General features: G+C 70.9%; 191 protein-coding genes, 4 tRNA genes and 1 pseudogene (2 of these 196 only partly in view). 125 read left to right on the top strand and 71 right to left on the bottom strand.

Annotated elements, in window-relative coordinates; genetic code table 11:
* The 3 genes from STRCI_RS14820 to STRCI_RS14810 form a co-directional block, all read right to left on the bottom strand.
* Positions 1-749 carry the 5' portion of an ABC transporter substrate-binding protein gene (locus tag STRCI_RS14820; RefSeq protein ID WP_269659407.1) on the bottom strand. The gene continues 583 nt to the left of window position 1, outside the view, so 749 of the gene's 1,332 nt are visible here — the first part of the coding sequence; the start codon lies at positions 747-749; its stop codon lies off the left edge, out of view.
* 68 nt (positions 750-817) lie between these two features.
* The gene (locus STRCI_RS14815; RefSeq protein ID WP_269659406.1) at positions 818-2,029 is read right to left on the bottom strand and encodes an ROK family transcriptional regulator; all 1,212 of its coding nucleotides are present in this window, start codon (positions 2,027-2,029) and stop codon (positions 818-820) included.
* Positions 2,030-2,257: 228 nt separating this feature from the next.
* Positions 2,258-3,346, bottom strand: coding sequence for a mechanosensitive ion channel family protein (locus STRCI_RS14810; protein ID WP_269659404.1), 1,089 nt, complete (start codon positions 3,344-3,346; stop codon positions 2,258-2,260).
* A 300-nt stretch (positions 3,347-3,646) separates the two neighbouring features.
* Between STRCI_RS14810 and STRCI_RS14805 the strand changes: the two genes are divergently transcribed.
* Entirely contained in the window at positions 3,647-4,183 is a 537-nt protein-coding gene (locus STRCI_RS14805; protein WP_015660341.1) for an HNH endonuclease, read from the top strand.
* Between the two features lie 72 nt (positions 4,184-4,255).
* On the opposite strand, the gene STRCI_RS14800 is transcribed toward STRCI_RS14805, so the two are convergent.
* Genes STRCI_RS14800 through STRCI_RS14780 form a run of 5 tightly spaced genes read right to left on the bottom strand, consistent with a single transcriptional unit; the run spans position 4,256 to position 8,394 of the window.
* Positions 4,256-4,765: a hypothetical protein gene (locus STRCI_RS14800; protein ID WP_269659403.1), complete on the bottom strand. Its 510-nt coding sequence runs from the start codon at positions 4,763-4,765 to the stop codon at positions 4,256-4,258.
* On the bottom strand, positions 4,762-6,105 hold the full coding sequence (locus STRCI_RS14795; protein ID WP_269659402.1) for a hypothetical protein: 1,344 nt from the start codon (positions 6,103-6,105) through the stop codon (positions 4,762-4,764). Before STRCI_RS14795 ends, STRCI_RS14800 begins: the two co-directional genes overlap by 4 nt.
* Positions 6,102-6,881: an ABC transporter ATP-binding protein gene (locus STRCI_RS14790; RefSeq protein WP_269659401.1), complete on the bottom strand. Its 780-nt coding sequence runs from the start codon at positions 6,879-6,881 to the stop codon at positions 6,102-6,104. Before STRCI_RS14790 ends, STRCI_RS14795 begins: the two co-directional genes overlap by 4 nt.
* Before the next feature lie 50 nt (positions 6,882-6,931).
* Complete coding sequence (locus tag STRCI_RS14785) at positions 6,932-7,780, bottom strand: zf-HC2 domain-containing protein (RefSeq protein ID WP_269659400.1); 849 nt, start codon at positions 7,778-7,780, stop codon at positions 6,932-6,934.
* The gene (locus STRCI_RS14780) at positions 7,777-8,394 is read right to left on the bottom strand and encodes an RNA polymerase sigma factor (RefSeq protein WP_269659399.1); all 618 of its coding nucleotides are present in this window, start codon (positions 8,392-8,394) and stop codon (positions 7,777-7,779) included. The genes STRCI_RS14785 and STRCI_RS14780 overlap by 4 nt, the downstream gene beginning before the upstream one ends.
* 287 nt (positions 8,395-8,681) lie before the next feature.
* Here STRCI_RS14780 and STRCI_RS14775 point away from each other — a divergent pair, with 287 nt between their 5' ends.
* From STRCI_RS14775 to STRCI_RS14765, 3 genes are all read left to right on the top strand, one after another.
* A complete protein-coding gene (locus STRCI_RS14775; protein WP_269659398.1) occupies positions 8,682-8,951 on the top strand; it encodes a hypothetical protein in 270 nt (89 codons plus the stop codon).
* Positions 8,952-11,060 carry a 4-alpha-glucanotransferase gene (gene malQ / locus STRCI_RS14770; protein WP_269659397.1) on the top strand — a complete coding sequence of 703 codons (2,109 nt, stop codon included), beginning with the start codon at positions 8,952-8,954 and terminating at the stop codon, positions 11,058-11,060.
* 82 nt (positions 11,061-11,142) lie between these two features.
* The gene (locus tag STRCI_RS14765) at positions 11,143-11,415 is read left to right on the top strand and encodes a hypothetical protein (RefSeq protein WP_269659396.1); all 273 of its coding nucleotides are present in this window, start codon (positions 11,143-11,145) and stop codon (positions 11,413-11,415) included.
* 165 nt (positions 11,416-11,580) lie between these two features.
* Here STRCI_RS14765 and STRCI_RS14760 read toward each other — a convergent pair whose 3' ends face one another.
* Positions 11,581-12,180 carry a TetR/AcrR family transcriptional regulator gene (locus tag STRCI_RS14760; protein WP_269659395.1) on the bottom strand — a complete coding sequence of 200 codons (600 nt, stop codon included), beginning with the start codon at positions 12,178-12,180 and terminating at the stop codon, positions 11,581-11,583.
* A gap of 130 nt (positions 12,181-12,310) precedes the next feature.
* Here STRCI_RS14760 and STRCI_RS14755 point away from each other — a divergent pair, with 130 nt between their 5' ends.
* Complete coding sequence (locus STRCI_RS14755; protein ID WP_269659394.1) at positions 12,311-13,837, top strand: FAD-dependent monooxygenase; 1,527 nt, start codon at positions 12,311-12,313, stop codon at positions 13,835-13,837.
* 34 nt (positions 13,838-13,871) lie between these two features.
* On the opposite strand, the gene STRCI_RS14750 is transcribed toward STRCI_RS14755, so the two are convergent.
* Complete coding sequence (locus STRCI_RS14750) at positions 13,872-14,378, bottom strand: MarR family winged helix-turn-helix transcriptional regulator (protein ID WP_269659393.1); 507 nt, start codon at positions 14,376-14,378, stop codon at positions 13,872-13,874.
* A 104-nt stretch (positions 14,379-14,482) separates the two neighbouring features.
* Between STRCI_RS14750 and STRCI_RS14745 the strand changes: the two genes are divergently transcribed.
* Entirely contained in the window at positions 14,483-15,430 is a 948-nt protein-coding gene (locus STRCI_RS14745) for an EamA family transporter (RefSeq protein ID WP_269659392.1), read from the top strand.
* Positions 15,431-15,530: 100 nt separating this feature from the next.
* On the opposite strand, the gene pepN (STRCI_RS14740) is transcribed toward STRCI_RS14745, so the two are convergent.
* Positions 15,531-18,107: an aminopeptidase N gene (pepN, locus tag STRCI_RS14740; RefSeq protein WP_269659391.1), complete on the bottom strand. Its 2,577-nt coding sequence runs from the start codon at positions 18,105-18,107 to the stop codon at positions 15,531-15,533.
* 158 nt (positions 18,108-18,265) lie between these two features.
* On the opposite strand from pepN (STRCI_RS14740), the gene STRCI_RS14735 reads away from it, so the two are divergent.
* Positions 18,266-18,739 carry a DUF1203 domain-containing protein gene (locus tag STRCI_RS14735; RefSeq protein ID WP_269659390.1) on the top strand — a complete coding sequence of 158 codons (474 nt, stop codon included), beginning with the start codon at positions 18,266-18,268 and terminating at the stop codon, positions 18,737-18,739.
* Here the strand turns inward: STRCI_RS14735 and STRCI_RS14730 are convergent.
* Both STRCI_RS14730 and STRCI_RS14725 read right to left on the bottom strand, forming a co-directional pair.
* Entirely contained in the window at positions 18,736-19,761 is a 1,026-nt protein-coding gene (locus STRCI_RS14730; RefSeq protein ID WP_269659389.1) for an aspartate-semialdehyde dehydrogenase, read from the bottom strand. The genes STRCI_RS14735 and STRCI_RS14730 overlap by 4 nt on opposite strands.
* Positions 19,762-19,868: 107 nt before the next feature.
* Positions 19,869-21,932: a TerD family protein gene (locus tag STRCI_RS14725; RefSeq protein ID WP_269659388.1), complete on the bottom strand. Its 2,064-nt coding sequence runs from the start codon at positions 21,930-21,932 to the stop codon at positions 19,869-19,871.
* 118 nt (positions 21,933-22,050) lie between these two features.
* Here STRCI_RS14725 and STRCI_RS14720 point away from each other — a divergent pair, with 118 nt between their 5' ends.
* Positions 22,051-22,596: a sigma-70 family RNA polymerase sigma factor gene (locus tag STRCI_RS14720; RefSeq protein ID WP_269659387.1), complete on the top strand. Its 546-nt coding sequence runs from the start codon at positions 22,051-22,053 to the stop codon at positions 22,594-22,596.
* Between the two features lies 1 nt (position 22,597).
* On the top strand, positions 22,598-23,347 hold the full coding sequence (locus tag STRCI_RS14715) for a hypothetical protein (protein WP_269659386.1): 750 nt from the start codon (positions 22,598-22,600) through the stop codon (positions 23,345-23,347).
* Positions 23,348-23,438: 91 nt separating this feature from the next.
* On the opposite strand, the gene STRCI_RS14710 is transcribed toward STRCI_RS14715, so the two are convergent.
* Both STRCI_RS14710 and STRCI_RS14705 read right to left on the bottom strand, forming a co-directional pair.
* The gene (locus STRCI_RS14710) at positions 23,439-26,729 is read right to left on the bottom strand and encodes a S8 family serine peptidase (RefSeq protein ID WP_269659385.1); all 3,291 of its coding nucleotides are present in this window, start codon (positions 26,727-26,729) and stop codon (positions 23,439-23,441) included.
* A 166-nt stretch (positions 26,730-26,895) separates the two neighbouring features.
* A complete protein-coding gene (locus tag STRCI_RS14705; protein ID WP_269659384.1) occupies positions 26,896-27,429 on the bottom strand; it encodes a CGNR zinc finger domain-containing protein in 534 nt (177 codons plus the stop codon).
* 109 nt (positions 27,430-27,538) lie between these two features.
* Between STRCI_RS14705 and STRCI_RS14700 the strand changes: the two genes are divergently transcribed.
* The 6 genes from STRCI_RS14700 (at position 27,539) to STRCI_RS14675 (ending at position 37,868) form a co-directional block, all read left to right on the top strand.
* Positions 27,539-27,982 carry a VOC family protein gene (locus STRCI_RS14700; RefSeq protein WP_269659383.1) on the top strand — a complete coding sequence of 148 codons (444 nt, stop codon included), beginning with the start codon at positions 27,539-27,541 and terminating at the stop codon, positions 27,980-27,982.
* A 2-nt stretch (positions 27,983-27,984) separates the two neighbouring features.
* Positions 27,985-28,863 (top strand): pyridoxamine 5'-phosphate oxidase family protein, encoded by an 879-nt coding sequence (locus tag STRCI_RS14695; RefSeq protein WP_269659382.1) that lies wholly within the window; start codon positions 27,985-27,987, stop codon positions 28,861-28,863.
* A gap of 248 nt (positions 28,864-29,111) precedes the next feature.
* Complete coding sequence (locus STRCI_RS14690; protein WP_269659381.1) at positions 29,112-30,890, top strand: TIGR03767 family metallophosphoesterase; 1,779 nt, start codon at positions 29,112-29,114, stop codon at positions 30,888-30,890.
* A gap of 107 nt (positions 30,891-30,997) precedes the next feature.
* Positions 30,998-32,140 carry a serine hydrolase domain-containing protein gene (locus tag STRCI_RS14685; RefSeq protein WP_269659380.1) on the top strand — a complete coding sequence of 381 codons (1,143 nt, stop codon included), beginning with the start codon at positions 30,998-31,000 and terminating at the stop codon, positions 32,138-32,140.
* 66 nt (positions 32,141-32,206) lie between these two features.
* Entirely contained in the window at positions 32,207-33,562 is a 1,356-nt protein-coding gene (locus tag STRCI_RS14680; RefSeq protein WP_269659379.1) for an alpha/beta hydrolase, read from the top strand.
* Positions 33,555-37,868 (top strand): ATP-binding protein, encoded by a 4,314-nt coding sequence (locus STRCI_RS14675; RefSeq protein WP_269659378.1) that lies wholly within the window; start codon positions 33,555-33,557, stop codon positions 37,866-37,868. Before STRCI_RS14680 ends, STRCI_RS14675 begins: the two co-directional genes overlap by 8 nt.
* Here STRCI_RS14675 and STRCI_RS14670 read toward each other — a convergent pair.
* Positions 37,753-38,790 (bottom strand): hypothetical protein, encoded by a 1,038-nt coding sequence (locus STRCI_RS14670; protein WP_269659377.1) that lies wholly within the window; start codon positions 38,788-38,790, stop codon positions 37,753-37,755. The genes STRCI_RS14675 and STRCI_RS14670 overlap by 116 nt on opposite strands.
* Positions 38,791-38,996: 206 nt before the next feature.
* The gene (gene pepN, locus STRCI_RS14665) at positions 38,997-41,573 is read right to left on the bottom strand and encodes an aminopeptidase N (RefSeq protein WP_269659376.1); all 2,577 of its coding nucleotides are present in this window, start codon (positions 41,571-41,573) and stop codon (positions 38,997-38,999) included.
* A 136-nt stretch (positions 41,574-41,709) separates the two neighbouring features.
* On the opposite strand from pepN (STRCI_RS14665), the gene STRCI_RS14660 reads away from it, so the two are divergent.
* Positions 41,710-42,372: a mycothiol-dependent nitroreductase Rv2466c family protein gene (locus tag STRCI_RS14660; protein WP_015660368.1), complete on the top strand. Its 663-nt coding sequence runs from the start codon at positions 41,710-41,712 to the stop codon at positions 42,370-42,372.
* Between the two features lie 19 nt (positions 42,373-42,391).
* Here the strand turns inward: STRCI_RS14660 and STRCI_RS14655 are convergent, their stop codons facing one another.
* Genes STRCI_RS14655 through STRCI_RS14615 form a run of 9 tightly spaced genes read right to left on the bottom strand, consistent with a single transcriptional unit; the run spans position 42,392 to position 52,016 of the window.
* The gene (locus tag STRCI_RS14655) at positions 42,392-43,459 is read right to left on the bottom strand and encodes a glycerophosphodiester phosphodiesterase family protein (RefSeq protein WP_269659375.1); all 1,068 of its coding nucleotides are present in this window, start codon (positions 43,457-43,459) and stop codon (positions 42,392-42,394) included.
* A gap of 36 nt (positions 43,460-43,495) precedes the next feature.
* Positions 43,496-44,920 carry an FGGY-family carbohydrate kinase gene (locus tag STRCI_RS14650; RefSeq protein ID WP_269659374.1) on the bottom strand — a complete coding sequence of 475 codons (1,425 nt, stop codon included), beginning with the start codon at positions 44,918-44,920 and terminating at the stop codon, positions 43,496-43,498.
* A gap of 38 nt (positions 44,921-44,958) precedes the next feature.
* Complete coding sequence (locus tag STRCI_RS14645; protein WP_269659373.1) at positions 44,959-45,996, bottom strand: 2-hydroxyacid dehydrogenase; 1,038 nt, start codon at positions 45,994-45,996, stop codon at positions 44,959-44,961.
* Positions 45,993-47,030 carry an ABC transporter ATP-binding protein gene (locus STRCI_RS14640; protein ID WP_269659372.1) on the bottom strand — a complete coding sequence of 346 codons (1,038 nt, stop codon included), beginning with the start codon at positions 47,028-47,030 and terminating at the stop codon, positions 45,993-45,995. The genes STRCI_RS14645 and STRCI_RS14640 overlap by 4 nt, the downstream gene beginning before the upstream one ends.
* Positions 47,008-47,829, bottom strand: coding sequence for a DeoR/GlpR family DNA-binding transcription regulator (locus STRCI_RS14635; protein WP_269659371.1), 822 nt, complete (start codon positions 47,827-47,829; stop codon positions 47,008-47,010). Before STRCI_RS14635 ends, STRCI_RS14640 begins: the two co-directional genes overlap by 23 nt.
* Entirely contained in the window at positions 47,826-48,902 is a 1,077-nt protein-coding gene (locus STRCI_RS14630) for an ABC transporter ATP-binding protein (protein WP_269659370.1), read from the bottom strand. The genes STRCI_RS14635 and STRCI_RS14630 overlap by 4 nt, the downstream gene beginning before the upstream one ends.
* Positions 48,899-49,723, bottom strand: coding sequence for a carbohydrate ABC transporter permease (locus STRCI_RS14625; protein WP_269659369.1), 825 nt, complete (start codon positions 49,721-49,723; stop codon positions 48,899-48,901). Before STRCI_RS14625 ends, STRCI_RS14630 begins: the two co-directional genes overlap by 4 nt.
* Positions 49,720-50,595, bottom strand: coding sequence for a carbohydrate ABC transporter permease (locus STRCI_RS14620; RefSeq protein WP_269659368.1), 876 nt, complete (start codon positions 50,593-50,595; stop codon positions 49,720-49,722). The genes STRCI_RS14625 and STRCI_RS14620 overlap by 4 nt, the downstream gene beginning before the upstream one ends.
* On the bottom strand, positions 50,595-52,016 hold the full coding sequence (locus STRCI_RS14615) for an ABC transporter substrate-binding protein (RefSeq protein ID WP_269659367.1): 1,422 nt from the start codon (positions 52,014-52,016) through the stop codon (positions 50,595-50,597). The genes STRCI_RS14620 and STRCI_RS14615 overlap by 1 nt, the downstream gene beginning before the upstream one ends.
* 158 nt (positions 52,017-52,174) lie before the next feature.
* Between STRCI_RS14615 and STRCI_RS14610 the strand changes: the two genes are divergently transcribed.
* The 3 genes from STRCI_RS14610 to STRCI_RS14600 are packed head-to-tail and all read left to right on the top strand — an operon-like array spanning position 52,175 to position 55,050.
* Positions 52,175-53,605: an FGGY-family carbohydrate kinase gene (locus STRCI_RS14610; protein WP_269659366.1), complete on the top strand. Its 1,431-nt coding sequence runs from the start codon at positions 52,175-52,177 to the stop codon at positions 53,603-53,605.
* A 47-nt stretch (positions 53,606-53,652) separates the two neighbouring features.
* Entirely contained in the window at positions 53,653-54,264 is a 612-nt protein-coding gene (locus STRCI_RS14605; RefSeq protein ID WP_269659365.1) for a histidine phosphatase family protein, read from the top strand.
* Positions 54,265-54,276: 12 nt separating this feature from the next.
* On the top strand, positions 54,277-55,050 hold the full coding sequence (locus tag STRCI_RS14600; protein ID WP_269659364.1) for an SAM-dependent methyltransferase: 774 nt from the start codon (positions 54,277-54,279) through the stop codon (positions 55,048-55,050).
* A gap of 212 nt (positions 55,051-55,262) precedes the next feature.
* Here STRCI_RS14600 and STRCI_RS14595 read toward each other — a convergent pair whose 3' ends face one another.
* Positions 55,263-56,645 (bottom strand): amino acid permease, encoded by a 1,383-nt coding sequence (locus tag STRCI_RS14595; protein WP_269659363.1) that lies wholly within the window; start codon positions 56,643-56,645, stop codon positions 55,263-55,265.
* Between the two features lie 363 nt (positions 56,646-57,008).
* Here STRCI_RS14595 and STRCI_RS14590 point away from each other — a divergent pair, with 363 nt between their 5' ends.
* A complete protein-coding gene (locus STRCI_RS14590) occupies positions 57,009-57,590 on the top strand; it encodes a biotin transporter BioY (RefSeq protein ID WP_269659362.1) in 582 nt (193 codons plus the stop codon).
* Positions 57,591-57,718: 128 nt separating this feature from the next.
* Here STRCI_RS14590 and STRCI_RS14585 read toward each other — a convergent pair whose 3' ends face one another.
* Entirely contained in the window at positions 57,719-58,444 is a 726-nt protein-coding gene (locus STRCI_RS14585) for an LPXTG cell wall anchor domain-containing protein (RefSeq protein WP_269659361.1), read from the bottom strand.
* A gap of 195 nt (positions 58,445-58,639) precedes the next feature.
* Here STRCI_RS14585 and STRCI_RS14580 point away from each other — a divergent pair, with 195 nt between their 5' ends.
* On the top strand, positions 58,640-60,742 hold the full coding sequence (locus STRCI_RS14580; RefSeq protein ID WP_336298798.1) for a serine/threonine protein kinase: 2,103 nt from the start codon (positions 58,640-58,642) through the stop codon (positions 60,740-60,742).
* 52 nt (positions 60,743-60,794) lie between these two features.
* Here STRCI_RS14580 and STRCI_RS14575 read toward each other — a convergent pair whose 3' ends face one another.
* Positions 60,795-62,252, bottom strand: coding sequence for an amino acid permease (locus tag STRCI_RS14575; RefSeq protein ID WP_269659360.1), 1,458 nt, complete (start codon positions 62,250-62,252; stop codon positions 60,795-60,797).
* Between the two features lie 216 nt (positions 62,253-62,468).
* On the opposite strand from STRCI_RS14575, the gene STRCI_RS14570 reads away from it, so the two are divergent.
* Both STRCI_RS14570 and STRCI_RS14565 read left to right on the top strand, forming a co-directional pair.
* Entirely contained in the window at positions 62,469-62,954 is a 486-nt protein-coding gene (locus STRCI_RS14570) for a ribose-5-phosphate isomerase (protein WP_269659359.1), read from the top strand.
* Between the two features lie 80 nt (positions 62,955-63,034).
* Positions 63,035-63,853: an Fpg/Nei family DNA glycosylase gene (locus STRCI_RS14565; RefSeq protein WP_269659358.1), complete on the top strand. Its 819-nt coding sequence runs from the start codon at positions 63,035-63,037 to the stop codon at positions 63,851-63,853.
* Positions 63,854-63,865: 12 nt separating this feature from the next.
* Here the strand turns inward: STRCI_RS14565 and STRCI_RS14560 are convergent, their stop codons facing one another.
* Positions 63,866-65,122 (bottom strand): GNAT family N-acetyltransferase, encoded by a 1,257-nt coding sequence (locus STRCI_RS14560; RefSeq protein WP_269659357.1) that lies wholly within the window; start codon positions 65,120-65,122, stop codon positions 63,866-63,868.
* 162 nt (positions 65,123-65,284) lie between these two features.
* Between STRCI_RS14560 and STRCI_RS14555 the strand changes: the two genes are divergently transcribed.
* Entirely contained in the window at positions 65,285-66,475 is a 1,191-nt protein-coding gene (locus STRCI_RS14555) for a PP2C family protein-serine/threonine phosphatase (RefSeq protein ID WP_269659356.1), read from the top strand.
* Positions 66,472-66,912 (top strand): HD domain-containing protein, encoded by a 441-nt coding sequence (locus STRCI_RS14550; protein WP_269659355.1) that lies wholly within the window; start codon positions 66,472-66,474, stop codon positions 66,910-66,912. The genes STRCI_RS14555 and STRCI_RS14550 overlap by 4 nt, the downstream gene beginning before the upstream one ends.
* Before the next feature lie 4 nt (positions 66,913-66,916).
* On the opposite strand, the gene STRCI_RS14545 is transcribed toward STRCI_RS14550, so the two are convergent.
* Positions 66,917-68,068, bottom strand: a complete 1,152-nt coding sequence (locus STRCI_RS14545) for an acyltransferase family protein (RefSeq protein WP_269659354.1) — start codon at positions 68,066-68,068, stop codon at positions 66,917-66,919.
* A 455-nt stretch (positions 68,069-68,523) separates the two neighbouring features.
* Between STRCI_RS14545 and STRCI_RS14540 the strand changes: the two genes are divergently transcribed.
* Positions 68,524-68,718 (top strand): hypothetical protein, encoded by a 195-nt coding sequence (locus STRCI_RS14540; RefSeq protein ID WP_150949237.1) that lies wholly within the window; start codon positions 68,524-68,526, stop codon positions 68,716-68,718.
* Positions 68,719-68,854: 136 nt separating this feature from the next.
* Positions 68,855-69,289 carry a DUF7144 family membrane protein gene (locus STRCI_RS14535; RefSeq protein WP_269659353.1) on the top strand — a complete coding sequence of 145 codons (435 nt, stop codon included), beginning with the start codon at positions 68,855-68,857 and terminating at the stop codon, positions 69,287-69,289.
* Positions 69,290-71,032: 1,743 nt separating this feature from the next.
* Here the strand turns inward: STRCI_RS14535 and STRCI_RS14530 are convergent.
* Positions 71,033-71,106, bottom strand: a tRNA-Gly gene (locus STRCI_RS14530).
* Positions 71,107-71,235: 129 nt separating this feature from the next.
* Between STRCI_RS14530 and STRCI_RS14525 the strand changes: the two genes are divergently transcribed.
* The 5 genes from STRCI_RS14525 (at position 71,236) to clpX (ending at position 76,014) form a co-directional block, all read left to right on the top strand.
* A tRNA-Pro gene (locus tag STRCI_RS14525) sits at positions 71,236-71,312 on the top strand.
* 170 nt (positions 71,313-71,482) lie between these two features.
* Complete coding sequence (gene tig / locus STRCI_RS14520; protein WP_269659352.1) at positions 71,483-72,871, top strand: trigger factor; 1,389 nt, start codon at positions 71,483-71,485, stop codon at positions 72,869-72,871.
* A 356-nt stretch (positions 72,872-73,227) separates the two neighbouring features.
* Positions 73,228-73,833: an ATP-dependent Clp protease proteolytic subunit gene (locus STRCI_RS14515; protein WP_051113679.1), complete on the top strand. Its 606-nt coding sequence runs from the start codon at positions 73,228-73,230 to the stop codon at positions 73,831-73,833.
* 50 nt (positions 73,834-73,883) lie between these two features.
* The gene (locus STRCI_RS14510; RefSeq protein ID WP_015660389.1) at positions 73,884-74,564 is read left to right on the top strand and encodes an ATP-dependent Clp protease proteolytic subunit; all 681 of its coding nucleotides are present in this window, start codon (positions 73,884-73,886) and stop codon (positions 74,562-74,564) included.
* A 160-nt stretch (positions 74,565-74,724) separates the two neighbouring features.
* Positions 74,725-76,014 (top strand): ATP-dependent Clp protease ATP-binding subunit ClpX, encoded by a 1,290-nt coding sequence (clpX, locus tag STRCI_RS14505; protein WP_269659351.1) that lies wholly within the window; start codon positions 74,725-74,727, stop codon positions 76,012-76,014.
* 74 nt (positions 76,015-76,088) lie between these two features.
* Here the strand turns inward: clpX and STRCI_RS14500 are convergent, their stop codons facing one another.
* Positions 76,089-77,009 (bottom strand): hypothetical protein, encoded by a 921-nt coding sequence (locus STRCI_RS14500; RefSeq protein WP_269659350.1) that lies wholly within the window; start codon positions 77,007-77,009, stop codon positions 76,089-76,091.
* A 136-nt stretch (positions 77,010-77,145) separates the two neighbouring features.
* Here STRCI_RS14500 and STRCI_RS14495 point away from each other — a divergent pair, with 136 nt between their 5' ends.
* The 11 genes from STRCI_RS14495 (at position 77,146) to STRCI_RS14445 (ending at position 92,497) form a co-directional block, all read left to right on the top strand.
* Positions 77,146-79,770: a valine--tRNA ligase gene (locus STRCI_RS14495; RefSeq protein WP_269659349.1), complete on the top strand. Its 2,625-nt coding sequence runs from the start codon at positions 77,146-77,148 to the stop codon at positions 79,768-79,770.
* A 128-nt stretch (positions 79,771-79,898) separates the two neighbouring features.
* Positions 79,899-81,383, top strand: coding sequence for a bifunctional tetrahydrofolate synthase/dihydrofolate synthase (folC, locus tag STRCI_RS14490; protein WP_269659348.1), 1,485 nt, complete (start codon positions 79,899-79,901; stop codon positions 81,381-81,383).
* A gap of 10 nt (positions 81,384-81,393) precedes the next feature.
* Positions 81,394-81,750, top strand: coding sequence for a DUF4233 domain-containing protein (locus tag STRCI_RS14485; protein WP_269659347.1), 357 nt, complete (start codon positions 81,394-81,396; stop codon positions 81,748-81,750).
* Between the two features lie 65 nt (positions 81,751-81,815).
* Positions 81,816-82,229 (top strand): nucleoside-diphosphate kinase, encoded by a 414-nt coding sequence (ndk, locus tag STRCI_RS14480; RefSeq protein ID WP_269659346.1) that lies wholly within the window; start codon positions 81,816-81,818, stop codon positions 82,227-82,229.
* 278 nt (positions 82,230-82,507) lie between these two features.
* Positions 82,508-83,527 carry a rod shape-determining protein gene (locus tag STRCI_RS14475; RefSeq protein WP_004931372.1) on the top strand — a complete coding sequence of 340 codons (1,020 nt, stop codon included), beginning with the start codon at positions 82,508-82,510 and terminating at the stop codon, positions 83,525-83,527.
* Between the two features lie 142 nt (positions 83,528-83,669).
* Complete coding sequence (gene mreC / locus STRCI_RS14470; protein ID WP_269659345.1) at positions 83,670-84,620, top strand: rod shape-determining protein MreC; 951 nt, start codon at positions 83,670-83,672, stop codon at positions 84,618-84,620.
* 13 nt (positions 84,621-84,633) lie between these two features.
* The gene (mreD, locus tag STRCI_RS14465) at positions 84,634-85,311 is read left to right on the top strand and encodes a rod shape-determining protein MreD (protein WP_269659344.1); all 678 of its coding nucleotides are present in this window, start codon (positions 84,634-84,636) and stop codon (positions 85,309-85,311) included.
* 116 nt (positions 85,312-85,427) lie between these two features.
* Positions 85,428-87,665, top strand: a complete 2,238-nt coding sequence (mrdA, locus tag STRCI_RS14460; RefSeq protein WP_269659343.1) for a penicillin-binding protein 2 — start codon at positions 85,428-85,430, stop codon at positions 87,663-87,665.
* Complete coding sequence (gene rodA, locus STRCI_RS14455; RefSeq protein ID WP_269659342.1) at positions 87,662-88,861, top strand: rod shape-determining protein RodA; 1,200 nt, start codon at positions 87,662-87,664, stop codon at positions 88,859-88,861. The genes mrdA and rodA overlap by 4 nt, the downstream gene beginning before the upstream one ends.
* A gap of 80 nt (positions 88,862-88,941) precedes the next feature.
* A complete protein-coding gene (locus STRCI_RS14450) occupies positions 88,942-90,444 on the top strand; it encodes a CYTH and CHAD domain-containing protein (RefSeq protein WP_269659341.1) in 1,503 nt (500 codons plus the stop codon).
* Positions 90,445-90,532: 88 nt separating this feature from the next.
* Positions 90,533-92,497, top strand: coding sequence for a TIGR03960 family B12-binding radical SAM protein (locus STRCI_RS14445; protein WP_269659340.1), 1,965 nt, complete (start codon positions 90,533-90,535; stop codon positions 92,495-92,497).
* A 60-nt stretch (positions 92,498-92,557) separates the two neighbouring features.
* On the opposite strand, the gene STRCI_RS14440 is transcribed toward STRCI_RS14445, so the two are convergent.
* Positions 92,558-93,781: a hypothetical protein gene (locus STRCI_RS14440; RefSeq protein ID WP_269659339.1), complete on the bottom strand. Its 1,224-nt coding sequence runs from the start codon at positions 93,779-93,781 to the stop codon at positions 92,558-92,560.
* 317 nt (positions 93,782-94,098) lie between these two features.
* On the opposite strand from STRCI_RS14440, the gene STRCI_RS14435 reads away from it, so the two are divergent.
* Positions 94,099-94,737, top strand: a complete 639-nt coding sequence (locus tag STRCI_RS14435; protein ID WP_336298797.1) for an SUMF1/EgtB/PvdO family nonheme iron enzyme — start codon at positions 94,099-94,101, stop codon at positions 94,735-94,737.
* Positions 94,738-95,521: 784 nt separating this feature from the next.
* Here the strand turns inward: STRCI_RS14435 and STRCI_RS14430 are convergent.
* On the bottom strand, positions 95,522-96,661 hold the full coding sequence (locus STRCI_RS14430; protein ID WP_269659338.1) for a glycosyltransferase: 1,140 nt from the start codon (positions 96,659-96,661) through the stop codon (positions 95,522-95,524).
* 138 nt (positions 96,662-96,799) lie between these two features.
* On the opposite strand from STRCI_RS14430, the gene STRCI_RS14425 reads away from it, so the two are divergent.
* On the top strand, positions 96,800-98,317 hold the full coding sequence (locus STRCI_RS14425; protein WP_269659337.1) for a glycosyltransferase family 39 protein: 1,518 nt from the start codon (positions 96,800-96,802) through the stop codon (positions 98,315-98,317).
* Positions 98,318-98,350: 33 nt separating this feature from the next.
* On the opposite strand, the gene STRCI_RS14420 is transcribed toward STRCI_RS14425, so the two are convergent.
* Positions 98,351-99,187 carry a hypothetical protein gene (locus STRCI_RS14420; protein WP_269659336.1) on the bottom strand — a complete coding sequence of 279 codons (837 nt, stop codon included), beginning with the start codon at positions 99,185-99,187 and terminating at the stop codon, positions 98,351-98,353.
* Positions 99,188-99,409: 222 nt separating this feature from the next.
* Here STRCI_RS14420 and STRCI_RS14415 point away from each other — a divergent pair, with 222 nt between their 5' ends.
* The 11 genes from STRCI_RS14415 (at position 99,410) to STRCI_RS14365 (ending at position 116,405) form a co-directional block, all read left to right on the top strand.
* On the top strand, positions 99,410-100,489 hold the full coding sequence (locus STRCI_RS14415) for a phage tail tape measure protein (RefSeq protein WP_269659335.1): 1,080 nt from the start codon (positions 99,410-99,412) through the stop codon (positions 100,487-100,489).
* Positions 100,490-100,537: 48 nt separating this feature from the next.
* Positions 100,538-101,299 carry a TIGR03936 family radical SAM-associated protein gene (locus tag STRCI_RS14410; protein WP_269659334.1) on the top strand — a complete coding sequence of 254 codons (762 nt, stop codon included), beginning with the start codon at positions 100,538-100,540 and terminating at the stop codon, positions 101,297-101,299.
* Between the two features lie 262 nt (positions 101,300-101,561).
* Positions 101,562-105,659 (top strand): Rne/Rng family ribonuclease, encoded by a 4,098-nt coding sequence (locus STRCI_RS14405; RefSeq protein ID WP_269659333.1) that lies wholly within the window; start codon positions 101,562-101,564, stop codon positions 105,657-105,659.
* A 236-nt stretch (positions 105,660-105,895) separates the two neighbouring features.
* Complete coding sequence (rplU, locus tag STRCI_RS14400; protein ID WP_041819941.1) at positions 105,896-106,216, top strand: 50S ribosomal protein L21; 321 nt, start codon at positions 105,896-105,898, stop codon at positions 106,214-106,216.
* A 14-nt stretch (positions 106,217-106,230) separates the two neighbouring features.
* A complete protein-coding gene (gene rpmA / locus STRCI_RS14395) occupies positions 106,231-106,485 on the top strand; it encodes a 50S ribosomal protein L27 (protein ID WP_004950923.1) in 255 nt (84 codons plus the stop codon).
* Positions 106,486-106,588: 103 nt separating this feature from the next.
* Complete coding sequence (gene obgE, locus STRCI_RS14390; protein ID WP_269659332.1) at positions 106,589-108,031, top strand: GTPase ObgE; 1,443 nt, start codon at positions 106,589-106,591, stop codon at positions 108,029-108,031.
* 262 nt (positions 108,032-108,293) lie between these two features.
* Positions 108,294-109,853: an alkaline phosphatase D family protein gene (locus STRCI_RS14385; RefSeq protein WP_269659331.1), complete on the top strand. Its 1,560-nt coding sequence runs from the start codon at positions 108,294-108,296 to the stop codon at positions 109,851-109,853.
* Between the two features lie 79 nt (positions 109,854-109,932).
* Positions 109,933-111,123, top strand: a complete 1,191-nt coding sequence (locus STRCI_RS14380) for a hypothetical protein (protein WP_269659330.1) — start codon at positions 109,933-109,935, stop codon at positions 111,121-111,123.
* 192 nt (positions 111,124-111,315) lie between these two features.
* A complete protein-coding gene (locus STRCI_RS14375) occupies positions 111,316-112,815 on the top strand; it encodes a bifunctional cytidylyltransferase/SDR family oxidoreductase (protein ID WP_269659329.1) in 1,500 nt (499 codons plus the stop codon).
* A gap of 127 nt (positions 112,816-112,942) precedes the next feature.
* Entirely contained in the window at positions 112,943-115,000 is a 2,058-nt protein-coding gene (locus STRCI_RS14370; protein WP_269659328.1) for a hypothetical protein, read from the top strand.
* A 196-nt stretch (positions 115,001-115,196) separates the two neighbouring features.
* Entirely contained in the window at positions 115,197-116,405 is a 1,209-nt protein-coding gene (locus tag STRCI_RS14365; protein ID WP_269659327.1) for a glycosyltransferase family 2 protein, read from the top strand.
* Here the strand turns inward: STRCI_RS14365 and STRCI_RS14360 are convergent.
* Positions 116,338-118,371 (bottom strand): hypothetical protein, encoded by a 2,034-nt coding sequence (locus tag STRCI_RS14360; protein ID WP_418953336.1) that lies wholly within the window; start codon positions 118,369-118,371, stop codon positions 116,338-116,340. The genes STRCI_RS14365 and STRCI_RS14360 overlap by 68 nt on opposite strands.
* 185 nt (positions 118,372-118,556) lie before the next feature.
* On the bottom strand, positions 118,557-119,954 hold the full coding sequence (locus STRCI_RS14355; protein WP_269659325.1) for a polysaccharide pyruvyl transferase family protein: 1,398 nt from the start codon (positions 119,952-119,954) through the stop codon (positions 118,557-118,559).
* Between the two features lie 184 nt (positions 119,955-120,138).
* Between STRCI_RS14355 and proB the strand changes: the two genes are divergently transcribed.
* The 5 genes from proB (at position 120,139) to STRCI_RS14330 (ending at position 125,104) form a co-directional block, all read left to right on the top strand.
* Positions 120,139-121,266, top strand: coding sequence for a glutamate 5-kinase (gene proB / locus STRCI_RS14350; RefSeq protein ID WP_269659324.1), 1,128 nt, complete (start codon positions 120,139-120,141; stop codon positions 121,264-121,266).
* 161 nt (positions 121,267-121,427) lie between these two features.
* Positions 121,428-121,904, top strand: coding sequence for a hypothetical protein (locus tag STRCI_RS14345; RefSeq protein ID WP_269659323.1), 477 nt, complete (start codon positions 121,428-121,430; stop codon positions 121,902-121,904).
* 109 nt (positions 121,905-122,013) lie between these two features.
* Positions 122,014-123,300 carry a glutamate-5-semialdehyde dehydrogenase gene (locus tag STRCI_RS14340; protein ID WP_269659322.1) on the top strand — a complete coding sequence of 429 codons (1,287 nt, stop codon included), beginning with the start codon at positions 122,014-122,016 and terminating at the stop codon, positions 123,298-123,300.
* Between the two features lie 68 nt (positions 123,301-123,368).
* Positions 123,369-123,932, top strand: coding sequence for an SCO2584 family spore wall biosynthesis protein (locus STRCI_RS14335; RefSeq protein WP_269659321.1), 564 nt, complete (start codon positions 123,369-123,371; stop codon positions 123,930-123,932).
* A gap of 101 nt (positions 123,933-124,033) precedes the next feature.
* Positions 124,034-125,104 carry an SCO2583 family membrane protein gene (locus tag STRCI_RS14330; protein ID WP_269659320.1) on the top strand — a complete coding sequence of 357 codons (1,071 nt, stop codon included), beginning with the start codon at positions 124,034-124,036 and terminating at the stop codon, positions 125,102-125,104.
* A 15-nt stretch (positions 125,105-125,119) separates the two neighbouring features.
* Here STRCI_RS14330 and STRCI_RS14325 read toward each other — a convergent pair whose 3' ends face one another.
* The gene (locus STRCI_RS14325) at positions 125,120-126,232 is read right to left on the bottom strand and encodes a M48 family metallopeptidase (protein ID WP_269664549.1); all 1,113 of its coding nucleotides are present in this window, start codon (positions 126,230-126,232) and stop codon (positions 125,120-125,122) included.
* Between the two features lie 110 nt (positions 126,233-126,342).
* Between STRCI_RS14325 and STRCI_RS14320 the strand changes: the two genes are divergently transcribed.
* The 9 genes from STRCI_RS14320 to STRCI_RS14280 all read left to right on the top strand — a co-directional run bounded on the left by STRCI_RS14320 (position 126,343) and on the right by STRCI_RS14280 (position 131,481).
* Positions 126,343-126,504 carry a hypothetical protein gene (locus STRCI_RS14320; protein WP_269659319.1) on the top strand — a complete coding sequence of 54 codons (162 nt, stop codon included), beginning with the start codon at positions 126,343-126,345 and terminating at the stop codon, positions 126,502-126,504.
* Positions 126,505-126,645: 141 nt separating this feature from the next.
* Positions 126,646-126,810, top strand: a complete 165-nt coding sequence (locus STRCI_RS14315; protein WP_269659318.1) for a hypothetical protein — start codon at positions 126,646-126,648, stop codon at positions 126,808-126,810.
* Positions 126,811-126,871: 61 nt separating this feature from the next.
* Complete coding sequence (gene nadD, locus STRCI_RS14310; RefSeq protein ID WP_269659317.1) at positions 126,872-127,510, top strand: nicotinate-nucleotide adenylyltransferase; 639 nt, start codon at positions 126,872-126,874, stop codon at positions 127,508-127,510.
* A 16-nt stretch (positions 127,511-127,526) separates the two neighbouring features.
* Positions 127,527-129,302, top strand: a complete 1,776-nt coding sequence (locus STRCI_RS14305) for an LCP family protein (RefSeq protein WP_269659316.1) — start codon at positions 127,527-127,529, stop codon at positions 129,300-129,302.
* Positions 129,303-129,387: 85 nt separating this feature from the next.
* Entirely contained in the window at positions 129,388-129,834 is a 447-nt protein-coding gene (gene rsfS / locus STRCI_RS14300; RefSeq protein ID WP_269659315.1) for a ribosome silencing factor, read from the top strand.
* Entirely contained in the window at positions 129,831-130,502 is a 672-nt protein-coding gene (locus tag STRCI_RS14295) for a histidine phosphatase family protein (protein WP_269659314.1), read from the top strand. Before rsfS ends, STRCI_RS14295 begins: the two co-directional genes overlap by 4 nt.
* 118 nt (positions 130,503-130,620) lie before the next feature.
* Positions 130,621-130,693 (top strand) — tRNA-Ala (locus tag STRCI_RS14290).
* 355 nt (positions 130,694-131,048) lie between these two features.
* A complete protein-coding gene (locus STRCI_RS14285) occupies positions 131,049-131,282 on the top strand; it encodes a hypothetical protein (protein WP_015660434.1) in 234 nt (77 codons plus the stop codon).
* A gap of 126 nt (positions 131,283-131,408) precedes the next feature.
* Positions 131,409-131,481 (top strand) — tRNA-Ala (locus STRCI_RS14280).
* A 59-nt stretch (positions 131,482-131,540) separates the two neighbouring features.
* Here the strand turns inward: STRCI_RS14280 and STRCI_RS14275 are convergent.
* Both STRCI_RS14275 and STRCI_RS14270 read right to left on the bottom strand, forming a co-directional pair.
* On the bottom strand, positions 131,541-133,151 hold the full coding sequence (locus STRCI_RS14275; protein ID WP_269659313.1) for an NADH-quinone oxidoreductase subunit NuoF family protein: 1,611 nt from the start codon (positions 133,149-133,151) through the stop codon (positions 131,541-131,543).
* The gene (locus tag STRCI_RS14270; RefSeq protein ID WP_269659312.1) at positions 133,148-134,440 is read right to left on the bottom strand and encodes a ferric reductase-like transmembrane domain-containing protein; all 1,293 of its coding nucleotides are present in this window, start codon (positions 134,438-134,440) and stop codon (positions 133,148-133,150) included. The genes STRCI_RS14275 and STRCI_RS14270 overlap by 4 nt, the downstream gene beginning before the upstream one ends.
* A 445-nt stretch (positions 134,441-134,885) precedes the next feature.
* On the opposite strand from STRCI_RS14270, the gene leuS reads away from it, so the two are divergent.
* From leuS to STRCI_RS14225, 9 genes are all read left to right on the top strand, one after another.
* A complete protein-coding gene (leuS, locus tag STRCI_RS14265) occupies positions 134,886-137,762 on the top strand; it encodes a leucine--tRNA ligase (RefSeq protein WP_269659311.1) in 2,877 nt (958 codons plus the stop codon).
* 132 nt (positions 137,763-137,894) lie between these two features.
* Positions 137,895-138,668 (top strand): hypothetical protein, encoded by a 774-nt coding sequence (locus STRCI_RS14260; RefSeq protein ID WP_269659310.1) that lies wholly within the window; start codon positions 137,895-137,897, stop codon positions 138,666-138,668.
* A gap of 71 nt (positions 138,669-138,739) precedes the next feature.
* Positions 138,740-139,585 carry a DegV family protein gene (locus STRCI_RS14255; RefSeq protein WP_269659309.1) on the top strand — a complete coding sequence of 282 codons (846 nt, stop codon included), beginning with the start codon at positions 138,740-138,742 and terminating at the stop codon, positions 139,583-139,585.
* 131 nt (positions 139,586-139,716) lie between these two features.
* The gene (locus STRCI_RS14250; RefSeq protein WP_269659308.1) at positions 139,717-140,700 is read left to right on the top strand and encodes a ComEA family DNA-binding protein; all 984 of its coding nucleotides are present in this window, start codon (positions 139,717-139,719) and stop codon (positions 140,698-140,700) included.
* A gap of 41 nt (positions 140,701-140,741) precedes the next feature.
* The gene (locus STRCI_RS14245) at positions 140,742-143,210 is read left to right on the top strand and encodes a ComEC/Rec2 family competence protein (protein WP_269659307.1); all 2,469 of its coding nucleotides are present in this window, start codon (positions 140,742-140,744) and stop codon (positions 143,208-143,210) included.
* Positions 143,211-143,214: 4 nt separating this feature from the next.
* Complete coding sequence (locus tag STRCI_RS14240) at positions 143,215-144,042, top strand: arylamine N-acetyltransferase family protein (protein WP_269659306.1); 828 nt, start codon at positions 143,215-143,217, stop codon at positions 144,040-144,042.
* A gap of 37 nt (positions 144,043-144,079) precedes the next feature.
* Positions 144,080-144,325, top strand: coding sequence for a hypothetical protein (locus STRCI_RS14235; RefSeq protein ID WP_269659305.1), 246 nt, complete (start codon positions 144,080-144,082; stop codon positions 144,323-144,325).
* Positions 144,326-144,366: 41 nt separating this feature from the next.
* Positions 144,367-145,353, top strand: a complete 987-nt coding sequence (gene holA, locus STRCI_RS14230; RefSeq protein WP_269659304.1) for a DNA polymerase III subunit delta — start codon at positions 144,367-144,369, stop codon at positions 145,351-145,353.
* Between the two features lie 237 nt (positions 145,354-145,590).
* Positions 145,591-145,986 (top strand): nuclear transport factor 2 family protein, encoded by a 396-nt coding sequence (locus tag STRCI_RS14225; RefSeq protein ID WP_269659303.1) that lies wholly within the window; start codon positions 145,591-145,593, stop codon positions 145,984-145,986.
* Positions 145,987-146,201: 215 nt separating this feature from the next.
* Here the strand turns inward: STRCI_RS14225 and rpsT are convergent, their stop codons facing one another.
* Entirely contained in the window at positions 146,202-146,468 is a 267-nt protein-coding gene (gene rpsT, locus STRCI_RS14220; protein ID WP_015660447.1) for a 30S ribosomal protein S20, read from the bottom strand.
* 241 nt (positions 146,469-146,709) lie between these two features.
* On the opposite strand from rpsT, the gene lepA reads away from it, so the two are divergent.
* Both lepA and STRCI_RS14210 read left to right on the top strand, forming a co-directional pair.
* Positions 146,710-148,578 (top strand): translation elongation factor 4, encoded by a 1,869-nt coding sequence (lepA, locus tag STRCI_RS14215; RefSeq protein ID WP_269659302.1) that lies wholly within the window; start codon positions 146,710-146,712, stop codon positions 148,576-148,578.
* Between the two features lie 250 nt (positions 148,579-148,828).
* Positions 148,829-150,703, top strand: a complete 1,875-nt coding sequence (locus STRCI_RS14210) for an AMP-dependent synthetase/ligase (protein ID WP_269659301.1) — start codon at positions 148,829-148,831, stop codon at positions 150,701-150,703.
* A gap of 76 nt (positions 150,704-150,779) precedes the next feature.
* Here the strand turns inward: STRCI_RS14210 and STRCI_RS14205 are convergent, their stop codons facing one another.
* Together STRCI_RS14205 and STRCI_RS14200 are read right to left on the bottom strand one after the other, a co-directional pair.
* The gene (locus STRCI_RS14205) at positions 150,780-151,262 is read right to left on the bottom strand and encodes a response regulator (RefSeq protein WP_269659300.1); all 483 of its coding nucleotides are present in this window, start codon (positions 151,260-151,262) and stop codon (positions 150,780-150,782) included.
* On the bottom strand, positions 151,259-155,236 hold the full coding sequence (locus STRCI_RS14200; protein ID WP_269664548.1) for a HAMP domain-containing protein: 3,978 nt from the start codon (positions 155,234-155,236) through the stop codon (positions 151,259-151,261). The genes STRCI_RS14205 and STRCI_RS14200 overlap by 4 nt, the downstream gene beginning before the upstream one ends.
* Before the next feature lie 180 nt (positions 155,237-155,416).
* Here STRCI_RS14200 and STRCI_RS14195 point away from each other — a divergent pair, with 180 nt between their 5' ends.
* Positions 155,417-157,360, top strand: a complete 1,944-nt coding sequence (locus STRCI_RS14195) for an ATP-binding SpoIIE family protein phosphatase (protein ID WP_269659299.1) — start codon at positions 155,417-155,419, stop codon at positions 157,358-157,360.
* Positions 157,361-157,387: 27 nt separating this feature from the next.
* A complete protein-coding gene (gene hemW / locus STRCI_RS14190; RefSeq protein WP_269659298.1) occupies positions 157,388-158,620 on the top strand; it encodes a radical SAM family heme chaperone HemW in 1,233 nt (410 codons plus the stop codon).
* 8 nt (positions 158,621-158,628) lie between these two features.
* Here the strand turns inward: hemW and STRCI_RS14185 are convergent, their stop codons facing one another.
* Both STRCI_RS14185 and STRCI_RS14180 read right to left on the bottom strand, forming a co-directional pair.
* Positions 158,629-159,441, bottom strand: a complete 813-nt coding sequence (locus STRCI_RS14185; protein WP_269659297.1) for a DUF3097 domain-containing protein — start codon at positions 159,439-159,441, stop codon at positions 158,629-158,631.
* Positions 159,442-159,475: 34 nt separating this feature from the next.
* Positions 159,476-160,201, bottom strand: a complete 726-nt coding sequence (locus STRCI_RS14180) for an MBL fold metallo-hydrolase (protein WP_269659296.1) — start codon at positions 160,199-160,201, stop codon at positions 159,476-159,478.
* Positions 160,202-160,349: 148 nt separating this feature from the next.
* Between STRCI_RS14180 and hrcA the strand changes: the two genes are divergently transcribed.
* The 5 genes from hrcA (at position 160,350) to STRCI_RS14155 (ending at position 164,924) form a co-directional block, all read left to right on the top strand.
* A complete protein-coding gene (hrcA, locus tag STRCI_RS14175) occupies positions 160,350-161,366 on the top strand; it encodes a heat-inducible transcriptional repressor HrcA (protein WP_015660456.1) in 1,017 nt (338 codons plus the stop codon).
* A complete protein-coding gene (gene dnaJ / locus STRCI_RS14170; protein WP_269659295.1) occupies positions 161,367-162,503 on the top strand; it encodes a molecular chaperone DnaJ in 1,137 nt (378 codons plus the stop codon).
* A gap of 190 nt (positions 162,504-162,693) precedes the next feature.
* Positions 162,694-163,779: a nitronate monooxygenase gene (locus STRCI_RS14165; protein WP_269659294.1), complete on the top strand. Its 1,086-nt coding sequence runs from the start codon at positions 162,694-162,696 to the stop codon at positions 163,777-163,779.
* Positions 163,776-164,516, top strand: coding sequence for a 16S rRNA (uracil(1498)-N(3))-methyltransferase (locus STRCI_RS14160; protein ID WP_269659293.1), 741 nt, complete (start codon positions 163,776-163,778; stop codon positions 164,514-164,516). Before STRCI_RS14165 ends, STRCI_RS14160 begins: the two co-directional genes overlap by 4 nt.
* 15 nt (positions 164,517-164,531) lie before the next feature.
* Positions 164,532-164,924: a VOC family protein gene (locus STRCI_RS14155; RefSeq protein ID WP_269659292.1), complete on the top strand. Its 393-nt coding sequence runs from the start codon at positions 164,532-164,534 to the stop codon at positions 164,922-164,924.
* Here the strand turns inward: STRCI_RS14155 and STRCI_RS14150 are convergent.
* Positions 164,921-166,543, bottom strand: a complete 1,623-nt coding sequence (locus tag STRCI_RS14150; protein WP_269659291.1) for a hypothetical protein — start codon at positions 166,541-166,543, stop codon at positions 164,921-164,923. The two genes, STRCI_RS14155 and STRCI_RS14150, sit on opposite strands and share 4 nt — an antisense overlap.
* Before the next feature lie 111 nt (positions 166,544-166,654).
* Here STRCI_RS14150 and STRCI_RS14145 point away from each other — a divergent pair, with 111 nt between their 5' ends.
* The 5 genes from STRCI_RS14145 (at position 166,655) to STRCI_RS14125 (ending at position 172,822) form a co-directional block, all read left to right on the top strand.
* Positions 166,655-167,200, top strand: coding sequence for a hypothetical protein (locus STRCI_RS14145; protein ID WP_269659290.1), 546 nt, complete (start codon positions 166,655-166,657; stop codon positions 167,198-167,200).
* Between the two features lie 54 nt (positions 167,201-167,254).
* Positions 167,255-170,446 carry a S41 family peptidase gene (locus STRCI_RS14140; protein ID WP_269659289.1) on the top strand — a complete coding sequence of 1,064 codons (3,192 nt, stop codon included), beginning with the start codon at positions 167,255-167,257 and terminating at the stop codon, positions 170,444-170,446.
* A gap of 100 nt (positions 170,447-170,546) precedes the next feature.
* Entirely contained in the window at positions 170,547-170,900 is a 354-nt protein-coding gene (locus STRCI_RS14135) for a histidine triad nucleotide-binding protein (RefSeq protein WP_269659288.1), read from the top strand.
* Between the two features lie 6 nt (positions 170,901-170,906).
* Positions 170,907-171,812: a ribonuclease Z gene (locus STRCI_RS14130; protein WP_269659287.1), complete on the top strand. Its 906-nt coding sequence runs from the start codon at positions 170,907-170,909 to the stop codon at positions 171,810-171,812.
* A gap of 20 nt (positions 171,813-171,832) precedes the next feature.
* On the top strand, positions 171,833-172,822 hold the full coding sequence (locus STRCI_RS14125; RefSeq protein ID WP_269659286.1) for an adenosine deaminase: 990 nt from the start codon (positions 171,833-171,835) through the stop codon (positions 172,820-172,822).
* A gap of 86 nt (positions 172,823-172,908) precedes the next feature.
* Here STRCI_RS14125 and STRCI_RS14120 read toward each other — a convergent pair whose 3' ends face one another.
* Positions 172,909-174,093, bottom strand: a complete 1,185-nt coding sequence (locus tag STRCI_RS14120; protein WP_269659285.1) for an MFS transporter — start codon at positions 174,091-174,093, stop codon at positions 172,909-172,911.
* A 305-nt stretch (positions 174,094-174,398) separates the two neighbouring features.
* Here STRCI_RS14120 and STRCI_RS14115 point away from each other — a divergent pair, with 305 nt between their 5' ends.
* From STRCI_RS14115 to STRCI_RS14075, 9 genes are all read left to right on the top strand, one after another.
* Positions 174,399-175,322, top strand: a complete 924-nt coding sequence (locus tag STRCI_RS14115) for a 5-dehydro-4-deoxyglucarate dehydratase (protein WP_269659284.1) — start codon at positions 174,399-174,401, stop codon at positions 175,320-175,322.
* The gene (locus STRCI_RS14110; RefSeq protein WP_269659283.1) at positions 175,319-176,608 is read left to right on the top strand and encodes a glucarate dehydratase family protein; all 1,290 of its coding nucleotides are present in this window, start codon (positions 175,319-175,321) and stop codon (positions 176,606-176,608) included. Before STRCI_RS14115 ends, STRCI_RS14110 begins: the two co-directional genes overlap by 4 nt.
* Before the next feature lie 138 nt (positions 176,609-176,746).
* Positions 176,747-177,892: a carbohydrate kinase family protein gene (locus tag STRCI_RS14105; RefSeq protein ID WP_269659282.1), complete on the top strand. Its 1,146-nt coding sequence runs from the start codon at positions 176,747-176,749 to the stop codon at positions 177,890-177,892.
* A 379-nt stretch (positions 177,893-178,271) separates the two neighbouring features.
* Positions 178,272-179,330, top strand: coding sequence for a PhoH family protein (locus STRCI_RS14100; RefSeq protein WP_015660472.1), 1,059 nt, complete (start codon positions 178,272-178,274; stop codon positions 179,328-179,330).
* A 13-nt stretch (positions 179,331-179,343) separates the two neighbouring features.
* Positions 179,344-179,841 (top strand): rRNA maturation RNase YbeY, encoded by a 498-nt coding sequence (gene ybeY / locus STRCI_RS14095; RefSeq protein ID WP_015660473.1) that lies wholly within the window; start codon positions 179,344-179,346, stop codon positions 179,839-179,841.
* Positions 179,838-181,136, top strand: coding sequence for a hemolysin family protein (locus tag STRCI_RS14090; protein ID WP_269659281.1), 1,299 nt, complete (start codon positions 179,838-179,840; stop codon positions 181,134-181,136). Before ybeY ends, STRCI_RS14090 begins: the two co-directional genes overlap by 4 nt.
* Positions 181,133-181,492 carry an MmcQ/YjbR family DNA-binding protein gene (locus STRCI_RS14085; RefSeq protein WP_269659280.1) on the top strand — a complete coding sequence of 120 codons (360 nt, stop codon included), beginning with the start codon at positions 181,133-181,135 and terminating at the stop codon, positions 181,490-181,492. The genes STRCI_RS14090 and STRCI_RS14085 overlap by 4 nt, the downstream gene beginning before the upstream one ends.
* 23 nt (positions 181,493-181,515) lie before the next feature.
* The gene (locus tag STRCI_RS14080; RefSeq protein ID WP_269659279.1) at positions 181,516-181,869 is read left to right on the top strand and encodes a cytidine/deoxycytidylate deaminase family protein; all 354 of its coding nucleotides are present in this window, start codon (positions 181,516-181,518) and stop codon (positions 181,867-181,869) included.
* A 155-nt stretch (positions 181,870-182,024) separates the two neighbouring features.
* A complete protein-coding gene (locus STRCI_RS14075; RefSeq protein WP_269659278.1) occupies positions 182,025-182,501 on the top strand; it encodes a hypothetical protein in 477 nt (158 codons plus the stop codon).
* Positions 182,502-182,532: 31 nt separating this feature from the next.
* Here the strand turns inward: STRCI_RS14075 and STRCI_RS14070 are convergent, their stop codons facing one another.
* A complete protein-coding gene (locus STRCI_RS14070) occupies positions 182,533-182,871 on the bottom strand; it encodes a P-II family nitrogen regulator (RefSeq protein WP_269659277.1) in 339 nt (112 codons plus the stop codon).
* Positions 182,868-184,169 carry an ammonium transporter gene (locus tag STRCI_RS14065; protein ID WP_269659276.1) on the bottom strand — a complete coding sequence of 434 codons (1,302 nt, stop codon included), beginning with the start codon at positions 184,167-184,169 and terminating at the stop codon, positions 182,868-182,870. The genes STRCI_RS14070 and STRCI_RS14065 overlap by 4 nt, the downstream gene beginning before the upstream one ends.
* Before the next feature lie 149 nt (positions 184,170-184,318).
* Between STRCI_RS14065 and era the strand changes: the two genes are divergently transcribed.
* A complete protein-coding gene (gene era, locus STRCI_RS14060; RefSeq protein ID WP_269659275.1) occupies positions 184,319-185,272 on the top strand; it encodes a GTPase Era in 954 nt (317 codons plus the stop codon).
* A gap of 217 nt (positions 185,273-185,489) precedes the next feature.
* On the opposite strand, the gene STRCI_RS14055 is transcribed toward era, so the two are convergent.
* The 4 genes from STRCI_RS14055 to STRCI_RS14040 are packed head-to-tail and all read right to left on the bottom strand — an operon-like array spanning position 185,490 to position 189,451.
* On the bottom strand, positions 185,490-186,731 hold the full coding sequence (locus tag STRCI_RS14055; protein ID WP_269659274.1) for an MFS transporter: 1,242 nt from the start codon (positions 186,729-186,731) through the stop codon (positions 185,490-185,492).
* Entirely contained in the window at positions 186,728-188,044 is a 1,317-nt protein-coding gene (locus tag STRCI_RS14050) for a GH1 family beta-glucosidase (RefSeq protein ID WP_269659273.1), read from the bottom strand. The genes STRCI_RS14055 and STRCI_RS14050 overlap by 4 nt, the downstream gene beginning before the upstream one ends.
* Positions 188,045-188,090: 46 nt before the next feature.
* Positions 188,091-188,357 (bottom strand): protealysin inhibitor emfourin, encoded by a 267-nt coding sequence (locus STRCI_RS14045; RefSeq protein WP_269659272.1) that lies wholly within the window; start codon positions 188,355-188,357, stop codon positions 188,091-188,093.
* Between the two features lie 20 nt (positions 188,358-188,377).
* On the bottom strand, positions 188,378-189,451 hold the full coding sequence (locus tag STRCI_RS14040) for a M4 family metallopeptidase (protein ID WP_269659271.1): 1,074 nt from the start codon (positions 189,449-189,451) through the stop codon (positions 188,378-188,380).
* 320 nt (positions 189,452-189,771) lie between these two features.
* Here STRCI_RS14040 and leuA point away from each other — a divergent pair, with 320 nt between their 5' ends.
* The 6 genes from leuA (at position 189,772) to STRCI_RS14010 (ending at position 197,829) form a co-directional block, all read left to right on the top strand.
* Positions 189,772-191,493: a 2-isopropylmalate synthase gene (gene leuA, locus STRCI_RS14035; protein ID WP_269659270.1), complete on the top strand. Its 1,722-nt coding sequence runs from the start codon at positions 189,772-189,774 to the stop codon at positions 191,491-191,493.
* Between the two features lie 241 nt (positions 191,494-191,734).
* On the top strand, positions 191,735-192,430 hold the full coding sequence (locus STRCI_RS14030) for a TerB family tellurite resistance protein (RefSeq protein ID WP_269659269.1): 696 nt from the start codon (positions 191,735-191,737) through the stop codon (positions 192,428-192,430).
* Positions 192,431-192,580: 150 nt separating this feature from the next.
* Entirely contained in the window at positions 192,581-194,671 is a 2,091-nt protein-coding gene (locus STRCI_RS14025; RefSeq protein WP_269659268.1) for an MMPL family transporter, read from the top strand.
* A gap of 102 nt (positions 194,672-194,773) precedes the next feature.
* Positions 194,774-195,943 (top strand): sensor histidine kinase, encoded by a 1,170-nt coding sequence (locus tag STRCI_RS14020; RefSeq protein WP_269664547.1) that lies wholly within the window; start codon positions 194,774-194,776, stop codon positions 195,941-195,943.
* Entirely contained in the window at positions 195,940-196,602 is a 663-nt protein-coding gene (locus STRCI_RS14015) for a response regulator transcription factor (RefSeq protein WP_269659267.1), read from the top strand. Before STRCI_RS14020 ends, STRCI_RS14015 begins: the two co-directional genes overlap by 4 nt.
* Before the next feature lie 39 nt (positions 196,603-196,641).
* A complete protein-coding gene (locus tag STRCI_RS14010; protein WP_269659266.1) occupies positions 196,642-197,829 on the top strand; it encodes a sialidase family protein in 1,188 nt (395 codons plus the stop codon).
* A 28-nt stretch (positions 197,830-197,857) separates the two neighbouring features.
* Here STRCI_RS14010 and STRCI_RS14005 read toward each other — a convergent pair whose 3' ends face one another.
* From STRCI_RS14005 to STRCI_RS13975, 7 genes and pseudogenes are all read right to left on the bottom strand, one after another.
* On the bottom strand, positions 197,858-199,345 hold the full coding sequence (locus STRCI_RS14005) for an FG-GAP and VCBS repeat-containing protein (protein WP_269659265.1): 1,488 nt from the start codon (positions 199,343-199,345) through the stop codon (positions 197,858-197,860).
* A gap of 114 nt (positions 199,346-199,459) precedes the next feature.
* Positions 199,460-200,386, bottom strand: coding sequence for a dihydrodipicolinate synthase family protein (locus STRCI_RS14000; RefSeq protein ID WP_269659264.1), 927 nt, complete (start codon positions 200,384-200,386; stop codon positions 199,460-199,462).
* Positions 200,383-201,396: an oligopeptide/dipeptide ABC transporter ATP-binding protein gene (locus tag STRCI_RS13995; protein ID WP_269659263.1), complete on the bottom strand. Its 1,014-nt coding sequence runs from the start codon at positions 201,394-201,396 to the stop codon at positions 200,383-200,385. Before STRCI_RS13995 ends, STRCI_RS14000 begins: the two co-directional genes overlap by 4 nt.
* 65 nt (positions 201,397-201,461) lie before the next feature.
* Positions 201,462-201,599: pseudogene (locus STRCI_RS13990) on the bottom strand (peptide ABC transporter ATP-binding protein); the annotation flags it as partial.
* Entirely contained in the window at positions 201,596-203,569 is a 1,974-nt protein-coding gene (locus STRCI_RS13985; RefSeq protein ID WP_269659262.1) for a dipeptide/oligopeptide/nickel ABC transporter permease/ATP-binding protein, read from the bottom strand. The gene STRCI_RS13985 and the pseudogene STRCI_RS13990, both read right to left, overlap by 4 nt.
* Positions 203,566-204,528 (bottom strand): ABC transporter permease, encoded by a 963-nt coding sequence (locus STRCI_RS13980; protein WP_269659261.1) that lies wholly within the window; start codon positions 204,526-204,528, stop codon positions 203,566-203,568. The genes STRCI_RS13985 and STRCI_RS13980 overlap by 4 nt, the downstream gene beginning before the upstream one ends.
* Positions 204,529-204,532: 4 nt before the next feature.
* Positions 204,533-206,164, bottom strand: coding sequence for an ABC transporter substrate-binding protein (locus STRCI_RS13975; RefSeq protein ID WP_269659260.1), 1,632 nt, complete (start codon positions 206,162-206,164; stop codon positions 204,533-204,535).
* 253 nt (positions 206,165-206,417) lie between these two features.
* On the opposite strand from STRCI_RS13975, the gene STRCI_RS13970 reads away from it, so the two are divergent.
* The gene (locus STRCI_RS13970; RefSeq protein WP_269659259.1) at positions 206,418-207,119 is read left to right on the top strand and encodes a FadR/GntR family transcriptional regulator; all 702 of its coding nucleotides are present in this window, start codon (positions 206,418-206,420) and stop codon (positions 207,117-207,119) included.
* 47 nt (positions 207,120-207,166) lie between these two features.
* Here STRCI_RS13970 and STRCI_RS13965 read toward each other — a convergent pair whose 3' ends face one another.
* Both STRCI_RS13965 and STRCI_RS13960 read right to left on the bottom strand, forming a co-directional pair.
* Positions 207,167-208,081 (bottom strand): hypothetical protein, encoded by a 915-nt coding sequence (locus STRCI_RS13965; protein WP_269659258.1) that lies wholly within the window; start codon positions 208,079-208,081, stop codon positions 207,167-207,169.
* Positions 208,074-208,622, bottom strand: a complete 549-nt coding sequence (locus STRCI_RS13960; RefSeq protein WP_269659257.1) for a SigE family RNA polymerase sigma factor — start codon at positions 208,620-208,622, stop codon at positions 208,074-208,076. The genes STRCI_RS13965 and STRCI_RS13960 overlap by 8 nt, the downstream gene beginning before the upstream one ends.
* A gap of 81 nt (positions 208,623-208,703) precedes the next feature.
* Here STRCI_RS13960 and STRCI_RS13955 point away from each other — a divergent pair, with 81 nt between their 5' ends.
* Complete coding sequence (locus STRCI_RS13955) at positions 208,704-209,141, top strand: protein-tyrosine phosphatase family protein (RefSeq protein ID WP_269659256.1); 438 nt, start codon at positions 208,704-208,706, stop codon at positions 209,139-209,141.
* On the opposite strand, the gene bla is transcribed toward STRCI_RS13955, so the two are convergent.
* Positions 209,134-210,012 (bottom strand): class A beta-lactamase, encoded by an 879-nt coding sequence (gene bla, locus STRCI_RS13950; protein WP_269659255.1) that lies wholly within the window; start codon positions 210,010-210,012, stop codon positions 209,134-209,136. The genes STRCI_RS13955 and bla overlap by 8 nt on opposite strands.
* Positions 210,013-210,147: 135 nt before the next feature.
* On the opposite strand from bla, the gene STRCI_RS13945 reads away from it, so the two are divergent.
* On the top strand, positions 210,148-211,299 hold the full coding sequence (locus tag STRCI_RS13945; RefSeq protein WP_269659254.1) for an abortive phage infection protein: 1,152 nt from the start codon (positions 210,148-210,150) through the stop codon (positions 211,297-211,299).
* Here STRCI_RS13945 and STRCI_RS13940 read toward each other — a convergent pair.
* Both STRCI_RS13940 and STRCI_RS13935 read right to left on the bottom strand, forming a co-directional pair.
* Entirely contained in the window at positions 211,287-212,768 is a 1,482-nt protein-coding gene (locus STRCI_RS13940; protein WP_269659253.1) for an alpha/beta hydrolase, read from the bottom strand. The two genes, STRCI_RS13945 and STRCI_RS13940, sit on opposite strands and share 13 nt — an antisense overlap.
* A gap of 154 nt (positions 212,769-212,922) precedes the next feature.
* Entirely contained in the window at positions 212,923-213,456 is a 534-nt protein-coding gene (locus tag STRCI_RS13935; protein WP_269659252.1) for a GNAT family N-acetyltransferase, read from the bottom strand.
* 251 nt (positions 213,457-213,707) lie between these two features.
* Here STRCI_RS13935 and STRCI_RS13930 point away from each other — a divergent pair, with 251 nt between their 5' ends.
* From STRCI_RS13930 to STRCI_RS13885, 10 genes are all read left to right on the top strand, one after another.
* On the top strand, positions 213,708-214,499 hold the full coding sequence (locus tag STRCI_RS13930; protein ID WP_269659251.1) for an SCO2525 family SAM-dependent methyltransferase: 792 nt from the start codon (positions 213,708-213,710) through the stop codon (positions 214,497-214,499).
* 59 nt (positions 214,500-214,558) lie between these two features.
* Positions 214,559-216,409: an SCO2524 family protein gene (locus STRCI_RS13925; protein WP_269659249.1), complete on the top strand. Its 1,851-nt coding sequence runs from the start codon at positions 214,559-214,561 to the stop codon at positions 216,407-216,409.
* Between the two features lie 4 nt (positions 216,410-216,413).
* Positions 216,414-217,331, top strand: a complete 918-nt coding sequence (locus tag STRCI_RS13920) for an SCO2523 family variant P-loop protein (RefSeq protein ID WP_269659248.1) — start codon at positions 216,414-216,416, stop codon at positions 217,329-217,331.
* Positions 217,328-218,308: an SCO2522 family protein gene (locus tag STRCI_RS13915; protein WP_269659247.1), complete on the top strand. Its 981-nt coding sequence runs from the start codon at positions 217,328-217,330 to the stop codon at positions 218,306-218,308. The genes STRCI_RS13920 and STRCI_RS13915 overlap by 4 nt, the downstream gene beginning before the upstream one ends.
* A 1-nt stretch (position 218,309) precedes the next feature.
* Positions 218,310-219,278, top strand: a complete 969-nt coding sequence (locus tag STRCI_RS13910) for an SCO2521 family protein (protein WP_269659246.1) — start codon at positions 218,310-218,312, stop codon at positions 219,276-219,278.
* A 130-nt stretch (positions 219,279-219,408) separates the two neighbouring features.
* Positions 219,409-220,296, top strand: coding sequence for a DUF6879 family protein (locus STRCI_RS13905; protein ID WP_269659245.1), 888 nt, complete (start codon positions 219,409-219,411; stop codon positions 220,294-220,296).
* A gap of 117 nt (positions 220,297-220,413) precedes the next feature.
* Entirely contained in the window at positions 220,414-220,617 is a 204-nt protein-coding gene (locus tag STRCI_RS13900; RefSeq protein ID WP_269659244.1) for a hypothetical protein, read from the top strand.
* A gap of 159 nt (positions 220,618-220,776) precedes the next feature.
* Complete coding sequence (locus STRCI_RS13895; RefSeq protein WP_269659242.1) at positions 220,777-221,274, top strand: DUF1266 domain-containing protein; 498 nt, start codon at positions 220,777-220,779, stop codon at positions 221,272-221,274.
* Between the two features lie 132 nt (positions 221,275-221,406).
* Positions 221,407-222,153: a DNA repair protein RecO gene (recO, locus tag STRCI_RS13890; RefSeq protein ID WP_269659241.1), complete on the top strand. Its 747-nt coding sequence runs from the start codon at positions 221,407-221,409 to the stop codon at positions 222,151-222,153.
* 16 nt (positions 222,154-222,169) lie between these two features.
* Complete coding sequence (locus STRCI_RS13885; protein WP_269659240.1) at positions 222,170-223,003, top strand: isoprenyl transferase; 834 nt, start codon at positions 222,170-222,172, stop codon at positions 223,001-223,003.
* Positions 223,004-223,045: 42 nt separating this feature from the next.
* Here STRCI_RS13885 and STRCI_RS13880 read toward each other — a convergent pair whose 3' ends face one another.
* From STRCI_RS13880 to STRCI_RS13865, 4 genes are read right to left on the bottom strand one after another with little or no spacing between them, the layout of a single operon-like run.
* Entirely contained in the window at positions 223,046-223,456 is a 411-nt protein-coding gene (locus tag STRCI_RS13880; protein WP_269659239.1) for a Fur family transcriptional regulator, read from the bottom strand.
* Positions 223,457-223,514: 58 nt separating this feature from the next.
* Complete coding sequence (locus STRCI_RS13875; RefSeq protein ID WP_269659238.1) at positions 223,515-224,417, bottom strand: metal ABC transporter permease; 903 nt, start codon at positions 224,415-224,417, stop codon at positions 223,515-223,517.
* Positions 224,417-225,184, bottom strand: coding sequence for a metal ABC transporter ATP-binding protein (locus STRCI_RS13870; protein ID WP_269659237.1), 768 nt, complete (start codon positions 225,182-225,184; stop codon positions 224,417-224,419). Before STRCI_RS13870 ends, STRCI_RS13875 begins: the two co-directional genes overlap by 1 nt.
* A 17-nt stretch (positions 225,185-225,201) precedes the next feature.
* Positions 225,202-226,152 carry a metal ABC transporter substrate-binding protein gene (locus STRCI_RS13865; RefSeq protein WP_269659236.1) on the bottom strand — a complete coding sequence of 317 codons (951 nt, stop codon included), beginning with the start codon at positions 226,150-226,152 and terminating at the stop codon, positions 225,202-225,204.
* Between the two features lie 131 nt (positions 226,153-226,283).
* On the opposite strand from STRCI_RS13865, the gene STRCI_RS13860 reads away from it, so the two are divergent.
* The 3 genes from STRCI_RS13860 (at position 226,284) to STRCI_RS13850 (ending at position 229,397) form a co-directional block, all read left to right on the top strand.
* Positions 226,284-227,666, top strand: coding sequence for a glycine--tRNA ligase (locus tag STRCI_RS13860; protein WP_269659235.1), 1,383 nt, complete (start codon positions 226,284-226,286; stop codon positions 227,664-227,666).
* A 138-nt stretch (positions 227,667-227,804) separates the two neighbouring features.
* Positions 227,805-228,719, top strand: a complete 915-nt coding sequence (locus STRCI_RS13855; protein ID WP_269659234.1) for a DUF4394 domain-containing protein — start codon at positions 227,805-227,807, stop codon at positions 228,717-228,719.
* A gap of 66 nt (positions 228,720-228,785) precedes the next feature.
* Positions 228,786-229,397, top strand: coding sequence for a LysE family translocator (locus tag STRCI_RS13850; RefSeq protein ID WP_269659233.1), 612 nt, complete (start codon positions 228,786-228,788; stop codon positions 229,395-229,397).
* Here the strand turns inward: STRCI_RS13850 and STRCI_RS13845 are convergent.
* Positions 229,394-230,686, bottom strand: partial view of an EamA family transporter gene (locus STRCI_RS13845; RefSeq protein ID WP_269659232.1) — the 3' portion only. The gene runs 243 nt beyond the window's last position; the window shows 1,293 of its 1,536 coding nt (coding positions 244-1,536); its start codon lies off the right edge, out of view — the gene reads right to left on this strand; its stop codon occupies positions 229,394-229,396. The two genes, STRCI_RS13850 and STRCI_RS13845, sit on opposite strands and share 4 nt — an antisense overlap.

Here is a 230,686-nt window from a genome sequence, read left to right as displayed (position 1 = left end):
TCGACGAGCTTCTTCTGATACGTGAACATCTCGGTGAAGGCCGGGTCGTTCGCGATGTTCGACTTGCCGTCGGTGTCGAAGTAGGCGTGGTCCCACTGGGACATGTAGTGCGAGACGACCGACTCGTAGCCGTGGTAGGTCGGCATGAACCCGAGCCGCTCGTAGGAGCCGCCCTTGGCCTTGGTGAGCTTCTTCGCCACCTCCGCGAACTCCGACCAGGTCTTCGGCGGCGCCTTGATCCCGGCCTCCTCGAAGGCGTCCTTGTTGTAGTAGAGGCCGTAGGCGTCGCCGAGCAGCGGCAGGGCGCAGCGGGTGCCCTCGAACTGGGTGTAGTCGAGCATCGGCTTCGGGATCATCGCGTCCAGGTCGAGCTTCGACTTCTCGATGAACGGCTTCAGGTCGAGGAAGGCGCCCGAGGAGCAGAACTTGCCGACGTTGGAGGTGGTGAACGACGACACCACGTCGGGCCCGTTCGAACCGCCCGCGCGCAGCGCCTGGTTGAGCTTGTCGTCGTTGATGTTGCCGACGACCTTGACCTTGATGTTGGGGTGCGCCTTCTCGAACCGGTCGACGTTCTCCTGAACGGCCTTGACCTCCGCGGGCGCGCTCCAGCCGTGCCAGAAGGTCAGCGTGGTCTCGGCGTCGGGGTCGTCGCTCGCGCCGGAACTGGAGGATCCGGTGCAGGCGGTGGCGAGGAGGGCGAAGGATGCGGTGAGGGCGTAAGCCGCATTTCGGGCGAAGGATGCCATGACGAGGTCTCCCTTTGAAGGGGAATCGGGGAAATCAGGGGGCTGTTGCTACAGAGACTTCCGCTGCGTCAGCGCGAGGTGTCGAAGACCTCGTCGCGGGTTGTCGCCAGCGCGCTCTCCAACGCGCCGCGCAGCACGGGGTGTTCGGTGACGTCGCCCATCACCAGCCGGGGCCGGGACGCGGCGAGTTCCGCGAGTTCGGCCTGGACCAGGGCCAGCAGCCGTTCGCCGCCCGAGGTGAGAGCGGATCCGCTGAGGACGACGAGTTCGGGGTCGAGCACGGAGACGAGCGAGGCGAGACCGGTGGCCAGACCGGTCGCGTAGATGGCGAGGAGCTGCCGCTCGGGCCCGGCGCCGCTGTCCGCGGCCCGCGCCAGCAGCGCGGCGGCGACCTCGGTGTACGGCCCCTCGGGCAGGTCGCCGATCCCCAGCTCCCGGGCGAGCCGCGGAATCACCTGGGCGCCGGCCAGCTCCTGGTAGCCGCCGCTGTTGGTGCGGGTCACCTGGCGGACCAGGGGCGCGCCCGGCACCGGCAGGAAGCCGACCTCACCAGCGCCGCCGGTGAAGCCGCGGTGCAGCCGGCCGCCGAGGACCAGGGCGGCGCCGAGTCCGCCCTCGTTCCACAGCAGTACGAAGTCCCCGTGGCCGCGGGCCGCGCCGAGCCGCTGTTCGGCCACGGCGACGAGATTGACGTCGTTCTCGTACTCCACCGGCATCGGCAGCGCGGCGGCGAGGTCGTCGAGCAGGCTCGGGGAGTGCCAGCCGGGCAGGTGGGCGGCGTAGCGCAGCCGGCCGGTGCTCGGGTCGAAGGCGCCGGGGGTGCCGATGACCAGGCGGCGGATGTCGTCGCGGGTGAGCCCGGCCGCCTTCACGGCGCCGTCGAGGGCCTCGGTGACCTGCTGGACGACGGGTCCGGCGGGCCGCCGTGCCGGGGTCGGTAGCTCGAACCGGCCGACGGTGCGGCCGGTGATGTCGGCGACCGCGGCGAGGACGCGCTCGGGGGTGACGTCGAGCCCCGCCGCGTGTCCGGCGGCCGGGTTGACCGCGTAGAGCTGGGCGTTCGGGCCGGGTCGGCCCTCGGTGGTGCCGGTGGCCAGGACGAGCCCCGCGGCTTCGAGGCGGGCAAGCAGCTGGGAGGCGGTGGGCTTGGACAGGCCGGTGAGCTTGCCGATCCTGGTCCGGGACAGCGGCCCGTGCTCCAGCAGCAGATCCAGTGCGGCGCGGTCGTTCATGGCGCGCAGGACGCGCGGGGTACCCGGTGTACCGGCGGTTCCTGCCATCGGATCTGCACCTGCCTTTCGGGGTGAAGCTTCTCACGCCGCCTCGGGCGCCGGGGGCGCCGTGAGTGGGTGAGGTGGCACTGTTAGGAAACTTTCCTATCGTTTGACGAGGAAGGTAGGCCCACGGGCGGAGGGCGTCAAGACCCTCGGCATCGGTGGGGTACGGCGAAGCCCCGCCGGAGAGGTCCGGCGGGGCTTCGCGCGACGACAGGCCCTATCGCCTCGCGGCTACTTCGTCACGCTCGGCGGCGCGAGCGGCGTCGCCGCCTGGGCCTGCGGCGAGGAGGTGTTGGCGTAGGCCGACGGCGCCGCCATGCCCGCGGTCGGGTCGGCCGGGGCCGCGTCCTCCACGGGCAGCGGACCGCCGACCATCTGGATGCCGGCCGCGTCGAAGGCCCGCTTGATCCGCCAGCGCAGCTCGCGCTCCACGGTCAGCGCCTTGCCCGGCATGGTCTTCGCCGAGACCCGGACCACCATGGACTCCAGCAGCACGCTGTCCAGGCCGAGGGTCTCGATCGGGCCCCACAGGAGCTCGTTCCACGGCTCCTCCTTGCTCATCCGCTCGGCGACGTCGGCGATGACGCTCTTCACCCGGTCCAGGTCCTCGCTCGGGCGGACCGTCACATCGACCCCGGCCGTGGACCAGCCCTGGGAGAGGTTGCCGATCCGCTTGACCTCGCCGTTGCGGACGTACCAGATCTCGCCGTTGTCGCCGCGCAGCTTCGTCACCCGCAGGCCCACCTCGATCACCTCGCCGGAGGCGACCCCCGCGTCGATCGAGTCGCCGACGCCGTACTGGTCCTCCAGGATCATGAAGACGCCGGAGAGGAAGTCGGTGACGAGGTTGCGGGCGCCGAAGCCGATCGCCACGCCCGCGACACCGGCAGAGGCCAGCAGCGGGGCGAGATTGATCTCGAACGTGCCCAGGATCATCAGGGCCGCGGTGCCCATGATCAGGAAGCTGGCCACCGAGCGCAGTACCGAGCCGATCGCCTGCGAGCGCTGGCGCCGCCGCTCCACATTGACCAGCAGCCCGCCGATCGCCGTGCCGTCCACCGCCGAGACCGTGCGGTTCATCCGGTCTATGAGCTTGGTGATCGCCCGCCGCACCACCACTCTCAGTACCGCCGCGATCACCAGGATCAGCAGGACCCGAAGGCTGATGGCGAGCCAGGTCGACCAGTTCTCCTCGACCCAGCTCGCGGCGTGGGTCGCGCTCTCCTGGGCTTCCTGGAGCGACGGGACCGCCGGTGTCGTCTGTGAAGGAGACGGGGACGGAGTGGAGCCGGCGGCCAGCAGGACGGCGGACAAGGACACGACGGGTACCTCCAGGTATGGCGTCTGCCTCCCGGTACGGCGGTCAAGGTCGTCAAGGTCATCAAGGTCACGGAAAGGTCACCGAGGGGGCAGACCCACCACACTAACGGTGCATCGTGTGTGGATCGTTGCAATGTTCGGGGGAGAGACCGTACTCACCTGGGGATGAAGAAAGGTGTGGTCGAAAACACTCTCAGCCCGTTACCTGGACATGGTGGCGCATTCGCCAGGCCTGAGGGGAGACTGACTACAGATCGTCCCGGCGCGAGCCACGCGCCGCCGACGCCCAAGGAGGCATCCGTGCCGCATGTCCTGGTCCTCAACGCGTCGTACGAGCCACTCGGCGTCGTACCGCTTCGCCGCGCGCTCGTCCTCGTCCTCGAAAACAAGGCCGTATGCCTTGAGGAGTCCGGCGCCTTCATGCACAGCGCAACCGTCACAGTCCCCGCACCAAGCGTGGTCCGGCTCAAGCGATTCGTCCGGGTTCCCTATCGGGGGCCCGTTCCTCTTACCCGGCGGGCGCTGTTCGCGCGGGACGGGGGCCGGTGCATGTACTGCGGTGGCGTCGCAACCAGCGTCGACCACGTCATCCCGCGCAGCCGCGGGGGCAAGCACGTCTGGGACAACGTGGTGGCGTCCTGCCGCCGCTGCAACCACGTGAAGGCCGACCGTCATCTGTTCGAGATCGGCTGGCGGCTGCGGCACAAACCGGCTCCGCCGTCCGGTCTGGCCTGGCGAATCATTGGGACCGGGCATAGGGATCCGCGCTGGTTGCCGTATTTGCAACCGTATGGCGCGGATGATGCTTTGGCCCGGATCGATGGCATTTCTGCCTGATGAATCCGGGCCTTTGTGTGTGTTCGGCTGCGGGTGCGTGGGGGCTGGTCGCGCAGTTCCCCGCGCCCCTAACTACGGAGTTTTGCGCGGCCCCCTTATTACGTAAGCGGTGCCTCCCGCCACGAACAATGCTGCCGCCGTTGTCCAGCCTGAGATCCCCAGGTACATCGCTATGACGTATCCGAACAACGGCAGCCAGCTCAGGCGTGCCCCCAGTACCACCGCCGCCCCTGCCGTCAGGCCCGTGGCGCCCAGGAGGTTGCGGATCATGGTGGGTGGGTCGACGGGCTGGGCCAGGGTGAGCAGGGCTGTCGCCAGGGCGGTGAGCGTCAGCAGGTGGAGCAGACGGGGGCGCCACCAGGGGCGGGCCGCTGTGCGGTCGAGTTCGTCGGAGGGGGTGCGGAGGCTGGTGCCGATTGCCGCTGCGGCGAGCAGCGGGGCAAGGGCCGCCGGCGGGAACGGACGGTCCGGGTCCGGGCCCTGGGCTGACCACAGGGCCAGGGCCGTGGTGGCGGCCAGGGCGGCGACCGCGGCCGGGAGGGCGCGGGAGCGGGCGTAGAGGGTGAGGCCGGCGGTCGTCACAGTGTCGGCACTCCCTTCGGGTCGCAGCGGTCGGTCGTCGCGAAGTACTCCGACAGCCAGGTGCGGCGCTCCTCGTCGTCCATCGCCAGCAGCTTGGCGCGGGCCTGCTGCCTGGCCTTGAGCTCGGCGCGGTCGGCGGCGCTGCCCTTGGCGTCGAGTTCGTCGAAGTGCTCCTCGGCCGGGCTGGGTGCGAGGTAGTGCTCCACGGCCCGGTCGGTTCGGTCGACGACGGGATCCGTACGGTCGCACCAGGCCCGGCCGATCAGCATCATCCCGGCCTCCCACGCGTACTGCTCGGGGTCGGTGAGCTCCCCGCGCACGACGGACGAGCCGAACGGGGTGAGCATCGGCAACTGGACCTCGTCCGGGCGGGACCGGCCGGGCCGGTCCTCGAACCGCACGGGCAGGTTCTGTACGCCCTCAAGGCGTGCCGTCAGACCCGACAGGGCCTGGGTGAGCTGCGGCAGGAGGTTCTTGTGGCGGGCGTTGACGCAGATCTGCGGGGCGGTGGAGGTGTCGCAGACCTGGCGCCCGGCGTCCGGGTCGGCGCGGTGCAGGCCGTCGCCGGTCTGCACCAGCAGCACGCCGGCGGCGGTCGCGACGGCCAGCGGCAGTACGGCCGTGGCGCGGCGGCGGGCGGCCAGCGCGAGGACCGCGGCCGCGGCGAGACCGATCGTCCAGCCGGCCGCCGCCAGGGGCTGCCACCACACCGGCTCGTCCCCGTGAGAGGTGTCGGCGATCGGGGAGAGGTGACCGAGGGCGTCCGGCGCGCCGTAGGCCAGGAAGCTGAAGGTGAGGTACGCGGCCGCCGCCAGCAGCAGTGGTGTCGGACGCCAGGGCAGCACCCGGCCCACCACCTGCCCCGCGAGCGCCGCGCCGCCCATGACGACCGTGTCCACGAGCGGCACGAGCAGGTACGGGCCGTCACCCGTGGCGCAGTACCAGGTCGCCACCAGCGCGGACCCGGCCGCGACGAGGTGTCCCACGGCCACCCAGACGGCGACCGGGAGGGCCGCGGCGAGGAAGCGGGCGAGCGAGCCGCGTACGGATGTCTCCAGCAGGTCGCCGGTACGGCGCCGGCGTTCCCGGCCGCCCTGCCAACAGCCCGCGGCGAGCGCGAGGGGGATGCCCAGCAGGGTCGCCGCGGCGTGCACCTGGTCCCGGGTCTCCGTCCAGCCGCCCTGCCAGCGCTCCGCCGGTTCGGCGAGGGCGACGAGCAGGGTGAGGAGTACGGCGGCACCGGCGAGCGGGGCGAAGCCGCGAACGAAGTCGGGGCGCAGGGGGTGGGTGGGCCGGTACGGCTTCTCGGTCCGCTCCGGCCGTTGGGTCAGGAGGGTCATCGGGCCGTCGCCTCCGCCAGGGGGGAGGACTCGCGGTGGGCGCGCAGGGCCGCGGTGTAGCCGCGCTCGATGGGGCTGTCGCCGACGCCGTCCGCCGTGGCGCCGAGGGCGCTCAGGGAGTCGGGGGTGCCGCGGTAGGCGAGGCGGCCCTCGGCGATGAGGGTGACCTCGGTGCAGGCCGCGGTCACGTCCTCGACCAAGTGCGTGGAGACCAGGACGGTGGCCGAGGCGCCCAGTTCGCGCAGCAGCTCGCGGAACTCCACGCGCTGCTCCGGATCCAGACCCGCGGTCGGCTCGTCCAGCAGCAGCACGCTTGGGTCGTTGACGATGGCCTGGGCGATGCCGACGCGGCGGATCATGCCGCCGGACAGCGTCCTGATCCTCGTGTCGATCCGGTCGGCGAGCCCGACCCGGGCGACCGCGCGCTCGACGGCGGCCGGGGCGTCGGCGGCGGGCATCTCCTTCAGCCAGGCCATGTAGGCCACGAACTCGCGCACGGTGAAGCCCGGGTAGTAGCCGAACTCCTGCGGCAGATAGCCCAGTCGGCGGCGGACTGCGGCCCGCCTGCCGGGGTCGCCGAGGTCCGCGCCGAGCATCTCCACCCGGCCGCCGGTCGGGGCGGCGACGGTGGCGAGCACCCGGATCAGTGAGGTCTTGCCCGCGCCGTTCGGACCGAGCAGGCCGTGCACACCGGGTCCGAAGTCGAGGTCTAGCGAGTCGAGGGCAACGGTTCTGCGGTGCCGGACACGCAGACCGGCCACCTGGATCGTGGTCAAGAGGGCTCCTGGGAAAGGGAGTTGTGGGTGTCGGTGCGGTACGACGCGCGTCAGCGCGGTTCGAGGCGGTCGTACGCGGTGCGGCGGGCGGCCAGCAGAGCGGCGCACAGGGCCGCTGCCGCCGCCCAGCCGCTCTGGGTGGCGGGGCCGCCGACGTAGGCGGAGAGCTGGTCCGCCAGGTGCCGGGAGACCGCGCCGTCGGGGGCCGCGAGCGCCGGTGCGAGGACGGCGCACAGCCAGCCGCCGCCGGTCACGGCCGTCGCCGTGCGCAGCCCGAGCCAGCCGCCGAGGGCCAGCGCGGCCAGCGTCAGCGCCAGTCCGGGCAGCAGCCAGGCGGCGGCACCCGGGGCGCCGGAGGACGGCAGCAGCAGACCGGCGAGGGTCAGCAGCGGCAGGCTCACCGCCAGCACGACCGCCGAGCGGGTCAGCACCAGCCGCAGTCCGGCGGACGGTGTGGACGCGGCCAGTTCATGCAGCGGATCGGCGTGTCTGCCGTAGGACAGGGCGACCCCGGCGACCGGTACGACCGGCGCGACGGCCAGCAGCAGGGGGCGGGCGCCCGCGAAGCCGGCACCGTACGCCAGCGCCACCGCCCCGAGCGCCACGAGCAGGACGGCGGGCAGCCAGGCACCGCGCACGGCGGGGGCGGCGGCCCAGAGGAGGCGGGGGGTGCGAACGCGGACAGGCTTCGGTGCCGTGACCGGCGCTGCCCCCAGCACCGCCTCTCTCACCTCCGCCAGTGCCGGGCCCGCCCCCGTCGCGCGCACCGCCCGGGACACGCGGACCGCGCAAGCCGTGCAGGACTCCAGGTGCTTCTCCAGGGAGCAGGCGTCGGAGTCCGGGAGCGTGCCCTCCGTGTAGCGGGCGATCAGGGTGTCGGGCGCGTGCCGGCCGGTCATGCCGGGCCTCCCATCGGGGACGGGGCCAACTGGACGAGTGCCGCCCGGAGTTCCGCTCGGGCGCGCATCGCCCGGGACTTGACGGTGCCCTCGGGGATGCCCAGCAGCCGGGCGGTCTCACGGGTCGTCAGTCCGTCCACCACCGTGGCGCGCAGCACCTCCCGCAGCTCCGGCGAGATCCGGTCCAGAGCGGTGCCGACATCGCCGTACTCGAGACCCGCCAGCACCCTCTCCTCCGCGGAGGGCGCGGACGCGGCCGGTGTGTACCCGGCCCGTGTCTCGTCGATCGGCGTGGTCGGCAGCCGCTCTGCCCGTTCCTGTGCCCGCCGCGCGTCGACGAGCCGACGGGCCGCGATGGTCCACAGCCAGCCGCCCGCCTCCTCACCGCGGTGCGCCCGGGCCGATCGCCACACGGTGACGAAGGTGTCCTGGAGCACCTCGCGCACCACCTCGGGGTCCGCGCAGCGCCGGGTCAGCCGGGCGTGCAGCCAGCCCGCGTGCCGGTCGTACAGCGTGGCCATCGCCGCCGCGTCCCCGGCCGCGACGGCGGCCAGGAGAGCGGCGTCTCCCTGGTCCTTCTCCCGATGGCCCCCCACGGGGCGGAACAGTCTCACACCCCCTCTATCGACCACCCGGACGGCTCCGGTTCACCACCGGTGCACCGGCGGTCGAGCCGCGCTCACGGCCCGGTGCGGCGGGCGTCGACGGGAGTGGCCGCGGCGGCGGGATTGCCCCAGTCTTGAGGTGTCACGGCGGAGCGGAATGTGACGACCGGCACCTTCTCCGCCCGGGTACGTCTGCCGTCGCGCCCGCTGGGTAGGGCTGCGGTATCCCGCAAGGGCCTGGCCGGCGCGATCCGCAGGACAGGCCGTAGGCCGCCGTACTCGACAAGGAGGCCCCCGTGGCCGCATCGGCACACCTTCTGCTCACCGCCCTGTCCAAACCCGAGGCGCTCACCGAGCCCGAACCGCACGTGTGCGTCTTCAGCGCGGAGAGCGCCTGCGCCGAGCCCCCACTGACCAGCGAGCCGCCGCTGCCCGCCGCCGAACCGCTGACCAGCGAGCCACCGCTGCACGAGGCGCTGCCCCTGACCAGCGAGCCGCCGCTCGCCGCTGCCCCGCCGCTGACCGGTGAGGTCTTCTCCTTCGGCCCGGACGACGCGAGGCCGTAGATGGCAGCGCGGCGGTCGGCCGAATCCCCGTCCGAGGGCGTTCCCTCCGAAGACGTACCCTCCGAGGATCTGTCGCGGCTCGCCGAACTGCACGGCGTCGCCACCTCCTACCGGCCCTCACCGGACCGCACGGTCCGCGCCTCGGTCACCGCGCTCACCTCGGCGCTGGCCGCGCTCGACATCGACGTGACCACCCCCGAAGCGGTACGGCGTGCGCTCGCCGCGCGCGAACGCGAGGTGCGGGAGCGGCTGCTGCCGCCGACGGTGGTGTGCTGGAACGGGTCGGAATCCGCTGTCCTGACCGGGCTTCCGCCCGGCACCCGGCTGCGGGTGGAGACCGAGCAGGGGGAGACCCGGGCCGCCGCCGACCGGCTGCCGCCCGGCGTCCACCGGCTCACCGCCACCGCGCCCGACGGCCGCACCGCCACCGCCCGGCTCGTCGTCGCCCCGGCCCGGCTGCCCGCCCCCGCCGGACGCTCCCACGGACTCCTCGTCCAGCTGTACTCCCTGCTCTCCCGGCGCTCCTGGGGCATGGGCGACCTCGGTGACCTCGCGGAGCTGGCCGGCTGGGCCGGACGGACGCTCGGCACCGGATTCGTGCAGGTCAACCCGCTGCACGCGGCCGTACCCGGGGCGCCCACCGACCCCTCCCCCTACCGGCCCTCCTCGCGCCGCTTCCCCGATCCGGTGCATCTGCGGGTCGAGGACATCCCGGAGTACGCCCGTGTCGAGGACCGCGAGCGGGCGCGGGCGCTGCTGGAACGGGCCCGGCTGCTGCGGGAGTCGGTGCTGGAGAAGGGCGCGCTGATCGACCGCGACGCGGTGTGGGAGCTGAAGCGGGAGGCGCTGGAGCTGGTGCGCGAGGTCCCGCTCGGGCCCGGACGGCGCGCGGCCTACGCCGACTTCCTCGCCGCCGAGGGACAGGCCCTGGAGGACCACGCCACCTGGTGCGCGCTGGCCGAGACGCACGGGACCGACTGGCGGCGCTGGCCGGAGCCGCTGCGTGATCCGCGGTCGGCGGAAACCGCCCGTGCGCGCGGCGAGTCGATGGACCGGGTCGACTTCCACTCCCTGCTCGCCTGGCTCACCGACGCCCAGCTCACCGCCGCCCAGCGGGTCGCGCGGGAGGCGGGGATGGCCGTCGGGATCGTGCACGACCTCGCGGTCGGGGTGCATCCCGACGGCGCCGACGCCTGGGCGCAGCAGGAGTACTTCGCCGCCGGGATGTCGGTCGGCGCGCCCCCGGACGCCTTCAACGCGCGAGGCCAGGACTGGGGGCTGCCGCCCTGGCGCCCGGACCGGCTCGCGGAGTCCGGCTACACCCCGTACCGGCGCCTGCTGAAGGCGCTGTTCCGGTATGCCGGGGCGCTGCGGATCGACCATGTGATGGGGCTGTTCCGGCTGTGGTGGGTACCGCAGGGGCAGCCGCCGACGGACGGGACGTACGTCCGCTACGACGCCGAGGCGATGCTCGCGATCCTGGTGCTGGAGGCCTCCCGGGCCGGGGCGCTGGTGATCGGCGAGGATCTGGGGACGGTGGAGCCGGGCGTGCGCGAGGCGCTGCGCGCCCGGGGCGTGCTCGGCACCTCGGTGCTGTGGTTCGAGCGGGACTGGGAGGGTGACGGGCGTCCGCTGCCGCCGGAACAGTGGCGGTCGGACTGCCTGGCCACGGCCACCACCCACGACCTGCCCTCCACGGCGGCCCGGCTGACCGGTGAGCATGTCGAACTGCGGCACCGGCTGGGCCTGTTGACCCGCTCGCTGGCGGAGGAACGGGCGGAGGCCGCGGCCGACACGGGGGAGTGGCTGGCGGTGCTGTCCCGGCTGGGGCTGCTGCACGGCACCGGCGGGGGGCACGGCACCTCTCAGGAGGAGGCCGAGATCCAGGCCGTCCACCGCTTCCTGCTGCGCACCCCGGCCCGCATGGTGGGCATCTGGCTCCCGGACACGGTCGGCGACCGCCGGCCGCAGAACCTGCCCGGCACCTGGGACCAGTTCCCGAACTGGCGGCTGCCCGTCGCGGACGCGGAGGGCAAGCCGGTGACCCTGGAGGAACTGGCGGCCTCCCCCAGACTGCACGCGCTGCTGGAGCTGATGCGCCCGACCTGAGACCACCCCCGCGCGCCCCCGGGAACGCTCATACGCACCCCCGGCCGAGCGGGCTCAACCGGCATTCGATACTTTGGGCACCGTGGACAAGAAGAACGCCCTGCGCGCCGGCGCCCTGGCTGCCGGTACGACGCTGATGATGCTGCTCATGTCGTCCCCCGCGAGCGCGCTGAACCGCGACGACGGTGACGACCCCGGCTCAGGCCTGAGCGTCATCGAGACGCTGGGACTGTACGTCGTGGCCCCGCTCGTCCTGTTCGCGGTCATCACGGGCCTCGTCATGGTCCTGGACCGCTCGGCGGAGGACCACCGCGTCAGGGCCAGGCCGAAGGCGAAGGCACCGGCGAAGGCCTGACCTCTCCCGACCTCTTCGAGGGCGCCGTCCCCACGGCACGTACGCGCAGACCGCCGTACGCAGCCGGGGGCGGCGCCTTTTCCATGTCCGGCGCCTCTGCCTTCTCCGGCGCTCCGTTCCTCTCCGGCGCTCCCTCCTCCTCCGGCTCCGGAGCCCGGTCCTCCGTCACGGGTTCGGTGCCGTCAGGTACCGCTGGACCGTCGGCGCCAGCCATGCCACCACCTCCTCGACGGGGAGCGCCACCGCGGGCGGGAGCCGGAGGACGTAGCGGGTGAGGGCGAGGCCCAGCAGCTGCGTCGCGACCAGGGCCGCCCTGGCGGGGCTCTGTTCCGGGTCCGGGCAGACCTGGCGGGCCACGGGCAGCAGCTGCTCCCCGAAGATGCTCTGCATCCGCTCGGCCCCGGCCTGGTTGGTGACGCCGACCCGGAGCAGGGCCGTGAGGACCTCGTTCTCCTCCCACATGTGCAGGAAGTGGAGGACCAGCGCCTCGCCCATCTCCGGCCGCGGCAGTCTGATCAGATCCGGCAGTTTCAGGTCGACCGAGACGGCCGCCGCGAAGAGGCCCTCCTTGTTGCCGTAGTAGCGCATCACCATCGACGGATCGATGGCCGCGTCCTTGGCGATGGCCCTGATGGTGGCCCGTTCGTAGCCGTCCGCGGCGAAGCGTTCGCGGGCCGCGGCGAGGATCGCGAGACGGGTGGTCTCGGACCTCCGGCGCCCGCCCGCCCCGCTCTCGGTCGCGGTGGAGCGTTCATTTCCAGTCATGCCAACAAGCGTAGGCCAACACGCGTAGGCCAACAAGTGTTGACTCGCGACGAGAGGGCTCGTATCGTCGTCAACGAGTGTTGGCCAACAAGCGTTGGCAAATCGGAGGCGTTGGCTCTAGGAGGCCACCATGAACGGCACCGGCACCGGTCTCGGCACCGACCCGAAGCCCATCCCCCACCCGGGCGCCGCAGACCCCACCCGCTCCGTGATCGTCGTCGGCTGCGGCCCCACCGGTCTGCTGATGGCAGGTGACCTCGCCGCCGCCGGAGTCCCGGTGACCCTGGTCGAGAAGCGCCCGCACAAGATCAGCAACCTCTCCCGCGCGATCGTCGTGCACGCCCGCACCCTCGAACTCCTCGACGCCCGCGCGCTCTCCGACGAGGCGGAGTCCCTCGGCCGCCGCCTGGACCGGATGAACCTCTTCGCCAGGCTCACCGTCACCTTCGACGCCCTCCCCTCCCGCTTCAACCACCTCCTGGTCCTCCCGCAGTACGAGATGGAGCGGATCCTGGAGCGGCGCGCGGTCGAGGCCGGGGTCCGCTTCCGCTACGAGACCGAGGTGACCGGCGTCGCCCAGGACGACGCCGGCGTCACTGTGGAGACGCGCGGACCCGGCGGGACGACCGAGGCGCTGCGGGCGGCGTACCTGGTCGGCACCGACGGAATGCGCAGCACCGTCCGCACCGCGATCGGCCTGCCCTTCCCCGGCCGTTCCGTGATCCGCGCCGTCCTGCTCGCCGACGTCCGGCTCGCCCGGCCGCCCAAGGAGGTGCTCTCCGTGCACTCCCGCGGCGACGCCTTCGTGTTCTTCGCGTCCTTCGGTGACGGCTACTACCGGATCGTCGCCTGGAACCGCCGCCGGGACACCCTCGAGAGCGAGCCGCTGCACCTGGAGGAGGTCAGGGAGACCGTCCGGGCGGCCGCCGGGCACGACTTCGGGATGCATGACGCCCGGTGGCTGTCGCGCTTCCACAGCGACGAGCGCCAGGCACCGTCCTACCGCGTGGGCCGGGTCTTCCTGGCCGGTGACGCGGCCCATGTGCACACCCCGGCCGGCGGCCAGGGCATGAACATCGGCATGCAGGACGCGGCCAACCTGAGCTGGAAGCTGGCCGCGGTCGTCCAGGGCCGCGCGGCCGACGCGCTGCTGGACACCTACCAGGCCGAGCGGCACCCGGTCGGCACCGAGGCGATGCGCAGCAGCGGCGCCATCGTCCGCCTCGCCATGGCCAAGCACCCCTGGACCCAGGGCCTGCGGGCCGTCCTCACGACCACCCTCAACGCCATCACCCCGATCCGCCGCAAGCTGGCCCTCCAGATCACCGGCCTCGGCGTCCGCTACGCCGCCCCCGAGGGCGCCCACGGCCTCACCGGCACCCGGGCCGCCGACGTGGAGCTGGAGGGCGGCCGGCTCTACGAGGCCCTGCGCGGCGGCCGGTTCGTCCTGATCACCGCGGAGGACTGCGCGGACAAGACGGGCCTGGAGGACCGGCTGGCGGTGGAGCGCCGCACGGGCCACGACGGCGACAGCCGGACGACGGTCCTGGTGCGCCCCGACGGCTACGTGGCCTGGGCGGCGGACGCCCCCGACCTCCGGGCGATCGAGGCGGCGGTGGAGGCGCATCTGGGGGAGCGGGTCGGCCTCGCGCCCTAGGGCAGGTCCCGGGCGGCGCCCCGCTCCGGTGCGCCTAGCGCGCTCCGGACAGCAACTCCCTCAACAGGTCGGCCAGTTGGCCGGCCTGTTCGGCGTCCAGCACGGACAGCGCCTCCGCCTGCACGGCGAGCCCCGCGCCGACCGCCTCGTCCACCAGCCGCAGCCCCTCGTCCGTCAGGCTCACCTGAAGTCCCCGCCGGTCGTGCGGATCGGGCGACCGGCGCAGCAGCCCGGCCCGCTCCAGCTTGTCCAGGCGCCCGGTCATCCCCCCGGTGGTCAGCATCAGCGTCGCCGAGAGCTGCCGGGGCGAGAGGGTGTACGGCTCGTCCGAGCGCCGCAGGGTGGCCAGTACGTCGAACTCGCCCCGGGAGATCCCGAAGCGGCCGTAGACCTTCTCCTGGCGGTCGCCCACGGTGCGCGCGAGGCGGTTGATCCGCCCGAAGACCGCCATCGCGGCCGTGTCCAGGTCGGGCCGCACGATCGCCCATTGGTCGACGATCGCGTCGACGGCGTCCTTGCGCGGCTCAGGGCTTGCGTTCATGGGCCGAGTATCCGGGCTGGAAGGGTCGGCCGCAAGAAAGTGGCTTGACGGAAAGTAGCTTAGGAGTAAGCTACTTTCTATCGACCTATTGAAGGGTGCGTCCCATGGCCACCAGCCGCCCCGCGCTCATCGCCCTCACCGCCCTGGCACCCGTCTCCTGGGGCACCACCTACTACGTGACCACCGAGTTCCTGCCGCCGGACCGCCCCCTGTTCACCGGGCTGATGCGCGCCCTGCCCGCCGGACTGCTGCTGCTCGCGCTCGCCCGGGTGCTGCCGCGCGGCGCCTGGTGGGGGAAGGCGGCGGCGCTCGGCGCGCTCAGCATCGGCGCCTTCTTCCCGCTGCTGTTCCTGGCCGCGTACCGGCTGCCGGGCGGTCTGGCCGCGGTCGTCGGCTCCATCGGGCCGCTTTTCGTCGTCGGCCTCTCGGCGCTGCTGCTCGCCCAGCGGCCGACGGCGCGGGCGCTGGTCACCGGGGCGGCGGCCGCGTTCGGGGTCAGCCTCGTCGTCCTGCGGGCGGTCGGCGCGCTGGACACGCTCGGCGTGCTGGCGGCCCTCGCCTCCACCGCGTCGATGTCCACCGGAACCGTGCTGGCCAAGAAGTGGGGCCGCCCCGAGGGCGCCGGGCCGACCGCGCTGGCCGGGTGGCAGCTCACCGTCGGCGGGCTGCTCATCGCGCCGGTCGCCTTCCTGGTCGAGGGCGCGCCGCCCGCGCTGGACGCCCGCGCGCTCGGCGGCTATGCCTACCTCGCCCTGGCCGGCACGGCGGTCGCGTACTGGCTCTGGTTCCGCGGCATCGGCCGCCTCACCGCGACCCAGGTCACCTTCCTGATCCCGCTCTCCCCGCTCACCGCCGCGGTCGTCGGCTGGGCCGCGCTGGGCCAGTCGCTGACGCCGGTGCAGGTGGCGGGCATGGTGCTGGCGCTGGGGGCCACGGTGGCCGGGCAACTGGTCCCGGCCGGCCGGGGCGGCCCCGTCCGATCCTTCAGGTTCCCCGAAAAGACCGCTCGAAGAGATTCGATGGACCTGACAGGTTCCGCGCCGCGACGGTAGATCCGACCGCGATCACCGGGCCGGGTACTGGAGGCGCTCCGAGCGGTCTCGGAGCGCCTCCGCGGGTCCCTGTGCCGGTCCCTGTGTCAGTCCCTGTCGGCTACTCGGCCGCTGCCGCGTCCGCCGCCTGGGCCTTCAGGGCGCGCTCCACGCCCGACCTGGACTCGGAGACCAGGCGGTGCAGGGCCGCGCTCGGGGCGGCCTCGGTGAGCCAGCTGTCCGTGCGGGCCAGGGTCTCCTCGGAGACCTGGATCGTCGGGTACAGGCCGACCGCGATCTGCTGGGCGATCTCGTGGGAACGGGCGTCCCAGATGCCCTTCAGGCTCTCGAAGTACTTGTCCGTGTACGGCGCCAGCAGCTCCCGCTGGTCGGTCTGGACGAAGCCCCCGATCACCGCCTCCTGCACCGCGTTGGGCAGCTTGTCGGACTCGATGACCGAGGCCCAGGCCTCCGCCTTCGCCTCGGCGGTCGGACGGGAGGCACGGGCCGTGGCCGCGTGCCGCTCACCCGCCGCCGTCCTGTCCCGCTCGTACTCGCCCGCGATCTCCGCCTCGTCGAAGCGCCCCACCGCCGCGAGCCGCTGCACGAACGCCCAGCGCAGCTCGGTGTCGACGACCAGGCCCTCGATCGACTGCGTGCCGTCCAGCAGCCCCTCCAGGAGGTCCAGCTGCTCCGGCGTCCGGGCCGTCGCCGCGAAGGCACGCGCCCACGCCAGCTGGTGGTCCCCGCCGGCCGGAGCGGAGCGCAGGTGGGCCAGCGTGGCGTCGGTCCAGCGGGCCAGCAGTGTCTCCCGGGCGGCCGGGTCGGCGTACAGCTCGATGGCCAGCTTCACCTGACGGTGCAGCGACTGCACCACGCCGATGTCGGACTCCTTGCCGATGCCGGAGAGGATCAGCGAGAGGTAGTCCCGGGTGGCCAGTTCGGCGTCCCGCGTCATGTCCCACGCCGACGCCCAGCTCAGCGCGCGCGGCAGCGAGGACTCGAAGTCGCCCAGGTGCTCGGTGACGTAGGCCAGCGACTCCTCGTCGAGGCGGACCTTGGCGTACGACAGATCGTCGTCGTTCAGCAGCACCACCGCCGGACGGCGCTTGCCGACCAGCTGCGGTACGGCCGTCAGCTCGCCGTCCACGTCCAGCTCGACGCGCTCGTCGCGCACCAGCTTGCCGCTCTCCTCGTCCCGCTCGTACAGGCCGACCGCGATGCGGTGCGGACGCAGCGTGGGCTCGCCCTTGGCGCCCGCCGGCAGCGCCGGGGCCTCCTGGCGGATCGCGAAGGAGGTGATGACCCCGTCCGCGTCCGTCTCGATCTCGGGGCGCAGGACGTTGATGCCGGCCGTCTCCAGCCACGCCTTCGACCAGGTCTTCAGGTCACGGCCGGAGGTCTCCTCCAGCGCGCCGAGCAGGTCGGACAGGCGGGTGTTGCCGAACGCGTGGCTCTTGAAGTACGCCTGCACGCCCGCGAAGAACTCGTCCATGCCGACGTAGGCGACGAGCTGCTTCAGGACGGAGGCGCCCTTGGCGTAGGTGATGCCGTCGAAGTTGACCAGGACGTCGTCCAGGTCCCGGATCTCGGCCATGATCGGGTGCGTGGAGGGCAGCTGGTCCTGGCGGTACGCCCACGTCTTCATGGAGTTGGCGAACGTTGTCCACGCGTGCGGCCAGCGGCTCTCGGGCGCGTAGGCCTGGCAGGCGATGGAGGTGTAGGTGGCGAACGACTCGTTCAGCCACAGGTCGTTCCACCACTCCATGGTGACCAGGTCGCCGAACCACATGTGGGCCAGCTCGTGCAGGATCGTCTCGGCGCGCATCTCGTACGCCGCGTCCGTCACCTTGGACCGGAAGACGTACTGGTCGCGGATGGTCACCGCGCCCGCGTTCTCCATCGCGCCCGCGTTGAACTCCGGCACGAAGAGCTGGTCGTACTTCTTGAACGGATAGGCGTAGTCGAACTTCTCCTGGAACCAGTCGAAGCCCTGCCGGGTGACCTCGAAGATCGCGTCCGAGTCGAGGAACTCGGCGAGCGAGGGACGGCAGTAGATACCGAGCGGGACCGACTGGCCGTCCTTCTCGTACACGCTGTGCACGGAGTGGTACGGGCCGACGATGAGCGCGGTGATGTACGTCGAGATGCGCGGCGTCGGCTCGAAGGACCAGACATTGTCCTTGGGCTCCGGGGTCGGCGAGTTGGAAATGACCGTCCAGCCCTCGGGGGCCTTCACGGTGAACTGGAAGGTCGCCTTCAGATCGGGCTGCTCGAAGGACGCGAAGACGCGGCGGGCGTCCGGGACCTCGAACTGGGTGTACAGATACGCCTGCTGGTCGACGGGGTCGACGAACCGGTGCAGTCCCTCACCGGTGTTGGTGTACGCGCAGTCCGCGACGACCCGCAGGACGTTGCGGCCGGCCGCTAGCCCCGGCAGGGCGATCCGGGAGTCCTTGAAGGAGGCCTCCGGGTCGAGCGGCTCGCCGTTGAGGGTCACCTCGTGCACGGCCGGAGCCACCAGGTCGATGAAGGACTCGGCGCCGTTCTCCAGGACGTCGAAGCGCACCGTGGTCACGGACCGGTAGGTGCCGCCGTCCTGCGCGCCGGAGAGGTCGAGATCGATCTCGTACGAGTCAACGGTCAGCAGCTTCGCCCGCTGCTGCGCCTCTTCGCGAGTCAGGTTTGTGCCAGGCACGCGGTCATCTCCTCGTTATGTGTGGGTTCGGTCATCCTTCCACGTGACTGTGAGGACGGCGACGAGGGTTTTCCCGATGGATCACCGATCGGCGCCGCCGGAGCGCCAGGTCCGAATCCCGCCGTTCATCCGGCCCCGCACGCGCCAGCCTGGAACACATGACGACGACGTACACCGCACGGCCCATCGACCGGTCCGCCCTCGAGGAACTGCGCACCACCGACGACGCGGGCCGCCCGCTGTCCCCCTTCACCGACGACGAGGGCGGCGCCCCGCTCCGCTGCTGCCTGCGACGGAGCGCCCCGGGCGAGCGGATCGCCCTGGTCTCGTACGCGCCGTTGCGGCGCTGGGCGGCGGAGAGCGGAGTGGATCCGGGGGCCTACGACGAGCAGGGGCCCGTCTTCATCCACGCGCAGGAGTGCGCGGGGCCGCGGTCGGACGGTTTGCCCTTCGCCGACGCCCACCGCACGCTGCGCCGCTACTCGGCCGACGGCCGCATCCTCGGCGGCACGCTGGTCGACGCCCCCGACGACATCGCCCTCCACAACGCGTTCGACGACCCGGCCGTGGCGCTCGTCCACGTCCGGGCCGTCGAGTACGGCTGTTTCCTCTACGAGGTCGGAAGGGACTAGCCCTGCCGCTCCTTGAGTTCGGTCGCCACCAGTTCCGCGATCTGCACCGCGTTCAGAGCCGCGCCCTTGCGGAGGTTGTCGTTGGAGATGAACAGGGCGAGGCCGTTGTCGACGGTCTCGTCGGTGCGGACGCGGCCCACGTACGAGGCGTCCTTGCCGGCCGCCTGGAGCGGGGTCGGGATCTCGGAGAGGACGACACCCGGCGCCCCGGCGAGCAGCTCGGTCGCGCGCTCCGGGCTGATCGGGCGCTCGAACCGGGCGTTGACCTGGAGGGAGTGGCCGGAGAAGACCGGGACCCGGACACAGGTGCCGGAGACCTTCAGCTCCGGGATCTCCAGGATCTTGCGGGACTCGTTGCGGAGCTTCTGCTCCTCGTCGGTCTCGTTCAGACCGTCCTCGACGAGGTTGCCGGCGAAGGGCAGCACATTGAAGGCGATCGGGCGCTTGTAGACCTGCGGCTCGGGGAAGTCGACCGCCTCGCCGTCGTGCGTCAGCTTGTCCGCGTCGGCGACGACCTTCAGGACCTGCCCGTGCAGCTCCGCCACGCCCGCGACGCCCGAGCCGGACACCGCCTGGTAGGTGGTGGCCACCAGCGCCGTCAGGCCCGCCTCCGCGTCCAGCACCTTCAGCACCGGCATCGCGGCCATCGTGGTGCAGTTCGGGTTGGCGATGATCCCCTTGGGGCGGTCCGCGACGGCGTGCGGGTTCACCTCGGAGACGACCAGCGGCACCTCGGGGTCCCGGCGCCAGGCCGAGGAGTTGTCGATCACCACGGCGCCCTGCGCGGCGACCTTCTCGGCCAGCGCCCTCGAGGTCGAGCCGCCGGCTGAGAACAGCACGATGTCCAGGCCCGTGTAGTCCGCCGTGGCCGCGTCCTCCACCGTGACGCCGTCCAGGACCGTCCCCGCCGAGCGGGCCGAGGCGAACAGGCGCAGCTCCGTGACCGGGAAGTTCCGGTCCTTGAGGATCTTGCGCATGACCGTGCCGACCTGACCGGTGGCTCCGACGATTCCGACCCTCACGGGGACTCCTTCGCTGTGGCGATTGCGTGGCCTGGACGTTTCCATGATGCGTCCCCTCCAGGCCGTTGTGTCCAATCGTTTGCCCGAGGGATGGGACGCCATTCCTGTCAGTCGCGCAGTTCGATCACCCAGCCGCCCATCGAGCGGACCTGCAGGATCGAGCTCGGGATCCGGTACGGGCCGGAAGAACCGGTGATTTTCCGCTGGGGGAACAGGTTTTCGTCCAGTTCGAAGACGTGGGTGAGCCCGCTCGATCCGGCGACCATCATTTCGGCCTCGGGCCCGGTGTGACGTACGACTCCGTATCCCTCGCCCTGGTTCCGCCGGCCGAGCCCGGTCGCCGCGCTGAGCGGCTCCGGCTCCAGCCGCCATTTCGTGCTGTCGGTGGCGTAGACGGCCACGAAGCAGGAACCGCCGGGGTCGACGAAGACGGGACCGAGACCGGGCTGCCGGCGGCCGAGGGTGTCGACGATGATCACCGGCCTGCCGAACGGGTGGTTCAGGGCGTGCGCGACCAGCCTCTCCTCCTTGCCGGACGAAGTCCGCCGCACGGTCATCAGCGTGGGCGGCCCCGGGTACCGCAGGACCGTGGTGCCCTTGCCCTCGGCCGGGCCGGTGATCAGTGGCGCCTCGTCCTCGGGCAGCAGACGCAGCGACCAGGTGCCCGTGTGCTTGACCCGAATCTTCCGCTCGGTCTGCCCCATGCTGAAGACCAGGGCCGTGCCGCGGGTGCCGTGGTTGTAGGTGCTGAGCCACTCGTCCTCGTCGCCGTACTCGTTGACGAGCCACACCCCGATGTCGAAGCCGCGCCCGGCGCCCGGGAAGTCGAACAGGAGCAGCGAGGGGCGTCCGGGCCGCGGGTTGACCAGCGTGATCGTCCTCTCGCCCTGGCCCTCGTACCTGTTCTCCCCGCGCACCCTGGGCGGCTCCTCGACGCGCAGGGGGCTGGCGCTCAGTTCCCAGTCGCCGTCGCTGCGCTCCACGGTGAACAGGAGCGGACCCTCGGGTATGCGCACGGTCTTCTTGACCCGGCCCATGCCGCTGTGCAGCTGCTGGGCGTCGTTGAGGTTGCGGGTGTCGCCCTGGTGGCGCTTGACCCGCAGCCAGGCGTCGCCGCGCTCGCCCCAGATCTTCAGCTCGGCCGCCGGGCCGGTGTAGGCGAGGACGTCGTCGCCGTGGCCCTTGACCTTCTTCTGGCCGAGCGGGCGGGCCGCCGACAGGGGCAGCACGGTGATCGTCCAGTCGCCGAAGCAGTCGACCTCCAGCGGTATCGGGCCGCCCTCCGGCGGCGGCAGGACCAGGCCGCGGCCCTTGAAGTCGTCCTCGATGGAGCGGAGGATGTCGTCGCCGCCGGGGCTCTTGACATGGCAGGTGGCGCCCTTGACCTTGGCCTCCACGATGACCGGCCCCGAGTTCGGCGGGAACGGCACATCGATGGTGATGTCCTCCTTGTACTGGCCGGTGCGGACGTACGGGGCGAACTCGAAGTCGTGGGTCCGGTCCGTCAGTGTCACCGTGGCCGGCGCTGCCTGTGGCGACGACGTCTTCGCCACCCCGGTGTTCAGCACCGGGGCAGGGGCAGGGGCAGGGGCCGGAGCAGGGGCAGGGGCCGGAGCAGGGGCAGGGGCCACCGGCGGCACCGGTTCCTCCGCCACCATGATCCCGAAGTCCGTCGCCAGCCCCGCCAGCCCCGAGTCGTACCCCTGCCCCACCGCACGGAACTTCCACTCGCCGTTGCGCCGGTAGAACTCACCGAGCACGAAGGCCGTCTCGGCGGCCGCGTCCGTCACCTCGTAGTGCGCGACGATCGCGCCGTCCGCCGCCACCGTCTGCGCCGCGAGCCCCGGCACCTGCCCGAAGGTCCCGTCGTCGCAGGAGGCGGCGATCAGTACCCGCTGGACCGCCGGTTCCATCCGGGGCAGATCCAGCTCCAGCCACTCCGCGAACCGCTCACCGGCGTCCCCGGTGCCGATGTGCCGCACCGCGCCCGAGGGATGCCAGGGCTGGCCGTGGAAGACGAGGTCGGCGTCGCCGCGCACCTTGCCCGCCGCGTCCAGCAGCAGCGCCGACACCTCCACGGCGGGCGTCCCCGGCACCTTCCGGCGGACTACGGCAACCCGCAAGGGACCTGCGGGGACAGGGGTGTTGGCCCCTTTGGTGATGTGCGTCATGGGGCACATGCTGACAGTGGAGAAGGTGTGAAGGAAAGATCGAATAGAAGATTCCGGAAGTCGGGCCGAACGTTTCCGCCCCGACCGGCGTCATAGGAGAAACGCGGCGAGGGGAGGGGTGGCTGTGCTGCGCAGAATGACCCGTCGCGGTCAGGGGGACGGCGTACCGGAGGCACCGGACGACCCTCTGGACGCGACTCAGGAGCGCAGGGTGCGAGCGGTGCTCGCGCTCGGCGGGGTGCCGCAGGCGGACCTGTTGGACGGGGTGCAGCAGGTCCGCCTGCGCCTGCTGGAGCGGGCGGCGAGCGGCCGGGAGGCGCCGCGGGACGTGTCCGCGTGGGCGGCGGTGGTCGCCTCCAACCTCGCCATGGACTGGCACCGGGCCAAGCGCCGCCAGGAGCGGCTCGGCGAACGCCTCGCCGCCCTGCGCCAGTCGGAGCACCCCTCCGGCGAGGACAGCAGCGTGCTCTCCCTCGCCGTGGCCCAGGGCCTGGACGAACTGCCCGACGCCCAGCGCCAGGTGGTGGTCCTGCGCTTCTTCGCCGACCTGCCCGTGCGGGACATCGCCGAGCAACTCGCCATCCCCGAGGGCACGGTCAAGAGCAGGCTGCACACGGCGGTACGGATTCTGCGCACCCGCCTGCACGAGGACGAGGTGGTGTGACGTGACCGCCGAACACAGTGGCATCGACGCGTTGATGGCCGCGATCACCGACGAACCCCTGCCCGAGGGGGCGGACGACGCCGTCCGCGCCGAGCACCGCTCGGCCACCGCGGACCTCGCCGTCCTGCGGGAGCAACTGGACATCATCGGCCGGGCGCTGGCCGAACCCGGCGCACCGGCTCCGGCCCCGCGACCGGCCCCGGCACCCCGTCCGGTACGACAGGTCAGACGCCGGATGTTCCGGGTCGCCCTCGGCTCGCTCGCCGTGGCCGCGGCCGGGAGCGTGGTGGTGGGCCTGGGCTGGCTGGTCTCGGTGTCCGGCACCGGCGCCGGCGACGACTCGGGCGCGTCGGCGGCCGACGCCGCGAAGTCGCAGGCGTCGGAGGAGGCCCAGGCCGACCTCGCCCTCGGCAGCCCCGGGTACCTCGCCTGCGCGAGCCTGGTCGCGGAGGGGGACGTCACCTCCGTGGAGACGGCCGGTGCGGGCACCGGAGAGGTGCGCGTGGAAGTGCGGGTGACGCGGGTGCACAAGCCCGAGAAGCCCGGGTCCGTGGCGGACGAGCCCCTCGTCTACGTCATCGACGAGGACACCGTGCCCGGCCTGCGCACGGGCGACCAGGTCCTGTTCGGTGTCTCCGGGCAGGACACCCGGCCCGACATGTGGGTGGTCGGCGCCAAGGAGGTCGCCATGGAACGGGAGTGGATCACCCGCTCGCTGGCCGAGTCCCGCTCCATGGCCTGCGAACGGTAGACCCACGCGGAAGAAGCAGCAGAAGAAGCAGCTGAAGAAAGGGCGGGCGCCCGTGAGGACGCCCGCCCGCTCTGCCGTATCGACCGAATCGTTACGGCGTGACCTTCTCGATCTTCACGCTGCCCGAGCCCGCGACCGTGCCGCGCGCGTTCAGCAGCTGGACCTGGCCGAAGAACTCACGGCCCTCCGGCGCGGCGGCCGCGGCGGTGACGCTCGCGGCGACCGTGGCGGAGTCGCCCGTGCCGAGCTTGACCGCCGTCGACTCGTCGACGGTGACCGAGCCGAGCGCGGCGGAGAAGAACACGTCCAGGTAGTCGTAGGCGGTGGAGCCGGAGGGCACCGAGTAGCCCACGACCTCGATCGTGTAGGTGCCGGCAGCGGGCTTGGCGATCGAGACCGCCTCCTCCGAGTCACCGTCGGCGGCCTGCGCGACCTGGTTGCCGGCCTGGTCGTAGACCGTCAGGTCCAGGTCGGCGGCGTTGTCCGAGACACTGCCGATGGCGACGTCCAGGGACGAGGCGCCCTCGGGCACCGCGACCGTGGTGGTCTGCGTCTCGTGGTCGGCGATGGTCCGCCGGGCCGTCTTGGAGGAGCCGAGCGGGCCGCCGGCCAGCTTGCCGTCCAGGGCGGCGAACTTGTTCGTCACCTTCCAGGAGGCCTCGACCGGGGTGCCGACCTTGGCCTCGGGCACGGTCACGGTCTCCGGGTCGAAGGCCGCGCCGAGGACGGTGACGTCCAGCTTGAACGGGTTGTCGAGCACCGGCGAGGTACGCCGCGACTCGACCTCGATCTCCCAGACGCCGGGCTGCGGGTCGGCGTACGAGCGCACGTCCGGGCGGCAGCCGTTGCCGTCGAGGTAGTTGTTGTAGCAGTTCGGCGTGGACGTGGTGTCCGACGGAACGCCGTAGGGGTGGATGGCGATGAAGCGGGTCTGGCTCTTGTCCTTCAGACCGCCGATCGCGACCTCCAGCGACTTGGCGCCCTCGGGCACGGTCACGAAGTAGTGCTTGGTGCTGTTGCGCTGCACCGTGCCGGACGCCGAGTAGGTGTACTTCAGCGGCGCGGCGACCACGACCGTCGACATGACCTGCTTGTCGATGCCCTCGGTGCGCGGGTCGTCGACCTCCAGGATCGCGCTCTTCAGCCCGGCGGACTTCGGCGCGGCCTGCACCTTGACGGTGACCGGCTGGTTCAGCGGCAGGTTCACCTCGTCGGAGCCGACGATGCGGAAGGTGTCACCGGCGTTGTTCTCGAAGTGCAGCTCGTGCCGGATCGCGCGGTCGGCGCCCGACGTACGGGTCAGGGTGATCTCGTACGTCTTCTTCTGGCCGGCCTTCAGACCGCCCTCGCGGTCGTACAGACCGGTGCCGAAGCCGGGGGTCTTCAGGAACTGGTCGATCGCGGTGTCGACCGGCGCCTTGACCGAGTAGGTGTGCGCGGTGGCGCCGTCCTTGATCGAGTCCCAGGCGTCCGGGATGTTGATCAGGCCCGCGCCTTCCTCGTACGCCTGGACCCCGCTGATGTGGTCGGCGGTCGAGGTGAGCGCGGTGCGCAGGGTCGCCGGGGTGAGGGCGATGCCCTTCTGCTTGGCGGCGCTCAGCAGCAGCGCGGCGGAGCCGGCGGCCTGCGGGGAGGCCATCGAGGTGCCCTGGAGCATGCCGTAGCCGGCCGGCAGGGAGTAGCCCGCCTCGGCGACCGGGGCGCCCGGCAGCCAGGTCTGGATGGTGTTGACGGAGGCACCCGGTGCCACGAGCGTCGGGGTGAACCCGCCGTCCTCGCGCGGGCCGCGGGAGGAGAACGGCATCATCGCGTACCGCTTCTCGACCTGGGAGCCGTAGTTGGCGGCCCAGGTCTCCCGGGACACGGATGCGCCGACCGAGATGACCTTCTCGGCCAGGGCCGGGTCGCCGATGGTGTTGGCGCCGGGTCCTGAGTTGCCCGCGGAGATCACCAGCTGGACGCCGTAGGTGTCGATCAGGCGGGTGTAGAGCTCGGCGCGCGCGTTGTTGCCGTCGTTCAGCGCCGGCAGACCGCCGATGGACATGTTGACGATGTCGACGCCACGGTTGACGACGAGGTCGATCATGCCCTCGGTCAGCGCGACGTTGGTGCAGCCGCCGGTCCAGGTGCAGGCGCGCGAGGAGACGACCTTCGCGCCGGGCGCGGCGCCGTTCATCTCGCCGCCGAACAGGCCGTTGGCGGAGGTGATGCCGGCCACGTGCGTGCCGTGCTCGGACTCGATGACGCCGATGTTGACGAAGTCGCGCTTCTGGCCGACCCAGTCACCGCCGAAGGGGTCCATCGGGACGTCCTTGCGGATCTCCACGACGAACGGCTGCCGCTCGGCGACGTCGGTGTCCGGGTTGTCGGTGCCGAACCAGCCGATCTGGAAGCCGTCCTTGTACGGCTTCATCGGGGTGTCGTCACCGAAGTCGAAGTTGTTGTTCAGGTCGACCCGGACCGTGCCGGCCGCGGCGTCGTAGAGCACGCCCCAGACGTCGGTGGTGTCGCCGTCCCGGTTGGCGTCGCCCTTGGCGTCGCCGCCCGCGGTGACGGACTCGCGGAACAGGTTGACCTGGTACGACCCGGCGGGTGCCGTCCAGGTGCGGCCGCCGAAGGTGAAGCTGGGCCCGGAGACGTTGGTCGTCATCGGGCGCCAGGTGGCGTCGCTGTCGAGGATCGGGTCGGTCGCGGTGACCCAGTCGACGATCTTGCGCTCGCCGGTGGTGGTCTTCTGGAGCGCGGGGTGGGAGAGGTCCACGCCGGAGTCCAGGACACCGATGGTGATGCCGCGGCCGTCCGCCTTCGGGTGGTCGTCGACGAAGTCGACGGCGCCCGTCTCGAAGGAGGGGTTGTACGGGTTCTCGGCCGGGGTCTTCTTGCCGGGGGCCGGGTAGGCGGCCGCGGTCGACGCCGACTTCTTGGTGTCGACGGCCGGGTCCTCCAGCGGGATCTCCTCGCGCAGGTCGATGCCGTGCACCGAGGAGAGCTTCGCGGCGGCGGCGATGGCCGCGTCGGCCTTGCCGGTGGGGACCGTGGCCCGGACGTAGCCGAGCTTGTCGTAGGTGCGGCCCACGGAGCCGCCCTTGACCGCGTCCAGTTCCCCGGCGACCTGCTCGGTCTTTCCGGGGGCGGTGGCGATCATCATCGTGACGTTCTTGTCGCCGGCCGCCTTGGCGTCGGCGAGCAGGTCCGCGTCGTCCGAACCGAGCTTGTCGTGCGCGGACTTGACGGCGGGGTCGGCCGCGGCCGGGGCGTCCTCGGCGAAGGCCATGGGTATCGGCCCCGCGGCGGAGAGCGCGGCCACGAGCCCCGCGGCCACGGCGATCCGGGCCGCGCGTCTGGTGCCCGATATGGGTTCGCGCTGGGGGGTGTGGGTCATCGGCATCCCTTGTAGGTAAAGGAACGAGCGTGAAGCGATCGCTCAGCTTTACCCAAGGCAAGGATGTTTGGGGAGAGTTGACCCAATCGAGATTCAGGGATGGGGAAAACCCGCTATCCCTTTCCGGGCGTGATCACCGGTAAAGGTGCAAGTCGCCCGAGGGGTGTCAGTCCTCCTTGGTCCGGGCGTAATGCCGGGAGGCCTTGGCGCGGTTGCCGCAGGTCGCCATGGAGTGCCAGCGGCGGGTGCCGTTGCGCGAGGTGTCGAGGAAGTACAGGACGCAGGCCTCGTGGGCGCAGGCGCGGATCCGGTCCGGCGCGTCGGCGAGCAGCCGGAGGTAGTCGCGGGCGGCGAGCCAGGCCGGGCCCCAGGCGGGGGAGTGGAACTCGGGCAGTTCGCCGGGTCCGTCCGCGGTGAGCGTGGCCCGGATACGGCCGTGCGTGAGGACCGCGTCGACGAGCGGCGCCGCGTCCCGCGGTGACCCGTCGACGGCGGCCTTGATCGCGTCGCGGGCCTGGACCAGGTGGCGCAGGGTCGTGGCGTCGGCGGAGAAGGTGCCGTCCAGGCCGTTCGAGGCGAGCCAGATCGCGAGCCCCTCGGTGTCCGTCAGCAGGTCCTGAAGGGTCCCGTCCCGCATCCACCGTGTGTTCAGCAGGTCCAGTGCGAGCGGCTCGCCGAGGTGCGGGCGGGGGTCGGACATGGGGGGCTCCCTTCGTGCTAACCGGTCAAGAGTAGGTGACTGGTTGACACCCTTTGAATCTAACCACTAATCTCACTTACACAGGTTAGAACCAGTGGAGGGAAAACCCATGACCCTGCGCACCGGCCACCTCGGCCTGAACGTCACCGATCTCGACCGCTCCCTCGCCTTCTACCGGGACGTCCTCGGCTTCGCCCTGCTCGCCGAGGGCAAGGAGGAGGACCGGCGATACGCGTTCCTGGGGGACGGCGACACCCTCGTCCTCACGCTCTGGCAGCAGGCGGCGGCGCCCTACGACGAGAGCCGGGCCGGCCTGCACCACCTCGCCTTCCAGGCGGACTCCGTCGAGCGGGTCCGCGCCTATGAGACGGCCCTGCGCGAGTACGGCGTGGAGTTCGCCTACGACGGCGTCGTGGCCCATGCCGAAGGCGCCGGGTCCGGCGGCATCTTCTTCTTCGACCCCGACGGCACCCGGCTGGAGATCTCGGTGCCGAGCGGCGCGGAGGGCGCTCCGGCGCCCCATGAGTCGGCGCCCACCTGCGGGTTCTTCTAGCCATGGGTGTCTACCACGAGGGCTCGCTCGCCGTGCAGGACCGGCTCGGCGTGCGGGACCTCGCCGCCCATGTCGGCCGGTCCGTCGGGGAGGGCATCAAGCCGGTGGCCGCCGCCTTCCTCGAACTCCAGCCGCTGCTGGTGATCGGCGCCGCCGACCCGGCGACGGGCGGGGTGTGGGCGGCGCCGCTGGCGGGGGAGCCGGGGTTCGTGCGGGCCACCGGACCCCGGCAGATCTCCGTCGCGGGAGGGGGCTCCCCGGCCGCCCCTCTCGCGGCGGCGCTCGCCACCGGGGGCACCCCGGTCGGCACCATCGCCCTCGACCCGCGCACCCGGCGCCGGATGCGGCTGAACGGCCACGCCCGGCCCACCCCGAACGGGCTCGCCATCGAGGCGGACCGCGTCTTCGCCAACTGCCCGAAGTACCTCCAGCGCAGACAGACGTACGAGATCCTGTCCGACCGGGCTCCGGGCGAGCCCCGCCGGAGCGGCGAGCTGACCGAGGGACAGGCCGCCTTCGTCGCCGCGGCGGACACCTTCTTCCTGGCCAGCGTCCACGCGGGCGGTGCCGACGCCAGCCATCGCGGCGGCAACCCCGGCTTCGTGCGCGTCGACTCACCGCGCGAACTGAGCTGGCGCGACTACCCGGGCAACGCCATGTTCCTCAGCCTCGGCAACCTCGCCGCCGACCCGCGCGCCGGACTGCTCTTCCTGGACTGGACCTCGGGCACGGCCCTGCACCTCACCGGCGAGGCCCGGGTCGAGTTCGCACCCGAACGCCGAGTCCGGTTCACCCTGTTCGAGGCGATCGAGATTCCGGCCGCCGTACCCCTGCGCTGGTCCCCGCCGGAGTACTCGCCCGCGAACCCGGAGCACCCCTGAAATCCCCCCGAGTACCCGCCGGATACCCGCGAAGATGAACACGGAGTAACCGCGCCCCGGCCGTCCGAGGAGCGGCTGGGGGCGCGCAGGGTAGCCCAAGATCCACGTACGGTGATCGGCGCTGCGCGTTGCCGCCTCGTTCACGCGCAGGTCATTCCCGGTGCCAACGATCCAGAGCGAGCGGGTTGTTCGCGACAGCGACGCCCGCGACCACTGCCGACGCGTCACGCACTCGGGGAGACCGCGCCATGTCGCGCATACGCTCTGTCGCCAGCTCCGCGCTGGGCGTCCACCGCCGTACCGTCCTCGCCGCCGCCGGTGCGGTGTCCCTCTCCGCCGGTGTCGGCTACGCCCTGCGGCCCACCGACAGCCAGGCCGCCACCACGACCACCGGCACCCCGGCGGCCGCCGCCTCCGGGGAGGCGCCCGTCGCCTCTTCGCGCCGGGCGCCCTTCCTGCCGCTGCGCCCCTACACCCGCGGCACCACCCTCGCGGGCGTCTCCGCGCCCCGGGGCACCTCCGGCTTCCGCCGGCTCGGCGACGGGCCCGGCTGGCGCCGCACGGTGCGCGGCGAGCTGGCCGCGCCCAAGTCGGGCCGCGCGGACCGCCGTACGACGCTCGCCGCGTTCGTCCAGCTCACCGACCTGCACATCATCGACGCCCAGCACCCGATGCGCCTGGAGTACCTGCGCTCCACCGACGTGCACGCCTGGCGCCCGCACGAGGCGCTCACCGTGCACGGCGCCGTCTCGCTGATCGAGCGGGTCAACGCGCTGCGGGGCGCCCCCGTCACCGGCGCCCCGCTCCAGTTCGCCATGACCACCGGCGACAACACCGACAACAACGCCCGCACCGAGCTGGAGTGGTTCCTCACCGTCATGAGCGGCGGCCGGATCACCCCCGACTCCGGTGACCCGCGGCACTACGAGGGCGTCCTCAACAGCGGTCTGAAGCAGTACTGGCAGCCCGACTCGGCCGTCCGCGACCACGACAAGCAGCTCGGCTTCCCCTACCTGGAGGGCTTCCTCGCGGCGGCCGTGCGGGAGCTGAACAGCCCCGGCCTGACCATCCCCTGGTACTCCACCGTCGGCAACCACGACTCCCTGCCGCTCGGCTGCTACGCCTCGCACGGCGACACCTACCTCACCGACTACGCCGTGGGCGGCAAGAAGCTGATGAGCCTGCCCGCGGCCGAGGCCAAGAAGCTCCAGGACGCCCTGAAGAAGGCCAAGGACCCCCAGGGCGCCCTGCTCCGCGAGGTGCTCAAGGCCCACGCCCGCGACATGCGCTCGGTCACCGCCGACGAGCGGCGTGCCCCGTACACCCCGACCGAGTACCTCAAGGCCCACCTCGACCCGGCCCACCGGGGCGTCGGCCCGGTCGGACACGGCTACTCCTCGGCGAACCTCGACGCGGGCACCCAGTACTACAGCTTCCGCATCGCCGACGACGTCATCGGCATCAGCATGGACACCACCGACGCGGGCGGCCACTACGAAGGGTCCATCGGCAGCGCCCAGTTGCGCTGGCTGGACAAGACGCTGCGGGACAACAAGGACTCGTACGCCATCGTCTTCAGCCACCACACCAGCGAGACGATGGACAACACGCGCCCCGACCCGGCCCGGCCGACCGAGCGACGCCACAACGGCCAGGAGGTCCTCGCCCTCCTCGGCAGCCACCCCAACGTCCTGGCCTGGGTGAACGGCCACATCCACCGCAACGCCATCACCCCGCACTCGGCGCCCGACGGCCGCTCCTTCTGGGAGATCTCCACCGCCTCGCACGTCGACTACCCCCAGCTCGCCCGGGTCATCGAGCTGGTGGACAACAAGGACGGCACGATCTCCCTGTTCACCACCTGCGTGGAGGCCGCCGCCCCGCACCGCACCGACTTCACCGACCTCTCCCAGACCGGCCTCGCCGCCCTCTACCGCGAGCTGTCCTTCAACGCCCCCGGCGCCCGGACCGACCTCGCCGGATCCCTCGCGGACCGCAACACCGAACTGGTGCTGAAGAAGGGCTGAAAGTCACTCAACCGGGCTACATTGCTCAACCATCCCGAATCGCCACAGGTCTGCCTTCCCGACCGGCCCGACGCATTCGAGGCGTCGGGCCCTTGAAGGGGGAAGACATGACCACGCGAGTACGAGTTCGGACGATGCTGGTCGCTGCCACGGCCGTAGCGCTCTCGGCGGCTCTGGTGGGCCCGGCGATGGCGCAGTCCGGTGGCCACTCCGCCACCCGCGACGCGATGAAGGCGGCCGTCAAGGACGGCGTACCCGGAGTGACAGCCACCGCGCGGACGAACAGCCACACCTGGTCCGCGACGGAGGGCGTCGGCAACCTCAGGACGGGCAAGAAGCGATCGACGGAAGACCGTTACCGCGTAGGCAGCATCACCAAGACCTTCGTAGCGACCGTGCTGCTCCAACTGGAGGCGGAGGGACGGCTGTCCCTGGACGACAAGGTCGACAAGTGGCTGCCGGGCACGGTGGAGGGCAACGGCCACGACGGCCGCGAGATCACCCTGCGCCAACTCCTCAACCACACCAGCGGGATCTTCAACGTCACCGAGGACAAGTCGTTCGGAGAGGCGTACTTCACCAAGGACGGCTTCTTCCAGAACCGCTACGACACGAAGACGCCCGAGGAACTGATCGCGCTGGCCATGACCAACAAGCCGCACTTCGAGCCCGGTACGGACTGGCACTACTCCAACACCAACTACCTGCTCGCGGGCCTGGTGATCGAGAAGGCCACGGGCAACGCGTACGGCGATGAAATCCGAGCCCGCATCCTCACCCCGCTCAACATGCGCGCGACGTCGGTCCCCGGTACCCGGTTCACCCTCCCGCAGCCCAGCAGCCGCGGCTACTCGAAGCTGGCCGAGTCGACGACGGGCCCCACGTACGACGTAACCGAGCTGAACCCGAGCCTGGCCGGCGCGGCAGGCGAAATGGTCGCCAGTTCCTCCGACTTGAACCGCTTCTACAGCGCGCTGCTGAAGGGCCGGCTGCTCCCCGCCGAGCAGCTCAAGGAGATGAAGACCACGGTCAAGGTCGACGAGATCCCGAACGCGGGCTACGGCCTGGGCCTGATCGAACGCAAACTCACCTGCGGCACCACCGTCTGGGGTCACGGCGGCGGCATCCACGGCTCCACCTCGGAGGCGGTCACCACGGCGGACGGCCGCCACTCCCTGTCCTTCAACTTCAACGGTGACTGGGCGGGGGACAGCGACGCGGTGCTGGAGGCGGAGTTCTGCGGCGAGTAGGGCCCCGACCCGCCCCGCTGGCTATCCTGCTGCTCATGTGAAGCGCGACTTCCGGGGGAGCACGCGGTGGCGATTTCACCGGCGGCAGGACACCGCGACGCGGTGGTGGTACTGCCCGGGATCATGGGCAGCGAACTGATCGAGAGCGCGACCGGACGGGTCCTGTGGGGCGTCTCGGATCCGCGCTGGTACGGCAGCGCGTGGACGACGGGCGACGCGCTCGCCAAGCTGCACGTCACCGAGGACGAGCGTGCGGGCCGCACGGGCCGGATCCGGGCGACCCGCATGCTGCGCTTCCCCGCCTTCGCCCCGGTACTGCGCGGCTTCGAGCCGTACCGCGAACTGCTCCGGGGCGTGCGGAACAACGCGGCCCACCCGGACGCGGTCCTGGAATTCGCCTACGACTGGCGGCTCTCCGTCGCCCACGCGGCGGCGGAGCTGGCCAAGGCCGCCGAGGCCCACTTACAGGCATGGCGAGCCCATCCGCAGGGCAGTCGGGACGCCCGACTCACGCTGGTCGCCCATTCCATGGGCGGGCTGGTCGCGCATTACTTCGTGACGGAACTCGGGGGTGCGGGTGAACTGCGGACGCTGATCACGCTGGGCACGCCCTTCTACGGTTCGGTCCAGGCGGCCGGCCTGCTCGCCACGGGACGGGGAACGCCCCTGCCGCTGCCCCGCCGCCGACTGCGGGCGCTGGCCTGTACCCTCCCGGGGCTCCATGAGCTGCTCCCCGGCTACCGGTGCGTCAAGGAACGCTGCTGCGCGTACAGCCAGTTGACCGCCGTCGACGTCGAATCCCTCGGTGGGGACCTGGAGTTGGCCCAGCGGTCGCTCGACCGGCAGGAGCGGCTGCGTGCGGCGGCCCCACTGCCGCAGTTGCGCGCGGTGGTCGGCGTCGGTCAGCGCACCCCGCAGAGCCTGACGCTGGCGGGCGGTACGGCGCACGTCCAGGAGTACGTCCCGGACGGCGGCACCTGCGCCGACCGGCGCGGCGACGGCACGGTCTACCGGGACGCCGCCACCCTGCCCGGCAGCCCGGCCTTCTACCTCCCGCAGAACCACGGATCCATCGCCCGCAGCGAGGAGGCCATCGCCTACGCCTGCTCGGTCCTCACCGAGCGCCCGCTCGGCCCACCACTGGGCGCCACGGAACTCGGCCTGTACGTACCGGACATGGTGGAGGTGGGCCGTCCCTGCCCCATTGAGGTCGACCTCGTGGACAACCCGGCGGCGGTGGTCTGCAAGGTCTTCGACCTCGCCGCGAACCTGGAGATCGCCCGCCCGTGGCTGACCCCGCACGACGGCAGCCTGTACGCCGAGGTACCCCTGCCCGGACCAGGCCTCTACCGGATCGAGGCCAAGTCCGGCGGATTCTCGGCGGTGAGCCAACTGGTGTTGGCGGTAGCCCCCGATGAGTGACTTCAGCTTCGTACCGGTCCCGATCGGGAGATACCGGCAGCAGACGTTCCCCGCCCTGGACGCCGACGACCAGGCGGCCCGGGTCGCCGAGCTGGTCGAGGAGATCGGCGGACAGGAGGAGCACTGGGGACCGGGACCGCGCGACTACTCCTCGGTGGGCGGTCGCCTGAGAGCCTGGGCGCACCCGCCCGCCCCGCGCAGCTCGATGCTCTACTGGGCCGGTCACGGCCAGGCCCTCGGCCCCAAGGCATGGCTTGCCGTCGAGGACACCCCCGACCCGATGACGGTGAACGCGCTCAACCCCGCGTCCTTCGCCGAGTACGTGATCGAGGAATGGCGGCACCGCTCCCTGGACGAGGAGGCATGGGCACTCGTCGTCATCGAGGCGTGCGGAGCCAAACGGTTCGTCGAGATCCTGCTCTCCCGGCTCTACGACGAGGGCGGCCTGGACCGGCTCGCGGTCATCGGGGTCGGCGGCTACGGCGCCGGATACCTCGGCAAGTTCCGTCAAGTCCTGTCGGACGCGCTCTCCGGGTACAGCGACAACGACGAGGCGATCCAGCTGCGCGACCTGGTGGGCCGGGTCCAGGACCGGCTGGGCGACTCCGGCATGGTCGCGGACCTCGGCCTCTACCAGGCCCCGCCCCTGCCCCGGCGCCGCCTGACCGGCCCGGTGACGGCACCACTCGACGTCTACGCCGAACTCCGCGACTTCGTGGCCACCCTCACCCCCGACGAACGCGGCCACTTCCTCCCCAAGGCCCAAGGCGCCGAACAGGGCGAACTGGCCTGGTACTTCATGGGCCGCCGCGAGGAGGGCGCCCGAATCGCCGAGTGGCTGCACACCGCGACCCGGGGCATGCTGGTCGTCACCGGCGAGGCGGGCTCGGGCAAGTCCGCGCTTCTCGGAAACGTCGTGGTCCAGGCCAACCCGGAGCTGAGCGCACTGCTGGCACGGGCCGGAATGACGGACGGTCCGGGTATGGAGACCCTGCCCCCACCGCACGTGTTCGACGCGGTCCTGCACTTGACGGGCGCGACGACAACAGACGTCGTACGGCAGCTCGCAGCGGACGACTCGGTCGAGGACGCGGACCAGTTGGTGGCGTTGCTGTCGGAGCGCGAGACGCCCTTCACGGTCCTGGTCGACGCCTTGGACGAGGCCCAGGACCCTTTGGTCGTCGCCCGCGGCACCCTAGCCCGCATCGCCGAGATCGACGGAGTCCGCGTCCTGATCGGCACCCGCGGCTCCACGAAGGAGGGCCCGGACTCCCCGGCGGGCGAGGACACGGACATCCTGGACGCGCTGGGCAGCCCGCCGGAACGGGTCACCGTGGAGCGGGACAGCGCCGCGGCGGACGAGTACGTACGGCGGCGGTTGCTGGCCGGGTTTCCGGAGATCGACATGGCGGAACTGGACGCGGTGCGGCGGGAGATCGAAGCACGTGAGCGGCACTTCCTGTACGCCAGGCTGGCGGTCCATGAACTGATGGCCCGGCCCGAACTGCTCCGGTCCGCGAACCGGGAGCAGCGCGGGGAGTTGCTGGCTCACGACTACCGCGCACTGTTCGCGGCGGCGGTGAGTCGACTCGGCGACCGCGATCCGGCCTACGCGCCGCTGCTGGAGGCCCTCGCCCTGGGCCAGGGCCGCGGACTGCCGCGTACCGACGGGGTCTGGCAGATCGCCGCCCGCACCCTGGACAGCGCGGCCATCGACGAAGCGGCCGTCGACGCCCTGCTGGCGGACGCGGCGCCGTACATCATGCTCGACGCCGAACACGGCCAGAGCGTGTACCGACTGGCACACCGCACCTTCCAGGAGCACTACTTCGCGGCACGGGCGGGCGAACTCCCGGACCGCCACCGCCTGATCGCCCGAGGGCTGTGCGAATCCGCCGAGGCGGCGATGCCTTCCCCGCCCCACCCCTACCTCGTCCACCACCTTCCTGGACATGTCGCGGCCGCGGACGACTGGCAGCTGCTGGTGTCCAGACCGCGCCTGCTGGACTGCCTCGCCCCGGGCGCGGTCGCGGTCGAGGCGGCGCGACCACGTCCGGGACGGGCGCCGCTGCCGGACGCGGTCTCGGCGATCCGTGCGGCGCATCACCGTCTCTCGGCGGCGGCTCCGGGCGAGCGCGGCGCTCTGCGGGCGGTGGCCGAGGCACAGTTCCGCGGGGTGTTGCCGGATCCGGCAGGCTGGTGGTCGCGGGGTGCGTCATGGGCGCCGGTATGGGCCGATTTCAGTCGGCTGCGCAGTCCTACGACCAGTGTGTTCGCGCTGGAGTGCGAGAAAGTGACGGCGCTTGCCGCGCTGCGTTGGGGTGATGGCCGTACGGTGGTGGCCCTCGCGGAGGAGGCTGTTTGGTCCCGCATCCACTTCTGGGATCCCGTGTCCCAGTCCATGGTTGGCGCGCCTTTGACCTGCTCCGGCGTGATGGCCACGGTGCTGGCGGCCGTACCTTTCGACCAGGAGCGGGACCACCTGGCCGTCGGTGGTTTCGGGGGTGTGGAGATCTGGGATCCGCGCGAACGGAGCCAGACCGAGGCCTTCCGTAACAAGAGCATGACCGCCGTGGGACACCTCGCGGGTATGCGGACCAGCGACGGGCGCGTCTTGGTCGCCTATGCCGCAAGCGTCGGATCGGGTGAGATTCGAGTGAGGGACCTCAAGGCGCGTCGTGACAAGGCGTTCGACGTCGGCAACGCCATCGGTGCCATGGTCGGCCTGCACGGGAACGGCGGTTCACCGCGACTTGTGGTCGCTGCCCAGTCTCGCTCGTTCCCCCTCTCATCCCGCCCTCGCGCGGGTCGGGTTCCGGTGCGGATCCTTGTCGCCCCGGCAGACGGCGCGGGGATGGCAGCGATCCCCGCGACGCGGGATCAGGTGGTGCTGGCGCCTTCGTCCATGGGGCGCAGACCACTGAGCCTGTGGGACGGGAGGAGCGGCTACTCGACGGAATTGCCGGTCATGGTGGATCTCGCCTTTCAAGGCGCCTTCACTGTGGTGGAGGGCCCTGGCGGTGAGCTCCTGCTGATCTCGATCACGGGTGAAGATGAGAAGGTCACTGTGTTCGAGATGCCCCGACCAGCAGTGCCGGACCGTGCCGATGCGTCCCCGCACCGCCGCTCCGCGAGCGTCTGTGCCATCCAGGTGCCCGGTCACGGTGACGCGTTCGCCGTCTGCTCCGCCGAGGACGAATTCACCTTCCGTGATGCGGCGACCGGCGATCTCATCGACCGGCCGGAGAAGGTGATGTCCGGGGTGACAGGGCCGCCCGGAGGACCGCTGTTGTTCAGATCTCAGGAGTGGACAGTCTGGACGCAGAGGGACGGACGCAGATCAGTGCCCGAACTGAGCAACTACCTCTACGGTGCTGCGCCGTTCCTGAGCTCGGACGGTCGTCTCCTGATAGCCCACGCGGAGAGACTGGACGACGGCTGGGGGATCGTGTGCTCCGAGGCCCCGCGCACTGGAGGCGGATGGAAGCAGGACTGCCGCGTCGATGGTAAGCGCCTGCGCAGCCCCAGTGGCATCAGGGTCCTGCGGATGCGGGGCGGTGGAGCCCTCATCCTCGCGTATGTGCAGGAGCACACCATCGTGTTCGATCACGACCACCCGCAGCACATCTGGGAACTCTCCGGTGTGACCACCACGTTCCCCAAGGGCGCCGCGCTTGTGTACCTGCCTGAACCGGCGCTTGCTGTGTGCGACTACCGCAAGGTCTTCCTGTGGGACCTCGCAAGCCGCACTCGGCTCGCCGTGATGGCGGAGGGCAACACCCTCATCGCGGACATGGCCGCCGTTCATGTGGGCGCCGGTCCGGGCAGGGTGGTGCTGGCCGTGGCGCACGTGGACGGCTCGCTGCGACTGTGGGATCCCCACCGGCCGGACCGGCCGATCGCCGTACTCGCCCTCGACATGGCCGCCAGTGCCATCGCCTCCGCCGGCAGCAAGATCTGTCTGGTCAACGAGGAGGGCGCGCTCTGCATCGACGTCGGCGGCCTCGCAGGCGCGGAACTCACCCGTCCCCCCCACGCCCCGTCCGCCCCGCACACCGTTCCTGCCGACGGCTGTACGGCCGCCCCGGACCCGGAAGAGCTGGTGGAGCCGTCTCCGCACGGGGAGGGGCCGCCAGTAGCGCACCCCCGGCGGCCCCTCCCCTCCCCTCCCGATGCCACCCCACCCCCAACTACCGGGGCAGCACCACGACATACGCCGCCGGATCCCGGTCCGTCGACGCCATCAGGGCCGTGCGGACCACCGCCGCCTGCTGTTCCAGGGACTCGCGGAGCTTCTTCGGGGTGATGTACACGACCGTGATGCCGAGCCGCTCCAGGTGCTCGCGCTTGCGGGCGTACTCCGACCACAGGGCGTCCTCGTCCTGTCGAGGGGCCCGCGTGTCCAGTTCCACCGCCACCGCGTGCTCCGGCCAGTACGCGTCCAGGCCCCCCAGATGCGGCCCGCCCGGCAGGCGCAGGTCGAGGTTCCAGACCGGGTCGGGGAGGCCGTACTCGCGGACCATCGTGTACAGACGGTCCTCCGCGATGGCGCGTCCCTCGGCCAGCAGGGAGTCCACGGCGTCCACCACATGCGGCCGGCCCAGCAGCTTCGCCTGGTTCAACTCCCGTACCACCGCCGCCGGTTCACAGTGCCCACCGCGCACCGCCTCGGTCAGCAGCCGGCGCACCGCGCCCGCGTCGGAGAGTTCGGCCACCGCGTCGGCCAGCGCCCGCGGCACGGGGGCGACCGGGAGTCCCGTGACCTCCTCCGCCGGCGGCATCGAGGGCGTCCGGACGATGCGGGCGCAGCCCGTCGAGCGGAGTCGGCGCAGGCGGGGGACCAGGACGTCGATGGTGTCCAGGGCGGTCAGGGGCGGGGTCGCCGCGAAACCGTGGAGCGTCAGCGCCGCCAGGCCGGTGATCACCGCCTCCGTGTACACCGGGCGGTGCGGCTCCCCGGACCCCGGCTGCGGCGGCACCCCGGCGGTCCGCTCCCGCGCCGCGTACAGCAGCACCGCGTTCAGCCGCTCCTCGCTGGTCGGGGGGCCGGGGTGGAGCAGGTAGACGCCCGGGAGGAGCTGCTGCCAGGGGCCGCCGGCCCGGCACTGCTCGTTCGTCTCGGCGGCCGGGACGCCGTGCGCCCGCAGCTGCGCGGCCGTCAGGACCCGGCGGCGGACGTCGGTGAGCTGGTGGAGGGGGCGGGGGGAGAGCGGGGTGTTGTGGTTCATGACCCGGGGATTCCCGCGTCCGATCCGGCCCTTAACCCCTGTTACACGCCCGTCGACAAATCTGGACAAGCTCGCCCTAAAGGACGGGTGTTCGGATGCCGAGTAGGCACCGAAAACCCCTGGTCCAAACGGGTGGGACCAGGGGTTACGGCTGCTATTGCCTGAATTCCGTAACGGTCACGGAGGCGGAAAGCGTTGGCCAGAGATCAGGCGTCCGCCGCCGCGTCGCACGCCTGTCCCCGCAACGCCCGTGCCAAGTCGTCCCGCGCCTCCAGCACCAGCCGGCGCAGCGCCGGAGCCGCCCCCTCGTGCGCGGAGAGCCAGGCGTCCGTGGCGTCCAGCGTCTCCTGGGACTCCTGGAGGGAGGGGAACAGGCCCTGCACCACGACCATGCCGATCTGGATCGACCGCTCGGCCCACACCCGCTCGATCGCCGCGAAGTACTTCTGGGTGTACGGCGCAGTCAGCTCCCGCTGCGACGCCCGCGCGAAGCCCGCGATGGTCGCCTCCACCAGCGCGTTGGACAGCTCCTCCGACTCCACCACCTGCGCCCACGCCTGCGCCTTGACCGCGGCCTGCGGACGGGCGGCGAGACAGCGCACCTGATGCCGCTTGCCCGACGCGGTGTCGTCCCGGGCGAGTTCGGCGGCCAGCTCCTTGTCGCCGACGACGTCTTGCGCCGCGAGCGCGTCCAGGAACGCCCAGCGCAGCTCCTGGTCGACCTCCAGACCCGACAGCGGCATCGTGCCGTCCAGCAGCGCCGTCAGCATCTCGAACGCCGCCGGTACATCGGCCACCCGCGCGAAGAACCGCGCCCAGGCCAGCTGGTGCTCGCTGCCGGGCTCGGCGCCGTGCAGCTCCATCACCGCGCCCTGGCACAGCCGCCGCCCGGCCTCCTCCCGCCGCTCGGGCGCGCTGTAGTGCACGGCCGCCGACTCCGCCCAGGCGTGCAGCTGCTGGAGCACACCGATGTCGGACTCCCGCGCCGCGAACTTCAGCACCAGGTCGATGAACTCCCGCGCGGGCAGCAGCGCGTCCCGCGTCATGTTCCACAGCGCCGACCAGCACAGCGCGCGGGCCAGCGGGTCGGTCATGTCGCCCAGGCCCCGGCGCAGCGCGGCCAGCGAGGTCTCGTCGAAGCGGGTCTTGCAGTACGTCAGATCGTCGTCGTTGACCAGCACCAGCTCCGGCGCCTCGGCCCCGGCCAGCTCCGCCACGACCGTACGCGGACCGTCGACGTCCACCTCCACGCGCGCGTACCGCTCCAGCGCGTCGCCGGTACGGCGGTACAGGCCCACCGCGATCCGGTGCGGCCGCAGCTCCGGATGCGACTCGGCCGCCTCCTGCACCACCGCCAGCTCCGAGACCCGGCCCGCCGGGTCCAGCAGCACCTGCGGGGTGAGGGAGTTGACCCCGGCCGTCTGGAGCCAGGACCGGGACCAGGCGGCCATGTCCCGGCCGCTGGTCTCACCAAGCACCGAGAGCAGGTCGCCGAGGCGGGTGTTGCCGTAGGCGTGCCGCTTGAAGTAGCGCCGGGCACCCTCCAGGAACGCCTCCTGGCCGACGTACGCCACCAACTGCTTCAGCACGGACGCGCCCTTGGCGTACGTGATGCCGTCGAAGTTCAGCTTCGCGTCCTGGAGGTCACGGATGTCGGCCGTGACCGGGTGCGTGGAGGGCAGCTGGTCGGCGCGGTAGGCCCACGCCTTGCGACGGTTGGCGAAGGTGATCCAGCCGTCGGTGAAACGGGTCGCGCCCACCGTGGCGAAGGAGCCCATGAAGTCCGCGAAGGACTCCTTCAGCCACAGGTCGTCCCACCACTCCATGGTGACCAGGTCGCCGAACCACATGTGTGCCATCTCGTGCAGGATGACGTTGGCCCGCGCCTCGTACGAGGCCCGCGTCACCTTCCCGCGGAAGATGTACTCCTCGCGGAAGGTCACCAGGCCCGGGTTCTCCATCGCGCCCAGGTTGTACTCGGGCACGAAGGCCTGGTCGTACTTCCCGAACGGATACGGGTAGTCGAAGTGGTCGTGGAAGAAGTCCAGGCCCTGCTTGGTGACCAGGAAGACGTCGTCCGCGTCGAAGTGCGGCGCGAGCCCCTTGCGGCACATGGCGCCGAGGGGGATCTCCAGCGTCGTACCGTCGTCAAAGGTCCGCGTGTAGGAGTCCGTGACGTAGTGGTACGGGCCCGCCACCACGCAGGTGATGTACGTCGAGATCGGCTTGGTCTCCGCGAACCGCCACACCCCGTCGGCGAGCCGGCCCACGCCGTTGCTCCACACCGTCCAGCCCTCGGGCGCCCGCACCTCGAAGCGGAACGGCGCCTTGAGATCAGGCTGCTCGAAGCAGGCGTGGACCCGGCGGGAGTCGGCCGGCTCGTACTGGGTGTACAGGTACACCTCGCCGTCCTCGGGGTCGACGAAGCGGTGCATGCCCTCGCCGGTGCGGGAGTAGGCGCACCGCGCGTCGACGATCAGCTCGTTGTCGGCGGCCAGGTCCTCCAGGGCGATCCGGGAGCCGTCGAAGACCTCGCTCGGGTCGAGGTCCCGGCCGTTGAGGGAGACCGCCGTGACCCCCGGCGCGATCAGATCGGCGAAGGTCGTGGCGCCCGGCTCGGCGCAGCGGAAGCGGATGGTGGTGACCGAGCGGAAGGTGCGCGGCCCGTCCGACGGCTCGTCGCCGACCGCGGAGCGCAGGTCGAGCGAGACGTCGTACCCGTCGACGGACAGCAGCGCGGCCCGCTCCCGGGCCTCGTCGCGGGACAGATTCTCACCGGGCACGGGGGTCACTCCCTCACAGGGTGTTCAGCATGCGGACGGACCAGATCTTCCCATGGGCGCACCGGCGGGAGCAGCCGGGAATGGGGAGGTGGTGGTGGGTGTTGCGGCAGTCAAAGACCGCTGCCTTAGGAGAGCCATGTCCGAGACCGCGACGACGTCCGCGAAGACCCCCGTCGACTTCTGGTTCGATCCGCTGTGCCCCTGGGCCTGGATGACCTCCCGCTGGGTGCTGGAAGTGGAGAAGGTCCGCGACATCGAGGTCCGCTGGCACATCATGAGCCTGGCCGTGCTGAACGAGCCGAAGATCGACGAGCTGCCCGAGGAGTACCGCGAGCTGCTGGAGACCAAGGCATGGCAGCCGATCCGGGTGGTGACGGCGGCCTGGCAGAAGCACGGCTCCGACATCCTCGGCCCGCTGTACACGGCGCTCGGCACCCGCATCCACAACGAGGGCCAGGGCCCGAGCCGGGACGCCGTCGTCGGCGCCCTGGCCGATGTCGGCCTGCCCGCCGACCTGATCGAGTACTTCGACCAGAAGGACTTCGAGTTCGACGCAGAGCTGCGCGCCTCCCACAAGGAGGGCATAGACAAGGTCGGCCAGGACGTCGGCACCCCGGTGATCGCGGTCCCCGGCGACGACGGCGAGCAGATCGCCTTCTTCGGCCCGGTCGTCACCCCGGCCCCGAAGGGCGAGGAGGCCGCCCGCCTCTGGGACGGCACCCTCGCCGTGGCCTCGGTCCCCGGCTTCTACGAGATCAAGCGCACCCGCACCAAGGGCCCCGACTTCAGCAACCTGTAGCCGACCTGTAAAGCGACCTCTACACCGCGATCCGGGCCAGATGGGCCAGATCGGGGAAGTCCGTCACCACCGCGTCCACACCTAGCCGGTAGTGCAGCGCGTACTCCGCGAACGCGTCACCGAAGTCGGTGCCCGTCGTGCCGCGCCGCAGTCCCGCCGGCAGGTACTGGTTCTCGGCGCGGAAGGTGTACGGACCGACCTTGAGCCCGGCGGCATGGGCGTCCCCCAGCAGTGCCGAGGGGGCGCCCGTGTCCGGCGCCACGACCGACGCCTTGTCCGGCCCGATCCAGTCCGCGTACTCGGCGATCCCGGCGAGCCCCGCGGGCGTCATCATGTCCCGGTACGTCGTCGGGTCCCCGGCCGAGACCAGGTCGTACGGCCCGCCCGTGGTGCCCAGCGCCTGCCACAGCGGCACGCCCGGACCCGTCATGCGCTTCAGGCTCGTCGGCTCGAAGGACTGCACGACGCATTCGCGCGGGCCGAGGCGGTTACGGCGAATCGCGGCGGCCAGCCTCGGTTCCAGGGGCAGGCCGATCGAGCGGAAGTAGGTCGGGTGCTTGGTCTCCGGGAAGACGGCGACCGTCCGGCCGTGGGCGCGGGAGAGCCGTCTCGCCAGGTCCACCACCTCCTGGAAGGTGAGGATCTCCTCGCGTCCGTCGAAGACGGTGTTGCGGTTGCGGATCTGCGGCAGCCGTTCCACCGCCCGCAGGGTCTTCAGCTCGGCGAGGGTGAAGTCCTCCGTGAACCAGCCGGTCACCGACCTCCCGTCCACCGTCTTCGTCGTGCGGCGGTCCGCGAACTCCGGGTGCGCGGCCACGTCCGTGGTTCCCGAGATCTCGTTCTCGTGCCGGACCACCAGGACGTGGTCCTTCGTCGGCACGAGGTCGGGTTCGATCCAGTCGGCGCCGGTCTGGACGGCGTAGGCGTAGGAGGCGGCCGTGTGCTCCGGCCGCCAGCCCGCCGCACCCCGGTGTCCGATGACCAACGGCCCACCTCGGGCGGCGGCTTCGGCGGGTACGGCAGCGGCTGCCACCGGAGTCACCGCGGCGGCGAGCAGCAGGGACCGGCGTCTCATGTGCGCTGGCATTCCAACTCCCTTTCTTTCTACGGCACTTCGGACACCTCAGTCCCTTACCCGCTCCCGCGCCGCAGCCAGCCGCGCCAAGTGCTCCGCGTACCCCCGCTCGTAGTACGCGGCCCGCCCCGCGTCCGGCTCCACCACGGCCGTCGGCCGGGTCCACTCCCGTGCGTCCAGCGCGACCCCGTGCCGCTCCGCCGCCGCGAGCACCGCGCCCCGGGCGCCCACCTCGCCCTCGACCACCCGGAGCGGCCGGCCGAGGACGTCCGCGAGCAACTGCGTCCAGGCGGGGCTGCGGGTGCCGCCCCCGCACACCGCGAGCGTGCCGGTCAGCCCCGCCGCCTCCAGACAGTGCCGGGCCGCGTAGCCGATGCCCTCGCAGGTGGCGCGGACCAGGTCGGCGGGGGTCGACTCCAGGCAGACACCGGTGAGTTCGGCGCGCAGCCGCGGCTCCACGAAGGGCGCCCGCTCCCCGGACGGCGCGAAGTACGGCAGCACCCGCACCCCGTGCGCGCCCGGCGGGGTCCCGGCCAGCAGCGTGTCGACCTCCTCATGGGTGACCCCGGTCGTCGACAGCACCCAGTCCAGGGCGGCCGTGCCGACCATCGCGGGCATGGCGCGCAGCCAGTGCCCCGGCCGGTCGGTGCAGATGTACAGGCCCGCCGGCTCCCCGGCCAGATCCACCTCGGCCGTCCCCACCAGCGCCGCCAGACAGGTGCCGACGATCAGCAGCCCGTCCCCGTCGGCGGTGACCCCCGCGCCGAGCGCGCAGGCCGGCAGGTCGTAGGGCCCGTTCGCGATCCGCGTCCCCGCGGGCAGCCCCTCGCCGAGGGTCACCGCGGTCGCCGCCGGATCGCTCACCGGCGCCAGCAGCCCCCGCCGGTGGGTCAGCCCCAGCAGCTCCACCACCCGGTTGTCGTACGTCCGCGACACCGGGTCGAGGAACGGCATCGAGGCGTCCGACACCTCCGTCGTCACCGGCGCCCCCGTCAGCCGGTGGAACACCATGTCCTTGCAGTACAGCGCGGTCGCCGCGGCGTCCAGGGACTTCGGCTCGTGGCTGTCCAGCCAGGCCAGCAGCGGTCCCGGACAGCCCGGGAACATGGCACCGCCGGTGCGCCGGAACACGGCCTCGAAGGTGCCGTCCGCGAGCCACTGGTCGACGAGTTCGTTCGCCCGGCCGTCCATCCAGGACGCCGCGGGCCGCACCGGGCGCCCCTCGGCGTCCACCAGCCACACCCCGTCGCCCTGTCCGGTGAGCCCGGCCAGCTCCACCGGCTCCGGCACCCGCGCGGTGATCTCGCTGAGGACGGCGACGACCGCCCCGTACACCTCCGCCATGTCCTGCTCGACCACCCCGCCGTGCGGGGTGAGCGTCAACGGCCGGGACGCGACGCCGAGTTCCCGTCCGGTGCCGTCGAACGCGGCGGCCTTCACCAGGGACGTGCCCACATCGATGCCGATGTACATGCCGGCCTCCAAAGGTTCCTCGGGCTCCTCGGGCATCCTCAGGTCAGACAGTGCGCCAGCGGCTCCCGGCGCGCCCAGCGGCCCACCTCCGCCGCCGCGATGGTCGCCGCCTTCTCCGCCACCGCGCGGCTCGCCCCGCCGAGATGCGGGGTCAGCACCACCCGGTCGGCGAGCGCGCGCAGGCGGGAGCCGGGCGGCAGCGGCTCCGTTACGAAGGTGTCGAGCGCCGCCGCCGACAGGTGTCCGCGCTCCAGCGCCGCGCACAGCGCGTCCTCGTCGAGCAGCGGGCCGCGTGCCGCGTTCACCACGACCGCGCCGGGCGGCAGCAGCGCCAGCTCCCGGGCGCCGATCAGGCCGCGGGTCTCGGCGGTGAGCCGGGCGTGCAGGGTGATCACCCGGGAGCGGCGCAGGAGTTCGTCCAGGGAGCCGAGCCGCAGTCCGTGGATCTCGCCGTGCACATAGGGGTCGTGGACCATCACCCGGGCCCCGAAGGCGCACAGCACCCGGGCGACCCGGCTGCCGACCGCGCCGTAGCCGACGAGCCCGACGGGCAGGTCCTCCAGCTCCAGACCACTGTGCTCGTACGTGTAGTAGGCGGCGCCCGCCCAGCTGCCCCGGCGGGCCAGCGGTTCATGGGACTGCGGGATACGGCGCAGGGCGGCCAGCAGCAGGCCGACGGTGAACTCGGCGGTGGCGGCGGCGTTCCGGCCGGGCGCGTAACAGACTCGCACGTCATGGGACTTGGCCGCGTCCAGGTTCACATTGACCGGGCCGCCCCGGCAGACGACGACAAGGCGCAGCGCGGGGCAGGCGGCCAGGACGCGTGCGGTGACCGGGCCCATCTGGGTGACCAGCACCTCGCGGTCGTCGGCGAGCGCCTCGATCAGCGCGTCCTCGGCATCGCTGGCCTCCGCCACCTCGGCCACCGGCCCGAACGGCTCCAGCGGCCAGCCGAGCGTCAACTCCCTAACATCAGCGGCCGTTTCATGCCGTATGGCATCGGTGATCAGCCGGGGCAGGACGAAGTGGTCCCCGGCGGCCACGACCCGCACACGCTTGTCGGAGGTGGAGTTCATCGCAGGGCGTCTCCCGTCCTGGCGTCGAAGACATGGATGCGAGCGGTGTCCGCGCGCACATGGACCCGTTCGCCATGGGCGAGGCGCGCTTCGGGGCCGGTGAGGACGACGAGGGGCTGGTCGACGCCGTCCAGGGCGACCGTGGCGATCCCCGCCTCCAGCAGCGGCTCGTGGGCGACGACCCGGGCGGGCAGACCGTCCTGGCCGGAGAGTTCCAGGTCCTCGGGGCGGATGCCGACGGTCACCTCGTGGCCGGGCGGGACCCGCACGCGCAGCGGGCCGCTCAGGGAGCCGGGGAGCAGGTTGATCGCGGGTTCGCCGACGAAGTCCGCGACGAAGCGGTTGGCGGGACTGTCGTAGATCTCGTACGGGGTGCCGAGCTGCTGGATCACGCCGTCCCGCATCACGGCGATCCGGTCGGCGAGCGAGAGGGCCTCCTCCTGGTCGTGCGTGACCAGGATCGTCGTATGGCCCAAGTCCCTTTGGATGCGCTTGAGTTCACGGCGGGTGGTGTCGCGCTGGGCCGCGTCCAGATGGGACAGCGGTTCGTCGAGGAGGAGGACGTCCGGCTCCCGGATCAGCGCCCTCGCCAGCGCGACCCGCTGCTTATGGCCGCTGGACAGACCCGCCGGACGGGCGTCCAGCAGCCCGGTGAGACCGACGCGCTCGGCGATCTCGGCGACCTTGGTGGCGACATCCTTGCGGCGGCCCCGGGCGCGCAGTCCGAAGGCGAGGTTCTCCGCGACGGTCAGCGGCGGATAGAGCGCGTAGTTCTCGAAGGCGACCCCGATGTTGCGCCGCTGGGCGGGCAGTTCGAGCACCGAGGCGCCGCCCACCAGGATGTCCCCGCCGGTCACCGGCTCCAGACCGGCGATCATCCGCAGCGTCGTGGACTTGCCGCACCCGGACGGCCCGAGCAGCCCCAGCAACTCCCCGGAGCGCAGCGCGACATCGATCCCGCGCACCGCCTCCACCGGGGGCCGCCCCCGCGAACGGTAGGTCTTGCGCAGCTCACGAAGGACCAGCTCGGTCATCGCCGCCACCGCCCCTCATGACGCAGACCTCGTAGGGCACCTTGTGCTCGTCCAGGTCCCGCAGCGCCTCGGCCGGTGCCCCGTCGTCGATCAGGAGCAGATCGAAGCGGGACAGCGGCACCACCCGGTGCAGGGCGGTCCGGCCGAGCTTGGTGTGGTCGATCAGCAGCACGTTCCGGGCCGCCGCGTCGAGCATCGCCCGCTTCACCGACACGATGTGCTGCTCCTGGTGGTAGGCGTAGCCGCGGTGCACGGCCGACGTCGACGCGAAGCAGACGTCCACCCGGAGCTGCTCCACCGCCTCGACGCAGGACACCCCGAGGAAGGAGGAGTGCAGCGGGTCGTAGTCGCCGCCGAGCGCCATCAGATGGATGCCGCGCTGGTCGGCCAGGAGGTTGATCGCCTCCAGGAAGTTGGTGACCACGGTCAGCGGGCTGACCTCGCCGAGCCGCAGCCGGCGCGCTATCTCCAGGGTGGAGGTGGAGTCGTCCAGCATGATCGCCATCCCGGGCTCGATCAGCTTCACCGCCCGGTCGGCGACGGCGGCCTTCTCCGCGCGCATGCTCTTCAGCCGGTACTGCACGTTCGACTCGAACACCCCGGACGGCTGCGCGGTCACCCCGCCGCGGAACTTCCGTACGATGCCCTGCCGTTCGAGTTCGTCCAGGTCCCGGTGGATGGTCATCAGGCTCACCCCGAACCGCTCGGCGAGCTCCGCCGCGGTCGCCGAGCCGTCCGCCAGGACCCGCTCCGCCATGGCGGCCTGACGGGCCGCTGGCCCCTGAGTTGCGTTGGTCATGGCACGATCCTTCGTCCTGGGCGCTCCGGCCGGTCGGCCTCGAACAGCAGCAGGTTCTCAGGCCGGACGGTGACCCGTACCGGATCGTCGGGACGCAGTCCCGCGGCGTCCGCGCGCGGGGCCACCAGGGAGAGGTGCTGCTCGCCGATCCGGACCGTGACCTCGACGGTACGGCCGATCGGCTCGGTGACGTAGACCGTGCCGGTGAGTTCGTGACCGGGGCCGCCGCCCAGGGTGAGGTCCCGGGGCCGGACACCGACCAGGACCTCGGTACCGGCCTTGGCCCGTACGGGCAGTTCGACCTCGCCGTCGGCGGACCGGAAGCCGTCCTCGGTGACCGTGCCCGGCAGCAGATTGATCCGGGGCCGCCCGAACGCCCGCGCCACCTCCGTGTCGTGCGGCCGGTACCAGATCTCCTCCCGGGTCCCCGTCTGCACGATCCGCCCGCCCCGGATCACCCCGATCCGGTCGCCCAGCGCCAGCGCCTCCACCGAGTCATGGGTGACGTACAGCGTGGTCGTCCGCCGCACCGCCCCGATCGCCTTCAGCTCGGCCCGCATCCGCTGGCGCAGCTTGGCGTCCAGATGAGACAGGGGCTCGTCGAGGAGGAAGGCGCGGGCGGGCCTCACCAGCACCCGGCCGAGCGCGACGCGCTGGCGCTGACCGTTGGACAACTGGCCGACCGGCCGCTCCAGCAGCCCGCTGATCCCGAGCAGTTCGGCGACCGAGCCGATCGTCTCCCGGGCCTCGGCGGCGGGCAGCCGGTGGCGGGGCGAGCGCAGCGGCGAGGCGAGGTTGTCGTACACGGAGCGGTGCGGGTAGAGGGCGTAGCTCTCGAAGCACATGGCCACGCCCCGGTCGTAGGGCTCGACGTCCCGCATGTCCCGCCCCGCGATCTCGACGGTCCCGGCATCCGGCGGCTCCAGACCGGCGACGGTCTTCAGCGTGGTCGTCTTGCCCGCGCCGGACGGCCCGAGCAGACAGAAGAACTCCCCTTCCCGTACGTCGAGTTCGAGCCCGTCCAGGGCAGTGACCCGGCCGTACGCCTTACGGATCCCCGTCAACACGATCACGACTTCACCGCCCCGAAGGACAGCCCGCGCACCAGATACCGCTGGATCAGCAGCGCCAGCAGCAGCGGCGGTACGACGGAGACCAGCGCCGCCGCGGCCGTCAGGTTGTACTTGGGACGGTCGCCGCCGAGGAAGGACAGCGCGCCCACGGTCACCGTCTGGGCCTCGCTGGAGGTGAGGATCAGCGGGAAGACGAAGTTGTTCCAGGCGAAGATGAACGCCAGCAGCGACACCGCCGCGATGCCCGGCTTCACCAGCGGCAGCGCCACCTTGAAGAAGGCCTGCTTACGGGTGTAGCCGTCGAGCAGCGCGGCCTGCTCCAGCTCCGGGGTGAGATCCGCGAAGTACGAGCGCATGATCCACACGATCAGCGGCAGGGTGACCAGCTGCAGCACCCACACCATGCCGACGTAGGTGTCGAACAGGCCCAGCTCCTGGTACAGCACGAACAGCGGGATGATCACGGTGAGTTCGGGCGCGAACCGGAACGACAGCAGCGTGAACATCAGGTTGTCCGAGCCCTTGAACCGCCAGCGCGCCGAGGCGTACGCGGCCGGCAGCCCGACCACGAGGGAGAGCGCGACCGCGCCCACCGACACCACCAGGCTGTTGACGAAGAACCGTACGAAGGGGATGCCCTCGCTGTCGCCGAGCACCGTGCGGTAGCCGTCGAGGGTGGGGGAGAAGGAGAAGTAGGTGCTGAAGAGCTGCTCGGTGGGTTTCAGCGAGAGGATCAGCATCCAGGCGATCGGGAAGAGCGCGAAGACGAAGTAGAGAATGAGCGCCGCGTCGGCGAGCCACCCCAGCAGCCGTTTCCTCATCGGACCTCCGCGGCCTTGCGCTGGATCCGCCCCAGATGCCGTACGAGCACCATCGCGGCGAGGTAGACCACGGCCCACAGCACGATCGTGTAGCTGATCCCGAAGGAGTAGCGCTGGAAGCGGATCGCCTCCAGGTACGCCCGGATCTGGAGCACCACGGTCGAGTCGCCGGGGCCGCCCTCGGTCAGGGCATAGATGATGTCGAACACCTTCAGCGAGTCCATGAACCGGAAGATCACCGCGACCAGCACATACGGCCACAGCATCGGCAGCGTCAGCCGTCGGAAGGTGTACCACCAGCTCGCCCCGTCGACGGCCGCCGCCTCGAACGGGGAGGTGGGCAGGGACCGCAGTCCGGCGAGGGCGAGGATGGCGACGAACGGCGTGTAGACCCAGACGTCGACGGCGATCGACGACAGCAGGGCACCGGTCGGGGTGTCCGTCCACTGCACCCCGCCCAGGCCGAAGGGCTCCAGCAGATGGTTGATGACCCCCACGGACGGCTGGAGCATCAGCTTCCAGATGATCGCCGCGATCACCGGCGCGATCATCAGCGGCAGGATCAGGATCTTCTCCAGCACCCGCCCGACCAGCGAGGACCGATGCAACAGCAGCGCCACGGCGACCCCGAGCACGGTCTCCACGGCGGCCGCCCCGACCGCGTACAGCACGGTCACCCATGCCGAGTTCCAGAACGCCTCCTGGGTGAACACGGTCTCGTAGTTCTCCCACCGCACCATGTCCGGCTGCGGTTTGCTCGCCGAGAAGTCGAACAGTGTGTAGTAGAGGCCGAGTCCGAAGGGGTAGAGGATCCCGCAGGTCAGCAGCAGCGCGGGGACGATCAGGAGGTACGGGCGCAGGGCGAGCCGCATCATCCGACCTTGTCGGCGAGACCGTCCGCCAGCTCGTCCAGGACCGACTCGGCACCGGCGCCGCCGTAGATCTCCTGGAGGGCCGAGGCCCAGCTGGTGGTGGCGTCGAAGAACTGCGCCTGCGGAGTGAACTGGATCTTCGTCTGGTCGACGACCGTCTCGAAGGTCTCGATGAAGCCGGGCAGGCCCTTCATCTTGTCCTTGTAGGCGCCGTCCTCGGCGATGGACCTGCGCACCGGGTCGATGTGGTTGTGCGTGATCGCACCCTTGCGTAAGTGCTCCTTGCCGGTCGCCCACTGCAGGAACAGCCAACTGGCGCTCTTGCGCCTGCTCTTGGCGTTCATGCCGAGCGACCAGATCCACATGTTGGTGGCGAGCGACCCGTCCGGACCCTTCGGCCCCGGATGGAAGGCGATCCTCCCGGAGGCGGGACTGGCCCCCTCGACCGCCTGGAAGTAGGCGGCCGTGTCCGCGTCGAACAGCATCCCGGCCTTCCTCGCCCCGAGATCGCTGGAGCACTGGTACCAGGTGTACGACGTCCAGGACGGCGGCCCGCCCCGCCTGACCATGTCGGCCCAGTCCTCCGTGAAGGCCACGGCCTCGGGGGTGTTCATGGCGGGTGTGAGCTTCTCACCGCTGACCGTGAAGTCCCGCAGACCGTTCCGGGCGTACATCGTCATGAACCCGGGGTGGATGGTCGCCCAGCTCCGCGAGCCGCGTACGGCGATCCCGTACATGCCATCGAAGCCCGCGCCCGGCGCCTTCCGCTTGATCGTGCCGGCGATCTCGCGCAGCTCGTCGAAGGTCTCGGCGGGCCTGAGGCCGAGCCGCTCGAACACGTCCTGGTTGTAGGCGACCACGTTCGTCTCCCAGCCCCACGGCAGCGCGTACTGCCCGCCCCGGCCGAGCGGGGCACCGGCCCTCAGCGACCACTGGTCGGCCTGGAGCAGATTGGGGAAGAAGTCGTCCTGGTCCCATTCGCCTCCGGTGGCCGAGGAGTTGGCCATCCAGGGCCCGAGGTCCTCCAGCCACCCCGGCGGCCCGTACTGCCACACCATGTAGGCGCCGAGCATGAAGACGTCGTAGGAGGCGCGCCCGCTGGACAGGTCGACGGTGAGCTTGTCGAAGTAGTTGTCCTCGGGGAAGACGTCGTACTCGACCTTGATCCCGGTCTGTTCGGTGAACGACTTCAGGTCGGCGATCAGGGCCTCGGTGTACGGGTGCTTGTTGAGCAGCGCCTTGACCGTCGTGCCCTTCTCCCGCCGCCAGTCGAAGGAGCCGGTGACATCGTCGGCGGCCGAGCCGTCCCCCTGCTTGTCGTCCCCGCCGAACCCGGCACCGCAGGCCGGCAGCAGCGGGGCCGCGGCGAGGGCGGCGCCCAGGGCGAGAAAGCGGCGGCGGTCGTGCGCGTGCGTGTCCATCCGTGACCTCCACGTGGGGTTGGTGCCCGGTTAACACGGCGAGTCGACTCGCTAACAGAGGGTGGAACGGCGGAAGTTGGGCGTCAATCCCTCGCGCACGCGAAAATATCGGTGCAGAGTGAGAAGTTCACGTGACGGGACGTTCCCCGGGAGGTTCGATGACGGCTTGGCTCGGGATCGACCTCGGCACGCAGAGCGTCCGGGTGCTGCTGGTCGAGGCCGACGGGACCGTCCTCGGCTCCGGCTCCGCCCCGCTCGGCGGGCGCCGGGACGGGGTGCGGCACGAGCAGGACCCCGGGCGGTGGTGGGACGGCGTGTGCGCGGCGGCCGGTGCCGCGCTCCAGGGCCGGGCACGGACCCGGATCGGCGGGCTCGCGGTGTGCGGCACCTCCGGCACGGTGCTCCTGACGGACGGCGCCGGCCGCCCGATGAGCCCCGCGCTGATGTACGACGACGCCCGCGCGGCCGAGGAGGCGGCCCGGGCACGGGCGGTGGGCCTGGCGGTGCAGGACACCTGGGCACTGCCGAAGGCCCTGTGGCTCCTGCGTGCATACGGCCCCGGCCGGATCACCCACCAGCCGGACGTCATCGTCTCCCTGCTCACCGGTGAACCGCCCCCGGCGGACTCCAGCCACGCCCTGAAGACCGGCTACGACCTGGAACGGGACAGCTGGCCCACGCGGTTCCCGCCGGACCTGCCCGAGAGTGCGCTGCCCGAAGTCGTCCGCCCCGGCACCCGGCTCGGCGAGGTCTCCCCGACCGCCGCCGAGGCCACCGGCATCCCGGCCGGCACCCCCGTCGTCGCCGGGATGACCGACGGCTGCGCGGCCCAGATCGCCTCCGGCGCCCTGCGCCCCGGCTCCTGGAACTCGGTGCTCGGCACCACCCTGGTCCTCAAGGGCGCCTCCCCGACCCCGGTCCGCGACCCCACCGGCGTGGTCTACAACCACCGTGCGCCGGACGGTGGTTGGCTTCCCGGCGGCGCCTCCGGCGTGGGCGCGGGCATCCTCACGGCGGCGTTCCCGGCCGCGGACCCGGCGGCGATGGACGCACGGGCGGCGGCGCACGAACCCTCCGGGGCGATCAGCTACCCGTTGGTGTCACCGGGAGAGCGATTCCCTTTCCTGGCCCCGTCGGCAACCTCGCTGCTCCTGGGGGAGCCGGAGAACGACGCCGACCTGTGGGCGGCTCTCCTCCAGGGCGTCGCCTTCACGGAACGGCTCTGCCTGGACTACCTGCACCACTTGGGCGCCCCGCTGGACGGCCCCCTCACGTTCACGGGCGGCGCCGCCCGCAGTCGCTACTGGAACCAACTCCGCACGGACATCCTGGGCCGCGCGGCCCACGTCCCGAGGGAACCGGAGCCGGCGTTGGGGATGGCGGCGCTGGCGGCGTACGGGACGGGAGGGGTGGCGGGTTCGTTGGCGGATGTGGCGGAGGGGATGGTGCGCGCGGGGGTGGTGACGACCCCTCGCCCGGATCGGACGGCGAGGTTCATGGAGCCGTACGCCAGGCTGGTGGACGAGCTGGAGGCAAGGGGATGGCTGCCGGAGCCGGCGGCAACACACGCACGCGAGCGTCTCGGGTAGGGCGGCACGACAAGCCCCCACGCGCCCGCACCCGAAATACTGCCCCCATGACCGCCACCCTCCTCCTCACCCGCCACGGCCAGACAATCTGGCACGCCGAAAACCGCTACGCGGGAATCACCGACGTCCCCCTGACAGAGACCGGCCACGTCCAAGCACAGTCCCTGGCCCACTGGATCTACACCCACCCCGTGGACGCCATCTGGACCTCTCCCCTCTCCCGAGCGGTGGCCACCGCCCAGCCCGCCTGCACGGCACTCGCCCTCACCCCCCACCAGGACCACGACCTCCGAGAGTGCGACTTCGGCGTAGTGGAAGGAAGAACGCTCGCCGAGTTCGAGGCGGAGAACCCGGCCGCGGCACAGGCATTCCGGGAAGACCCCGTGTCAAACCCCTTCCCCGGCGCCGAGGACCCGCGCTCCGCGGCACACCGAGGCGCCATCGCCCTACGCCGTATCGCCATCGCCCACCAGGGCGAACGAGTCCTCGTCGTAGCCCACAACACCCTGCTCCGCCTGGTCCTGTGCACGCTGCTGAAGATCCCCGCACAGAACTACCGCCGAGTCCTCCCGCGCCTGCGCAACACGGCGATCACCGAAGTCCGGATGAACTCCGAAGGAGCCGCCGCACTGATGTCCCTGAACGTGCCCTGCGAGTAGCACCATGGGCGCATGACGGAGATCGACACCTCGGTACCCCACTCGGCCCGCATCTGGAACTACTGGCTCGGCGGCAAGGACAACTACCCGGTGGACGAGGCTGCCGGTGACGCCTACACCGCCGTCTTCCCCGGCATCGTCACCATCGCCCGCGGCAGCCGTGCCTTCCTCGGCCGCACCATCCGGTACCTGGTGCGGGAGGCGGGCGTCCGCCAGTTCCTGGACGTCGGCACCGGCCTGCCCACCGTCGACAACACCCATGAGGTGGCACAGCGCCTCGCACCGGAGGCGAGGATCGTCTACGTCGACAACGACCCCTTGGTCCTCACCCACGCCCGCGCCCTGCTCACCTCCACACCCGAGGGAGTGACGTCGTACGAGAACCTGAGCCTGTACGAGCCCGAGCGGATCATCGAGGCGGCCGCCCGCACCCTGGACCTCACCCGGCCCACGGCCCTGATCCTCAGCGGCATCCTCGGCCATGTGCCCGACCACGCCGAGGCCTGCGCCCTGGTCCACCGTCTGCTCGCGGGCCTGCCCTCGGGGAGTCACCTCTCCGTCAACGACGGTTCCCGGGGCACCGATCCCGCCTACGAGGAGGCGCAGGACGCCTACAACGAGTCCGGTGCCGTCCCGTACTTCCTGCGTCCCGTGGCGGAGATCGAGGCGTACTTCGAGGGCCTGGAGCTGGTCGACCCGGGAGTCGTCTCGGTACCGCTGTGGCGCCCGTACGAACCGACCCTGGCCCCGATCGGGCAGCACGGCGGCCTGGCCCGTAAGCCGTAACCCGTCAAGAACCCATAACCCATCAGGAACCAGGAAACCCCCGCGAGTCACGTCCTCGCGGGGGCTGCCGTCATTCCGCCTGCCGGCGTGAAGGGTGAGAAGACGATCACGAGGCAGGGCTGCCACCTTATTGCAACCTATATGCAACAACAAGAAGTCAGCGAAAAGCCCCCGTGCGGGTCGCACGGGGGCTTCGCGGCGCGGTGAGGGCGTCAGCCCTGCGCGGCGCGCGCCCGCTGCCAGGCGTACCCCACAACCGCCAGGAACAGCGTCATCCCGCCGGTCGAGTAGAGCTGCACCCGGGTGTCCGGCTCCCGCGCCATCAGCACGAAGATCGCGACCATTCCCGCCAGCGCGACCCACGTCAGCACCGGGAACGCCCACATGCGCACCGTCAGCTTCTCGGGGGCCTCGCGGTCCAGGCGGGCGCGCAGGCGGAGTTGGGAGACCGCGATGAAGATCCAGACGACGAGGATGACCGCGCCGATCATGTTCAGCAGCCAGGGGAAGACGTCGTCCGGACGCCAGTAGCTGAGCAGCACGCAGACGAAGCCGAACACCGAGGAGGCGAGGACGGCGATCCGCGGGACGCCGGAGGTCACCCGGCCCAGCGCCTTCGGGCCCTGGCCGCGCTGGACCAGGGAGTAGGCGATGCGCGAGGAGCCGTAGATGTTGGCGTTCATCGCGGACAGCAGGGCCACCAGCACGACCACGTTCATCAGCTGGCCGGCGCCGGGGATGCCGAGTTCGTCGAGGGCCGCGACGTACGGGCCCTTCTCGGCGACCTCCTTGGAGTCCCAGGGGACCAGGGTGACGATGACCGCCATCGAGCCGATGTAGAACAGCGCGATCCGCCACATCGCGGTACGGACCGCGCTCGCCACGCCCTTGACCGGGTTCTCCGACTCGGCGGCGGCGATGGTCACCGTCTCCATGCCGCCGTACGCGAAGACCGAGGCGAGCAGGCCGATGATCAGGCCCTCACCACCGTTGGGCAGGAAGTCGGTCAGGTTGGCGGTGCCGGGGGAGTCGGTGCCCGGCAGGACGCCGAAGATGGCCAGTCCGCCCAGCACCAGGAAGAGGCTGATCGCGCCGACCTTAAGGGCTGCGAACCAGAACTCGAACTCGCCGAAGTTCTTCACGGCGGCGAGGTTCGCGCCGCAGAACACCACCATGAACAGCGCCACCCACGCCCACTCCGGCGTGCCGGGCAGCCAGCCGGTGACGATCTTCGCGGCGCCGATGCCCTCCAGGCCGACCGCCGTGCAGAGCAGGACCCAGAAGGACCAGCCCGCGGTGAACCCGGCCCAGGGCCCGATCGCCCGCTCGGCGTGCGCCGAGAAGGAGCCGGAGGAGGGATAGGCGGCCGACATCTCGCCGAGCATCCGCATCACCAGCATCACGAGGAGGCCGGATATGGCGTAGGCGACGACGATCGAGGGCCCGGCGGCGGCGATACCGGCGCCGGAGCCCACGAACAGACCGGCGCCGATGACACCACCGAGGGCGATCATCGACAGATGGCGCTGCTTGAGGCCGTGGGAGAGGGTGACACCGTCCTGCTGCGGCGGCGTCTCGACTGTGGTGCTGGGCATGGGCGCGGCTCGTCCAATGCGTGAGATGGGCAAAAACCCCGTCAGTCTGTGGGCCGTGTCCGCTCAGACGCAGAGGCTGCCCAGTATCCGGACAGGTACGGCACAGAGCGTACGGGACCCCTCACGGCCGCCCGATGGGCGAGCGTTGGCGGAAACCTACAGAGCCTCCGACGCCCCCTTCGTGACCTGCGCGTCCTCACCTCAGTGACCGGCATCACGCCACAGCGCGCATAACCCCTCCCCTTTGTACGGAGCCCACCAATCCCGCGTTCCGCCCTTTGTCGACCACTGACGGTGATCGTCTCGCCGCCGCTGGGATAGCGTCGCCCTGTCCCCACCTCCCCCCGTCTCCGCGGAGTCCCCATGAGCACCGCCGCTGTCGCCACCCCCGTCCGCACCGGACAGGTCCTCGCCGACCTGCTCCCCGCCTCCCGTGTCCGGGACCTGGCGCTGGTGGTCGGCGGTGCCGCGCTCACCGGGCTGGCCGCTCAGCTCTCCGTGCCGGTGCCGGGCTCTCCGGTCCCGGTGACCGGCCAGACCTTCGCCGCGCTGCTCGTCGGCACCACCCTCGGCGCGAGCCGCGGTGTCGCGGCGCTCGCCCTGTACGCGCTGGCGGGCCTCGCCGGTGTCCCGTGGTTCGCGAACGGCAGCCACGGCCTCAGCGTCTCTTTCGGCTACATCCTCGGCATGCTCCTCGCCTCCGCCGCCGTCGGCGCCCTGGCCCGCCGCGGCGCCGACCGCTCGATGCTGCGCACGGCCGGCACGATGCTGCTCGGCGAGGCGATCATCTACGCGATCGGCGTCCCGTACCTGGCCCTGGCGGCCGGTATGTCGGCCTCCGCCGCCATCGCGGCCGGCCTGACGCCGTTCCTCGTCGGCGACGCCGTCAAGGCGGCCCTGGCGATGGGTCTGCTGCCCACCGCCTGGAAGCTGCTCAAGAAGTGACGCTCCGGAAGAGGCTCGCCGGGTCGACCTGAGACCTCAGCCCGGCGAGCCTCTTCCGTGTCTCCGCGTCGTACGGCCGGATGACCTGACAGGTGCCGTCAGGTCATCCGGCCGATGGACTTTCGGTCTCAGCTCTCCTGCCGCACCGGCCGCCGGAACTGCGACCACCACAGTCCGGCCGCGCCCGCCGCGATCAGAGCCGCCCCGGCCGCGCCCAGCGGCAGGACGTCGCGTTCGGCACCGGTCTTGGGCAGTTCGTCACCGCCGGGCGCCACCGGCTGGTTGTCGGTGCCCAGCAGCAGCGGGGTGGCGGGGGCGTTCGGCGAGGGGTTCGTCGTGCCGAACGGCACCGGGCCCTGCTGCCAGTACGTCTTGTCACCCGACGCGGTCTGGACGGGCAGGCAGATCTTGCCCGTCTTGCTCAGGTCGTACGTCGCATCGACGTCGTACGACTTCGAGTCACCGGCCGCGAGATTGTCCACCGCACAGGCGAATCCGCTGTTCGAACCTTCCGGGAGATCGCCTTCGGCAATCTTTGAACAGCCCTGAACGTTATTGACCGTCAGGCCGTCGAATCCGACGACCAAAAGCCTGATCTCTCCGCTCTCCTCGGTCCCTTCGTTTTTCACCGTCGCGGTGATCGCCGTTTCCTGCGACGCGTTGTCGACCGAGATCTTCTCGGGCAGAGTCGTGGTCAGTTCCACGCCCGCCGGTGCCTCGTCGACGGCCTTTCCCCCCTTGCTGCTCTGAGGTCCCTCGTCATCCGCGGCGGCGGTGAACGGAAGGATCATCACTGCCGAAAAAGATGCTGCAACCAGCGATCCCGCGATGGTCGTCCTACGACGAGAACTCATGTTCGTCCCCCTTGGCTGCGCCTGAATTCGCAGTACTTGAAGAGGTACCACAAGATTTCTCCGCACTATGCTGGTGTGGCGCGAAGTGTGACCATCGTGTTTCAAACGGACAGGCGCAGTAGGGTTTTGAGGGGGTGCAGCGGATTGCCGGGGAATACGGGAAACACGAGGAGCGGCGGAGTTCCAGGGCTCCTGGTGACCGGACGCTATCGACTGGTCGAGAGTATCGGCCAGGGCGGAATGGGGCGGGTGTGGCGAGCGGCCGACGAAATACTCGACCGCCCGGTGGCGATCAAGGAAATGCGGATAGACGGTCTCGACGCCGAGGACACCCGCACCCGCCGTGAACGCACCCTGCGCGAGGCCCGCGCCACCGCCCGCATCGACCACCCCAACGTGGTGCGCGTGTACGACGTGGTGGACGAGGGCGAACGGCTCTGGATCGTCATGGAGTTGGTGGCCGGCCGCTCCCTGGAACGCCTCATCGTGGAGGACGGGCCGCTGAGCCCCTCGGAGGCCGCGCGCATCGGGCTGGGCCTGGTGGCGGCGCTGCGCCAGGTGCACGAACGGGGCGTGCTGCACCGGGACATCAAGCCCGGCAACGTCCTGGTGGAGACGGGCGCGAGGCGCGTGGTCCTCACGGACTTCGGCATCGCGGCGATCCAGGACGCCAAGGCCCTGACCATGGTGGGCATGCTGGTCGGCTCCCCCGACTACATGGCCCCCGAGCGCATCTCCGGCCGCCCCCAGGGGCCGCCGTCGGACATCTGGTCCCTGGGCGCCACGCTGTGCGCGGCCCTGGGCGGCCGGTCCCCGTTCTCCCGCGACACCACGCTGGCGACCTTGCACGCGGTCCTGTACGAGGAGCCGGAACTCCCGCCCGGTACCGGCCCGTTGACCGCCGTCCTGGCCGCCCTGCTGGAGAAGGAGCCGGACACCCGCCCGAGCCTCACGGACCTGGAGGACGCCCTCCACCCCATCGCCTTCCCCGCACCCACACCCACTGTGACGGTGGGTACTCCGGGGGAGCCCCAGGGGGACACCGGGCAGCCGGAGACGGCGGCACCGGCGCCCTCCGTCGGCCCGGAGTGGCCGGAGGCGGCCGCCCCGGAAGGGACCGGGGAGCCGCAGACGGCGGCCTCGGTCGGGACGACGGAGCCGGACCCGGCGGAGCCACCGCGGTCCGAACAGCCCACCCCCGGACCCGACCCCAGGGACCTCGCTCCCCCCGAGCCCGCCGACACCCCACCCACCGAGGCACCCCGGGCGGAACCTCCCGAAGACCCCCGTCCCACCCGCGACTTCGGGCGCCGCGCGATTCCTCGTACCCCCAACGCCTCCACCGAGGCCGCCTCCGAGGCGCGGTCCGAGGTCCGTTCCGAGGTCGGTTCCGAGACGCCCGCCCCTCATCCCCGGGCCGGCGCCTCCTCCACCACGGGCGTCTCCCTCATCCGCACGGAGACGGGCACGGAGACGGACACGGAGACCCGGGCGCGGGCGGCGTCCGAGACCAAACCGGCAGCCGTACAGAACGCCGAGGCCGAGACGGAGCACCGCCCGGCACCCACCCGAGCGGCCACTCCCACGCCCGTTCCCACGCCCACCCCCAGCGCCACCCCCGACGCCCACCCCACGTCCCCGGGCGAACTCCCCGGCCCCGCGGTCCCCACCCCCCGTCCCGCGCGCCGCCACCGTCCCGGAGTTCTCGCCGCCGTCGGCCTGGTCACCGTCGGAGCGGTCGTGGCCGTCGTGCTGGTGCTGAACTCGGGCTCGCCGGACGACGACAAGGCGGGCGGCTCGACGCCCTCGTCCGCGTCCTCGGCCGCCCAGAACTCCCCGTCGCCCACTGTGGAGGGCACCTCCCGCCCGCAGTCCCTGCCGCCGGGAGCGCGCACCGAGGCCGGGGGGTTCGCCTGGGTCACCCCCGAGGGCTGGCGGCGGGACGTGAAGACCGGCGCGGAGGTGCACTACACCTCGCCCGACGGTAAGCAGGAGCTGGTCGCCAAGTCCTCCCTCGCCCGCGGCGACCTGATGGAGACCTGGGAGACCTCGGAGCAGAACGCCCACCAGGGGCAGGCGTACCGGAAGATCCGGCTGGAGGAGACGACGTTCCGCGGCTATCCGGCGGTCGAGTGGGAGTACACCTTCACGCTCAAGGGCGTCCCCTGGCACGCCCGGCTGCTGGGCTTCAATGAGAAGGGGAAGTCGTACCAGATCAACACCTGGTACCAGCCGGACATCGAGACCGAGGCGCTGCGGACGTACGAAGAGGTGAAGGACAGCTTCACCATCCTGTAGACACGGGAAAGGGGGCCCCGAGGGACCCCCTTCCGCGCTATGGCCGCAGAGCTCAGCCGACGTTGACCTCGTCCGCGTCGAGCTCGCTCTCGACCCGGACCTTCACGGCCGGGGCGCCCGTCCGGCCGCCCTTGCCCTTCACCTTGTCCTTGATGAAGGCGATGGCCAGGACGACCGCCGCGACCAGCAGCGACAGCAGCACCGTCTTACGGCCGTCGTGCTCGGTGTCGGTCAGCATGTAGCCGAGCACGAACACGATCAGTGCGGCCGCGGCCCAGGTCAGGTACGGGTACAGCCACATCCGCACGACCAGCTTCTCGGGCGACTCCCGCTCGATGATCTTCCGCATGCGCAGCTGCGAGAAGCAGATCACCAGCCACACGAAGAGCGCGACGGCGCCGGAGGAGTTGACCAGGAAGAGGAAGACGGAGTCCGGGAACTTGTAGTTGAAGAACACCGCGACGAAGCCGAACACGACCGACGCCATGATCGCGACGACCGGCACACCCCGGCCCGTGGTCTTCGCGAACGCCTTGGGCGCGTCCCCGCGCTGGCCGAGCGAGAAGGCCATCCGGGAGGCGGTGTACAGACCGGAGTTCAGACAGGACAGCACCGAGGTCAGCACGATGAAGTTCATGATCTGACCGGCGTGCGCGATTCCGAGGGAGTCCAGCGCGGCGACGTAGGAGCCGTCCTCGGCGATCGCCTTGGAGTCCCAGGGCAGCAGGGTGACGACCACGAAGATCGAGCCCAGGTAGAAGACGCCGATACGCCAGATGATGCTGTTGGTCGACTTGGTGACGGCCCGCTGCGGGTCCTCGGACTCACCGGCGGCCAGCGTGGCGATCTCGCTGCCCATGAAGGAGAAGACGACGAGCAGCACACCGGTGAGGATCGCGCCCGGTCCGTTGGGCAGGAACCCGCTGTGCTCGGTGAGGTTGGCCAGACCCGCCTGCTCGGCGTCGACGCCCGGCAGCAGACCGAAGACGGCGAGCCCGCCGACCACGATGAAGGCGCCGATGGCGACGACCTTGATACCGGCGAACCAGAACTCGAACTCGCCGTAGGAGCCGACGGAGACCAGGTTGGTGGCGGTCAGCACGACCATCACGATGAGCGCCCAGGCCCATTGCGGGACGGCCGGGATCCAGCCCTCCAGGATCACCGCGCCGGCGGTCGCCTCGACCGCGAGCACGACCACCCAGAAGAACCAGTACAGCCAGCCGATGGAGAACCCGGCCCAGCTGCCGAGCGCGCGGTCCGCGTGGGCGGAGAAGGAGCCGGACGTGGGGTTCGCGGCGGACATCTCGCCGAGCATCCGCATCACCAGCACCACGAGCGTGCCGACGAGCGCGTACGACAGGAGGATGCCGGGGCCGGCGGTGGCGATGCCGGAGGAGGACCCGACGAAGAGTCCGGCGCCGATGACACCGCCGATGGCGATCATCGACAGATGGCGGTTCTTGAGCCCTGCCTGCAGGCCGTTACCGGGGTCGCCGGTGGAGGTCATAGGGGGGATTCCTTTGTGCCGGGTGAGCAGTTTCCCGTACGAGCGGAGTACGGGGGCCGAACAAGTTGGTCCAGTGAATCGGAGGCAAAGGAATCTGAGAACCTTTGAATCCGGATCGTTACTTGAGGTTTCCCTGAGGTTCTGCGGTATCGCTCACATTTTTCGAAGCCAACCCCCGGGGCGGCTGCCCGGGAACGTCCGTGTCACACTCATCGCATGCGCGTGTATCTCGGCTCCGACCATGCGGGCTTCGAACTCAAGAACCACCTCGTCGAGTGGCTCAAGGCGGCGGGCCATGACCCCGTCGACTGCGGCCCGCACATCTACGACGCCCAGGACGACTACCCCCCCTTCTGCCTCCGCGCCGCCGAGCGCACGGCCGCGGACCCCGACGCCCTCGGCATCGTGATCGGCGGGTCCGGCAACGGCGAGCAGATCGCGGCGAACAAGGTCAAGGGCGTGCGTGCGGCCCTCGCCTGGAGCGAGGAGACCGCGGCCCTGGGCCGGCAGCACAACAACGCCAACGTGGTGGCGGTGGGCGGCCGGATGCACACGCAGGACGAGGCCACGAAGTTCATCGAGACCTTCCTGGCCACCCCGTTCTCGGGCGACGAGCGTCACATCCGCCGCATCGACATGCTGGCGGACTACGAGACGACCGGCGACCTCCCCCCGATCCCCCCGCACCACCCGCAGCAGTAGGGACAAGGCGCGGACCGTACGCCGGCCCCCCCCCGGGCGGGGGCCGGCGTACGGATGGAACACGGACCGAAGGAGCCACCGTGCCCGAGGGGCACACGATTCACCGGCTGGCCCAGGACTACGCCGCCGCCTTCGCCGGCACGGCCCCCCGGGTCACCAGCCCCCAGGGCAAGTTCTCCGACGCCGCCGCCCTCCTCACCGGCGCGACCCTCACCACCACCGAGGCCCACGGCAAGCACCTGTTCCTCGGCTTCACCGAGTCCTGGATCCACATCCACCTCGGCCTCTTCGGCAAGGTCGGCTTCGGCCCCACCCCGGCGCCCCCGCCCACCGACACGGTCCGCCTGCGCCTCACCAACAGCACGGGCTACGTCGATCTCCGTGGCCCGACCACCTGCGCGCTGATCACCCCGGCCGAGAAGCGGTCCATACACGACCGCCTCGGCCCGGACCCGCTGCGGGAGGACGCGGACCCCAAGGGCGCGTACCGCCGGATCTCCCGCAGCCGCACCACGATCGCCGCCCTGCTGATGGACCAGAAGATCATCGCGGGCGTGGGCAACGTCTACCGCGCCGAGGTCCTCTTCCGCCACGGCATCGACCCCTACCGCGCGGGCAAGGACATCACGCCCACGCAGTGGGACGCGCTCTGGACCGATCTCGTGGACCTCATGCGCGAGGGCGTCCGCAACAACCGCATCGACACCGTCCGCCCGGAACACACCCCGGAGGCTATGGGCCGCCCGCCCCGCGTGGACGACCACGGCGGCGAGGTCTACGTGTACCGCAGGGCCCACCTGCCCTGCCACCTCTGTGGCGGCGAGATCCGCACCGCCGATCTCGCCGCCCGCAATCTCTTCTGGTGCCCGAACTGCCAGAAGCCCTCGGGCAGTTCCTGAATCAGGCCGTTGTTAGAACCCGTGCGGCATCCAGGGCGCCACCACTGACCCGAACCCCACCGAGGCCTCGGCCAGCGCACCCTGGCGCACCTCGCGCACCCGCCCCGCCGCCCCGAGCGACGCCAGGCTCACCGCCCCGAGATACGCCGACCCCAACTCCCGTACGGTCAGGGAGAGATCCGCGGCGTCCGTGGTCCGCTCGCAGGACGCCCCCTTGGCGTCCCCCGACAGCCGCCAACGCCCGCTGTTCCAGGGGCAGAAGGCATCCTCGACGTCCAGCACCACATCCACCGGCGTCTGGTACGTCCGCGCCTGAAGCGCCGCCCCCACATCGACGAGCCGCACATACAGCCCGTCCCGGAACCGCGGCCGGCACCGCCGGATGTCGGAGACCTGGTACTGCCAGGCCTCGTCCATCGGCCGCCCGTACACCCGCAGCGTCGTGGTGAGGTCGATGTCGAACAGGAACCGCCACAACGCGGCCTGCGCGGTGGCGTCCACCGCGGCCAGCTCCCGCAGCTGCACGACGCCGTTGTGCCCGCTGACCTCCCACTCCGGCTTGACGGCGTACCGCGCGTACCCCACGGTCTCCCCGTCCCGCTCGGCGAGGACGCACTGGAGCGGCGACGCCCCGTCCCGCCCGTCCTCCGGATCGAGCACCCCGACCCGTTCCCACCCCGGCCGGACCCGGGCGAGCATCCCCGGCCGAACCGGCACCAGCGCCGCGTACACGGACTCGCACGCGTCGACGACGTCCGCGGGCTCCGCGTACCGCAGCCGTACGTCATCCGTCCCGTCCGGCACCGACAGGCGCACCCGGCTCGTATCGATCTCCGCGGCGAGCTGGAAGGACCCCACGCCGTACCCGAACCGGCCGTAGATCGCAGGCTCGGACGCCGTCAGCACCGCCAGCGGCTCGCCCCAGGACCGCACATCGTCCAGTTGCCTGCGCATCATCGACGTGAGGATGCCGCGCCGCCGGTGGGTGGCGGCGACCCCGACCATCGTCACGCCCGCCGCGGCCACCGAGGCCCCGCCCGGCACGGTCACCCCGAACCGGAACGCCCCCGCCGAGCCCACGCACAGATCACCGTCCCAGGCGGCGAAGGAGCGGTCGAACTGGGTGAGTCCCCGGTACAGTTCACGTTCCTCGGCGGGCTCCGGCAGCCCGCCGAAGGCGCGCAGCAGAACGTCGTAATAGGTGTCCCAGTGCTCGGGCAGCAGCTCCCGCAGCTCGATCGCGGAACCGGTCGTGAGTTGTGTCCCCATGGACCATGCCTACCAGGGCAATGCGGGACGAGCCAGGGAATTTCCGCCGGGTGGCCGCGCGATGGCTTCTCGTGAAGTTCACTGTGAAGTTGAGCCTCGGACGGGGGACAAGTGGGACCTCCCGTGCCAAGCGGCTGGTCCGATGGATAGGGTCCCGAACTAATGGCAGCAGGACGAGAGCGGCGAGCGGCCGCCGACACCTTCGCGGCCCGGTTGCGAATGCAGTGGCACCGGGTCCGCGTCGGCCTGCGCAGAAGCGCCGTGGACTACTTCCGCGGCGACGGCTCGGACTGGATCGCGCTGGCGGGACTGCTGCTCACCGTCCCGCTGATCGCGGCCACCACCCTGGCCAACTCGGTGTGGTGCTCACCCTCCGCGCTGGTCCTGCCGATCGTGGCCGGTGGACTGCTGCTGCGCCCGGCCAGCCTGCTCGGCCTGTACGCGGCCGCCGCCACCGCGCTCATCGTGGAGTCGGTCCAGCTCGGCCCGTACACCGAGGGCGCCGCCCGGGTCACGCCCGGCGTGGTCCTGGTGGTCGCGGCCTGCGGTTTCGTCGGACTGCTGATCGCGCAGTTCCGCAGCCGGGTCGGCGTACCCTGGCGGCGCGGCGGCACCATGCTCTTCGACCTGCGTGAACGCATCCGGGTGCAGAGCAAGCTGCCGCAGCTGCCGAACGGCTGGCACCGCGAGATGGCGCTGCGCCCGGCGGGCGGCCAGTCGTTCTCCGGTGACTTCGTTGTCGCGGCCCGCACGAACAGCGGCCGCACCCTGGAGGTCGTCCTGACGGACGTCTCCGGCAAGGGCATGGACGCGGGCTCCCGGGCCCTGCTGCTGTCGGGCGCCTTCGGCGGACTGCTGGGCAGCCTGCCCCCGCACGCCTTCCTCCCCGCCGCCAACGGCTACCTCCTGCGCCAGGACTGGGACGAGGGCTTCGCCACTTCGATCCACCTCGTCCTGGACCTGGACTCCGGCGACTACGAGCTCTACTCCGCGGGCCACCCGCCGGGCCTCCAGCTCAGCGCGGGCAGCGGACGCTGGGAGGAGAAGGCCGCCGAGGGCCCGCTGCTGGGTGTGTACGACGGCGCCCAGTTCGACCCGGTGAAGGGCTCCCTGCGCCCCGGCGACGTCCTGATGCTCTTCACGGACGGTCTGGTGGAGACCTCGGACCGGGACATCGTCGAGGGCATCGACCGCCTCACCGGCGAGGCCGACCGCTATGTCGCCGGCGGCTTCCACGGCGCCGCGTGGCACCTCATCGAGGCGGTGGCCAAGGACGTCAACGACGACCGCGCCCTGCTGCTGATCTGCCGCGAGGGCCCCACGGTCACGGCACAGGCGGGCGTCCACGGATGACGCTCACCCTGTCCGAGGTCGAGTCCCTCGCCCGCGCGGCCCACGAGGGCCAGACGGACAAGGCCGGCCGCCCCTACGCCGAGCACCTCGAGGCGGTCGCCGACGGGGTCCGCGCCCGCGGCGGCGACGAGCACCAGATCGCCGCGGCCTGGCTGCACGACGCCGTCGAGGACGAGGCCGTGACCGAGGACTGGCTGCGCGAGGCCGCCCTGAGCGACCGCACCAGGAACATCGTCCTGGCCCTCACCAAGCGGCCGGGGGAGCCGCCGGCGGACTACGCCGGCCGCATCCTGGCGACACCGGGCGCCCGCCTGGTGAAGGAGGCGGACCTGGCGCACAACGCGAACCCGGCGCGGCTGGCGGTGCTGGACGAGGCGACGCGCACCCGGCTGACCGAGAAGTACGCGAGGATGCGCGCACTTCTCGGTCTGGAGTGACCGGTCAGGCGTCGACCTTCTGGCGTTCGCGCCGCTGTGACTGCTCGCGCTCCCGGGCCAGCTTCGCCGCGTCCTTCTTGAACGCCCACTTCATCTCGGGCTCCATCACGCACCGGAACACCCGCCGCACCGGCGAGGTGCACAGCAGGGTCACCCCCGCCGCCGCGACCACGGTGACGAAGATCTCCCCGAACAGCCCGTGCAGCCACGCGTGCTCGTACCAGCCCTGGTAGTCCCCGGCCTTCACCACGAACCCGTGCAGCAGATAGCCGTACAGCGTGCCCGCGCCGAGCGCGGTGAACCACATGTGCCGCCGCGGCACCCAGGCGAAGAAGCACGCGGTGAGGACCAGCGAGCAGCCGAACAGCGCGAGCACCATGACGGGCCCGGTCCACCACGGCGCGCCCAGCTCCTGCGCGGAGTCCCGGTGGTAGAACCAGCCCGTGTTCATGCGCGGTACGGACCACCAGCCGACGGCCAGCGCCAGCGCGAACACCGGCACGGACAGGATCCGCACCGAGCGGCGGCGCACCCACTGGAAGTGCTCGGCCTTCATGTTCAGGCCCAGCACGAAGAACGGCAGGAACTGGAGCACCCGCTGGAGGTCCAGGTCGTCGCCGATCTCGGGGGTGACGGACGCCAGCATGGCGATGCCGAGCGCGACCGGCAGGGGCCACCGGATCAGCTTCCACACGGGCGTGGTCAGCCGCCAGACGAACAGCGCGACCAGGAACCAGGTGAGGTACCAGGGATCCAGCAGGCTGACCGTCATGTCCGGATCGTCGTCGATGACCCGCTTGAAGAGCGGATAGGCGGTCTCGAAGACGATGTACGGCACGGCCACGCCGGTGATCAGCCGCTGCAGCCGGTCGGGGCGCATGTCGAAGCTGCGCGAGAAGTAGCCGGAGATGATGATGAACGCCGGCATGTGGAAGGCGTACACGACCGTGTACAGGCCCTCCAGGATGCGGCTCTCGCCCTTCAGGGGCTCCCAGGCGTGGCCGACGGCCACCAGGACGATCGCCAGGAACTTGGCGTTGTCGAAGAATGCGTCGCGCTGCGTGCCGCCGGGCGCGGTCGGTCTGTGCTGTGTCTGGAGCGGTGCTCCGTGGTGGCCGTGCTGTGTCGTGGGGGAGGACGAGGCAGCGTGCAACATCTGAGGCACCCTAGCGGCGGCTGTGCGTATTAGTAAAACGTGCGACGCCATTGCTGCCTATTCAAGGTGAACTGGCTTTCGGGTCAACCGAGATGTGTCCACCTTGTACCACTTAATCCATGCTAAATGGTACATAACGCTACGTGTGGGCCGGAGTTGGAGACACCTCGGCAGCTCCTGTGACGACAATTCGAAATGCCTGCGAACGCGTTGCGTGGACATGGAAACGATCACGCTGTATTCCTCGTACGAGTGCCTATTCGAATTACCGTGCGGGGCGCATGCGATGGCCGCCCGCGCGGCGCGGATCCGCCCGCGCCGACCGGAGTTGTGACCACCGTTGCCCCACCCGCCGCATACGGCGGGCCTGTTGGTGGCACGATGGTTCTGGCGGGGGTGCGCGGGGATGGCGCCCCCGGGCCGGGAGAGCGGACCGACCGAGGGTGTGATCAGTTGTGGCCATTTCGCTGTCAGTGGTGCTGCTGTTGGCGATCATCTTGGTGGTGTTGATCCGTGGCGGCTCCCTCAAGGCCGGCCCCGCCGTCGTCGCCGTCCTCTTCGGCTTCTTCCTGGCCTCCACGGGCATGGCCGACGACATCCAGCGCTTCCTCGACTCGATAGCCGAGACGATCAACTCGATCCAGTTCTGAAACCCGCGGATCTCTGCCGAGCCCGCTGCCGTCCGACGGGTTGCAGTCGCGGTGCCGAACGATCGCGGAGATCCTGACAGTGGAGCGTGGCCGGCGTTGCGCGCCGGTGACCGTGCTGTACAGGAAGGTGGCGGCCATGGCGACGATGCCGAGCGAGACACGGCGGGGGTACGGGGGGCCGGGCACCAGCGAAGGTCAGCTCAGCGGCGCGTCCCTGTTCGCCGGGGCCGTGCTGATGCTCAGCGGGCCGCTCAGCATTCTCATGGGGGCGTCCGGCATCGCGGACGACACCCTGTTCGACGCGTCCCGGTACGCCTATCGGTTCGACCTGACAGCTTGGGGCTGGATTCACATCGTGGTCGGAGTGGCACTCGTCATCGCCGGCATAGGGATCGTGGCCAACAAGAGCTGGGCACGCGGGGCCGGTGTGGCGGCGGCAGGGGTCGGCCTGATCACTCAGTTCATGTTCGTTCCGTACTACCCGCTGTGGGCCATCCCCATGATGACGCTCGACCTCTTGATCATCTTTGCCCTGGCGAGGTTCCACGTCGGAGCCGACGGCGATCAGTGAAACAAAACGATCAGGGCCAGGCCGGAGGATTGATCCTCTGACCTGGCCCTGATTCGTATGGAGCGGGCGACGGGAATCGAACCCGCGTAGCCAGTTTGGAAGATCGCGTATGTGGATGCGGCCTGAGCTGGCTCGATGCTGACCTGGGCGTTCTTGGACCACTTGCCGGTGTTCCCTGTCGTTCGCCGTGGGTTGCTGCTCGATCGGGCACGCAGGGGGCACGTGTGACCTTCCTCGCGTAGGTGGCTCTCCAGTGCCCTCATCGGTCGGTCAGTCTTGGGACCGCCAAAGCGATCTTGGGATGTGGGGCCCACGTTGCTGCAGCTGTGGCCGCACGGGCTTGAAGGCCCAACGGCGAAGCCTGTTCGGTAGCACGGCTCGCACAAGGAAGATCACGAACCCGCCGAGTCCCAGACCGGCCGGAATGACCATCAACTTCTCAAGCCACCCAATCTCGGCACTCATGGCGTATCCGCCGATAATGCCGCTGACGAGAGTGAGTGCCCCGCAGCCCATCGAGCACAGCGCATACCAGACACGAGAGCGAAGCATGGGCGGAGCCTTCCACATGCATGCACTGCTTGGCACAAGGTCGGCGTAGCGACTTTGGCCGGGAGCTGCTTTGGCGCGAGTGATCATGGTCCCGTAAGCTTCCGGCGCGTCGGGCAGTCTCTCCTCGCCCGCATGCACGCAGCGCGCCGCCTGGCGCGGCCAGCCGGGCGAAGACAGAGGCAGGCCGCGCCGTCGAGGCGGCGCGCGCCCGCGCCGTGCGCGGGCCTTGATTGAGTAGGGAAAGTTTGACCGCACTGCTCGCTTGTGTCTCTGCGAGTACCGATCGCACTACCTCGTGTGCCGTCTTACCTGCTGCTTTGCGCATGTCCCGCATTGGCATATTCGTCTCTTGTCGCTTTGCTTGTCTCAGGTGAGACGGCTGGGCGACATGGAGTCATGTCCAGTCGGCGGAATCGGACCCGTAAGGCCGCGCAGAGACCTGTACGCCAGCAACACGTGCAGCCCACTGGCAGGGTCCATCCATCCACTCCTGAGGATGCGCGTGCAAAGGCTGTGCAGCAGCTATTGGGGCCAGGGGCCGAACGCGCGCGCCTCGCCGCCGAGTTGGAGCGTCTGGACGCCGTGCTGCGGCCGCTCATTCTCGAGGCGGTCGAGGCTGGCGTTCCGTATCGCCGTATCGCCGAGCTGACGAGCATCTCGCGGGCGACCGTGGCTCGTTGGGGCAAAGAGGCGACGGTCGGTAGTCCATGAGACGTCGGGGGCCGTGCCCGAGGGAAGCGGACACGGCCCGACCGATTCGAAGGAGTCAATGCCATGTCGAATCGATCCGTGACCATTCTGTCTGATCGACCAAGCGCCACGTCTGTTCGGCTGAGCCGTGGTTGTCCGGCCTGCGGTGCGGTGGCCTGCGTCGATCCTGAGCAGTGCCTGTACTGGCTGGCCTCTCGTCCGTGGGCGGAGTGCACCGAGTGCAGGGGAAGTGGTGGGAAGGCTGAGGTCAGCCTGTCTCCACTCTGTGATTGGTGCTACGGCTCCGGACTGGAGGAATACGCCACTGTTCCGATCGATATCGGTGATCGGGCCACGGGGCAACACGCGGCTGCGGTGGGTGCCCTCCGGGAGCTGCTCACGCGAAAGGGGCACGCGGGAGACACGGCAGGCTGAACACGGCCCCCGGAAACGATCAGGACCAGGCGGAGGAATCATCCTCTAACCTGGCCCTGATTCGTATGGAGCGGGCGACGGGAATCGAACCCGCGTAGCTAGTTTGGAAGACTAGGGCTCTACCATTGAGCTACGCCCGCACAGGACGCGCCGCAGGTCAGGTGACCGCGGCACGGAAGCATCGTAGCGGGTCGGCCCCCCTTGGCGCACACCCCGTAAATGCGGCAACCCCATGGCCTGCGGGCATGTACCCTACGTGTCGCACCAGACGGGGTGTGGCGCAGCTTGGTAGCGCGTCCGCTTTGGGAGCGGAAGGCCGTGGGTTCAAATCCCGCCACCCCGACCACCTGCCCGATCATCCACAGTGATCGCCTTTGGGTCGTTCGGCGCCTGCGGTTACTATGCAAGCTGCGCGCCCGTGTGTCTCTCACTCCCTGAAGTCCTCCGGGCGGCGAATCCGCCGGACCAGTCTGGCTCCGGCAGAAACCAAGAAGTCAGCCACAAGGAGACCGAACCGTGAAGAGCGCCGTGGAGACCCTGAACCCGACCCGGGTTCGGCTCACTGTCGAGGTGCCCTTCGAGGAGCTCAAGGACAGCCTCGACGCGGCGTACAAGAAGATCAACCAGCAGGTCACGGTGAAGGGCTTCCGCAAGGGCAAGATTCCCGCCCGGGTCATCGACCAGCGGTTCGGCCGTGGCGCCGTGCTGGAGGAGGCGGTCAACGACGCGCTTCCGAAGTTCTACACGGAGGCGGTCAACGAGGCCGAGCTCAACGTCCTGGGCCAGCCCGAGGTCGACATCACCGAGCTGAAGGACGGCGAGACGCTGAACTTCACCGCCGAGGTCGACATCCGCCCGGCCATCGAGATCCCGGACTACTCCGGCATCGAGGTCGAGGTCGACGCCATCGAGGTCACCGACGAGGACATCGAGAAGTCGGTCGAGCAGCTCCGTGAGCGCTTCGCCTCGACGTCCCCCGTCGAGCGCGCCGCCGAGGACGGCGACGTCGTCACCATCGACCTGGAGGCCAAGGTCGAGGGCGAGGTGCTGGAGGACGGCATCGCCAGCGGCGTGTCGTACACCATCGGCTCCGGCGAGCTGCTGGACGGCATCGACGACGCCGTGAAGGGCGTGGAGGCCGGTGGCGAGGCCACCTTCACCTCCGAGCTCAAGGGCGGCTCCGCGGCCGGCAAGGAGGCCGAGGTCACCGTCAAGGTCACCCAGGTCGCCGCGCGCGAACTGCCCGAGCTGGACGACGACTTCGCGCAGCTCGCCTCGGAGTTCGACACCCTGGAGGAGCTGAAGGCGGACAGCCTCAAGCGCCTCACCAACATGAAGCAGTACGACCAGGCCACGCAGGCCCAGGAGCGCGTCCTGGAGAAGCTGCTGGAGCTCGTCGAGGTGCCCGTCCCCGAGAAGCTGCTCGAGGACGAGATCAACACCCGCAAGCACAACCTGGAGCACCACCAGCTCGGCCAGATGGGCCTCGACCTCGCGAAGTACCTGGAGATCCAGGGCAAGACCGAGGAAGAGTTCGACGCCGAGACCAAGGAAGCCGCGGTCAAGGGCATCAAGACCCAGTTCGTCCTCGACGAGCTGGTCAAGCAGGAGAAGCTCAACGTCAACCAGGAGGAGCTCACCGAGCACCTCATGCGGCGCGCGGCCTCCTCCGGCATGTCCCCCGACCAGTTCGCCCAGGCGGTCGTCGAGGGCGGCCAGGTTCCGCTCCTGGTCGGCGAGGTCGCCCGCGGCAAGGCCCTGGCCGTCGTGGTCGAGAAGGCCACGGTCAAGGACACCAACGGCGAGGTCATCGACCTGGACGACGAGGACGAGGTCGAGACGGCCGCCGAGGTCGCCGCCGAGGCCACGGAGGCCGACGCCACCGAGGACAAGCCCGAGGCCTGAGCCGACGGCGCCATGTAGCTCGTAGGAGGGCCCTGGGGACGTGTTCCCCGGGGCCCTTTCGGTTCTGCGGCGAGTGAACGTAGCCCTTAGGGGCGCGGGGCTGTATCGATTTGCGGCTCCGCCGCGCGGGCGCGACAAGCCCCCACCGGCCCGCAGCCGCCCGCATACCAAATGTCACCACTGCGCTACGCCCCCGGCGAACAGCACCCGCTCCGGGATTCCCCGAAGGGACCAGCGCGTTAGGGTCCATGAATAAGAGGGCAGGGGAGTCCCCGAATCGGCTCCAGCCCCGCTAGGGAAACGTGAGACGGCCCGGCGCCGTCGTAAGACGAGCAGGTGGATACGTGACGAATCTGATGCCCTCCGCCGCCGGCGAGCCTTCCATCGGTGGTGGCCTCGGTGACCAGGTCTACAACCGGCTGCTCAACGAGCGGATCATCTTCCTCGGCCAGCCGGTCGACGACGACATCGCGAACAAGATCACCGCTCAGCTGCTGCTCCTCGCCGCTGACCCGGACAAGGACATCTACCTCTACATCAACAGCCCCGGCGGCTCGATCACGGCCGGCATGGCGATCTACGACACCATGCAGTACATCAAGAACGATGTCGTGACCATCGCCATGGGCCTCGCCGCCTCGATGGGCCAGTTCCTGCTCAGCGCGGGTACCCCGGGCAAGCGCTTCGCGCTCCCGAATGCCGAGATCCTGATCCACCAGCCCTCGGCCGGCCTGGCCGGTTCCGCGTCGGACATCAAGATCCACGCCGAGCGGCTGCTGCACACCAAGAAGCGCATGGCGGAGCTCACGTCTCAGCACACCGGACAGTCGTTCGAGCAGATCACTCGCGACTCCGACCGCGACCGCTGGTTCGACGCCGACGAGGCCAAGGAGTACGGCCTCATCGACGACGTCATCACCACGGCCGCCAACATGCCGGGCGGCGGCGGCACCGGGGCCTGAGGCCCCAGCACAGCCCTCAGCCGACCGCCTCAGCCCCTAGGAGACATACAGTGAACGACTTCCCCGGCAGCGGCCTCTACGACCGCACGCGCGCTGAATACACGGGTCCGACCGCCGAGTCCCGTTACGTCATCCCGCGTTTCGTGGAGCGCACCTCGCAGGGCATCCGCGAGTACGACCCGTACGCGAAGCTCTTCGAGGAGCGGGTGATCTTCCTCGGCGTCCAGATCGACGACGCCTCCGCCAACGACGTCATGGCGCAGCTGCTGTGCCTGGAGTCGATGGACCCCGACCGGGACATCTCGGTCTACATCAACAGCCCGGGCGGCTCCTTCACGGCGCTGACGGCCATCTACGACACGATGCAGTTCGTGAAGCCGGACATTCAGACGGTCTGCATGGGCCAGGCGGCCTCCGCCGCCGCGATCCTGCTGGCCGCCGGTACGCCCGGCAAGCGCATGGCGCTGCCGAACGCCCGGGTCCTGATCCACCAGCCGTACAGCGAGACGGGCCGGGGCCAGGTCTCGGACCTCGAAATCGCCGCGAACGAAATTCTCCGGATGCGTGCGCAGCTGGAGGAGATGCTGGCCAAGCACTCCACCACGCCGATCGAGAAGATCCGCGAGGACATCGAGCGCGACAAGATCCTCACGGCCGAGGAAGCCCTCTCGTACGGCCTGATCGACCAGATCATCTCCACCCGGAAGATGAACAACGAGGCCGTGCGCTGACCCGGAGGCTGTATCGTCGGGCGCTCCTTGGCGCGGTGCACGACAAAGTGAACCGTGCCAAGGGGGGCCCGAACGAGGCCCCCGGCAAGGTACCGTCGGAATAAGGCAGCACCAGGAGCCGCTGGACCTAGGCGTCTCCCAGGCGAAGGGGAAGCACACCGTGGCACGCATCGGTGACGGCGGCGATCTGCTCAAGTGCTCGTTCTGCGGCAAGAGCCAGAAGCAGGTCAAGAAGCTCATCGCAGGGCCCGGTGTGTACATCTGCGACGAGTGCATCGATCTCTGCAACGAGATCATCGAGGAAGAGCTCGCGGAGACCAGCGAGGTGCGCTGGGAGGAGCTCCCGAAGCCCCGCGAGATCTACGAGTTCCTCGAGGGCTACGTGGTCGGCCAGGAGGCCGCCAAGAAAGCCCTGTCGGTCGCGGTGTACAACCACTACAAGCGCGTCCAGGCCGGTGAGAACGGCGGGGCCAACGGCCGTGACGACGCGATCGAGTTGGCGAAGTCCAACATCCTCCTGCTCGGCCCCACGGGCTCCGGCAAGACCCTCCTGGCCCAGACCCTGGCCCGGATGCTCAACGTCCCCTTCGCGATCGCGGACGCGACCGCGCTGACGGAGGCGGGCTATGTGGGCGAGGATGTGGAGAACATCCTGCTCAAGCTGATCCAGGCGGCGGACTACGACGTCAAGAAGGCCGAGACCGGGATCATCTACATCGATGAGATCGACAAGGTCGCGCGGAAGAGTGAAAACCCGTCGATCACCCGGGACGTGTCCGGCGAGGGCGTCCAGCAGGCGCTGCTGAAGATCCTCGAAGGCACGACTGCCTCGGTCCCCCCGCAGGGCGGCCGCAAGCACCCCCACCAGGAGTTCATCCAGATCGACACGACGAACGTGCTGTTCATCGTGGGCGGTGCCTTCGCCGGTCTGGAGAAGATCATCGAGTCCCGGGCCGGCGCGAAGGGCATCGGCTTCGGCGCGACGATCCGCTCCAAGCGCGAGCTGGAGGCCAAGGACCAGTTCGCGGACGTCATGCCCGAGGACCTGGTCAAGTTCGGCATGATCCCCGAGTTCATCGGCCGCCTGCCCGTGATCACCTCGGTCCACAACCTCGACCGTGAGGCCCTGCTCCAGATCCTCGTCGAGCCCCGCAACGCCCTCGTGAAGCAGTACCAGCGCCTCTTCGAACTCGACGGCGTGGAACTGGACTTCGAGCGCGAGGCCCTGGAAGCCATCGCCGACCAGGCCATCCTCCGCCAGACCGGCGCCCGCGGCCTGCGCGCCATCATGGAAGAGGTGTTGATGTCCGTGATGTACGAGGTCCCGTCCCGCAACGACGTGGCCCGGGTCGTCATCACCGCGGACGTCGTCCACTCCAACGTCAACCCGACCCTGATCCCGCGGGACGCGCGGAACGGCCGGGGGCCGGGGGAGCAGAAGACGGCGTAGCCCTCGCTGACACGGGAAGGGGCCCCGGCCAACCGGCCGGGGCCCCTTCGTCGTTGCGCACGAGCGACCAGGCGTCAGAGCTTGACGCGGACTTCCTTGCGGAACTTGGCGGTGAGCGCGGCAGCCTCCGCCGGGTCGGCGTCCTTGCCGGCCGCGATGTCGGCGATCTCCATCGGCATCACGAAGCCGAGGGTGCTGTAGTCGCCCCAGATGCAGTACGTCATCTTCATCTCGGACGGCTCACCCGAACCGGCCGTGGCGTCGTCGTTCTTCACCGTGGCCTGCTGGCACTTCAGGACGGTGCCGTCGAACCCCTCGGGGGTGTACGCCTTCGGCTCGCCCTCGATGGTGACGCCGTCCTTCTCCGCGTCCTTCTTCATGTACGCGAAGAGGCCGTCGACCGCCTTCTCGGGGTCCTCGATCTCGCCGTAGACACCGCCGAACGACAGCAGCTTGCCCGCCAGCGGGTTGTCGTCCTGCGCGCCGGCCTCGTAGTTCGCGTTGACGTCCTTGGGGTTGTTCACACCCCACTTCTCGGCGTCCTTGAGGTCCTCCTCGGTCATGGCGCCGTCCGAGCTGTCGTCGTCGCTCAGCTTGTACTCGGTGAGCACCGTGGCGGGCGTCGTCAGCTTGTGCGGACCGTCGTCCCCGGCGGACGAGCTACCGCCACCCGAGCCGAGCACGAAGTACGCGCCCACGGCGATCGCCGCCACGACCGCCACCGCGCCCAGGATGATCCCCGTCTTCTTCTTGCCGCCGCCCGGGGCCGGGGGCATCGGGGCGCCGCCGTACGGCTGCTGGCCGTACGGGGGCTGCTGCGGCGGAACGCCGCCCTGCTGGGGGTAGCCGTAGCCCGGCTGGGGCTGGGCCGGCTGCTGGGGGTAGCCGTAGCCGGGCTGGGGGGCCTGCGGCTGTTGGCCGTACGGGCCCGGCTGGCCGTACGGTCCGGGCTGCTGGGGCTGCCCGCCGTACGGGCCCGGCTGGTTGTAGCTCATTACTGGGTTCCCCTCCAGATGCTTATGTGGTCCACACATCCTGGACCAGACAGGGGGCGCGCGTTGCATCGGGGGGCGCACCGTTACAGAACAAAGGCGTTTCGGGACAGCCCCGCGACACCCCTAAACTGAGCCCGTGACCGAGAACGCTCAGCAGCAGCCACCAGCGCCCAACACCGAACTGCCGACCCAGTACGCGCCGGCCGATGTAGAGGGGCCGCTGTACGAGCGCTGGGTAGAGCGCGGTTACTTCGAGGCCGACGAGAAGAGCGACAAGGCCCCGTACACCATTGTCATTCCGCCGCCCAACGTCACCGGCAGCCTGCACCTCGGGCACGCCTTCGAGCACACCCTCATCGATGCCCTCACGCGGCGTAAGCGCATGCAGGGGTACGAGACGCTCTGGCAGCCCGGCATGGACCACGCCGGCATCGCCACGCAGAACGTCGTCGAGCGGGAGCTGGGCAAGGAGGGCAAGTCCCGGCACGACCTCGGCCGGGAGGCGTTCGTCGAGCGCGTCTGGCAGTGGAAGGGCGAGTCCGGCGGGCAGATCTCCGGTCAGATGCGGCGCCTCGGTGACGGCGTCGCCTGGTCGCGCGAGCGCTTCACCATGGACGAGGGGCTCTCCCAGGCCGTCCAGACCATCTTCAAGCGGCTCTACGACGACGAGCTGATCTACCGCGCCGAGCGCATCATCAACTGGTGCCCGCGCTGTCTGACGGCCATCTCCGACATCGAGGTCGAGTACCAGGACGACGACGGCGAGCTCGTCTCCATGAAGTACGGCGAGGGGGACGACACCATCGTCGTCGCCACCACCCGTGCCGAGACCATGCTCGGTGACACGGCCGTCGCCGTTCATCCCGAGGACGAGCGGTACAAGCACCTGGTCGGCAAGCTCATCCGCCTGCCGCTGACGGACCGTTCCATCCCGGTCGTCGCCGACGAGCACGTCGACCCCGAGTTCGGAACCGGTGCCGTCAAGGTCACCCCGGCGCACGACCCGAACGACTTCGAGATCGGCCAGCGGCACGACCTGCCGGCCATCGCGATCATGGACGAGCACGCCGTCATCACCGCCCACGGCCCCTTCCAGGGCCTGGACCGGCTCGAAGCGCGGTCGGCGATCGTCGCGGCCCTGCGCGCCGAGGGGCGGATCGTCGCCGAGAAGCGGCCCTACGTCCACTCCGTCGGCCACTGCTCGCGCTGCAAGACCACCATCGAGCCGCGCCTGTCCATGCAGTGGTGGGTCAAGGTCGGCCCGCTGGCCAAGGCCGCCGGTGACGCCGTCCGCGACGGCCGCGTCAAGATCCACCCGCAGGAGATGGAGAAGCGGTACTTCGACTGGGTCGACAACCTCCACGACTGGTGCATCTCACGGCAGTTGTGGTGGGGACACCGGATTCCGGTCTGGTACGGCCCGAACGGCGAGGTCGTCTGCGTCGGACCCGACGACGAGGCCCCGACCGGTGAGGGCTGGCACCAGGACACCGACGTCCTCGACACCTGGTTCTCCTCCGGCCTGTGGCCCTTCTCCACCCTCGGCTGGCCCGAACAGACCGAGTCGCTCGCGAAGTTCTACCCGAACTCCGTCCTGGTCACCGGCTACGACATCCTCTTCTTCTGGGTCGCCCGGATGATGATGTTCGGCCTCTACGCGATGGACGGCACCCCGCCGTTCCACACCATCGCTCTGCACGGCATGGTCCGTGACCAGTTCGGCAAGAAGATGTCGAAGTCCTTCGGTAACGCGGTCAACCCGCTGGACTGGATGGACAAGTACGGCAGCGACGCGCTGAGGTTCACCCTCGCCCGTGGCGCCAACCCCGGTGTCGACGTCCCGATCGGCGAGGACTGGGTCCAGGGTTCCCGCAACTTCGCCAACAAGATCTGGAACGCCACCCGCTTCGCGCTGATGAACGGCGCGACGGTCGAGGGCGAACTCCCGGACGCCGCGCGCATGTCGGCGACCGACCGCTGGATCCTGTCCCGCCTGAACTCCGTCGTCGCCGAAGTGGACGCGCTCTACGAGGACTTCCAGTTCGCGAAGCTCTCCGATGCGCTGTTCCACTTCGCCTGGGACGAGGTCTTCGACTGGTACGTCGAGCTGTCCAAGACCACCTTCCAGGCGGGCGGCGAGCCGGCCGAGGTCTCCCAGCGGGTCCTCGGTGAGGTCCTCGACGTCACCCTGAAGATGCTGCACCCGGTCGTCCCGTTCGTCACGGAGACCCTCTGGACCACCCTCACGGGCGGCGAGTCGCTCGTCATCGCCGAGTGGCCCAAGGACAGTGGCTTCCGGGACGAGGCGGCCGAGCGGGAGATCGAGAGCCTCCAGTCCGTCATCACCGAGGTCCGCCGCTTCCGCGCCGACCAGGGCCTCCAGCCCGGCCAGCGGGTCCCGGCCCGCCTCAGCCTGGACGGCACGGCCCTGGCGCCGCACGAGGCCGCCATCCGCCAGCTGCTGCGCCTCCAACCCGAGGGCGACGCCTTCACGGCCACGGCGACCCTCCCGGTCGCGGGCGCCGAGGTCGCCCTCGACCTCTCCGGCACCATCGACGTCGCCGCGGAGCGCAAGCGCCTCGCGAAGGACCTCGCCGCCGCGGAGAAGGAGAAGGCCCAGGCCACGGCCAAGCTCGGCAACGAGGCGTTCCTGGCGAAGGCCCCGGACAACGTCGTGGACAAGATCCGCGGCCGCCTGACGAAGGCGGACGAGGACATCGCCCGAATCCAGGCCCAGCTGGACAGGCTGCCTCAGCAGTAGCCGACCCAGGGGCGCGGTGCCGCATTGAATATGCGGCTCCGCGCCTGGCGCGACAGGCCACAGACTCCCCGCGCCCGCCGGACAAGACCGGCCACCCCCCTCAATGGGCACCGCCTTAGACTGACCCCGTGAGTGAAAGCGACCCCTTCGACGAGATCATCGCGGAAGAGACCGACCGCGACCCCGATCTCGCGGTCATCGAGGCCGGCAGCCGTACCCTCCGCACCCAGGGCGGAGCCCCGAGCGCGGACGTACCCACCCGCCCCGAGGACCCCGAGGTCGACAAGGCCCTGCGCGAAGTCGAAGCGGAGCTCGCCACTCGCTGGGGCGAGACCAAGCTGGAGCCGTCGGTCAGCCGTATCGCCGCGCTGATGGACGTGCTGGGCGAGCCGCAGCGCTCGTACCCCTCGATCCACATCACCGGGACGAACGGCAAGACCACCACGGCCCGCATGATCGAGGCCCTGCTCGGCGCCTTCGAGCTGCGGACCGGCCGCTACACCTCCCCGCACGTCCAGTCCGTCACCGAGCGGATCAGTCTGGACGGCGCCGCGATCTCCGCCGAGCGGTTCATCGAGACGTACCAGGACATCAAGCCGTACGTGGAGATGGTCGACGCGGCACAGGAGTACCGGCTGTCCTTCTTCGAGGTGCTGACCGGCATGGCCTACGCCGCCTTCGCCGACGCGCCCGTCGACGTGGCCGTCGTCGAGGTCGGCATGGGCGGCTCCTGGGACGCCACCAACGTCATCGACGGCGACGTCGCCGTCGTCACCCCCATCGACCTGGACCACACCGACCGGCTCGGGGAGACACCCGCCGAGATCGCCGTCGAGAAGGCCGGCATCGTCAAGCAGGACGCGACCGTCATCCTGGCCCAGCAGCCGGTCGACGCGGCGCAGGTGCTGCTGAAGAAGGCCGTGGAGGTCGACGCGACCGTCGCCCGCGAGGGCCTGGAGTTCGGGGTGGTGTCCCGGCAGGTCGCCGTGGGCGGGCAGCTGGCCACCCTGCGCGGCCTCGGCGGCGAGTACCCGGAGGTCTATCTCCCGCTGCACGGCGCCCACCAGGCGCACAACGCCGCCGTGGCGCTGGCCGCCGTGGAGGCGTTCTTCGGCGTCGGTGCCGTGCGCGCCGAGCCGCTCGACATCGACACCGTCCGCAAGGCCTTCGCGGCCGTCTCCTCGCCGGGCCGCATGGAGGTCGTACGCCGGTCGCCCACCGTCGTGCTGGACGCCGCGCACAACCCGGCGGGCGCCCGGGTGACCGCCGAGGCGGTCGGCGAGGCCTTCGACTTCAGCCGGCTGATCGGCGTGGTCGGGGCCAGCGGCGACAAGAACGTGCGCGGGCTGCTGGAGGCGTTCGAGCCGATCTTCGCCGAGGTCGTGATCACCCAGAACTCCAGCCATCGCGCGATGGACGTCGACGAGTTGGCCGCGATCGCCGTGGAGGTGTTCGGCGAGGAGCGGGTGCAGGTCGAGCCGCGGCTGCCGGACGCCCTGGAGGCCGCGATCACGCTGGCCGAGGAGGAGGGCGAGTTCACCGGCGGCGGGGTGCTCGTCACGGGTTCCGTCATCACGGTCGGCGAGGCACGACTGCTGCTCGGGAAGGGCTGAGGTTTCAAGCATGCGTACGCTCTGCGCGTCGACCCTGATCGGCGAGTTCTTCGTGATCGGCTTCGCCGGTCTGGTCGCCATGAAGGATCCGGATCTGTCCATGGGGACGGTGTGGACGGTCAGCGGGATCGCGATGTTCCTGTGCCTGCTGCTGTGCGGTCTTGTCACCCGGCCCGGTGGCATCGCCCTCGGCTGGGCGCTCCAGGCCGTGCTGATCGCCTCCGGCTTCGTCATCCCGACGATGTTCGTGCTCGGCGCGGCCTTCGCGGCCCTGTGGTGGGCGTCCGTGCACTACGGCCGGCAGATCGACGAGGCCAAGGCGAGATTCGCCGCGCAGGCCGAGGCCTCTACACCTGACGCTGCGTAACAGGCGCCCGGACACGCCGGGTAACCTCGTCCTCCCGCACACCTTGACGCACTAAGGAGCCCGTCGTGACTCAGCGCACCCTCGTCCTGCTCAAGCCCGACGCCGTCCGTCGTGGCCTGACCGGCGAGATCATCAGCCGCATCGAGCGCAAGGCGGGCTGGGCGATCACCGCGCTGGAACTGCGCACGCTGGACCAGGAGACGCTGGAGCAGCACTACGGCGAGCACAAGGGCAAGCCCTTCTACGAGCCGCTGGTGGAGTTCATGTCCTCCGGCCCGGTCGTCGCGCTGATCGTCGAGGGCGAGCGGGTCATCGAGGGGGTGCGCGCGCTCGCCGGTCCGACCGACCCGATCGCCGCCGCGCCCGGTTCGATCCGCGGTGACTTCGGTGTGATCGTCCGGGAGAACCTCATCCACGCCTCCGACTCCGAGGAGTCCGCGGCGCGCGAGGTGAAGATCTTCTTCCCCGGTCGCGCCTGATTCTCGGGGCAGCCGGAAGCAGCAGATCAGAGAGCCCGGGGGCAACGCCCCCGGACTTTCTGGCATATGCGGGGCGTATGGGGGAACGAGAGTCCCCGAACGCTCGTCTCCAGGAGCGAACCCGCACATGATCTGCTGACAATGGCGGAGGACCCTCACGCCGTGTTCGCGAAGGCGCGTCTACGATGGAAGCCTTCACGTCACAGCACCCACTTCGCCGACCTGAAATGCCCTCAAAAGCGCCCAGGAAGGCCAGACGAATCCTGATGGGGAACTCAATGTCGTTCATCGGCCGTGACATGGCTGTCGACCTCGGGACCGCCAACACGCTGGTGTACGTCAGGGGTCGCGGGATCGTACTCAACGAGCCGTCCGTCGTCGCGATCAACACCAACACCGGTGGCATCCTCGCGGTCGGCGCCGAAGCGAAGAAGATGATCGGGCGCACGCCCGGCAACATCGTTGCCGTACGTCCGCTGAAGGACGGCGTGATCGCCGACTTCGAGATCACCGAGCGGATGCTCCGCTACTTCATCCTGAAGATCCACAAGCGGCGGTATCTGGCTCGTCCGCGGGTCGTCGTCTGTGTGCCCTCGGGCATCACGGGCGTCGAGCGCCGCGCCGTCATCGAGGCGTCGTCCCAGGCCGGCGCCCGTCAGGTGCACATCATCGAGGAGCCCATGGCCGCGGCCATCGGCTCCGGCCTGCCGGTCCACGAGGCCACGGGCAACATGGTGGTGGACATCGGCGGCGGCACCACGGAGGTCGCGGTCATCTCCCTCGGCGGCATCGTCACCGCCCAGTCCATCCGGGTCGCGGGCGACGAACTGGACAACGCGATCATCCAGCACATCAAGAAGGAGTACTCGCTCCTGCTGGGTGAGCGCACGGCCGAGCAGATCAAGATCACGATCGGTTCGGCGTACGACCTCGATGCTGACGAACACACCGAAATCCGCGGCCGGGACCTCGTCTCCGGGCTGCCCAAGACCGTCGTCATCTCCGCCGCCGAAGTACGCAAGGCGATCGAGGAGCCCGTCAACGCCATTGTCGACGCGGTCAAGACGACCCTCGACAAGTGTCCGCCCGAGCTGTCCGGCGACATCATGGACCGCGGCATCGTGCTGACCGGCGGCGGCGCCCTGCTGCGCGGCCTCGACGAGCGGCTGCGCCGGGAGACCGGTATGCCGATCCATATCGCCGAGGACCCGCTGGACAGCGTGGCGCTCGGCTCCGGCAAGTGCGTCGAGGAGTTCGAGGCGCTCCAGCAGGTTCTGGACGCCCAGCCCCGCAGATGAAGTAACTCTTCGATTCCGCCGTACGAGATGATCTCCTCTCGTACGGCGGATCGTTGATATAGAGGCATAAGCTCCCAAAGCAGCCCCTCGGTTCTCCCTGGGGCTTGAAGAATTCCTATGAGGAAGGGCACGGCCGCCGCACGTGAGGGACACACGAGAGAGCCGGCTGCTCCTGGTGCTGCTGATCGCCATCGCGTTCGCGCTGATCACGGTGGACATCCGCGGCGGGGAGGACTCCCCGGTCGACGGTGCCCGCCAGGCGGCGGCCACCGTGTTCGGCCCGATCGAGGACGGCGTCTCGGCCGCGGTCGACCCCGTCGGCAACGCGGTCTCCGCGATCCGTGACTCCGGCGAACGCCATGACCGGATTGCCGAGCTGGAGAAGGAGAACGCCGCCCTCAAGGCGAAGCTCGGCAGCGACGACCGCAACCGCAGCAGACTCAAGCAGCTCGACAAGATGCTGAAGGTCGCGGGTGAGGGCCAGTACGGCATCAAGGGCGCGGAGGTCATCGCGATAGGAGCGGCCCAGGGCTTCTCCTGGACCATCACCATCGACGCCGGTGCCAACGACGGGCTGAAGCGGGACATGACCGTCCTCAACGGCGACGGCCTGGTCGGGCGGGTCACCACCGTCGGACCCAACACCGCGACCGTGCTGCTCGCCAGCGACCCCGACTTCACCGTCGGCACCCGCATGGAGGGCAACGACGAGCTCGGCTTCGCCTCCGGCCAGGGCGACGGCCCGCTGCGCGTCGAACTCCTCAACGGCAAGGCGCAGATCAAGAAGGGCGACCGTCTGGTCACCTTCGGCTCGCAGGCCGACAAGCCCTTCGTGCCCGGCGTCCCGGTCGGCGTGGTGAGCCGCGTCGACCCCTCCGGCGGCGACCTCACCCGCACCCTCTACGTCACGCCCTACGTCAGCTTCACCAAGCTCGACATCGTCGGCGTCGTCGTCGAGGCCCCGAAGAAGGACCCACGCGACACGGTGCTCCCCGCCAAGCCCAAGCCGACCCCCACCCCGACCGTGACGGTGACCGTCACCCCGTCCGGCCAGGCGCCCGTCGATGGCCAGTACTCGCAAGAAGAGCAGTAGGAGCTGAAGCCCCATGCGCGTCAACCGGATCCTGCTCTCCTCCTCGCTCGTCGTCGTCGCCCTGGTGCTCCAGGTCAGCGTCCTGGCCCGGCTGCACCTCCCGGGCGCCGTCCCCGACCTGCTCCTGCTGACCGTCCTGGGCCTCGCCATGGTCTACGGCCATGTCGGCGGCGCCCTCATCGGCTTCGGCGCGGGCCTGCTCGCCGACCTCGCCCCACCCGCCGACCACGCCGCCGGCCGCTACGCCCTGGTGCTCTGCGTCATCGGCTACCTCGCCGGCCTCATCAAGCCGGAGAACGGCCAGCTGAAGTCGGCCACCGGACCCATGGTCGTGGTGGTCGCCGCGGCCCTCGGCTCCACCCTGCTCTACGCCGGGGTCGGCGCCCTCGTCGGCGACACCGCCGCCCGCCATGTCGGCCTCACTGGCCTGCTGTTCACGGCCGCGCTCTACGACCTGCTGCTCGCGCCGTTCGTGGTCCCGGGGATCATGGCGCTGGCCCGGCGCGCGGACAACGACCCGCTGGCCGAGACCAACTCCGCAGGGAAGACCGACATCTCCACCGGCTGGCTCTCCGGCGGCACCGGACTGCGCATCGGCAGCCAGCGCGGCGGCCTGGGCGGCCTGAAGGTGAAGGCGGCGCGTGCGCGTACGACCCGCGCCGGACGCATCAAGGGGGTCAAGCGGCTGTGAGAGCGGACGAGTTCACTCGAACGGGTTCGCGGGGGCGGAACGTCGGCTCACAGGTCGGCCGTTCATCATTCGTACGCGCACACACACCGGCGCACTGAGAGGGGGCGGCAGCCGCAGTGACCAACATCCCCGAGACCGGGCGGACCCCACGGGTCCAGATCCGACTCGTCGTGATCCAGATCCTCGTCCTGTCCCTCCTCGGCACCCTCGGCGGCCGGTTGTGGTACCTCCAGATCCGGGAGGGCGCCGAGTACGCCAAGGAAGCCTCCGGCAACCACGTCCAGCAGGTCGTCGACCCGGCCGTGCGCGGCTCGATCCTGGACGCCCGCGGAGTGCCGCTGGCCGACAACGAGACGCGGCTGGTCGTCTCCGCCTCCCGCACCGACCTGCTGAAGATGAAGGACGACGGCAAGGCCGTCCTCACCAAGCTGGCCGGGGTCCTCGGCATGAAGCCCAAGGAGGTGCTGGAGAAGGTCCGGCTCTGTGACGCCGAGACCCCGCAGCCCTGCTGGAACGGCTCGCCGTACCAGCCGATCCCCATCACCGACGAGGCCACCGCCAAGCAGGCCCTCCAGATCCGCGAGCGCGCCGAGGACTTCCCCGGCATCACCGCCGAACCCCAGGCCGTCCGGCGGTACGCGGGACCCGGCGGCTCCAACACGGCCCAGGTCCTCGGCTATCTCTCCCCGGTCACCGACGAGGAGATCACCCAGGCCCAGGACACCGAGTCCCCCTACCTCCGCTCCGACCAGGTCGGCCGCTCCGGACTCGAGCGCCGGTACGACAAGGAGCTGCGCGGCAAAGCAGGCGTCACCCGCTACGAGGTGGACAACCTCGGCCGGGTCATCGGCCAGGCCGAGGCGGACGCCGCCCAGCCCGGCTCCAACCTCGTCACCAGCATCGACGCCCGCGTCCAGCGGGTCGCCGAGTACGAGCTGAACGAGGCGATGAAGGAAGCCCGCAGGCAGTGGGACCGCAACACCCAGGAGCGGTACAAGGCCGACGCGGGCGCGGTCGTGGTGATGGAGGCCAAGACCGGCCGGGTCGTCGCCATGGCCTCCAACCCGAACTACGACCCGAACGCCTGGGTGGGGGGCATCTCCGCCAAGGACTACAGGAAGCTCACCGGCAAGTCCTCCAACTACCCGCTGCTGAACCGCGCCATACAGGGTCAGGCGGCGCCCGGCTCGATCTTCAAGGTGGTCTCCACGGCCGCCGCGGTCGAGGCCGGCTACGACTTCGATGGCCGCTACAACTGCTCCAGCTCGTACTCCGTCGGCGGCCAGGTCTTCAAGAACTTCGAGTCCCAGAACCACGGCCCGATCGACCTCGGCCGCGCCCTTGAGGTCTCCTGTGACACCGTCTACTACTCCCTCGCGCACAACGAGTGGAAGAAGGACGGCGGCATCAACCCCAAGGGCAAGCCGAAGGACTACTTCTACAAGGCCGCCCACCAGTTCGGCCTCGGCGCGGAGACCGGCATCGACCTGCCCAACGAGGTCACCGGCCGGGTCCCCGACCGCCAGTGGAAGCAGTCCTACTGGAAGGCCAACAAGGACGCCTGGTGCAAGACCGGCAAGAAGGACGGCGACTACGTCGAGAAGATTGCCTACGAGAACTGCCTCGAAGGCAACAAGATGCGCGCCGGTGACGAGATCAACTACTCCATCGGCCAGGGCGACACCCTGGTGACCCCGATCCAGATGGCCACCATCTACGCGGCCATCTCCAACGGCGGCACCCTGTACGACCCCACGGTCGGCAAGGCGATCGTCAGCGCCGACGGCAAGCAGGTCTCGGAGATCAAGCCCGAGTCGCACGGCAAGCTGCCGGTCAGCAAGCAGACGCTGGCCCAGATGGACGACGCCCTGGCCGGCGTCGCCACCCGCGGTACCGCCGCCTGGCGGTTCGGCGGCTGGCCCCAGGACGAGATCCCGATGCACGCCAAGACCGGTACCGCCGAGGTCTACGGCAAGCAGACGACGTCCTGGTTCGCCACGTACACCAAGGACTACGCGGTCGTCATGACGATCTCCCAGGGTGGTACGGGCTCCGGCGCCTCCGGCCCCGCCGTCCGCAACATCTATGACGCGCTGTACGGCATCTCCGACGACGGCGTCATCAACAAGAAGAACGCGCTGCTGCCGACCCCGCAGAAGAAGCTGCCGAAGATCCAGGCGGACGGGTCGATCCTCTCCCCGAAGGTCACCAAGGACCCGGCGAAGGAACAGCGGGCCAGCCAGGAGGGCGCGCCCGAGCAGGACGGTGGGCAGCAGGCGGCGACCGTGGGCAATCCGACCACGGAGAACCGTGAGACACGCCGCCGCCGTCGGCGGGCGAGGAGGCGGACGTGACCGGCGCCAACAGCTTCCAGGTCTCGGGATACGGGCCGGAGCGGGCGGGCTGGACCCGGCTGCTCGCCCGTGACTCGCTGGCCCGCCGGCTGGACTGGCCGATACTGCTGGCGGCGCTCGCGCTGTCGCTGGTCGGCTCGGTCCTGGTGTTCTCGGCGACCCGGAACCGCACCGAGATCAACCAGGGGGACCAGTACTACTTCCTGCTCCGGCACCTCCTGAACACCGGCATCGGCTTCGCGCTGATGATCGGCACCGTCTGGCTCGGCCACCGCACCCTGCGCACCGCCGTGCCGATCCTGTACGGCGCCTCGGTCTTCCTGATCCTGCTGGTGCTCACCCCGCTCGGCTCGACGGTCAACGGCGCGCACTCCTGGATCGTGCTCGGCGGCGGATTCTCGCTTCAGCCCTCGGAGTTCGTGAAGGTCACGATCATCCTCGGCATGGCGATGCTGCTGGCGGCGAGAGTGGACGCCGGCGACAAGCCCTATCCCGACCATCGCACGGTCCTCCAGGCGCTGGGCCTGGCCGCGGTACCGATGCTGATCGTGCTGCTGATGCCCGACCTCGGCTCGGTCATGGTGATGGTGATCATCGTGCTGGGCGTGCTGCTGGCCTCCGGCGCCTCCAACCGCTGGGTGTTCGGGCTGCTGGCGGCGGGCGCGACGGGCGCGATCGCCGTGTGGCAGCTGCACATCCTGGACGACTACCAGATCGCCCGCTTCGCCGCCTTCGCCAACCCCAGCCTCGACCCGGCGGGCGTCGGCTACAACACCAATCAGGCGCGGATCGCGATCGGTTCGGGCGGGCTGACCGGATCGGGGCTGTTCAACGGCTCACAGACCACCGGCCAGTTCGTGCCCGAGCAGCAGACCGACTTCGTGTTCACGGTGGCGGGGGAGGAGCTGGGCTTCGTCGGCGGCGGGCTCATCATCGTCCTGCTCGGCATCCTGCTGTGGCGGGCCTGCCGGATCGCCCGCGAGACGACCGAGCTGTACGGCACGATCGTCGCGGCCGGAATCGTGGCCTGGTTCGCCTTCCAGTCCTTCGAGAACATCGGGATGACGCTCGGCATCATGCCGGTCACCGGCCTGCCACTGCCCTTCGTCTCCTACGGCGGCTCGTCGATGTTCTCGGTGTGGGTGGCGGTCGGACTGCTCCAGTCGATCAGAGTGCAACGCCCCATGTCGGCCTAGCCGCCGGGCACTCAGTGTTTCCTCGCGGTTTGACTCCAGTAGGCCTGTTGTACCGCCATGACATTCATTAGATTCGGGTCATGGCGGACACGAAGCGTGAGATCGAGCGGAAGTACGAGTCCGACGAGAGCGGTCTGCCGGACCTGACCGGCGTCGCCGGGGTCGCGGCCGTCATCGACAAGGGCGTAGCCCACCTGGACGCCACCTACTACGACACCGAGGACGGGCGCCTGGCTGCCTCCTCGATCACCCTGCGACGCCGCACCGGCGGATCCGACGCGGGCTGGCACCTGAAATTCCCCGTGGCCGAGGGGGTCCGGGACGAGATCCAGGCCCCACTGTCCGACACCCTGCCCCCCGACCTGGCGGGCCTGGTCCGCTCCCGGATCCGCACCAGCGAGCCGGTGCCCGTGGTGCGACTGCGCTCCGACCGCGATGTCCGCCACCTCGTCGACGCGGACGGCCGGCTCCTGGCCGAGGTCGCCGTGGACGCCGTACAGGCCCAGCGGCTCGCCGGAGGGGATGGCAGCGCCCAGTGGACCGAGATCGAGGTGGAGCTGGCGGACGGCGGCGACCCGGCCGTCCTGGACAAGGTGGAGAAGCGGTTGCGCAAGGCAGGCGTACGGCCGTCGAAGTCGGCGTCGAAGCTCGCGCGCGCCCTGGCCGAGACCGCCCCGCCCACACCCGTGCCCCCGCCCGTGGAGGACCCCGTGACCGCCGGCGACCATGTGCTGGCCTATGTCCGTGCCCAGCGGGACGCGATCGTCGAACTCGACCCCGCCGTCCGCCAGGACGCCGAGGACTCCGTCCACAGCATGCGCGTCGCCACCCGCCGGATGCGCAGCACCTTCAAGTCCTTCGGCAAGGTCCTGGACCGCGAGGTCACCGACCCGATCTCCGACGAGCTGAAGTGGCTGGCCGGCCAGCTGGGCGTGGACCGGGACCGCGAGGTGCTGCACGCCCGGCTGTCGGCGGCCCTCGACGAGGTGCCCCGCGACCTGGTCTCCGGACCGGTCGGCGAGCGGCTCGACACCTGGGCGGGGGACCGGCCGGGCGGGGCGAGCGCCCGGCTGATCGGGGTCCTCGACTCCCGGCGCTACCTCGCCCTGCTCGACACCCTGGACGGCGTGCTCGTCGATCCACCGCTGCTGAAGGCCGCCGGGAAGGATCCCGGCGAGGTGCTCCCCAAGGCCGTGCGCAAGGGCTTCGAGAAGGTCTCCGCGCTTGTCGAGCAGGCGCTCGAGCTGGCGCCCGGCACCGACCGCGACATCGCCATCCACGAGGCCCGCAAGAAGACCAAGCGCACCCGCTACGCGGCGGAGGCCGCCGTCCCGGCCCTCGACAAGCCGGCCAAGGGCCTGGTCAAGTCGATGAAGGCGCTGCAGAACCTGCTCGGCGAGCACCAGGACAGCGTCATGGCCCGCCACACCCTGCGCGAGCTGTCCGCGGTTGCTCACGCGGCAGGTGAGAGCGCCTTTACCTACGGGCTGCTGTACGGGCGGGAGGAGCAGCGCGCGGCGGCCGTGGAGGCCGAGCTGCCCGGCTTCTGGGACGTCGCCAAGGACGCTACGGACGTCCTCTGAGCCGTCGGGCGTACGGAGGGTGTCCGCGAGCGCGTTAGGCTGGATGGTCACCCCTGTCCGTTCAGTCCAGCTCATGAAGGTACGCGAGATGCCTGCCGAAGTCGCTGCGTCGGTGTTCCCGCAGCTCGAAGCCCTGCTCCCGCACGTGCAGAAGCCGATCCAGTACGTGGGCGGAGAGCTCAACTCCACGGTCAAGCCGTGGGAGAGCTGCGATGTCCGCTGGGCGCTCATGTACCCCGACGCCTACGAGGTCGGGCTGCCCAACCAGGGCGTCATGATCCTCTACGAGGTCCTCAACGAGCAGGAGGGCGTCCTCGCCGAGCGCACCTACAGCGTGTGGCCGGACCTGGAAGCCCTCATGCGGGAGCACGGCGTCCCGCAGTTCACCGTGGACAGCCACCGCCCGGTGCGCGACTTCGACGTGTTCGGCCTGAGCTTCTCCACCGAGCTCGGCTACACCAACATGCTGGCGGCGCTGGACCTCGCGGGCATCCCGCTGGAGTCCAGGGACCGTGGCCTCGACGACCCGATCGTGCTGGCCGGCGGCCATGCGGCCTTCAACCCCGAGCCGATCGCGGACTTCATCGACGCGGCGATCATCGGCGACGGCGAGCAGGCCGTGCTGGACATGACCAGGATCATCAAGGAGTGGAAGGCCGAGGGCCGCCCCGGCGGCCGTGAAGAGGTCCTGTTCCGCCTGGCGAAGACGGGCGGGGTGTACATCCCGGCCTTCTACGATGTCGAGTACCTGCCGGACGGCCGCATCGCCCGAGTGGTCCCCAACAAGTCGGGTGTCCCGTGGCGGGTGTCGAAGCACACCGTGATGGACCTCGACGAGTGGCCCTACCCCAAGCAGCCCCTCGTCCCCCTGGCCGAGACCGTCCACGAGCGCATGTCCGTCGAGATCTTCCGAGGCTGCACCCGGGGCTGCCGCTTCTGCCAGGCGGGCATGATCACCCGCCCGGTGCGCGAGCGCTCGATCACCGGCATCGGCGAGATGGTCGAAAAGGGCCTGAAGGCGACGGGCTTCGAGGAGGTGGGCCTGCTGTCGTTGTCGTCGGCGGACCACTCCGAGATCGGCGACGTGGCCAAGGGCCTGGCGGACCGGTACGAGGAGGACAAGATCGGCCTGTCCCTCCCCTCCACCCGCGTGGACGCCTTCAACATCGACCTGGCCAACGAGCTGACCCGCAACGGCCGCCGCTCCGGCCTGACCTTCGCCCCCGAGGGCGGCTCGGAGCGCATCCGCAAGGTCATCAACAAGATGGTCTCGGAAGACGACCTGATCCGCACCGTCTCCACCGCCTACGGCAACGGCTGGCGCCAGGTGAAGCTGTACTTCATGTGCGGCCTGCCGACCGAGACCGACGACGACGTCCTCCAGATCGCCGACATGGCGACGAAGGTCATCGCAAAGGGCCGCGAGGTCTCGAAGTCGAACGACATCCGCTGCACGGTCTCGATCGGCGGCTTCGTCCCCAAGCCCCACACCCCCTTCCAGTGGGCCCCGCAGCTCTCCGCCGAGGAGACGGACGCCCGCCTGGAGAAGCTCCGCGACAAGATCCGCGGGGACAAGAAGTACGGCCGCTCGATCGGCTTCCGCTACCACGACGGCAAGCCGGGCATCGTGGAGGGCCTGCTCTCCCGTGGCGACCGTCGCATCGGCGCCGTAATCCGCGCGGTCTACGACGACGGCGGCCGCTTCGACGGCTGGCGCGAGCACTTCTCCTACGACCGCTGGATGGCCTGCGCCGGCAAGACGCTGCCCGCGTTCGGCGTCGACGTCGACTGGTACACCACCCGCGAGCGCTCCTACGAGGAAGTCCTCCCCTGGGACCACCTGGACTCCGGCCTCGACAAGGACTGGCTCTGGGAGGACTGGCAGGACGCCCTCGACGAGACGGAGGTCGAGGACTGCCGCTGGACACCTTGCTTCGACTGCGGCGTCTGCCCGCAGATGGACACGTCCATCCAAATCGGGCCGACCGGCAAGAAGCTGCTGCCCCTTGCGGTCAAGAACGCGGCGCCTGCTCCTGGCGGGCACTCGCACTGAGAGGGCGAGGTGTCCGCCGTACTGGTGCCGTGAGCCCCGGGGTGCCCGTGGGTTCCGGCGTCAGGCCCCGCTGGTCTTCTCCGCCCTCTGGCGGCCGTCTGCGGCCAGGAGGGCGATCACCGCGAGCACCGCGAGGAGGACCAGGACCAGGAGCAGGACAGTGAGGACCGTGGGGTGGTTCCACAGGGCGAACAGCAGGGCGACGAGCAGCAGGGCGCCGATCGTCAGCCACTTGCGATGGGCCTCGGTCCAGGTGCCCACGCGGCCGGTGTCGATGCCGTGGCCGCCCCACCAGCCGGCCGCTGAGTCGGCGCCGCGCTCGGCGGTGGAGCGGGTGGCGCGGGCGAGTCGGCCCGGACCGATGAAGTAGGCGCCGAGGGCGATGACGACGCCGAGCACGATCGCTGTGCGCAGTGCGACCCGCAGAAAATGCAGGAGGTGGTCGAAGACGGCGGCCGCGGCCGCCTCTGACTGCACCTGCGGCGGAAGGTGGTCCAGGTAGTAGCGGCGGGCGATGACGAGGCCGATGGCCACGACCAGGCAGGCGAAGGCGGCGCCCAGGGCGGTTTTCGCCAGTGCGCGGCGGCGGCGACGGGCCAGGAGCACCCCGCCCGCGGCGAGCACCACGGTGAGGACGGGCAGCCAGTTCCCGAGCACGTCCAGGGCGTGCGCGGCGTTCTGCACCTTCTCCAGCTTGTCGGACTGGAAAAGAACCATCTGCTTGTCGACGTCCGGGATGTTCTCCGCTGGCTCCAGCCCCGCGTCCACGAGCTCCTGTTTGACCTGGTCCACGGCGGTGCCGACGTCGAGGGTGACCGTGCCCTCCGAGACGTCGACCGCTCCGCGGCCCTCGCCGGTCAGTACGTGCACCACCGCCGTGTGGGCGGCCTCGTTGGCGGTGACCCACACCCTCTCGAACCGGTCGCTCTCGACGAAACGGGTCGCCAGTTTGTCCGCGGTCGCGTTCACGGCGTCGTCCAGCTGTGGGGCGAGCCCCTGCACCGCCTTGGCCGCGCGCGGCGGCAGGCCCTGCGACTGCAGCCATGCCGCGATCTCCGCGGTGACCTCCTTGCCGTCGACCCGTACGTCCACCGCCTGGACGATGCGACGGTGCGCGGCCTCCTCGATCGCCGGGTCGGAGGCGAGCGGCTTCATCGTGGCGACGTAGCGGTCAGTGTCGAGAGCGATGTCGTGCACCCACACCGTGAGAACGCTGACCGGCACCAGGATGCAGGCGAGGACGATCAGCACCGCCGACGCCACGCTCCGGAGCACTCTTGTCATCCGTCCTCCAGTGTCGCGATGCCGTTTGCCGTCCGTAGGGGTCCTTGTCCATTTCCGTCGATGCGCGGGCGCACGGCATCCCCGGGTGCGCCATTCGGAGTCCCGGAGCGGGGCACGCCAACGTGTCGGTACGGGATGCGGCCGGGTGGGCGCCGGATCATGGGCGCACCGGTGCGTCCCACCCTGTTGGGGGGTTCCATGTCAGACAAGGCGTCAGAGAGCGGGTGCTGCACGCCGCCCCGGGCCGGTGCCGCGCGAAACGTGACCGTGCGTACGCCGCCACCTGCGTACCTGTCGGCGGCGTACGCACGGACGGCATGGCCCACCTCCCCGGCGGCACCTTCCTGATGGGGGCCGACGATGAGTGGGTGGTGCCGGGTGACGGGGAGGGACCCGTTCACCGCGTACGGCTCGACGCGTTCCTGATCGACCGTCGAGCCGTCTCCACCGCGGAATTCCGGGCCTTCGTCGAGGCCACCGCGCATGTGACGGACGCCGAGCGGTACGGCTGGTCATTCGTGTTCGCCGGACTTCTGCCGGACGACTTCCCCGAGACCCGCGGCGTCGCCGAGGCACCGTGGTGGCGGCAGGTCCACGGAGCGTGCTGGCGTCGTCCGGAAGGGCCCGGATCCGATGTGGCCGACCTTGCCGAGCACCCTGTCGTCCACGTCTCGCGGAACGACGCCGTGGCCTATGCGGCCTGGGCGGGCAAGCGGCTGCCGACCGAGGCGGAGTGGGAGTACGCCGCGCGGGGCGGCCTCGAACAGCGGGTGTTCCCGTGGGGAGACGAGCTGGAACCGGGCGGGGAGCACCGGATGAACGTTTGGGAGGGATCGGTCAGCCGGCCCATGCCGCCGTACAGCAACTGCGTCTGCGCGGTCATGAGTTCGGGGCGCCCGGCGATGTCCGCGTTGAACCGCTCGGCCGTCCTGTCGTCCAGCGGCAGGACGTTGTAGCGGGCGGCCTCGATCAGCCAGAGCCGCTGCAGCTCGTGGAGCTTCTCCGGCATTTCCGCGGCGAGGTCGTGGGTCTGGCTGGGGTCGGTGGACTCGTCGTAGAGCTTCCACACGTCGTCGTCGAAGGGCACGGTCTCGCCGCCCACGATCCACGGGGTGCGGTGCTTGGTGACCGCGGCCCAGCCCTTGCGGTAGATGCCGCGGTTGCCGAACATCTCGAAGTACTGCTGTTCGTGGCGCTCGGGGGCGTCGGCGGCCTCGAAGCTGTAGCGCATCGAGACACCCTCCATCGGTGACTGCTGCACGCCGTTGACCGAGGTGGGTTCGGGGATGCCCGCGGCTTCGAGGAGGGTCGGCGCCACGTCGATGAGGTGGCAGAACTGGGTACGGGGTCCTTGGCGTCGGACGTGAGGGCCTCAATGCGGTGCACGTCCGGGATCGGGAGGATCTGGCGGTGGACGTCGGCCATGAGTGTCACCTTTCCTCTGAGGCAGACCCCGCCGCACCCCACATCCCCCTGTATCCAGATTGCGGCTGAGGACGGCGCCGCGCATCACCGGCACAAGGGACACCGCGGTACCGGCGACGGCTCTCCCGGGCGCCGGGTCGGCACGCGAAGCCGCAAGCCGGTGCACGTACCCGTCGGTGCCGGAACTACGGCCCCCGGCCGAGAACGCCGCTGCAAACTCGACATCACATCACAAGCTTCGACCGCACTGCCGGCCACTGCGGGGCACCCGCATCCAGATCGGCCCGACCGGCAAGAAGCTGTTGTCTCTGACGGTCAAGGGCGTGGCAGGTGGCTGAGGGTTGGTTGCGGGGGGAGGGTCGTCCGGGACAGTTCGGTCTGGGCGAACTCGTGGTTGGCGGTGATGCGGGGGCGGTGTTCCTCCGGGAGTTTTCCGTTGGTGAGGAGCTTTTCGCAGGCTTCCAGGGACTCGCGGTAGGCGCCCGTCCAGTAGGCCGCCACCGCCAGCTCGTCCAGGGCTTTCCAGTCGTACCAGGCGTGTTCGACGAAGAGGATGTCGTCGGGGGGCGGGAGTTCCGCCGCGCGGCGGGCGAAGAGGTAGGCGAGGGGCCAGCGTTCGCCCTGGGTTCGGCAGAGGTGGGCGAGTTCGCCCAGGGGTTCGGCTCGGGTGGGGCGGAACTCGTGGGCCTCCAGGTAGCGGGAGATGATCTCCGGCGTGCGGCGTTTGAGGGTCTGGGCCAGGCGGGCCGCGTAGAGGCGGGAGCAGAAGGCCTCCTCGACGAAGCCCGCCATGGCTGCTCGGCGGTCGTAGGCTGCGAGAGCCTTCGCCGGTTCGTCGGCGTCGCGCCAGCTCTGCGCCAGGTAGAAGGCGTAGCGGGTGTTGTTCGGTTCCTTGGCCAGGCCGTCTTTGAGGATCGCGGCGTCGCGTAGGTACTTCGTGCGCGGGCTGCCCTGGGAGCGGCCGCCGCCACCCATGATCATCATGCGGACGCCGTCCAGGGCGGACCGGCTGAACTCCGTGTCGCACTCCAGGTATTCGTGCAGCACACCCTCGTACCGCCAGGGCAGGCGGGTGGAGACCAGTGCCGGGCGCCAGTGGACCACGGGGCCGTGGCGCACTTCGATGTCGTAGCAGTCGTGGGTCAGGTCCGGGCGGGTGAAGCCGGGGGCGGTCTCCAGGACGTCGTCGGCGTCGATGAAGAACAGGTGGCTCGCCCGGGTGGTCCGGGCTCGTTCGATCGCCTCCGTACGGCTTGCTCCGAAGCCGCGCCACGGGCTCTCGTACAGGGTTCCGGGCAGGTCGGCGAGGGTCTCGCGGACGATGTCCTGGGTGCCGTCGGTCGAGCCGGTGTCCAGGATCACCCAGGAGTCGACGAGAGGCCGTACGGATTCGAGGCAGCGGCGGATCACATGCGCCTCGTCCTTGACGATCATATTGAGGCAGACCGTTTTCATGGCTTTTTCTTTTCTCCGGAGAAAAGGACCGGTCGGTGAATTTATCGAGCCGTGGGGGCGGACACAAGCAGCCATTGGTGGTTCGGCCGGTATAAGTGAGGAGTTCCTGTCGCCTGTCGCCGGACCGGAGAATTTCTTATGGTAATCACCGCGCAGCTTCCGCCGCCTCGCGAAGAATTCCAGGACTCCGCCGAGGAGCGGTCCGCCCGGGGCCGGGTGGCGCTCTGGGCGGCGCCCCTCCTCCTCGCCCTGCTGGTCGGCGGCTTCGGGCTGACCGGCCCGCTGCTGGGCCGCGACGAACTCGTCACCTGGGACATGGTCGGCCGGGACACCGACCGGATCCTGGCCACCCTGCGCAACGTCGACGCCGTACACGGCACCTATTACCTGCTGATGCACGGATGGGTCGAGCTGTTCGGGGATTCCGTCCTTTCCCTGCGGCTGCCGTCCCTATTCGCGGTGGCCGCCACGGCGTCGGTCGTGGCGCTGCTCGGAGACCGGCTCTTCGGATATCGGGCCGGAATTCTCGCCGGTCTGCTGTTCGGGCTCGTTCCGGCGGTGAGCCGTTACGGCCATGAGGCCCGCTCCTACGCCCTGGTGCTGCTCGCCGCCTCGCTCGCCACTCTCCTCCTGCTCCGGGCATTGGACCGGCCGCGCGGCCTCTGGCGCTGGGCCGCCTACGTCCTCGCGCTGGCCTGCACCGGAGCCCTCCATTTGATCGCGCTGTCCGTCGTGCTCGCCCACGCCGCGCTGCTTGTGACCCGTGCGCGGCAGGACCGCTCCCTGTGGTGGAGGTCGGGCCTCGCCCTGGCCGCGGCCGCCGCCTGCGTCACCCCGCTCGCCCTGCTCGGCAGGTCCCAGGCCGGACGCCAGCTGTACTGGGTGGCGGCGCCGGACGGCTGGGCGCTGCTCTCCCTCCCGCAGGAGCTGTTCGCCTCCGCGGTGGGCGCCGGAGCCCTGGCGGCCCTCGCCCTGACGGCCCGTTCGGAACGCAGGGCGCCGCTGCTGATGTGCGGCACCTGGGCGCTGGTGCCCCCGGCCCTGGTGTGGGCCTTCTCCCACGGCGAGGTGTCGTACTTCCGTGGTGTGTACGTCCTGTTCACGCTCCCGGCCTGGGCGCTGCTCGCCGGGGCGGGGCTCGGCGCGGCCCGGCGCTCCTGGAAGGCGGTCGCCGCGGGGGTCGCGGCGCTGGCCCTGCTGACGCTTCCGGACCATCGGCAGATGCGGCAGCCGTTCGAGCACAACGCCCCGGTGCTCCTCGACTACGCGGCCGCGGCCGAGGTGATCGAGCGGGGCCACCGGCCCGGGGACGCCGTCGTCTACGACCGCTTCGACACCTGGCAGCTCGACGGTGGGGTGGCGTACTACCTGCCGCGTGACCTGCGGCTGCGGGATGTGTTCCTGACGCGGACCCCGGCCGAGATCGATGACCTCTACGCGGTCCAGTGCGCCGTACCGGACCGCTGTCTGAGGGAGGACGAGCGGCGCGTCTGGCTGCTGACGGAGGGTACCGACTTCCCCTTCAACGCGATCGATCCGGAGCAGGCGGGCGCCCTGCAGCGCGGGTACACGGTGAAGGCGAGCACGCCGGTGACCGGGATGACGGTGAGCCTGCTGGAGCGCACGAACGCCGCAGGGGGTGTCCGGCAGCCCTGACGCTCTGCCGGACACCCCCTTGCGGGCGGGACGCTACGGGGCGACCCCGCCGTTCACAGCGCCGGGCGTGGGCTGCAGGTTCACCTGCACCCAGGGGTTGTTGGCGCAGTTCAGAGTGCGGTTACTGGTGACCACCTGGCAGGTGGTCTGCCAGATGACTCCCGTGGTGGTGATGACATCGATCCTCAGATCGCCCTCCACCTGCATGCCCTGCGCGTGCTGGGCGATGGAGATCCCGCATGCGTTCTGCGGGTAGTTGGGGTGCGTGCTGAGGTCGGTCCACCGGTAAGGGCCAGGTACCGCCGTCGTGAGGTCCCGGATGCCGGCGTAGGCCCTGGCGGGGCCGCCCATGACCGGCGGGGTCAGCGCCGCCCGGAGCTCGAAGTTGTTGCTGTCCTGGCTGGCGTCGATCTCGGTGCAGGGGCCGGGAGCGCCGGTCGCACCCGTGGCACCCGTGGCCCCCGTCGCCCCGGTGGCGCCGTCCTGGCCGGGACGACCGTTGGATCCGGTCGCGCCCGTGGCGCCCGTGGCACCCTTCTGGCCGGTCGCACCAGTGGCGCCCGTCGCACCCTTCTGACCGGTGGCGCCCGTGGCGCCCTTCGGACCGGTCGCACCCGTGGCGCCGCGGCACTTGTCCTTGCCGCCGTACATCTCCCCGGCCGCTCTCGGCTTGTGGGGCTTGCTGGGCTTGCAGTCCTTGCCCGTGTACGGCGACGCGGTCGGACGCTCGGACACGGCCTGGGCGGCCGCCGCGGACGGGGTGACCACCCCGGCGGCGATGACCAGGGCGAGCGAGGTCAGGACCCCGGCGCGTTGGAACCTCGCCCGGGCCAACGGCCCCAGCAGCGAAGGAGTGTGTCGAGGACTCATAGGCATGCTCCTTGGCACGAAAGGGTCCGGGGGAGTCCCGGACCACAGTGCGAGAGTGACGTGATCGCCCATGACAGCCGCTGTGCGCGCGGGGGACGCGCCGTCAAATAGGTAAAACGGTCTAGCGGACAAGGAAGACGCACCGAGCGCCCTGGTGAACCTGTGACGGCATCGCAACCCCCGCGACGCATCCGGACCGGTGGACCGTGCGTCTTGGCCGGTATGGAACCGCAGAAACCACTGCCCGAGCCCCGCCGGCCCGAAGGGTGCCTGGTCACCGCCATCCGCATTCCCGTGCGGATCTTCGTGCTGGTGCTGGTCCTGCCGGTGCGGATGGTGTGGGACGCGCTCGTCGTGTCGTGGCGGTTCCTGACCGACACCGTGTTCCGTCCGGTCGGCCGGGCCCTGCTGTGGGTCGGGCGGGCGCTGTTCGTCTGGCCCTTCGTGGGGCTCTGGCGCTATCTGCTGGTGCCGCTCGGCCGGGGGCTCGCCTGGCTCGGGAACGTGCTCGTCGTCGTACCGCTCGGGTGGCTGTACCGGTATGTGCTCACACCGGTCGGGCACGGCTTCGCCTGGGTCGGGCGGGGGATCGTGGCCGGTCTGGCGTGGGTGTACGCGCATCTGCTGACGCCGATCGGACATGCCTGCATGTGGGTGCTACGGGGGATCGGCCTCGGGCTCGGCGCCCTCGCGGCCGGGGTGTTCGGGGCCGTCGCCTGGCTCGTGCGGTATCTGCTCGTCGTGCCCGCGCTGTGGGTGTACCAGTGGGTGCTCACGCCCATCGGGCATGCCCTCATATGGGTCGTCCGGGGCATCGGCATCGGGCTGTACTGGATCACCCGGGCGCTGTTCGTGCTGCCCGCGCTCGCGGTGTGGCGGTGGGTGCTGGTGCCCGTCGGACGGGCGCTGGCCGTCGTGGGGCGGGAGATCTGGGACGCGGTCGTGGCGGCCTGGCGGGGCGCCGGGCGGATCTCGCTCGCCGTCGGGCGGTTCTTCGGGACCCTCTTCCGGTGGATCTTCGTGGAGCCGCTGCGCTGGGTGTACCGGACCGTCCTCACACCGGTCGGGCATGTCGTCCGGGACGCGGTGCTGCGGCCCTGCGCCGAGGCCGCGCGCAGTGTGGGCCGCGCCTCCCGGCAGGCCCTTGCCGCGGCCCGTGAGTCCGTACGACAGGCCCGCGCCGACTTCCGGCGGATGCTGTTCGGCGAGCCCCGGCAACCGGAGGCGGTGGCCCGGCGGGAACCTCGGGGCGCCGAGACACGTACTCTTGGTAGCAGTACGACCGCTCTCACGAAGGACTGAACGACACTGGGCAAGCGACAGCCCGAAGGCCCGCCGCCCGCTCCCGCGGTGCAGCGCATCCGACTGCGCTACACCAAGCGCGGCCGCCTCCGGTTCACCAGCCACCGTGACTTCCAGCGCGCCTTCGAGCGTGCGCTGCGCCGTGCCGAGGTGCCCATGGCGTACTCGGCGGGGTTCACGCCGCATCCGAAGGTGTCGTACGCCAATGCCGCACCCACCGGCACGGGCAGTGAGGCGGAGTATCTGGAGATCGCGCTCACCGCGGCGCGGGATCCGGAGCAGCTGAAGGTGCTGCTCGACGAGTCGCTGCCCCCCGGGCTCGATGTCGTCGACGCGGTCGAGGCCCGCACCTCCGGGCTCGCCGACCGGCTGACGGCTTCCGAGTGGGAGCTGCGTCTTGACGGTGTGGAGCCGGCCGAGGCCGAGCGGGCCGTGGCCGCGTTCAACGCCGCCGGGACCGTCGAGGTCCAGCGCATGACCAAGAACGGCATCCGCACCTTCGACGCCCGCCAGGCGGTCGTAGATCTTGAAACGCACAGTTCGACGGCTGATAGGCCGACCGACCAGCCCTGTGCGATACTGCGGCTGGTTGTTCGGCACGTGACGCCTGCCGTTCGACCCGACGACGTCCTGTCCGGTCTCCGCGCCGTGGCCGACCTGGCGCCGCCGGTCCCCGCAGCGGTGACCAGGCTGGCGCAGGGGCTGTTCGATGAAGAGACCGGCACGGTGACCGACCCGCTCGTGCCCGACCGCGAGGCGGCGACGGCCCCCACGGCCGGATCCGCTGCCGCCGCGAAGGCACCGGCGTAAGGAAGGTCCCGCGAAGGGACGGACGTCGTAGCGCCGCCCTCGTACTCGGGAGCCACCTGGGTCGGGCAGCGCACCGACCAGAAGACTTTCGCCAGGCCGTACGCATTCGGCATACGGAACCGGCGAGACAGGACACAGAGAGCTCCCGTGCGGCGCCCGCGCCCCGGACGGCGGCAGTCGCGCACGACGCGAGCCGCGGACGTCACCGGCACACCGCCGGACCAGGCGCGGCGCCCGGGAGCCTGACGGGAGAAACGCCCGCATGCTCGAGCCGACCGAACCCACCGAGGGTTCCGAACTCAACACCCCCAGCGACACCCTGCCGCCGCGTCGTCGGCGCCGTGCCGCGTCCCGGCCGGCGGGTCCGCCGACCGGCGCCGCCGCAGACTCTGCAAACTCCGTGACCGAGGCCGCGCCGGCCATACCGGACGCCGAGGCCGAGGTCGAGGAGACCGAGGTCGCTGTGACTCCGGAGGCCGACGAGGTCGAAGAGGCCGCCGAGGTCGCTGAGACCGAAGAGGCCGCCCCTGTCGCCGTAGCCGATGAGGCTCCCGCCGGTCGTTCGCGGCGCCGTGTGGTCCGTAGGGCGTCCGCGCCCGCCGGGGCGCCCGCGTCCGCGGAGGCCGCCGAGACCATCGTTCCGGGGACCAGCTCCGCGGAGGAGCAGGCGCCCGCCACCGAGGTCGTCGAGGCCGCCTCCACCGCCGCTGCCGTGGAGGACGCCGCCCCGCGTCGCACCCGCCGCCGCGCCACCCGCAAGGTCACCGCGCCCGCCGCCGCTCCCGAGGCGGCGGAGACCGTCGTCGAGGCCGTGCCGGTCGCGCCCGCCGAGGAGATCGCCGCGCCGGTCGAGGAGACCGCCGCGGCCGCCGAGGACGCCGCACCGAAGGGACGTACGCGCCGCCGTGCGACCCGGAAGGTGTCCGCGCCCGTCGAGGCGTCGGTCGAGGAGGCGCAGGCCGAAGAGGCCGCCCCCGCCGAGAGCGCCGCGGTCGTCGAGGCCCCGGCCGCCGACATCCCCACCGCCGAAGGCACCCCCGCCGAAGACATCCCGGCCGCGTCCGAGGATGCCGCCCCCCGTCGTACCCGTCGGCGTGCCACGCGTCGTGTGTCCGCGCCCGCCGGGGCGCCCGAGACCGTGGAGGCGCCCATGACCGCCGCCGATGAGAGCGCCGCCAAGGCCGAGACCGAGGCCGAGACCGAGGCCGAGACCGAGGCCGAGACCGCGCAGACCGCCGCCGAGGCTCCCGCCGAAGAGGCCGCCCCCCGCCGTCGGCGCCGGGTCGCCCGCGCGGCCGCCACCGGGTTCTCCGAGCCCGCGCGCACCGCCGAGGAGGAGGCCGAGGAGGAGTCGGCGCCGCGTCGTCCGGCGCGGCCCGCCGTGGCCGTGTTCCAGCCGCCCGTCTTCACCGAGCCCATGTTCCAGACCCCGGAGCGCGCCGCCGCCGCAGCCGCCGCCGAGGCGTCGGACGTGTCCGGTGACGCCGAGGAGACCGCGGCGTTCCCGGAGGAGGAGCAGGCCGGGGGCCGTCGCCGGCGCCGCCGCCGGGGTGCCGCCGCCACGGAGGAGACCGAGGCCCGTACCGAGGCCCGTAGCGAGGCCCGCGCCGAGGCGCCCGCCGTCGAGGACGAGGCGGAGGACGCCGAGGAGTCCGCCGAGGACGGTGTCGAGGGCGAGGAGACCGAGGAGACCGGGGCGCGCCGTCGTCGCCGCCGGGGCGGCCGTCGCCGTCGTCGTGGTGAGGCCGCGGACGCCGAGTCCGAGGGTGACACCGAGGGCGACGAGGTCGCCGCTCAGGCCGCGCAGGACGCCGAGGACACCGCCGAGCAGGAGGAAGAGGACGCCGACGAGGCGGACCGGGACGAGGAGTCCGGGGGTTCCAGCTCCAGCAGCCGGCGCCGCCGTCGCCGTCGCCGCCGGGCCGGGGACAGCTCCGGTGACGCCGAGCCGTCCGCCGACGACCCGGAGCGCACGGTCGTCAAGGTACGCGAGCCGCGCGCCAAGGCCGAGCCGTCCGACGAGGTGCAGTCCATCAAGGGCTCGACCCGGCTCGAAGCGAAGAAGCAGCGCCGCCGGGAAGGCCGTGAGCAGGGCCGCCGTCGCGTCCCGATCATCACCGAGGCCGAGTTCCTGGCCCGCCGTGAGGCCGTCGAGCGCGTGATGGTCGTCCGCCAGCACGGCGACCGTACGCAGATCGGTGTCCTTGAGGACAACGTGCTCGTGGAGCACTACGTCAACAAGGAGCAGTCGACCTCGTACGTCGGCAACGTCTACCTCGGCAAGGTGCAGAACGTCCTGCCCTCGATGGAGGCCGCCTTCATCGACATCGGCAAGGGCCGCAACGCCGTGCTCTACGCCGGTGAGGTCAACTTCGAGGCGCTCGGCATGGCCAACGGGCCGCGCCGGATCGAGTCCGCCCTGAAGTCCGGCCAGTCGGTCCTGGTGCAGGTCACCAAGGACCCGATCGGGCACAAGGGCGCGCGTCTGACCAGCCAGGTCTCCCTGCCCGGCCGGTACCTGGTCTACGTGCCCGAGGGCTCGATGACCGGTATCAGCCGCAAGCTGCCCGACACCGAGCGGGCGCGGCTGAAGACCATCCTCAAGAAGATCGTCCCCGAGGACGCGGGCGTCATCGTGCGCACCGCCGCCGAGGGCGCGAGCGAGGACGAGCTGCGCCGCGATGTCGAGCGGCTCCAGGCGCAGTGGGAGGACATCCAGAAGAAGTCCAAGAGCGGCAACGCGCCCACGCTGCTCTACGGCGAGCCGGACATGACGGTCCGGGTCGTCCGGGACATCTTCAACGAGGACTTCTCCAACGTCGTCGTCAGCGGTGACGACGCCTGGTCGACGATCCACGGGTACGTCTCGCACGTCGCCCCTGATCTCGCCGAGCGGCTGTCGAAGTGGACCTCCGAGGTCGACGTCTTCGCCACCTACCGGATCGACGAGCAGCTCGCCAAGGCGCTGGACCGCAAGGTCTGGCTGCCCAGCGGCGGTTCGCTGGTGATCGACCGGACCGAGGCGATGGTCGTCGTCGACGTCAACACCGGCAAGTTCACCGGCCAGGGTGGCAACCTGGAGGAGACGGTCACCAGGAACAACCTGGAGGCGGCCGAGGAGATCGTGCGTCAGCTGCGGCTGCGCGACCTCGGCGGCATCATCGTGATCGACTTCATCGACATGGTGCTGGAGTCCAACCGGGATCTGGTGCTGCGGCGACTGCTGGAGTGTCTGGGCCGGGACCGTACGAAGCACCAGGTCGCCGAGGTGACCTCGCTGGGGCTCGTGCAGATGACCCGCAAGCGGGTCGGCCAGGGGCTGCTGGAGTCGTTCTCCGAGACCTGCGTCCACTGCAACGGCCGCGGTGTCATCGTGCACATGGAGCAGCCGACCGCCGCCGGGGGCGGCGGCAAGCGCAAGAAGCGCGGGCGTGGCGGTGACGGGCACGAGCACGAGGCCGCGGTGACCGCCGTGGAGACCGCGGAGCCGGTCGAGCCGGAGACGGAGACCGTGGCCGAGGTGGCGGCCGAGGTCGCCGAGCCGGCCGCGCTGCCCGCGCCCGAGTTCGCGCCGGACGAGGAACTGTTCAGCAGCGTCGCCGAGGCGGAGGCCGCGGTCGCCCGCGGTGGCCGCACCCGGCGCCGGGCCGGCCGTCGGGCGTCCGCCCCGGCCGGTGCGCCGAAGGCGGAGGCGCCCAGGGCCGAGGCTCCGAAGGCGGAGGCGCCGGTCGCTCAGGAGGTGACCGCCGAGCCGGAGGCCGAGGCGCAGGCCGAGACCGCCGTCGTGGCGGCCGAGGTCGTCGAGACCCCCGCAGCCCCCGCCGAGGAGGCCGCGCCGAAGGGCCGTACGCGTCGGCGCGCGACCCGCAAGGCGACCGCGCCCGCCGGTTCGCCCGCGGGGGCGGAGGCCGCCGTGGTGACCGTCAGCAGCGAGGCGGCGGCCGAGCCGGTGGCCGAGGCGGCCCCCGCGCCCGAGCCCGTCGCCGAGGCGCCCGCCGAGAGCGCCGCCCCGGCCCGTCCGCGTCGCCGTGCCGTGCGCAAGGCCACCGCGCCGACCGCGTCCGAGGAGACGGCCGTCATGGTCGTCCCCGCGACGGAGGCTCCCGCTGAGGAGGCCCCGGCCGCGGAGGAGGAGCCCGCCCCGGCCAAGAAGGCGGCGGCTCGCAAGACGGCGAAGAAGGCGACGGCCAAGAAGGCCGCCACCAAGAAGACCGCGGCCAAGAAGACGGCCGCAAAGAAGACGACGGCCAAGAAGGCGGCCAAGACCGCCACGGCCGCCAAGAAGTCGACGTCGAAGAAGACCGCGGCGGCGGCGCAGCAGACGCTGCCCTCCGTCTCGGCCTCCACCGACGAGGGCTGACGCGACACCGGGTGTGCGGTCGGTCGACGTGACCGGCCGCACACCCTCGGGGCCCGGCCCGGTTTGACCCGTTCGGCCGCCGCCCCGTAACCTTGACCGTCGGCATGTCCACTGACGTGCCACATCCCCGTAAACCTCTTCCTCCCGGGCGCGCGAGTGGCCGGGAGAGGCTGTCCGTGATGTGCGGGCGGCTGGACTGCGGGGGTGCCGTTCCCGAGCGAGAGAGTGAGATCCGCGTGTACGCCATCGTGCGCAGCGGTGGTCGCCAGCACAAGGTTGCTGTCGGCGACATCGTTGAGGTTGACAAGATTTCCACTGCCAAGGTTGGCGACACGGTCGAGCTCTCGACCCTGCTCGTTGTCGACGGCGACTCCGTGACCAGCGACCCGTGGGTGCTGGCCGGCATCAAGGTCCAGGCCGAGGTCGTGGACCACCACAAGGGCGTCAAGATCGACATCCTTCGCTACAAGAACAAGACCGGCTACCGCCGTCGTCAGGGCCACCGCCAGCAGTACACGGCGATCAAGGTCACTGAGATCCCCGCGGCTGCGAAGTAAGGGACTGAGGAGAGATGGCACACAAGAAGGGCGCATCGTCCACCCGTAACGGTCGTGACTCCAACGCTCAGCGCCTCGGCGTGAAGCGCTTCGGCGGTCAGGTCGTCAGCGCGGGTGAGATCCTGGTCCGCCAGCGCGGCACCCACTTCCACCCCGGCGCGGGCGTCGGCCGTGGCGGCGACGACACGCTGTTCGCGCTGAACGCCGGTGCGGTGCAGTTCGGCACCCACCGTGGCCGCAAGGTCGTGAACATCGTTCCGGTCGCCTGATCGGAAGCTTTCGCGAGGCGGACCTCACTTCCCGGTCGGGAAGGCGGGTCCGCCTTTCGCGTGTTGACATAGGTAAAACCCGTACTTTCTGGAGGCACACACCATGACCACCTTCGTGGACCGCGTCGAACTGCATGTCGCCGCGGGTAACGGAGGCCACGGCTGTGCCTCCGTCCACCGTGAGAAGTTCAAGCCGCTCGGCGGGCCCGACGGCGGAAACGGCGGACGCGGCGGCGATGTCATCCTCACCGTCGACCAGTCCGTGACCACGCTGCTCGACTACCACCACTCCCCGCACCGCAAGGCCACCAACGGCAAGCCCGGCGAGGGCGGCAACCGCTCCGGCAAGGACGGCCAGGACCTGGTGCTGCCGGTGCCGGACGGCACCGTGGTGCTGGACGGGGCGGGCAATGTCCTCGCCGACCTGGTCGGGCACGGCACCTCGTACATCGCCGCCCAGGGCGGCCGGGGCGGCCTCGGCAACGCGGCCCTCGCCTCCGCCCGCCGCAAGGCGCCCGGCTTCGCCCTGCTCGGCGAGCCCGGGGACCTCCAGGACATCGTCCTGGAGCTGAAGACGGTCGCCGATGTGGCGCTGGTGGGCTACCCGAGCGCGGGCAAGTCCTCGCTGATCTCGGTGCTGAGCGCCGCGAAGCCGAAGATCGCCGACTACCCCTTCACCACGCTGGTGCCCAACCTCGGTGTGGTGACCGCCGGTTCGACCGTGTACACCATCGCCGACGTGCCGGGACTCATCCCGGGCGCCAGCCAGGGCCGGGGCCTCGGCCTCGAGTTCCTGCGGCATGTGGAGCGGTGCAGCGTGCTGGTGCACGTGCTGGACACGGCGACCCTGGAGTCCGACCGCGACCCGGTCTCCGACCTCGACATCATCGAGGCGGAGCTGCGGGAGTACGGCGGCCTCGGCAACCGGCCGCGGATCGTCGTCCTGAACAAGATCGACGTACCGGACGGCAAGGACCTCGCCGAGATGGTGCGGCCGGATCTGGAGGAGCGGGGCTACCGGGTCTTCGAGGTGTCGGCGGTCGCCCATCTCGGGCTGAAGGAACTCTCCTTCGCGCTCGCCGACCTGGTCGGCCGGGCGCGCGCCGCCAAGCCGAAGGAGGAGGCGACGCGGATCGTCATCCGGCCCAAGGCCGTGGACGACGCGGGCTTCACCGTGGTGCGCGAGGACGACGGGCTGTTCCGGGTGCGCGGCGAGAAGCCGGAGCGCTGGGTGCGGCAGACCGACTTCAACAACGACGAGGCCGTCGGCTATCTCGCCGACCGGCTCAACCGCCTCGGTGTCGAGGAGGCGCTGATGAAGGCGGGCGCCCGCGCGGGTGACGGTGTCGCCATCGGGCCCGAGGACAACGCCGTCGTCTTCGACTGGGAGCCGACCGTCATGGCCGGTGCCGAGATGCTCGGCCGGCGCGGTGAGGACCACCGGCTGGAGGAGCCGCGCCCCGCGGCCCAGCGCCGCAGGGACAAGCAGGCCGAACGGGACGAGTTCCAGCGGGAGTTCGACGACTTCGACCCCTTCGAGGGCTAATCCCGGGGAAGGCAGGGGCGTACGGCGGGGCAGTCACCCGCCGGTTCCCCGCAGTGAGGCCCGTCTGATCGTTCGTCAGTGAGGCGGATTCCAGGACCCGTTGTGGCCGGAACACGTTCGTCGTGGTGTTCCCGTGCCGCAACGGGTCTTCTGTTGTCTGTTTAGTTGTCATGCACGCGAGCCCTGGGGTTCAGCGGGCGGACCGACCGGAGCGTGAGCTTCGAATGAGTCCAAGGGGCCCGCGACGCAAGGGAGTTCGCCGATGACCGCAGCGACCGCAGCAGGATTACCCGACCGCCGCCGCTTCCTGACCGCCTCCGCCGCGGTGCTCGGCGCCGCCGCCTCCGCCCAGCTGTGGCTGCCCGCCACCGCCCACGCCGCCGAAACCCCGCTGCCCGAGGGCGTGTTCAGTCTCGGGGTGGCCTCCGGCGACCCGCTCCCCGACGGCATCGTGCTGTGGACCCGGCTCGCCCCGGACCCGCTGAACGGCGGCGGTATGCCGGACGCGGTCGTGCCGGTGCGGTGGGAGCTCGCGGAGGACGAGCGGTTCCGCAAGGTCGTGCGCAGAGGCACCGCCCAGGCCCGGCCCGAGTACGGGCACAGCGTTCACGTGGATGTACGGGGGCTGCGTCCCGGCCGCCGCTACTGGTACCGCTTCCGCGCCGGCGGCCGTATCTCACCGGTGGGCCGCACCCGTACCGCGCCCCACCCCTTCAGCTCCGGCGGCGATCTGCGCCTCGCCCTCGCCTCCTGCCAGAACTGGCAGCACGGCTACTTCACGCCGTACGCCGACATGCTGGACCAGGACCCCGACGTCGTGCTGTTCGTCGGTGACTACATCTACGAGTCGGTGCCCTCGGCGACGGCGCTGCGCAGGCACGAGGGGACGGGGGAGCCGTACACCCTGGCGCAGTACCGCAACCGGTACGCGCAGTACCGCAGCGACCCCGATCTCGCGGCGATGCACGCGGGCGCGCCCTTCGTGGTGACCTTCGACGACCACGAGGTCGACAACGACTTCGCCGGGGAGATCCCGCAGGACCCGGCCAAGCAGCCGCACGAGGCGTTCGTGGCCCGGCTCACCGCCGCCTACCAGGCGTACTACGAGCACATGCCGGTGCGGGCCACGGCCGTCCCCGACGGGCCGCACATCCGGATGCACCGCCGGCTGGAGTTCGGCCGGCTGGCCCGGCTCAATGTGCTCGACACCCGGCAGTACCGCAGCGACCAGGCCACCAGCCAGGCCGGGGCCATGGACCCCGCGCTCACCATGCTCGGCGCCGAGCAGAAGCAGTGGCTGCTGGACGGGCTGCACGGCTCCCCGGCCCGCTGGAACCTGATCGCCTCGCAGATCATGATGGCCGAGACCGATCTGCTGGTCGGCGAGGGCAAGCAGTGGTTCTACGACGCCTGGGACGGCTACCAGGCCGAGCGGAACCAGTTCCTGGGCGAGTTCAGGAACGTCCGCAACCCCGTGGTGCTCACCGGGGACCGGCATCTGACGATGATCAGCGATCTGAAGGAGGACTTCGCGAACCCGGAGTCCGCCGTCGTCGGCGCCGAGTTCGTCGGCACCTCCATCTCCAGCAACGGCGACCAGGACCAGGAGGCGTTCCGCCGGGAGTGGGACCCGCGCCGGGCGGACAACCCGCACTGGAAGCTGCTCGACGCGCACCGCGGCTACCACCTCTTCGACATCCGCCGGGACGGCATCGACGCGCAGGTCAGGGTAGTGGACACGGTCCGCCGGCCGACCTCGGTGCCGAGCACGCTGGCCCGGCTGCGGGTGGAGGCGGGGCGACCGGGCGTCGAGGTGGTCTGACCCGACGAGTGTGGCGCTCGTCACTGTCTTATACGGCTCTTAGCCAACCCTCAGGAACCGGTCCTACCGTCACCTGACTATGGAGACGGACTGTACGAGAGATGAAGTCCCGGCCAACGGTGGCGTCGCTCCGCTGCCGGCCGGGACGCGGCTGCTGCACATCGGCCCGCACAAGACCGGGACCACCTCGATCCAGGGCGCCCTGTTCGCGGCCAAGGAGGCGATGGCCGGGCTCGGCGTCGACTTCCCCGGCACCAGCAGGCATCCCATGTCGGCCGCCCTCGCGGTCTGCGCCCGCCCCGGGATGATGGGCAACGCCAAGCCCACCGACCGGCACTGGGAGACGCTGGTGGAGCAGGTCGCCGCCACCGGCCGGCGCACCTCGGTGATCAGCAGCGAGTTCTTCGCCGACGCCCCCGACGACGAGACGATCGCCAGGATCGTCGAGGATCTCGGCGGCGACCGGGTGCATGTCCTGGTCACCCTGCGCCCGCTGGCCAGGATCATGCCCTCGCAGTGGCAGCAGTACGTGCAGAACGGTCTGCGCATGGGCTACGAGAGCTGGCTGCAGCACATGCTGCGCAAGCCGCCGTACGAGAAGCCCAACCCCAGCTTCTGGCGGCGGCACCGGCATGACCGGCTGGTCGAGCGGTGGGTGCGGGTGGCCGGGGCCGAGCGGGTCACCGTCGTGGTGGTCGACGACGCGGACCGCGGTGGCCTGATGCGCACCTTCGAGGCGCTGCTGGGGCTCCCGGAGAATCTGCTCCAGGAGGTTCCGGACACCGCGAACCGGTCACTCACCCTCGCCGAGACCGAAATGCTGCGGAATCTTAATGTGGAATTCCGCGGGAATGAGCTGCCGGACGAGCTCTATTCGCAGCTCGTCCGATATGGCGCCGTGATGCATATGAAGAACGCGTGCGCCCCGGGTCCCGACGATGTGAAGATCTGCACCCCGCAGTGGGCCGTGGAGGCGGCCGCCGGGATCGGCGCCGAGATGGCCGGGCGGATCGGCGCGATGGGGGTGCGGGTGCTCGGCGACCCGGCCCTGCTGTCCGCCGTGCCGAAGCCCGCCGACCGCACCGCCGCCGAGCCGCGGATGTCCCCCGAGGTGGCCGCACAGGCGCTGTACGGGGCGCTTGCCGCGGCCGCCGCCGCACCGGTGGGCAACGCCGCGCCGGTCCAGGCGCGGACGGTTCACCAGACGTCGTCCAAGGAACTGGTGAAGGTGCTCGGGCACCGCTGCCTGAAGAAGCTGCGCCGGCGCTGAACCGTGTGCGGTTACTCACAGCTACGCCGGGCAATTCCCCCGGGAACCCCGAAGGCATTTGGACCGTCACCAGGAGTGCAAGGTGAATGACAGGTTGCGCGCACATATGCGGTGGAGGACGCTCACCTTGCACTGCGGTAACCCGAAGTGGGACCATTTCCGAGTTCCCAGTCGCCACAAGGTAGGTCACCTGTGTCCCAGCACATAGCCAAGCCCCGTACCACCGCAGTGATCCTGGCCGGCGGTACCGGTCAGCGTGTGGGTCTCTCGATCCCCAAGCAGCTGCTGAAGATCGCCGGCAAGGCAGTCATCGAGCACACCCTGACCACCTTCGAGAAGGCCGAGTCGATCGACGACGTCATCGTGCTGATGGCGCCGGGCTACGTGCCCGACATCGAGAAGATCGTGGCCAAGGCCGGGTTCAAGAAGGTCTCCAAGATCATCGAGGGTGGCGCCACCCGCAACGAGACCACCGAGCGGGCCATCGAGGCGCTCGGCGAGGGCCTCGCGGAGGGTGAGGACCGCAACGTCCTCTTCCACGACGCCGTGCGCCCGCTGCTGTCACAGCGTGTGATCGACGACTGTGTCGTGGCGCTGGAGCGCTACCAGGCCGTCGACGTCGCCATCCCGTCCGCGGACACCATCATCGTGACCCGCACCCACGGTGAGGACGGCGAGTTCATCACCGAGATCCCGGACCGCTCCCGGCTGCGCCGCGGCCAGACGCCGCAGGCCTTCAAGCTGTCCACGATCAAGCGGGCCTACGAGGTCGCCGCGGGCGACCCGAACTTCCAGGCCACCGACGACTGCTCGGTCGTGCTGAAGTACCTGCCGGACGTGCCGATCCACGTGGTCGCGGGCGACGAGTACAACATGAAGGTCACCCAGCCGGTCGATGTCTTCATCGCCGACAAGCTGTTCCAGCTGGCCTCCACCGCCGCCCCGGAGCAGGTCTCCGAGGAGGCCTACCGCGAGCTGCTGACCGGCAAGACCGTCGTCGTCTTCGGCGGCTCCTACGGCATCGGCAAGGACATCGCCGAGCTCGCCGAGTCCTACGGCTCCAAGGTGTACGCGCTGGGCCGCTCCACCACCGGCACCCATGTGGAGAACCCGGAGGAGGTCGACGACGCGCTGTCCAAGGCCTACGCCGAGACGGGCCGGATCGACTACGTCGTCAACACCGCCGGTGTGCTGCGCATCGGCAAGCTGGCCGAGACCGACAACGCCACCATCGAGGAGGCGCTGAAGGTCAACTACCTCGCGCCGGTGCAGATCGCCCGCTCCTCGTACAAGTACCTCGCCGAGACCAACGGCCAGCTGCTGCTCTACACCTCCAGCAGCTACACCCGCGGCCGCGCCGAGTACAGCCTGTACTCCTCCACCAAGGCCGCCATGGTCAACCTCACCCAGGCGCTGTCCGACGAGTGGGCCGGTGACGGCATCCGGGTGAACTGCATCAACCCCGAGCGCACCGCGACCCCCATGCGCACCAAGGCCTTCGGCCAGGAGCCCGCGGGCAGCCTGCTCTCCTCCGAGGCGGTCGCCCGCACCTCGCTCGACGTGCTGCTTTCCGAGCTGACGGGCCATGTCATCGACGTCCGCCAGCAGGACCCGACGGCCGCCGCGGGCCAGGCCTCCGGCTTCGAGGCCGCGCTGGCCAGCGTGCTCGACCGCCAGGACGGCGTGGCATAATCAACAGTTAATAAGCCTTACGGAATTCAGGCCTCTGCGTTTCTTCTTTCACGAAGAATTCACAGGGGCCTGAGTCCTTCAACCTTCGTTCCTCAGACCGGCAACCCCTCCCAGAGCAGGTTTATCCGTGATCTCCACCGCTATACGCGTCGCCCGGGTGGGCAGCGCGGCCGAGCTGGCCGCGGCGGTCCTCGTGATGCTGGGCTTCCCCTGCCTCATGGTGGCCGCGCTCGTCCCGAGCGTCCCCGCCTTCGCGGCCGCGGCCGCAGTGACGTACCTGGCGGACCACTATCTGCACCGCAAGGGCAGCTACCTGGTCAACCGCCTCAGCAAGGTGCGCGCCGGGCTGTCGATCCGCTTCCTGATCAGGCAGCTGCTGCTGGTCCTGCTGCTGGCCCGGCTGGACCTCTCGGACAACCTGGTCTTCTACGCCGCCGTCGCCGGCTTCATCGCCTTCTACGGTCTCCAGGCCCCGCACGGCGCCCTGGTCACCCTGATCCGCAACCGCCGCCGGATGCCGGTCGCCACCCGCAACATCGACCTGGCCTCGCGCATCCGGATCCCGGACGCCCCGCCGCAGGGGCTGCTGAACCGCTCCGCCGAGAAGATGCTCCACCTGGACCTGGCCGCCGTCATCGGCGTGCTGGTCTCCGCCTCCCTGGACGAGCCGCTCGCCGGGTTCATCGGCATCGGCGTCACGCTGCTCCTGGGCACCCTGTACGTCCTCGCCCTGGTGCCGTACGTCCGCGGCGCCAAGATCCCGCCGAACGCGGACACCGTGCTGGCCGCCGTCGACACCTGGCTGGCCGAGTACCGCCCCGAGACGGTGCTGTACTTCTCCGGCTCCAAGGACTCCGCGTACCAGGTGAACATGTGGCTGGAGACGATGGAGCAGCTCGACTCCAGGCCGCTGATCATCCTGCGTGAGCGGGTCATCCTGAACAACCTCGCCCCGACCACGGTTCCCGTCATCTGCGTGCCCGGAGGGGTGCACCTGATGAACCTGGAGCTGAGCACCGTGCGCGTCGCGCTGTACGCGGCGAACGTCGGCAAGAACATCCACCTGCTGCGCGTCCCCACCATGAAGCACGTCTTCATCGGCCACGGCGACAGCGACAAGCTGGCCAGCGTCAACCCGTTCAGCAAGGTCTACGACGAGGTGTGGACCGCGGGCCGCGCGGGCCGCGACCGGTACGCCATAGCGGACGTCGGTGTCCGCGACGACGACATCGCCGAGGTGGGCCGCCCGCAGCTGGCGCCCATCCAGACCTGGCAGGGCGTGCCCGAGGACCGGATGCCCACCGTGCTGTACGCCCCCACCTGGGAGGGCTGGGACGGCAACCCGGGCAACACCTCGATCGTGCTGGCCGGCGAGAACATCGTGACGCGCCTGGTCAAGGCCGATCCGCCGGTCCGCGTCCTGTACAAGCCGCACCCGTTCACCGGCACCGTCAGCGCCGAGGCCAAGGCCGCCCACGCGCGGATCACCGCGCTGGTGGAGAAGGCCGGCGCGGCGCGCGCCACCGACGCCCGCTTCCCGGGCGACGGTGCCGCGCAGAGCGCCGCCAAGGCGGAGCTGGCCCGGATCGAGGCCCGCCTCGCGGAGCTGTCCGGCAACGGCAAGGACCGCGGCGACGAGGCCGAGGCCACCCGTGACGGCGTGGTGGACGTGGCCCGGCACGAGGAGGCCGCCCGGCTGCGCGCCGAGTGGAACGACGCCTACTGGCGCTCCTTCGGCGCCCACGAGCACCGCGTCATCACCGGCGCCGAGCCGCGTCTGTACGACTGCTTCAACGTCTCCGACGCGATGGTCTCCGACATCTCCAGCGTGGTCTCCGACTTCATCGCGAGCGGTAAGCCGTACGCGGTGACGGACTCCGGGGAGCTGGGCGAGGAGGAGTTCAAGCGGCAGAACACCGCGGTGCGCGCCGCGGTGATCCTCTCCAACAGCGCGGCCGAGCTGGGCGGGCTGCTGGACGCGGTCCGCGACCCGTCGGCCGACCCGCTGGCCGAGGAGCGCGGCGAGCTGAAGCGGTACCTGCTCGGCCCCGACGAGCCCACCTCCATCGAGCAGTTCAACACCGCGGTCGCGAACCTCGCCCTGAAGGCGGAGACCCGCAACCTGGGCCAGGAGGCCCGGATCGCGGCGACGGAGTCCACGGAGTCGGCGGAACTGACCGGCTGAACACCCCTTCTGAGCACCCCCGTTCGGCCCCCGAGGAGTTCAACTCCCCGGGGGCCGAAGGCTTTTCACACCTCCTGCGGACCGTGACCTGAGTCACAAAACGATCGCCTCAAGGCAACCGCCCCCCGAGCTGAACCGTCTTCTAGGTAGCGAAAAGGAGATACGGGAGAAAACCTTCCGTTTACTAGGGGGAAACGTGACCGTGACGCAGCCTGATGTGAGCGTCGTCATCGGGGCGTACGAAGCGATGCCGTACCTGGTCGACTGCCTGGCGTCCGTGGAGGCGCAGACCCTGGACCCGGCGCGGATCGAGGTCATCGCGGTGGACGACGGCTCGACCGACGGCACGGGGGAGTGCCTGGAGGAATTCGCGGCCCGCGTCCCCATGGCGGTGACGGTGATCCGGCAGGAGAACTCCGGCGGTCCGAGCGGCCCGCGCAATGTCGGCCTCGGCAAGGCCGCCGGGCGCTACGTCTTCTTCCTCGACGCCGACGACCGGCTGGGCGCCGAGGCCCTGGAGCGGATGGTCGCCATGGCCGACCGCAACGGCACCGACGTGGTCCTCGGCCGGGTCGAGGGCATCAACCGCAACCCGCCGAAGTCGATGTGGGGCAAGACGCTGGAGCGCACCGATGTGTACTCCTCCAACATCAAGTTCACGCTGAGCGCGCAGAAGCTGTTCCGCCGCGAGCTGCTGACCCGGCACCACATGCGCTTCGACGAGTCCCTGTGGACCGGCGAGGACGCGCTGTTCACGATGGAGGCCTATCTGCGGGCCAACGGCGTTTCCGTGCTCGCCGACTACACCTGCTACTACCTGGTGGGCCGCGAGGACGGCAAGCATGTGACCAAGAGCGGGGGCTACACCAAGCGCTTCGACTCCGCGCGCGCCCTGATGAACCTGATCGCCGAGATGGTCCCGCCCGGCCCCAAGCGCGATGTGCTGATGGTCCGGCCATTCACCGTCACGCTGCTGCCGCAGTTCGGCCCGAGGTACCTCAAGGACAACGACAAGATCCGGCGCCACAAGGTCGAGCTGGCGGCACCGCTGCTGGCCGCGCACTGGAGCGAGGGCGTGGCGCACCGGCTGAAGGTCGAGGAGCGGCTGCGGATGCACCTGGTCGCCGGGCAGCAGCCCGAACGGCTGCTGGAGGTCCTGAAGTTCGGCAAGGCCAAGAAGCAGCCGGCGGCCCTGCTGGAGAAGAAGGGCCGCCGGGTGTACCTGGCGTATCCGTACTTCCGGGACGCCGAGGCCCGGATACCGGATTCGGTCTATCTCGCCGAGCCCCGGGAGGCCCGGGGTATTCCCGGCTATCGCGAGGGCGGCACCGACTACTTCATGCGCCGGGCTCTGCGGAAGCTGCGGAGGACGCTGCGGCCGGCCCCGGCTCCGGCGAGTCGCTGAGGCGCTGCTCCGGGATCAGCCGAGCCCGCCGCTCCTGCGCGGTCCAGCACAGCTGCTGTACGGCCGTATTGAAGCGCTCCTGGGCGGCCGGCTCGTCCGGACCCAGCAGATGCCGCTTCAACTCGGCCCGCGCCCGGGCCAGTTCGTCCTTCTCCGGATCCCGCACCGAAGCCAGCAGCTCGGGCACCCCGGCCGCGTCCGGCGCCAGCACGGTCGCCGCCCGCACGGTCGGGAAGGTCTTGCGGAAGACGTCCTCGGCGAGACCGCTGGTGTTGGCCACGGCGTACGGCTTCCCGCTCGCCATGAAGTCGCTGACCACGCTGGAGACATCACTGACCAGCAGATCCGACCGGTTGAAGCAGGAGAACAGCGTCGGCCGCACGCCGATGACGATCTGGTGCTCCCACTCGGGCAGCGAAGCCCAGTAGGCGTCCTCCCAGGCGGCCGTCGCCTCGGCCACCGCCCGCGCCCGCCCCGGCTCGGGCGTCGACTGCGCCAGCATCCGCTCGGTCTGGTCGGCGGCGGCCCGGAAGCCGGTCGAGGTCAGCCGGTCCAACTCCACGGTCCGCCGGGCCAGTTCACCGTCATCGGCGGGCCGCGCCCCGGACCGCTCCCGGTTCGCGGCCCGGATCAGCTCCCGGATCCGCAGATCGGCCGCCCCGGCCCGCGGATCCACCGACCCGGTCAGCGGATGCGGCTTGTACAGCAGCCGCACCTTCGGATCGGCCAGCAGCGCCCGTACGACGTTCTCCCCGGCCTCGATCACCGAGGTGTTCCCCGGGTTGCCGTCCCAGCCCTCCCAGGTCGGCGCGTACAGCGCGGTCGTGTATGCCCCGGCCGGGGGGCCCGAGTACGGCTGTACGGCGTCCAGTTGGGGGCGGCCGATCTCCACGACGTCCTTGTCCTCGACGCCGACCTCGGCCTGCGCGTACCGCTCGCGCGCCGCGGGACCGGCCACCCACACCTCGTCGTAGGCCTTCGCGTACGGGTTGCAGGAGGACAGTTTGTCGCTCTCCCCGTGGTTGACGAAGGTGTGCAGCAGCGTGGGGATGCGCAGCACCTGGGAGGTCTTGCCGGAGTTCGAGGGGTGGATGAGGACCCGCAGCGTGGACTGCTCAAGACGCATCAGCGTGGAGACCTTCGGCAGGCACAGCACGGGGACATCGGTCGCCGCGAGCTTCTGCACCATGAACCGCTCGCGCAGCACGATCAGCGGCCGCCCCTCCAGCCGGGCCAGCGGCTCCAGCCACATGTTCGCCTGGTACGCCGAGGAGGTGCCGCCGGAGAAGTACAGGCCGACCGTCGGGCGGTACTCCGCCAGCCAGCGGTCCAGCCACTCCAGGGCCTCCCGCTCGCCCGCCGGACGGCGGCCCGGCAGCAGCCGGAGCAGCAGGTCGCACAGGCCCAGCACGGCGAGGCCGAGGGAGAGAGCGAGACCGAGGGCGGCCCAGCGGCGGTCGGCGGTGGCGGCGGTGGCCAGCAGACCGGCCGTCGCGGGCAGGCCGTAGGCGAGCAGCCGGTCTCCGGGGCGGCGCAGCAGCAGCAGCGGGGCCGCGGACAGCCGTAGCGCGGAGGCGTCGATGTTCCGGGTCAGCACCGGCAGGGTGCGGGTGCGGCGGACCAGGACCGAGGCCGCCTGGATCGCGCAGTGCAGCGCGTAGCAGGCGAGCAGGGCGCCGACCAGCGGGGTGTACGCCGACTCCCGGTCCTGTCCGCCGAGCCGCAGCAGCGCCACCACCAGCAGCAGGTCCCGCAGCACATGGCGCACGGTGATGTCCAGGTGCGACTTGGCGAACACCGACAGCATGCCGCGCTGCCAGCGGTACAGGACGCCCTCCACGGCCAGGCACACGACGGTGGCGGCGATCAGCAGCGGGACATGCGGGCGCAGGGCGGCGACGGCCAGCGCGCAGAACGCGCCCACGAGGGTAGCCGCCAGCAGCGGACGGGGGATGGATCTTGGCACTACGGTCACTCCAAGCGTCGACACAGACATGCGTCCGGGTTAACGCCCGCCGGCCTCCGTACGACACGCGGGTGACGTACGGAGGCCGTGGAGTGCCGGGGATGGCAAGCGCCGTTAGGGGCGCGGGGAACTGCGCGACCAGCCACGACGGAGCCGCAGCCGGGTGTGCAGCCTCAGCGGAGCGCTCAGCGCCCGTTCTGGAGTGCCTTGCCGACCACGCGGCGCGCGCGCCGGTAGACGGAGGTCGGTACCGGTGCGGCGACCGCCTTCGTGCCGCTCTTCGCCAGCTCCTGCTTCAGCTTGGCGTTGTCCGCGGTCAGCTTGGTGATCCGGTTCTGGAGGAAGCCGAACCGGGCCGCCATGGCGATGGGGTCGGCGTCGTTCCAGGGGCGGATGCCGGCCGGGAAGTTCAGCGACCGCATGCGCTTCTCGTAGGCCGCGCCGCCGTCGCCGTGCGTGAAGGTGTTCTTCAGGCCGTTGCGGTCCAGGAACGCCGTGAACCGCTCGAAGCGCTCGTGGTGGTTGCTGACCAGCGGTCCGAAGTCGGCCTGTGCGTAGAGCTTCGCCGGGTCGACGTCCATGCCCTTGCCGAGCTGGTCGATCCGCTGGTGCGGGATGTCGAAGTACCGGCACAGCTCCAGCGTGCGGGAGTCGCTGCACAGCACGGTCGCGGGGGTGCCGGCCAGCAGCGCCGCGATGTTGCCGTGGATCCGGGAGCCGAAGGAGAAGTCGAACTCGCGCAGATCGTCGATCCAGGTGATCGGGTCGACGTAGACGCGGGCCTTGCCCTCCCGGTACATCGGGTGGTCCGGGTGGGTCGGCATCGCGGTGATCCGGCCGTTGGGCCCGGACACGTCCCGCCAGTGCAGCTGGAGCGCGTCGCTGAGGTTCTGGCCGATGTAGCGCAGGTGGGGGTAGCGCTCGTGGGCGGCGGCGATGACCCGGTCCAGGCCCTGCGTCTGCACCGCGCTGTGCGAGCCGTTGATCGCGACCCGGGACTCGGCGGTGAGCTCGGGCGCCCGCTTGGCGACGTCCAGGTCCTTGCCGTACATGAACATCGACGGGCAGCCGATGAGCTCGACGTCCCGGAAGCCCATGTCCTTGAGGTACTTCTCGGTGAACTCGCCGCGCACGCCGATCGAGGCGCTCCGGTCGAGCACCGCGGAGACGAAGGCGCGGACGGCCGGCTCCATGGGCTTGAGCCGCGCCGGGTCGTAGTTGAGCCCGGTCTGTGCGCCGACGCCCACCACGACTACGGGGATCCGCAGCTTGGTGATCAGCTGGGTGAGCCGGTTCAGCATCGGCTCGAACGACGGCCGGAAGGCGTTGGCGAGCGGCACGACGAAGGCGTCGTACTGCTCGTTGATCCTCCCCGCGGCGTGCACGTTCGTCTTGATGCCGTTGGACACGACCTCGGTGCCCGGGACTTCGAGGATCTTGTGGGTGGCGTCGCTGAAGATCAGGTTGCCGGAGTTGGTGGCGATGACGTCGCGGTGGAGGGCTTCCTCGACCGGGACGACGTCGTAGGGGCTCTTCCCCGATCTGAGGAGGATGCGCCGCGCAGGGGGAACATTCGATGACACAAACGTCAGATTAAGTTTGACTGGTCTTTGATTTCTATAAGCAACCAGTACAACCTTTTTGACGTGCGCACAGAGTGAGCGGACGGCTACCGGTTCGCTGTCCGGCGGCTGGACCGATGCGCGGTGGACGACCCCGTTCGCGTAGATTGCGGTCCAGTCGACGCGTGAGGGGACGGAACACCAGGTGACAGGCGTAAGGCAGGCCGTGGCCGAGGCCCGCAGGGTCGTCGTCAAGGTGGGTTCCTCGTCCCTGACCACCGCCTCCGGAGGGCTCGACGCGGACCGGGTGGACGCCCTCGTGGACGTCCTCGCCAAGAGCCGAAGCGGCGGAGAACGTGAGATTGTTCTCGTTTCCTCCGGCGCCATCGCGGCCGGTCTGGCCCCCCTGGGACTCCGCCGCCGCCCCAAGGACCTCGCCCGCCAGCAGGCCGCCGCCAGTGTCGGCCAGGGACTGCTCGTCGCCCGCTACACCGCCTCCCTCGCCCGCTACGGCGTCCGCGTCGGCCAGGTGCTGCTCACCTCCGACGACATGAGCCGCCGCGCCCACCACCGCAACGCCTCGCGCACCCTCGACAAGCTCCTCGCGATGGGTGCCCTGCCGGTCGTCAACGAGAACGACACCGTTGCCACGGACGAGATCCGCTTCGGCGACAACGACCGCCTCGCCGCGCTCGTCGCCCACCTGGTCCGCGCCGACCTGCTGGTGCTGCTGTCCGACGTGGACGGCGTGTACGACGGCGACCCGAGCAAGCCCGGCACCTCGCGGATAGCGGAGGTACGGGGACCGGACGACCTGGCGCACGTGGAGATCGGCAGCGCGGGCAAGGCCGGGGTCGGCACCGGCGGCATGGTCACCAAGGTCGAGGCCGCCCGGATCGCCGCCGCCGCGGGCATCCCGGTGGTGCTCACCAGCGCCGTGCACGCCGCCGAGGCGCTCTCCGGCGGGGACACCGGCACCTACTTCCACGCCACCGGCAGGCGCTCCGCCGACCGGCTGCTGTGGCTCCAGCACGCCTCCACCCCGCAGGGCTCGCTCACCCTGGACGACGGCGCGGTGCGGGCCGTCGTGGAGCGCCGCAAGTCGCTGCTGCCCGCTGGGATCGCCGCCGTGGAGGGCGAGTTCAGCGCCGGGGACCCCGTGGAGCTGCGGGACGCGGCCGGGCGGGCGGTCGCGCGCGGCCTGGTCAGCTTCGACGCCAGGGAGATCCCCCAGCTCATCGGGCGCTCCACCCACGAGCTGGCGCGGGAGCTGGGCCCGGCGTACGAGCGGGAGGTCGTCCACCGGGACGATCTGGTCCTCCTGGAGCCGTGACACGGCCTCCGTCCGAAAACAGGGTGAACGCCCCGGTGAAGGTGTCGCCCTGAGGTGGACGTTCCGCAAAAGCGCCACACAACCGCTTGCGGACTGCTCAACTTTGTCTCAAGGACATATTCCGCCGAGCACTGCTCGACCGTGGGACGAAGGAGGCCGTCGTGAGACGAGTACGCCCTGGGGCGGCGGCGTCCGGCGGTGGGATCGGCGGCTCCTCGTCCCGGGCGCCCGGTGAGGAGCGCGCCCTGACCAGCGTCGCGACCGGCGAGCTGGCCGGCGCCGGGGAACCCGAGGACCTGCCCCGGCTGTGGCATGTCACCCTCAGCGTCTCCGGCGAGGAGGCCCCGCTGAAGGAGGTCCGGCGGGCTCTGGAACAGCTCGCCCACGACCATCCCTTCCTGCTGACCAGCCGCTATGCCAACGACCACGCCGAGATCCGGTACTGGGAGGAGGCCCGCGATCTGCACGACGCGGCCGCCGTCGCGCTGCGTCTGTGGGGCGAGCACCGCCAGAGCGCGGGCCTGCCGCCCTGGGAGATCGTCGGCCTGGAGGTCATCGACCGGGTGACCTACCACCAGCGCATCGCCGAGGGGTACGGCCCGCCCCCGGCCAGCCCGGTGGGCGTGCACCCGTACTGACGGGTGTCGAGCCGCCCTGGAGGACCCCTTTTGCGGGACCTTCGGACGGCTTGTCTCGCGGTGTGGGACATCCGGTGAACGGCTCCCTCCGGCGCACTACCCTTCCCTCATGACCACGCTCTCGCCGTACGACTCGATGACCCCGGTCACCCAGGCCGCCTACCGCGCCAAGGCCGCCGCGGCCGACCTCGCGCCGCTGCCGCGGTCCGTGAAGGACGACACGCTGCTCGCCATCGCGGACGCGCTGGAGGTCCGTACGAACGAGATCGTCGAGGCCAACGCCAAGGACATCGCCGCCGCCCGCGAGGCCGGCACCAGCGAGTCGGTCGTCGACCGGCTGACCCTCACCCCGGAGCGGGTGCGGGCCATCGCCTCCGATGTGCGGGACGTGGTCGCGCTGCCCGACCCGGTCGGCGAGGTGGTCCGCGGCTCGACCCTGCCCAACGGCATCGACCTGCGCCAGGTCCGCGTCCCGCTCGGCGTCGTCGGCATCATCTACGAGGCCCGCCCGAACGTGACGGTGGACGCCGCCGCCCTGTGCCTGAAGTCCGGCAACGCCGTCCTGCTGCGCGGCTCCGCCTCCGCCTACGAGTCCAACACCGCCCTGGTCCGGGTGATCCGGGACGCCGTCGGCGGCGCCGGGCTGCCCGCCGACGCCGTACAGCTGGTCCCGGGCCAGAGCCGGGAGAGCGTGGGCGAGCTGATGCGCGCCCGCGGCCTGGTCGACGTCCTCATCCCGCGCGGCGGCGCCTCGCTGATCCGGACGGTCGTCAACGAGTCCACCGTCCCGGTGATCGAGACCGGCACCGGCAACTGCCATGTCTACGTCGACGCCCGGGCCGACCTCGACATGGCCGTGGAGATCCTGGTCAACTCCAAGGCCCACCGGGTGAGCGTCTGCAACGCCGCCGAGACCCTGCTGGTCCACCAGGACATCGCCGCCGAGTTCCTGCCCCGGGCCCTGGACGCCCTCGCGGAGGCCGGCGTCACCGTGCACGCCGACGAGCGGGTCATGGCGTACTCCAAGGACTCCCGGGCGACCGTCGTGGAGGCGACCCCGGAGGACTGGGAGACGGAGTACCTCTCCTACGACATCGCCGCGGCCGTCGTGGACTCCCTGGACAAGGCCGTCGAGCACATCCGGCTGTGGACCTCCGGGCACACCGAGGCGATCGTGACGACCTCGCAGCAGGCCGCCCGCCGCTTCACCCAGCTGGTCGACTCCACCACCGTCGCGGTCAACGCCTCGACCCGCTTCACGGACGGCGGCCAGTTCGGCTTCGGCGCGGAGATCGGCATCTCCACCCAGAAGCTGCACGCCCGCGGCCCGATGGGCCTGCCGGAGCTGACCAGCACGAAGTACATCGTCACCGGCGACGGGCACGTACGCCGCTGAGGCTCTCGCGGGGCGGATAATTTCCATACCGTCTGCCCAAATTGACCCCCCAGGTCTACTCTGGACCTGTGCCGGAGGACGTGGGGGGTACGCCGTTTCCCGACGGCTGGGAGCCCGACGACGACCACGACCGCGGGGTGTCGGACGAAGAGTTCGCCTCCGTGGTCTTCGATGAGGCCTTCGTACAGGCGGCCGCACTGCACGAGCCGACCGCCGTCGAACGCCTCCTGGCCGCGGCCGAGGCCCGCCGGGCACACGGCCGGGGCGAGCGGTACGAAGACGAGCGGTACGAAGAGGGGTACGGCCCCGACGACCCCACCGGATTCGGCCATGATCCGGACTACGACGACCTGGACGACACCGACGTCCTCGAAGGCCGCTACGGCGCCCCGGGCACCTACGGCAGACAGGTCCGCTGGCACCGCCCCGTCGCCTGGGTGCTCGCCCTCGTGATGGGCATCGGCATGGTCGCGCTGGCCTTCACGGCGGTCTACCGCGGCGCCTCCTCGGGCAACCGGGAACAGGTCCCGCCCCCGGGCGCCTCGACCGGCGTCGAACAGGGCGAGGCGGTGCCCTCCGCCTCCGCCGACCACTCCCAGCCGGCCATCTCGGCCGTCCCGCGAACCCCCTGAAACCGACCCCGGCCGGAACCCGCCGTTTCTGGTGAGAACCTGTCAGAACTTGTCGTACAGCAGGGCGTTTACCTGAGCTCCGGGAGACCTACTCTGAAGATATGGGAGGGCCTGGAGACCCACCTGAGGGGACACCCGAGGGCGGACCCGGAGGTGGCGAGGACGAGTACCGATCCGTCGTCTTCGACGAGTCGTTCGTCCGTGCTGCCCGGCTCCAGGAGTTCTCCGCGCAGGAGCGCATCGACGATCACGCCCCCGCCGTCCGCCGCCGCCCGCCGCTGCGCCGGGGTCTGTCCCGGCAGGCCCTGATCCTGGTCCTGCTGATCGCCGTCGCCTTCGGCACCGCGATCTACATGGGCGTACGGCACCCCTACCAGACCCCCGCGAGCCCGCAGCCCGTGGAGCCGGTGCGGATGACCGTGATCCCGCTCGCCCCGCCGGGCGAGGTGCCGGGCTCCGCCGACATCGAGGCGCTCTACCGGAACAGCCCCGCCGCCCAGTACCGCATCGGCGCCAAGGGCGTCCCGCTGCCCGCCTACCGGAGCACCGCGCACTTCTCCGAGGGCCAGGTCGTGAACGCGCTGACGGTCGCCAAGGACTACGTCGTCCGCTCCGCGCTCTATCCCGAGGTGGTCCTGGGCGAGCAGATCCGGCCGGTGCGGGTGCTGCTCGACCCGGACCAGCTCGACCAGTTCGACCAGAGCTTCGACCACCCGGCCGCCGACGGCAGGCACGCCCCGACCGGCTGGCTGGTTCGCTTCGATCCGGGCGGCGTCGAGCTCGCCGACCGCGAGATCCGGGTGCAGGGCACGCTCACGGCCACCGAGGCCGACTCCTCCACCCTGGAGGTCACCGCGGACCACACCTTCGTGTACGCGCTGCGCCCGGCCGGCTCCGGGGCGCAGGCGGAGGCATCCCTGTTCACCGTCCGGCGCGAGCTGCACTTCCGCTTCGACCACGACGACCTGCGCATGCGCCAGGCCCAGCTGGTCGTCTCCTACGTCCAGGCGGGCCCACTGTCCTGCGCCGACGACTCCGCGAACCAGCTGCGCCCGCTGCTGGCCGGCCAGACCGCCAAGGCGGGCGGCCCGGCCGGTACGGACCCCTACGCGACCGGGAACGCCACGGCGCTGTGCGGATCGCTGGCGGAGAGTGCGCAGCCCAGGGTCTGAGCCGGAGGCGGAAGGTCAGTCCCCGTCCCGCGGCGGCGGAGGCGTGTCCGTGGGCGGCTCGTCCTGCCGCTCGGCACCGGCGGAGCCGTTGCCGAAGCCCCCGAAGCCCCGCCGCACCCGGCCGCCGAGGTCGCCCGCGCCGCCCGCGATGTCCGTGACCAGCTTCATCAGCGGGTCCTTGGACGACTTCACATGCGTGGCGTAGTGCGACGCGGACTCACGGAAGGAGTCCGTCACCGAGGTGTCCTTGTCCTCGGAGCGGCGCGGGTAGTGGCCGTCCATGATCCGCTGGTAGTCGCGGCTCTCGGCCCACTTCTTCAGCTCGGCCGCGCGGACCGCGGTGAAGGGGTGCGAGCGGGGCAGCACGTTCAGGATCTTCAGCACGGAGTCGCGCAGGTCGCCGCCCGCCTCGTACTCCTCGGCCTGCTTCAGGAACGCGTCCACGTTCATCTCGTGCAGATGGTTGCCGCCCGCGATCTTCATCAGGCCGCGCATCGAGGCCTGGAGGTCCTGGCCGACCAGCAGACCGGCGCGGTCCGCGGACAGCTCCGACTTGCGGAACCACTCGCGCAGCGCGGTCACGATCGCCATGATCGCGACGGTGCCCAGCGGGATCCAGGCGACCCGGATGGCGAGGTTGGTCAGGAACAGCAGGATGGTCCGGTACACGGAGTGCCCGGACAGCGCGTGCCCGACCTCATGGCCGACGACCGCCCGCATCTCCTCCTCGTCGAGCAGCTCGACGAGCCCCGTGGTCACCACGATGATCGGCTCGTCCAGGCCGATGCACATCGCGTTCGGCTGCGGGTCCTGGTTGACGTACATCGGCGGGACCTTCTCCAGGTCCAGGATGTAACAGGCGTCCCGCAGCATGTCGTTGAGGTGCGCGAACTGCTGGTCCGAGACGCGCACGGAGTCGGACAGGAACAGCAGCCTGAGGCTCCGCTCGGGCAGCAGGCCGCTCAGCGCCTTGAAGACGGTGTCGAACCCGCTCAGCTTGCGCAGCGCCACCAGGGCACTGCGGTCGGCCGGGTGCTCGTACGCACGCGAGGAGATGCCGGGGAAGCGCCTGCGCTGCCTGCTCGGCACATGCTCGTGCCCGTCCTGCTGGTGGCCGTCGTCGGACATGTGGTCCCCCATGTGCGTCTGTGTGGCCGTGCGGCCCTTGGGCCCCCCGAAGCAGGCTCCAGCCTAGGCGGAGTTACCGTGGACGGGCAGTACAGCGAAGGAGTCCCGCCATGGAGCACCACCCCGCAGCCGCCTGGCTGACCGAGGCCGCGAACGCGGCGGAGAGACAAGGGGCGGGAAATCTGCTCCGGGTCGTCCTGATCGTGATGCTCCTGGGCACTGTCCTGACCGCGTGGTTCCTGCTGCGGGGGTACAAGCAGAAGGACGACTGAGGCGCCGGATAAGTTGCCTCGGTGCGCGGGCGCCGCGCTGAGCCTTGCCCCAACGGCGGAGTCGGCGTGATCGGCGCGGAGCCGCCCGCTTACGATGGGCCGACATCTTTATCCCGCCCACACCCGAAGGTCCTGCCGAAGATGAGCTTCCACAGCACCGCTGCCCAGTTGGTCACCCTCGCTTCCGAGGGCGGAGAGCACGGCGGCAACCATGAGAGCCTCGAACCGCTGGTGACCGGTGGCGGTGCCTTCGTCATCCTGATGCTGCTGCTGTGGATCACCACGCGTTTCAACCGGGACCGCTGAACCCCCGCCGGAGGGGTCTGGCGACCCTGGTCCACAAGTCGGGCCGGTAGGGTCTGCACGCATGGGAGAGCAGGACATGCCTACCGGCCCGGTCAACGGCCCGTCGAACCCCGGCAAGCGCCGGCTCGGCGTCATGGGCGGAACCTTCGACCCGATCCACCACGGGCACCTGGTGGCGGCCAGTGAGGTCGCCGCGCAGTTCCACCTGGACCAGGTCGTGTTCGTGCCGACCGGTCAGCCGTGGCAGAAGACCCATCGCAAGGTCTCCCCGGCCGAGGACCGCTATCTGATGACGGTCATCGCGACCGCCGAGAATCCCCAGTTCTCGGTGAGCCGCATCGACATCGACCGCGGCGGCCCGACCTACACCACGGACACGCTGCGCGACCTCAAGGCGCTCAACCCCGACACCGACCTGTTCTTCATCACCGGCGCCGACGCCCTCGGTCAGATCCTGACCTGGCGGGACGCGGAAGAACTGTTCTCCCTCGCGCACTTCATCGGGGTCACCCGGCCCGGTCACCACCTGGCCGACCCGGGTCTCCCGGAGGGCGGTGTCTCGCTGGTCGAGGTTCCCGCCCTGGCCATCTCCTCCACAGACTGCCGTGCGAGGGTCGCCAAGGGCGACCCGGTCTGGTATCTGGTGCCGGACGGAGTCGTGCGCTACATCGACAAGCGCGAGCTGTACCGCGGCGAGTGAGCCGAGAGGGGCACCGGTGAACGACCGATACGACGCGGGGGGCGCAGAGTACGGGGCTGGCCAGCAGTACGAGCTCGTCGGCTACGACGAGTACGGACGGCCGGTGTACCGGCCCGTCCAGCCACCGCAGCCACCCCAGCCCCCTCAGCAGCCGTACGACCCCTACGCTCAGCAGGGGTACGGCTACGACCCGTACGCGACCGGCGGGCAGCAGCCGGCGCAGTCGTACGACTCCTATGACCCCTACGGGCAGACCGGCCAGACCGGCCAGACCGGCCAGACCGGCCAGACCGGCCAGACCGGCCAGACCGGCCAGACCGGCCAGACCGGCCAGACCGGCCAGACCGGCCAGACCGGGCAGGCGGCCACCGGTGGCGCGGCCCCCTCCTACGACCCCTACGGGCAGACCGCGGCGAGCGGGCAGCAGCCGCGGGTCGCCGAGCAGACCGCCTACATCCCGCAGCAGGCCGGGCCCGCGGAGCGGACGGAGGAGCCGGGGCGGGACCAACGGGACTACCGCACCGAGCAGTTCGCCTTCGTCGAGGAGCCGGACGGTGACTCCGAGGACGTCATCGACTGGATGAAGTTCACCGAGAACCGCACCGAGCGCCGCGAGGAGGCCAAGCGCCGTGCCCGCAGCCGCCTCGTCGCGTTCGTCGTGGTCCTGGCGCTGGTCGCGGCCGGCGGCGTCGGCTACCTCTGGTACGCCGGGAAGCTGCCCGGTGTGTCGTCCTCCGGCGACAGGACCGACACCGCGACGGCCGGCGGCGCCCAGCAGCGGGACGTGGTCGTCGTCCACCTGCACAACACCAAGAGCGGCGACACCGCGACCGCCCTGCTCGTCGACAACACCACCACCCAGCAGGGCACCACCGTCCTGCTGCCCAACTCCCTCGGCCTGAGCGGCGACGACGGCACCACGACCACCCTCGCCAAGTCGGTCGAGGACGACGGCTCCTCCGGCACCCGCGAGGCGCTGGACACCGTCCTCGGCACCGAGATCCAGGGCACCTGGCGGCTGGACACCCCCTACCTCCAGAACCTGGTCGACCTCGTCGGCAACATCGACATCGACACCAACACCGATGTGCCCGACCCGTCCGCCAAGAAGGCCAAGGGCGCCGCCCCGCTGGTCAACAAGGGCGAGGCGCAGACCCTCAGCGGCAAGATGGCCGTCGCCTACGCCACCTACCGCGGCTCCGGAGAGGCCCAGAACGCCCAGCTGGAGCGGTTCGGGCAGGTCATGCAGGGCGTGCTGCGCAAGCTCTCCTCCGACGCGCAGGCCGCGACGGTCACCGTGCAGACCCTCCAGCAGATCCTCGACCCGTCCATGACGGACAAGGACCTCGGCACCTTCCTCGCCAAGCTCGCCGACCTCGCCAAGGGCGGCGACTACAAGACGGCGCTGCTGCCGGTGCAGGGCGACGGGACGCTGACCGCCGAGACCAGCGCCAGCGTGGTCAAGGACGTCCTCGGTGGCACCGCGAAGAGCCCCGACAAGGACGCGGCGGTACGGGTCTCGGTCCAGAACGCCAGCGGTGTGAAGGACAACACGGAGAAGGCCCGGGTGGTCCTCCTCAACGGCGGCTTCACCTTCCTGGAGGGCGGTACGGCGTCGTCGGCCCAGTCCGCCTCCAAGGTCGTCTACGGCGACGCCGCCGACAAGGAGAACGCCACCGAGGTCGCCAAGACCCTGGGCCTGCCCGCCGGCGCGGTGTCGAAGGGCAAGGTCGGCTCGAACGCGAGCGTCTCGGTGGTCCTCGGCCAGGACTACGCGCCGTCGTCGTCCTAGACCGGGGCGCCGAACAATCACGTGGGGCGCCGTCGGCGGTCGTGAGACCCTTGAGTCCTAGTGACCGCCGACGGAAAGCCTTGTAGTGACCGCCACTGACCGTTCCATCGAGCTCATCAACACCGCCGCCCAGGCGGCCGCCGACAAGCTCGCGCACGACATCATCGCCTACGACGTCAGCGACGTGCTGTCGATCACCGATGCCTTCCTGCTGGCCTCCGCGCCCAACGACCGCCAGGTCAAGTCGATCGTCGACGAGATCGAGGAGCGGCTCAGCAAGGAGCTCGGCGCCAAGCCGGTGCGCCGCGAGGGCGACCGCGAGGCCCGCTGGGTGCTGCTCGACTACGTCGACATCGTCGTCCACGTCCAGCACAGCGAGGAGCGGGTCTTCTACGCCCTGGAGCGGCTGTGGAAGGACTGCCCCGAGCTGGAGCTGCCCGAGGACGCCAAGGCCACCCGGGGCAAGGCCGCGGAGCACGCCCAGCTCCAGGCCGCCGAGGAGGCGGCCGAGCCGGACGGTGAGTGGCGATGAGCGCCACCGGCGAGGTGACCGCGGGCCGTCCGGGCCGCGGTCGCCGCGTCATCCTGTGGCGGCACGGCCAGACCTCGTGGAACGTGGAGCGCCGCTTCCAGGGCTCCACCGATGTCGCCCTCACCGAGGCCGGTATCGCCCAGGCCCGGCGGGCCGCCCGGCTGCTGGCCTCCCTCAAGCCCGACGCGATCGTCGCCTCCGACCTCCAGCGCGCCGCGCACACGGCCGCCGAGCTGGCCGTGCTCACCGGCCTGGACGTCGCCCAGGACGAGGGCCTCAGGGAGACCTACGCGGGCGTCTGGCAGGGCCTCACGCACGAGGACATCATCGCCCGCCACGGCGAGGAGTACGCCGCCTGGAAGCGCGGTGAGCCGGTCCGCCGCGGCGGTGGCGAGCTGGAGACCGAGGTCGCCGACCGCGCCGCCCCGGTGGTGCTCCGGCACGCCGAGAAGCTGCCAGACGACGGCACCCTCGTGGTGGTCAGCCACGGCGGCACGATCCGCACCACCATCGGCCGGCTCCTGGGTCTGGAGCCGCACCACTGGGAGAGCCTCGGCGGCCTCTCCAACTGCTGCTGGTCCGTCCTCGGTGAGGGCGCCCGCGGCTGGCGGCTGCTGGAGCACAACGCCGGCACCCTGCCGGAGCCGGTGCTCGGCGACGACGACTGACGGACCTTCTGGGGCCCGGGGCCCGGATTTCACTTTCTGGCAGGTCGCAGGCTAGAGTTCTTCTTGTTCGCCCCGCTGAGCGGGGCGCGACATCATGCGGCTCCGCCGCATGGCGCAAGGGGCTATAGCTCAGTTGGTAGAGCGCCTGCATGGCATGCAGGAGGTCAGGAGTTCAATTCTCCTTAGCTCCACAGATCAAGAACGAAGATCAGGATCCCACCCCCACCGGGGGTGGGATTTTTCGTGTACAGCTGCTTGAGTCAGTTGAGACCTCACAGGCGTATACATCCGTGGCGAGACCGTATTGGCCCGGCCGTGGCAGAATCAAACGGCCGGAAGGGGGCGCGGCCCGAACGGGAGGGAGCAGTGATGCCTGCGAGCATCCTCGGAGAGGCCGGTCGCCTCTCCGACTCGAGGTGGGCACGGGACACGGTCACCCGCCTCAGCTGCCCCTCATGCGGCTCCGTCCACGTCGCCCAGGTCCTCGGCGACAACGGCGGGATTTCCTACGTGTGCACGGCCTGCGGCCACAGCTGGAGCTGATCGATGGGTGCACATAGGCGAAGGTGTGACTGGTGCGGCAGCGGGACGCCGATCGTCCGCGACATGGAACCGGTCAATCCGGACTACCAGTACTGGTGCGAGGAATGCGCACGGGCGCTGATCATAAAAGGCGACCCGATCGAGACGTACCGCGAACTCGAGGGTGAGCCGATCTACGGGCGTCTCCTCGAAGAGCACTGCACGCTCAAGCGCTTCTACTCCTTCGTCACGGCTTGACGCAGAAGCGGACATTGGAGTCGTATCCGCCCACAGCGGAAACGATTTGGTGGTGCACCGGGTGGACCGTGTAATGTTGGCGTCGCCGCCGGGGAAACCGACAGGGGAACCGGGCGGACCAAGCAAGGGGCTATAGCTCAGTTGGTAGAGCGCCTGCATGGCATGCAGGAGGTCAGGAGTTCAATTCTCCTTAGCTCCACAGAGAAAGATCCCGCCGGGTCCTCAGGGCCCGGCGGGATCTTTTGCGTATGCGGTGGTTCAGCGGCCCAGGGCGCGGCGGCCGCGGCCCTGGGAGAGCACCGGCAGGTTGTTGCGGGAGGGGGCCCGCTCCGACTGGTCCTCGAGGCGCAGGGCGAGCGCCGGGCAGCGCCGGACCGCGCGCAGCGCCTTCGCCTCGGCGTAGCGCGGGACTTGGGCCTGGGCGACGGTGGGGAAGCCGTCGGCGCCGAGTTCGAAGACCTCCGGGAGGATGTCCGCGCACAGGCCGTGGCCGCGGCAGAGCGTCCAGTCGACGAAGATCTTCTGACGGCTGGGGCCGTTCTCCTCGGACTCCGCGCCGCCCGGGATACCCGTGGGGGCCTTGCCCCCCTCGAAGAGCGGCAGCACGCCCTCCACGGGCCGTCCGCAGCCGTTTCCGAGCACATGCGCGGCCAGGTCGTCGGTGAACGCCTTGATGGTCGACTCCAGGAACATCGCCGAGCCGTCCGGGTGCGAACACGCGCCGCGCCGCTTCACGTTCTTCGCGACCTGCTTGAGGGCTTCGAGGGCGGCCGGTCCGCCGCCGTTGAGGATGTCCTCCATGCCGCGCGCGGCGGCCGGCAGGCCGAGGTAGCAGGGGCCGCACTGGCCCGCGCTCTCCTCCGCCAGCCACTGCGCCACCCGCAGCGACTCGCCCAGCGGGCAGGTCGCCTGAGTGATCGGCAGGATGGCGCCGGCGCCGAGGGCGCCGCCCACCGCGTCCAGCGAATTGCGCGAGACGATCGCCTCGTTGACCGTCGCCGCGTCGATCCACTTGCCGTGGTAGCCGCCGGTCAGCACGCCCTGCGGCACCGGCGGGGCACCGGCGAGCTGGAGGACGTAGCGCAGGGGCACGCCCGTGGGGACCTCGATCACCATCGGGCGGGCGACGGCGCCGGACACCGTCAGCAGGACGGTGCCCGGCTCGTCGTACAGGCCGGTGTTGCCGTAGCGCTCCGGGCCGATGCGGGCCGCGATGGCGAGCTGGGCGAAGGTCTCGGCGTTCGACAGCAGTGTGGGCGCGCCGCCCACGCCGCTCTTGGAGGCGCTGATCTTGCGGCCGGGCGGGATCGCCGGGCCGCCGTCGATGGACCGGATCAGCGAGGCCGCCGCTCCGGTCACCATCCGTACGGGGTTGCGCTGCACGCGGGCGCGCAGCGCCGAGCGGCGGCCGTTGCTCAGGCCCCGTTCGGCGAGCGCGGCCTCCATGGAGCGCTGGGTGGACTCCCGGGTGACCCCCACCACGAGCGTGCGGGCACCCAGGGCCTCGGCGACCAGCAGCGCGCCGTCCAGGATGAGATGCGGGGCACGGTTGATGAGGACCGTGTCCTTGCGGCAGGCCGGTTCGTCCTCGCTGCCGTTGACGACGACGACCGGCCTGACGCCGCGCTTGATCGCCGATTCGGCGACCGAGCGCAGCTTCTTGTGGAAGGGGAAGCCCGCGCCGCCGCGGCCCTTCAGATTGATGCGTTCGGAGAGCTGCGCGAGCTGCTCTCCGCCCATCGGTTCGAGCGGCCCGTGCACCTTGAGGTGCATGGGCAGATCAAGTCTTTCGACAAGGTCGAAGCCCGACGTGAGCTGAGGAAGACCGACCACGCGGACTTCTGGTACGTCGGGCAGGGCCTCGTTCACCTATAGCCTCCGGAAGGCGTGTTCCAAGGTTCGCCCGAACCCGGTGCGTCGAAGGACTCACCGGGGGGTGGTTCATTGGCGGGACCGCTGTTGTACGTGTCGTTGGGGTTGTACGTGCCGTAGAGGTTGTTCGACTCACCGGTGTCGTACACATCACTCCCGCCGTACCCACCAGTGCCCGAATTGCCATAGGTCGGGATGTTGTATCCGGTGTCCGTGAGGGGGTCGTACGCCGACGGGGGCGCCTCGCCGACCGGCGGGGGCGACGGGATCGGCCAGCTTCCGGAGGTGCTGCCGCCGCTGTCCATGCGCGGGATCGCCTCGGTGGGCTGCATGTCCAGCGGCAGATCCATGCGCGCGGTCTGGTCGGTGGCGAAGGACTGCGCGCCCTGGTCGGAGAAGTCGGAGAAGTCGGAGAAGGACTCCTGGGGGCGCGGGGGCGTGTTGACGGCGCGGTAGGCGGCCGCGAAGCCGTTCGCCGGTTCGGCCGCCTGCGGTGCGGCGCGCTCCGCGGTGCGCTGGGTCTCGTAGCCGGGCAGCGAGCCGGTCTCGGCCATCCGGGCCCGGCTGGCGTCCAGTTCGTCGCGGGCCGAGCGCTCCTCGGTGGTGCCCAGGATCGCGGCGATCTTGTCGGCGACCTTGCGCTTGACCGGCCGGGGCGCCGCGCGCAGCGCCAGGGCGACGGCGACGCCGACCAGGCACAGCTCGTACGACACCATGAAGAACGTCTTCGCCGGGCGGCCGGCGAACAGGCCGTGCACCAGCGCCGCGCACCAGGCCGGGTAGGCCAGCATGTGCATGGCCCGCCAGCGGGCGGCGACCGGGGCGGGGGAGGCGAAGGCGCTGCGCAGGGCGCCGGTGATGCCCACGAAGATCATGAGCAGTCCGGCCAGCGAGCCGAGGCCGATCAGGCCCCCGGGGCCGGTGAAGCCCAGCGAGAAGGGGATCACGGCGCCGATCAGCTCGGTGTGGTCGAGCGCGAGCTTGGTCGTGATGTGCACCAGCAGGAAGGCGATCGAGGCGACCGCCAGGGTGCGGTGCACGGCCTGGCCGATGATCCGCTGGCGCGTGTTGAGGATGATCCGGTCCTGGGCGACCAGACCCCAGATCACCGAGCAGCTGAGCGAGACGAGGGACAGGACGCCCGCACCGAAGTTCAGGAACTCGCGGAAACGGTCACCTCCGACCAGTACGACGATGGGTATGAGCAGCACAACGACAGCCGACGCCGCCCCATAGGCCGAGCGGCCTGGCTTGGGGAGCGAGCTGGTACTACGTCGAGGGTTCATGGGGGCAACTCCGAGCGGTTCGGGAAAGCGGTCCCGCTGCCGCACTCTAAGTGGCATCAAACTGAGCAGTAGGCCATTTGAGTTATTGCGTTGTTATCAATCGGCCGTGCGGGGCCGGTGTTGTCCTGCTAGGGGCCCTTACGCCGGGTAATAATTGAACTTTGTTCAGCTTTTCTGAATCTTCACAAGTGGTTCGACGGTGTCCGGGCGGCCGTTCGATCGCGCCCGGGGCGCCCCGGAAGCCCGTCGCGAGCCGCTCGACGGCTGCGGTACCCTGACGCCATGCGTGCCGTACGCCTTCTGCTTAGCGAGCCGCGCTGATCAGCACCGGCCACCGTCGGATCGAGTGGCCGGCATCGGCGCGGCGTCCCCTCCTGTGCGAGGGGATTTTTCGTTTCTTGGACGTCAGCCGCTGGCAGAGACGATCGATGGAGCTTTGAGGATCATGAGCGAGACGAACCCCGCTGCCGCTGCTGAGGTGGCCGCGCCGCACCGCTACACGGCCGCCATGGCCGCGGAGATCGAGGCACGCTGGCAGGACTTCTGGGACGCCGAGGGCACCTATGAGGCGCCGAACCCGAGCGGTGACCTGGCGGGCGACCCCGCACTGGTCGCCCGGCCCAAGAAGTTCATCATGGACATGTTCCCGTACCCCTCCGGTGCGGGCCTGCACGTCGGCCACCCCCTGGGCTACATCGCCACCGATGTATCCGCCCGGTTCCAGCGGATGACCGGCCACAACGTCCTGCACACCCTGGGCTTCGACGCCTTCGGCCTGCCCGCCGAGCAGTACGCGGTGCAGACCGGCACGCACCCGCGCGTGTCGACCGAGGCGAACATCGAGAACATGAAGGCGCAGCTGCGCCGCCTGGGCCTGGGCCACGACAAGCGCCGCTCGTTCGCCACGATCGATCCCGACTACTACAAGTGGACCCAGTGGATCTTCCTGCGGATCTTCAACTCCTGGTACGACGACGAGGCGAAGAAGGCCCGCCCGATCTCCGAGCTGATCGCCCAGTTCGACAGCGGTGAGCGCGGGGTGCGCGGCGAGCGCTCCTGGAACGAGCTGACCGCCGCCGAGCGCGCCGACGTCCTGGGCGAGTACCGCCTGGCCTACGCCTCCGAGGCGCCGGTCAACTGGTGCCCCGGCCTGGGCACCGTGCTGGCCAACGAGGAGGTCACCGCCGAGGGCCGCTCCGAGCGCGGCAACTTCCCCGTCTTCAAGGCCAAGCTGCGCCAGTGGAACATGCGCATCACGGCCTACGCCGACCGGCTGCTGGACGACCTGGACGCGCTGGACTGGCCCGAGGCCATCAAGCTGCAGCAGCGCAACTGGATCGGCCGCTCCGAGGGCGCCCGCGTCGACTTCCCGATCGACGGCGAGCGCATCACCGTCTTCACCACCCGCCCCGACACCCTGTTCGGCGCGAGCTACATGGTGCTGGCCCCCGAGCACCCGCTGGTCGAGAAGTTCACCCCGGCCGCCTGGCCCGAGGGCACCCACGACGTGTGGACCGGCGGTCACGCCACCCCGGCCGAGGCCGTCGCCGCCTACCGCGCCCAGGCCGCCTCGAAGTCCGACGTCGAGCGCCAGGCCGAGGCCAAGGACAAGACCGGCGTCTTCATCGGCGCGTACGCCACCAACCCGGTCAACGGCGAGCAGGTCCCGGTCTTCATCGCCGACTATGTCCTGATGGGCTACGGCACCGGCGCGATCATGGCCGTACCGGCCGGCGACCAGCGTGACTTCGAGTTCGCGCGCGCCTTCGAGCTGCCGATCGTCTGCATCGTCGAGCCGACCGACGGCCGTGGCACGGACACCTCGACCTGGGAGGACGCCTTCGCCTCCTACGACGCGAAGATCATCAACTCCACCGGTGAGGGCGTCTCCCTGGACGGCCTGGGCGTCGCCGAGGCCAAGGCGCGCATCACCGAGTGGCTGGAGCGCACCGGCACCGGCGAGGGCACCGTCAACTTCCGGCTGCGCGACTGGCTGTTCAGCCGCCAGCGCTACTGGGGCGAGCCCTTCCCGATCGTCTACGACGAGGACGGCACCGCACACTCCCTGCCGGAGTCGATGCTGCCGCTGGAGCTGCCCGAGGTCGAGGACTACTCCCCGCGCACCTTCGACCCGGACGACGCCGACACCCAGCCCGAGACGCCGCTGTCGCGCAACGAGGAGTGGGTGAACGTCACCCTGGACCTGGGCGACGGCCGTGGCCCGCGCAAGTACCGCCGCGAGACCAACACCATGCCCAACTGGGCCGGTTCCTGCTGGTACGAGCTGCGCTACCTGGACCCGCACAACTCCGAGAAGCTGGTCGACCCGGAGACCGAGCGGTACTGGATGGGCCCGCGCGAGGGCATGCCGCACGGCGGTGTCGACCTGTACGTCGGCGGCGCCGAGCACGCCGTGCTGCACCTGCTGTACGCCCGCTTCTGGTCCAAGGTCCTGTTCGACCTGGGGCACGTCTCCTCGGCGGAGCCGTTCCACAAGCTGTTCAACCAGGGCATGATCCAGGCCTACGTCTACCGCGACAGCCGGGGCATCGCGGTGCCGGCCGCCGAGGTGGAGGAGCGCGAGGGCGCGTACTACTACCAGGGCGAGAAGGTCTCCCGGCTGCTGGGCAAGATGGGCAAGTCCCTGAAGAACGCGGTCACTCCGGACGAGATCTGCGCGGAGTACGGCGCGGACACGCTGCGCCTGTACGAGATGGCGATGGGCCCGCTGGACGTCTCCCGGCCGTGGGACACCCGCGCGGTGGTGGGCCAGTTCCGGCTGCTGCAGCGGCTGTGGCGCAACGTCGTCGACGAGGCGAGCGGCGCGGTGACCGTCGTCGACGGCGAGGCCGACGAGGACACGCTGCGGGCGCTGCACAAGGCGATCGACGGGGTGCGCGGGGACCTGGAAGGCATGCGGTTCAACACCGCCATCGCCAAGGTGACCGAGCTGAACAACCACCTGACCAAGGCGGGCGGCGCGGTTCCGCGTACGGTCGCCGAGGCGCTGGTGCTGCTGGTCGCTCCGCTGGCCCCGCACATCGCCGAGGAGCTGTGGCGCAGGCTGGGGCACGAGGACTCGGTGGTGCACCAGGACTTCCCGGTCGCCGACCCGGCGTATGTCGTCGACGAGACGGTGACCTGTGTCGTCCAGATCAAGGGCAAGGTCAAGGCCCGTCTGGAGGTCTCGCCGGCCATCTCCGAGGAGGAGCTGGAGAAGGTCGCGCTGGGTGACGACAAGGTCGTGGCGGCGCTGGACGGCGCGGGGATCCGGAAGGTCATCGTGCGGGCGCCGAAGCTGGTGAACATCGTTACGGCGTAAGCCGCCGGGTGCCGCCTCCGGGTGGTCCCCTACGGGCAGGTTCGGGGTTCTTCCGGAACTCCGGGCCTGCTCGCTGCGTTTACCGTGGAGAGCAGCGCGGCGAGTGCCGTCGTGGGACCGAGGAGGAGCGTCGTGGAAGCAGTGATCGCAGTCGTGGCCCTGCTCTTCGTGCTCCTCGTGGTGCTCGGCGTCTACGCCACCGTGAAGGCGGTCGGCGCCGCCAAGCGCGCCGCGGACCGCACCCTCACACAGGCCCGCCGCACGGTGGAGGACCACACCCTGCGCGCCAAGTCCTTCGCCCAGCCGGGCCCGGTGGGCGAACTGGCCCAGCTGCGGCTGAAGCTGCGCACCTCGATGCGCGCCACCCAGGACGCGCTGCACGCGGGCGTGGCCGAGGACGAGTCCCTCAAGGAGTCCCTCGGCCTCTTCGAGCGGCTCAGCGCGCACGGCCATGAACTCGACGACGAGCTGCGGCGCCTGGAGAGCGAGCCGGACCGCTCGACCCTCGTCGAGCGGCTCCCGGGCCTGCGGGAGCGCACCGAGCGCATCGTTGCTTCGGCGGACTCCCTGCGCTGGGCGGCCCGCGACCGGGCCCGCCGGTTCGCCGACGACGACCTGGACTCGCTGAGCGCGCAGATCGACGTGGAGGCCGGTGCCCTGCGGCACTGGACGACCGAGCCCACCGCGGCTGCCGGGACGACCGGGTCCGCCGAGGGGACGCCCGCCGCCCCGCCTCCGCCGTGGCCCGAGGCGCCGGTCGCCGACGCGCCCGCCGCCCAGCAGACCTGGCCGGACACCCCGCAGCGGCGGACGGCCGAGGAGCCGACGAGGCCCGCCATCACCCCGCCGGACCCGCGCCCTGCCTACCCCTGGCAGAAGAAGCCCCGCCCCGAGAGCACCACTTGATCCGGCCACGGCCGCCCAGGTGACAGGGCCCGGGCTGCCGCCAGGGCGCTACGCCAGGTAACCTCCAGCTCATGTCCCGCCATGTCGCGATCGTCACCGATTCAACGGCCTACCTGCCGCCGCGGACGATGGAGCGTCACGGCATCACAGCGGTACCCCTGACCGTGGTCATCGGTGACCAGGTGCTCGAAGAGGGCACCGAGATCTCGACCCGCTCCCTGGCCCAGGCTTTGCAGAAGCGGCGCCCTGTCACCACCTCCCGCCCCAGCCCCGAGCAGTTCGCCGAGACCTACCGCCGGGTCGCCGAGTCCGGCGCCACCGGCATCGTCTCGCTGCACCTCTCCGCCGAGCTGTCCGGCACCTACGACGCGGCCGTGCTCGCCGCGCGGGAGGCGCCGGTGCCGGTGCGGGTGGTGGACACCGGGATGGTCGCGATGGCCCTCGGCTTCTGCGCGCTCGCCGCGGCGGAGGTCGCGGAGACGGGCGGCACGGCCGACGAGGCGGTCACGGCGGCGGAGAAGCGGGCCGCGGGCACCTCCGGCTACTTCTACGTCGACACCCTCGACTATCTGCGCCGGGGCGGCCGGATCGGGGCGGCCCAGGCGCTGCTCGGCTCGGCGCTCGCGGTGAAGCCGCTGCTCCAGCTCAACGGTGGCCGGATCGAGCCCCTGGAGAAGGTGCGGACGGCGTCCAAGGCCATCGCCCGTCTGGAGGAGATCGCGGCGGACCGGGCCGGCGCCGCGCAGGTCGACATCGCCGTGCACCATCTCGCTGCCCCGGACCGGGCGTCGGCGCTGGCGGACCGGCTGCGGGCGCGGGTGCGGGGGCTGGCGGATCTGCATGTGAGCGAGGTGGGGGCGGTGATCGGGGCGCATACCGGGCCCGGGTTGCTGGGGGTTGTGGTCTCGCCTCGGTGAGCCCTTCGGTGAGCGGTTCGATGAGCGCTTGATGAGCCCCTTCGGGTGACGGGGTTATCCACAACCGGTGGACTCTCCCCGGGAATTGAGCAAGATCATCGCGGGTCGTCGAGGTGTCCCATCCTCGTCGTATGGCACTTCGATCAAGCACACGTACACGCCTTCGCGCAGGCGGCGCCGCCAGTGGGCCGGGGCGCGGTCCCCGCTCCGATGTCCGGACCCGTCACCGGCGCCCGTATCCGCGTGGCGGCCGGGTCCGGCACCGACCTGCCGCGGGCGAGGAGATCCGTCGGCGCGCGGAGGTGCTCTTCGGGGACCGGGGCGTGCTCGAACGGGAGTCGGGCAACGGGCCGCCGCGGGAGGAGGACGCCGGTCCGGAGACGCCCTTGGCCGAGGCTCCGGGCGACTGGCGTGAGCGGGCGGGGCTCGCGCTGCGGGAGCGGCTGCCCCTGTGGGTGCAGGCCCGCTGTGGGCTGGAGCGGCGGAGCGTGGTCGCGCTCGCGGTGGTGCTCGTCGTGGCGGCGGGGTTCGCCGCGCAGCATTTCTGGAGCGGGCGGACGCAGGGGGTGCGGGCGCCTGAGGTGGTTCGGGCGGGGCAGTCGGGGCAGTCGGGGGTCTACGGCGAGGGCCGCTCCGAGCCCGTGGTCGGCGTGGCGGACGCGTCTCCCGGGACCTCCGCGGCGCCCGAGATCGTGGTGGACGTCGGTGGGAAGGTGCGGGAGCCGGGCATCCATCGGCTGCCCGCCGGGTCCCGGGTGGATGACGCGCTGCGGGCGGCGGGCGGGGTGCGTCCGGGGACCAGTACGGAAGGGCTCAACCGGGCGCGGTTCCTCGTAGACGGCGAGCAGGTCGTCGTGGGCGAGCCCGCGCCGGTGCAGGGCGGCGCCCCGGTGCCGGGCGCGGCGGCCGGAGCGGCACCGACGGCCCCCGTCCCCCTCAACACGGCCACCCTGGAACAGCTCGACACCCTGCCGGGGGTCGGCCCGGTCCTGGCGCAGCACATCATCGACCACCGCACCCAGAGCGGCGGCTTCCGCTCGGTGGAGGAGCTGCGCGAGGTCAATGGCATCGGCGAGCGCCGCTTCGCCGATCTGCGGAATCTCGTACGGCCATGACTCGTCCTGCGATCACTCGTACGGCCATGACTCGTCCGGCCATGACGAGCGCCCCTGGGGCCGTACGTCCCGAGGTGCACGCGGCCTCCGGTAGTCGGCTCGGTGCGTCCCATCCGCGTCAGGAGGGTCCGACGGACCTGAGGCTCGTACCGCCGGCGCTCGCGGCCTGGGTGACGGCGGCGCTGCTGCTGACCGCACCGGGCGGGTGGGCGGTCGGGGTGGTGGCCGTGACTCTGGGACCGGCGGTCGTCCTGCTGGGGGCACGGCGGCTCGCGTGGCCGCGGGTGTCGGTCGCCGCCGTCCTGCTCTGCGTCGCCGCGGCCGCCGCCGCGGCCGGGCTGCACGGTGCCGATCTGCGGCGTGGACCGGTGCCCGAGCTGGCGCGTGAGTACGCCTACGTCACCGCCGAGGTCGAGCTCACCTCCGATCCCCGGCTCACCCGGCCCCGGGTCAGCGGGGACCGGACGACGCAGACGGCCGTGCTGATCGACGCCGAGGTGCGGCGGGTGACGGTCGGCGGGGGACCGGCGGTGGTGACACGGGCGCCGGTGCTGCTGGTGGTGCGGGGGGCCCGAGGGTCGCCGTGGCTCGGGTTGCTGCCGTCCACCCGACTGCGGGTGAGCGCGCGGCTCGCGCCCGCGCTGACCGGTGGGGACCGGGTCGCGGGGGTGCTGCGGGTGCGCGGCGAGGCGGCGCCGGAGGTCGTGGCACCGGCGTCGGCGGCGCAGCGGTTCGCGGGGCGGTTGCGCGCCGGGCTGCGGGAGGCGACCGACGGGCTTCCGGCGGACGCGCGGGCGCTGTTGCCGGGGCTGGTCGTCGGGGACACCTCGCGGATCACCCCGGAGCTGGACGAGGCGTTCAAGGAGACCGACCTCGCGCACACGCTCGCGGTCTCCGGAAGCAACCTCACGATCATCCTGGTGCTGCTCATCGGACCGCCGGGCACAGCCCAGCTCGCCGAGCGCCGGGGTCTTGCGCCGCGGCTCGGGCTGTCGCTGCGCACGACCGCGCTGTGCGGCGGGGCCCTCACGCTCGCCTTCGTCGTCGTATGCAGACCGGACCCGAGTGTGCTGCGGGCCGCGGCCTGCGGTGCCGTGGTGCTGCTGGCCCTGGCGACCGGGCGCCGCCGGTCCCTGTTGCCCGCGCTGGCGACGGCCGTGCTGCTGCTGGTGCTGTTCGACCCGTGGCTGGCCCGCAGTTACGGGTTCCTGCTGTCGGTGCTGGCCACGGGGGCGCTGTTGCTGCTGGCGCCGCGCTGGAGTGCCGCGTTGCGGCGGCGCGGGGTCGGTCCGCGGTGGGCGGAGGCGGTGGCGGCCGCTGCGGCGGCGCAGGTGGTGTGTGCGCCGGTGGTGGCGGTGCTGTCGGCGCGGGTGAGCCTGGTGGCGGTGCCGTGCAATCTGCTGGCCGAGTTCGCGGTGGCCCCGGCCACTGTGCTCGGGTTCGCGGCGCTGGCGGTGGCGCCGGTGGCGATGCCGGTGGCCAAGGCGTTGGCGTGGTGCGCGAGTTGGCCCGCCGGGTGGATCGCGGACATCGCGCGGACCGGGGCGGCGCTGCCCGGCGCGGGGATCGACTGGCCGGGCAGCTGGGCCGGGGCGGGACTGCTCCTCCTCGTCACGGTGGCCGGGCTGATGGTCGGGCGGCGGCTGTGGCGGAACCCCTGGTGGTGCGGGGCAGGGGCGGTGCTGCTGGTGCTGGCCGTGGTGCAGCCGCCCCCGCTGGTGCGGGTGATCGGCGGTTGGCCGCCGCCGGGGTGGCGGCTGGTCATGTGCGATGTGGGGCAGGGGGACGCGGTGGTGCTGGCGGCGGGTGAGGGCGCGGGCGTGGTGGTGGACACCGGGCCCGATCCGGAGCTCGTCGACCACTGTCTGCGCGGACTGGGCATCACACGGATCCCCCTGATCGTCCTGACCCACTTCCACGCCGACCATGTGGCGGGCCTGCCGGGGGTGCTGCGCGGCCGGGCCGTGGGGGAGATCGAGACCACCGGGTACGAGGAGCCGGTGGAGCAGGCGGAGTTCGTCCGCCGGGAGGCCGCGGCGCGAGGGGTGCCGGTGACGCGGGCGGTGACCGGGGAACACCGGCGGACCGGGAAGCTGTCCTGGCGGGTGCTGTGGCCGCCGCCCGCTCCGGCGCCGGGACCGGAGGGGCCGAACGACGCGAGTGTCACGTTGCTCGCGGAGGTGGCCGGGCTACGGATCCTGCTGCTCGGGGACCTTGAACCCCCCGCTCAGCGAGCCCTGTTGAGATCGCCGGCGGGCGCTCTCTCGGCCGGGGTGGATGTGCTGAAGGTGGCCCATCACGGGTCGGCGTACCAGGACCCCGACCTCCTGCGGACGGCGGCTCCGCGGGTGGCGTTGATCTCGGCGGGCGAGGACAACGGCTATGGCCATCCGGCTCCCGGCACGGTCGCGGCGCTGCGGGCGCGGGGTGCGGCGGTGCTGCGGACGGACGTGGACGGGGCGCTGGCGGTGGTGGGCGACGGCAGAGAGCTGCGAGTCACGGGAGACTGAGGTCATGAATTCCGCACAGGTTGACGCCTATCTGAGCCGGCTCGGTGTGAAGCATCCGGCGTGGCCCACTGTCGATGTCCTGCGCGAGCTGCATGTGCGCCACTTGCAGACCGTGCCCTTCGAGAACCTCTCGATCCACCTCGGCGAGGAGATCGTGCTGGAGGAGAAGCGGCTGCTGGACAAGCTGGTGGACGCGCGGAGGGGAGGGTTCTGTTACGAACTGAACGGCGCGTTCGGGGCGTTGCTGGCGGCGCTGGGGTACGAGGTCGCGCTGCTGGCGGGGCGGGTGTACGACCGCGAGGGGCGGCTGGGGATCCCGTACGACCATCTCGCGCTGCGGGTGCGGACGGTCGACGGGGGCGAGTGGCTGGCCGACGTCGGGTTCGGGGCGCACAGCCACTATCCGCTCGCGCTGGAGGCGCGGGGGGAGCAGGAGGATCCCGCGGGTGTGTTCCGGATCGTGGAGGCGGGGCCGGACGCGGCGGGGGCGCGCGGCGGGTACCGGGTGCCGGAGGCGGCGGACCTGGACGTCGTGATGAACGGCAGGCCGGAGTACCGGCTGGAGACGCGGCCCCGGGTGCTGGGTGACTTCGTCACCGGGGCGTGGTGGCAGTGCACGTCGCCCACCTCGCACTTCACTCAGTCGCTGGTGTGTACGCGGGTGACGGAGGACGGGGGGCGGATCACGTTGAGCGGGCGGACGCTGAAGACGACGGGGGCGGACGGGGTGAAGGTGGAGCGGCACCTCGCGACGGACGAGGAGGTGCTGACGGCGTATCGGGAGCGGTTCGGGATCGAGCTGGAGCGGGTGCCGGTGGTGCGGAAGGGGTGAGCGGTGGTCGAGGTCGGCGCGGCTGGAGAATGGCCGTGTGAGTGATGTGAGACATGTGCTGGTGCTGCCTGATCGTGACGCGGCCGAGGAGGTCGTGGCGGCGCTCGGGGAGCGGTTCGGGGTGGCCGAGGAGCCTCGGGTGGTGCGGGACGCGCTGGCGGGGGAGGACGACGCGGAGGACGCGCAGTGGCTGGTGGTGCTGCGGGACGAGGGCGGGGTGCTTGATCCCGCGGAGCTGGACGCGTTCGCGGGGGAGTGGGAGGGGTGGCGGGAGGAGCCGTAGGGCTGCCCGGCCTGTCAGTCCCCCGTGCCATCCTTGTCCCGATGGCCAAGAAGACTGCTGCTGATGACCTGCTCGCCCCCGTGACTCTTGCCGTGGGGCAGGAGGAGTTGTTGCTCGACCGGGCTGTGCAGGAGGTTGTGCGGGCCGCCAAGGCGGCTGATGCCGATACCGACGTGCGGGATCTGAGTTCCGAGCAGGTGCAGCCGGGGACCCTCGCCGAGCTGACCAGTCCCTCGCTCTTCGCCGAGCGCAAGGTCGTCGTCGTGCGCAACGCCCAGGATCTGTCCGCCGACACCGTCAAGGACGTCAAGGCGTATCTCACGGCGCCCGCCGAGGAGATCACCCTCGTGCTGCTCCACGCCGGTGGGGTCAAGGGCAAGGGGCTGCTCGACGCCGCCCGGAAGGCCGGGGCCCGGGAGGTCGCCTGCCCCAAGATGACCAAGCCCGCGGATCGGCTGGCGTTCGTGCGGCAGGAGTTCCGGGCCACCGGCCGGTCCGCCACGCCCGAGGCGTGCCAGACGCTGGTCGACGCCATCGGCAGCGATCTGCGGGAGCTGGCGTCCGCCGTGTCGCAGCTGGTCGCCGATGTCGAGGGGACCATCGACGAGGCCGTGGTCGGGCGGTACTACACCGGGCGGGCCGAGGCCTCCAGCTTCACCGTCGCCGACCGGGCCGTCGAGGGGCGGGCCGCGGAGGCGCTGGAGGCGTTGCGCTGGTCGCTGGCCACGGGCGTGGCGCCCGTCCTGATCACCAGCGCCCTGGCACAGGGCGTCCGGGCCATCGGCAAGCTGTCCTCCGCGCGCGGTGGGCGTCCCGCCGATCTCGCCCGTGAGCTGGGCATGCCGCCCTGGAAGATCGACCGGGTACGCCAGCAGATGCGCGGCTGGACCCCTGACGGCGTCGCCCTCGCCCTGCGCGCCGTCGCCGAGGCCGACGCCGGAGTCAAGGGCGGCGGGGACGATCCCGAGTACGCCCTGGAGAAGGCGGTCGTCACGATCGCGAGGGCGGCCCGCTCCAGAGGCCGCTGACGGGGGGAGGGGAGGGGGCCGCAGGCCCTCCCCTCAGGGGCGCGGGGCTGTATCGATATGCGGCTCTGCCGCGTGGGCGCGCCCAGCCACGACGCTCCCGCTGCCGCCCGACGACACAGCGCGGCACCCCCTGCGCGGCGGCGCTCAGCCAAACTCCCCAGGCCGATCCCCAGCCCGCGGAGCAGAATTGTGCCTGTCAGCCGCCCATCCGCCGGAACACGAAAGGTGGCGGTAACCATGGCTGAACACCCCCACGCACAGCTCGTCCGCAAGGGCTACGAGGCGTTCTCGCGCGGCGACATGGAAACCCTGCGCGGACTGATGACGTCGGACTGTACGCAGCACGTACCGGGTGACCACCCGCTCTCGGGTGACCACAAGGGGCAGGACGCGATCATCGCGATGTACGGCCGCCTCGCCGAGGAGACCAAGGGCACCATGCGGGCCGAGCTGATGTCCATGATGGTCGACGGCCGGGGCCATGTCGTGGCCATGCACCGGTTCACCGCCGACCGCAACGGCAAGCACCTCGACGAGAAGGCCTGCATCATCTTCCGGATCGTCGGGGACAAGGCCACCGACCTCGATGAATGCGTCGAGGACATCGACCGGGCCAACGAGTTCTGGAGCTGACCGCGGCGCCCACGCCGAAGGCCCCGGTGCCCGCCCTGGGGAAGGGCGAGGCGCCGGGGCCTTCGGTTCACGATGTCGAGCCCGTACCCGCGTGGCGAACGCAGGCCGCGTACAGGCTCAGGGTGCCGGTCGGGGGCGGATGAGAGAGGGCCCGCCCTGGGTCCTACCGGCCGCTGGATCCGGCGTACCGGATCCGATCAGACCAGATAAGGGGTTCAGCCCTTGAGGGAGGCGACCTTCGAAGCAAGCGCCGACTTCTTGTTGGCGGCCTGGTTCTTGTGGATGACGCCCTTGGAGACGGCCTTGTCGAGCTGACGCGCGGCAGCGCGCTGGTACTCGGTGGCCTTCTCCACGTCACCCGCGGCAGCGGCCTCACGGGCCTTGCGGATCGCGGTCTTCAGGGAGGACTTGACGGCCTTGTTGCGCAGCCGAGCCTTCTCGTTGGTCTTGATCCGCTTGATCTGGGACTTGATGTTCGCCACTGATTGAGCCTTTTCAGGTTCAGGCACGGGACCGCGAGGGACCCCTGCCAGGTGATTTCTTGGGGTGTGCCTCGCGCTGAGAGGGCATGAGACACAGCCACCCAGACTACCAGCGGGCCCGCGGGCGGCCCAAACCGGTCTCCGGTCGCCACCCGTGGGACCATGGAGCCTACGTATAGACCCGATCGTTCCGACCCGAGACCGCAGACGGCTGCGGACACCTCAAGAATCAGGACCCTGCGTGCCCGCGATCCCTAGCCATGTGCCCGAGCCGAGCCGAACCGACCCGGCTCTGATCCGCAATTTCTGCATCATCGCGCACATCGACCACGGCAAGTCCACGCTCGCCGACCGGATGCTCCAGCTGACCGGTGTGGTCGAGCAGCGGCAGATGCGCGCTCAGTACCTCGACCGCATGGACATCGAGCGCGAGCGCGGCATCACCATCAAGTCCCAGGCCGTGCGTCTGCCCTGGGCGCCCACCACGGACCCGGGCAACACGCACATCCTCAACATGATCGACACCCCGGGGCACGTCGACTTCACGTATGAGGTCTCCCGGTCGCTCGCCGCCTGCGAGGGCACCATCCTCCTGGTGGACGCCGCCCAGGGCATCGAGGCGCAGACCCTCGCCAACCTCTACCTGGCGATGGAGAACGACCTCACGATCATCCCCGTGCTGAACAAGATCGACCTGCCGGCCGCGCAGCCCGAGAAGTTCGCCGAGGAGCTCGCCAACCTGGTCGGCTGCGACCCCCAGGACGTGCTGCGGGTCTCCGCCAAGACCGGTGTCGGCGTCGACGCGCTGCTGGACAAGGTGGTCAAGGAGATCCCGGCCCCGGTCGGCGTCAAGGACGCCCCCGCGCGCGCCATGATCTTCGACTCGGTCTATGACTCCTACCGCGGTGTCGTGACCTACGTCCGGGTCATCGACGGCCAGCTCAACAAGCGCGAGCGCATCAAGATGATGTCGACGGGCGCGACCCACGAGCTGCTGGAGATCGGCACCAACTCGCCCGAGATGCTCAGCGCCGACGGCCTCGGCGTCGGCGAGGTGGGCTACCTGATCACCGGTGTGAAGGACGTCCGCCAGTCCAAGGTGGGCGACACCGTCACCAGCCAGCACAAGGGGGCCACGCAGGCGCTCGGGGGCTACAAGGACCCCAAGCCCATGGTCTTCTCCGGCCTGTATCCGCTGGACGGCTCCGACTACCCCGAGCTGCGCGAGGCCCTGGACAAGCTCCAGCTCAACGACGCCGCGCTGGTCTACGAGCCGGAGACCTCCGCCGCCCTCGGCTTCGGCTTCCGCGTCGGCTTCCTGGGACTCCTGCACCTCGACGTGATCCGTGAGCGGCTGGAGCGCGAGTTCGGGCTCGACCTGATCGCGACCGCGCCCAACGTGGTCTACCGGGTCGTGATGGAGGACGGCACAGAGCACACCGTCACCAACCCGAGCGAGTTCCCCGAGGGCAAGATCAACGAGGTCTACGAGCCGGTCGTACGCGCCACGATCCTCGCGCCCACCGAGTTCATCGGCTCGATCATGGAGCTGTGCCAGACCCGGCGCGGCACCCTGCTCGGCATGGACTACCTCTCCGAGGACCGGGTGGAGATCCGCTACACCCTGCCGCTCGCGGAGATCGTCTTCGACTTCTTCGACCAGCTGAAGTCCAAGACGCGCGGCTACGCCTCCCTGGACTACGAGCCCACCGGCGAGCAGACCTCCAGCCTGGTCAAGGTCGACATCCTGCTGCACGGCGACAAGGTGGACGCCTTCTCGGCGATCACCCACAAGGACGCGGCCTACGCCTACGGTGTGCGGCTCGTCGCCAAGCTGCGCGAGCTCATCCCGCGGCAGGCCTTCGAGGTGCCGATCCAGGCGGCCATCGGCTCCCGGGTCATCGCCCGCGAGACGATCCGCGCCATCCGCAAGGACGTCCTCGCCAAGTGCTACGGCGGTGACATCTCCCGTAAGCGGAAGCTGCTGGAGAAGCAGAAGGAAGGCAAGAAGCGGATGAAGATGGTGGGTTCCGTGGAAGTTCCGCAGGAAGCCTTCATCGCCGTGCTGAGCAGTGATGACAGCGCGGGGTCGGGCAAGGGCAAGAAGTAACCGCCGGTTACCGCAGCTCGGCCCGGCAAAACGGGCAGTCAGGGGTCCGTCGTACGAAAGTGCGGCGGGCCCCTGTGCACGTCGGGGGCAGGTCTCTGTAGGAAGTGACAGGGCGCGGACTCTTACGCCCCGGCCGGTCGACCTTTACTCTGATCCCTGCTCGATAGTTACTCGCGAGTTAAACAACGGCGCGAGTGTGAACCAGCCGCACCCTGAGCCAGCCGCACTGTCGCGGGCCCCGGAGGATGTCGTGAGTGACACACAGACTTTGATCGAGAACCGTCCGCCGAGCGTGGCGGCCCTCTTCCTGGAGCGCGTGGCGGCCACGCCGGACGCCGAGGCCTATCGCTATCCGGTGCCGAACGCCGCCGGGGAGGGCCCGGACGACTGGAAGTCGCTGAGCTGGGCCCAGGCCGCCGAGCGGGTCTACGCGATCGCCGCCGGCCTGATCGAACTGGGCGTGACGCCCGAGCAGCGGGTCGCCCTCGCCGCCTCCACCCGGCTCGAGTGGATCCTCTCCGACCTCGGCATCATGTGCGCGGGCGCGGCCACCACCACGATCTATCCGCAGACCAACGCGGACGAGTCGGCGTTCATCCTCTCCGACTCCGACAGCCGGGTGCTGATCGCCGAGGACGCGGCCCAGCTGGCCAAGGCGGTCGAGAAGCGCGGCGAGCTGCCCGACCTCACCCATGTCGTGGTGATCGACCCGACCGGCGTGGAGACCGCCGACTGGATCCTCACCCTGGACGAGCTGGAGAAGCGCGGCGCCGCCCGCCTGGAGAAGGACCCCGACCTGATCAAGGAGCGGGTCGGCGCCATCACCAAGGACCAGCTCGCCACGCTGATCTACACCTCCGGCACCACCGGCCGCCCCAAGGGCGTGCGCCTGCCGCACGACAACTGGTCGTACATGGCCAAGGCCATCGCCGCGACCGGTCTGGTCGGCCCCGAGGACGTGCAGTACCTGTGGCTGCCACTGGCGCACGTCTTCGGCAAGGTGCTCACCTCCGGCCAGATCGAGGTCGGTCACGTCACCGCCGTCGACGGCCGCGTCGACAAGATCATCGAGAACCTTCCGGTCGTCCAGCCGACGTACATGGCGGCCGTGCCGCGGATCTTCGAGAAGGTCTACAACGGGGTCGTCGCCAAGGCCCGCGCGGGCGGCGGCGCCAAGTACAAGATCTTCCAGTGGGCCGCCGGGGTGGCCCGTGAGTACGCCAAGGCCAGCCAGGACAACTTCCGGCGCACCGGCACGGCGTCCGTCCCCTTCGGGCTCGGCGCCAAGCACAAGGTCGCCGACGCGCTCGTCTACTCCAAGCTGCGGGAGGCCTTCGGCGGCCGGCTGCGGGCCTGTGTCTCCGGCTCGGTCGCGCTGGCCCCGGAGATCGGCTACTTCTTCGCCGGCGCCGGTATCCACATCCTGGAGGGCTACGGCCTCACCGAGTCCTCGGCGGCGTCCTTCGTCAACCCGGGCGAGGCGTACCGCACCGGCACGGTCGGCAAGCCGCTGCCCGGCTGCGAGGTCCGGATCGCCGACGACGGCGAGATCCTGCTGCGCGGGCCCGGCATCATGGAGGGCTACCACGGGCTGCCGGAGAAGACGGCGGAGGTGCTGGAGCCGGACGGCTGGTTCCACACCGGGGACATCGGCGAGCTGTCGCCCGACGGCTATCTGCGGATCACCGACCGCAAGAAGGACCTGTTCAAGACGTCGGGCGGCAAGTACATCGCGCCGACGGAGATCGAGGGCTCCTTCAAGTCGGTGTGCCCGTACGTGTCGAACATCCTGGTGCACGGCGCGGACCGGAACTTCTGTGCGGCGCTCATCGCGCTGGACGAGGTCTCGATCATGGGCTGGGCCGCGGACAACGGGCTCGGTGGGAAGTCGTACGCGGAGGTCGTCGCCGCGGAGCAGACCATCGCGATGGTCGACGGTTATGTGAAGCAGCTCAATGAGGGGCTTCAGCGGTGGCAGACCATCAAGAAGTTCCGGCTGCTTCCGCGGGATCTCGATGTGGAGCACGGGGAGATCACGCCGAGCCTGAAGTTGAAGCGGCCGGTTGTCGAGCGGGAGTACGCGCATCTCCTTGAGGAGATGTACGCCGGTTCGCGTGAGGCGTAGTCGGATGTAGGGGTGGCTGGGGAACTCGCGTGGCTTTCGGTCCGCTGTGGCTGGTCGCGCAGTTCCCCGCGCCCCTTTACGTAAGTTCACCTTGCCCGTTGTCGAGCAGTTCCCGGAGTTCCTGGACCTCCGCCCTCAGTGCCTCCAGCTGGAGTTGCTTGCTGTGCAACTCCAGGAACACCCTGACCTTCGCCCGTAGCACCCACGGGTCGAAGGGCTTCGTCAAGTAGTCCGCCGCTCCCGTCGCATAGCCGCGGAAGGCATAGCCCGAGTCGTCCTCCGCTCCCGTCAGGAAGATGATCGGGACGTCCTTCGTCTGGTCGAGGCGTTTGATGTTGGCCGCTGTCTCGAAGCCGTCCATGCCGGGCATCCGGATGTCCAGGAGCACCAGGGCGAAGCGGCGGCGCAGGAGGGCCTTCATGGCCTCCTCGCCGGAACGGGCCCGGACCAGCGGTTCGTTGAGGGAACCCAGGACCGCCTCCAGGGCGATCAGGTTGTCCTCCATGTCGTCGACGAGAAGGATCCCGGCGCGCTCTTCGTGTGCGTCTTCGGCGTTCATGGTGCTTCCTCGTCGGCTTCCTCCGGGTCCAGCAGGGCGCAGACGACCGTGAGCAGCCGGTCGACGTCGACCGGCTTGGGTACGTAGTCGTTGGCGCCGCGCGCGATGGACTTCTCGCGGTCGCCGGGCATCGCCTTCGCGGTCAGCGCGATGATGGGCAGGCCCACCCAGCGCGGGGTGCGGCGGATCGCGGCGATGGTCTCGTAGCCGTCCATCTCCGGCATCATGATGTCCATCAGGATGAGTTCGACGTCGGGGTTGCGCTCCAGGGTCTCGATGCCCTCGCGGCCGTTCTCCGCGTAGAGCACCGGCATGCCGACCCGGCCGAGGACATGGGTCAGCGCGAAGACGTTGCGGATGTCGTCGTCCACGATCAGCACCCGCCGCCCGGACAGCACCTGCCCGGCCCGGCCCGACTGCCACTCCTCCAGTTTGGTCGGCGTGGGCCAGCCGTCGTCGATCTCCGGCACCGGGGACACTTGCTCCGGCAGCGCCACGGCGCTTCTGTCGTCGGCGACCGGGTGGCCGGGGCTGACGACCGGGACGTAGAGCGTGAAGGTGGAGCCCTTCCCCGGCTCGCTCGCGGCGACGATACGGCCGCCCAGCAGGCCCGCGATCTCCCGGCTGATGGACAGACCGAGCCCGGTGCCGCCGTACTTGCGGTTGGTGGTGCCGTCGGCCTGCTGGAACGCCTCGAAGATCACCGGGAGTTTCTCCGGCGCGATGCCGATGCCGGTGTCGGAGACCGCGAAGGCGATCACCTCGCCGCCCTCCCGGCCGCCCGCCGGCTCGGGGTCCTTGACCCGGCTGACGCTGAGCTCGACCCGGCCCGAGGCGGTGAACTTGATGGCGTTGGAGAGCAAATTGCGCAGGATCTGCTGGAGCCGCTGCTCGTCCGAGTACATCTCGCGCGGTACGTCCTCGCCCACCGACACCTCGAAGGCGAGGCCCCGGTCGTGGGTGAGCGGGCGGAAGGTGGCGTGGACGTAGTCGAGGAGTTTGATCAGCGGCAGGCGTTTCGGGCGTACGTCCATCCGGCCCGCCTCGATCTTCGACAGGTCGAGGATGTCGTTGATCAGCTGGAGGAGGTCCGAGCCCGAGCGGTGGATCGTCGACGCGAACTGGACCTCCTGGTCGGAGAGATGGCCGTCCGGGTTGTCCGACAGCAGCCGGGCGAGGATCAGGAGGGAGTTCAGCGGCGTCCGCAGTTCGTGCGACATGTTCGCCAGGAACTCCGACTTGTACTGCGACGACGTCGCCAGGAGCGCCGCCTTCTCCTCCAGCTCCGCGTTCGAGTGCTGCAACTCCGCCTGCTGCTTCTGGAGTTCGTCCGAGCGCTCCTGGAGCTGCATGGCCAGGCGCTGGGACTCGCCGAGGAGCGACTCGGTGCGGGAGTTGGCGATGATGGTGTTGATCGCGACACCGATGGTGTTCACGAACTGGTCGAAGAAGGCCAGATGGACATCGGAGAAGCGGGAGAAGGAGGCCAGCTCGATCACCCCGAGGAGCTTGTCCTCGAAGAGGATCGGGATGATCACGATGGTGGTGGGGGCCGCTTCGCCGAGACCACTGTTGATCTTGATGTAGTCCGGCGGGGCCTCCTCGACGAGGATCCGCTGCTTCTCCCGGGCCGCCTGCCGGACCAGTCCGTGCACGGGCAGTCCGCCGGTCTCCACGGTCGCGCCCTGGGCGGCGCCGTAACCGGCGATGAAGGCGAGGCCCTTGGCGGGCACGGTGGTGCGCAGCGCGGGGCCGTCCTCGTCCGGGTCGGCCAGGAAGAACGCGCCGTACTGGGCGTTCACCAGCGGGGTCAGCTCGCGCAGGATCAGGTCGGCGACCTCCATCAGGTCCCGGTGGCCCTGCATCAGGGCGGCGAGCCGGGCGAGATTGGACTCCAGCCAGTCCTTGGCGCGGGTCGTCTCGCGCAGGTTGGCCACCATCAGGTTGATGTTGTCCTTCAGTTCGGCGACCTCGCCGCGTGCCTCGACCGTGATCGAGCGGGACATGTCGCCCTGGGCCACGGCGGAGGCGACCTCGGCGATCGCGCGGACCTGGGTGGTCAGGTTCGAGGCGAGTTCGTTCACGTTGGTCGTCAGGCGCTTCCAGGTGCCGTAGACGCCCTCGACCCTGGCCTGGCCGCCGAGTTGGCCCTCGGAGCCGACCTCTCGGGCCACCCGGGTGACCTCGGAGGAGAAGGAGGAGAGGGTGTCGACCATGGTGTTGATGGCGGTCTTCAGCTCCAGGATCTCGCCGCGCGCGTCCACGTCGATCTTCTTGGAGAGGTCGCCGTTGGCGACGGCGGTGGTGACCTGCGCGATGTTCCGCACCTGTGAGGTGAGGTTGTCGGCCATGTAGTTGACGTTGTCCGTCAGGTCCCGCCAGACGCCGGAGACGCCCAGCACCTGGGCCCGGCCGCCGAGCCGGCCGTCGGTGCCGACCTCGCGGGCGACCCTGGTCACCTCGTCGGCGAAGGCGCGCAGTTGCTCCACCATCGTGTTGACGGTGTCCTTCAGCTCCAGGATCTCGCCGCGCGCGTCGACGGTGATCTTCTTGGAGAGGTCGCCGTTGGCGACGGCGGTGGTGACCTGGGCGATGTTGCGGACCTGCGAAGTGAGGTTCAGCGCCATGAAGTTGACGTTGTCGGTGAGGTCTTTCCAGACGCCTGAGACGCCTCGTACCTGGGCCTGACCGCCGAGGTTTCCCTCGGTGCCGACCTCGCGGGCGACGCGGGTGACCTCGTCGGCGAAGGCGGAGAGCTGGTCGACCATCGTGTTGATAGTCGACTTCAGCTCCAGGATCTCGCCCTTCGCCTCCACGGTGATCTTCTTGCCGAGGTCGCCCTGGGCCACGGCGGTGGAGACCAGGGCGATGTTCCGCACCTGTGAGGTGAGGTTGTCGGCCATGAAGTTGACGTTGTCGGTGAGGTCCTTCCAGACCCCGGACACGCCCCGCACCTGGGCCCGGCCGCCGAGGTTTCCCTCGGTGCCGACCTCGCGGGCGACGCGGGTGACTTCGTCGGCGAAGGCGGAGAGCTGGTCGACCATCGTGTTGATCGTCGACTTCAGTTCGAGGATCTCGCCCTGGGCGTCGACCGTGATCTTCTGGCTGAGGTCGCCGTTGGCGACGGCGGTGGTGACCTGGGCGATGTTGCGGACCTGCGAAGTCAGGTTCGACGCCATGAAGTTGACGTTGTCGGTGAGGTCCTTCCAGACCCCGGACACGCCCCGCACCTGGGCCCGGCCGCCCAGCTGTCCCTCGGTGCCGACCTCGCGGGCGACGCGGGTGACTTCGTCGGCGAAGGCGGAGAGCTGGTCGACCATCGTGTTCACGGTGAGCTTCAGTTCGAGCAGCTCACCGGTCGCCTCGACGGTGACCGTACGGGTCAGGTCGCCACGCGCCACCGCCGTCGTCACCAGGGCGATGTCCCGCACCTGTGCCGTCAGCCGGGCGGCCATGGTGTTGACCGCCTCGGTCACATCCCGCCAACTGCCGGACAGCCCCTGCACCTTGGCGCGCCCGCCGAGCCGCCCCTCGGTGCCGACCTCGCGGGCCACCCGGGTCACCTCGCCGGTGAACAGCGAGAGCTGGTCCACCATCTTGTTCACGGCCCGGCCCAGGCGCCGCAGATCGCCGCGCAACTGCCGGGATCCGTCGTGCAGATCGACCCGCTGGGTCAGATCGCCGCCCGCCACCGCGTCCAGGACCCGGGTCGCGTTCGCCGCCGGGGCGACGATGGCGTCCAGGAGCTGGTTCACGTCGTTGACCCGGGCCGTCCAGGCGCCCTGACCCGGGCTCGCGGCCAGCCGCTCGTCCAGCCGGCCGTGCCGGACGAGCTCCCGTCTGACCCGCTGCACCTCGGAGTTGAAGTGCAGACTGCGGTTCATGATCTGGTTGTAGGCGGCGACCAGCTCCGCCACCAGACCGGTTCCCGGATCGGACACGGTATGGAAGTCGCCGTCCCGAGCGGACGTCATCGCGGCGAGCAGCGGACGAAGATCCGATGCTCGAATCTGTCCGTCTTCGAGCACGCGTGTACCACTGTTCTCACTCATGGCGGCCCACTTCGGTAACTCGGTGCTTATGGGCGTGGCCAGTCTGTCACTCTGTCCGCGTCGACTGAGGCGAATTCGTCCGAACCGTTCCGGGAGCTGTCCATGGGTGCCATTCCGACGCAACGGGAGATCGCTTCCCGTGCCTCTGATGCGCCCGAGGACGCGCCGGTGCCCGAGGTCATGGGCGCGCCGCTGAACGAGCCCGTGCGCCCGCGCGCGTGGAGTTACGCGACCCTGCCCGGGAGCCCCCTCGCGCCGGGCTCCGCCCGCGCACTCGTCCGCGCCGCCCTCACCGACTGGTCCGAACTCGGCCTGTCCGGCACCGAACACCACACCCTGCGCCTGATCGACGACACCGTCCTGGTCGTCAGCGAACTCGTCACCAACGCCGTGGTGCATGCCGGGACGGACGTCGAGCTGGTGTGCCGCGCGGAGGACGGGACCGGCGCGATCGTCGTCGAGGTGTCCGACCGCCACCCCGCGCGCGCCCCGCGCGACGGCGCGGCCGAACCGGCGCACGGCACCCCGGAGTACGGCCGCGGCCTGAGCCTGGTCGCCCGGCTCGCCGAGTCCTGGGGCGTCACCTACCGCACCGGAGTGAAGACGGTCTGGGCCCGGCTGCCCGCCGAGGACGACCCCGAGGAGTTCGGGGCGCACACCGGACCGCGCCCCGGCGCGACAGCGGCGCACACCGGCCTGCGCGGCGCCATACCGGGTCCCGGACCGCGACGGCCCGAACGCGACCGGGACTGGCTCAACCGCGGCGCCCTGTCCTTCCTCGCGGAAGCCTCCGACCTGCTCGCCGGACAGCTCGACGAGAACCTGGTCGCCGCCCTCACCGGGCAGCTGCTGGTGCCCCGGCTCGCCGACTGGTGCGCGGTGTGGCTGGAGGACGAGGTCACCGGGCGCGGCTGGGCGCTGCCCGGCACCACGGGCACCGGGCCCCGGCTGGCCCGGGTCTGGCACGGCAGCGAGAACCGCATCGAGGAACTGCGCCGAGCACTGGAGAAGGAGCCGCCGCGCCCGCCGGACGACCTGCGCTCCGGGCCCGTGCCGCACCCCTGGCCCGGCGAGGCGCTGGGGGTGGCGCAGTCCGTCGGTACGGCCCTGGCGTACCGGCTGATCGCGGGTGGCCGTCCGCTGGGCACGCTGGTGATCGGGCGGGCCGGGCTCACGGGGTTCCCGGACGAGATCACCGGGCTCGTGGAGGACCTGGGCCGCCGGGTGGCGCTGGCCATCGGGGCGGCCCGGCAGTACGCCCGCCAGGCCACCATCAGCGCCGTCCTCCAGCGCGGGCTGCTGCCCGGCGCCGTCGCCGAGATCCCCGGCGTGCGCAGCGCCCTGGTCTACGAGCCCTGTGACAAGGGCGGGCCCAGCGGCGACTTCTACGACCTGTTCCCGGCCGGCGACGGCCGCTGGTGCTTCGCGGTCGGCGATGTGCAGGGCAAGGGCCCCGAGGCCGCGGTGGTGATCGGGCTCGCCCGCCCCTGGTTGCGGCTGCTGGCCCGCGAGGGGTACCGCGTCGCCGACGTCCTCGACCGCCTCAACCAGTTACTCCTGGACGACGCCACGGAGGCCGCCGACGCCGGGGCCCGCGCCCTGGTCGGCCCCGCGGCCCCGGGCGACGGCCCGCAGACGCGCTTCCTGTCCCTCCTCTACGGCGAGCTGGCCCCCTTCGACGGCGGAGTGCGCTGCACCCTCGCCTCCGCCGGACACCCGCTGCCGCTGCTGCTCGGCCCCGACGGGGCCGTCCGTACGGCCGCGCAGCCGCAGACCCTGCTCGGGGTCATCGAGGACGCCACGTACACCAGCGAGACCTTCGAGCTGCTCCCCGGGGACAGCCTGCTGTGCGTGACGGACGGTGTGACGGAGCGCCGGTCGGGATCCCGCCAGTTCGACGACGCCGACGGCCTCGCGACCGCCTTCGCCGGATGCGCGGGGCTCAGCGCGCAGTCGATCGCCGAGCGGATCCGACGCCTGGTGCACGACTTCGGGGGGCGTCCCCCGGAGGACGATCTGGCCCTGCTGGTGCTCCAGGCCGAGTAAGCCGCCGGGTGCTGGACAATGGAAGGCATGCCTTCCGCACTTCCCGACGGTGAGCCGGTCCCCGACGACGGCTCGCTGCCCGCGCCCGCGCTCGCCGGGTCCGCCGACCGCCCCCTGGGCTTCTACCTGCACGTTCCGTACTGCGCGACCCGCTGCGGCTACTGCGATTTCAACACCTACACGGCGACCGAGCTGCGCGGCACGGGCGGGGTGCTGGCCTCCCGCGACAACTACGCCGACACTCTGATCGACGAGATCAGACTGGCGCGGAAGGTCCTGGGCGACGACCCGCGCGAGGTGCGCACGGTGTTCGTCGGAGGCGGTACGCCGACGCTGCTGGCGGCCGACGATCTCGTACGCATGCTGGCGGCGATCCGCACCGAGTTCGGCCTGGCGCCGGACGCCGAGATCACGACGGAGGCGAACCCGGAATCGGTGGACCCGGCGTACCTCTCCCGGCTGCGGGAGGGCGGCTTCAACCGTGTCTCGTTCGGCATGCAGAGCGCGAAGCAGCACGTGCTGAAGATCCTCGACCGCACCCACACACCGGGCCGCCCGGAGGCATGCGTGGCGGAGGCCCGCGCGGCGGGCTTCGACCACGTCAACCTGGACCTGATCTACGGCACGCCCGGGGAGTCGGACGACGACTGGCGAGCGTCCCTGGAGGCGGCGATCGGCGCGGCCCCCGACCACGTCTCGGCGTACGCCCTGATCGTCGAGGAGGGCACCCAGCTCGCCCGCCGCATCCGCCGCGGCGAGGTCCCGATGACGGACGACGACGTCCACGCGGACCGCTACCTGATCGCGGAGGACGTGCTGTCCGGGGCGGGCTTCGACTGGTACGAGGTCTCGAACTGGGCCACCTCGGAGGCCGGACGCTGCCTCCACAACGAGCTGTACTGGCGCGGCGCGGACTGGTGGGGCGCGGGCCCGGGAGCCCACTCCCACGTGGGCGGCGTCCGCTGGTGGAACGTGAAGCACCCGGGCGCGTACGCGTCGGCCCTGGCGGCCGGCCGCTCACCCGGCGCCGGCCGCGAACTGCTGTCGGAGGAGGACCGCAGGGTGGAGCGCATCCTGCTGGAGCTGCGACTCCGGGAGGGGGCCCCGCTCGACCTACTGCGCGAGCAGGGCCTCAACGCCTCCCGCCGAGCCCTGTCCGACGGCCTCCTCCAGAAGGACCCGTACGACGAGGGACGCGCGGTGCTGACCCTGCGGGGACGGCTGCTCGCCGACGCGGTGGTGCGGGATCTGGTGGACTGACCGGGGCCTCAGACCTCGCCGCCGACGGTGACGAAGTCGATCAGCTCCTCCACTCTCCCCAGCAACTCCGGCTCCAGGTCCTTGTAGGACCCGACCCGCTTCAGGATCGCCTGCCACACGGCGCCCGTGTTCTCCGACGGCCAGCCCAGGGCCCGGCAGACGCCCGTCTTCCAGTCCTGTCCGTGGGGGACTTTCGGCCAACCCGCGATGCCCAGCGAGGACGGTTTCACCGCCTCCCAGATGTCGATGTACGGGTGGCCGACGACGAGGGCGTGTTCGCTCGTGACCGACTCCGCGATGCGCCATTCCTTGGTGCCGGGTACCAGGTGGTCCACCAGGATGCCCAGGCGGGCGTCCGGTCCGGGGGCGAAGTCGGAGACGATCGCGGGGAGGTCGTCCACGCCCTCCAGGTACTCCACCACCACGCCCTCGATGCGCAGGTCGTCGCCCCAGACCTTCTCGACCAGTTCCGCGTCGTGGCGGCCCTCGACGTAGATGCGGCCGGCGCGGGCCACGCGCGCGCGTGCGCCGGGGACGGCGACTGAACCTGAGGCCGTACGGGCGGGACGCCCCGGCGCCGACGCCGGCCTCACCAGCGTCACCACTCGGCCCTCCAGCAGGAAGCCCCGGGGCTCCAGCGGGAACACCCGGTGCTTGCCGAAGCGGTCCTCCAGCGTCACCGTGCCCGCCTCGCAGCGGATCACCGCTCCGCAGAAGCCGGTGCCGGGCTCCTCCACCACCAGGCCGGGGTCGGCCGGGACCTCCGGGACGGGCTGGGGCTTCTTCCAGGGAGGGGTCAGGTCGGCGGAGTACTGGCGCATTCGGATGACGATAGGAGAAGCGGAACCCCGGGGACTACGACACGCCGAAACGGGCCGCCAGGGTGTCCCGCTGGCGTCGTACGAACGCCGCGTCCACCACCGCTCCGTGACCGGGCACGTACAGCGCGTCCTCGCCGCCCAGGGCGAGCAGGCGATCCAGGGCGGCCGGCCAGCGGGACGGTACGGCGTCCGGGCCCGCCTGGGGCTCGCCCGACTCCTCCACCAGATCCCCGCAGAAGACGACCTCCGGGGTGCCGGGGACCAGAACCACCAGGTCGTGGGCTGTATGGCCGGGGCCGACGTTCGCCAGCAGGACCTGGCGGCCGGGGCCCAGGTCCAGCGTCCACTCGCCGGAGACGTGATGCCGGGGTGGGACCAAGAGTTCCACCGCCTCGTCCGCCACGCGCGCGTCCAGGCCGTTGCGCACCGCGTCCGCGCGCAGCTCCGCCCGGCCGTGCGGCCCGTACAGCCCATCGATGCCGACGGCGCCGTAGACCTCCGCCCCCGGGAACGCCGAGGCGCCGAGGACATGGTCGAAGTGTGGGTGGGTCAGCGCGAGATGGGTCACATCGTGACCGGTCAGTGCCTCGGCCGAGAGCCGCAGCCGGGCCCCTTCGGCCGGGCTCGACCCCGCGTCGACCAACAGCGCCGTACCCTCTCCGAGGACCAGACCGGCCGTACAGTCCCAGCCCGGCAGCCGGCGGCGGCCCACCCCCGCCGCGAGCCGCTCCCACCCGAGCTCTTCCCAAGTCACCGTCATACAGCGACGCTAACGTCACAGAACCGGCCTTGCCCGGGGCGTACCCCACCGCCGTACACTGGGCTGGTTACAGCTGGCACTCGCACGGACAGAGTGCCAGGCGAGACGCCCCGGGGGACTGGGGGACGACTTCTGGAGGTGCGCGCGGATGCTGAGTGAACGCAGGCTCCAAGTGCTGCGCGCCATCGTCCAGGACTATGTCGGCACCGAGGAGCCGGTGGGCTCGAAGGCGCTGACCGAGCGGCACAACCTCGGCGTGTCCCCGGCGACCGTCCGCAACGACATGGCGGCCCTGGAGGACGAGGGCTTCATCGCCCAGCCGCACACCAGCGCCGGGCGCATCCCGACGGACAAGGGCTACCGGCTCTTCGTCGACAAGCTGGCAGGCGTCAAGCCGATGACCGCGCCCGAGCGGCGCGCCATCCAGAACTTCCTCGAAGGCGCTGTCGACCTCGACGATGTCGTCGCGCGGACGGTACGGCTGCTCGCCCAGCTCACGCGGCAGGTCGCCGTCGTGCAGTATCCGTCGCTCACCCGCTCCACCGTGCGCCATGTCGAGCTGCTCTCGCTCGCCCCCGCGCGCGTGATGCTCGTACTGATCACCGACACCGGGCGGGTCGAGCAGCGGATGGTCGACTGCCCGGCGCCGTTCGGCGAGGCGTCACTGGCCGATCTGCGGGCGCGGCTGAACAGCCGGGTCGCCGGCCGGCGCTTCACCGATGTGCCGATGCTCGTCGAGGACCTCCCCGAGGGCTTCGACATCGAGGACCGCGGCACGGTCTCGGCCGTTCTCTCCACCCTGCTGGAGACTCTGGTCGAGGAGAACGAGGAGCGGCTGATGATCGGCGGCACCGCCAATCTGACCCGCTTCGGACATGACTTTCCCCTCACGATCCGGCCCGTCCTGGAGGCACTCGAGGAGCAGGTCGTGCTCCTCAAGCTCCTTGGCGAGGCCGGGGATTCGGGCATGACCGTACGCATCGGTCATGAGAACGCCTATGAGGGGCTCAACTCCACTTCGGTGGTGTCGGTCGGCTACGGTTCGGGCGGCGAGGCAGTCGCCAAGCTCGGCGTGGTCGGACCGACCCGCATGGATTACCCGGGAACGATGGGAGCGGTACGCGCAGTGGCACGTTACGTCGGACAGATCCTGGCGGAGTCGTAAGTGGCCACGGACTACTACGCCGTGCTCGGCGTGCGTCGCGACGCGTCGCAGGAAGAGATCAAGAAGGCCTTCCGGCGGCTCGCCCGTGAGCTGCACCCGGATGTGAATCCGGACCCGAAGACCCAGGAGCGGTTCAAGGAGATCAACGCCGCTTACGAGGTCCTCTCGGACCCGCAGAAGAAGCAGGTCTACGACCTCGGCGGCGACCCGCTGTCCCAGGCGGGCGGCGGCGGGGCCGGCGGCTTCGGCGCGGGCGGCTTCGGGAACTTCTCGGACATCATGGACGCGTTCTTCGGTACGGCGTCGCAGCGCGGGCCGCGCTCGCGCACGCGCCGGGGCCAGGACGCGATGATCCGTCTTGAGATCGAGCTCGACGAGGCGGCCTTCGGCACGACGAAGGACATCCAGGTCGACACGGCCGTCGTCTGCAACACCTGCAACGGTGAGGGCGCGGCGCCGGGGACCTCGGCGCAGACGTGTGACATGTGCCGCGGTCGCGGTGAGGTGTCGCAGGTGACGCGGTCCTTCCTGGGCCAGGTCATGACCTCGCGGCCGTGTCCGCAGTGCCAGGGCTTCGGGACGGTCGTTCCGACGCCGTGCCCCGAGTGCGCGGGGGACGGCCGGGTGCGGTCCCGGCGGACCCTCACGGTCAAGATCCCGGCCGGTGTGGACAACGGCACGCGGATCCAGCTCGCCGGTGAGGGCGAGGTCGGGCCCGGTGGCGGTCCGGCCGGTGACCTCTACGTCGAGATCCACGAGCTGCCGCACTCGACCTTCCAGCGGCGCGGGGACGATCTGCACTGCACGGTCACGATCCCGATGACGGCGGCGTCGCTGGGCACGAAGGTGCCGCTGGAGACCCTGGACGGCATGGAGGAGGTCGACATCCGACCGGGCACCCAGTCCGGCCAGTCGATCCCGCTGCACGGCCGGGGCGTCACGCATCTGCGCGGCGGCGGGCGGGGCGACCTGATCGTCCACGTCGAGGTCCAGACCCCGACCAAGCTCGACCCGGAACAGGAACGCCTCCTGCGCGAGCTCTCCAAGCTGCGCGGCGAGGAGCGCCCTCAGGGGCAGTTCCAGCCCGGTCAGCAGGGGCTGTTCTCGCGGCTGAAGGACGCGTTCAACGGGCGCTGACGCGAGCTGGGCGGGCTGCTGGGGGTCCGGGGGTCGGCCCCCGGGGAAGCACGGTCAGCCCGGTCAGCAGGGGCTGTTCTCGCGGTTGAAGGACGCTTTCAACGGGCGCTGAGTCCTGGCGTTGCCGCTGGTCTATGCCACACGGACGGGTGGATTCGGACTTGATCGGAGGACGTGACAACATGCCGTCATGTCCTCCGCGCTGACCGATCTTTTTCCCCTTCCGATCGTGCAGGCCCCCATGGCGGGCGGCGTGTCCGTGCCGGCGCTCGCCGCTGCCGTGTCCGAGGCCGGGGGGCTGGGTTTCCTGGCCGCCGGGTACAAGACCGCCGATGGCATGTACCAGGAGATCAAGCAGCTGCGCGGGCTCACCGGTCACCCCTTCGGGGTGAACCTCTTCATGCCGCAGCCGGAGTACGCCGACGCCGCCGCCGTGGACGTGTACGCCCACCAGCTGGCCGGTGAGGCCGGGTGGTACGAGACCGAGCTGGGCGACCCCGACAGCGGCCGGGACGACGGCTACGACGCCAAGCTCGCCGTCCTGCTCGACAACCCCGTCCCGGTCGTCTCCTTCCACTTCGGCGTCCCGGGCCGGGAGGTGCTCGACTCACTGCGCGGCGCCGGAACCTTCACCCTGGTCACCGCCACCACCGCCGAGGAGGCCCTCGCCGTCGAGCGGGCCGGTGCCGACGCGGTGATCGTGCAGGGCGTGGAGGCGGGAGGGCATCAAGGGACCCATCGCGACAACCCCGAGACCGATGGGACGGGGATAGGCCTGCTGTCGCTGCTCGCGCAGGTCCGCGAGACCGTGGGCATCCCCATCGTCGCCGCCGGCGGCATCATGCGCGGCGGCCAGATCGCCGCCGTCCTCGCCGCCGGCGCGAGCGCCGCCCAGCTCGGCACCGCGTTCCTCGCCACCCCCGAATCCGGCGCCCAGGCCGTCCACAAGCAGGCGCTGACCAACCCCCTGTTCGTGCGCACGCAGTTGACCCGGGCCTTCTCCGGCCGCCCCGCACGCGGCCTGGTCAACCGGTTCATGCGCGAGCACGGCCCGTACGCGCCCGCCGCCTACCCGGAGGTCCACCACCTCACCTCGCCGCTGCGCAAGGCGGCCGCCAAGGCGGGCGACGCGCAGGGCATGGCGCTGTGGGCGGGACAGGGCCACCGGATGGCCCGGGAGCTGCCCGCGGGTCAGCTGGTGGAGGTCCTGGCGGCCGAACTCGCCGCCGCCGGGACAGCGTTGTCGGAGTGTCGGGAAGGCGGTGCGGTGCGATGACGGCCCCGGTGTTCGTCGTCGAGCGGCTCGACGCGGGGCCCGGTGGGCAGTACGTCCTCGACGGCCCCGAGGGACGGCACGCGGTCTCCGTGAAGCGGCTGCGCTCCGGCGAGGAGGTCGTCCTCACCGACGGCGCCGGACGCTGGGCGGAGTGCGTGGTGCTGGCCGCCGAGGGCAAGGACCAGCTGGTTGTACGGGTGGACTCGGTCGCTGAGGAGCCCGAGCCGCGGCCCCGGATCACCGTCGTGCAGGCCTTGCCCAAGGGCGACCGCGGTGAGGTGTCCGTCGAGACGATGACCGAGGTCGGCGTCGACGCGATCGTGCCGTGGTCGGCGTCCCGGTGCATCACGCAGTGGAAGGGCGAGCGCGGACTGAAGGCGCTCGGCAAATGGCGGGCCACCGCCCGCGAGGCCGGCAAGCAGTCCCGCCGGGTCCGCTTCCCCGAGGTCGCCGACGCGGCGACGAGCAAGCAGGTGGCGGCACTTCTCGCCAAGGCCGACTTCGCCGCCGTGCTCCATGAGAGCGGAACCGAGCGGCTGGCCGCCGCCGAACTGCCCGCGGACGGGGAGATCGTGCTGGTGGTCGGGCCCGAAGGGGGCGTGTCCCCCGAGGAGTTGGCGCTGTTCGAGGAGGCGGGGGCGCGGCCGTACGTGCTCGGGCCCACCGTGTTGCGCACCTCGACCGCCGGCACCGCGGCGGCCGCCCTGCTCCTCGGCCGCACCGGCCGCTGGGGCTGACCGAGGGAGACCGCCGTGGAACTCGCCCAGGTCCGGCTGCTGGTCAGCGACTTCGCCGCCTGCTACCGCTTCTACGCCGATGTCCTCGGCCTGAAGCCGCAGTCGGGGGCGGCCGAGGGGCCGTACGAGAAGCTCAGCCCGGCCACCGGGTCGGCGGGGATCGCGTTGCAGGACCGGGCGGCGATGGCCGAGTGGCTGGGTGAGCTGGACGACACGGCCACCGGGCACCGCTCGCTGGTGGTACTGCGGGTGGACGACCTGGACGACTACTGCGCGCGGATCACCGAACGCGGGGCGGTGATCGTGCACGGCCCGGCATCGCTGACGGAGCGGATGCGGGTCGCCCATCTGAAGGACCCCGAGGGCAATCTGGTGGAACTCCAGGAGTGGCAACTGCTCCTCGGCTAGCAGGTCTTGGACTCTGGGTGGGTGGCGGGGAGGAGCTGGACGTCCTCTCTGCGGACCGCGAAGGACTCCTGCTGCTTCTGCCCGTTGCCGCGTTCCGGGTCCCACAGCCAGATCCAGTCGGCGGCCGTGCCGAAGGAGACCACCGGGTGGTCGGTGGGGGCCGGGCCGTTGTCGACCGCCAGGGGCTTGTCCGGGTCCACCGGGGTCACGCAGACGAAGTGGGCGTAGACGCCGAAGTAGTCCGGCGGGCGGGTGCCCTCGCGGCCGACGTTCTCCGCGGCCCGGCCCGCCGCGCTCGCCGCGTTCCGGGTGCCGATGCCGATCGCGGTCAGCGCGAAGACCACCCCGAGCAGGGTGGCCAGCACCACGGCGAAGAGCCGGTTGCTGCCGTCCCGGCCCAGGTGGAAGTGGCGCAGCCAGCCGACGACCGCCACGAAGAACACCGCGCTGCCCAGGGCGAGTCCCATGGGCTCGGCCGCCGCCAGATACCTGCCGAGGGTCGAGGTGGGCACCGCGTCCGCGCGGATGTCGAAGCGGTCCAGGTACGCGGCGTGCATCTGGCCGCCCAGCCAGCCCACCATCGACCACAGCACCGGCACCGACAGCGGCACCAGCCAGGCCGCGTGCCGGGTGAAGAAGGTGCGGCGCACCGCGAGGACCACGCCGGCGCCGGTGAACAGGCCGAAGACGCCGAGCAGCATCCCGAGCAGCAGCTGCCGGGGCTCGCTGTCCTGGCCCAGCAGCGCACCGAAGGCCGCCAGCGCCGTGGTGCCCGCGATCCCCACCGCCCACTGGACCGCGGTACCCCGTGCCCGGGTCTCCTTGGCCGTCCGGCCCAGCGGCAGTGCGCCCGCCGTGCTGAGCAGCGCGGGCAGCAGCTGCCAGGCGCCCTCGGCCCAGGCGACGTACATCCCGCAGACGATCGCGGCCAGCAGTCCCGCCACGGACGCGCCCAGCCACACCAGCCGGACCCGGCGCTCGTGCGGGCTCTCGTCGCGCGGCGGGTCCGCGTCCGAGTGGCCCGGCACCCGCAGCGCGTGCGCCGCCGGGTCGAAGGGGCGCCCGCCCAGGTCGCGCGCCGCCAGCTCGGCCTCCGCCTCCTGCCGGGAGTCCGGCCCCGCCGGTACGGTCACCGCGCGCTGCTCGTCCGCCCCGCCCAGCCGGATCCACACCCGGCCCAGGGTCGGGCCCGCGCGGTGCACGTAGTACGTCGTCCTGGCCGGGCGTTCGTGCTCGACGAGGGCCGTGTCCCGCACCCAGGCGCCCAACTCGGCCTGCTTGACGAGCCGTTCCACCTCCATGGTGGCCGTGCGCAGGGCGCCGAGCCGGGCGCCGTGCAGCCGGACCTCGACGACGAGCGTGGTGCGGTGGGCGACGGCGGTCGCCTCCTCGTCCCGAGCCGGGCGCACGGCCCAGCCGCGCTCCTCGAACAGGTCGGTGACATACGCCACTTCGTCCGGCTGGTCGACCACGTCGACGAGCATCCGCACCCGGCGCCTGCGCGGCGGCGCGGGCGGTCCGGCCGGTGGCTCGGCCGGTGGCTCGGCGCTCTGTCCGGGCTCGTCGGGGACACGTGGTCCGGGCAGGATGCGGGGCGTGCGGATCCGCGGCGGTGTCAACGGTCCTCCGGTGCGGCGGCAGTTGGGCGGCACTCGATTGTGACGTGCGGGAGTCCTGAGTGACCGTATGCGCTCTACCGCGCCGGGCCGGACAGTGGCAGGCTGCCCTCCATGGGGGTGTTGAGGCGGATTTGGGTTCACCCGCGCGGGGCACGAGTGGCTGGTGCGGCGGGACTGGTCGTGCTCGCCGTCGGCGGGGCGGTCGCGTGCGAGGGCGGAGGCATGAGCGCCGCGACCATCGCGTGGACCACCGATCAGACGGCCACCCGGGAGCTGGAGCGCCAGAAGGCGGAGGTCCAGTGGCTCACCTGCACCGCCTCCTACGGCGACAAGGGCGACGGGTCGACGCCGAGCGCGGGCGAGCAGACGGTGGCCGAGGTCGACTGCACCGGTAAGACCGAGGACGGCAAGGACATCACCGTCGACGGTGCCGTCACCCGCGCGACCGACGGCAAGTGTGTGCGCGGACATCTCACCGCCAAGGTGGGCGACAAGGTGTGGTTCGAGGTCGACGGGCTCGGCGACTGCGAGGGCACGCCCTCACCGGTCTCCCCGCCCAGCGGCGGCGCCGAGCAGCCGGGGCCCACGGTCACGGTGACCGTCACCAAGACGCTGTGGTGCAAGCAGGATCCGCAGTGCTGGCCCGAGGGCAAGTGAGCCAGTGATCGCAAACCCCTTACTCAGGGTCACGTGTCTGCGTAGGGTGACCGGGTGACCCAGCCTGCCGCGTATCTCCGGTTCCCGCATCTGCACGGCGAGTTGGTCGCCTTCACCGCCGAGGACGACGTCTGGCTCGCCCCCCTGGACGGCGGCCGGGCCTGGCGGGTCAGCGCCGACAACATGCCGGTCACCCTGCCGCGGATCTCGCCCGACGGCACCACCGTCGCCTGGACCTCCACCCGCGACGGCGCCCCCGAGGTGCTCATCGCCCCGGTGGAGGGCGGCCCCGCCACCCGGCTGACGTACTGGGGCGCCCGGACCCGGGTCCGCGGCTGGACCCCCGACGGACAGGTCCTCGCCGTCAGCAACCAGGGCCGGGCCAGCCGCGACCGCACCTGGGCGTACGCCGTCCCGCTCGACGGCGGACCGGCCACGACCCTGCCGTACGGGATCGTCGGGGACGTGGCGTACGGGCCGCACACCGTGCTGCTGTCGGCGGTGATGAGCCTGGAGGCGGCGTACTGGAAGCGGTACCGGGGCGGCCGGGCCGGGAAGCTGTGGATCGACCGGGACGGGCAGGGCGAGTTCGTCCGGCTGCACGAGGAGCTGGACGGGAACATCGAGTACCCGGTCTGGGCCGGTGACCGCATCGCCTTCCTCAGCGACCACGAGGGCGTCGGCGCCCTCTACTCCTCCCTCGCCGACGGCTCCGACCTGCGCCGCCACACCCCCGCCGAGGGTTTCTACGCCCGGCACGCCGCCGGTGACGGCACCCGTGTCATGTACGCGTCGGCCGGTGAACTGTGGCTGCTGGACGACCTGGACGGCGCCGAGCCGCGCCGCCTGGACATCCGGCTCGGCGGCCAGCGCACCGACCGCCGCCCGCACCCGGTCAACGCCGCCCGCTGGTTCGGCGCCGCGGCCCCCGACCACACCGGCCGCGGGAGCGCGGTCCTCGTCCGCGGTTCCGTGCACTGGGTCACCCACCGCTCAGGACCCGCCCGCGCCCTGGCCGCCGAACCCGGCGTACGGGCCCGAAAGCCCCGCACCTTCCGCGTGGAGGGGGAGGAGTGGGCGGTGTGGGTGACCGACGCCGAGGGTGACGACGCGCTGGAGTTCGCCCCCGCGACCGGGCTCGCCCCGGGCGCCACCCCGCGCAGGCTCGCCGCCGGGCAGCTCGGCCGTGTTCTGGGCCTCGCGGTGGCCCCCGACGGCAGCCGGGCCGCCGTCGCCTCGCACGACGGGCGCGTGCTGCTCGTCGAGCGGGAGACCGGCGAGGTCCGCGAGGTCGACCGCAGCGCCGACGGCGACGCCTCGGGACTGGTCTTCTCCCCGGACTCGGCCTGGCTGGCCTGGTCGCACCCCGGACCGAGCCCGCTCAGCCAGCTGCGGCTGGCCAACACCACGGACCTGTCCGTCACCGAGGCCACGCCGCTGCGCTTCCAGGACTACGCGCCGGCGTTCACCCAGGACGGCAAGCACCTCGCCTTCCTCTCCGCCCGCTCCTTCGACCCGGTCTATGACGAGCACGTCTTCGACCTGGCCTTCGTGGCCGGTTCCCGCCCGTACCTGATCACGCTGGCCGCGACCACGCCCTCGCCGTTCGGACCGCAGCGGCACGGGCGGCCCGTCGACGCGCCGGACAAGGACGAGACGCCCGACGGCGAGGGCACCCCGACCACCCGGATCGACCTCGAAGGGCTCGCCGACCGGATCGTGCCGTTCCCCGTCGAGGCCGCCCGCTACACCCACCTGCGCGCCGCCAAGGACGGCGTGCTCTGGCTGCGCCACCCCGTCACCGGTGAACTCGGCGCCTCCCGCGCCACCCCGGAGGACACCGACCCCAAGTCCGACCTGGAGCGCTACGACCTGGTCCAGCGCCGCGTGGAGCATCTGGCCGCCGACGCCGACCACTTCGAGGTCAGCGGCGACGGCAAGCGCGTCCTCCTCTGGACGAACGACCGCCTGAAGGTGGTCCCCAGCGACCGGCGCGCCCCGAACGACGACGACAGCGACGCCAACATCACCGTCGACCTCGGCCGGGTACGCCACCTCGTCGACCCGGCCGCCGAGTGGCGGCAGATGTACGAGGAGACCGGCCGCGTCATGCGGGACCACTTCTGGCGCCCCGACATGAGCGGAGTGGACTGGGCCGGGGCCCTCGACCGCTACCGCCCGGTGCTGGACCGCGTGGCCACCCACGACGACCTGGTGGACCTCCTCTACGAGGTCCAGGGCGAACTGGGCACCTCGCACGCCTACGTCGTCCCGCGCGGCGGCTCCGGCGGCGGACCCCGGCAGGGCCTGCTCGGCGCGGACATCTCCCGCCGCGAGGACGGCACTTGGCGCATCGACCGCATCCTCCCCTCGGAGACCTCCGACCCCCAGGCCCGCGCCCCGCTCGCGGCACCCGGGGTCGCGGTCCGCGCGGGGGACGCCGTCGTCGCGGTCAACGGAGTCCCGGTCGACCCGGTGACCGGACCCGGCCCCCTGCTGGTCGGCACGGCGGGCAGGCCCGTCGAACTGACCGTGTCCCCGGCGGGCGGCGGCGAGCCGCGGCACCCGGTGGTGGTTCCCGTGGCCGACGAGGAACCCCTGCGCTACCACGACTGGGTGGCCGGCCGCCGGGCCTACGTCCACGAGCACTCCGGCGGCCGCCTCGGCTACCTCCACGTCCCCGACATGCAGGCCCCCGGCTGGGCTCAGATCCATCGCGACCTGCGCGTCGAGGTGGCCCGGGAGGGCCTCGTCGTCGACCTCCGCGAGAACCGCGGCGGCCACACCTCACAGCTCGTCGTGGAGAAGCTGGCCCGGCGGATCGTCGGCTGGGGAGCGCCGCGCGGCATGCGGCCGTACACCTACCCGGACGACGCCCCGCGCGGCCCGGTCGTGGCCGTCGCCGACGAGTTCTCCGGCTCCGACGGCGACATCGTCAACGCGGCCATCAAGGCCCTCGGCATAGGCCCGGTGGTGGGCACCCGCACCTGGGGCGGCGTGATCGGCATCGACAGCCGCTATCGCCTGGTCGACGGCACCCTGATCACCCAGCCGAAGTACGCGATCTGGCTGGAGGGACAGGGCTGGGGCGTGGAGAACCACGGGGTGGATCCGGACGTGGAGGTCGTGCAGCGCCCGCAGGACCATGTGGCGGGCAGGGACACCCAGTTGGACGAGGCGATCAGGATCGCCCTGGAGTCGTTGGAGGAGCGTCCGGCGAAAACTCCGCCGACGATTCCCACCTGAGGGGCGCGGGGAACTGCGCGACCAGCCACAAATCACCCGCACCCGCCGACGATACGATGCCCCCCGAATCATCAGGCGCACCCTCGGAAAGGAACCGCACATGCCGGGAGAACCGCAGGAGGACTGCCTGTTCTGCAAAATCGCAGAGGGCCACGTCCCCGCAACAATCGTCCGCGAGACCAAGACCACCGTCGCGTTCCAGGACATCAACCCCCAGGCCCCGGTCCACATCCTGGTGATCCCCAAGGCCCACTACCCGAACGCCGCGGAACTGGCCACCGCCGCCCCGGAACTGGCCGCCGACGTACTCCGGGAGACCAAGGAGGTGGCCGACGAGCAGCAGCTCGACTCCTACCGCGTCGTCTTCAACACCGGAGCCGGCGCAGGCCAGACCGTCTTCCACGCCCACGCCCACGTCCTCGGCGGCCGCGGCATGCAGTGGCCCCCCGGATAACCAGCCATGTCCGTACGCGAACTCGTCGTCCTCGGCACCGCCAGCCAGGTCCCGACCCGGCACCGCAACCACAACGGCTACCTCCTGCGCTGGGACGGCGAGGGCATCCTCTTCGACCCGGGCGAGGGCACCCAGCGCCAGATGCTGCGCGCCGGGGTCGCCGCCCACGACCTGAACCGGATCTGCGTCACGCACTTCCACGGCGACCACTCGCTCGGCCTCGCCGGGGTCATCCAGCGGATCAACCTCGACAAGGTGCCGCACGAGATCACCGCGCACTACCCGAAGTCGGGCCAGCGCTTCTTCGACCGCCTGCGCTACGCGACCGCGTACCGGGAGACGGTCGGAATCCAGCAGGCACCGGTCGACGAGGACGGCGACCTCGCGACGACCGCGACGTACACCCTCCAGGCGCGCAAGCTCTCCCACCCGGTCGAGTCCTACGGCTACCGCCTCGTCGAGCCCGACGGCCGCCGGATGCTCCCGGACCGGCTCGCCGCGCACGGCATCAAGGGCCCGGACGTCGGCCGGATCCAGCGCGAGGGCGCCCTCGGGGACGTACGGCTGGACGACGTCAGCGAGGTGCGCCGGGGCCAGCGTTTCGCGTTCGTCATGGACACCCGGCTCTGCGACGGCGTGCACGCCCTGGCCGACGGCTGCGACCTCCTCGTCATCGAGTCGACCTTCCTCGACGAGGACACCGACCTCGCCGTCGAGCACGGCCACCTCACCGCCGGGCAGGCGGCGCGGGTGGCGCGGGACGCGGGCGTACGGCATCTGGTCCTCACGCACTTCAGCCAGCGCTACTCCGAGCCCGACGAGTTCGAGCGCCAGGCGCGGGCCGCCGGATTCGAGGGGGAGCTGACGGTGGCACACGATCTTCTGCGGGTGCCGGTTCCGAAACGTCGGTGAAACGCCCGTACGATACTTTGATGCCCCTCCCGAAAGCAGAACTGCACCTCCACATCGAAGGCACGCTGGAGCCCGAGCTGGCCTTCGAGCTGGCCGCGCGCAACGGCGTCGAGCTGCCGTACGCGACCACCGACGCGCTGCGCGAGGCGTACCGGTTCGAGGATCTGCAGTCCTTCCTGAACCTGTACTACGAGCTGATGGCGGTGCTGCGCACCGAGCGGGACTTCGAGGACCTCGCCAACGCCTACCTCGCGCGGGCCGCCGCGCAGGGTGTGCGGCACGCGGAGATCTTCTTCGACCCGCAGGCGCACATCGCGCGCGGCGTCGGCATGGGAACGGTCGTCGAGGGGCTCTCCAGGGCACTGGACCGCAGCGAGGAGAACCACGGCGTCTCCACCCACCTGATCCTCTGCTTCCTGCGCGACGAGTCCGCCGAGTCGGCCCTCGCCACCCTGGACGCGGCGAAGCCGTACCTGGACCGGATCATCGGTGTCGGCCTCGACTCCGCCGAGGTCGGGCACCCGCCGGTGAAGTTCCGCGAGGTCTACGAGACCGCCGCCGCCCTCGGCCTGCGCCGCGTGGCCCACGCCGGGGAGGAGGGCCCGCCGGAGTACATCACCGAGGCCCTGGACATCCTCGGCGTGGAGCGCGTCGACCACGGCCTGCGCTGCATGGAGTCACCGGACCTGGTCGCCCGCCTGGCCCGCGACCGAGTCCCGCTGACGCTCTGCCCCCTGTCGAACGTCCGCCTGCGCACGGTGGACACCCTGGCGGACCACCCGCTGCCCGCGATGCTCGAAGCGGGCCTGCTCTGCACGGTCAACTCCGACGATCCGGCGTACTTCGGCGGCTACGCGGACGACAACTTCACCGCGGTACGAGAGGCCCTCGGCCTGAGCGAAGAACGCCTCCGTGAGCTGGCCCGCAATTCGTTCCTGGCGAGCTTCCTGGACGACGACGAGGAGAAGCGGGCGGGCTATCTGGCAGAGGTGGAGAACTACGCGTTCTGAGGTACCGGTCAGGGGCGCGGGGCTGTGTCGAATTGCGGCTCCGTCGCGTGGGCGCGACAAGCCACAGTCAACCCGCACCCGCCCGGTCAAGCAGCAGTCGCAGCCTCGTAGGCGTGCTCTTCGACAGGAATCTCCACCACAGGCAATGTCGACCGGCCCGCCCGGAGAGCAACCACGGTCATGGGTACGGCGATCACCAACAGCCCCACCGCCAACACCGCCCCCATCACTGGGAAGCCCGCCTGGGCCGAGAGAACACTGCCCGTGAGCGGCCCGGCCGCCGTACCCAAGGACGACGCGGACCCGACCAGCACCGCCCACCGCCCCCGTCCGTCCAAAGACGCCGCAAGCTCGATGACGTACGACAACACGATCGGATAGAGCGCGTTCCAGGCGATCTCCCCGCCCGCGAACGTCGCAAGATCCCGGGCCGACGCACTCACCGCGATACAGACAGCGATAACCGCCGTACCCGCGCCGATGGGGACCGCGAGGCCCAGCCTCGGCCCGAGCGCACCAGCCACGACCACGCCCAGCAGCCCCGCCCCCAGCGCCACCGCGAACACCACACCCACCGTGACCTCGCTCAACCGCGCCTGGCTCAGCCCGATCCGCCCGCTGACCCCCCACAGGGAGTTCTGCGCGAGGGACCAGAACATCAGGGCGCCGGCGAGGACCAGCCCGGAGCGCAGCTGGGGGAGCCGGCCGGTCTCGTGGCGGACCCGGGCGCCCGGACCCGAGACACCAAGGCGACCCGTCAGCGGCCAGACCAGCAGCGCGGTGAGCGCGATCGCGGCGAACGGCAGCCCATGGCCGGGCCCGAGCCGCGGCACCGTCAGATACACCGCACCCGCGAGCGCGGAGACACCGAGCAGCCCGTACGTCGTGACCCGGTGCGGATCCGGCCGCCCCGCGATCCCGGTCGCGGCGACAGCCGTAGCCGTCCCGGAGCCGAAGCCGCCGATCAGGGCGCCCGCCACGACGGCCGGGACGGAGTGGGTCAGCGCGGCCCCGCCGTAGCCGACGACCGCGAGCGTGAGGCCGAGGCGGGCCAGCAGGCGCGGGCCGATCCGGTCGACGCGCGAGGCGAGCAGGAACCCGGCCGACGCCGAACTCAGCAGCAGCGCACTGCCGATGGCGCCCGCCTGGGTGGCGGTGAGGGGGAGCCCCGAGTCGAGGCGGCCGACGGTGGTCGGGAGGAGATACGGGGCGAGGTACCCGGCCGTGAAAAGGGCGACGAGGGGCCAGGGCAGGGTGGTGCGGGCGGACACGGGCGTTCCCAGGGCGTGCGAAAGGAGCGGCTCAGAAAGGGGGAAGGGCGACGACCGTCGACGGACAGGAACGCGCGGGCAATTTGTATCAAGCGGGGGCAGGCGCGAAGAAGGGGGGAAGGTGTGATCCGGGGCACATTCTGTTTGGGGTGTAACCCAGTGGGTAAACGCCGCCGCTCCCGCTCCCGCCAGGCGCCGAGCCAGTGACGTCGGTGCGGACCCGGCGGACCCGGCCATTGACGCCTCGCCGTTCGCATACCTAACCTTCGTTTATATATATGGATGGCGTCTGCATGGGGAGATGGATGACGGTGGTCCTCGATTCCGAAGCGCTGGCGGGCGGGGTGCTGTCCTTCCCGCTGACGAGCTTTCACGACGACGGCTCCCTGGACCCCGACGGCTTCCGCGCCCATGCCGCCGCGTGCGTCGCGGCCGGCCCCGGCGCACTCTTCCCCGCCTGCGGCACCGGCGAGTTCTTCTCGCTGGACGAGGAGGAGTACCGGACGGTCGTCTCCCTCGCGGTGCGGGAGGCGGGCGGGCGGCTGCCCGTGATCGCCGGTATCGGTTACGGCTGGGCGCAGGCCGTACGGTTCGCGCGCATCGCCGAGGAGGCGGGCGCCGACGCCCTGCTCGTCCTGCCGCACTATCTGGTCGCGGCGCCGCAGGAGGGGCTCGTCAAGCAGGTGGAGCACATCGCCGCCCGGACACAGCTGCCGCTGATCGTCTACCAGCGCGGCCAAGTCGCCTTCACCGCCGACTCGTTGCGCCGGATCGCCGCCCTGCCGACCGTCATCGGGCTCAAGGACGGCCACAGCGACCTCGACCGGCTCCAGCGCCTCACGCTCGCCGCCCCCGAGGGCTTCCTGTTCTTCAACGGCGCCGCCACCGCCGAGATCCAGGCCCGCGCCTACGCCACCGTCGGCGTCCCCGCCTACTCCTCCGCCGTGCACGCCTTCGCACCCGAGATCGCGACCGCCTTCTTCACCGCCCTGCGCGCCGGCGACGAGCAGACACTGGAGCGGCTGCTGCGCGACTTCTATGTTCCGCTCGTCGAACTCCGCGACCGGGCGCCCGGATACGCGGTGTCCCTGGTGAAGGCGGCGGCGCGGCTGCGCGGCCGCTGGGTGGGCCCGGTGCGCGCCCCGCTCACCGACCCCTCGGCGGCCGACCTGGCCGACCTGAGGTCCCTGCTCATCACCGGCCTCGACCTCGTAGGAGCCGCCCTGTGAACCTCACGATCACGGACGTCCGGCTGACCCCGATCCTGATCGCCGACCCGCCCCTGCTCAACACCCAGGGCGTCCACCAGCCCTACACGCCCCGGCTGATCGTGGAGGTCGAGACCGCCGACGGGGTCACCGGCGTCGGGGAGACGTACGGCGATACCAAGTACCTGGAGCTGGCCCGGCCCTTCGCCGAGAAGCTGATCGGGCGTCAAGTCGGCGATCTCAACGGCCTGTTCACGATCGCCGAGGAGGTCGCCGTCGACGGCTCCCGGGTCTCCGGACAGGTCGACGTCGGCGGCCTGCGAGGCGTCCAGACCGCCGACAAGCTGCGGCTGTCCGTGGTCTCCGGCTTCGAGGTGGCCTGTCTGGACGCGCTCGGCAAGGCCCTCGGGCAGCCCGTGCACGCGCTGCTCGGCGGCAAGGTGCGCGACTCGGTCGAGTACAGCGCGTACCTGTTCTACAAGTGGGCCGGGCACCCCGAGGGCGTGCCGGCCGAGCGGGACGACTGGGGCGCCGCCGTGGACCCGGCCGGGATCGTGGAGCAGGCCCGGAAGTTCACCGAGCGGTACGGCTTCACCTCGTTCAAGCTCAAGGGCGGGGTGTTCCCGCCGGACGAGGAGATCGCGGCCGTACGGGCGCTCGCGGCGGCCTTTCCCGCGCATCCGCTGCGGCTCGACCCCAACGGTGCCTGGTCGGTGGAGACCTCGCTGAAGGTGGCGAAGGAGCTCGGGGACGTCCTGGAGTACCTGGAGGACCCCGCGCTCGGCACCCCGGCCATGGCCGAGGTCTCCGCCGGGACCGACGTGCCGCTCGCCACCAACATGTGCGTGACGACGTTCGCCGAGATCAAGGAGGCGTTCGGGCGGGACGCCGTGCAGGTCGTGCTCTCCGATCACCACTACTGGGGCGGGCTGCGCAACACCCAGCACCTCGCCGCGATCTGCCGCACCTTCGGCGTCGGGGTGTCCATGCACTCCAACACCCACCTCGGGATCTCCCTGGCCGCGATGACGCAGGTGGCGTCCACCGTGCCGAACCTCCATCACGCCTGTGACTCCCACTACCCGTGGCAGTCGGAGGACGTGCTGACGGAACGGCTGCGGTTCGAGGGCGGGCGGGTCGCCGTATCCGACGCCCCCGGCCTCGGCGTGGAACTCGACCACGACCGGCTGCGGTTCCTGCACCAGCGGTGGCTGGACGACGACGGCACCCTGCGGGAGCGCGACGACGCGGCGGCCATGCGCGTGGCCGAACCGGGGTGGGTCACACCGAGCGTGCCCCGCTGGTGACCCGATGACGCCGCCCCGGGTGGCACGCCAGGGAGCTGCGGTGGTCTGACGCGACGGGTGGTCCCGGTGCGACCGGCGGCGTGTTGTCAGTGCTGTGGTGCACACTGGCCTGATCCGCACCACGTCAGGGAGCGCACCGTGATCGCGTCCGCCGCGTCCACCGGGAAGGGACCCTCCTCCGCCGTCGCCCGGAGGCCGCACCGTCCGGCCCAGGTCGACCCCCTGGCCGCGCTGCGCACGCCCACTGACCCGCCCTGGGACGTCTACCTCACCGGCACCGTCTTCCTCGACATCATTTTCACCGGGCTCGACTCCGCCCCGGTGCGCGGCACCGAGTCCTGGGCGCGCGGCATGGGGTCGAGCCCCGGTGGCGTCGCCAACATGGCGACCGCGCTGGCCCGCCTCGGCCTGAAGACCTCCCTCGCGGCGGCCTTCGGGGACGACCACTACGGCGAGTACTGCTGGGACGCCCTGGAGCAGGGCGAGGGCATCGACCTCGCCCCGTCGCGCACCGTCCCCGGCTGGCACTCCCCGGTGACGGTGTCCATGGCCTACGAGGACGAGCGCACGATGGTCTCCCACGGCCACGAGCCGCCCCCGGAGGAGCCGGCCCCCGACTGCCCGCCCCGCGCGCGTGCCGCCGTCGCCTCCCTGGAACCCGGCAAGCAGGCCCCCTGGATCGCCCAGGCCGCCGCCAAGGGTGCCCGGATCTTCGCCGACGTCGGCTGGGACGAGACCGGCGCCTGGGACCTCGCGGGCCTCGCCGACCTCGCGCACTGCGAGGCCTTCCTGCCCAACGCCGAGGAGGCCATGCGCTACACCGGCGCCTCCTGCCCGCGCGCCGCCGCCCACGCCCTGACCGAACACGTCCCGCTCGCCGTGGTCACCCTCGGCGCGGACGGCGCCTACGCCGTGGACCGGCGGACCGGTGAGACCGCCGAGGTGCCGGCCATCGCGGTCGAGGCCCTCGACCCCACCGGCGCAGGGGACGTCTTCGTCGCCGGATTCGTCGCCGGCACCCTCGCCGACTGGCCGCTCGCCGACCGCCTCGCCTTCGCGGGCCTCACCGCCGCCCTCTCCGTCCAGGAGTTCGGCGGCTCCCTGTCCGCCCCCGGCTGGGCGGAGATCGGCGCCTGGTGGCGCGAGATCCAGTCCTACGACGACCAGGACCCGGCGGCGCTGCGCCGGTACGCGTTCCTGACGGACCTGGTCCCCGCCGAGCAGGCACGCCCCTGGCCGCTGCGCCGGGCGGTCCCGACCATCGGCTTCGGCCGCTCGGCCTGAGCCCCAGGGCCTGTCGTCACATTCCCGCCTGCCGCGCGACGCCTGGCACGCACTCCCCCAGAGAGGGGGACCCCCAGCCGCGTTGCTGAAACGCCCACGTGACTCCTCCCCCACGCTCGAACCGAGCTTCGCTCTGCTCGCGCGGGGGCACCCCCATCGCGGGCGGCTTCAGCGCCTTGCGATCGCACGCACCAGACGCCGCGCGGCCCGCCCTCCGGGCGGACGACGGGAATTTGACGACAGGCCCCGGCCATGACGTGCCCGGGTCGAAAAGCCCTACGGGCTTGTCAGTCGTGCGGCGTACCCTGGAATCGCCAGGCCGCCCCCGTGGCGGATGCACCTTTCCGAGGAGGACGAGCAAGGCCTACAGAGCCGGCCCATGACTCAGACACCCACAGCTCACACTCCCGCGCAGGGGCAGGCGAGAGCACAGTTCACCGTCCCCGCCCAGCACCCCATGGTGACCGTGCTGGGGTCCGGCGACTCCCTCCTGCGTGTGATCGAGAAGGCCTTCCCGGCGGTCGACATACATGTCCGGGGCAATGAGATCAGCGCGGTCGGCGACGCCCCCGAAGTCGCCCTTGTCCAGCGCCTGTTCGACGAGATGATGCTGGTGCTCCGCACCGGGCAGCCGATGACGGAGGACGCAGTGGAACGCTCGATCGCCATGCTCCGGGCGAGCGGGAACGGCGAGGGGGACGGCCAGGAGACCCCGGCCGAGGTGCTCACCCAGAACATCCTCTCCTCGCGCGGACGCACGATCCGCCCGAAGACCCTCAACCAGAAGCGGTACGTCGACGCGATCGACAAGCACACGATCGTCTTCGGCATCGGCCCCGCCGGTACCGGCAAGACCTACCTCGCCATGGCCAAGGCGGTGCAGGCCCTGCAGTCCAAGCAGGTCAACCGCATCATCCTGACCCGCCCCGCGGTGGAGGCCGGAGAGCGCCTCGGCTTCCTGCCGGGCACCCTCTACGAGAAGATCGACCCCTACCTGCGCCCGCTGTACGACGCGCTGCACGACATGCTCGACCCCGACTCCATCCCGAGGCTCATGGCCGCCGGGACCATCGAGGTCGCGCCGCTGGCGTACATGCGTGGCCGTACGCTCAACGACGCCTTCATCATCCTGGACGAGGCCCAGAACACCAGCCCCGAACAGATGAAGATGTTCCTCACCCGGCTCGGCTTCGACTCGAAGATCGTCATCACCGGTGACGTGACCCAGGTCGACCTGCCCAACGGCACCAAGTCGGGTCTGCGGCAGGTCCAGGACATCCTGGAGGGCCTGGACGACGTCCACTTCTCGCGCCTCACATCCCATGACGTCGTACGGCACAAGCTGGTCGGCCGTATCGTCGACGCGTACGAGAAGTACGACAGCCACCACGGCACGGAGAACGGCACCCACAAGGGCGGCCGCAACAAGCGGAAGTAGACAGACCAGCACCATGTCGATCGACGTCAACAACGAGTCCGGTACCGAGGTCGATGAGCAGGCGATCCTCGACATCGCCCGCTACGCGCTCGCACGGATGCGCATCCACCCGCTCTCCGAGCTCTCGGTGATCGTCGTGGACGCCGACGCCATGGAGCAGCTGCACATCCAGTGGATGGACCTGCCAGGACCGACGGATGTCATGTCCTTTCCCATGGACGAGCTCCGGCCGCCGTCCAAGGACGACGACGAGCCGCCGCAGGGCCTGCTCGGCGACATCGTGCTCTGCCCGGAGGTCGCCAAGAAGCAGGGCGAGGACGCGCCGACGCAGCACTCCATGGACGAGGAGCTCCAGTTGCTCACCGTCCATGGCGTGCTGCACCTGCTCGGCTACGACCACGAGGAACCCGACGAGAAGGCCGAGATGTTCGGACTTCAGGCGGCCATCGTGGACGGCTGGCGTGCGGAGAAGGGCCTGACCGGTCCCTCCCCGGCTCCGACCGTCTCATGAGTCCGCAACTCGTCCTCGGCGCCATCGCGCTGGTCGTCGTGGCCTGGCTCGCCGCCTGCGCGGAGGCGGGCCTGGCGCGCGTCTCCAGCTTCCGCGCCGAGGAAGCCGTCCGCTCGGGGCGGCGGGGCAGCGCCAAGCTCGCGCAGATCGCCGCCGACCCGACGCGCTATCTGAACGTGGCGCTGCTGGTCCGCGTCGCCTGCGAGATGGCCGCCGCCGCGCTGGTCACCTACGCCTGCCTCAACGAGATCGACAGCACCACCCAGGCGCTGCTCGCCGCGATCGGCGTGATGGTGCTGGTCTCCTATGTCGCCGTCGGGGTCTCCCCGCGCACCATCGGCCGCCAGCACCCGCTGAACACCGCGACGGCGGCGGCGTACGTCCTGCTGCCGCTGGCCAGGATCATGGGCCCGATCCCGCCCCTGCTGATCCTCATCGGCAACGCCCTCACCCCCGGCAAGGGCTTCCGCCGCGGCCCCTTCGCCTCCGAGGCGGAGCTGCGCGCGCTGGTCGACCTCGCGGAGAAGGAGTCCCTCATCGAGGACGAGGAGCGCCGCATGGTGCACTCCGTCTTCGAACTCGGCGACACCCTTGTGCGGGAGGTCATGGTCCCGCGCACCGACCTGATCGTCATCGAGCGGTACAAGACCATCCGCCAGGCCCTCACCCTGGCCCTGCGGTCCGGCTTCTCCCGGATACCCGTCACCGGGGAGAGCGAGGACGACGTCGTCGGGATCGTCTACCTCAAGGACCTGGCCCGCAAGACGCACATCAGCCGGGACGCGGAGAGCGAGCTGGTCTCCACCGCGATGCGGCCCGCCGCCTTCGTCCCCGACACCAAGAACGCCGGTGACCTGCTGCGCGAGATGCAGCAGGACCGCAACCACGTCGCTGTCGTGATCGACGAGTACGGCGGCACCGCCGGGATCGTCACCATCGAGGACATCCTGGAGGAGATCGTCGGCGAGATCACCGACGAGTACGACCGCGAACTGCCCCCGGTGGAGGAGCTGGGCGAGGACCGCTTCCGGGTCACCGCCCGCCTCGACATCACCGACCTCGGCGAGCTGTACGGCCTCGACGAGTACGACGACGAGGACGTGGAGACCGTCGGCGGACTGCTCGCCAAGGCGCTCGGCCGGGTCCCCATCGCCGGTGCCTCGGCCGTCGTGGAACTGCCCGACGAGCGGGAACTGCGGCTGACCGCGGAGGCCGCCGCGGGCCGCCGGAACAAGATCGTGACCGTGCTGGTGGAGCCGGTGGGCGCCGCCAAGGAGGAGCCGGAGGACGCGTGACCCCCCAGGAGCTGCGCACGTTCTGCCTGTCGTTCAACGCGGCGGTGGAGGACTTCCCGTTCAACCCCGAGACCTCGGTCTTCAAAGTGCTCGGCAAGCTCTTCGCGCTGACGAACCTGGACGCGCGGCCCCTGACGGTCAACCTCAAGTGCGACCCCGAGGACGCCCTGCGGCTGCGCGAGGAGCACCCGGGGCTGATCGTCCCCGGCTACCACATGAACAAGCGGCACTGGAACACGGTCACCGTCGACGGCGACCTCGACGACCGGCTTGTGCGGGAACTCGTCGAGGACTCCTACGACCTGGTCGTGGCGGGCCTGCCGCGCGCCGAACGCCTCCGCCTGGACCGGTCCTGACGGGCACTTCGTATGCTCGGGGCATGACCGAGAGCAACGCGCTTGACCCCGAGGACCGCAAGATCGTCACCCTGGCCCGTTCCGCGCGGGCCCGCAACGGCGTGCCCGAGGGTGCCGCCGTACGCGACGAGACGGGCCGTACCTATGTCGCCGGGACCGTGGACCTGGACTCGCTGAAGCTCAGCGCGCTGCGGACGGCGGTGGCGATGGCCGTGGCGTCCGGGGCGAAGTCGCTGGAGGCGGCGGCGGTGGTGACCGAGGCGGAGAGCGCGGCGGCGGAGGACCTGGCGGCCGTGCGGGACCTGGGCGGGGCGGGGACGCCGGTGCTGGTCGCCGGACCCGACGGCACCGTGCGGCGCACCGTTCCCGCGGAGTAGTCCGGAATTCATCCTTGCCGGGGTTCGCCTCTCGCGCATCAATGGGAACGTAAGTTCCGACGGACCGTCAGATTCGGCCCTCCCGCAGTGTGTCCGCACCCACCTGCCGAGGACGGGCCGTCGGTCCCCCCACACCCGAAGGGATCGGGAACCCCATGAGAGGCACACGCTTAGGCACCGGTGCGGCCGTCGCGGTCGGCACCCTCGCCCTGACCGGACTCGTCCTAGCGCCCACCGCCGCGGCCGTCACCCCCACGTCGGTCACCATCGACGCCGACTGCGGCTCGTTCGGCGGCGGCGCGGCCACCCTGACGGCCACCCAGGACGGCACGGCCGCCACGATGACCCTCAACTCCTCCGCCATCACCGCGCCGATCGGGCTCGGCGCGGACTCCATCGCCTCCACGCTCACCCTGGTGAAGGCGGGCGGCGGCACCACCGTCTTCACCGCCACCGAGAACCCGGCGATGGCCGCCGGGGACCCGGTCCAGGTCGGCCCGCTGCCCGGCACCGTCGCCGCCGGCGACAGCCTGGAGGCCTTCGGCGGCTCGCTGACGATGACCGTCTTCGGCATCACCATCACCTGCACGGCGACCGCACCGCAGTCACCGGGCCCGTTCGTCTTCGACTGAGCCGCCCGACGCCAGGGGCGAGCGCGGTTCCTCAGAGCGCGTCGGGGCCGCGCTCGCCCGTCCGCACCCGGACGACCGTGTCCACCGGCAGCGCCCACACCTTGCCGTCGCCGATCTTGCCGGTCTGCGCGGCCTTCACGATCGCGTCGATCGCGGCGTCGGAGTCCGCGTCCTCCACGACCACCTCGATCCGCACCTTGGGCACCAGGTCCACCTGGTACTCGGCGCCGCGGTACACCTCGGTGTGGCCGCGCTGACGGCCGTAGCCGCTCGCCTCGGTCACGGTCAGACCGTGCACGCCGATCTCCTGGAGCGCCGACTTCACCTCGTCGAGGCGGTAGGGCTTCACGATCGCGGTGATGAGCTTCATGCCTTGGCCTTCTGGGGGGCGGGAGTGGCGGAGGTGACCGGGGCACCGTGGCCCAGGACGCCGTGATCGTATGCGGTCTCGGCGTGCACCGTAAGGTCCAGGCCGGTGTGCTCCTGCTCCTCACTGGCGCGGAAGCCGATCGTGCGGTCGATGAGCTTGCCGAGGCCGTACGTCACGCCGAAGGTGTACGCCGCCACCGCGACCACGGCCACCAGCTGCTTGCCGAGCTGGGCGAGCCCGCCGCCGTACAGCAGACCCTCGGGGCCGCCCGTCATCTCGGCGACCGCGAAGACACCGATCAGCAGGGTGCCGATGATCCCGCCGACCAGGTGGACGCCGACGACGTCCAGGGAGTCGTCGTAGTTGAACCTGAACTTCCAGCTCACCGCGTAGGAGCAGACGATGCCGGCGGTCAGGCCGATCACCAGGGCGCCGAGCAGGGAGACCGAGCCGCAGGACGGGGTGATGGCGACCAGGCCCGCGACCGCGCCGGAGGCGGCGCCCAGGGTGGTGGGGTGGCCGTCGCGGCGCTGCTCGACGAAGAGCCAGCCCAGCAGGCCGGTGCAGCCGGCGGCGAGGGTGTTGAGGAAGGCGGCGGCCGCGAGACCGTTGGCGCCGAGGGCGGAGCCGGCGTTGAAGCCGAACCAGCCGAACCAGAGCAGACCGGCGCCGAGCATCACCATGGGCAGGTTGTGCGGGCGCATCGCGTCCTTCTTGAAGCCCAGGCGCGGGCCGATGATCAGGCAGAGCGCGAGGCCGGAGGCGCCGGAGGTGATCTCGACGGGGAGACCGCCCGCGAAGTCCAGGGCGCCGAGGTGGTTCAGGATCCAGCCACCCGGGCCCCAGGTCCAGTGCGCGACCGGAACGTATACGAGCAGCGCCCACAGCGGTACGAAGACCAGCCAGGCCCCGAATTTCGCGCGGTCCGCGATGGCGCCGCTGATCAGGGCGACGGTGACGATCGCGAAGGTGAGCTGGAAGGTGGCGAAGAGAACGGTGGGGACGGTGCCCTGGACGCTGTCCGGGCCGAGGCCCGCCATGCCGAGGTGGTCGAGGCCGCCGATCAGCCCGGCGACCGTGTCCTCGCCGAACGCGAGGGAGTATCCGGCGGCCAGCCACACCACGGTGACCAGGGCGATCGCCACGAAGCTCATCATCAGCATGTTGAGGACGCTCTTCGTGCGGACCATGCCGGCGTAGAACAGGGCCAGGCCCGGGGTCATCAGCAGGACGAGGGCGGTGGCGGCGAGCAGCCAGGCGGTGTCACCGGTGTCGATGCCTTGCGCGGCGAGGGTCACGGGGTCTCCAACGGGGTGGGGGTGCGTCAGAGATTCACGGGTGTGCGTTTCCGGTCGTGTACCGATGTGTTTCGGGGGCGTTTCATTGCGGGCGGGTTTCCGGGGCCTCACCGTGCGGCGCCGCTCCGGGGATCAGGGAGAATGGGCGCATGAGCGTTCGCACCCAGTCATCCGAGGAGTCGGCCGAGGCCGTCCATCGCGCCGGTTTCGCCTGCTTCGTGGGCCGGCCCAACGCGGGCAAGTCCACCCTTACGAACGCTCTGGTCGGGCAGAAGGTGGCGATCACCGCCGACCAGCCGCAGACGACCCGGCACACGGTACGAGGGATCGTGCACCGCCCGGACGCCCAGCTGATCCTGGTGGACACCCCGGGTCTGCACAAGCCGCGCACGCTGCTGGGCGAGCGCCTCAACGACGTGGTGCGGACCACGTGGGCCGAGGTCGACGTGATCGGCTTCTGCCTCCCCGCGAACGAGAAGATCGGTCCCGGTGACCGCTTCATCGCGAAGGAGCTGGCGGGGATCAAGAAGTCCCCGAAGGTCGCCATCGTGACGAAGACCGACCTCGTCGACTCCAAGAGCCTCGCCGAGCAGCTGATCGCGATCGACCAGCTGGGCAAGGAACTGGGCATCGAGTGGGCGCAGATCGTGCCGGTGTCGGCGACCGCGAACAAGCAGGTCGACCTGTTGGCGGACCTGCTGATCCCGATGCTGCCCGAGGGCCCGGCGCTCTATCCCGAGGGCGACCTCACGGACGAGCCCGAGCAGGTCATGATCGCCGAGCTGATCCGCGAGGCGGCGCTGGAGGGCGTCCGCGACGAGCTGCCGCACTCCATCGCGGTGGTCGTCGAGGAGATGCTCCCGCGCGAGGACCGCCCCGCCGACAAGCCGTTGCTCGACATCCACGCCAACCTTTTCATCGAGCGCCCCAGCCAGAAGGGCATCATCATCGGCCCGAAGGGCAAGCGCCTGAAGGAGGTCGGCATCAAGTCCCGCAAGCAGATCGAGGCGCTGCTCGGTACGCCGGTGTTCCTCGACCTCCATGTGAAGGTCGCGAAGGACTGGCAGCGGGATCCGAAGCAGCTTCGGCGACTCGGGTTCTGACCGGAGCGGGTGGGGGTGGCGGCGGAGCCGCCTGGGCAAGCGGCTGAAGGGGGTCGGCGGTGTCCCGCAGGCAGATCGAGGCACTGCTCGGAACGCCGGCCGCGCGGCGGTAGCCGCACGTCGATGCAGCCTGGACCTCCACGTCAAGGTCGCCAAGGACTGGCAGCGCGACCCGAAGCAGCTTCGGCGGCTCGGGTTCTGAGGGTTGATCCCTGGCTCAGTCCACTCCCTTGATACGGCCCACCAGCACCGCCCCCGCAAGGGCGATCACCGCCGCCGCCCCGTAGAGGACCCGGTAGCCGCCCAGGTGGGTCACGATCGGGGCTGCCAGGGCGGGGGCCGCTACCTGGGGGAGGGCGTTGGCGATGTTGATGACGCCCAGGTCCTTGCCCCGGTCGAGGGCCTTGGGGAGGACGTCGGTCATCAGGGCGAAGTCGACCGACATGAAGACGCCGAGGCCCACGCCCAGCAGCGCCGCCACGACGATCGCGCCGGGCCAGGTCTGCCAGGCCGCAAGGAGCGCCGTCGCCGCCGCCATCAACAGCCCGGACCAGCGGACGAACGGCTTGCGGCGGCCCACGCGGTCGGACCAGACGCCGCCGACCACGACCGTGGCCAGCAAGGTCACGCTGTTCACGGCGGTGAGGATCAGGACGCCCTCGTCCGGGTCGTCGTGATCCAGCCGGTCCCGGAGGTAGTACAGCAGGTAGAGGATCACCAGCGCGTTGCTGAGGTTGATCAGGAAACGGGTCAGCCAGGCCCAGCCGAAGTCCGGATAGCGGCGCGGGCTCAGCCAGAAGCTCCGGAGGAAGGCGCGCGGCGACCAGGGCGGTCGCTCGTCGGCCGCCAGCCGGAAGTCGCCGCCGCGCAGGACGTACGGCAGCACCCCCGCCACCACGAACACCGCGCACGCCACGTACCCCGCCGCGATCCCGCCCACCGCCGTCGCGAGCCCCGTACCGGCGACCGCCCCCAGGATTTGCGCGGCCCCCAGCCAGCCGCCCACCGAGCCCCGCTGGAGCCGCGGCACCCGGTCCGGCACCGCCGCCGTCACCGCCGCGAAGGCCGCGTTCAGGGTCAGCTGGACCAGACACCAGCCGACGATCATCGTCCACAGCCCGTCCGCGCCCGCGAGCAGCAGCAGCGACAGCGCCCCGCCCGCCACCCCTGCCACGATCCACGGCCGGCGCCGCCCCCAGCCGGCCGTCGTCCGGTCCGAGAGCGCGCCGAAGAGCGGGTTCGCCACCAGCGAGACCGCCGCGCCCACCCCGGTCACCCAGGCCAGCAGCGTCTCCTTCGACATCCCGATACCGGGCGCGAACTCCTCGGACTGCTCGGGGAGCAGGATCTGGAGCGGGCCGTACCAGCCCACCCAGACCGCCCAGTTGGCGAGCGCCAGCGCCGTCGTCCAGCGCGGCCCGACCCGGTCCGTGGGCTCGGCCAGGGCGGGTGCCGTCATCCCTGGGCCCGCAGCACGTCCCGGTACCAGCGGTACGACGCCTTCGGGGTCCGCTCCAGCGTGTCGTAGTCCACGTGGACGAGGCCGAAGCGGCGCGCGTAGCCCTCCGCCCACTCGAAGTTGTCCAGCAGCGACCAGACGAAGTAGCCGCGCACATCCACCCCGGCCGCGACCGCCCGGTGCAGGGCACGGATGTGGCCGTCCAGGTAGGCGATCCGCTGCTGGTCGTCGAGGCCCTCGTACGAGCAGCCGTTCTCGGTGATGACGACGGGCGGGAGCCGGTCGCCGTAGCGCTCGTGGAAGCCGGTGAGCAGTTCGGTCAGTGCCTCGGGGACCACCGGCCAGCCGAAGTCGGTGACCGGCACGTCCCTGATCTCCTGGACGGAGAAGGGGAGTTCGGCGGGCATGGAGACACCGCCGAACTCGATCTCGGCGCCCTGCGGAGCGCCCACCTTGGTCGGGGCGTAGTAGTTGATCCCGTACCAGTCGACCGGCTCGCCGATCACCTTCAGGTCCGCCTCGACGTCGCCCGGCATCAACTCGCCCAGCCCTGCCGGATATTCACCGAGCAGCACCGGGTCCGCGAACAGGCGGTTGAGGAGTACGTCGTAGAACTCCGCCGCTTCGACGTCGGCGCCCTCCTTCGACGAGGCCCAGGTCGGCCCGTGCGAGTTGGCGATCCCGACGTCCGTGACCCCGGCCGCGCGCAGCGCCCGTACCGCCATACCGTGGGCGAGCAGCTGGTGGTGGGCGACCGGCAGCGCGTCGAACAGCAGCCGTTTGCCGGGTGCGTGCACGCCGAGGGCGTGGCCCAACAGGGTGTGCTCGGCGGGTTCGTTGAGGGTGATCCACTTGTGCACGCGGTCACCGAGCCGCTCGGCGACCCGGGAGACGTACTCGGCGAACCGGGACGCGGTGTCCCGCTGAAGCCAGTCGAGGCCGGCCGGCAGGTCCCAGTGGAAGAGCGTGGGGACCGGGCGGACGCCCGCCGCGCACAGCTCGTCGACCAGCCGGTCGTAGAAGTCCAGGCCGCCGGGGGAGTTCACCCGCGGCCACGAGACCGAGAAGCGGTACGCGCCGACCCCGAGGCCGGACAGCAGGGCCACGTCCTCGCGGTAGCGGTGGTAGTGGTCGCAGGCCACCGCCGCCGTCGAGCCGTCCTTCACCTGACCCGGCACGTCCGTGAAGGCGTCCCACACGGACGGCTCGCGCAGCTCGGTCGCGCCCTCGATCTGATGGGCCGAGGTCGACACGCCCCACAGGAAACCGGCCGGGAACTGAGGTATCGGTTGCGTCGCCATGCGCCGGATCATCGGTACCCGGGGTAACGGAAGTCAACGGCCCGGCGTGAACCAGCCGTTACGCGCCCTCCTTCAGCACTTTGCTGATCAGCTCGCGCTGTTCCTCGGTCAGCCGGGGATCGGAGCAGTACACCGTCTTTCCGTCCACCGTGATCTGGTAACTGAACCCGTCCGGTACCCCGATGGGCGGCTCGCCCCGGCCGGCGGCGACCGCCCGCTCGGCCAGGGCGTGCCACTCGGGGGCATCGGGCCGCCCCGAGGTGTCCACCTCGGCGAACCGCTCGATGCCCGCGAAACCTCCGGTGCGCCTCACCTGAATCCGCATGGTCCCTGTCTAGTACGTGTTCACAGGGTGCGCACCCCGACCTGCTCCCAGGCCTTCCGCACCGCCTGGAGTTCCTCGCTGCCGTCGCCGTACCGGGCCTGCGCGGCGGCGGCGGTCAGGGTGGCGAAGTCGGTGAAGAGGGCCTGCGCCTTCAGTTCGCCGCCGGTCAGCACGTCGTACCAGATCTGCCCGGCGCGCTCCCAGGCGTTGCCGCCGAGGGCGGTGGCGGCCAGGTAGAAGGCGCGGTTGGGGATCCCGGAGTTGATGTGGACGCCGCCGTTGTCGCGGCCGGTGCGGACGTAGTCGTCCATCGTCGCGGGCTGCGGGTCCTTGCCGAGGACGTCGTCGTCGTACGCCGTGCCGGGCTCCTTCATGGAGCGCAGCGCCTTGCCGGTCACCCGCGGGGCGAGCAGTCCGGCGCCGATCAGCCAGTCGGCCTCGGCGGCGCTCTGGCCAAGCGTGTACTGCTTGATGAGCGCGCCGAAGACGTCCGACATCGACTCGTTCAGGGCGCCGGGCTGGCCGAAGTAGGTGAGGTTGGCGGTGTACTGGGTGACGCCGTGGGCGAGTTCATGACCGATGACGTCGATGGGGATGGTGAAGTCGAGGAAGATCTCCCCGTCCCCGTCGCCGAACACCATCTGCTCGCCGTTCCAGAAGGCGTTGTTGTAGTCCTTCTCGTAGTGCACGGTCGCGTCCAGCGGCAGTCCGTCGCCGTCGATGGAGTTGCGCTCGTAGGCCTTCAGGAACAGCTCGAAGGTGGCGCCGAGGCCCGCGTAGGCGCGGTTGACAGTGGCGTCCTTGCCGGGCTCCTCGCCCTCCCCGCGGACCTTGCCGCCGGGCAGGTCCGTGCCGTGCCGGGCGTCGTAGACCGTGCGCCGCGGCTTGTCGGGCTCGGCGTCCGCGGGCGGGGCGACGGCGGGCGCCCCGAGCACGGTGGTCAGCCGGCGGTGGGTGCGCTCGTAGGCGTCGCGCTGGAGGGTCCGGCGGGCCGGTCCGGCGAGCGCGGGGTCGTCGGCCTGGGCCAGCTTGTCGAGGACATGGGGCGGTACGACGGTGCAGAAGACGGGCTCATGGCCCCCGTGGTTCGTCATGCCCGGCACCATTGCACTGCGTTATGCGGCTGTCACTAGCCGCAACCATGATTGGTGAAATGTGCCGACAAGGCGCCCATCCGACGGTCGGGAAGTGGTATGGCGCACTTTTTGTCCAATTCGTCCGTGCGGTCCCGCATACTGATACACACCGCCGTATCGCGGGCGGCTCGGCTAGCATGCTGCGCATCATGCTTTTCGGGCTGCTTCTTCTTAGCTGCCGCGGCGAGGGCCTGTAAGTCCAGGTCGACTCCCTCCCCGCGGAGCTTCGCGTTGCGTCGTCGGCCGTCCTTCCGGACATCCTGAGGAGCCCCGCAATCATGGCGAACCGCCAGCAGCCCACGTCCATGCCGATCCACAAGTACGGTCGTTACGACCAGGTGGACATCCCGGACCGCACCTGGCCCGAGCAGCGCATCACCCAGGCCCCCCGCTGGCTCTCCACGGACCTGCGCGACGGCAACCAGGCCCTGATCGACCCGATGTCGCCCGAGCGCAAGCGCCGGATGTTCGACCAGCTGGTCAAGATGGGCTACAAGGAGATCGAGGTCGGGTTCCCGGCCTCGGGCCAGACGGACTTCGACTTCGTACGCTCCATCATCGAGGAGCCGGGCGCGATCCCCGACGACGTCACCATCTCCGTGCTGACCCAGGCCCGTGAGGACCTGATCGAGCGGACCGTGGAGTCCCTGAAGGGCGCCAGGCGAGCCAACGTCCACCTGTACAACGCCACCGCGCCCGTCTTCCGCCGGGTGGTCTTCCGCGGCTCCAAGGACGACATCAAGCAGATCGCCGTCGACGGCACCCGCCTGGTGATGGAGTACGCCGAGAAGCTGCTGGACCCGGAGACCGAGTTCGGCTACCAGTACAGCCCCGAGATCTTCACCGACACCGAGCTGGACTTCGCGCTGGAGGTCTGCGAGGCGGTCATGGACGTCTGGCAGCCCGGTCCCGGCCGCGAGATCATCCTCAACCTGCCCGCCACCGTGGAGCGTTCGACCCCGTCGACGCACGCCGACCGCTTCGAGTGGATGGGCCGCAACCTGTCCCGCCGCGAGCACGTCTGCCTGTCGATCCACCCGCACAACGACCGCGGTACGGCCGTCGCGGCGGCCGAGCTGGCGCTGATGGCCGGCGCCGACCGCGTCGAGGGCTGTCTGTTCGGCCAGGGCGAGCGCACCGGCAACGTCGACCTGGTCACCCTGGGCATGAACCTGTTCTCGCAGGGCGTCGACCCGCAGATCGACTTCTCCGACATCGACGAGATCCGTCGTACGTGGGAGTACTGCAACCAGATGGAGGTCCACCCGCGCCACCCGTACGTCGGTGACCTGGTCTACACGTCCTTCTCCGGCTCCCACCAGGACGCCATCAAGAAGGGCTTCGACGCGATGGAGGCGGACGCGGCGGCTCGCGGGGTCACCGTGGACGACATCGAGTGGGCGGTGCCGTACCTGCCGATCGACCCCAAGGACGTCGGCCGCTCCTACGAGGCCGTCATCCGGGTCAACTCGCAGTCCGGCAAGGGCGGGATCGCGTACGTCCTGAAGAACGACCACAAGCTGGACCTGCCGCGCCGGATGCAGATCGAGTTCTCGAAGCTGATCCAGGCCAAGACGGACGCGGAGGGCGGCGAGGTCACCGGGTCCGCCATCTGGTCGGTCTTCCAGGACGAGTACCTGCCGAACCCGGAGAACCCGTGGGGCCGCATCCAGGTCCGCACCGGTCAGTCGACGACGGACACGGACGGTGTGGACACGCTGAAGGTGGAGGCGACCGTCGACGGCGCCGACACGGTGCTGACCGGTACGGGCAACGGTCCGATCTCGGCCTTCTTCGACGCGCTGCAGTCGATCGGGATCGACGTACGGCTGCTGGACTACCAGGAGCACACGATGAGCGAGGGTGCGTCCGCGCAGGCCGCGTCGTACATCGAGTGTGCGATCGACGGCAAGGTGCTGTGGGGGATCGGGATCGATGCGAACACGACGCGTGCCTCGCTGAAGGCGGTCGTCTCCGCCGTGAACCGGGCCGCGCGGTAGGCAGGTGCCGCGCGTGGTCGTCGGTCGGGTGCCGCGCCGTCGTGGCTTGTCGCGCAGTTCCCCGCGCCCCTAGGTGGGTATCCCCGCCCTCTGTTTTCAGGGGGCGGGGATCGTCGTATACCGGCCATTCCTCGTGGAGGTCACGGAAAGGTCTCGTCCAAGGTGCTGACTCGGCCCGGGGGATGTGGCTAACATCACGCAAGCGCGGCGACGTTGCCGCGGGGTTTCGCGGAGGTGCGACGTGCTGCCAGGACGGGGACGAAACGGCCGTGCCGCTAGGCCTGCCCGCATCCTGGGCACCCGCGTGGCGTGGACGGCCGTCGGTGACGGTGAGTTCTTCTGTCCCGGCTGCGGAGGGGACCGCAACTACCAGCGGCTGACCGGTCGCCGCCGGTTCACCCTGCTCGGTGTGCCGGTGCTGCCGCGGGGCGAGACCGGGCCGGTGGTGGAGTGCGCGGCCTGCCGTCGCCACTTCGGCACCGATGTCCTGGACCATCCGACCACCACCCGCTTCTCCGCCATGCTCCGCGACGCCGTGCACACCGTCGCCCTCGCGGTCCTCGCCGCGGGCGGCTGCTGCGCCCGTACGGCCCTGGAGACCGCCGCCTCCGCGGTCCGCGCGGCCGGCTTCGACGACTGCACCGAGGAACAGCTGGACGCGCTGGTGGAGGCGCTGGCCGCGGACACCGGACGGGTCCTCGGCGAGCCCTGCGGAGCGGGCCTGGCCATAGAGCTCCACGAGGCGCTCGACCCCCTCGCCCCGCACCTCGCCCCCGCGGGCCGCGAATCGATCCTCCTCCAGGGCGCCCGCATCGCCCTGGCGGACGGCCCGTACACCCCCGCCGAACGCGAGGTCCTCGCCACGGTGGGCGCGGCCCTGACCATCTGCGCCGACGACGTGACCCGACTGCTGGCGGCGGCGCGCACGCCGTCGTAGTCGTCGCAGTACTCCCTGGGGAGTAATCGGGGCGTCGTGCCGCCCCCGGCAGTACCGCCCAACTCGCCCTCCCGCCCGACGAACGAAGCCCTTCGCGACGGAAGTCTGGAACCCGACCCAGACAACGCGCAACGGAGGGAGGCCCGAATCATGGGGGCCGCAAGGACTTCTGATCGGGGGCGGCGGCGTGCCGTGCCCTGGGTGATGCTCGGGCTGTGGATCGTCGTGCTGGCGATCGCCTCGCCGTTCTCCTCGAAGCTGGCCGACGTGCAGCGGGACCGGGCCGTCGATTACCTGCCCGCCAGCGCCGACTCCACCCAGGTCGCCAAGATCCAGGACCAGTTGCCCGGCGGTGAGACCACGCAGATGGTGGTGGTCTATCAGCGGGACGGAGGGCTGACCGAGGCCGACCGGGAGACCGCCGCCGGGCAGATCGAGGAGATCGCCGGTGCGCACCGGCTGATCGCCGAGCCGGTGGGGGTTCCGTCCAAGGACGGCTCCACGCTGATGTACCCCGTGGCCAGCAACGAGCCGGGCACGGACGAGAAGGCGCGGGACGAGCTGGTCAACGCCGTGCGGGAGGTCGCGACGGGCGAGGACGGGCTGAGTGTCGAGGTCGGCGGTGAGGGGGCGCTGGCCACCGACGCCTCCGAGGTCTACAACTCGCTCGACGGACCGCTGCTCTACACGACCGTCGCCGTGGTCGCACTGCTGCTGATCATCATCTATCGCAGTCCCTTCCTCTGGCTCGTGCCGCTGTTCGTCGCCGGCGTCGCCAACTACCTGTCCATGGGTGTCGCCTACGGCCTCAACCAGTGGTTCGGTACGTCGGTTTCCGGCCAGAGCTCCGGGATCATGACGATCCTCGTCTTCGGCGCCGGCACCGACTACGCGCTGCTGCTCGTCTCCCGGTACCGCGAGGAACTGCGCCGCATCGAGCGGCCGTACGAGGCCATGGTCGCCGCGCTCAAGGGCTGCGGGCCCGCCGTGCTCGCCTCCTCCGGGACGGTCGCCGCCGGACTGCTGTGCCTGCTCGCCGCCGACCTCAACTCCAGCCGGGGCATGGGCCCGCTCGGCACCGTCGGCGTGCTGTGCGCGCTGGTCGCGATGCTGACGCTGCTGCCCGCCGTACTCGTACTGCTCGGCCGCCGCGTGTTCTGGCCGCTGATCCCGCGCTACGGCAGCACCCCCAAGGCCCGCCGGTCGCTGTTCGCCGCGATGGGCAGCTCCGCCGGACGCCGCCCGGTGGCCGTGCTCGTCGGCGGTGGTCTGCTGCTCGGCGCGCTGGCGCTCGGCACGTTCAACCTGCCCGGCAGCCTCAAGCAGGAGGACTCCTTCACCAGCAAGCCCGACGCGGTCGCCGCGATGGAGACACTCGCCGCCGCCTATCCCGAGCGCGGCACCCAGGCGATCAGCGTCATCACCCCGGCCGACCGGGCCGAGACCACCCTCGCCGAGATCCGGGACACCCGGGGCGTGGACAGCGCCGAGCCCGGGCGCAGTGGCGGCGGCTGGACCGAGATCTCCGTACTGGCCACCGCGGCACCGCAGTCCGCGGGGGAGACGGCGACCATCGAGGACCTGCGGGACCGGCTGGACGGCTCCTACGTCGGCGGACCCAGCGCCGAGCAGATCGACCTGAAGGACACCAACGCCCGGGACCGGCTGATCGTCGTGCCGATCGTGCTGCTGTCGGTGCTGCTGATCCTGATCGCCCTGCTGCGCTCGCTGGTCGCGCCGCTGATCCTGGTCGCCGCCGTGGTCGCGGTGTGGGGCGCCGCCCTCGGCATCGGCGGGCTCGTCTTCGGACCGCTCTTCGGCTTCGAGGGCACGGACCCGGGCCTCGGACTGCTCTCCTTCGTCTTCCTGGTCGCCCTCGGCGTCGACTACGGCATCTTCCTGATGCACCGGATGCGCGAGGAGTCCCTGAACGGCGCCGAACCGGACGTCGCCGCGCTGACCGCGCTGCGCACCACCGGCGGGGTCATCGCCTCCGCGGGCCTGGTCCTCGCCGCCACCTTCGCGGTGCTCACCAACATGCCGATGGTGCAGCTCGTCGAGCTCGGCTTCGTCATCGCGGTCGGTGTGCTCCTCGACACCTTCCTGGTCCGCACCTACCTGGTGACCAGCGCGAGCGTCGCCCTGCGCCGCAAGGTCTGGTGGCCGGGCCCCCTGTCCAAGGAGCCCGAGCACCCCGTACCGCCGAAGGAGCCGGAGCGGATGACCGCGGCCGCCCACTGACCGACCGGCGCCCCTCCCTCCCGGAGGGGCGCCCTTCTAGCGGAGGATGAGCCCGTGCAGCCACCCAACGCAGCGGTGCGGCCCCGGATCGGTGAGCGGATCATGGCCGCGATCAACCGGGACCCGATGACCGCGCCCCACGGCACCCGCAACGACGCCCTGCTCGCGACCGCGGCGGCCCTCCTGGCCATGTGCCTGGGCCTGGTCACCGACGCCGGGCGCCGGCCCGACGCGGTCGGCTGGACGCTCCTGATCGCCGCCCATCTGCCGCTGGTGTGGCGGCGGCGGCGGCCACTACTGGTGTTCGCGGTGGTGGTGGCGTGCGTCCTGCCGTACCACATGCTCGACAACAACCACACCGCTCCCGTGCCCGCCTCGTTCATCGCGCTGTACACGGTCACCGTCACCCAACGCCCCTTCCGCACCCTCGTGGTGTCCGCCGCGGGACTCGGCCTCTCGCTGGCCGGAATGCTCAGCCTCGGCGGCGACAAGCAGGCCGCCGAACTGCTGCGCATCTACGGCTGGGTCCTCGCCGTCATCTTCGTCGGCATCGACGTCCGCTATTACCGGCAGTACATCGCCGCGGTCTTCGAACGCGCCGAGCGCGCGGAGCGCACCCGCGAGGAGGAGGCCCGCCGCCGGGTCGCCGAGGAACGTCTGCGCATCGCGCGGGACCTGCACGACCTGCTCGCCCACAGCATCACCCTGATCGGTGTGCAGACCTCGGTCGCCGCGCATGTGCTGTCCGCCGATCCCGAGCGGCTCGACCGGGAGACGGTCGCCAAGGCCCTCGACGACATCGCCGAGACCTGCCGCAGCGCGCGCGGTGAACTGCGCACCACCCTGGAGGTGCTGCGCGAGCCCGGCCCGGCCGACCCGCGCGGCCCGCTGCCCGGCCTCGACGGAGTGCCCGACCTGGTGGAGGCCGCCCGGCTCGCGGGCGCGCGGGTGGAGCAGACGGTACGGATCCGGCAGGCGCCCCCGGCCGTGGGCGCCGCCGTCTACCGCATCGTGCAGGAGGCGCTCACCAACGCCGTACGGCACGCGGGACCCGAACCGGCCGTCCGGGTCGACCTGCACGAACGGGACGGCGCCCTGCATCTCGCCGTCACCGACGACGGCACCGGACCGACCTCCGGGAAGACACCGGGCTTCGGGCTGGTCGGAATGCGCGAGCGCGCCCGCAGCGTGGGCGGCACACTCGACGCCGGGCCGTGCGAACCGGGCGGCTTCCAGGTGTCCGCCGTACTTCCGCTGGGAGGAACCACGTGACCATCCGCGTCCTGCTCGCCGACGACCAGACCCTCGTCCGGGCCGCGTTCGCCATGCTCGTCGAGTCCGCGCCGGACATGGAGGTCGTCGGGCAGGCGGCCACCGGCCGGGAGGCGCTGGAGCTGGCCCGCAAGGAGCCGGCCGACCTCATCGTGATGGACATCCGGATGCCCGACCTCGACGGCATCGAGGCGACCCGGCTGATCGCGGCCGACGACGAGCTCGCCGGAGTACGGGTCCTGGTGCTGACGACGTACGACACCGACGAGTACATCGTGGAGGCGCTGCGGGCCGGGGCCTCCGGCTTCCTGGTGAAGGACACCCGTCCGGCCGAACTCCTCGACGCGATCCGCACGGTCGCCGCCGGGGAGGCGCTGCTGTCGCCGGGACCCACGGCACGGCTGATCGCGCGATTTCTACGCAGCCCCTCGACCCCCGCGGTGGGCGGTCCCGACGTCCTCTCCGAGCGGGAGCGCGGGGTGCTCACGCTGGTCGCGCGCGGGCTCAACAACGCCGAGATAGCGGACGCGTTGGGGCTCAGCCCGCTCACCGCGAAGACCCATGTCAGCCGCATCATGGGCAAGCTGGGCGCGCGCGACCGGGCCCAGCTGGTGATCGTCGCCTACGAGTCGGGTCTGGTGACTCCGGGAACCATGTGACGGACAGGTCGATATGTGACATTCCGTCAAGGGAGCTCGATGACCCTGCTGAGCCGCACACTCCTCGTCACCGCGGTACTCCTCACCCCGCTCACCACGACCGGCCGGGCCTCGGCGGCCGACGGCTGCGCCTCCTCGGTCCCCTATGCCTCGGGGGAGGGCGGCTACGACACGTACCGCATCCCGGCGACGGTCACCACCGGCCGGGGCACGCTGCTGGCCTTCGCCGAGGGCCGGCACGACGGCGCGGGCGACACCGGTGACATCGACGTCGTCCTCAGACGCTCCACCGACGGCGGCTGCACCTGGGGCCCGCTGTCCGTGGTGGCCGCCGGGGACGGCGACACCCGGGGCAATCCCGCGCCGGTGGTGGACCCGCTGACGGGCGCGGTGGTGCTGGTCACCTCCTACAACAGCGGTGCGGTGACCGAGGGGCAGATCATGCGGGGCGAGGTGACACCGGAGCAGAGTCGCCGGGTCTTCGTCCAGAAGAGCTGGGACGACGGACTGCGCTTCAGCGAGCCGCGGGACATCACCGAGCAGGTGAAGCCCGCGGACTGGCGCTGGTACGCCACCGGTCCCGGGCACGCGGTCGCGCTGCGGCACGGTCCGCACGCGGGACGCCTGGTGGTTCCCTCGAACCACTCCGCGGCCCCGCCGGAGGGCTCCGCCGACTCCGGGCAGGAGCCCAAGTACTACGGCGGTCACGCCATTTACAGCGACGACGGAGGCGACACCTGGCAACTCGGGTTCGTGGACGACGTCTACGACGGCAAGGTCAACGCCAACGAGTCCACGGCCGCCGAACTCCCCGACGGCAGGCTCTACTTCAACTCCCGTGACCAGCACGGCACCGACCCGGGCCACCGCCTCGACGGCTGGTCCCCGGACGGCGCCCGGTCGCTGCTGCGGCCGTACGCCGTCCAGCCCACCCTCGACGAGGTACCGGTGGTGCAGGCGAGCGTCCTCCAACTCCCGCAGGACGGGGCGCCCTTGCTGTTCTCCGGCCCGTCCGTGCCGACCGCCCGGCAGTCCATGGCCGTCTGGAGCAGCAGCGACGGCGGGGTGTCGTTCACCAGGGCGGTGACCCTCTCCGAGGAGCGCGCCGCCTACTCCGACCTGGTCCAGGTCGACCCGGACACGGTCGGCGTGCTGTACGAGACGGGCACGAGCAGCCCGTACGAGTCGATCGAGTTCCGCCGGCTGCCGGCCGGGCAGCTGTACTAGGGGATCCGGCCGGCGGCCGTGGGTGGCGTCAGCCGTTGAAGGACGCGCCCAGGTTGCCCTGCGAGGAGGCCATCCCCAGCGCCGACGGGCCGAAGGAGGCCGAGCCGGTGGCGGTCACCTGGGTGGACGCGCCCCTGAGTGCCCAGACCCCACCGGCCGAGGAGTTCTCACGCGGCGCTCCGGCGAACAGCTCCGTCCGCCCGTCGCCGGTGGTGTCGGCCAGGTGCACGGCGCCGCCGAAGGCGTCGGCCTGCTCGGCGGTGCCGGGCACCGAGGTGGTGTCCTGAGTGAAGGACTTCGCGCCCGTCGCGGTGAGCCCCGTGGCACCGCCCGGCAGGACCGTCACCGAACCCGCGCCGGCCAGGGTGCCGACGTCCTCCCCGGGGGCGCCGATCGCGAGGTCGAGGCGGCCGTCGCCATTCACGTCGCCGAGGGAGACGGCGGCGCCGAAGTCGTCTCCGTACTCGGCGGTGCCCGGGACATTCGCGCTGTCCTGGTGGAACAGGGTGCGCGGGGTCGTGGTGTCCGGGCCGGACGCGGTACCGCGCACGATCTCGACGGCGCCGCCCAGGGCCGTGACCTCCTCGGTGCCGTCCATGTCCTCCTCGCCGCTGCGGCCGAGCACGATGTCGGCGTGGCCGTCCCGGTCGAGGTCGCCCACGGCGACGTCCCGGCCGCCGTCCAGGTTCTGCCCGGTCTTCGCGTCCTTCAGCACCTGCGCGGCCGTCAGTCCGTCCCTGCTGCCCGCGAAGTACTCCACCAGACGGGGACCGTGGTACGGCAGCTCCCCTTCGCCGTGCGAGACGACGACCACGACATCGCTGATGCCGTCGCCGTTGACGTCCCCCGCGGCCAGGGCGGGGGTGTTCCAGAACTCCTCCTCCGCGCCGTCGACGCGGACGTCCATCGCCTCGGTGCGGGCCGGTCCTGTGCTCCGGCCGAACGGGCCGTAGGAGACCGAGGTGCCGGTGGCCAGGTCCAGGTGGCCGTCCCCGTCGAAGTCACCGGAGGTCAGGGCCCGGCCGAGCTGCTCGCCGCCGACGCCCTTGACGACGGTGCCGCCGGTGAGGCCGCCCTTGGCGCCCCACAGCACGGTCAGCGTGCCCGACGCGTAGAGGTCCGCGGAGTCCTCGCCGCGCGATCCGACGACGAGGTCGGTGTAGCCGTCGCCGTCGAGGTCCGCGGTCGTCAGGGAGGAGCCGAACTGGTCGTCGGCCTCCGCGCCGCCCGGGACCCCGGTGCTGTTCTGGTGGTGGACCTTGCGGGTCTGGTCCTTCAGCGCCAGGGTGCGGCTGCCGTAGGTCACGGCGATGTACCCGGCGCCCTGATGGCCGCTCACGGTGGCACGGGGTGCGGCCGTGGCCGCGTCGGCGACACCGTCGCCGTTGAAGTCGGCCTTCGCCAGACCTGTAGCGGCACCGGCGGCCGGGGCGGCCTGCGCCATCGGTGCGAGAGCGGCCGAAGCCGCCAACGCCACGGCGGTGGCCACCGTCATACGAAGTGTGCGCTCGCGCACAGGGCCTCCTGCTCAGAGTGCGGTGGTGCGACGGGCCGTCAGTTCGCGCCCGCGCACCCCCTCAAGACCCGTGGTGAAACCGAATGGTTGTACGCAGTCCATCCGGTGTCCACCTCACAGCAGACCCGCCGCGGCCAGGAACTTTCCGACCCGCCCCACCTCGTCCTCGGAGAGCGGCACCTGGGGGTGGGCGGTGGCCGGGCAGTCGATGACGCCGCGCAGGTGCAGGGCCGCCTTGAAGGCGCCGAGCGCCGACGAACTGCCGCCCATCCGGGCCGGGTCCCCGGCCCGGACCATGCCGAACAGGGCGCACAGCCGCTCCTGTTCGGCCCGTGCCCGGTGCCGGTCACCGGCGCGGCTGAGCCGGTCCAGGCGGACGTAGCCGTGCGGGTCGACGTTGGCGAGTCCGGGCACCGCCCCGTCCGCGCCCAGCGCCAGGGCCGCGTCGACGAAGAGCTCGGAGCCGGTGAGCACGCTGAAGTCGGAGATGTCGGGGTGGGCGCGGGCGCCGGTGACGATCTCGCGGAAGGCGGCCAGATCGCCGCTGGAGTCCTTCAGCCCGGCCAGTACGCCCTCGGCGGCCAGTTGCAGGACCAGGTCGGCGGGGAGCTTGGTGTGCACCGCGGCCGGGATGTCGTAGGCGATGACGGGGACCGGGCTTCCGGCGGCGATCAGCCGGAAGTGGCGGGCGATCTCGGCGGGGTGGGTGGCCGCGTAGAACGGGGCGGTCGCCACCACCGCGTCCGCCCCGGCCGCCGTCACCCGGGCCACCTGGTCCAGCACCCGGGGCGTGGTCATGTCGATGACCCCGGCCAGCACCGGCAGCCGGCCGCGCACGTGCCGGACCACCGTCTCGACGACCAGCCTGCGCTGCCGGTCCGTCAGATATGCCGCCTCCGAGGTCGAGCCGAGCACGAACAGGCCCTGGACCCCGGCGTCCACCAGATGGTCGACCAGCCGGAGCAGGGAGTGGACGTCGATCTCGCGGTCCGGTGTCAGGGGCGTGCAGACGGGCGGGACGACACCGGTGAGCGGGTTCATGACGGCTCCCTTGCGGACTGTGCCAGGTCGTGGGTCGACCGGTCCTCCTCGACAGGATGGTGGCAGCGGTAGCGATGCCCCGGGCTGGACGCGTCGGAAAACTCCGGCATCACCTGTGCGCACAGCTCCGTCGCCTTCCAGCACCGGGTCCGGAAGGGGCAGCCACTGGGCGGCCGGACCGCCGACGGGACCGGCCCGACCAGCGGAATCGGGTCCACGGCGTGCAGCAGTCCGGGCGTGGCGGAGAACAGGGCGCGGGTGTACGGGTGACAGGAGCGGTCGGTCACCCGGTCGGCGGGGGTCTCCTCGACGATCCGGCCGAGGTACATGGTGATCACCCGGTCGCTCATCCGCCGTACCGTCTGGATGTCGTGCGAGACGAAGACCAGGGCCAGGCCCAGGCGCTCCTTGAGGTCCAGCAGGAGGTTGAGGATCTGGGCGCGGACCGAGACGTCCAGGGCGCTGGTCGGCTCGTCGGCGACCACCAGATCGGGGTCGAGGGCCAGGGCGCGGGCGATGGCGACGCGCTGCCGCTGACCGCCGGAGAGCTGGCCGGGCAGGGCGTCGGCGAGCGCCCGGGGCAGGCCGACCAGCGCCATCAACTCCCGTACCCGGTCCTCGCGTTCCCGCTTCCCGCCCTGCTCGTGGACGTCCATCGGGTCGCGCAGGATCCGCTGGACGGGCAGCCGGCGGTTCAGGGCCGTGGACGGGTCCTGGAAGATCATCCCGGTGGAGCGGCCCACCGTGGCGCGGCGCTCGGCGGGCTGCATGGCCCACAGGTCGCGGCCCCGGAAGCTTACCGTGCCGGACGCGGGCCGCTCCACCCCCACCAGCACCTTCGCCAGCGTCGACTTCCCGCACCCGGACTCGCCCACGACCCCGACCGTCTCACCGGGCGTCACGGCGAGGTCGGCGCCGCTGAGGGCGTACACGCGGTCCCGGGTGAACACCCCGCCGCTGCGGGCTTTGTGGACGACGTGGGTGTTCGTGAGTTCGACGATCGCGTTCATCTGAAGGGCTCCGTCGTGTTCGGGTCGGCTGTCGGGCGGCGGGTTGTGGGGGTGGGTGGGGTGTCCACGACCCCGACCGTCTCGCCGGGCGTCACGGCGAGGTCGGCGCCGCTGAGGGCGTACACGCGGTCCCGGGTGAACACCCCGCCGCTGCGGGCTTTGTGGACGACGTGGGTGTTCGTGAGTTCGACGATCGCGTTCACTGCGCGGCCTCCGTCGTCGCCGGTTCGACCGCCGGGTCATGGCAGGCGGCCGTGTGCGTGTGGGTGCCGGTCAGGTCCGGGCGGCTGGTCAGGCACCGTTCGGTCGCCCGGGGGCAGCGGTCGGCGAAGCGGCAGCCGGCGGGGAAGTCCGCGGGGGACGGCACGACGCCTCTGATCTGCGTCATCCGCTCGGCGGCGCCCTCCAGCGACAGCACGCTGCCGAGCAGGCCGCGCGTGTAGTGATGCGCCGGTGCCTCCACCAGCTCGGCGGTCACGCCGGTCTCGACGACCTGTCCGCCGTACATCACCACCACCCGGTCCGTGACCTCCGCGACCAGCGCCAGGTCGTGCGAGACCAGGATCAGCGCGAACCCCAGCTCCTCGCGCAGCCGCAGCAGCAACGCCATGATCTGCGCCTGCACGGTGACGTCGAGGGCGGTCGTCGGCTCGTCGGCGACGATCAGTCCCGGGTCCCGGGACAGGGCCATGGCGATCAGTACGCGCTGGCGCTGGCCGCCGGACAGTTCGTGCGGGTAACTGCGCAGGGTGCGCTCGGGGTCGAGGCCGACCAGGGTGAGCAGTTCCGCGGGGCCGCGTCGGCCGCCGCGCCGTACGACCTGCCTGAGCTGGGCGCGGATGGTCATCGCCGGATTCAGGGAGGACAGGGCGTCCTGGTAGACCATCGCCATCTCGTGGCCGAGCAGCTTGCGCCGGGCCCGCATCGGCTCGGCCAGCAGGTCCCGCTGGTGGAAGCGGACCTGGCCGCGCACCCGGGCGCCCTTGGGCTGGAGCCCCATGATCGTCAGCGCGGTCAGCGACTTGCCGCAGCCCGACTCGCCGACCAGGCCCAGCACTTCGCCGGGCCGCACCTCGAAGCTGATCCCGTCGACGATGTCCACGCCCCGGTGGCGGTCCGGGAAGCCGATGGCGAGGTTCTCCACGGCCAGCACCGGCTGGGCGTCCGTGGGCAGTGGGCGGGCCCGGGAGCGCAGTCTTCGCGCGGCCTCCGCCAGGCCGGGCAGGGCGACCACCTCGCCACCGCCGGGCTCCGGCGCCTGGAGCCGGTCCGCCTCCTCGGGGACCTCCACCTCGCGGGCCGCCGGAGCCGCCCAGGCGTCCGAGACACCCTCGGAGAGGATGTTCAGGGCGAGCACGGTGAACAGGATCACCAGGCCCGGGAAGACGGTCGCCCACCAACCCCCGGTCAGCACCATGTTCTTGCCGTCCGCGATGACACTGCCCCAGGACGGGTCGGGGGGCCGGACGCCCGCGCCGATGAAGGACAGCGACGCCTCGAAGACGATGGCCTCGGCGACCTGCACGGTGCAGAACACCAGGATCGGGGCGGCGCAGTTGACGGCCACATGACGCCAGACGATGTGCGGGGTGCGGGCGCCGATCACCCGTTCCGCGGTCACATAGTCCTCGCTGTACTGATCGAGCACGTTGGCCCGCACCACCCGGGCCACCGGCGGGGTGAACAGGAAGGCGATGGCGCAGATCAGGACGGTGATCCCGCCGCCGAACACGGCGACCAGGACGGCGGCAAGGGCGATGCCGGGGAACGCCATCACCACGTCGAGACAGCGCATCAGCGTCTCGTCGACCGCCTTGCGGGAGGTCGCCGCCACCGCCCCGATCAGCGCGCCCGCCACCAGGGCGAGCCCGGTCGCGCCGAGCCCGATCGCCAGCGACCAGCGGGCCCCGTACATCAGCCGGCTGAGGATGTCGCGGCCCAGGCTGTCCTGGCCCATCCAGTGCTCGGCGGAGGGGTGTCCGGTGCCGTCGACGGGGGGCTGCTGGTCCAGCGGATCGTGCGGGGCGAGCAGCGGCGCGAACACGGCGACGAGGACCACCAGGGCCAGGAAGCCGACGGCGAACTTCGACATCAGCGGCAGGCGGTGCCAGCCGCGCAGCCGGACGCCGGGGCGGGCGAGCCCCTTCGTGAGTTCCTTGCGGTTCATGATCATGCGGCCGAGTCCCTCAGTCGCGGGTTGACCAGCAGATACAGGATGTCGATCACCAGGTTGACGATGACGAAGCCGAACGCCGTGGTCAGCACCACGCCCTGGACGACCGCCGGGTCACCGTTCTTCACCGCGTCGATCATCAGCTTGCCCATGCCGGGCAGCGAGAAGATCGTCTCGATGACGACCGCGCCGCCCAGCAGATAGCCGACCCGGAGACCGAGCACGGTGAGCGGATTGACGAGGGCGTTCCTGAGCACGTTCCGGCCCACCACCACCCGCGGTGGCAGACCGCTGCCGATCGCGGTGCGGACGTAGTCCTTGTCCAGCTCCTCCACCATCGAGGTGCGCACGATCCGGGTCAGCTGGGCCGCCACCGGCAGCGAGAGGGCGAGCGCGGGCAGTGTCATCGTCTTCAGCCAGCCGGTGAAGGAGTCCGCCGGGTTGATGTAGCCGCCGGCCGGGAACCAGCCCAGCTCGACCGCCAGGTACTGGATCATCAGCAGCGCCAGCCAGAAGCCGGGCGCGGCCACCCCGGTCAGCGAGACCACCCGGATGATCTGGTCCGGGAGCCGGTCCCGGTACACGGCCGCGGTGAGCCCGCCGAGCAGCGACAGCACGACCGCGATGCCGAGCCCCAGGAAGGTGAGCTGCGTGGTCAGCGGCAGCGCGGTCAGCACCTGGTCGGCCACCTCGCCCCGGGTGAGCACGCTGGTGCCCAGGTCGCCGTGGAGCAGATCGCCGACGAAGGCGAAGTAGCGCACGGGCAGCGGGTCCAGCAGACCGTTCTCCTCGCGGAACTGGCGCAGTTGCTCGGCGGTGGGGTTGGCGCCCTGGAAGAACGCGGACGCCGGGTCGACGTCCGAGAAGCGCATCACCAGGAACACGAAGAGCACGATGCCGAGCGTCAGCGGCACCAGCAGGACGATCCGGCGCAGCAGGATCCGTACGACGGCCGTCATCCCGCTAGGCCCACTTCGCCTGGAGCAGGTTGATGCCGGGGTACGGCTGTGCCCTTATGCCGGTGAGCAGCCGGTCGTCCCAGGCGGTCATCAGCTCGTTGTGGACGACCGGGTAGAGCACGGCCTGCTCGGCGACGACGTCGACGTAGTCCTGGATCATCGCCTTCTTGCGGTCCGGGTCCGGCTCCCGGGTCGCCCGGTCCATGTCCTTGAAGAGCTGCCGTGCGACCGGATCGCCGGCCCAACGGGTGTACTGCATCCACAGGTTGGCGGGCCCGTAGTTGTAATGCATGATCAGGTCGGCGTCGAGGCCGAACTGGTTGGGGTTCGAGGCGGCGGCGACGACCTGGTAGTCCTGCTTCTGGTCCATCTTGGTGAAGACGGCCGTCGTCTCCTGCGGGGACAGCGTCGTGCGCACGCCGATCGCGTCCCAGGAGGCCTTGATCGTCGGCAGACAGTCCACGATCCAGCTGACGTTCACCGCCAGGATGTCGATCTTCAGCCCGCTGACCCCGGCCGCCTTCAGCAGCGCCTTCGCCCGGTCCGGGTCGTGGTCGTAGACCGTCCTGGCGCGCCGGTAGGCAGGGTTGGCCTCGTTCAGGAAGGAACTGGACGGGGTGCCGTGCCCCTTGAGGGCGACCTCGACCATCTTCTCGGTGTCGATGGCGTAGTGCAGCGCCTGCCGCACCCGTACGTCGTCGAAGGGCTTGTGCCCGGTGTTGAACATCAGGAACAGGTTGTTCATCCCGGCCCCGCCCGCCACCGTCAGCCCGCCGCTCTCCAGCTGCCCGATGTTGGCGTACGGGATGTTGTCGGAGATCTGCGCCCCGGCGCTCGCCCCCGAGATCCGGGCGACCCGCGGGGCCGCGTCCACGATCGTCAGCCAGTTCATCTTCTTGAAGGCGGCCCGGCGCGGCCCGTTGTAGCCGGCGTACGCCTCGAAGGTGGTGTTGGACTTCGGGTGGTGCGCGGTCTGCCGGTACGGGCCCGAGCCGATCGCGGTGCCCCTGATGGCGTCCTCCCAGCCGCCCGGCCGGGAGAACACGTGCCTGGGCATGACCTTGGCCAGGGTGAGCCGGGAAAGCCCGTCCGGGAAGGGGAACTTGAGCATCAGTTCGACCTCGCGGGGGCCGGTCCTGCGGACCTCCTTCAGCCAGGGCGCGAAGAAGCCCTTGGTGAGGGTCTGGGTCTTCGGATCGAGGATCCGGTCGAAGACGAACACCACGTCGTCGGCGGTGACCGGCTTGCCGTCGTGGAAGGTGGCGCCCTCCCGCAGCGCGAACCGCCAGGTCGTGGCGTTCGGGTCGGCCGGTACCTGGGTGGCGAGGGCCGCGTACGGCTCCCGGGAGATGGGGTCGGTGTCCAGCAGGCCCTCGTAGATGTGGTTGTTGGCGGCCATGCAGAAGGCCGACGCGGTCTGCGTCGGATCCCAGCTGCCGTCGTTGCCGTAGCCGATGACCGCGGTCAGCGTGCGGTTCGGGCCGCCCGCCCCGCCGCCGGTGTCGTTGGTGGACTCCGGCCCGGCCGAGCAGGCCGCCAGGGACGCGGAGACGGCGGCGGCCGCGCCCAGCGCGCCGGAGTGCTTCAGGAAGGCCCGGCGACCGAGCGCCGGCACGTCGTGGGTCACGTCGCGCACGGTTCCTCCAGAAGGAAGGGGTGGGGGGAGGGGATACGACGGAGAGGCGGAGAGGGGGAGAGAAAGAGGGGGAGATACGACGTCCTACGTCCTGACAGTCAGCCGCGACCATAGGAGGGGCGATGGGGGCGGTCAAGGCATCACACACGAATGGCCTATTCCGCCACAGGTCGGACCAATGGCGGTGCGAAAAGGCAGGAGTTGGACCTGCTTGTCACCGGAGGTGGGACGTGGGACGTCCGGGGCGCGTACGATGCCGCGCATGGCCGGGGAGACCGGGAACAGTCGCATACGCCGCGCGGTGGTCCAGCTGATCCTCGACCGCGGGCTCAGGCCCGGCGCGCCGCTGCCCACCGAGGCGGAGCTGATGGCGGACCTCAAAGTGAGCCGCAACTCCGTGCGCGAGGCGCTCAAGGCACTCCAGGCGCTGGACATCGTGGAGATCCGGCACGGCTACGGCACCTATGTCGGGCACGCCTCACTGACCCCGCTCGTCGACGGGCTGACCTTCCGCGCGCTCGCCCGGCACGACCGGGACACCGGGGCGCTCGCCGAGATCCTCCAGATCCGGGAGGTGCTGGAGGAGGGGCTGATCCGGCGGGTGGCGACGACGCTCACCGAGCCCGATCTTGACCGTCTTGAGAAGGTCGTCGACCGGATGGACGAGGCGGGCCGCGCGGGTCTTCCCTTCGACGAACTCGACCGTGAATTCCACGAGTTGCTCTACGCCTCGCTCGGCAACGCCCTGGTGCCGCAGCTCCTCGGCGCCTTCTGGACGGTCTTCCGCCGGGTCTCCGGCGCCCTCGGCCGCCCCGGCCAGCCCGCCCCGGACGTCACCGTCCGCCGCCACCGCGACATCGTGGACGCCCTGCGCGCCCGTGACATCGAGGGGGCGCAGCGGGCGATGGCGGTCCACTTCCACGGGATCGAGGCCCGGACCGCGCCGGACGCGTGAGGAGGGGGCGCCGACCCCTGTACGGCACCCCCTCTCCGGCCGTTCTGCTACGGCAGCGTCTTCTGGTACGACGTGTCCTCGTCGGAGTCGTAGACGAGGTTGCCGCCGGCGTCGTAGCCCTTGATCCGGGGGGCCGCGGTGACCTGTCGCTCCAGGACGCCGGAGGCGACGAACCAGCCGTGGTCCAGGTCGGCGCGGCTGGTCGTGGCGCCGTAGCTGACGGTGATCTTGGCGACCGAGGGGTCGAAGGTGCCGATCACACCCCAGCGGAAGGGCAGTTTCCAGTTGCCTCGGTCCAGGAAGGACTGCTGGTACAGCTTGCCGCCGTTGATGTCCGGCACGACCACGGGGGAGCCCGGATCGGGGGCGCCGCTGCTGATGTTCAGGCCCTGGGCCTCACCCTCGCGGATGTTGCAGATCAGCCGCGTGCTGTGCTCGTCGTCCTTCTTCACCGCGACGACGTACATGCCGTCACCGGGCGCGTTGGAGTCGCCGGTGCTGTTCATCGCCAGGATGATCCGGTAGCTGTCCGCCGGGCCGAGATCCGTGTCCCGCGGGCCGAGGCTGTGCTGCTCGTCGTAGGCGAGGCACTGGTCCAGCGCGTCCGCCGCCTGCTCGAACGTGATCCCGTCCAGGAGCTGACCCTCCGTCGCGGGGCGCGCGGGCCCCGACGGGGTCGGCGAGGGCGCCGGGGAGCGCGTGGCGCTGACCGACGGGGTCGGTGACGTGGCGGTGGTCGAGCCGCCGCCGTCGTTGCCGGTCACCGCGTACGCCCCCACCGGCAGCGCGGCCAGCGTCACCAGCACCGCCCCGGCCGCCGCCGCCCGGCGCCGTCGCTCGGCCACGCCCCGGCGGCGGATCTCCGGATACGGCGCGGGCGCCGGCCGGATCGTGTACGCGTCCTCGGCGAGCAGCTCACGCAGCCGCTCCTCCAGGTCCCGCTCCTGCTCCTCGTCACTCATCCATGGCTCCCCTCGTCGACGCATGGCTGTGCTCGGTCCCGCCCAACACCCGCGCGAGCCCCGGATGCGCGCGCAGCTTCGCCAGTCCCTTGGACGCCTGGCTCTTGACCGTGCCGGGCGAACAGCCGAGCGTGTCGGCGACCTCCGCCTCGGACAGGTCCTCCCAGTAGCGCAGGACCACCACCGCCCGCTGCCGGGGCGGCAGTTCGGCCAGCGCGGGCAGCAGCGCGCTGCGCGCGTCGGCCCAGGCGTACGCCTCGTCCCGGCCCGCCCGCTCCGGCGGCGCCGCGGTCAGCGCCTCGCGCACCCGCCGCTTGCGGAACCGGTCGCTGTTGCAGCTGACCAGCATCCGCCGGACGTACGCCTCCGGGTTGTCGCTGCGCGCCACCCGCCGCCAGGACCGGTACGCCTTCGCCAGCGCCGTCTGCGTCAGATCCTCCGCGTGGTGCGCGTCGCCCGTGAGCAGATAGGCGGTCCGCACGAGATGGGACCACCGCGCTCTGACGAACTCCTGGAACCGGTCTTCTGGTTCGACCTGCATCAAGCACCCTCCCTCGCCCTCCAGACCACCATCCGCACGGATTCGGTTGCCCGGCTGCCGAGACCGGGTTCGAATGACTCCATGACAGACGACGAAGAGTGGGACGAGGGAGCGTCCGGCGTACTCCGGCTCCCCTCGGGGCGCCTGGTCCGGGGCCGCGGCCTGCTCCGCCCGCATCCCGCGGACGGGCCTCTTCCGGCGTACGGCGTCTATCTCCTGGGGCGGCAACCGCCCTCGTTCCCCTGGGACTTCGACTGGATCCGCTGGCCCGACTTCCGGCTCCCGGCCGACCGCGAGCGGGCCCGCGACGTGCTGGCCGAAGCCTGGCAACGGGCCGCCGACCAGCGCGTCGAGGTCGCCTGCGGCGGCGGACGCGGCCGCACGGGGACGGCGCTGGCCTGTCTCGCGGTCCTGGACGGGGTGCCGGCCGAGGAGGCCGTCGCGTACGTCCGCCGCCACTACGACCGTCGCGCGGTGGAGACGCCGTGGCAGCGGCGGTACGTGCGACGGTTCAGCTGAGGGTCTCGGCCAGCACCCTCGCCGTCTTGGCGACCAGGGCGTTGTCCCAGGCCGCGTTCTGCTCGGGCTTGGTGGTCAGCACGGACAGGACGATCGGGGCGCCGGTCTCGGTCCAGGCGACGCCGACGTCGTTGGCGGTGCCGTAGGAGCCGGAGCCGGTCTTGTCGCCCAGTGTCCAGGCCGGGGGCAGGCCCGCGCGGAAGCGGGCGGCGGAGGTGGTGTTGCGCAGCAGCCACTCGGTGAGCAGCTCGCGGTCCCGGGGGTTCAGGGCGTCGCCGAGGACCAGCCGGGCGTAGGTACGGCCGATCGCGGCGGGGCTGGTGGTGTCCGTGACCCGCCAGGGCTCGGCGGTGTTGAGCTCCGGCTCCCAGCGGTCCAGGCGGGTGACCCGGTCGCCGAGGGAGCGGGCGAAGCGGGTGATCGCGGTGGGGCCGCCGAGTTCGCGCAGCAGGAGGTTGCCCGCGGTGTTGTCGCTGTGGGTGATGGCCAGCTCCGCGAGCGCGGCGACCGTCATCCCGTCCGACAGATGCTCCCGGATGACGTCCGGGACCGGTGCCACCAGGTCCGCCTCGGTGTAGTGCAGCCGGCTGTTCAGCACCTCGCCGTCGCGGTCAAGGTCGCGCAGGACGGCGGCGGCCGCGAGCGTCTTGAACAGGGAGCACATCGGGAAGAGCTCGTCGGCGCGGTGGCGGACGGTCCGCCGGGTGGCGAGGTTGTGGGCGAACACGCCCAGCCGGCCGCCGTGTTCCTCCTCCAGGGCGCGCAGTCGTGCGGTGGCGCCGGTGCGGTCGGCGGCGGCGGCCGGGGTGGCGGTCACGGCCAGGGCGGCGGCGGTCGCTAAGACGGTGCGGCGGCTCGGGGTGAAGCTCACGGGCTGGGTCTCCTTTGGTCGTACTGCGGCAGAACGATCTCTTCAGTTACCGACGCGCGTCCTCATACCTTGGTTGCCGCGCCGTAGACCATCGGCCGACAGACGCCCCCACCGCCCGCTCGCCACAGTTGGGGCATGGAGAACACCGAGCAGGGGATCAGCAGGGCGCGTTTCCTGACCGGGGCCGCGGCCCTCGGCGCCGCCGGTGTCGCGGGGGCGCTGCTCCCGGCGGGCGCCGCGGGGGCCACCGGGGGCGGCCGCCGTGGGCTGCGGCACCGGGGCGTCGTCTACACCGTCGGCGCGGGGGAGACCCCGGGCACCGCCTTCAGCAAGGCACGGATGCGCGCCGACCTCACCGCGATCCGGGACGAGCTGCACGCCGACACCGTGGACGTCACCGGCGACGGGGTCGAGCGTCTCAACTCCACCGCCACCGAGGCCGCCGAGCGTGGACTGCGGGTCTGGCTCCAGCCGACCCTCGGCGACGCCCCCGAGCGGGACATCCTCGACCACATCGCCCAGACCGGCCGCCACGCCGAGCACCTGCGCCGCCAGGGCGCGAGTGTCGACTTCAGCGTGGGCTGCGAGTTCTGGCTGTTCGTGCCGGGGATCGTGCCGGGCGACAACGTCATGGAGCGGATCGAGAACCTCCTGAACGGCACCGTCGACTGGGAGAGGATGCAGCGCCGCCTGGACCGCTTCACCGCCAGAGCCGCCGCCGTCGGCCGGTCCGTCTTCCACGGCCGCCTGAGCTACGCCGCCGCCCAGGAGGACAAGGTCGACTGGAACCTGTTCGACATCGTCGGCATCGACTACTACTCCGCCCACGCCGACCCGGCGGACCACGTCCGCGAGCTGAGGACCTATCAGCGCTTCGGCAAGCCGCTCGCCATCACCGAGTTCGGCACCTGTACCTATCTCGGCGCGCCCGAGGCGGGCGGCATGGGCTGGGACATCGTCGACTACGACAAGAACCCGCCGGAGATCAAGGGGGACCTGATCCGCAGCGAACGCACCCAGGCCGACCACCTGACCGGCCTGGTCGACGTCTTCGAATCGATGGGGCTGTACGCGGCCATGGCGTTCGAGTTCGTCACGGCGGACGCCCCGCACCGCCCCGACAGCCCCCGCCACGACCTGGACCTGGCGAGCTACGGCATCACCAAGGCGATCAAGGACCGCCCCGACGACCCCCGTTCGGACTGGCACTGGGAGCCGAAGGAGGCGTACCACGCCCTGGCCCGCCGATACGGCTGCGCCAGGTCCGGGCGCCCTCACTCGCAGTAGACGTCCTTCTCAGGCCGCTCACCCGTCGCCAGGAACCGGGAGACCAGCCGGTCGCCGCACTTGGTGCCGTTGGCGAGATAGGCGTCGTGGCCCGTGGCGTCGTTGACCACCATGACCGCCCGATCGCCGAGCGCCGCACGCAGCTTCCGGGCGCCGCTGAGCGGGGTGGCGGGGTCGCGCTCGTTCTGGACGAGCAGGATGTTGGACGGACCCCGGTCGGTGATCCTCACCGGCGCCTCCTTCGGCGGGAAGGGCCAGGCCGCGCACAGCATCGCGTTGCGCGGCATGCCCGCCGTCAGCGGGTACTCGGCCCGGCTCTCGGTGACGTCCTTCTGGTACACGGCGGCGTCCCTCGGCCAGGCGGAGTCGTTGCAGATGGTCCCGGCACCGACGCCGACGTAGTTCTGGAGCACCTCCTCGGGCGGGGACGGCGGCGCGGGCGGCACCGTGCCCTGCTCCACGGACCGGATCAGCCGGGCGAGGCCGGGGAAGGAGTCCGGGTCGTACATGGCCGAGAGCATCTCCTGGCGCAGCTCGTTGCCGTTCAGCACGGGTGGGTTGGCGCCGGGCCGGGGCAGCGGCTCGCGGTCGAGGCGGGCGGCGAGGTCCAGGAACCGCGCGCGGACCTCCTGCGGCGTACGGGCCACCCGGTCCGGGTTGCCGGGCCGGGACGCCCACTTGGCGAACTCCGCGAAGACGTCCTCGGTGCCCTGCTCGAACGCGGCCAGCCAGGCGCGCACCACCCGGACGTGGTCGGGGTTGTTGTTGCTGTCCAGCACGATCCGGTCGGTGCGGTGCGGGAACAGCTGGGAGTAGACGGCGCCGACATACGTGCCGTACGACACCCCCCACGCCGACAGCTTCCGCTCGCCGAGCGCGGCCCGGACGCTGTCGATGTCACGGGCCTCGTTGGCGGTGCTGAGGTGCTTGATCAGCTCGCCGCCGTTCTCGGCGCAGGCGTCGGACATGCGCCGCGCGGCGGCCATGTTCCGGGTGATCGAGCCGTCCTCGGCGGGCCAGGGCCGCAGGGTGCTGGCGGCGAGGTCGCCGGTCTCCACGCCGCAGGAGACGGCGGTGGAAGGGGCCATCCCGCGCGGGGCGAACCCGATCAGGTCGTAGGCCTCCCGCACCTTCCGGGGCAGGTCCTGCCCCTTGCCCGAGGGGTCGCCGAGGCTGTCGCCGCCGGGGCCGCCGGGGATCATCAGCAGGGCGCCCCGGCGTGCGGCGGGATTCTCGCTGGGGATACGGGAGATGGCGATGTCGATCTTCGGGCCGTCGGGCTCGGAGTAGTCCATCGGCACGGAGACCGTCGCGCACTGCTGCCGTTCGTCGAGCCCTTCGCCCTCGCACTTGCTCCACTTCAGACCCTCGGCCCGGCCGTCACTGTCGGACGCACCGGCGGGCAGGGCGAGACCGAGGACGACACCGGTCGCGGCGATCAGGGCGGCACTTCTCGTGAGCTGCTTCATGCACAGCAGCCTCGCGGATCATGACGCTCCGTCACATCCGGGTAACGGCCCTATGTTCCAGGGGGATTACCCCCATCCTCCGACTGGGGGTGACCCCTCCGGGTCACAGGTTCAGCCGGGCCACAGGTTCAGCCGGGTCACAGATTCAGCCGGGTCACAGGTTCAGCGTCATCACCAGCCGGTCCTCGCCGGGCCCGAAGTAGTCCCGGCTCACCCCCTCCTCGGAGGAGAACCCGATCGACCGGTACAGCATGATCGCGGCGGCGTTCGTCGGCTCGACCGTCAGCCGGACCTCGCGTACGCGCTCGGTGCGCAGCCGGCGCAGCACCTCCAGCATCAGCCGCCGGCCCAGCCCCCGGCCCCGCTGGTCCCGGGTGACGCCCAGGCTCATGATCCAGCACTGGCGGCCGTCCGAGCCGGCCGGGAAGAGCACATAGCCGTGCAGCCGCTCGCCGTCGTCCAGGACCAGCAGCCGGTCGCCATGGACGTCGTACAACTGGCGCAGTACGAAGTAGGGGTAGGGCTCCTCGGGGAACGCCTCGCGGTCGACGCGGACGAGTTCGGGCAGATCGGCCTCGGTGACGCCTCTCATCGTCAGCGGCCGGTCGAGGAACGCCCGGTCGTGGAGGTAGGTGTGACCGGTGCGGCCACCGTGTGAAGGGAAACGTTCCTCTGGAAGTGCCGCCATACCGCCCCCCTGCGGGTCCGGGTCAATTGCGCGTTGACACCCGTACGGGTGGTACGAGTGGGACGCGAAGTGTCTGCCTTTCGGGTGTGTTCGGCAGAGTTCCGACCATCTTGAGCGGGACAATCCGGCCGTTCAAGGCCGGATCAGGTCGCGAGAATCCATTGCGTCCGTGCGCCCCCGATGCGCCCCTTCGGAGCTCCTGTTTTGTCAGGGGGGATCCATCGCGCCCCCGGCGTTGGTACCTTTGGTGAATGACCTTGAGATCCTCGGGGGATGCCCAGTTGAATGCGGACGTCACCTGGGCAGCATTCGACCCGATCGCCTACGTAGATCATAATTACCGCGACTTACAGGCAGAGGACGCGGAGATCCTGTCCATCATCAGGGATCATTTCGGCGATCATTTCCCGAGGCGTGGCGGCCGTCCGGTCACGGGCATCGACGTCGGGGCCGGCGCGAACCTCTACCCCGCACTCGCGATGCTGCCCTGGTGCGACGAGATCACCCTTTTCGAGCACTCCTCCGCCAATGTCCGCTATCTGAGGTCCCAGGTCGCCGCCTACGACGGCAACTGGGACCAGTTCTGGCGTGTGCTGTGCAAGAACGAGGCCTACGGCGCCCTGGACATGGACCCGCGGGCCCGGTTCCGTGACGTCGTCGGCGTCGAGGCGGGCAACCTCTTCGACCTCGTCCAGCACGAGGGCCGCTGGTCGATGGGGACCATGTTCTTCGTCGCCGAGTCGATGACCTCCTCGCACACGGAGTTCGACCGGGGCGTGGAGTGCTTCCTGCGGGCCCTGGCCCCGGGCGCGCCCTTCGCCGCGGCCTTCATGGAGCATTCCAAGGGTTATCACGCGGGTGAGCAATTCTTCCCGGCCTGCGATGTGGGGATCGACGAGGTCTCCGCGAGCCTTTCGCGATTCACCCGCGACTTCAGGACCGTGCGTCTGAAATCCTCCGCCGCCGTGCGTGACGGGTATTCCGGAATGATCGTCGCCTACGGCAGGCGGAATTCGGATTCCCGTATTCCGCCGCTGGGCTGACAACACAAGAGGGATTTTTCCTCAATCGATGGCAGTGCGGCCTGTGTGAGGGGCATGGGATGCAGATCAAGCCACGCCAGCATCTGCTGGACATCTGGCAGGCGATGGGGCGTCACTCGTTCGAGGGCGGCGGGTGGAACTGGGGCCAATGGGGCGGCGAGAGCAGTGTCGCCGACGCGGAGCGGCTGCTCTGCCTGCTCTATCCGGCGACCGAGATTCCCGCCTTCCGGCTGGACGATCCGGACACCACCCAGGACGACGTCCAGCAAGTGCTGAAGAAGGCCGGCGGACGGCTGGACATTCCGGCCAACCTCGTCACGGCCGCCGCCGAGTTCATGCGCGCCCATACCGGTGAGGACAAGCGCCCCACCTTCGCGGGGGGCTACTACTTCGGCTCCCGCGACCAGACCAAGGAACTCACCGAGGAGCAGCGCCAGGTCGACGTCGTCGACTCCTTCTCGATGTCCATCACCCTGTGCCTGGCCACCCTCGGCTTCCTCAAGGTCTACGAGAACAAGACCCGGCGCACGGACATCCGCGAGACCATCGCCGAGCTGCGCTCCGCCACCAGCACCCGGCTCACCGCGGCCATGGTCGGCCTGCTGCGTTCCTTCACCGTCAACGTCTTCGACACCGAGGCCCCCCAGGGCCAGACCCTCTCCGAACTCCTCGGCCAGGGACGGCTGTCGCAGCGGCAGGTGCTGAAGAAGTTCCAGGACCGCTTCCGGCCGCTGCGGGCCGCGATCGTCGAGAGCCTCCAGCTCGGTATCGACGTCCAGGAGGGCCTGAAGGACGAGAGCCAGCTCTTCGAGTGCGGCTGGGCCTGGTCCCTGGTCAAGGACGCCCCCGAGGTCGAGACCGACGACCCCGTCGGACCGCAGCCCGAGGGCGTCGCCAACCCGGTGCCGTACCTGTACTTCACCGTGGTCGCCCTCGACGGCATCCAGGACCTGTTCTCCGACCGCACCCTCACCCTGGGCCTGCTCAACTCCGAACAGCAGAAGCTCGCCGAGGCGCTGCGCCTGCGCTGGGAACTGACCCAGCAGTACTGGTCCCGCATCGCCCGCTTCGACGCCGAGCGCTGGCCCCTGGAGGACATCCCCTGGCGCACCACCGGACAGCGCCTGGAATCCGAGTACTTCTCCCTCTCCGTCGCGGCCATCCTCGTGCACGACCTGATGCGCCGCCGGGCCACCGACGACGACCTCAACCGCACGGTCACCGTCATGGAGCGGCTCGCCGAACGCGGCCGTATCACCAGCCGGATGACGATGGACGACCCCATGGTCCACACCCTGCACAACGTGGGTGTCGCGCTGCCCCTCCAGGGCAGTGAGCGGATCGGGCCGCCGATGACCTGGTCCATGACCGACTTCTCCGCGCAGCTGCTGAAGCGGACCGTCCAACTGTGCACGCTCTCCCGCAACCTGGCCTCGCACGACCGGCTGCTCGGGCTCGCCGAGTCCATCTTCGACCACATGTGGCGCCGCCGGATCCGCGAGGGCGAAGGCGCCGGACTGTGGGACAACGTCCACGCCGCCTACCCCGAGGCCGACATCACCAAGCGGCGCGTACCGGTCTCCTGGAGCATCACCGAGCGGGTCACCGAGGTGATGGTGCAGGCCCACCAGATGTACCAGCAGCCGCCGATCCGCAGCCTCGAACTGATCGAGCTGGCCAAGGCGTTGCTCTCCGAGGCCGCCCATCTCCTCGGCAACGAACAGATGGAACCCGCGCCCAAGGACGACGGTCGGCACGGCATGACGCTGCGCAACATCGAGGTCAAACTGCGCCGCGCCCGCGCCCTGGTGGACGAACAGCCCGGCACCTCCTACTCGCTCGCCCTCGACGTCCTCGGACAGCTCGACGCCCTCGGCCGGGCGCGCGAGGCAGCGGCGCAGGGAGTGTGACCCCGTGCTGATCTTCGCGGCCTCCGACAAGGGAGGCACGGGCCGTTCCGTCACCAGCGCCAACCTGGCCTATCACCGCTCGCTGGCCGGGGACGACGTCTGCTATCTGGACTTCGACTTCGGCTCGCCCACCGCCACCGCCGTCTTCGACGTGCCCGACGCCCGCCAGGCCGCCGAGGACCGCGGGCTGCACTCCTACCTCATCGGCGAGGTCGGCGAGCCGGTCCGGGTCGACGTCTGGTCGGACACCGAGCACCGCGTGCTGCGCAACCGGCCGCCCGGCTCCGGCCGGCTGGTGCTGATGCCCGGCGACCTCAGCGGCGGCGAGTTCGCCACCGACGACGACAACCTCCGCCGCTGCGTGGACCTGCTGCTGCGGCTCAACTCCGAGTTCGACCTGATCATCGTCGACCTCAGCGCGGGCCGCTCCTACGCCGTCGACATGGTGCTGGAGGCCACCTCGCTGCCCGAGATGCGCGGCGTGGACGCCCGCTGGCTGATCTTCCACCGCTGGACCCGGCAGCATGTGGCCGCCGCCGCGGGGCTGGTCTTCGGCAAGCGCGGGATCGTCGCCGGCGGAGTCGCCCGCGGCCACGACGAGGACGCCCTGCGCGGCGCGATCCGCTTCGTCCGGGCCGCCGTACCCGACCCCAAGTCCCAGCTGTGGTCGCAGGTCTCAGCCACCCAGTCGGCGTGGATGCGCGAGTGCGACCGCGATCTGAAGCAGCTCGCCTCCTCCCACGGCATCGGCTACAGCCAGGTCCTGGGCGCCGTGCCGCTGGAACCGGTGCTCCAGTGGCGGGAGCAGCTGATCACCGACGAGGACGTGCTCGACAGCCAGATCGCCAACATGGAGACCTGGCAGGCGCTCAGCGACCTGGCCGGCCGGCTCACCGATGACAAGTACTGGGAGCAGGCATGAGCGAGGCCGTCTTCCGGGAGACCAGCGCCGAGCCACGCACCCAGTCGGTGCCGCTGTCCCATCTCTCGCTGGAGCTGGGCCACCTCTACATGGAGGACTTCGAGGACGGGCCCAAGCGGCTCGGCGAGCACTTCGCCGAGGTGCGGATCTGGGTGGAGGCCGCCCGTGCCTCCGCCGCCCGGCGCGCGGGCCCGGGACGGACCCGGATCAGCACCTGCTTCCTCGTCGACGACTACTTCAGCCGTTTCTCCACCCCGGCCGAACTCGTGCCCCTGATCCTGAAGGAGGCCGAGGAGGCCGGGCTCACCATCGACTACCTGGCCCGCGAGTCCGGCTGCGCCGTCGCCGACCGGATCGAGCTCGCCGAGTCCGTCATGCACCGTCTCGTGGAGTCCCCGCCGCCCGGCTCCTACGGCTCCCGCCCACCCGTCAGCCGCACCGGCTGGCTCGCCAACGGCCAGCGCAGCCCCGGCCGGGGCGCCGCGCTCTCCGAGGTCACCGCCTGGCAGCCGCCCCAGGAGACCGCCGCCCGCAACCACTCCGTCTTCATGGACGTCGAGCTGTGGACCGACAAGGACGGCCGGCGCCTGTGGTCCTGCCCCTTCCTGGCCGCCGTATGGCAGTTGGCCCGGCTCGGTCTGCTGCGCCACCTCGGCGAACCCGTGCTCACCGCGAAGCCCTGGGACGGCGACGGCTTCCCGCACGACTGGGACCGGCTGCCGCCGCTGCTCCAGCTCAACCCGGACGCCGACCCGTTCAGCGCGTACCGCACCTGCACCCTGATGCCCAACCGCTTCCTCGCCGTCGAGGACGCCGTACGGCTGATCCTGGACCAGATAGACGTGGACACCGACGCCCTGGAGCAGATCGACCGGCGCTCCCGCGGCGAGCGGGTCGAGGTCCCCGCCGTGGTCGCCCAGCGCGCCTCCTACGTCTTCTACGAGGAGCCCGCCGAGCCGCCCGCCGAAGGGAGTTGAGATGCCGGCCCCCGGACAGTCGGCGCGTCCGGTCCTCGTCTGCGGCGAGGTGCGCACCTGTCTGCTGCCGTCCTTCCAGGCACTGGACGGCCGGGCCGCCGCCCAACTGCTCAGGCTGCGCGCCGACGAACACGTCCGGGTCTCCGAGCGGCCCAACCTCTACGTCCGCTCGCCGGAGGTGCTGACCGGCGTGGACTGCCGGCTGCCCACCGCCAACGGCGCCCGGGTCCGGGCCGTCGGCACCGTCGCCGCCCGCGCCGCGCTCACCGAGGGCCGGGTGCTCCAGGCCACCGCCTGGTTCAGCGCCCCCGCCGCCGGGCCCGATCTACGGCGGCCCTGGGGGCAGTACCTGGTCCGCCCCGGGCTCGTCGAACCGTTCGGGAAGCTGCCCGAACAGGCCATCGCACAGGGCGTGTTGCGCGGCGCCGGGCGCGGTGAGCTGGACCTCGGGATGATCGCGGAGGGACTGCTCGCCCAACTGCTGCGCCATGCCCTGCTCGACCACAAGGCGCCCTTCAAGTCCCGCCGTACGCAGCTGCGGTGGACCGCGCGCAGGGCCCCGGCCGGCGCGGGCCCGGCGCTGACCCGTTTCACACTCGCCGAGGACGGCCTGCGCACCATGGAGCTACGGCTGCCGGAGGACATCCCGGCGGCCGCGGCGGCGAGCCTGTGCGAGGACCTCGCACTGCACGACTGGCTGCTCACGACCGTCGTGCACATGCTGGACACCAGCCGGCTCGGCGCCGCGGACGGGCCCTCGGCCGTGCTCGCGCTGCGCCCGGCCGTCGACCATCTGCTGCATCTGTGGATGCCGCGCGCCCATGTGGACCGCTCACTCGGTCATCTCTGGGACGAGCTGGAACAGGAGCCGGGGTTCACCCGCCAGTGGCGGAGCCTGGTCCAGCGGATCCGCGACCAACTGGCCGTCCAGACCATTCCGTTGCTGCACCAGGCGCTGAGTACGCGCTGAGGGGCGGCCGAACGACACACCCGACGGGGGAGACATGAACGGAGCGACGACAGGAGACGTCAGGACAGCACCACCGCCGCAGGACGAACGCCGGTCGAGACTGTTCAGGAAGACACTGGTCACGGTCTTAGTGGCGACCGGAACGTTCTTTCTCACCAACGTCCTGACCCCGGACGCCGGGGAGCAGTGGCAGTGGACGATGCCCGTGGTGGTGGGCAGCGCGGTCCTGATCATGCAGTACCTGGTGGACTTCGGTGAGCGGCTGGAGGCCGTGGAGGAGTCCCAGAAACGGCGGATCCGCGGGATGCGGGACAGCCTCGCCGACCATCACCGCGAGATGCGGTCCGCGGTCGACGAGAGCTTCGCGAAGATCAACGCGGCGACCGAGCTGTTCAGCCAGGTGGACCGGTCCGTGCTGCGCTCCGACGGGGTGACCCGGCTGGCGCGGAAGTACACCCAGGTCGGCGAGCACGGCTCGGAGATAGTGAAGCGGTTCGCACAGGAGGAGATCGCCAGCCTCGCGCTGCTGATGGAGTCCCTCAGCAACGGCACCGCGGACTGCCCCGGCGAGAACCACGAGTGGCTGATCGACCTGACCGCGTGCACCAAGAAGACGCTCTACGCCACCAGCACCTCCGTCGACCGGGACTTCTGGTCCAGTGGCCCCGGCAAGCGGTACCTGGTCGCGCAGGGCGACGCGATCCGCAAACGGGGCGTGGAGATCCGGCGGCTGTTCCTGGTCGACTCCCCGGACGAGATCACCGAGGCCCTGCGCAAGCTGTGCGAGAGACAGCGCAGGTACGGCATCGACGCGCGGATCGTGGACCAGTCGGAACTCGACAGCGCGCCGGTGACCTCGGTGAACGACTTCATCATCTTCGACGGCGAGCTGTGCTACGAGATCGAGCCCGATGTCCGGGCCGCGCCCACGAAGACCACGCTGAAGATGACCGCGGACCATGTCCTGGAGCGCGTCGAGCGCTTCGACGACCTGTGGGAGGCCAGCAGTGCCGAGTGATCCTTCCGGAGTGTAGGCGCGCAGTGTCGTCGGAGGGACACGAAGAGTGAAACAGGGGAGGCCGGGGGAACAGACGGGACGGAAAGCAGCGTGCGCAGCGGGGAAGGAATGACTGCCGTGAAGCCACCCGTCGGTTCCCACGTCGTCGACACCCGGTCCGGACGGATCGGCGTGGTCATGGGCCATGAGGGCCCGTACGTCCAGCTCAGACCGTACGGCGGCGGGCGCGAGTGGGACGCGGCGCCGGAGTCGGTCCGGCAGGCCACGCCCGCCGAGCGGGCCGGTGCGATGCCCGCGCACACCTGCGGTGAGGTTCCTTGACGCCGGGCGTTAGGGTGCGGCGGCATGGGTTTGTGGAGTTGGAGGAAGAGGGGCCCGAAGGCGGCCCGCCGTTATCCCGTGCCGCTCACCGCGCACCAGTTGTGGATGGTGTCCCTGAGCGCGCCGGTGAGCCGTGACAAGAGCGCCTCACGGAGTACTTTGTACCCGTTCGTTCGGATCGACGACGACAGCGCCCGGCACTGGCTGACCGAGCAGTGGGGGATCAGCTCCCGGGCGGCCCTCGTCGACCGCCTGGACGACCTGTCCCGCACCGGCTACCGGGCCCGGGCGCAACGGCTCACCGGGGTCTCGCCGCTCGCCTGGGACGCGGCGCTGTACGTCGACATCTCGCGCCGGGGGTTCGCCTGCGGGCTGCTCGACGAGGGCGACACCTGGACCGCGCTGAAGAACATCGTGCCGTCGGTGGTGCGGACGTACGCCTCCTGGCACGAGTACGCCGACCACTACCTGCTGGGCCGCCAGGTCTGGCAGGACACGCTGCGCGGCACCCCCGACGCCGACTTCCCCGCGCCGCAGGCGACGGCCGACGCCCATCTGCGCTCCCTGCTGGACCCGGCCAACCGCACCAGCCCCTGGAACCAGGCCCCCTGGACCGCCATCAGCAGCCCCGACCGCCCCCGCGGTACGAGAGAATGACCCCATGAGCCTGTTCCGCGACGACGGCATCGTCCTGCGCACCCAGAAGCTGGGTGAAGCGGACCGCATCATGGTGTGCTCATCCGGGGGCCAACCCCCGGTCCCCCGGCCGCAACCCCGTGGCGGCGCGCGATGAGTCTCTTCCGGGATGACGGCATCGTTCTTCGCACCCAGAAGCTCGGCGAAGCCGACCGCATCATCACGTTGCTCACTCGTGGACACGGGCGCGTGCGGGCGGTGGCCCGGGGGGTGCGGCGGACCAAGTCGAAGTTCGGGGCCCGGCTGGAGCCGTTCTCCCACGTGGACGTGCAGTTCTTCGCGCGGGGCAGCGAGCTCATCGGGCGGGGGCTGCCGCTGTGCACGCAGAGCGAGACCATCGCGCCGTACGGCGGGGGCATCGTCAGCGACTACGCGCGGTACACCGCCGGGACGGCCATGCTGGAGACCGCCGAGCGGTTCACCGACCACGAGGGCGAGCCGGCGGTCCAGCAGTACCTGCTGCTCGTCGGGGCGCTGCGGACGCTCGCCCGCGGTGAGCACGCCCCGCACCTTGTTCTCGACGCCTTCCTGCTGCGGTCGCTCGCCGTCAACGGCTACGCCCCCAGCTTCGGCGACTGTGCGAAGTGCGGGATGCCCGGACCCAACCGTTTCTTCTCGGTCGCCTCCGGGGGCTCCGTATGCGTCGACTGCCGGGTGGCCGGTAGCGTCGTACCCTCGCCGCAGACCCTGGAACTGCTCGGTGCGCTGCTTACGGGAGACTGGGGCACTGCGGACGCCTGCGAGCCGCGGTACGTCCGGGAGGGCAGCGGACTGGTCTCCGCCTACCTGCACTGGCATCTGGAGCGCGGGCTGCGTTCGCTTCGGTACGTGGAAAAGTAAGGGAGTCGAGGGGCACATGGTCGTACGCGGGATCCTGGGGCGGCAGCGTCGGGAGTACAGGGCGCCGGAGCCGCATCCGTCCGGGGCCCGTGCGCCGAAGCTCCCCGGGGAGCTCGTCCCGAAGCATGTGGCGATCGTCATGGACGGGAACGGGCGCTGGGCCAAGGAGCGCGGGCTGCCCCGCACCGAGGGCCACAAGGTCGGCGCCGAGCGGGTGCTGGACGTGCTCCAGGGCGGGGTCGAGATGGGCGTCGGGGCGATCTCGCTGTACGCCTTCTCCACCGAGAACTGGAAGCGCTCGCCCGACGAGGTGCGCTTCCTGATGAACTTCAACCGCGACTTCATCCGCAAGACCCGTGACACGCTCGACGAGCTGGGGATCCGGGTGCGCTGGGTGGGCCGGATGCCCAAGCTGTGGAAGTCGGTCGCCAAGGAGCTCCAGATCGCGCAGGAGCAGACCAAGGGCAATGACAAGCTCACGCTGTACTTCTGCATGAACTACGGCGGGCGGGCCGAGATCGCGGACGCCGCGAAGGCGCTCGCGGAGGATGTGCGGGCCGGGCGGCTGGATCCGTCGAAGGTCAACGAGAAGACCTTCGCGAAGTACATGTACTACCCGGACATGCCCGACGTGGATCTGTTCCTGCGGCCCAGCGGCGAGCAGCGGACCTCCAACTACCTGCTCTGGCAGAGCGCTTACGCCGAGATGGTCTTCCAGGACGTGCTGTGGCCGGACTTCGACCGCCGTGACCTGTGGCGGGCGTGCGTGGAGTTCGCGTCGAGGGACCGGCGGTTCGGGGGCGCGATCCCGAACGAGGAGCTGCTGGCCATGGAGGGCAAGCAGGACTGAACGACGAGGTCCGGGGGCGGCAGCCCCCGGACCGTCACAGGTTCACGCGGCGGCGCACTCCGCGCACGTGCCGAAGATCTCCACTGTGTGGGCCACGTTCACATAGCCGTGTTCCGCCGCGATCGCCTCGGCCCACTTCTCCACCGCGGGGCCCTCGACCTCGACCGCCTTGCCGCAGACGCGGCAGACCAGGTGGTGGTGGTGTTCGCCGGAGGAGCAGCGGCGGTAGACCGACTCGCCGTCGGAGGTGCGCAGGACGTCGACCTCGCCGGCGTCGGCGAGGGACTGGAGCGTGCGGTAGACCGTCGTCAGCCCGACCGAGTCGCCCTTGTGCTTGAGCATGTCGTGCAGTTCCTGCGCGCTGCGGAACTCGTCGACCTCGTCCAGGGCCGCCGCGACGGCGGCCCGCTGCCGGGTGGAGCGGCCCTTCACGGGCGGTCCAGCGGTCGTCACGGGGTGCCTCCTCAGGTCTGCCTGCCCGGGCCATTGTGCCAGCCCGGGCTGTCGGCGGTCAGACACCGACCTTTCCCCCGCTGCCCCGGCTGGCCGGAATTACACACTCGGCCGGGTCGCCGGTTTCCTGCGCCGCCGCCAGGGCCTTCGCGCGGCGCCGGGCCAGCGGCGCGGCCAGCGCGGTCAGCAGGATGAACGCGCCGATGGTCAGCAGCACGATGGTCGCGCCGGGCGGCACGTCCTGGTAGTACGAGGTGACCGTGCCGCTGATCGTCACGGTGACGCCGATGGCGACGGCGATGGCGAAGGTCGCGGCGAAGCTGCGGCTGAGCTGCTGGGCCGCGGCCACCGGGACCACCATCAGCGCCGACACCAGCAGCAGGCCGACCACGCGCATCGCGACGGTCACCGTCACGGCCGCGGTCACCGCCGTCAGCAGGTTCAGCGCCCGCACCGGCAGGCCCGTGACCCGCGCGAACTCCTCGTCCTGGCTCACCGCGAACAGCTGGCGGCGCAGGCCGACGGTGACCAGGACCACGAAGGCCGCGAGGACGCAGATCGCGGTGACGTCCGACTCGCTCACCGTCGACAGGGAGCCGAAGAGATACGAGGTGAGGTTGGCGTTGGAGCCCGTCGGCGCGAGGTTGATGAACATCACGCCGCCCGCCATACCGCCGTAGAAGAGCATGGCGAGGGCGATGTCGCCTCGCGTCTTGCCGTACCAGCGGATGAGCTCCATGAGGACCGCGCCGAGGACGGAGACCAGGGTCGCCATCCACACCGGGGACCAGGAGAGCAGGAAGCCGAGGCCGACGCCGGTCATCGCGACATGGCCGATGCCGTCGCCCATCAGGGCCTGGCGGCGCTGGACCAGGTAGATGCCGACCGCGGGGGCGGTGATGCCGACCAGGACGGCGGCGAGCAGGGCCCGCTGCATGAAGGCGTAGTCGAGGATTTCCATCAGCTCAGCAGTCCCGTGCGGATCGGTTCGGCGCCCGCGGGGGCGTGCGGGTGGACATGGTCGTGGCCGGGCAGCGCGTGCTGGCCGACGGCCTCGGGCGGCGGGCCGTCGTGGACGACGCAGCCGTCGCGCAGGACCACCGCGCGGTCGATCAGCGGCTCCAGGGGGCCCAGTTCGTGCAGGACGAGCAGGACCGTCGTACCGGCCTCGACCTGGCCGCGCAGGGTCCGGGCCAGGACCTCCTGGCTGGCCAGGTCGACGCCCGCCATCGGCTCGTCCATGATCAGCAGTTCGGGTTCGGCGGCGAGCGCGCGGGCGATCAGCACCCGCTGGTGCTGGCCGCCGGAGAGCGCGTCCACGGAGTCCTTCGCGCGGTCCGCCATGCCGACCAGCTCCAGGGCCCGGTTCACGGCCTCGCGGTCCGCCCGGCGCAGCAGGCCGAAGCGGGCGCGGGACAGCCGGCCCGAGGAGACCACCTCGGTCACCGTGGCCGGGACGCCGCCCGCCGCGGTGGTGCGCTGCGGGACGTAGCCGACGCGGTGCCAGTCGCGGAAGCGGCGGCGCGGGGTGCCGAACAGCTCGATCTCACCGGCGCTCACCTGCACCTGGCCGATGACGCTGCGCACGGCGGTCGACTTGCCGGAGCCGTTGGCGCCGAGCAGCGCGACGACCTCACCGCGGTTCACGGTGAGGTCGATCCCGCGCAGGACGGGGCGCGAGCCCAGGTCGGCGCGGACACCGCGCAGGGAGATGACGGGCTCGCTCATGAGCTCCTCCGAGCTGGTCATTTCGCTCCCAGGGCGCTCTGCAGCGCCTTGAGGTTGGACTCCATGACCTGGAAGTAGTCCTTGCCGCGGGAGTCGTCGGTGATGCCCTCGATCGGGTCGAGAACGTCCGTCCTGAGGTTCGCGTCGCCGGCGAGCGTCTTCGCGGTCTTGTCGCTGACGAGCGTCTCGTAGAACACGGTGGTGACGCCGTCGGCCTTCGCCGTCTTCTCCAGGTCCTTCACGCGCGAGGCGCTCGGCTCGGACTCCGGGTCCAGGCCGCTGATGGCCTCCTCGGTGAGGCCGTAGCGCTCGGCGAGGTAGCCGAAGGCGGCGTGCGTGGTGATGAAGACCTTGGTGTCGGTGTTCTTCAGCCCGTCCTCGAACTTCGTGTTCAGGCCGTCGAGCTGCTCGACCAGGGCCGCGGTGTTCTTCTTGTAGTCGGCGGCGTGGTCGGGGTCGGCCTTCTCGAAGGCCTTGCCGATGCCCTCGGCGACCTCGGCGTACTTCATGGGGTCGAGCCAGATGTGCGGGTCCGCCCCGCCCTCCTCGTGCTCGTGGTCGTGCTCCTCGGCGTGCCCGCCGACCTCGGTGCCGTGCTCCTCCAGGGAGGTCAGCTCGGTGGCGTCGATCTTCGTCCCGGCCTCGGACTGGGCGATCGCCTCGTCGACGGAGGGCTGGAGCCCCTTGAGGTAGAGGGCCGCGTCGGACTCCTGGAGCTGCGCGGTCTGCTTCGCGCTGATCTCCAGGTCGTGCGGCTCCTGGCCGGGCTCGGTGAGACTGGTGACGTTCACATGCTCCCCGCCGATCCGCTCGGCGAGGAAGGCCATCGGGTAGAACGACGCGACGACGTCGAACTTCTCCGTGTTGCCCGCGGCGGCGCTGTCGGAGCAGGCGGAGAGGGTGCCCAGGGCGAGGGCCGTGGCGGCCGCCACGGCCACCCCGGATATGTGGTGTCGTCGTACGTTCATGACAGTCATTTTCAACAAATCTGGAAACCGTTGTCAACAAGGTGGGGGTGGGGAACCGATTTGATACAGGGGTGGGCCGCGCCGGTAACCTGAGGCATTCGCTGCCGTCCATTCGTAATGAAGAGAGCACCGTGGCCGCCGACAAGATCGACACCATCGTCAGCCTGAGCAAGCGCCGTGGCTTCGTATTCCCCTGTAGTGAGATCTACGGCGGTCAGCGCGCCGCCTGGGACTACGGGCCGCTCGGTGTCGAGCTCAAGGAGAACCTCAAGCGCCAGTGGTGGCGCTACATGGTGACGTCGCGCGAGGACGTCGTCGGTATCGACTCGTCCGTCATCCTGGCCTCCGAGGTCTGGGTCGCCTCCGGCCATGTCGCCACCTTCACGGACCCGCTGACGGAGTGCACCTCCTGTCACAAGCGGTTCCGCGCCGACCACCTGGAGGAGGCGTACGAGGCCAAGAAGGGCCACCTCCCGGAGAACGGCCTCGCCGACCTCAACTGCCCCAACTGCGGCAACAAGGGCCAGTTCACCGAGCCCAAGCAGTTCTCGGGCCTCCTCTCCACCCACCTCGGCCCGACGCAGGACAGCGGCTCGATCGCTTACCTCCGCCCCGAGACCGCCCAGGGCATCTTCACCAACTTCGCCCAGGTGCAGACCACTTCGCGCCGCAAGCCGCCGTTCGGCATCGCCCAGATGGGCAAGTCGTTCCGCAACGAGATCACGCCCGGCAACTTCATCTTCCGCACCCGTGAGTTCGAGCAGATGGAGATGGAGTTCTTCGTCAAGCCGGGCGAGGACGAGAAGTGGCAGGAGTACTGGATGGGGCAGCGCTGGAACTGGTACACCGGTCTCGGCCTGCGCGAGGAGAACATGCGGTGGTACGAGCACCCGAAGGAGAAGCTCTCCCACTACTCCAAGCGCACCGCTGACATCGAGTACCGCTTCCAGTTCGGCGGCAACGAGTGGGGCGAGCTGGAGGGTGTCGCCAACCGCACCGACTACGACCTCGGCGCCCACTCCAAGGCCTCCGGCCAGGACCTCTCCTACTACGACCAGGAGGCCCAGGAGCGCTGGACGCCGTACGTCATCGAGCCGGCCGCCGGTGTCGGCCGCGCGATGCTGGCGTTCCTGCTGGACGCCTACGTCGAGGACGAGGCGCCCAACGCCAAGGGCAAGCTGGAGAAGCGCACGGTGCTGCGCCTCGACCCACGGCTGGCCCCGGTGAAGGTCGCGGTGCTGCCGCTGTCCCGCAACCCGGAGCTGTCCCCGAAGGCCAAGGGCCTGGCCCAGGCGCTGCGCCAGCACTGGAACATCGAGTTCGACGACGCGGGTGCCATCGGCCGCCGCTACCGCCGTCAGGACGAGATCGGCACGCCGTACTGCGTGACGGTCGACTTCGACACCCTGGACGACAACGCGGTCACCGTCCGCGAGCGTGACTCGATGAAGCAGGAGCGCGTCTCCCTGGACCAGATCGAGGGCTACCTCGCCTCGCGTCTGATCGGCTGCTAGTCACCGAAGGCACACAAGAACCCCGGTTCCGTAACAGACGTAACGGAACCGGGGTTTCGCCCATCCCGGGCGCATTCGGCTCCGAAGGGGAGGACATGCGCGGCCCACCGGGGGCCACGCGTCCTTTACGGGGGCACCATGCGCAAGCAAGCAGTCATCGGAGCGGCCGTTCTCGCCCTGGCCATCGGTTCCGGCGGGTACGTCGCGGCGAGCGACGGCCCGGAGCGGTCCGGATCGGCGGTCGCCACGCAGACCGGCTCCGGGGCCGGGTTCTCCGGCGCCGCGGGCGACCGGCTCCGGGCCACCGGCCTCACCGCCGACCAGCGCCTCGTCAGCTTCCGCCTCGACCGGCCCGGCAGCGTCCTGCCGCTCGGCAAGGTCAGCGGGCTGCAAGGAGACACCAGGCTCGTCGGGATCGACTACCGGGTGCAGAACGGCAAGCTGTACGGCGTCGGCGACCGGGGCGGGATCTACACGGTCCGGGAGATCGGGGCCCGCGCCACCAAGGTCTCGCAGCTCGGCGTCGCCCTTCAGGGCAGCTCGTTCGGCGTCGACTTCAACCCGGCCGCCAACCGGCTCCGGGTGGTCAGTGACACCGGCCAGAACCTCCGGCACAACATCGACGACCCCGCGGGCGCGCCCGCCGCGGGCAGCACCGCGGTCGACGGCACGCTCACCAACCCGCCGGTCCCGCCCGCGACGACCGGCACGACGGCGAACGGCGTGACGGGGGTCGCGTACACGAACAACGACCTGAGCGCCGCCACGGCCACCACCCTCTTCGACCTCGACACCGCCCAGGACCGGGTCTCGGTGCAGTCCCCGGCCAACGCGGGCAGTCTCGCCCCCACCGGCGGGCTCGGCGTGGACGCGCCGGCCGACTCCGGCTTCGACATCTACAGTTCGGCCGGCCGGGGCACCAACACCGGTTACGCGGTGACCGGTTCGCGGGTCCTCCGGGTGGACGTCCTCACCGGGGCCGCGCGGTCCACGGGCTCGTTCCCGCAGGGGCGCCAGGTGGTGGATCTGGCGATACCGCTGAAGCAGGGCTGAGTGGTCCGGGAAGCGGACTTCCGATTGGTCCTGTAACCGGGACGGCGGCCGGGTCAGGGTGGCGGCATGAGCATCGCGTTCCTGCTGACCACCCTGATCGTGGTCGCCACCCCCGGCACCGGTGTCGTCTACACCCTCGCGGCCGGGCTGTCGTACGGGCGGCGGGCGAGTGTCGTCGCCGCCTTCGCCTGCGCCCTCGGCATCCTGCCGCACATGGTCGCCACCATCACCGGCGTCGCGGCGCTGCTGCACGCCAGCGCCACGGCCTTCCAGATCCTCAAGTACGCGGGTGTCGCCTACCTCCTCTACATGGCCTGGGCCACGCTGCGCGACAAGGAGGCGATCACCGTGGACCGGACGACGGCGCCGCTCTCCTCGGGCCGGATGATCGTCCGCGGAGTGCTGATCAATCTCCTCAACCCCAAGCTGACGATGTTCTTCTTCGCCTTCCTGCCCCAGTTCGTGGACCCGCAGGGCCCGGGCGCGGTACCGCGGATGCTGGCGCTGAGCGGGATCTTCATGCTGGCGACCTTCGTGGTCTTCGCCCTCTACGGCATCCTGGCCGCCTCGGTCCGCAGCCAGGTCACCTCCCGGCCCCGGGTGATGTCCTGGCTGCGGCGGACCTTCGCGGGCTCGTTCGTGGCGCTGGGCGCCAAGCTCGCCTTCACCGCCCGCTAGTGATGACCGACCGTCACCAGGCGGTCGGTGCCCGGATGTTCGAGTTCGTCGAGCACGGCGACGGACAGGTCCTCGGCGCTGATCCAGGAGCGGCCGTCGGGGGCCGTGAGCAGGGTGTCGGTGCCGCGTCGGTAGCGGCCGGTCCGCTCGCCGGGCTCCAGCAGGGCGGGCGGGGCCAAGTAGACCCAGCCGTCGTCGGAGTGCGCCTCGCAGGCCCGCAACTGGGCGACCCCGGCCGCGGCGACGGGCCTCACCTCGGCGGGCACGTACACGGGGTTGTCGGCGACCGGCAGCGCGGGGTCCTCGGGACTGCGCAGCACTCCGGCGCCGCCGACCACCAGGACGCGTATGCCGGAGTCGAGCACCGCACGGGTCGTACCGACCAGGAAGTCCTGGTCGACCGGTTCGGTCCGCACCGCGACCACCACGGCGTCGGCGCCCGCGAGTGCCTCGCGCAGGGCGTCCGGGTCGCTCGCGTCGACCGGGTGCGACGTCACGTTCGGGTGCTCGGCGGCGGGCTTGCGGGACAGTGCGCGCACCCGGTGTCCGCGTGCGGCGGCCTCGGCGACGACCCGGCTGCCGACCATGCCGGTGGAGCCGAGGACGGCGATCGTCATGTCCTTCATGTCCTTCTCGGGGTCCCTTCTCTTTGTGAACAGGCGTGACAGGTCAGGGGAGTTGAACTGCGCGGCGAGCAGGGCGGTCAGGGCGAGGGCGAAGCCGAGGGCCTGGAGCGTGCCCAGGGTCTCGCCGAGGGTGAGGCCGACGAGGGTCGCCACCAGCGGGGACAGCAGCACCAGCGGGGCGGAGGCGCCGACCGGGAGCCTGCCGATTCCGCGGAACCACAGCGTGAACGAGATCAGCCCGCCCATGCCGCCGAGCCACAGATAACCGGCGGCGGCCTCGGCGTCGATCGCCGGGGGCGCTCCTTCGAAGAGCACCGTCAGCGGGAGCAGCACCACGCCGCCCGCGGCCAGTTGCCAGCCCGCCAGGGTCATCGCGCCGACCCCTTCCGGGCGCCCCCAGCGCTTGGTGAGGACGACACCGACCGCCATGCCCGCCGTACCGCCGAGCCCGGCGAGCACACCGACCGCGTCAAGGCGGGCCTCGGGGCCGAGCACCACGAGCCCGACCCCGGCCACGCCGAGGACACCCCAGGTCCAGGTCCACGCCGTCGGCCGGGTGTGCAGCGCGGCGATGGCCAGCCCGGCGACCAGCAGCGGCTGGACCGCGCTGAGGGTGCCGGCCACCCCGCCGGGCAGCCGCTCGGCGGCCACGAAGAGCAGCGG

It is taken from the genome of Streptomyces cinnabarinus, assembly GCF_027270315.1.
Classification (GTDB): Bacteria; Actinomycetota; Actinomycetes; order Streptomycetales; family Streptomycetaceae; genus Streptomyces; species Streptomyces cinnabarinus.
Note: the sequence above shows the minus strand (reverse complement) of the source record. Positions and strands in the feature narration are given on the sequence as shown.

What these genes read in the sequence shown, in the direction of transcription:
- STRCI_RS14815 (WP_269659406.1), bottom strand. Translation starts at nt 2,029, where the DNA reads ATGGCAGGAACCGCCGGTACACCGGGTACCCCGCGCGTCCTGCGCGCC.
- STRCI_RS14795 (WP_269659402.1), bottom strand. Translation starts at nt 6,105, where the DNA reads ATGACCCTCCTGACCCAACGGCCGGAGCGGACCGAGAAGCCGTACCGG.
- STRCI_RS14785 (WP_269659400.1), bottom strand. Translation starts at nt 7,780, where the DNA reads ATGACCGGCCGGCACGCGCCCGACACCCTGATCGCCCGCTACACGGAG.
- malQ (WP_269659397.1), top strand. Translation starts at nt 8,952, where the DNA reads ATGGCAGCGCGGCGGTCGGCCGAATCCCCGTCCGAGGGCGTTCCCTCC.
- STRCI_RS14760 (WP_269659395.1), bottom strand. Translation starts at nt 12,180, where the DNA reads ATGACTGGAAATGAACGCTCCACCGCGACCGAGAGCGGGGCGGGCGGG.
- STRCI_RS14755 (WP_269659394.1), top strand. Translation starts at nt 12,311, where the DNA reads ATGAACGGCACCGGCACCGGTCTCGGCACCGACCCGAAGCCCATCCCC.
- STRCI_RS14750 (WP_269659393.1), bottom strand. Translation starts at nt 14,378, where the DNA reads ATGAACGCAAGCCCTGAGCCGCGCAAGGACGCCGTCGACGCGATCGTC.
- STRCI_RS14745 (WP_269659392.1), top strand. Translation starts at nt 14,483, where the DNA reads ATGGCCACCAGCCGCCCCGCGCTCATCGCCCTCACCGCCCTGGCACCC.
- STRCI_RS14735 (WP_269659390.1), top strand. Translation starts at nt 18,266, where the DNA reads ATGACGACGACGTACACCGCACGGCCCATCGACCGGTCCGCCCTCGAG.
- STRCI_RS14725 (WP_269659388.1), bottom strand. Translation starts at nt 21,932, where the DNA reads ATGACGCACATCACCAAAGGGGCCAACACCCCTGTCCCCGCAGGTCCC.
- STRCI_RS14710 (WP_269659385.1), bottom strand. Translation starts at nt 26,729, where the DNA reads ATGACCCACACCCCCCAGCGCGAACCCATATCGGGCACCAGACGCGCG.
- STRCI_RS14705 (WP_269659384.1), bottom strand. Translation starts at nt 27,429, where the DNA reads ATGTCCGACCCCCGCCCGCACCTCGGCGAGCCGCTCGCACTGGACCTG.
- STRCI_RS14700 (WP_269659383.1), top strand. Translation starts at nt 27,539, where the DNA reads ATGACCCTGCGCACCGGCCACCTCGGCCTGAACGTCACCGATCTCGAC.
- STRCI_RS14695 (WP_269659382.1), top strand. Translation starts at nt 27,985, where the DNA reads ATGGGTGTCTACCACGAGGGCTCGCTCGCCGTGCAGGACCGGCTCGGC.
- STRCI_RS14690 (WP_269659381.1), top strand. Translation starts at nt 29,112, where the DNA reads ATGTCGCGCATACGCTCTGTCGCCAGCTCCGCGCTGGGCGTCCACCGC.
- STRCI_RS14685 (WP_269659380.1), top strand. Translation starts at nt 30,998, where the DNA reads ATGACCACGCGAGTACGAGTTCGGACGATGCTGGTCGCTGCCACGGCC.
- STRCI_RS14675 (WP_269659378.1), top strand. Translation starts at nt 33,555, where the DNA reads ATGAGTGACTTCAGCTTCGTACCGGTCCCGATCGGGAGATACCGGCAG.
- STRCI_RS14670 (WP_269659377.1), bottom strand. Translation starts at nt 38,790, where the DNA reads ATGAACCACAACACCCCGCTCTCCCCCCGCCCCCTCCACCAGCTCACC.
- STRCI_RS14660 (WP_015660368.1), top strand. Translation starts at nt 41,710, where the DNA reads ATGTCCGAGACCGCGACGACGTCCGCGAAGACCCCCGTCGACTTCTGG.
- STRCI_RS14655 (WP_269659375.1), bottom strand. Translation starts at nt 43,459, where the DNA reads ATGCCAGCGCACATGAGACGCCGGTCCCTGCTGCTCGCCGCCGCGGTG.
- STRCI_RS14650 (WP_269659374.1), bottom strand. Translation starts at nt 44,920, where the DNA reads ATGTACATCGGCATCGATGTGGGCACGTCCCTGGTGAAGGCCGCCGCG.
- STRCI_RS14645 (WP_269659373.1), bottom strand. Translation starts at nt 45,996, where the DNA reads ATGAACTCCACCTCCGACAAGCGTGTGCGGGTCGTGGCCGCCGGGGAC.
- STRCI_RS14640 (WP_269659372.1), bottom strand. Translation starts at nt 47,030, where the DNA reads ATGACCGAGCTGGTCCTTCGTGAGCTGCGCAAGACCTACCGTTCGCGG.
- STRCI_RS14635 (WP_269659371.1), bottom strand. Translation starts at nt 47,829, where the DNA reads ATGACCAACGCAACTCAGGGGCCAGCGGCCCGTCAGGCCGCCATGGCG.
- STRCI_RS14625 (WP_269659369.1), bottom strand. Translation starts at nt 49,723, where the DNA reads ATGAGGAAACGGCTGCTGGGGTGGCTCGCCGACGCGGCGCTCATTCTC.
- STRCI_RS14620 (WP_269659368.1), bottom strand. Translation starts at nt 50,595, where the DNA reads ATGCGGCTCGCCCTGCGCCCGTACCTCCTGATCGTCCCCGCGCTGCTG.
- STRCI_RS14615 (WP_269659367.1), bottom strand. Translation starts at nt 52,016, where the DNA reads ATGGACACGCACGCGCACGACCGCCGCCGCTTTCTCGCCCTGGGCGCC.
- STRCI_RS14610 (WP_269659366.1), top strand. Translation starts at nt 52,175, where the DNA reads ATGACGGCTTGGCTCGGGATCGACCTCGGCACGCAGAGCGTCCGGGTG.
- STRCI_RS14605 (WP_269659365.1), top strand. Translation starts at nt 53,653, where the DNA reads ATGACCGCCACCCTCCTCCTCACCCGCCACGGCCAGACAATCTGGCAC.
- STRCI_RS14600 (WP_269659364.1), top strand. Translation starts at nt 54,277, where the DNA reads ATGACGGAGATCGACACCTCGGTACCCCACTCGGCCCGCATCTGGAAC.
- STRCI_RS14595 (WP_269659363.1), bottom strand. Translation starts at nt 56,645, where the DNA reads ATGCCCAGCACCACAGTCGAGACGCCGCCGCAGCAGGACGGTGTCACC.
- STRCI_RS14590 (WP_269659362.1), top strand. Translation starts at nt 57,009, where the DNA reads ATGAGCACCGCCGCTGTCGCCACCCCCGTCCGCACCGGACAGGTCCTC.
- STRCI_RS14585 (WP_269659361.1), bottom strand. Translation starts at nt 58,444, where the DNA reads ATGAGTTCTCGTCGTAGGACGACCATCGCGGGATCGCTGGTTGCAGCA.
- STRCI_RS14575 (WP_269659360.1), bottom strand. Translation starts at nt 62,252, where the DNA reads ATGACCTCCACCGGCGACCCCGGTAACGGCCTGCAGGCAGGGCTCAAG.
- STRCI_RS14570 (WP_269659359.1), top strand. Translation starts at nt 62,469, where the DNA reads ATGCGCGTGTATCTCGGCTCCGACCATGCGGGCTTCGAACTCAAGAAC.
- STRCI_RS14560 (WP_269659357.1), bottom strand. Translation starts at nt 65,122, where the DNA reads ATGGGGACACAACTCACGACCGGTTCCGCGATCGAGCTGCGGGAGCTG.
- STRCI_RS14555 (WP_269659356.1), top strand. Translation starts at nt 65,285, where the DNA reads ATGGCAGCAGGACGAGAGCGGCGAGCGGCCGCCGACACCTTCGCGGCC.
- STRCI_RS14550 (WP_269659355.1), top strand. Translation starts at nt 66,472, where the DNA reads ATGACGCTCACCCTGTCCGAGGTCGAGTCCCTCGCCCGCGCGGCCCAC.
- STRCI_RS14545 (WP_269659354.1), bottom strand. Translation starts at nt 68,068, where the DNA reads ATGTTGCACGCTGCCTCGTCCTCCCCCACGACACAGCACGGCCACCAC.
- STRCI_RS14535 (WP_269659353.1), top strand. Translation starts at nt 68,855, where the DNA reads ATGGCGACGATGCCGAGCGAGACACGGCGGGGGTACGGGGGGCCGGGC.
- STRCI_RS14515 (WP_051113679.1), top strand. Translation starts at nt 73,228, where the DNA reads ATGCCCTCCGCCGCCGGCGAGCCTTCCATCGGTGGTGGCCTCGGTGAC.
- STRCI_RS14500 (WP_269659350.1), bottom strand. Translation starts at nt 77,009, where the DNA reads ATGAGCTACAACCAGCCGGGCCCGTACGGCGGGCAGCCCCAGCAGCCC.
- STRCI_RS14485 (WP_269659347.1), top strand. Translation starts at nt 81,394, where the DNA reads ATGCGTACGCTCTGCGCGTCGACCCTGATCGGCGAGTTCTTCGTGATC.
- STRCI_RS14475 (WP_004931372.1), top strand. Translation starts at nt 82,508, where the DNA reads ATGTCGTTCATCGGCCGTGACATGGCTGTCGACCTCGGGACCGCCAAC.
- mreD (WP_269659344.1), top strand. Translation starts at nt 84,634, where the DNA reads ATGCGCGTCAACCGGATCCTGCTCTCCTCCTCGCTCGTCGTCGTCGCC.
- STRCI_RS14450 (WP_269659341.1), top strand. Translation starts at nt 88,942, where the DNA reads ATGGCGGACACGAAGCGTGAGATCGAGCGGAAGTACGAGTCCGACGAG.
- STRCI_RS14445 (WP_269659340.1), top strand. Translation starts at nt 90,533, where the DNA reads ATGCCTGCCGAAGTCGCTGCGTCGGTGTTCCCGCAGCTCGAAGCCCTG.
- STRCI_RS14440 (WP_269659339.1), bottom strand. Translation starts at nt 93,781, where the DNA reads ATGACAAGAGTGCTCCGGAGCGTGGCGTCGGCGGTGCTGATCGTCCTC.
- STRCI_RS14435 (WP_336298797.1), top strand. Translation starts at nt 94,099, where the DNA reads ATGGCCCACCTCCCCGGCGGCACCTTCCTGATGGGGGCCGACGATGAG.
- STRCI_RS14430 (WP_269659338.1), bottom strand. Translation starts at nt 96,661, where the DNA reads ATGAAAACGGTCTGCCTCAATATGATCGTCAAGGACGAGGCGCATGTG.
- STRCI_RS14425 (WP_269659337.1), top strand. Translation starts at nt 96,800, where the DNA reads ATGGTAATCACCGCGCAGCTTCCGCCGCCTCGCGAAGAATTCCAGGAC.
- STRCI_RS14420 (WP_269659336.1), bottom strand. Translation starts at nt 99,187, where the DNA reads ATGAGTCCTCGACACACTCCTTCGCTGCTGGGGCCGTTGGCCCGGGCG.
- STRCI_RS14415 (WP_269659335.1), top strand. Translation starts at nt 99,410, where the DNA reads ATGGAACCGCAGAAACCACTGCCCGAGCCCCGCCGGCCCGAAGGGTGC.
- STRCI_RS14405 (WP_269659333.1), top strand. Translation starts at nt 101,562, where the DNA reads ATGCTCGAGCCGACCGAACCCACCGAGGGTTCCGAACTCAACACCCCC.
- rpmA (WP_004950923.1), top strand. Translation starts at nt 106,231, where the DNA reads ATGGCACACAAGAAGGGCGCATCGTCCACCCGTAACGGTCGTGACTCC.
- obgE (WP_269659332.1), top strand. Translation starts at nt 106,589, where the DNA reads ATGACCACCTTCGTGGACCGCGTCGAACTGCATGTCGCCGCGGGTAAC.
- STRCI_RS14385 (WP_269659331.1), top strand. Translation starts at nt 108,294, where the DNA reads ATGACCGCAGCGACCGCAGCAGGATTACCCGACCGCCGCCGCTTCCTG.
- STRCI_RS14380 (WP_269659330.1), top strand. Translation starts at nt 109,933, where the DNA reads ATGGAGACGGACTGTACGAGAGATGAAGTCCCGGCCAACGGTGGCGTC.
- STRCI_RS14340 (WP_269659322.1), top strand. Translation starts at nt 122,014, where the DNA reads ATGACCACGCTCTCGCCGTACGACTCGATGACCCCGGTCACCCAGGCC.
- STRCI_RS14330 (WP_269659320.1), top strand. Translation starts at nt 124,034, where the DNA reads ATGGGAGGGCCTGGAGACCCACCTGAGGGGACACCCGAGGGCGGACCC.
- STRCI_RS14325 (WP_269664549.1), bottom strand. Translation starts at nt 126,232, where the DNA reads ATGTCCGACGACGGCCACCAGCAGGACGGGCACGAGCATGTGCCGAGC.
- STRCI_RS14320 (WP_269659319.1), top strand. Translation starts at nt 126,343, where the DNA reads ATGGAGCACCACCCCGCAGCCGCCTGGCTGACCGAGGCCGCGAACGCG.
- STRCI_RS14315 (WP_269659318.1), top strand. Translation starts at nt 126,646, where the DNA reads ATGAGCTTCCACAGCACCGCTGCCCAGTTGGTCACCCTCGCTTCCGAG.
- nadD (WP_269659317.1), top strand. Translation starts at nt 126,872, where the DNA reads ATGGGAGAGCAGGACATGCCTACCGGCCCGGTCAACGGCCCGTCGAAC.
- STRCI_RS14295 (WP_269659314.1), top strand. Translation starts at nt 129,831, where the DNA reads ATGAGCGCCACCGGCGAGGTGACCGCGGGCCGTCCGGGCCGCGGTCGC.
- STRCI_RS14285 (WP_015660434.1), top strand. Translation starts at nt 131,049, where the DNA reads ATGGGTGCACATAGGCGAAGGTGTGACTGGTGCGGCAGCGGGACGCCG.
- STRCI_RS14270 (WP_269659312.1), bottom strand. Translation starts at nt 134,440, where the DNA reads ATGAACCCTCGACGTAGTACCAGCTCGCTCCCCAAGCCAGGCCGCTCG.
- leuS (WP_269659311.1), top strand. Translation starts at nt 134,886, where the DNA reads ATGAGCGAGACGAACCCCGCTGCCGCTGCTGAGGTGGCCGCGCCGCAC.
- STRCI_RS14255 (WP_269659309.1), top strand. Translation starts at nt 138,740, where the DNA reads ATGTCCCGCCATGTCGCGATCGTCACCGATTCAACGGCCTACCTGCCG.
- STRCI_RS14250 (WP_269659308.1), top strand. Translation starts at nt 139,717, where the DNA reads ATGGCACTTCGATCAAGCACACGTACACGCCTTCGCGCAGGCGGCGCC.
- STRCI_RS14245 (WP_269659307.1), top strand. Translation starts at nt 140,742, where the DNA reads ATGACGAGCGCCCCTGGGGCCGTACGTCCCGAGGTGCACGCGGCCTCC.
- STRCI_RS14240 (WP_269659306.1), top strand. Translation starts at nt 143,215, where the DNA reads ATGAATTCCGCACAGGTTGACGCCTATCTGAGCCGGCTCGGTGTGAAG.
- holA (WP_269659304.1), top strand. Translation starts at nt 144,367, where the DNA reads ATGGCCAAGAAGACTGCTGCTGATGACCTGCTCGCCCCCGTGACTCTT.
- STRCI_RS14225 (WP_269659303.1), top strand. Translation starts at nt 145,591, where the DNA reads ATGGCTGAACACCCCCACGCACAGCTCGTCCGCAAGGGCTACGAGGCG.
- STRCI_RS14205 (WP_269659300.1), bottom strand. Translation starts at nt 151,262, where the DNA reads ATGAACGCCGAAGACGCACACGAAGAGCGCGCCGGGATCCTTCTCGTC.
- STRCI_RS14200 (WP_269664548.1), bottom strand. Translation starts at nt 155,236, where the DNA reads ATGACGTCCGCTCGGGACGGCGACTTCCATACCGTGTCCGATCCGGGA.
- STRCI_RS14195 (WP_269659299.1), top strand. Translation starts at nt 155,417, where the DNA reads ATGGGTGCCATTCCGACGCAACGGGAGATCGCTTCCCGTGCCTCTGAT.
- hemW (WP_269659298.1), top strand. Translation starts at nt 157,388, where the DNA reads ATGCCTTCCGCACTTCCCGACGGTGAGCCGGTCCCCGACGACGGCTCG.
- STRCI_RS14185 (WP_269659297.1), bottom strand. Translation starts at nt 159,441, where the DNA reads ATGCGCCAGTACTCCGCCGACCTGACCCCTCCCTGGAAGAAGCCCCAG.
- STRCI_RS14180 (WP_269659296.1), bottom strand. Translation starts at nt 160,201, where the DNA reads ATGACGGTGACTTGGGAAGAGCTCGGGTGGGAGCGGCTCGCGGCGGGG.
- hrcA (WP_015660456.1), top strand. Translation starts at nt 160,350, where the DNA reads ATGCTGAGTGAACGCAGGCTCCAAGTGCTGCGCGCCATCGTCCAGGAC.
- STRCI_RS14165 (WP_269659294.1), top strand. Translation starts at nt 162,694, where the DNA reads ATGTCCTCCGCGCTGACCGATCTTTTTCCCCTTCCGATCGTGCAGGCC.
- STRCI_RS14160 (WP_269659293.1), top strand. Translation starts at nt 163,776, where the DNA reads ATGACGGCCCCGGTGTTCGTCGTCGAGCGGCTCGACGCGGGGCCCGGT.
- STRCI_RS14145 (WP_269659290.1), top strand. Translation starts at nt 166,655, where the DNA reads ATGGGGGTGTTGAGGCGGATTTGGGTTCACCCGCGCGGGGCACGAGTG.
- STRCI_RS14135 (WP_269659288.1), top strand. Translation starts at nt 170,547, where the DNA reads ATGCCGGGAGAACCGCAGGAGGACTGCCTGTTCTGCAAAATCGCAGAG.
- STRCI_RS14130 (WP_269659287.1), top strand. Translation starts at nt 170,907, where the DNA reads ATGTCCGTACGCGAACTCGTCGTCCTCGGCACCGCCAGCCAGGTCCCG.
- STRCI_RS14125 (WP_269659286.1), top strand. Translation starts at nt 171,833, where the DNA reads ATGCCCCTCCCGAAAGCAGAACTGCACCTCCACATCGAAGGCACGCTG.
- STRCI_RS14115 (WP_269659284.1), top strand. Translation starts at nt 174,399, where the DNA reads ATGACGGTGGTCCTCGATTCCGAAGCGCTGGCGGGCGGGGTGCTGTCC.
- STRCI_RS14100 (WP_015660472.1), top strand. Translation starts at nt 178,272, where the DNA reads ATGACTCAGACACCCACAGCTCACACTCCCGCGCAGGGGCAGGCGAGA.
- ybeY (WP_015660473.1), top strand. Translation starts at nt 179,344, where the DNA reads ATGTCGATCGACGTCAACAACGAGTCCGGTACCGAGGTCGATGAGCAG.
- STRCI_RS14090 (WP_269659281.1), top strand. Translation starts at nt 179,838, where the DNA reads ATGAGTCCGCAACTCGTCCTCGGCGCCATCGCGCTGGTCGTCGTGGCC.
- STRCI_RS14080 (WP_269659279.1), top strand. Translation starts at nt 181,516, where the DNA reads ATGACCGAGAGCAACGCGCTTGACCCCGAGGACCGCAAGATCGTCACC.
- STRCI_RS14075 (WP_269659278.1), top strand. Translation starts at nt 182,025, where the DNA reads ATGAGAGGCACACGCTTAGGCACCGGTGCGGCCGTCGCGGTCGGCACC.
- STRCI_RS14070 (WP_269659277.1), bottom strand. Translation starts at nt 182,871, where the DNA reads ATGAAGCTCATCACCGCGATCGTGAAGCCCTACCGCCTCGACGAGGTG.
- era (WP_269659275.1), top strand. Translation starts at nt 184,319, where the DNA reads ATGAGCGTTCGCACCCAGTCATCCGAGGAGTCGGCCGAGGCCGTCCAT.
- STRCI_RS14055 (WP_269659274.1), bottom strand. Translation starts at nt 186,731, where the DNA reads ATGACGGCACCCGCCCTGGCCGAGCCCACGGACCGGGTCGGGCCGCGC.
- STRCI_RS14050 (WP_269659273.1), bottom strand. Translation starts at nt 188,044, where the DNA reads ATGATCCGGCGCATGGCGACGCAACCGATACCTCAGTTCCCGGCCGGT.
- STRCI_RS14045 (WP_269659272.1), bottom strand. Translation starts at nt 188,357, where the DNA reads ATGCGGATTCAGGTGAGGCGCACCGGAGGTTTCGCGGGCATCGAGCGG.
- STRCI_RS14040 (WP_269659271.1), bottom strand. Translation starts at nt 189,451, where the DNA reads ATGACGAACCACGGGGGCCATGAGCCCGTCTTCTGCACCGTCGTACCG.
- leuA (WP_269659270.1), top strand. Translation starts at nt 189,772, where the DNA reads ATGGCGAACCGCCAGCAGCCCACGTCCATGCCGATCCACAAGTACGGT.
- STRCI_RS14025 (WP_269659268.1), top strand. Translation starts at nt 192,581, where the DNA reads ATGGGGGCCGCAAGGACTTCTGATCGGGGGCGGCGGCGTGCCGTGCCC.
- STRCI_RS14020 (WP_269664547.1), top strand. Translation starts at nt 194,774, where the DNA reads ATGGCCGCGATCAACCGGGACCCGATGACCGCGCCCCACGGCACCCGC.
- STRCI_RS14010 (WP_269659266.1), top strand. Translation starts at nt 196,642, where the DNA reads ATGACCCTGCTGAGCCGCACACTCCTCGTCACCGCGGTACTCCTCACC.
- STRCI_RS14000 (WP_269659264.1), bottom strand. Translation starts at nt 200,386, where the DNA reads ATGAACCCGCTCACCGGTGTCGTCCCGCCCGTCTGCACGCCCCTGACA.
- STRCI_RS13995 (WP_269659263.1), bottom strand. Translation starts at nt 201,396, where the DNA reads ATGAACGCGATCGTCGAACTCACGAACACCCACGTCGTCCACAAAGCC.
- STRCI_RS13985 (WP_269659262.1), bottom strand. Translation starts at nt 203,569, where the DNA reads ATGATCATGAACCGCAAGGAACTCACGAAGGGGCTCGCCCGCCCCGGC.
- STRCI_RS13980 (WP_269659261.1), bottom strand. Translation starts at nt 204,528, where the DNA reads ATGACGGCCGTCGTACGGATCCTGCTGCGCCGGATCGTCCTGCTGGTG.
- STRCI_RS13970 (WP_269659259.1), top strand. Translation starts at nt 206,418, where the DNA reads ATGCCGCGCATGGCCGGGGAGACCGGGAACAGTCGCATACGCCGCGCG.
- STRCI_RS13965 (WP_269659258.1), bottom strand. Translation starts at nt 208,081, where the DNA reads ATGAGTGACGAGGAGCAGGAGCGGGACCTGGAGGAGCGGCTGCGTGAG.
- STRCI_RS13960 (WP_269659257.1), bottom strand. Translation starts at nt 208,622, where the DNA reads ATGCAGGTCGAACCAGAAGACCGGTTCCAGGAGTTCGTCAGAGCGCGG.
- STRCI_RS13955 (WP_269659256.1), top strand. Translation starts at nt 208,704, where the DNA reads ATGACAGACGACGAAGAGTGGGACGAGGGAGCGTCCGGCGTACTCCGG.
- STRCI_RS13945 (WP_269659254.1), top strand. Translation starts at nt 210,148, where the DNA reads ATGGAGAACACCGAGCAGGGGATCAGCAGGGCGCGTTTCCTGACCGGG.
- STRCI_RS13940 (WP_269659253.1), bottom strand. Translation starts at nt 212,768, where the DNA reads ATGAAGCAGCTCACGAGAAGTGCCGCCCTGATCGCCGCGACCGGTGTC.
- STRCI_RS13935 (WP_269659252.1), bottom strand. Translation starts at nt 213,456, where the DNA reads ATGGCGGCACTTCCAGAGGAACGTTTCCCTTCACACGGTGGCCGCACC.
- STRCI_RS13930 (WP_269659251.1), top strand. Translation starts at nt 213,708, where the DNA reads ATGACCTTGAGATCCTCGGGGGATGCCCAGTTGAATGCGGACGTCACC.
- STRCI_RS13925 (WP_269659249.1), top strand. Translation starts at nt 214,559, where the DNA reads ATGCAGATCAAGCCACGCCAGCATCTGCTGGACATCTGGCAGGCGATG.
- STRCI_RS13915 (WP_269659247.1), top strand. Translation starts at nt 217,328, where the DNA reads ATGAGCGAGGCCGTCTTCCGGGAGACCAGCGCCGAGCCACGCACCCAG.
- STRCI_RS13910 (WP_269659246.1), top strand. Translation starts at nt 218,310, where the DNA reads ATGCCGGCCCCCGGACAGTCGGCGCGTCCGGTCCTCGTCTGCGGCGAG.
- recO (WP_269659241.1), top strand. Translation starts at nt 221,407, where the DNA reads ATGAGTCTCTTCCGGGATGACGGCATCGTTCTTCGCACCCAGAAGCTC.
- STRCI_RS13885 (WP_269659240.1), top strand. Translation starts at nt 222,170, where the DNA reads ATGGTCGTACGCGGGATCCTGGGGCGGCAGCGTCGGGAGTACAGGGCG.
- STRCI_RS13875 (WP_269659238.1), bottom strand. Translation starts at nt 224,417, where the DNA reads ATGGAAATCCTCGACTACGCCTTCATGCAGCGGGCCCTGCTCGCCGCC.
- STRCI_RS13870 (WP_269659237.1), bottom strand. Translation starts at nt 225,184, where the DNA reads ATGAGCGAGCCCGTCATCTCCCTGCGCGGTGTCCGCGCCGACCTGGGC.
- STRCI_RS13865 (WP_269659236.1), bottom strand. Translation starts at nt 226,152, where the DNA reads ATGAACGTACGACGACACCACATATCCGGGGTGGCCGTGGCGGCCGCC.
- STRCI_RS13855 (WP_269659234.1), top strand. Translation starts at nt 227,805, where the DNA reads ATGCGCAAGCAAGCAGTCATCGGAGCGGCCGTTCTCGCCCTGGCCATC.
- STRCI_RS13850 (WP_269659233.1), top strand. Translation starts at nt 228,786, where the DNA reads ATGAGCATCGCGTTCCTGCTGACCACCCTGATCGTGGTCGCCACCCCC.